This is a genomic window from Peribacillus sp. SIMBA_075 (genome assembly GCF_046534585.1).
Window position 1 is genome coordinate 57,672 of the sequence record NZ_JAWRYN010000001.1, and the last position, 230,686, is coordinate 288,357.

Genomic DNA, 230,686 nt, shown 5'->3' on the forward strand with positions numbered 1-230,686 from the left:
GGACGCGCAATCGTTGTTCAAGAAGCACAAAAACAAGCTGGTATAGCAGCGAATGTTGTCGCGGAAATTAACGAACGTGCCATTTTGAGCTTGGATGCTCCAGTACTGCGAGTGGCGGCTGCTGATACGGTATTCGCGTTTTCACAAGCTGAAACAGTATGGCTCCCTAATTATAAAGACATTATTGAAACGGCGACTAAAGTCTTGAAGTTTTAACAATCTTAAGCAATGGAATGAATGTCCTGCTTGAGAAAGTAATTTCGCATTAACGGTAATGCAAGATAAAGGACTTTATTCAAAGCACTAAGTATGATTTAATATAGGAGGTTGAACTCAGTGGCATTCCAATTTAGACTCCCTGATATCGGAGAAGGTATACACGAAGGTGAAATAGTGAAATGGTTTGTAAAACCAGGAGATAAGATTCAAGAAGATGACGTGCTTTGCGAGGTTCAAAACGATAAGGCCGTTGTTGAAATCCCATCACCAGTGGAAGGTACCGTTGAAGAAATCCTTGTTCAAGAAGGAACGGTTGCCGTTGTAGGTGATGTACTTGTAACATTCGATGCTCCAGGATATGAAGATCTTCAGTTTAAAGGGGATCATGGAGAAGAAGCGAAGGCAGAGGGTGCTAAGAATACGGAGGCCCAGGTTCAAGCTACAGCTGAAGCTGGACAGGAAGTCAAGAAAGAGGCTGCTCCGGTTCAAGAAAATAGTGCAGAAACGGGCGCGGGATCACAACCACAAGTTGAGGCGGATCCTTCACGACGTATTATCGCCATGCCTTCTGTTAGAAAATATGCACGCGAACAAGGGGTAAATATTCGTGAGATTTCTGGTTCTGGGGATAACGGCCGCATCATGAAAGATGACATCGATGCTTTCAAAAACGGCAAAACGGCTCCACAGCAACCAGCAGCTCAAAGTGAAGCTTCACAACAAACTGATACGGAAAAAACCGAAAAACAAAAAGTTTCAATTCCAGAAGGGCAATATCCTGAAACTCGCGAGAAAATGAGCGGTATGAGAAAAGCGATCGCCAAAGCAATGGTTAAATCCAAACAGACAGCTCCACATGTAACATTAATGGATGAAATCGATGTGACGCTATTGGTTGCTCACCGTAAAAAATTCAAGGGAATTGCTGCAGAAAAAGGAATCAAGCTTACTTTCCTACCTTATGTTGTTAAAGCGTTAACAAGTGCATTGCGTGAATTCCCTATGCTAAACACATCATTTGATGATGAGGCTAGTGAGATTATCCATAAACACTATTACAATATCGGAATTGCTGCAGACACAGACAAAGGGCTGCTCGTTCCAGTTGTAAAAGATGCAGATCGTAAATCAACTTTTGCTATTTCACAAGAAATTAATGAATTAGCGACGAAAGCCCGTGACGGCAAATTGGCTCCTAACGAAATGAAAGGTGCTTCTTGCTCCATTACGAATATCGGTTCCGCAGGCGGTCAATGGTTCACACCTGTAATCAATCATCCAGAAGTTGCCATTCTAGGGATTGGACGCATTGCCGAAAAAGCAATTGTACGCGACGGGGAAATTATCGCCGCTCCAGTTCTGGCATTATCACTGAGCTTTGATCACCGCATGATTGATGGGGCTACTGCTCAGCATGCATTGAATCATATCAAAAAGTTATTGAACGACCCAGAATTATTGTTAATGGAGGCGTAAACAATGGTAGTAGGAGATTTTCCAATCGAAACAGATACTTTAGTGATCGGTTCAGGCCCAGGGGGATATGTTGCCGCAATTCGCGCAGCGCAGCTTGGACAGAAAGTAACGGTCGTTGAAAAAGGAACAATCGGCGGAGTTTGTTTAAATGTAGGCTGTATCCCATCGAAAGCTTTAATTTCGGCAGGACACCGCTTCCATGAAGCTCAGCATTCAGAAGACATGGGTATCTTTGCAGAAAAAGTTACTGTTGATTTTTCTAAAGTACAAGCTTGGAAAGGTACTGTTGTAAAAAAATTAACTGGCGGTGTAAGCAGCCTGTTAAAAGGTAATAATGTTGATGTTGTAACTGGCGAAGCTTACTTCGTTGATGAAAACAGCATCCGTGTTATGAATGAAGACTCAGCGCAAACATATACATTTAAAAACGCAATCATCGCTACTGGTTCATCGCCAATCGAGATTCCGTCATTTAAATATACGAAACGTGTACTTAATTCCACTGGTGCTCTTGCTCTGGAAGAAGTTCCAAGTTCGATCGTGGTAATCGGCGGAGGTTATATTGGTACTGAGCTTGGCGGAGCGTTCGCAAGTTTTGGCACTAAAGTGACCATCCTTGAAGGTACAGAAGAAATTCTTTCTGCAGGCTTTGAAAAACAAATGGCAGCACTTGTTAAACGTAACCTTAAAAACAAGGGCGCTGAAATTGTTACTAAAGCAAATGCTAAAGGCGTGGAAGAAACTGAAACAGGTGTAACCGTTACTTATGAAGTAAAAGGCGAAGAGAAAAAAGTTGAAGCCGATTACGTTTTAGTAACAGTGGGACGTCGTCCTAATACTGCAGAAATCGGTTTGGAACAAGTCGGAATCAAAATGACTGACCGCGGTTTGGTCGAAACGGATAAACAATGCCGTACAAGCGTGAAAAACATTTATGCAATCGGAGATATCGTTTCTGGACCTCAGTTGGCTCATAAAGCTTCTTATGAAGGTAAAATTGCTGCTGAAGCCATTGCAGGACATTCATCTGAAATCGACTATCTTGCTATTCCGGCTGTTGTATTCTCTGAACCGGAACTTGCTTCTGTCGGTTATAATGAAAAAGAAGCGAAGGAAGCTGGAATCGAAGCTCTTGCTTCTAAATTCCCATTCGCTGCAAATGGACGTGCCCTTTCATTAAATAATACGGACGGATTTGTGAAGCTTATCACTCGCAAAGAAGACGGATTGGTTATAGGAGCACAAATTGCAGGACCAAACGCTTCTGATATGATTGCAGAACTTGGTTTAGCTATCGAAGCGGGAATGACTGCCGAAGATATCGCCATGACAATCCATGCACATCCAACATTAGGGGAAATCACAATGGAAGCTGCTGAAGTTGCCCTTGGAACTCCTATTCACATCATTAAGTAATTATTTTTTAAAAAGCGTACTGCAAATGCAGTACGCTTTTTCTTATTTGCCAGATAAAATGAAGGATTACCCCAATTCATAAATTTTTCTTTACACTAGTTAAATGAAAAGGACAAAAAGGGCATAAGCTATAAAAAGGACGTCTTACTTTTTTCCTTGAAAAGGTTTGAATAAGGTAAAAGAGGATAAAAAATAAGAAGAGCGATTTGCTGAACGAATATTTTTTCCAATAAAAAGTTTATTGCTGATATATTCATATTAAAATGGGGTGGATCACTTGAAAAATTATCTGGTAATCCTCTTTCAACTAATCGTTTGGAGTGGGTATACATTAGTTGAATGGCTTTCCGTAAATGATCGATTTGTTTTCAAAGTATTCATGTTTCTGGTCTTCTCTTATTTAGCCATTTACATTGGTAAAATGATTTTAAAATCGAATAAGCGCACCTTGCTTGTTACCGTGATAAGTTTATTGTGTTACGGAATTTTGCAAATCCTATTGGAAACGCTTGTACCGGTTTATTGAAATCTTCGTAAGGTCAACAACGACACAAGAATCCACGGGGGAATTATGATTAACAAAGTATTAGTATTATTTACATTTGTATCATTTTTATTTATGGGCTGCAATGAAACCAATGTCGATCAAACTGAACATGAGAATCAAAAAAGTGTGGAAACGACAACTACCGTCCAAGATGAAAGCCAGCACGAGAAAAATCTGAAAGTAGAAACATCAAAAACAGATGGGGAAATGAATGTTAAGGCAGAATATCGGTTGGACAAAGATGATTGGTCATTTAAACCCATTGGGAATGCAAATCCGAAAGTTGTATTGTTAACCTTTGATGATGCACCTGATAAATATTCGCTAAAGATCGCCAAAACCCTTAAACGACATGAGGTACCTGCGCTTTTTTTCGTGAATGGTCACTTTCTTGAAAATGATGAAAATAAAGCGATGCTAAAAGAAATTCATGAAATGGGTTTTCCTATCGGTAATCATACATATTCTCATGTGAATTTAAAAGAGTTGAGTGAAAAGGAACAAGAGAGGGAAATCGTAAAATTGAACAATTTGGTTGAGGGTATTATCGGGGAACGCCCTAAGTATTTCAGGGCGCCTTTCGGATCGAATACAGATCATTCAATAAAAGCCGCTGAGAAAGAAAAAATGTTGGTCATGAATTGGACATATGGATATGACTGGGAAAAAGAATATCAAGATAAAAAAGCTTTAACTGAAATCATGCGGAACAGCCCTTATTTAGGAAATGGCGCGAACTTACTGATGCATGACCGGAAATGGACGAGTGAAGCGATAGAGGATATCGTGAAAGGATTACAAAAGAAAGGTTATAAGATCCTTGATCCAAAATTAATTGAAACGCCTGCATGAGCTGATTTTCGGCTTCAGCAGGTTTTTTATTTCCTAGGATAGTAATACATCACTCGATTATTGAAGAGATGCAGCTGCGCCCGTAATTTCTTTGCAAGGAACTTGCACAATTCATTTGCTTTTCCTTTATCACCGGATGTTGCTGTTTCTGGGAGTGTGAATTGAATATAGGATTGAATCCGCTCTAATCCATCTTCATCCCTAACGACTTCTTGGTCAACGCCTATCAATATCATATGGTAACGATCCTCATTGGATTGAAGGTATATTGCCTTATCTTTCATTCTTTCAGGTTCTTTCATTTCATATGGAAATGCTTTCTTTTCATAGTCCCAATCCAGTTGCTTTCCGGTTTTCGCAGTGATCATTTGATAATAATTCAGCAATTCTTTAACGTCTTCGATTGTTACTGTCGCTTTCACGGACTCGGGAACAAGTTTGATATAGGCATTTTCAGTCATTTGGAACCCCCTTAGATCTATAGATGTAAGTATATATTAACATTTTATGTTCGTATTATATACTAATCTATATGTAAATTTATAGGTAAAATTCCATTTTCAATTTGCTTGGCTGAGATTGGAATGGCTTAATGTGTAAAAAACAGCCCCGAGAACCCTGTATTTTTTGAATTCAAATGTATTAAATGGGAAAATATATATATGTTATACTTTTTGGCTTGAAATAATAAATGTGTTATATTATAATTCATATGAAGCGGTTACATTACGTTAATAATGCATACAATATAGAGGAAGGGGTTGTAAAAATGGGAACTATCGTATGTCAAACTTGCAATAGCACGATTGAACATTTTGAAGATGAAAAAGTAAGTGTACTTTATACACACAATCACAACTGCCAATGCTGTGACACAGCTGCCTCTGAAAAATAAATGGAAAAAGGAACTTAAAGATAAATAGAATTTAAGGGTGTTTCAGGATTGCAACCTGGAGCACCCTTTTTATAGGGGTTAATAAGGGAGTATTCTTCCGTTTTCGACAAGTGCACTTTGCTCAATTACAATTGAAACAATAGAATGGGCAAAAAAACCAGAGCAGGTATCTGCTCCGGTTTGATGAAATTCAATCAGTTTTTAATGATGCGTAAATATTTTATCTCTGGATCCTCTGGACCTTGAACTGGTAGGCCTGCCTCGATGTTCTTCCGGATGTAATTGATATTATCTTCGGTTATCAGTTCACCGGGTATAAAGATCGGGATTCCCGGCGGGTAAACCATGATGAATTCAGCGCTGATTTTGCCGACGGATTCCTCGATTGGAACCACTTCGGTTTCTGCATAAAAAGCTTCCCTGGGAGATAAAGCCAGTGGCGGTGTATCAGGAAGCAGTACTTCAATTTTTTCATGTTCAGCAGCCATTTCCTTAAACTCATTCGATAAGTCTCTAAGGGCTGCAATCAGCAGGTCCGCTTCTGTTTTTGAGTCCCCCGGTGTTATCAGGCAAAGGATATTGTACAAGTCAGAAAGCTCCACTTCGATATTATGCTTTTCACGAAGCCATTTCTCAACGTCGTACCCGGTAATATTCAATTCCTTAATGGAAATGATCAGTTTTGTCGGATCATAACTAAAGGCTGCCTTACTGCTTAGGATTTCGCTGCCGACACAGTATAGATAAGGAATCTCATTCACGGCCTCACGGATATATCCTGCAAGATTTATGGCTTCATCGATCATTTCCCTGCCTACCGTCGCAAGTTGTCTTCTAGCTGTATCCAGAGAAGCTAGAAGGATATAGGAGGTTGAGGTAGTAGTGAGCATGCTCAAAATTGATTGAACACGATTTGCTGAAACCAGTCCATTCTTAACATTTAATATGGAACTTCCCGTTAGTGAACCGCCCAGTTTATGAACACTCGTAGCAGCCATATCTGCTCCGGCTTGCATGGCTGACATCGGCAAATCCTCATGGAAGTGAATATGGACACCGTGTGCTTCATCTACGAGTACTGGGATTTGGTAGGAATGAGCAACTTCCACTATTTTTTGCAAATCAGCCGAAATGCCGAAATAGGTGGGGTTGATTACAAGCAATCCTTTTGCATCACTATGTTCACTTAAAGTTTTTTCAACGGCATCGATGGTTATTCCGTGTGAAATGCCCAAGTCCTTATCTATTTCAGGATTGATGAAAACGGGAACCGCTCCGGAAAATACAATGGCAGACATTACGGATTTATGCACATTCCTCGGAACGATGATTTTGTCCCCAGGGCCGCAGACTGTCATGACCATCGTCATGATTGCTCCGCTTGTTCCTTGAACGGAAAAGAATGTGTGATCTGCACCAAAAGCTTCAGCGGCAAGATCCTGAGCTTGTTTAATGATGCCCTTTGGCCGATGGAGATCATCGAGTGGTGCTATATTGATTAAATCTATGGATAATGCATTTTCTCCAATAAAATCACGGAAATCAGCGTCCATTCCTTTTCCTTTTTTATGACCTGGAATATGAAATTGAACGGGATTTTTTTTTGCGTGCTGCAATAAGGCAGTGTATAAGGGTGTTTCATTCTGTGACAATTCTTTGTAGCCCCTTTTCAATATAATAGGTACGAAATATTGGGGAGATATACTCCCAAATATTAACGATCGCATGTTTCTCCGATTCCATTCAAATGGTCTTTTGGATAGACATAAAACAAATGAATTATAGCACGTCTTATAATAAATGCCTAGCGTGACTTTAATGTACTGACATAAACAATTTCTAAATTTCTTTGATGTGGGGCCCAATAAAAATAACAGCCGGTTATAATTGTCTATATCCCTAGTATTAACTGGATTGACCCAAGAATTCTTCTTTTATAAATATTGAATGGGTATGAGTTTAAAAATTGAACGGGTAAATTATATTTGCCATAATAAAGCTGTGATATAGATTGCTTATAAATAAAACAAACCATTAAAAAGGGAGATGAGAGTTTGGAGTGGAATACGCGTGTGACCGATTTGTTAGGGATTCAATACCCAATCGTACAAGGGGGACTGGCTCATTTAGCATATGCAGACCTGGCTGCGGCAGTTTCGAATGCAGGGGGGCTAGGGCAGGTAACGGCCATGTCCTTGGACAACCCAGAGCAACTGGTAGATGAAATAAGAAAAACGAAATCAATGACGGATAAACCGTTTGGTGTGAACTTTGCAATCGGTCAGCATGGAAGGCCTTATGAACACATGCTTGAAGCAGCCTTGAAAGAGGATATCGCAGTTGTTTCCGTAACAGGCGGCAACCCTTCACCATTTCTTGATTACGTCAAAGGTACTCAGGTGAAAAAACTGGTGCTTGTTGCTGCAAGAAGACAGGCAGTGAAGGCTGAACAGCTTGGTGCAGATGCAGTGATGGTAGTTGGTCAGGAGGGCGGTGGACATTTAGGCCGTGATGATATTGGAACTTCCGTGTTAATTCCTCAAGTTGTGGATTCCGTTAAAATTCCAGTCATCGCCTCGGGTGGTTTTGGCGATGGGCGCGGTTTGATGTCAGCGTTGGCACTTGGTGCCGATGGAATCGAGATGGGAACACGATTCATAGCAGTCAAGGAGTGTGTTCACGCACATGAATTATATAAAAATGCCTTGGTTTCCGGCACAGAAAATGATACCGTTGTCATTAAGCGGTCCATTGGTGCCCCAGCAAGGGTAATTGCAAATAGCTGGACTGAAAAGATCCTTGAAATAGAAAAAGAAAATGGCGGATATGAGCAACTGAAGGATTACATAAGTGGAAAAGCGAACCAGCGTTATATCCATGATGGTGTTGAAGGTGAAGGGTATGCATGGGCTGGACAAGTGATGGGGCTGATTCATGATGTACCATCGACTGCTGACCTAATCAGCCGGATTATCCACCAGGCGGAAGCAATTCGTTCAAAATGGGCAGACTGATGATGCATGGTCTGCCGGACAGCATGAAAAACTATCTAGAAGGAGCGTGTTTAGGGTATGGATTATCAATATCCAATGGATCTTGATTGGTCTACTGAAGAAATCGTAGATGTGATCAAATTCTTTGAAGCTGTAGAAAAGGCTTATGAAAATAAAATACAAAAGGAAGAATTTATGAAAGCCTACCGAAGGTTCAAGGAAATAGTCCCAGGTAAGGCGGATGAGAAAAAGTATACGGATGAGTTTGAGTCAGTCAGCAACTATTCATCATATCTTGTAATTAAGAAGGCAAAAGGAATAGAAGACGAAGAATGGATAAAAATGAAAAATTAAAAATATAATTTTTAGAGAACTCCATTGACTTACTGAAAAGATTGTTTTAACATAATAATCAAGAAAAAGATAAAGGCAGTGACGAAGAAGAGTACCTTAATGCTGTTCTGCAGAGAGCCAGTGGTTGCTGAAAACTGGTGAACGAATTTAAGCGAATGGACTTCCGAGCCCCAAACCGAAACGGATGGACGGAGTAGGCTTTGGCGATTATCTCATCGTTATTGGAGATAGGCATGTTAATGCCGTAAAGTGAGCTAATTTAGCTAATTAAGGTGGTACCACGGGTTCCTCGTCCTTTGGATGAGGGCCCTTTTTGCGTTTTTATGAAAATGATAATTAAATCTATGAATAAGAGTAGTAATCTTTTTAGATGCGTTACAGAGAGCCGGAATAGGTGGAAACCGGTACGATATAAGAAGATGAATGGACTTATGAGTGGTTTCTTGAACTAAGTAGGGAAACTCGGCTGCCACCGTTAAAGGGTATTGGCAAGAAATTTTGATTTCTTGCTTAAGAGGGAAAAATGATGAGTTTTTCCAACTTGAGGTGGCACCGCGGTATACCGTCCTCTGCAGACACATATTTGTGTTTGCAGGGGATTTTTTTATGGATTTTCAATATACATTGGAGAACAAAAGGGTTTTCATCGGCAGTTAACATGATCGTTTAAGAATCAGGAGGGAATTGGGATGAACAATTTGGATGAAAAAAAAATACTTCGCTTTAAAATGGAAACAATTGAAGGGGATATTCATACACCCATCGCAATATTTCAAAAATTAGATGATGAACAGAAATTTTTATTGGAAAGTTCGAATTCGCATCATGACAACGGCCGCTACTCTTATCTAGGTTCAAACCCATACCTGGAGGTGACTTCACTTGCTGATCAAGTAATTGTGAAAGACCCTGAAACAGGAGACGAATTCGTAAAGGACATCAATATCATCGAGTTTCTAAAAAGTGAATTGTTAGTGGAGATAGGTGAGGCCCCCGTACATCTTCCTCCATTTAATGGAGGCGCGATTGGATATATGGGTTATGATATCATTCGCCTATATGAAAATATTGGCCCGGTGCCTCCTGATTCTCTGCAGATGCCTGATGCACATTTTCTTTTTTTTAAAGAATTGTATATATTCGACCATGTCCTGCAGAAGATTCATCTGTTGACCGCGGAAGAAGATAGTGAAAAAAGTTTATTGGGGATGAAGGAAAAAATCAATCAGGCAAGCAAACCGTCAAAGGAAATATCGTCGGAATATTTGGAATTCAAGTCGAATTTCAGTCAGGATGAATTCGAGAAAATGGTCCTTGAAATTAAAGCGGCGATTGTGGCTGGTGAGGTGTTCCAAGTTGTTTTATCACAACGATTTAAGGCGGACTTCGATGGGGAGCCTTTCGATGCCTACCGTCGTCTGCGATTAGCTAACCCATCTCCTTATATGTTTTATATTGAATTTGGTGAATATACCATTATCGGGTCGTCTCCAGAAAGTTTGATCAATGTTTCATCAGGAATGGTTCATGTTAATCCCATTGCCGGTACACGGCCGAGAGGGAAAACGGATGAAGAAGATAAAGGCTTCGAAAAAAGCCTGCTGATGGATGAAAAGGAACTTGCCGAGCATAAGATGCTTGTTGATTTGGGTAGGAATGATCTTGGCAGGGTTTGCGAAATCGGTTCAATCCACCTTACCGAGGAAATGGAAATTCAAAGATATCAGCATGTCATGCATATTGCTTCAAAGGTTAGCGGAAAGCTTAGGGAAGGGTTCACGAGTTTAGATGCGCTGACGGTCTGCCTCCCTGCTGGGACAGTTTCGGGTGCTCCTAAAATCAGGGCAATGGAGCTGATTAATGAACTGGAAAATTGTAAACGCGGGATGTATTCGGGATCGATAGGATTCATAGGTTTTGGAGGGGATCTTGATATGGCTTTAGCCATTCGGACGATGATCATAAAAGATGGCAAGGCATATGTACAGGCAGGAGCAGGTATTGTATATGATTCAGATCCAAAAACGGAATATGAAGAAACACAAAATAAAGCACGCGCTCTTATGGAGGTTCACACAAAATGATTTTATTAATTGATAACTATGACTCTTTTACTTACAACTTATACCAATATTTAGGAGAAGTAGAAAATGAAATCTTAGTAAAAAGGAATGACGAAATCACTCTTGCTGAAATTGAGGAATTGAATCCAATGGCAATCGTCATTTCTCCGGGACCTGGCCGGCCGGAAGATGCCGGTATCAGTATGGAGATCATCCGTAATTTTTATGAAAAGGTCCCGCTTTTAGGCATATGTTTGGGGCATCAAGCAATTGGTGCGGTTTTTGGTGCGAATGTGGTTGGGGCAAAACATATCATGCACGGGAAAACATCGGTTATCAAGCATGAGGGAACAGGGGTATTTGCCAAACAGGACTTAGAATTCCCGGTAATGCGATATCATTCCCTCGTAGTTGAAAGGGCGAGTTTGCCAAAGGAACTGACTGTGACGGCAGTAGCATTGGATGATGGGGAAATCATGGCTCTAAAACATCAAGATTACCCGCTATACGGTTTACAATTCCACCCTGAATCAATAGGGACGAAAATCGGCAAGGAATTATTACATCAATTTTATAAGATTGCCGGAACCTTCCAATCAGGGAAGGAAAAATCCGTTTTATAAAAAACGACTGGGGGAGTTAGCGGTGAAGGAGTATTTAGCGAAGTTAGCAGAGCGTCAAACATTGACGGAAGAAGAGATGAGCAGAGCAGCCCAAGCGTTATTTTCTAAAGATATCACCGAAAGCGAAATTTCAGCTTTCATCATAGCCCTAAAATCCAAAGGGGAAACGGCAGGTGAAATAGCAAGCCTTGTCCGAGTCATGAGAAAAGAAGCAAGAAGTGTGCAAACAAGCTCCCTTAATGTAATGGATAATTGCGGGACGGGAGGAGATGGATCACAAAGCTTCAATATAAGTACCGCATCGGCTTTTGTATTGGCAGGGGCAGGTGTCAAGGTTGCCAAACATGGAAACCGCAGCATTTCAAGTAAAACGGGCAGTGCGGATGTATTGGAAGAGCTAGGTGTTAATTTGTACTTGGAGCCTTACATGTTAAAAGAACTGTTGGAGGAAAATGGGATCACATTCCTATTTGCACCATCCGTACACCCTAATATTGCACGAATCATGAAAGTCAGAAAAGAATTGAAAATCCCGACAATATTTAATCTTATCGGACCTTTGACAAACCCAGTCCAACTTGACACTCAATTATTGGGAATTCATCGACGCGATATGCTCGAGCTATTTGCGGAAGTCCTGCATAAATTAGGCAGGACACGTGCGGTCGTGATCAATGGTGCCGGTTTTATGGATGAAGCAAGCCTCCAGGGTGAAAATTCACTTGTGCTGATGGAACAAGGGGAGATTATCCCATTTACGCTGCATCCTGAAGAAGTGGATCTGCCGGTTTACGGAAATGATGCCATCCGTGGAGGTGACGCCAAACAAAATGCCGATATTATGCTCCGCCTTCTTAAAGGGGAAAAAGGGGCCTATCGTGATACCGTTTTATTGAATGCTGGATTGGGATTATACGCACATGGTACGGCAGCAACGATCAAAAAAGGAATCTCCATGGCCAAAGAAAGCATTGATAGCGGATCGGCTCTTGAAAAGTTAGAAAATCTGATTGCTTATGGCAAAAGAAATAAGGTGGTCATGTAAATGGAAAATATTTTAACGAAAATCATCGAACAGAAAAAGGTCGAAGTAGCAAAATTAAAAAAAGAAATGGATTTAGATGATTCGGTAATGATCAACATAGTCAGACCATCTCTGGTGGAAAATTTGAAAATGGCAAAATCAATGGCGGTTATCGCTGAAATAAAACGGGCGTCCCCTTCAAAAGGGGACATTAAAATCAATGTAAATCCAATCGAGCAGGCTCTTTCATATGAAAGGGGAGGAGCTGCAGCGATATCCGTATTGACGGATGAGGTTTTCTTTAAAGGATCCATTGCCGATTTGAGAAACGTAAGCGAAGCCATACGGATTCCCAGGTTGTGCAAAGATTTCATCATCGATGAAATCCAAATCGATCGTGCCTATCAAAGTGGTGCAACCATCATTCTATTAATTGTCGCAGCACTTTCTAAAGGACGCCTTCATGAATTATATCAATATGCAAAAAATAAAGGGCTTGAAGTATTAACAGAAGTCCATGATGAAGCCGAACTGGAACGAGCGCTCGAACTAAACGCAGAGCTCATAGGGATCAACAATCGGAATCTAAAGACCTTCAAAGTGGATTTGGCTGTAACGGAACGACTGGCGAATTTACTTGATCCAAAAAGCCACATCATTATCAGTGAAAGTGGAATCAAGACAAAAGAAGACGTAATGCGTGTGAAGGAAGCTGGTGCAAAAGGGATTTTAGTCGGGGAGACGCTTATGACTTCATCAAATCTTCCACATACGATGGCAGAACTGCAAATGAGTATATAAGGAGATTAATATGTTAGTGAAAATCTGTGGGATTAAGACATTGGCAGCTGCTCAGACTGCTGTTAAATCCGGGGCAGACTTTATTGGATTCATTTTTGCCGAGAGTAGCAGGAAAGTCGAGCCGGATTTAGTAGGTGAATTCGGAGCTAATCTACCTGGACATGTGAAAAAAGTCGGAGTGTTTGCCAATCAAACTGAACAAGAAGTGATAAAAAGTGCTGAAATTGCAGGGTTGGATTATATTCAGCTTCATGGCAACGAGTCTGCCAGTTTCGCCCGCAGAATGCCCCTACCGGTGATAAAGGCCTTTGCAATCGAATCAGAGCAAGACCTTGAAAACCTTCATCAGTACCCAGCAGATTTTATTTTAGTGGATCTACCTAAAGGTTCATCTGGTAAGGGGCAGACTTTGGACTGGGAAATGATCCGAAAAGCGGATCTGCCAAGGGGAAAGGTGATTCTAGCGGGTGGGCTGACTCCTGGAAATGTCGGAAAAGCGATCAGTGCCGTTTCACCATTCGCAGTTGACGTAGCTAGTGGTGTTGAAACAAACGGATTAAAAGATGCTGTAAAAATAAAAGCATTTATAAATGAGGCGAAATATACAGCCGGAAAAGAGGAATGAATAGATGAGTACTTATACACAGCCTGATAAAACTGGACATTTTGGAGCGTATGGAGGCCGTTTCGTTCCGGAAACTTTAATGTCGGCGATTATGGAGCTTGAAGATGCATATGAACAATCTAAAAAGGATCCGGAATTCCAAAAACAGCTAAACTATTACCTGAAACAATATATCGGTCGTGAAACACCACTTTATTTTGCGGAGAACTTAACGAAACTAGCGGGTGGTGCAGATATTTATCTGAAGCGTGAGGACTTGAATCATACCGGAGCCCACAAAATTAATAATACGATCGGTCAGGCTTTGCTGACTCAGAAAATGGGCAAGAAAAAGGTGATTGCCGAAACGGGTGCAGGTCAGCATGGCGTTGCAACTGCGACTGTGTGCGCTTTGCTGAAGTTGGAATGCATCATTTTTATGGGAGAAGAAGATATCAGGAGACAGAAATTGAATGTGTTCAGGATGGAGCTTTTGGGAGCCAAGGTCATATCTGTATCACAAGGAAGCGGGACACTGAAGGATGCAGTGAATGAGGCGTTACGTTATTGGGTTGCGAACGTGGATGACACCCATTATATAATGGGATCAGTACTTGGACCGCATCCATTCCCCGTTATTGTACGAGATTTTCAAAGTGTGATAGGGAATGAAACAAAGCGTCAGTATTCGGAGACTGTTCATTCCCTTCCGGATGCAGTAGTCGCTTGCATAGGTGGAGGCAGTAATGCCATGGGAATGTTCTATCCCTTCATTGAGGATGAAACGGTAAAATTATATGGAGTGGAAGCGGCAGGTCATGGACTGGAAACACCATTACATGCTTCAAGTTTGACGAAGGGGAAACCTGGGGTGCTCCACGGGGCATTCATGTATGTATTGCAGAACGAGGACGGTCAGATCCAGGAGGCACATTCAATTTCAGCAGGGTTGGATTATCCGGGGGTAGGGCCTGAACATAGTTATTTAAAGGATACCAATCGGGTGGTGTATACTTCCGTAACCGATGATGAAGCATTGGAAGCTCTAGTGATGCTTTCAAGGGAAGAAGGGATCATCCCTGCTTTGGAAAGTTCACATGCCATTTCCTATGGTTTAAAACTTGCTAAACAAATGGAGAAAGGAACAGGACTGGTGATTTGCCTGTCTGGCCGTGGTGATAAGGATGTAGAAACAGTCCAATCATTAATAGGGGGTAGTGAACATGAATAAATTGACAAAAGCGCTTGAAGAATGTCAAGTAAAGCAGGAAAAAGCATTCATTCCTTATATTATGGCAGGTGATGGCGGTCTTGAACGCTTAAGGAGCCAGCTTCTTTTCCTTGAAAGCAACGGGGCGACAGCTGTTGAACTAGGAATACCATTCTCTGACCCTGTCGCAGATGGACCGGTTATCCAACAGGCTGGCATCCGTTCTTTGAATAATGGAACAACGTTAAAAGATGTCCTGAAAAAAGTTATGGAAATCAAAGATGATGTGAACATTCCAATTATTTTAATGGGTTATTCGAATTCAATCCTGGCATATGGACTTAAAGAGTTTACGGATGATTGTCTTCAAGCAGGAATTTCCGGGTGCATCATCCCCGATTTACCGATTGAAGAAGAAGCCATCTTTTCATCAATCAAAACTGCAGGGATCGTTCTTATTCGACTTGTGACACTGACGTCTTCGAAAGAACGTATCACCGAGATTACCGCAGGGGCTGAGGGTTTTATCTACGCAGTTACAGTCAAAGGCATTACAGGCGCCCGTGAAGCCTTCGGGGAAGAAGTTGGAGGCTATTTAAAGAAGGTAAAAGAGCTAAGTCCCGTTCCCGTTCTTGCTGGGTTCGGCATATCGACGCCAGATCATGTCCGTGATGCAATGCAATACTGCGATGGTGTCATTGTAGGCAGCAAGATCATCGAATGCTTTGAAACAGGTAAAGAAGATCAAATTAGTGACTTGATACAAGCTAGTAAAGGGTTAGTGCGTAAATAAGGAAAGGAGGGCCTTCAGGGCTCTCCTTTTTTCTTAATCAATTTAATTCCGATAATTCACCTGAATACTGATCAAAGGTGTTTAATTTAATTTATATAAGGGTAAAAGATGTTCAAACGCATCTTGAATGGTTTGAATGAAATCATTATCATTTAACTTAATCGCGTCATCACGGGAAATTCTTATGCCGCATAGGATTTCGGCTTTCTTTACAGTTTGCAGGCGAGTGAACATTGAATTTAAATCATCGACTCCAAGACCATCGTGAGGAATGACATCAGGTTTTGTATGGTCCATTGACCAAACATAATGGGTGGGAATGCTATTCACTAACCGAGCCGCCTGCTGCTCAAGATGCTTTCCGATTTCAATTTTATTAGGTGCTTCATAAATGACGGCGTACCAAATGAACATATGTGTTTCCCACAACCCAATTTGGAAATGCGGCATCATTTTATAACCTCTGTTGTTGGCAGCGAAAGCAACCCATGTATCATTAGGAGGATTCACTTTCCGTCTGGCATGCTTTGCGACGTGAGGGTACATTTCATCGCCCGTCAAAACTGACAGTTGTTGTGAAAATTGCTCTCCAAGAGCTTGTAGTTTAGGCTGGATATGTTCTTTTAAAGCATCCATTCGGGGTTCCAATCCATCAATTTTAAAAACATTAAAATCATCAGCTGTAAAACTAGCTATATTCATAATCATCTCTCCTACCGTAATATCTGCACATATTGTAGCATAAGTAAAAGTGAAATTTAAAAAATATGATTTGGATGGGCACTGCAAAATTCCTTATAGGTTAAAGCACAAATTAGTTGCTATTTGTGGTAGGAAGTCATATGATAAAATAAAATAAATTCAGAAGATTAAGTTAATTGATGAAGGGAGAATGTTAATTATGAAACAAGTCATGAACCAAGCATTAAAAGCTAAAGAAGTTGAAAGACATAGAGCTGCAGTGTTAAGAATGGAAATGGACTATGAATTAGCAACCCTTTTTGAAGCAATTGGTGAAGAGAATGACCAAAAGAGGTCACAATGTAAGCAAAGGCTTGAACGCATCCGGTTGGAACTGTTGAAACTGAAAGCCTTGTAATGATTGGCTGCATAGATCTTGAAGGAGAATGAGTGAAAGAAATGAATCAATTTCAATACAAGGAATTTTATTATAGATGAACGGACACTTATTTTATTTAAAAAATAATGTGTCCGTTTTTCATTAAATGTCCAATATATATAAGGCCGCGTATTTTTTATCAAGCATCATTGGGGCGGCTCCATTTAATAAGGAAGGGAACCGGTAGAGTGATTTGAAAGTATTTGTACTGGCTTATTCATGATTGGGAAATCGTAATGGATGGGTGAGGAAGATAACCATCATTCCTCATTTTTGTTTTAATAATGGAAAATTTAAGATGTTAAAAACTTGAAGACAAGCTCTATTTGCTTTAATCTTTAGTAGAGGATCATTTTAATGTAGTTTCTGATCATAAAAGGACGGGGATATTATAATGGTATCGATTAGTGAAATGGATACATATGCTAAGTTATGGATGAAAGAAGCGGGTACGAGGCTAAGGGCGTCCTTTAAAACCAAGTTGAATATTGAAATGAAAACGAATCCCAATGATTTAGTTACAAATATGGATAAAGCGATAGAAAAATTTTTTTGTGAAAAGATTAGCGAAGTCTTTCCTGAACACCGGATTTTTGGGGAAGAGGGAATGGGTAATGATATTAAAGACCTAAAAGGAACTGTATGGATTATTGATCCGATTGATGGAACTTTGAATTTCATTCATCAACAGCGGAATTTTGCAATTTCTCTTGGGGTTTATGAGGATGGCATCGGAAAAATTGGTATGGTTTATGATGTGGTTACCGATGAATTATATCATGCGATTAAGGGGCAGGGAGCATTCATGAATGATCAAAGGCTTCCATCCCTTGAAGAGGCATCAGTAAGCAAAGCCATCGTTTCCATTAATGCAAGCTGGGTAACGGAAAACCGTAGGATTGATCCGAGCCTTCTTGCACCACTTGTTCGGGATGCAAGAGGGACCCGTTCCTATGGCTCGGCAGCATTGGAGCTTGCATTCGTGGCAGCTGGAAGGATCGATGCATACATAACCATGAGACTCATGCCCTGGGACTTTGCCGGGGGAGTTATACTGGTTGAGGAAGTGGGCGGGGAAGTTAGTAATATTAAGGGTGACAAATTGGATTTTTTAGAAGGTGACTCACTTTTCGTCTCTAAACCAAGGCTGCATAAAGAAGTATTCGATAAATACTTATCAGGTACTTCCAGCAATTAGTGCCATGGCCAAAGTTAATGGTAAGCCGAAAAGGTTATGGTTTTTCCAGGTTCCGGCAAGTATGGGGTTAAAAACTGAATTTCAAATAATTAACAAAAAAAACTCGCTGTCCGACAGCGAGTTTTAATATTATAACTTTCCTGCTTCGCGTAATTTCTTCTTTTGAGTGAAACCGAACCCCATAACTCCGCAAAGTATAACGATTGCAGCTAATATTCCAAGCAAGCTTTTTTCAGCAATGAAGATGCCAATGGAGCCAATGCTGGATGCTGCCAATACCGCTAATATTAAGAAATTCCATTTAATATTCATTAATATCACCCCTAATATATCTATTGTACATAATTTCTGTATTTGTTTCTAGTATGTTTGTGATATAATATGTAAGTTAATACTAGTGATACGTTAAACACAAACTTTTTTAGGAGTGAATTTTTTGAAATTAAGAGAAAATATTCGTAATATAGCCATCATTGCCCACGTTGACCATGGTAAAACGACATTAGTGGATCAGTTGCTTAAGCAATCTGGTACTTTCCGTGAAAATGAACATGTGGAAGAACGTGCGATGGATTCTAATGCTATTGAAAAAGAACGCGGAATTACGATTCTTGCGAAAAATACAGCAGTTCAATACCAAGATACAAGAATCAATATTTTGGATACACCTGGTCATGCCGACTTTGGTGGTGAAGTAGAACGGATCATGAAAATGGTTGATGGTGTTTTACTTGTTGTTGATGCATATGAAGGATGTATGCCGCAAACTCGTTTCGTGTTGAAAAAAGCATTGGAACAAAAGATCACGCCAATCGTTGTCGTGAATAAAATTGATAAAGACTCTGCCCGTCCAAACGAAGTTGTAGATGAAGTAATTGACTTATTCATCGAACTTGGAGCTGAAGAAGAACAATTAGAATTCCCTGTTGTCTTTACTTCAGGTATTGCTGGTACAGCAAGCTTGGATTCAGATCCTGCCAAACAAGAAAAAGACATGACCCCATTATTCGAAACAATCGTCGAAACGATCCCTGCACCAATTGATAACACTGATGAACCACTTCAATTCCAAGTGGCTTTACTTGATTACAATGATTATGTAGGACGTATTGGTGTTGGCCGTGTATTCCGTGGGAAAATGCATGTAGGTCAACAAGTTTCATTAATGAAACTTGATGGATCGGTTAAGCAATTCCGTGTAACGAAAATCTTTGGTTATATTGGCTTGAAAAAAGTTGAAATCCAAGAAGCTGTTGCCGGTGATTTAATTGCTGTTTCTGGTATGGAAGATATTAACGTTGGGGAAACAGTTTGTCCTATTGAACATCCTGATGCCCTACCAATTCTACGTATCGATGAGCCAACATTACAAATGACTTTCCTTGTAAACAACAGCCCATTCGCAGGCCGTGAAGGTAAATTTGTAACAGCTCGTAAAATTGAAGAGCGTTTGAAAAGCCAATTGCAAACTGATGTTAGCTTAAGAGTTGAAAATACAGATTCTCCAGATGTCTGGATTGTTTCAGGTCGTGGAGAGCTTCACCTTTCTATCTTAATTGAAAACATGAGACGTGAAGGTTATGAACTGCAAGTTTCTAAACCTGAAGTTATCGTTCGTTTGATTGATGGAGTGCGTTGTGAGCCAGTTGAACGTGTTCAAATCGATGTTCCTGAAGAGCACACTGGTTCTATCATGGAATCCATGGGAGCACGTAAAGGTGAATTGTTGGATATGATTAATAGCGGAAGCGGTCAAGTTCGTTTACTATTCACGATCCCAGCTCGCGGACTTATTGGTTATTCTACTGAGTTCTTAACAATCACACGTGGTTATGGTATCATGAACCACTCATTTGACAGCTACCAACCAATGGCCCAAGGTCAAGTCGGCGGAAGACGTCAAGGTGTACTTGTTTCAATGGAATCTGGAAAAACTACACAATATGGTACGATGCAAGTAGAAGACCGCGGCGTAATTTTCATTGAGCCAGGTACTGATATTTATGAAGGTATGATTGTCGGGGAACATAACCGTGATAGCGATTTGACTGTTAATATCGTAAAAGCGAAACAAATGACAAATATGCGTTCAGCTAATAAAGACCAAACTTCTTCAATGAAGAAACCAAGAATTTTGTCTCTTGAAGAAGCTCTAGAGTATTTGAACGACGATGAGTACTGTGAAGTAACTCCGGAGTCAATCCGTCTTCGTAAAAAAATTCTTGATAAAAACGAACGTGAAAGAGCAGCTAAAAGAAAAAAAGTTGCTGTTGAAGAAAAATAAATAGCAAGAGGAGGAGAAAAGATTGGATATCCAAGAGCGATTATCATTTTTTGCAGCATTGTACAGAGTGGATGAAAATCCTGAAGCAGGAATGTGGTATCTATATTTGACGATCTTTGGATTATGCATCCTTGTCTATCAGTTAGGTTTTGCCAAAAAGTTACCTTTGCTAAAAAATGTGATCATTTATGCGGTAATGGCACTTGGATGTACCCTTCTTTCTTTCTTTGCGGTGTTTCTTCCTATGGGGGAAGCATTAGTCATCGCTTCACTTGTTCTTGGGATTTATAGAATCCGTCTTCATAATTCGAGAAAAGAAGAACAGGCTTAAGACGATGAAATCATTACAGGATGCTTTATACAATTGGTTGACGATCAAAGTTGTCTGTGATGCAAGGCCTGATGATACAGCTGCCCGCGATACAGAAATGTTTTTCATGCAGATGTTGAAAGCCGATCATCAGGTAATCATCGATTCAGTTTCAAAAACGGAACCTTTTTATTTCGTCGAGTATCTATTGGGAGACGAAATGAAAAAGCAGCGTTTTCCGATCGAATTGATTGATATCATGCTAGACCAAATTCAGCTTGAGCCAGAAAAGTATAAAAATATCGAGTGATGATAAAAAGAACCGTGCGATTTCCCGCACGGTTCTTTTTATATTGCTTTAGGGAGGAATAGTCCATAAAAAAGATGTAAGAGTGACCACAAAAAGAAGGCTGTCAAATCAGAAGGAAGGACAACTTCTGTTATGGACAGCGCCGATAATGGAAAGTAAAGCATGATGGCAGGAATAATCGTGAGAAAAGCAAGTGTGTATTTGTTCCATTCCCTAAAAAACTTCAAGGGATGAAGGATATAAACGTAACTAAACGTAATTGCCAGTGAGAATAGAAGATGGAAAAAGTACAATGATGCCTCACTCCAGGGAACAGCTCCAATTACAGGAAGGAAATCCACATTCAATAACAGTTGATAGACTTGTTTACCAGAAAACATTTCAACCAACTTCATTGCCAATCCAAGCATGATTCCATTTATGAGACCAATCAGGGAAACTTTATAAAATGTTTTACCATTCATCTTCATTTTTGATTGTCCGGTAAAGACGGAAGTTTCCAGTTGCAATCCGTTCGTTCGTACGCTTTTCTATGCGTTGATTGCATGCATTGCACATATAGGTATGTATAGGACGGTTACGAAGTTTCTTTGCTTCTGGGCTATCGTCAGGTATAGATTCGATTTGATCGCATATTACACATTTAACCTTCATATAATTTGAACCCCACTTCAATTTGAATATGCTTTTAAGTATACCAATAATTTTATGGTAAAACGAGGATAAAGTGAAACTACATTTGATCGTAGACAAAAACCCGAAGATTCACTTCGGGTTGGGAAAATTCATTCTTTATAGTGATTAGATTGATCATCTTGCTCTTTATCAAGTTTTTTCCTTTCCGAATTATCAAGTTTATTTTTTTCCTTATCGATGGCCTTTGAAGGCGTTGGGGTTAAAATATCACCAGGAACCTCAGGAATGACTCGACTTGTGATATCAGCCAATTCATTTAGTATCCCTGTTACCGGTTTACCGTCTTTAATATCCTTGGCTACCTCCCTGATCCGTTCATTTAAATCCGGGTCCGCAACGATGATGGCATTTGCACCGTTAGGATCGTGTTTTAAAGTTTCTCCAACTGAATACTTAATCGTTCCTACCTGTGAACGCTCAATATCTTGGTCAATATCTATTCCGACAATGGCATATTTGCCAAGTACGACTGCCGTGGCATCGTTCACCTCCGGAATGGATTTAGCCAAACCTGTGAGTCTCTGTGCTGTTTCCTGACCTGTAGTTCTGTCTGTTTCCTGGATGGTCGAGTTATTGACTTTTGTTATATTATTTTTAGCATTATTTTCAGACGCTCCATTTTTATTATTCATTGAGCAACCTGTCATCAGCAGAACAGCAGCGAGTGACAATATGATTTTTTGCAATGTACAACCTCCTTAATGTTTATCATTAGTTACAGCCTGTCCACACCGGCTAAGTCTGATGCATATAAGTATAAAATGAAGCGAAGCAGGATGTAATCCATGTTGAGTAAAGCATTCTTTGCTGGAAGTTTTCTTTATAGTCTGTAAATGTTCTTCTATCTTTATGCAAAGGAACATATATTTTATCAACAGTCTCGTCCGCTACATAACTGCTTAGTGTAGTAAATGGTAAGGCATATCCTAAAGAGCAGGCAGGAGGCGTCATATTGGGGAAAAAAATCTATGTTTTAGATACGAATGTCCTGTTGCAGGATCCATATTCGATTTATTCATTCGGAGATAATGAAGTTGTCATTCCAGCAGTCGTACTAGAAGAATTGGATTCGAAGAAAAGGTATATGGATGAAATCGGAAGGAATGCCAGGCAAGTATCGAAATTGATCGACAGCTTCCGTGAAAAAGGGAAGCTTCATCAAAGCATTCCGCTTCATAATGGGGGCAGCCTAAGAATTGAACTCAATCACCGTTCATTTCATAAGCTTCAGGAAATTTTCGTGGAGAAAACGAACGATAACAGAATATTGGCTGTCGCAAAAAATTTATCTTTGGAAGAAGAGACAAAGGAAAATGGGAAAACGGTCATTTTGGTTAGCAAAGATACTCTCGTCAGGGTAAAAGCCGATGCAATCGGACTCGAGGCAGAAGACTTTTTAAATGATCGTGTCGTAGAAATGGATCATATATACGGTGGCCATAAAGAAGTATTTGTATCAATTGATAATCTGAATAAGTTTTATGAGAAAAGTTTTTTGGCACTTGAAGAGCTTACAAAGGATTCCTATTATCCAAATCAATTCCTTTTGATGAAGGACACGCTGGGCAGCTCAGCTTCTGCGATTGGGATTGTGGATGAGAACTGCAGGTTGGTTAAGAAATTGATGTATGAAGGGGAACATATTTGGGGAATTAAACCGAGAAACGTCCAGCAGACGATGGCCCTCGATTTGCTGCTTCGTTCGGATATTCAACTTGTGACGCTTATTGGTAAGGCAGGGACAGGTAAGACTTTATTGGCATTGGCAACAGGATTAATGCAAACTGAAGATTTGTCACAATATAAGAAACTTCTGGTCGCCAGGCCAATTGTGCCGGTTGGTAAGGATATTGGTTATCTGCCAGGGGAAAAAGAAGAAAAGTTAAGACCGTGGATGCAGCCTATTTTTGATAATCTTCAATTTTTGTTCAATACGAAAAAACCAGGGGAATTGGATGCCATTTTAGCTGGCATGAGTTCGATTGAAGTGGAAGCCCTGACATATATCAGGGGAAGGAGCATCCCAGATCAGTTCATCATCATCGATGAAGCCCAGAATTTAACAAAACATGAGGTTAAGACCATATTGACGAGAGTCGGGGAGCGGAGCAAAATTGTATTAATGGGAGATCCTGAGCAAATAGATCATCCTTATTTAGATGAATATAATAATGGGTTGACCTATGTGGTTGAAAAATTCAAGACCGAGCGTATTGCAGGCCATGTTAAATTGATAAAAGGGGAAAGATCGGGATTGGCCCAACTCGCTGCAACACTTTTATAATACAATCGGCAAGGGAGTCCCCCTTGCCGATTGCCTTAAAGTTTTGTGATCATTATGGGCTAAGTCTTATTTAACAGTGAAAGACCGTACATTTTTTATCGGATCATTGATGTTGGAAGCATCTCCGAAATAAATTTCCAAAGGACCACCCTCGGATACTTTAAGCGGCTTTCCATCCTTTGAAAAGCCAAGGAAAAATTCAAGTGCAACTTCCAACGGGAATGTAAGTTCCTTATCATCGGTCGTAACGATGACTTCAGTTACCCCATTTTCAAGTTCCGCATTTTTTAAAAAAGGTTCAAACGGGATGCCGAAGGTCCCTTCCAGCAATCTTTGCTTCTCGAATTTTCGTTCCGTTTTTAATGTGGGTGGCATTGTTGCGCCTTCCTGTATTTCTTTTTGCCAGTGTTTGGAGGCGGCAATCGTATATTCTTCTAATTCATTGACTTGGACTTTTTCAGCGTGGAAATATGTATCAATTTCAACTTTACGATCATCAAAAATCCACACTCCAGGATCTAGCGTAATTGGATATTTCACTTTTCCATTAATAAATACGATGGGTTCCAAATATCTCATTCCTTTCTGTTGCTCTTTAATAATTATAATCAATTATAATTGAAATGTCACATCTGCACGATGGTGAACAATTTCTATATCTGGCTATTTTCAGCTGAGGGGTGTGTGGGCTATCTCGATGGTAAATTGTTTGTCAATGTCCTTGCTTTTTCATAAAACTAAAGGTAGAATTTAAAGATAAGATTTAATCGCTCTGAGCGGGGGGATTTAACATGGCATCTGATATGCTTGTCAATCATCGAGAAAAAGCTTATGCTTTATTAAAAGCAGATGCTGACAAGATTCTAAAACTGATAAAAGTTCAAATGGAAAATCTCACTATGCCTCAATGTCCTTTATATGAAGAGGTACTTGATACACAAATGTTCGGCCTATCACGAGAAATTGATTTTGCCGTACGCTTAGGCTTGGTAGAGGAAACCGAGGGCAAATCTCTTTTGGAAACCCTTGAACAGGAATTGTCAGTTTTGCATGAAGCATCATTAAAAAAATAATAAATAAAACATACTAACTCAAACAAATCTCGATGATTGTTTGAGTTTTTTATTTATGTACATCTATTAGTCGAAAGTGTTATACTATATTAAATAATGTCATACTAATTAAATGTGCATATGCTTAATAGGCTTTTTTTTATTTTTTTGTTTTTTGAATTTTCAATTTAGTGTTAAATCCCATCGACTCTTTCAATCTAGCATTTAAACCTTGTGGTGGCATTGTTGAATTAACAATCGATCCGTTAGGTGGAAGAACAGCGAATTCCTTGTGTTTACCTACGAATGTTCGTAATTTTTCATTTTTTTATTGTATTCAGTTTATTTTAGTATTATGGTTATATTAATTGTATTTTAAATCCAACTGATTACCTTTTGATAATATATTATAATAACTAAATTTTCTTTTGCTAATTTGGTAAGGTTCCTATTTTGTATTTATGGATGAAAAAACGAAAATATTAATATATATCGAAATAATTACATCAGCAACAAAAAGAGCCTTATCAGATCGGTCTCCCTTTTGGGGAAATAAACTTATGAATAAAAAGTGGTGAATCTATCACGCTTTTTTTCTATATATTCAATAAAAATACATATTGATTAGGGTGGTAGCAATGGGGAAACGTATAGAAAAAGTACTTGCGGCAAATCGTGGAGAAATAGCGATACGAATTTTTCGGGCATGTACGGAATTAGACATTCATACAGTTGCAATCTATTCGAAGGAAGATTATGGTTCTTATCACCGATATAAAGCGGATGAGGCATATTTGGTTGGGGAAGGCAAAAAGCCGATTGATGCATACCTGGATATTGAAGGCATAATCGCGATTGCCAAAATGAGCGGAGTTGATGCGATTCATCCCGGTTATGGTTTCCTTTCAGAAAATATTGACTTTGCAAAACGTTGTGAGGAAGAAGGAATCATCTTCATCGGACCAGAATCAAGACACCTAGATATGTTTGGTGACAAAGTGAAAGCTAGAACACAAGCTGAACTAGCTGATATTCCGGTCATCCCTGGTAGCGAGGGACCGGTGACCAATGTTGAAGAAGTAAAGGAATTTGGAAAACAATACGGTTTTCCAATTATTATAAAAGCATCATTGGGCGGCGGCGGACGTGGAATGCGGATTGTCGAAAAAATCGAAGAAGTTGAAGAGGCATATGATCGCGCAAAATCAGAAGCTAAAGCAGCCTTTGGTAACGATGAAGTCTATGTAGAGAGATTCATACAGAATCCAAAGCATATCGAAGTTCAGATTTTGGCTGATACTCATGGGAATATCGTCCATCTATATGAACGTGACTGTTCCGTTCAAAGAAGGCATCAAAAAGTTGTGGAAGTGGCACCTTCCGTATCCCTTTCCGAGGATTTAAGGGAAAGGATTTGTGAGGCAGCGGTCAAGTTGGCGAAGAATATTGATTATGTAAATGCCGGTACGGTCGAGTTCCTTGTGGCAAATGGCGAATTTTACTTTATTGAAGTCAATCCACGGGTGCAGGTTGAACATACCATTACTGAAATGATTACGGGCATTGATATCGTTCAATCTCAAATCATGGTAGCCGAAGGGCATGAGCTCCATGGCAAAAAGATCGGGATCCCCGAACAAGCAGGGATTAAAACGCATGGATACGCAATTCAATCACGGGTGACCACTGAGGACCCGTTGAATAATTTCATGCCTGATACCGGGAAAATGATGGTATATCGTTCAGGTGGAGGATTTGGTGTCCGTCTGGACGCTGGGAATGGATTCCAAGGTGCAGTCATCACACCATATTATGATTCCCTTCTCGTTAAACTTTCTACTCATGCACTTTCATTTGAGCAGGCAGCTTCTAAAATGGTTCGTAACCTTAAGGAATTCAGGATTCGTGGAATTAAAACAAATATCCCCTTCCTTGAAAATGTTGTTAAACATGAAAAATTCATAAATGGGGAATACGATACATCATTCATCGATTCAACACCGGAATTATTTAGCTTCCCAATCAGAAAAGACCGTGGGACCAAAATGCTTTCATATATCGGAAATGTAACTGTGAATGGTTTCCCAGGCGTCGAGAAAAAGAAAAAACCTGTTTTCGATCCAGCTCCAATTCCGAATGTTGGTGGCCTGCCGCTTATCTCGGGTACAAAAAATATACTTGAACAGCAAGGTGCAGAGGGACTGGTCAATTGGATTAAAGAACAGAAAGAGGTATTGATCACAGATACGACTTTCCGTGATGCACATCAATCTTTACTGGCGACGAGAATTAGATCGAAGGATATCCTTGATATCGCTGAGCCTACAGCAAAACTCCTTCCTGATTTATTTTCAATGGAAATGTGGGGCGGGGCTACTTTCGATGTAGCTTATCGATTCTTGAAAGAAGATCCATGGGACAGGCTGTTAAGTTTCAGGAAAAAAGCACCGAATGTCCTTTTACAAATGCTTTTAAGGGCTTCAAATGCAGTTGGTTATAAAAATTACCCTGATAATGTCATTCGTGAATTCGTCGAGAAATCAGCGGATGCTGGCATTGATGTTTTCCGGATTTTCGATAGTTTAAACTGGGTTAAAGGGATGGAAGTGGCTATTGATGCAGTCCGTCAATCCGGCAAAATTGCGGAAGCGGCCATTTGTTATACCGGGGATTTGAATGATCCATCACGCAGTAAATATAATATCGGATACTATAAAAATATGGCGGTGGAATTAGAAAATGCCGGTGCCCATATTTTAGCGATCAAGGATATGGCTGGCCTCTTGAAACCGGATGCTGCTTACCGACTTGTATCGGAACTGAAAGAAACTACCTCCCTTCCGATCCATTTGCATACTCATGATACAAGCGGAAATGGAATTTTCATGTATTCAAAAGCGATTGAAGCTGGTGTGGATATCGTTGATACGGCGATTGGGTCTTTAGCTGGCCTTACTTCGCAGCCAAGTGTACAAACGCTTCATTATGCTCTGGAGGGGTCGAGCAGACAGCCTAAATTGGAAGTCGATTCACTAGAGCGGTTAGGCGAATACTGGGGAGAGGTAAGAAAATTCTACCATGACTTCGAAAGTGGCATGAATGCACCTCATACCGAAGTGTACAAACACGAGATGCCTGGCGGTCAATATAGTAATCTGCAGCAGCAAGCTAAAGCTGTGGGGCTGGGAGATAGCTGGAATGAAGTGAAAGAAATGTACCAGCGCGTCAATGCAATGTTCGGAGATATCGTAAAAGTAACGCCTTCATCAAAAGTTGTAGGAGACATGGCCTTATTCATGGTGCAAAATAACCTTTCTGAAGAAGATGTTCTGACAAAAGGCAAATCCATCGATTTCCCTGATTCAGTCATAGAGTTATTCGAAGGCTATCTGGGTCAGCCTGTTGGTGGATTCCCTGTAGAGCTTCAGGAGGTTATCCTGAAAGGGAAAAAACCTATAACAGTAAGACCGGGTGAATTATTGGAGGAAGTGGACTTTACTTCCCTTAAAGAAGAATTATTCAAGGAATTGGGACGGGCTGTCACTGATTTCGATGCGCTTGCATACGCCCTATATCCAAAAGTGTTCTTGGACTACAATAAAACAATTGAGCTGTTTGGAGATGTTTCCAACCTTGATACCGCGACTTTCTTATATGGTATGAGGCTAGGTGAAGAAATCGAAGTCGAAATTGAAAAGGGTAAAACGCTCATCGTTAAATTAGTTTCAATCGGTCAACCATTGGCTGATGGAACACGGGTCGTGTATTTTGAGTTGAATGGTCAATCACGTGAAGTGATCATCAAGGATGAAAACATTAAATCTTCCGTTATATCAAAAATGAAAGCTGACCCTAAAAATAAAGAACAAATCGGTGCGACAATGCCAGGTACGGTTATTCGTGTAGTAGTAGAGAAAGGCGATCAGGTCAAACAGGGTGATCACCTGATCATTACGGAAGCGATGAAAATGGAAACTACCGTACAAGCGCCATTCTCTGGGACCATTAAAGACATCTATGTAAAAGATGGAGAAGCGATCAGTACTAGTGATTTATTGATTGAAATAACTAAGTAATACCGTGACTGTGAGCTTGTAAATGATTTCGGGTGTAAATGGTATGCTTGAGGTTTCAAGCTGCTCTGTACCCTCTTTTAGGCAATGTACGGTCACTCGAGTCTCTCTTTAAGGTAAAACAAAAACCACCATAATGGTGGTTTTTGTTTTACCTTATTATCTTATTGATTGAACAATCAGACATTAACGGGCGGGTATCGTTGGCGTTATATCGTGTTCACCCTGCCTTTTGACCGTGTGGGTGGGGCTCCCTTTTTGCTTGGCCAGGGCATTTTTTTTGCTTCTTGAAGTCAGTAGCATCAAATAGCTCATTACACCAAAAAAGCAGGCAATGAATAAAGCGTGTGCCAATGCGATATATAAGTTCTGCCTTGAGAAAATTATAAAGGCCCCAGCGGTAACCTGTAAAAAAACGAGAATGAATGCAGCAATCCAACCGCCATACAACACTTTTTGATCCCTGTAATATTTTTTTGCAATATAAGCCACATAGGAAACCCAAATGAAAATAGCGCCAGCAATTGCACGGTGCCCCATCTGAATCCACTCATAAAGGTTGGAGGGGAGCGCGAGGCTGTCATTTACACATAAAGGCCAATCCTTACAGATTAGACTGGATTCCGTATGCCTTACGAGAGCACCCGTATATACGACTACCAGACAAAAAATCAATACGCCAATAATATGGAATTTCATTCGTTTATCAACTATAAGTTTTTCGGCTTCGAACTTCTTGTCGACTTCAAAAATCAATAGTGTCAGTAAAAAGACGGCAGCAAAGGAAATGAGTGATATGCCAAAATGAAGGGCAAGGACGAAATCGGATTGAGACCAAAGGACGGCAGCAGCTCCAATCAACCCTTGTAATAACAGAAAACCAAAAGAAAGGACGGATAAGAAACGTGCTTCACGGATATGGCCGATTTTTCGCCAGGACAAATACGATAAAATTAAAACCAAGAACCCCCCGGCACCTGATACGAGTCGATGTGAAAGCTCAATGACCAATTCTAACGTGATTTTGTCTGGGATCAATTGGCCATTGCATAATGGCCAGGACCTGCCGCATCCCATGCCGGAATCCGTCTTCGTGACTAAAGCTCCACCCAGTAAGATGAAAAGCATTACAATCGTAGTTAAAACAGCAAACCATTTAAGAGACGATTTCACTAGTAGTCCCACCTTTTTCTCTGTAGCCAAAATAGGTTGTTCAATAAAATTAATAATAGCATAAGACTTTTCATAATATTTGTCGAACTTCCTCGATATTACACAATTTAGAATGATTTTACAAGTTCAGTTAATATAATTGCTATTAATTAAAATGCCGGAAATAGTTGAAAGTTACAAAAGACTTTGATAGAAATAAAGGGAGTGTATACCTTCAAGTAGGACCAAAATAGGGACAGAGCCTAGGGGATGATGATAACAGCATACTATTCATGTTCTTGATGAACATCTAACAAGTGAATTGAAAGTATTGAGACACAAATTGGTCAAAAAATAACCGAAAAATTTTCACAAAACCTTCCAAAAATGTGTTTTAATATATTGAAGAAATGATTTTACTAAATTTTACTGTTTTTAAGCATGATATTAAGAATGAAAGCTCTCGATGGATTCCATTTACAACGGCCATTGGTAAATAATTTACTTTTTGTGTACGCTTCTTTGGTTACAAATATCAAAAAGTATGAAATAATGTTCTATAGCATATGTAAGTAGGCATTTTTTGCATTTGCGTCTGTGCTGAATGATTTAAAGGAGGAAAACAAATGTCAGAAACAAGGGGTTTGTCAGATGCTGTCATGAAGGACAGTAAAGCCGCCCTTCAATCGGATATACCGGAAACAACAGCTTGGAAGGATTTTCTCGCACTTATAAAAGTGGGGATTGTCAATTCAAATATAATTACAGCTTTTACCGGCGTATGGTTAGCCCTTCATTTTTCGGGGCTTAGCTTCTTAAGTAATCTTGATGTAGTGTTTTATACACTTGCAGGTTCGGCGCTCATAATGGCAGGTTCCTGCAGTTTCAATAATTATTATGACCGTGATATCGATCATTTAATGGAAAGAACGAAAAACCGGCCAACGGTAACTGGTAAAGTACAGCCTTCAAAGGTATTGGCGTTAAGCTTTGGCTTAATTGCTGCAGGACTGGTATTGCTTGCTTTGACTAATATGACAACTGCTATACTTGGTGCATTCGGCGTCTTCGCCTATGTTGTCTTATATACCATGGTTTTTAAACGGAGATTTGTCTCGAATACGATAATAGGCAGTATATCAGGAGCGGTACCTCCACTTATCGGGTGGGCAGCCGTCGACCCGAGCCTTGATACGATCGCTTGGGTCCTGTTCGCGATCATGTTCTTGTGGCAGCCTCCTCATTTTTATGCACTTGCAATGAGGCGTGTCGAAGAATATCGTGCAGCGGGGGTACCAATGCTTCCGGTTGTAAAAGGGTTCAAGGCCGCAAAAAGATCAATCATGTTATGGATCATCTGTTTAATGTTCGTTCCTTTCTTTTTAACTCCATTAGGAACTCCACTGGTTATTCTTGCTGCATTATTGAGCACAGGTTGGCTTATTTTGGGGATTAAGGGGTATAGGAAGAAAGATGATGTTAAATGGGCTACATCCATGTTTGTTTATTCTTTAAATTATATGACCATTTTATTTGTAGCTATGGTTATCGTCACACTCATCTAGTTTTTGTTAAATAAAAGTTGCTGCGCGGCCTGTTTTTTACAGGCTGCAGCTTACTTATATATAATGCATTGACCGCCATTCATACATATTAACGGAGAACTTCAACAGGATCATTCATAAGGGTGGTTACATGAATCATCATAATAATTCCTTAAATTAGGGATTCTTTCTTTTTAGAAATTGACATAGAGAGAATATTCGCAATTGCGCCCATTTTTATTTTTGTGAGAAAATTTTGACGAAAGAGGGGTTTCTGAAGCTATGAAAAAAAGGCTGCACAAATGGCGCCTAATTGCTTTGCTGGGAATTGTAGGACTTGTCCTTTCGGGCTGTGGCGAACCATTTCTATCCGCACTGAAGCCAGCAGGCAATGTTGCGCAATCTCAGTATGACTTACTGATATTGAGTACACTAATCATGGTTCTGGTAATTATTGTTGTGATTATTTTGTTCGTTGTAGTTTTACTGCGCTTCCGTCGGAAGAAAGGCGACGAAACAATACCGAAACAAATTGAAGGAAGTCATAAACTTGAAATTATCTGGACTGTTATTCCTATCCTTCTTTTAATTGTTCTGGCTGTTCCAACCGTCGTCACTACATTCGACCTAGCTGACACAAAGGCAATGGATAAGAAAGATAAGGATGGAAAAACGAAGGATGCCCTTGTCGTGAATGTTAGGGCAAATCTTTATTGGTGGGAGTTTGAATATCCTGACCTTGGCGTTGTCACAAGTCAGGATCTGGTTGTGCCTACCGATCAAAAAGTGTACTTCAATCTTACTGCTTCTGATGTTAAGCATTCATTCTGGATACCGGCTGCCGGAGGAAAGATGGATACAAATACAGATGGGGTCAATCAGTTTTTCTTAGAATTCGATAGTGAAAAGGCAGAAGATTCGAACAACTTATTTTACGGGAAATGTGCTGAACTTTGCGGTCCTTCCCATGCCTTGATGGATTTTAAGGTCGTACCGAAGTCTAAAAGCGACTTTGTAGCTTGGACTAAAGATATGAAAGCCGCGAAAGAACCTGTCGTGGAAGGTGATCTAGCAAAACAGGGTGAAGATGTCTTTAATCAAAGTTGTATAGGTTGTCATGCGGTGACACCAAATGACAGCAGGCCTGAGGCTGCTCGTCAGGCACCGAATCTGGCTACATTCGGTGAACGTCAAAAAATAGCTGGCGTATTGGATCACACGGAAGAAAATGTGAAAAAATGGATCAAGGATCCTGAGAAGTATAAACCGGGTAACACAATGACCGGTACTTACGGCCAACTTTCAGATTCAGATATTAATGCACTGGCTGCCTATCTTTTAGAGCTTAAGGTGGAAGAAAAATAGAACATTGATTAAGGAGGTTAAATCGTGAGTACGTACGCTAATAAAAAAGGATTTGGCGCTACGATTTGGGATTATCTGACGACGGTAGACCATAAGAAAATCGCCATTTTATATCTTATCTCTGGCGGGTTATTCTTTGTAATCGGCGGTTTGGAAGCGATGTTTATCCGTATCCAGCTTGCAATCCCAAATAATGACTTCGTAAGTGCCGGATTTTATAATGAAATTTTGACCATGCACGGTACGACAATGATATTTCTGGCGGCCATGCCATTAGTATTTGCTGTTATGAATGCGGTTGTACCATTACAGATAGGGGCACGTGATGTTGCGTTCCCGTATTTGAACTCATTAGGTTTTTGGTTATTTTTCTTTGGGGGAATCTTTTTAAATCTTTCATGGTTTTTAGGGGGCGCTCCTGATGCAGGCTGGACATCGTATGCATCACTTTCCCTGCATTCCGAAGGCCATGGCATTGATTTTTATGTCCTCGGACTACAAATATCGGGTTTTGGAACACTAATTGCAGGGATCAATTTCCTTGTAACCATTATTAATATGCGTGCGCCTGGTATGACATATATGCGTATGCCGCTGTTTACATGGTCAACTTTCGTTGTTTCTGCATTGATATTATTCGCTTTTCCTCCGCTTACCGTGGGATTGGTGTTAATGATGTTCGATCGGATGTTTGGCGCGAATTTCTTTGATGTAGCAGCAGGGGGAAATACGATTATTTGGGAGCATTTATTCTGGATATTCGGTCACCCGGAAGTATATATTCTGATTCTTCCAGCGTTCGGTATTTTTTCAGAAATTTTTGCAACATTCTCCAGAAAAAGATTATTTGGTTATTCATCGATGGTTTTTGCAACCGTATTAATCGGTTTCTTAGGTTTCATGGTTTGGGCCCATCATATGTTTACCACTGGTCTAGGTCCTATTGCCAATGCAATCTTTGCCGTAGCGACTATGGCTATCGCTGTACCAACTGGTATTAAGATATTCAACTGGATCTTTACGATGTGGGGAGGAAGCGTTAAGTTCACGGTCCCGATGCTTTATGCAGTTGCCTTTATTCCTACTTTTACAATGGGTGGCGTGACAGGTATCATGCTTGCATCAGCACCTGCTGATTATCAATACCATGATAGTTATTTCGTTGTTGCCCATTTCCACTATGTAATCGTCGGTGGGGTTGTATTAGGTTTACTGGCTGGAATCAATTTCTATTGGCCGAAGATGTTTGGAACTATGTTAAGCGAAAAATTGGGGAAAATCACATTTTGGACGTTTTTGATTGGTTTCCATTTAACATTCTTCATCCAACATTTCTTAGGTCTGATGGGGATGCCTCGTCGCGTATTTACATTCTTGGACAATCAAGGTCTCAATACAGGTAATATGATTAGTACTGTTGGAGCCTTTTTGATGGCATTTGGTGTCTTGGTTATGGTCATCAATATCATCATTACATCTGTGAAGAATGAAAAAGTCGGAAATGATCCATGGGGAGATGGCCGTACGCTTGAATGGGCCATTCCATCACCACCGCCTTTTTATAATTTTAAACAATTGCCGCTAGTCCGCGGATTAGATCCTTATTGGGTTGAAAAAATGGAAGGTAAAAAGGAAATGACTCCTGCAGAACCACTTGGGGATATCCATATGCCAAATTCATCCATTCTTCCTCTAACGACTGCTTCCGGTTTATTTATAGCAGCATTCGGTGCTTTATACCATATGGATGATAAGTCGTGGACACTGTCTATTATCATTGTTGGACTTTTGGTGACATTTGGTTCAATGTTTATCCGTTCCGTTAAAGACGATCATGGATACCATATTCATAAAGAAGAGCTTATGGACGATAAAGACAAGGGAGGTAAGGCATAATGCAAGCAGATGAAAGATTCACGGATGCTACTTGGCCTGCTTCTCCCGAGAAAGCGACTTTAGAAGGTAAAAATAAGTATTTGGGATTCTGGTTGTTTCTTGGTGGAGAGACGGTATTATTCGCCTCACTATTTGCAACTTACCTTGCATTGAAGGATAAAGTTCCAAATGGTGACGCAGCCCTAGCAAAAGACTTATTCGAGCTACCGCTTACTTTTGTTGCAACCATGCTATTATTGACCAGTTCATTGACTAGTGTGTATGCGATGTATCATATGAAAAATAACCACTTTAAACAAATGCAGGCATGGCTTGTTATTACGGTTGCCCTTGGTTTTGGTTTCTTAGCCCTCGAGATTTATGAATTTAATCACTATGTTCATGAATTCCATCATACATTTACGAGTAGTGCCTTCGGCTCTGCGTTTTATACTTTAGTTGGTTTTCACGGAGGACACGTTGCTTTCGGTTTGCTTTGGATCATAACTCTAATGGTACGTAATGCAGGAAGGGGTTTGAATTTATATAACGCTCCTAAATTTTTTGTTGCGAGTCTTTATTGGCATTTCATTGACGTAGTCTGGGTGTTTATCTTTACAGTCGTATACTTAATGGGAATGGTGGGATAACTGATGGCGAATGATCAATCAAATTCAGCGAACCCGAATGTCGATTTAAAATATCGCCGTAAGAAAAATGCTGAAGAGATGAAACATCAAGTGATAACATTTATACTAATGATTTTCTTTACATTACTTGCTTTTGCTGCAGTAGGAATCGAAGGGTTTTCACATTGGTTCATTAAACCAGTCATTTTGCTACTGGCAGTCATACAAGTGGTTTTCCAATTGTATTATTTTATGCACATGAAGCACAAAGGGCATGGTACCATTGCATTGTTTTTATTTTCTGGCCTTGCAGTCGGCTTAATAACTGTCCTTGTTTTCACAACGATCGTTTGGTTATAAACCATAAGAAAATCGGCTATTGAATGATAGCCGGTTTTCTTTATGTGTTGATTCACTAGAAAAAAATCCAAGTTTATCTATATTTGTTATCATGTATCATTTTAGTTATAATGAAGGTAAGAAAATTGTTTTGAACGAGGTGATTTTTTTGTCCATTGATATTTTCGGATTTCGCGCTTTGTGGAGTCCTTATTATTTTGCCGCCCTCGTACTTATAACCCTTGGCTATTTTTTGTTTGTGACAAAAAAAGGGAAGGCGTTTTCAGGCAGTTCACAGCTTTCCGTTAAACAGACAACTTATTTTTTAACAGCCATGTTCCTGCTTTATGTGGTAAAGGGTTCGCCACTGGATTTATTGAGTCACATTATGTTCAGTGCCCACATGTTTCAAATGGCATTGCTCTATCTTGTGATTCCGCCTTTATTTATCATTGCGATTCCGGATTGGCTATTGAGAACTTTCATAAATTCAAGGGGAGTGAAGGCGTTATTTCAATTTTTCACGAGACCGCTTGTCGCCCTTTTACTATTTAATGTCCTTTTCTCGTTGTACCATATCCCGTTAGTGTTCGACTTTATCAAAACGGGGATGTGGATACATGCCGGATATACGGTGCTATTATTTACTACTGCAGTTTTGATGTGGTTCCCACTTGTCAATCAATTGCCAGAACACGAAAGTCTAACAGGTGTAAAAAAAGTAGCTTATATTTTCGGCAGTGGCATTTTAATGACCCCAGCCTGCGCTTTAATCATTTTTGCTAATGATCCGATGTATGATACGTTTACCAATGCGGAATCTTGGGCAAGTGCCATGGAACTTTGCGTTCCCGCTTCAGCACTGTCGGGTTTGACACTCAGCGGTCCAGAAATGTTCAATGGACTGCCATTGCTTGAGGATCAACAGCTTGGTGGGGTTCTTATGAAGGTGATCCAAGAAATCGTATTAGGCTATGTATTAGGTGTCATTTTCTTTGCTTGGTTCAAAAAGGAAAATGGCGGACAAAATGAAATCGATCCGATACCTTCGGAATTTCAGCATGTGGAATAGTTGTACCATAAAAGACTTGTCTTGGGGGGGAGGCAAGTTTTTTATATGTTGTCATTGCCTGCTAGGTTTTACCGGTGACATTGTAAATGGTTATCGCTAAGCAAATAGCCAGTGTTTTGTCTTGGATATCACCATAAAAGTGAGCATTCTGTTAAAAATACTTGATTTTATTGAAATTTATGATTACCTTTTATAAAATGGTAGTTGATTAATAAATAAAGAGAGGACTACAATTCATATGTCTTTACCAATCCTTCCAACGATAAGTACAGCCTTCATTGTATTAAGTGCCATCACTGTTGCAATAGGCTGGTATCAAATTAAACAACGCAAAATCGAGACTCATAAAAAAACCATGATGGTAGCTGCGGTTTTTGCGGTAATCTTTTTCACTATATATCTTACTCGTACGGTCTTTATTGGCAGTACGTCATTTGGTGGACCGGATGACATTAAAATTTATTATACGATTTTTTTAATCTTCCATATAACACTTGCTACAACTGGAGCTGTTTTGGGGATCATCATGCTTACCACTGGGTTTAAAGGTAAATTCGCCATTCATAAAAAAATCGGACCTACGACAAGCGTCATTTGGTTTTTCACTGGGATTACTGGAGTAGCCGTTTACATCCTGCTTTATGTCATCTATCATGGCGGCGAAACAACATCTTTAATAAAGGCGATCCTAGGATTTTAAAATGATGAAGAAGCCTGATGCAAAAAAAGCATCAGGCTTTTGTAATGGAAAAAAAGAGAGCATCACTCATGATCCGCTCCCTTGTACCGCACTTTTTACTAACGGCTTTTACAGGCCGGTGAATTGTGTAAGTTCTTCTTTGATCTGAGCGAGGATTTTTTCACTTTGTTTAACTAATGATGCAGGGAAGTCCTCCCCTTCGCCATATTCAACTCCGTGTGGATAATAATGTTTTCCTAATAGAGGAACCATCAGTTTGATGACGGCTCTGTGAGCGCCTACATCGCCCTCTGTAGCATAGCCAAGTATTCGCAGGTAAAACGTTCCTTCTTTTAATTCGAACTTACGATCGTAACTGACTCTTTCGTAATCCCATTGTTCGGCACGTATTAAACCATATTGCGGCATTAGGTCATCTAATCGGTTTAAGTCGGCTGTGATGTTTTCGATTCCAAAGCTTTCAAATTTCACGAATAGTACCTCCTATGTTTCTATTGGGAATTAAAATGACATACCGGGAAAATATTATGTACATGAATATATTAAAAATCTCCAAGTATGTTTATAATATACCATTTTATCCTATATTTTATAATAGTACGAAATGGTGGAAGTTGCAATGAACTCAACCACGGTATTTTAATGATTCACAAAAGTTCCACTTTAAAATAAATTTAATGAAGGGGCAGTCTATCGTAAATTAGAAAATTATGATTGAACAGTGATATAATCAGGACAGAATGTTTTTTGCATTGGATACATAAATTAGATAGAGAGAGGGAGTGTTCCTCTGCGCAGATTAGGAAAGGTTTTGGTGTTAATCGTTATTTTTTTCGTAATAGGTATTTATCTCAATATCGGCGATGAAAATGAAGGTAACCCTCTTATTGATGGTAACAAAGGCGTTAACCCCAATGGACATATAAATGAAAAAAGTACTTCTTCCGAAAAAGAAGGGGTGACTAAAGTGACAGAAGGTCTGGGAGTAACAATTGGAAAAAAGGCAAAAGAAATAGAAAAGGAATATGGTAAGCCGGATCGAATTGATATGTCCGCCTATGGATATGAATGGTGGGTTTATAAAAAGGACTATAACAATTATTTTCAACTGGCCGTAGAGAATGGAAAAGTGGTATCTGCTTATGGAATCGGTGATAAGGTTAATGTCGCTCCTTTTAAAATTGGAGAATCGATTGATGCCATCTATTCCAGCTTATATGTGGAACCTACTGTTGATATTGAAGTTGGCGACAGTTCCTATCGTTTTGAATTGTCGGAGGAAGATATGAACATGAGGCCATTGATTGATCTAGGGAACATTTATGTTCAGCTTTATTTGGATAAATTCACAGGGACTGTTTCAAGCGTCCGATTTTTGAATGATTCCGCCCTATTAAAACAAAAGCCGTATGAATTGACCTATCATGGTAAACTTGTGACCGTCAAGGAACTTTCTAAAGAAGACTTGGCGAAAGTGGAAGTTGGCAATGAGCAGCAAATTTTCGATATTACAAATATAATGCGCAGCAGGTTTAAACTTAATCCTTTAGAATGGGATGGTCCAACTGCTGAGGTTGCCTACCTTCATAGCCGGGAAATGACGGACGCTCCTGAAGGAACCCATGTTTCTGAAACAAAAGGGGATTTGGAAAAACGTCTCGATGCAGGTCATGTTAAATACAAGGCAGCAGGTGAAAATATTGCGGCCAATTATGTGGACGCGGCTGCAGTCATGGAGGGCTGGCTAAATAGTAAAGGGCATCGGGATGCGATGCTGAACGAGGAATTTACAGGTCTGGGTGTTGGGGTTTATAAAAGGTATTACACCCAGAATTTTATAAAAAAATAAAAAAACGGATCCGTTTGGGGTCCGTTTTCTTGTTCTAGAAAATTTCCTGTCTATACAGCATAAAGTTCCCCGTCATCATGGTTGACCTTCCCCACGATGATGATCGTTTTACTACCTCTATTATTAATTTACTCGTACACTTTAATCGATCACCATTGGAGGGTTTCACATATCGAACTTGGAAATCCGTAATAACGGTACCCTTGTGGACATGTTGAGTTTGCAAGGCACCCATCCCCGAATCTATCAAGGTAGCAATCATGCCCCATATGTAATTTTCAATACATTATGTACAAGAGGGGTTTTTAGGCATGATCATTGTAAGTGTCTTCCCCTGTTTGCAATTTTTAATTGCAGTAGGTTAGAAATACAAGAATATTTACTTTGGGGCTCTTTTGGCTTTTAGATCTGAGTCAATTCCAGATAAAACCGATAACTCCGTTTCATCTACAGACTGAACCGGGTTCTGGAAATCCTTGTTTAATTCACTTGTATCCGGTATGAAAATACATCCTTTTTTACTATATGAAATCCAATTGCATTTGAAGCGGAATTTGATGCACATTTTATTTGCTTATAGCATATGGTGCAATAGGCGATGTCTAAGTGTGAGGTGAGAGTAATGGCAAAAAGAAAGCGCCCCTCCGTCGATCGATTTCGGGAGTTTGTCAAGGAGCATCCTTTTTTAGTGAATGAAGTGAGAAACAAGCAAGCAACATGGCAGGAACTTTTTGAAGAATGGTATTTACTCGGAGAAGATCATCCACGCTGGCAGGCTGATGTAAGCGTGGATAAGTCCGAAGTGAATTCAGAAGCCCCATCACCGCCGGTAGAAAAAGGAGACCAAAGTACTGAGTTGATCGGTTCGTTAATGAGTGCAGTTAAAAATATGGATATGGGCCAGATTCAACAATATATTACAAATGCCAATCAGGCCATTGGTGCAATCCAAGGAGTGCTATCTGCTTTCCAAGGGAATAAATCAGAAGATACCAGTCCCCCTAAAAAAGAAAGAGAGCAGAGAGCTAACCCTTTTTTATTCACTAAAGATTAAGGAGGGTTTTTCATGCGTCAGAATATATATGAATTCATTCAAACGAATGATGATATGCGAAATTACTTGAGGATTCAACCTGCCTGGTACAAAAGGTTAATGCGTAATCCTCATGAAGTGGATGTATTTGAAACTGAAGCGAAATATTTTTTTGAGAAGTCTATTCCACATCGGGTTTCTAAATTTTCGGAAAGCGTCCAGGTTGCCTCCATGATGCTTCATATGTTTCAAGCGATGAATGCTCCAGGTGAATGAAGAAAAAAAGAGTAAATTACTCCTTTTGGCGAACAATAAAGGCAAAAGGGGGACGATGTTATGAGAAAGTTGATTGTGATTCTAACAGTGTTGATGGCAGCATCGGGATGTGGAAAGAAAATACCGGAACCTGAAAATTCAGGAGTAGCCCTACAAGGTGAACCTTCCCTTAAAGCTGCCACCACTGTATCGAGCGTCCGAAACTCAGATGAGGACTTTCGGGTAAAAACTTTTGTGAAAGGCAACTCCGTCTATGTGGAGTGCTACTTGAAAAACTATGTGTTTTCTGAAACGAATTCTGAACAATTGGCAACTGTATCTGTATTTATTGATAATCAAAAGAAAGTCGATATGAGAACGGCTGCATTTATCTTAAAGGATGTCCCGAATGGCATGCATAAAATTAAGCTGGAGATTTTGAATGATTCAGGTGAAAAAACAGGGCTTCAAAAAGAGTTTGAAGTACATATCACTTCCTCGATTTAATCAAACCATTAGCATGTGAAAGAGAGAAATGGTAAAATGGTGATGGAGGTGAGCTTGTTAATGCTTGCTACTATGGAAATCATCGACATTTTACAACAGGCTGAAGGATTAGCTGAAATGATCCTTCATTCTGAAATAGGGGAAGAATATCTCCTTAGTTTATATAAATTACAGAGCGACAAAGAGGCACAGCGGAAAATTTCCAAGTTTACTTCACTAAAGGATCTATTTGAAGATGTTCAAAGGTTCGGTAAATATCATCCGGATTATAAGCGTATCAATTTAGAGACAAGGGAAGCTAAACGAGACATGGATATGCATCCTGCCGTTGCCGAGTTTAAGCGGGCGGAGACCGAATTGCAATCCGTTCTTGATGAAATAAGCGGAAGAATAGGACGAGCGGTTTCAGAACAGGTCAAAACCCCTGCGGGGAATCCATTTTTTGTATCATCAGGTGGATGTTCGACGGGAAGTTGCGGAACCGGCGGAAGTTGTGGATGCTCTGCTTAATGAAATAGCCAGATCATAACCATCATTTGCCCGGCTTTTGTGGTTTATGGAAAGAACCTGCAGCCATCGAAATTCGATATTATTTCGGAGTTCGGTGGCTGTTTCATATACGGCACCTTCTACTGAAAGTGTTAGGAATGAAACGATGCATGTATAAAAAACTCCTTCATTGAACCTTACACCAGTTTTTCGCCTTTTTTTATATTATGGATACGTTACAAGTGCGATTGAAGACTAAAAGGGGTTAACTGCGGTATAGGATACAGTCCGGACAAAGATTGCCGCAGCAAAACATCTTTTGCTGCGGCACATAAAAACGATGACGGAATACATATAAAGGTTCTTCCTGCCGTACGAAAATGGTTTCACAATGGAGCTGCTTGCCACGCATTGAAAGGCCTGCGGCTTTTTTTATTATGATAGAAAGCTTACTTTTATCATTTTGTGCCGAATGAAAATCGATATATAAAAATGGTATACCTGTGAATTTTTTTATCGAAACTTTGGTGATTTCATCATTATCTAATAGATGATCCAAAAATTGTTGCCAAATTTGGTCTAAATCCATCGTTTTTTCGGCTCCCTTCACAGTATGTATATTCATAATAGTAAGAGAATTTCGTTTATAATCTTTTTTCTTGGTTGAAAGTAAAGATTCTGCTATGCTACACTTAGTTAAAACCTTTATAAAAGGGAGTTATTGATATGCTTGGAGCGAGACAGGGAATCATCGTCTATTTACATACATTAAAACAAGCCAAAATGCTTAGGAAATTTGGGAATATCCATTATGTTTCAAAAAAGTTGAAATACGTAGTCCTTTATACGAATATGGATGAAGTGGAACCACTGGTGGAAAAGCTGAATAATTATTCGTTCGTAAAAAAAGTGGACCTTTCTTACAAGCCTTTTTTGAAGGTGGAATTCGAAAACTCCAAACCGGATAAAGCGAAAGAATATGATTATAAAATGGGAATTTAAAAAAAGCTGACTCTTGCGGAGTCAGCCTTTTTCAATTAGTGCATCAATATCTCTCAACCTAATGGAGGCAGATATCTGTTCATTCGCAAAATTCCGATTAAGTGTTGGTAGTACAACTCGATTTCTGCAAAGAGCACCGAAGGTTTCATATCGATTTCAATTATGGATTTATCCAGTTCCTCCGCCAAGTTCTCAAAAAGCTCATAGCGTTTGTTTTTGGTGGCATGGGGGTTCGGTATACCTTCACGGCAAATGTAAAGCGGCTGGAATTTCCCTGGATCTGTAGGCTGCATGACGATAACCAATGACGTTACCTTTTTATCATTTATTGTAGTATGCAAAGCCAAAAGCCTTGCGACCCGATGTTTCTGGCTGCGTCCTACTTCCAGCAACTCATATATATCGGAATATCCTTGTCCAAGTTCAATAAAACGTTGAATCAATTAAACCTCTCCTAACTAACTTTTATTCATTACTTTATCATTATCCCTCATAAAAGAGAAGGACAACTTCATTGACGAATTATGAAAAAGAAACTTAGGTATCATAGGTTTTATCAATAAAAAAAGCCCTGCAAAAATTTGCAGGGTCCTTCTATGTCTAAATAAGGACCAGAAGGCAAAGGGAGAGGAGAAACCGGAGGAAGAACTTATGGGGAAACGTAAGCCTTCTCCGCGGTTGGCAACAACACCTTAAAAAGGAATGTTGTTATTCTTATTATTGCCAAAAACCACTTTATTATTCAAAATGTAAGTGATTTATCTAAAGAATGGATATCATCTATCCAAGGTACGAAATGATAAGTTGATTTTCATCTAGGAATTGAAGGAAATGGCTTTTATTATTGGCTAGCTTTTTCTAATATGTTAGGATAGGAAAGTAACAGAAATTTGTCAAAAAATGTGGTGAGAATGATGAGGGTCGTTTCCGGAATTTGCAAAGGAAGACCACTTAAGGCTGTACCGGGTACAGGAACCCGGCCGACTACTGATAAAGTTAAGGAATCCATTTTCAATATGATTGGGCCTTATTTCGAAGGAGGGCAAGTCCTGGACTTGTTTGCCGGGAGCGGTGGACTGGGAATTGAAGCGTTAAGCAGGGGCATGGATAAAGCCATATTTGTTGACCGGGATTTTAAAGCAAATCAAACGGTTAAGGCCAATTTGGAACTATGTAAGTTTTCAGACCGTGCTGAAGTTTATAAAAATGATTCAGAGCGTGCATTGAAAGCTTTGGTGAAAAGGGAAATGACTTTTGAATTAATTTTTCTTGATCCACCTTATAAGAAACAAAAGCTTGTGGAGATTCTTGAAGAAATACATAAATACCGATTGCTGAGCGATATGGGATATATTGTTTGTGAACATGGCCATGATGTTACATTGCCAGAAAGAGTTGGCGATTTTAACGTTAAGAGAAAAGAGGTTTATGGCGTCATTGCCGTTACGATTTATCAATGGGGAAACGTACACGAACAGGGGGAACTATGAATGTCCAAAATAGCGATTTGTCCGGGGAGTTTTGATCCAATAACATTTGGTCATCTTGATATCATTCAAAGGGGGGCGAATGTTTTTGATGAAGTATATGTGGTCATCGTGAACAATTCAGCGAAAAATTCACTGTTCACAGTGGAGGAGAGGCTGGAATTGATTACTGAAGCAACGGCCCATATGCCAAATGTTAAAGTGGATTTCTATCAAGGATTGACGGTCGACTATGCTGAAAGCGTTTCCGCGAATGCCATTATCAGGGGACTGAGGGCGACTTCCGACTTTGAATATGAAATGCAGGGAACTTCAATGAACCGTTTCCTTAACAGTAAAATAGAGTCATTCTTTATCATGACGAAAAATCAATATTCTTTCTTGAGTTCAAGTATCGTGAAAGAGGTTGCGAAATATGGCGGGGATATCTCTGAACTAGTGCCACCTGTTGTCCAGAAAGCTCTTTCTAAAAAGTACGAGGAACAGAAAGAATAGAAAAAAGAGCATTGCTAACCGCGCAATGCTCTTTTTTCGGTTTAAGAAAGGCCTTTGAACAGCCTTTTGGTAAATATAATGATGTATAGGATCAAAAACGCGAGGGTAAGAATAGGACCGAAATCAAGCATGTTCTGATAAAGGGAATGCGCATGTTCACCAGATCCGCTGACTGGGAAGGCGTGTATCGGGTTGCCGCTGTACCTATTGTCATTATAGAATGGTTCCCAAAGCAAGACGGTGATTATGGATGCCAGAAGGCCATGTGCTATCCTAGCCAGAAAAAAGGGAGTGAAACGAATGTCTGTTGCTGCTATGATGCTGGCAACTTGCGCTTGAATGCTGAATCCGTTGAAAGCCAAGATGAAACTTGTCATCACAGTTTGCTGAAAGAGATTTGCATTTTCGACCGAACTGGTTAATTTTGAACCAAGAGTCATTTCAAACATGCCTGATATGAACGGTAGGCTTAAGGAATCCGGGAAATTAAAAATATGTAAAATCCCTGCGACCAAAGATGCGAGCGATCCGGTAATGTTCATGTGAAATAAAAGTTTGTTGACCACCGAAAAGAGTATGATGAATCCTCCAATCATTAATAAGGTTTGAATGGATGAGATCACGGCATCTCCAAGTAAACTGCCAAATGGTCTTGTTTCTTTTATTCGGGTTCTGTGCATCTGGCTAAACGCTTGTCTAATGGAGGGGAGCTTATTCATTACTTTTGTAGGGGATTTTTCTTCTTTCCAACGGTAAAAACGCATGATGATGCCTACAAAAAAATTTCCTAGGTAGTGGGAAAGCGCAAGGATGATCCCTAAATGAGGATTGTGGAAAAACCCAACGGCGACGGCAACGAACAGGAACAATGGATTTGATGAATTAGTAAAACAAACAAGTCTTTCAGCTTCAATGCGGGTCAATTGCTCCTCCTGACGCAACCTTACAGTGAACTTCGCTCCAGCTGGAAACCCTGATGCAAGTCCCATCGCCCAAACAAACCCGCCCACTCCCGGTACACGGAACAATGGACGCATAAATGGTTCGAGAATGACGCCGATGAACCTGACAACCCCAAAACTGATTAATAACTCCGAGAAAATCAAGAAAGGTAGAAGAGAAGGGAAAACAATTTTCCACCACATATTCAGCCCGCTTTTGGAAGCTTCGAAAGATTCTTGGGGGAAGATGATCAAGCCAACTGCCATCATCGTGACGGAGGTAGCTAACAGTACTGTTTTAGATTTTGATTTTAGCAAAATTCAGCCTCCTCTTGAAGGTTACTAAATAAGGGCAGTCCGTTTCGTATATAATAAAATATGAATTTCCTTTTCTCGAAAAGTAATGTACAGGATGAAATGAGGATGATCCGTACAATGGAAATTTCAATGTAGCCATTCAATTACATGGTTATAGGCTTTTACTGCAATGCTTGTTTCACTGTCAATATAAATAATATGCTTCTATAAATCCGTTTAAGACCATAACTTTGAATGAGTGTTATTTCAGCGGGGGGGATATCTTTGTCGAGACCAAAGGTCGGGCTTGCACTTGGGTCAGGAGGAGCTAGGGGTTTTGCACATATTGGAGTGATAAAGGTATTACAGCAAGAAGGCATTCCGATAGATATGATTGCTGGAAGCAGCATGGGTGCCATGGTTGCGGCCTTTTATGGAGCAGGTTCGGATATCGAGAGGCTGTATAAGTTGTCCCGTGCATTTAAGCGAAAGTATTACTTAGACTTTACCATACCTAAAATGGGCCTCATTTCAGGTAAACGGACAAAGGATTTAATCAGGGTATTTACATATGGTAAGAAATTTGAAGAACTCGATATTCCTGTGGCAGTGGTCGCCACTGATATAAAAACGGGGGAAAAGGTCATTTTTCAGGAAGGTCCCATCGCTCCAGCTGTAAGGGCAAGCATCTCCATTCCAGGCATTTTCATTCCCGAGAAAATTGGAAATCGGCTGCTTGTTGATGGCGGGGTTGTTGACAGGGTCCCTGTTTCCGTCGTGAAGGATATGGGAGCCGATATCATAATTGGAGTGGATGTAGCCCACGTGAAACAGGATATGGAGATAAACTCCATATATGATGTCATTATGCAAAGCCTCGATATCCTGCAAATGGAGCTGGTTAAAAGCAGGGAGTTTGCTTCAGACGTCATGATCCGCCCCAGGGTTGAGAAATACAGCTCGAAATCATTTACAAACGTTCAGGAAATAATTAGTATTGGAGAAGAAGCTGCAAGAGGAAAGATAGATCAAATTAAGCAAAGCATTGTTACTTGGAAGGAGTCCTTTGAAAATGAGCCGTAAAATGTATGTACGCACTTTCCTGGTGGTGGCTATACTTCTCATAGCATCAGCCCTTTATTCCCTACCTTTTTATGTAACAAAACCAGGAATGGCTAAAGAATTGGAGCCAATCATAGAGGTTTCCGGAGGAGATGAAGCGAAAGGCAGTTTTATGTTAACCACTGTAAGGATGGGCCGGGCGAATATTTATTCCTATATGCTGGCGAAGTGGAGCAAATATCAGGAGCTTTATCCGGAAACCTCCATTCGAAGCGAAGATGAAACAGATGAAGAATATAATATCAGGCAGCTTCACTTAATGGATGAATCTAAAAATAATGCCATTCAGATAGCATATGAAAAAGCAGGGAAAGAAGTTGATTACAAGTACCTGGGTGTGTATGTTTTGGACGTGCTTAAAGGAATGCCGGCAGCTAAAGTACTGAAAGCGGGCGACCAAATCATTCAGGTCGATAATGTTAATTTCAAGTCTGCACAGGAATTCATGGATTACATTAATGGAAAAAAAGCTGGAGATGAAGTAAAAATAGTGTATAAGCGGGAGGAGACGAAGAAAACAGCCGTTCTTTCATTGCAGCCTTTTAAAGATGACCCAAATAGGGTTGGAATAGGCATTTCGCTAGATGATAATCGAAAGGTGACCACAAAACCGGCGATTGCCATAGATTCAGAACAAATAGGCGGACCTTCTGCCGGTTTAATGTTTTCTTTGGAGATTTATAATCAATTAACAGAAGGCGACCTTACAAAAGGATATGATATTGCCGGTACAGGAACGATGTCGGATGATGGTACAGTCGGTCCAATTGGCGGGATTCAACAGAAAATAGTGGCTGCCGATAAATCTGGGGCAGAAATATTCTTTGCCCCAAATGAAAACGGAGCGGCTGGTTCGAATTATGAAGATGCACTCATTGCTGCAAAGGACATTGGAACGGACATGAAGATCGTTCCGGTTGACAACTTTGAGGATGCTTTAGCCTATTTAACTAATCTAAAAGAAAAAGAAAAAGAAAAATAAAAAAAGCGCAGGCAGTGAACTGCACCCCAATTGTTAGACAAAAGTCTAGCAATTGGAGGTGTATTTTTTATGGTGCGATTATTTGAAGATAAAGTAGAAGTGGTTTCGCAGTACTTGGAAGGATAGGATCCCGTTAAATCGCTGAGTACCATGCATCTCATTCCGTGAGCCCAGCTTCAATAATTTCACGGCATTAAACCTGAACGAAAATGGGTGACAGATGTGACAGAGTTTCATCTCTTTGTTGAAAAATGATATCTTTACCTATTCTCGATTTATACAATGGTGAAATTATTTCTTATACGATTGAAACACGCCCTGTCTTTCGAGCTTGTGTCCAAGATGTTAGATCAAGCTTGCTTAGAGACCCCTGTCCTTCATTCGGATCAAGGGTGGCAAATAAATTGAGGCAATATGTACAAGCTCTCGAGGATCATGGGATTACACAAAGTATGTCCCGTAAAGGAAACTGTCTCGAGGACGCGGTTATCAAAAATTTGAATCAAAATTACATTACCTGCAAGGATACTACAGGATGTCCCATTTCAAACAAGAGCTGGAAAACTATATCGAATACTATAATCACAAACGGATCAAGGCAAAATTAATAGGACTAAGTCCGGTGCAATACCGAACTCAATCCTTAGGAGCAGCGTAACTAAATGACGTGTCTAAACTTTTTGTGTTCACTTCACAGTCATCTTCTGTTTCCGCTTTTTTTGATTAGCTGATTTTACATGTAAGGACCGGGCAGGCCAAGCTTAAATGCATCTTCATTTGATAATGATGGGGGCTTCATATTCCCGTTTCATCAAGTCAGCTTGATACGGTTCGGGCAAGCCCAGTGCATACACCTGTGCCGCTCGTAAGTCCATATCGATGTCCTGCTTCTGATAGGACGAAAGTTTAGAGATGAGCGGGAGAGGTAAGCCTTTTTTAACGGTACGAAGATATTCTTGTCCCCGGCCATTCATGCCAAGAAGTCTGATATAGGCTGGTTGGTCATTGTGAATCACTTGTTCCTTTAATGTATGAGTCAATACATGGACACACATCCGCTGAAGGCGTGTCCATGTATAGCGTTTTGTCTTCAGAGCGGCCATGAATCCAGTAAAGCTCGAAGATTGTTTGGCCATCTCCTTTATTCGGTGTTCTATGCCTTCTTCAATTTCGTAAATCTCTGCCAATTCGATTAAAGAGGAAGACAGGATTCGGTATTTCAACATGGTCCAATACATTTCCCAGTCATGTAATGCATGATAGGTCGATAAATATTGCTCAAGAGCACTCATTGTCGGTTGAGGAATATAACTGGAAACGGGATTCAATTCCTGCTGTTCATGGATGGCTTTACGTATCCCAGTTGCGCTGGCAATAGGGTCTTTAGACAACTTTGTTTCATGGTATCCGGCAGCAACCCTTTGAATCGTATAAGGGCGAATGGAAAAGCCGTTAGAAAGGGCTGCACTTACATATTCCTTTCCAAGAATATTATTAGGCTTCGTCAAATCCAGTGCCGCATCACCATTGGTGATCGATCGATAGGCCTTGGCAGCACTGGACGGATAACTATTACCGGCATCCATGTACGATTTAATGGCGGCATCGAATGCAGCGGATTTATCCGTAAGAATTCTATGGGCGGTGATGAATGGTTCAATTCTGCCATCCTCACTTCCGAAGCAAAAAGAATCACAGCCAAGGGATTCCAAAAGAGAGATAGATCCTTTTGCAAATATCTCCGCCTTCTGTGTTGCAAAAGCATAGGGAAGCTCGATGACAAGATCTATGCCGCCATTCAAGGCCATTTCGGCACGTGTCCACTTGCTGACGATAGCAGGCTCGCCACGTTGTAAAAAGGGTCCACTCATAACTGCCACAACAATATCTGCCCCTGTTTTTTCTCTACTTTCTCTTGCATGTAAAACATGTCCATTATGAAAAGGGTTATATTCGACAACTAAACCGCAAGCTTTCATTCGTTCACCTCAGAGAAAAACTTTGTATTTTTTCAACTTAGTGCTAAAATAGTATTTCAAGTAAAATTACTATAATGATTCGTCTTGATTTTTTGTTTGAAAAGATTCTTAACCATGGATAATCAGTTAGGATGACTACATTATAGTGTAAAGAAAAAATATTGACAAACTTATAATTGAAAGCTATAATTATTTTTGTTGCCTTGAGGTGATTTCATTTGAAATGGACAATTAGTCAACTTCAAAAAATTCGGGACAAAGATTTACGGTTTGATGAACTGGTGGATGTCTTAGACATTAGAGAAAGAGACCCGCAAATTCGCGATGTTTCTCCGATTAGAGTAACAGGAAGAGCTGATATAAGCTCTACCGAGATTACTTTTCACTTGCATCTTTCAGGTGAATTAACATTACCTTGCTCCCGTACACTGGTAGACGTTAAATATCCGATTGATATTGATACAAAGGAAACCTTTCTTTTAAAGGCAGATGGCACTGATTTCTACGGAGATGATGTCACTGTTGTGGAAGGTGACGTTGTAGACCTTATACCGGTAATTAAAGAAAATTTATTGCTAGAAATTCCGATGCAGGTTTTTTGTGAGGATGTCGATTCAAACGAAGCTGCTCCTCAATCTGGGAAAGACTGGGCTGTTATTTCTGAAGTAGAAAATGAGCATAAGGTTGATCCGAGATTTGCAAAGCTTGCCGACTTTTTTGACAACAATAAAGAATCTTGATTGGAACGAAAAATCGCTAATCCGATTTTTCCAGCTTTTTTATATTTTTTAAGGAGGTGGGAATAATGGCTGTACCTTTTAGAAGAACGTCGAAAACTGTAAAAAGAAAACGTCGTACACACTTCAAGCTTCAAGTACCTGGTATGGTAGAATGCCCGAGCTGTGGTGGAATGACTCTTTCACATCACGTTTGTAAAGAATGTGGAACATATAAAGGAAAAGAAGTTGTCGCAAAATAATTTCTTGACCTACTTGAGAGCTTTGCTTTCTTGATGCAACACGCTAAAAAAAGCGCAGAGATATATCTCTGTGTTTTTTTTGCAAATTTATTTGGCAGAATATTTAGAATCATCTATATTCGATGGTGATTTTGGAGAAGGTGAATATGTGTATCGGATGATTAAGGTTGAAAAGGATATACGCGGTATCATGAAGGTCCTAATTAATAGACCGGAGAAAAGGAATGCCGTGAATTATCAATTGATGGACGAACTTAAGTCGATATTGTCAGAAGCGGCACACGATGAAGAAGTTAAGTTACTCGTCCTGACAGGGGCGGGCTCTGAGGCATTCTGTTCAGGTGGGGATTTAAGTGAATTTCAGGATTTGCATACAGAAGAAGAGGCCTTTACTATGTTATCGAAAATGGGTGAAATACTTTATACACTAGCAGTTTTTCCTAAACCAACATTTGCGCTCATCAACGGAAGCGCAGTCGGCGGAGGATGCGAAATAGCGACAGCTTGTGATTTCAGATTGGCAAAGAGCGGAGCTAAGCTAGGATTTGTACAAGGAACTCTAGGAATCACGACTGGCTGGGGCGGAGCTTCACTTTTGCTTGAAAAAATACCAGAGCAAAAAGCGCTGAAGCTATTATTGGATGCAAAAATACATAAAGCTGAGGAAGCAAAGGAATTTGGTTTCGTAGATGAGATAGTCGGAGCAGGATTGGATGGGTGGGAGAAGTTCGCAGAAGATTTTCTTCGCCATGAGACAGGGGTATTGATGGCTTATAAAAGATTGCTTGTCCATAAATGGGAGTATAGCGGGCTTAGAGGAAGGATGGATGCGGAAATCCGGGAATGTTCTAAACTGTGGGCGAGTGATGAGCATCATGCTGCAGTTGACCGTTTTTTAAATAAGAAAAAATAAATATTACCCGCTCTATATATCTTCTATCTTTCCTAGCATGTGCATATTATGAATTAAAACTTGCTAAGGAGGTAGAGAGATGTCGATTGCGAGACAAGATGCATGGACTCACGATGAAGATTTGTTGTTGGCTGAAGTGGTACTAAGGCATATACGGGAAGGCAGTACACAATTAAAGGCTTTTGAAGAAGTGGGGAAACAATTATCGAGGACATCGGCTGCATGTGGATTCCGTTGGAATTCATTTGTAAGGAAGCAATATAAATCAGGGATTGAGCTGGCAAAAAAACAAAGGAAAGAACAGGTGGTCAATGATCCTGATTTGGAAAGGGATTCCGTTCCAGTGGTGGAAAATAACACTATTGAACAAAAATCGCCCCAGGAGGAAGAAAAAGAATCTATCACCCTCCAGGAAGTTATATTATATTTAACCAAAATGGATGAATTTTTTCAGCTTGAAAATAAGGAAAAAGAACGGATTTTTGAGCGGTCCCTATTACTTGACCGGGAAAATGGACGATTACGGGAAGAGAATTCACTGCTTAAAGAAAACTTGAAAGCGGTAGAGGAAGATTATCGTGCGTTAATGCAGATTATGGAGCGGGCAAGAAAGCTTAGTGTACAAGAAGATGAAAAAACGAATCCGAAGGTGAGTTTTCAAATGGATAAGAATGGAAATTTGGAAAGGGTAAGTAAATAGAAAATGCGGGTGGGAAAATCCGCCCGCATTTTCTATATTTCCTTATCCTTGTGTATCTATTTCTTTATTTTCTTGTTTGTCAAATGGGCTCCAAATCAGTGGGTTTTCTCCAAGGTCCCTTTCCATATCATAGGAAACTGCAGAAAATCCCATTTTTTTCCAAAAGTCTTGTGAATGGACTCTTGGGTTGGTTTTGATAGGCATGTTCAGGCTTTTGGCGAATTCGACTAAAGCTTTTCCATACCCCTTTTTCTGATAGTTAGGCAGGACTTCAAGTTTCCAAAGAACAAGGAAGTCCCTTGAATTGTCAAAATACTGGTCAAATTTAGCGCTTCTTTTATACAGGCTCATCCGTGCTACAAGTTTGTCGCCATAAAAGATTCCATAAAAAGGTGACTGGCTGTCATTTTCAATGATGTTACCCTCTAAATCATCTAGCATTGACAGTTCCTGTATCCCGTATTCTTTGAACTTTTTGAATTCCTCAAGCGTTTTAAAATTAACAAGTAATCGTTCCACCTTGTATTCCATAAAAAAGCTCCCCCTTAATTCTGATAAACCTCTTCCCATTTCCCATTGAAAGTCATCCCACCGATCTTTACCATGTGGAATTCCAGCTAAAGGCTAAATCTAGTATGACATCGACCGATTTATCCTTGCTGACTAAATGCCTACAGCCTTTTATCCCCCGCCCATTCCCTTCGATTTCTCGATAGTTAAGATTGGGGGTATCTTTGTTCCTATATAGTCTAAAGAATGTAAGCTTTTCCTATATAATATACCATTAAATTATCGCTTGAAGAAGGAAATATATCTTCTAATGGGTATTTAAAATTCTTTTCATTGAATTCCATTGCGACCCTTGTTGATGGGCTGGGGAACTTCATTTAAGTTGATTAGCGGGGTTTTCCAAAGTTGTTGATGTGAAAATTGATGCAGGGTAAAAAGGATAATGTGTTAAAATAGTTAATATATTTCAAATAGTAAGGAAGGTTATTATGAGAATTGGAATCATTGGGGGAGGGGCCATCGGGCTGCTGTTTGCATCTCATTTGAGTGAAAACCATAGAGTGACTCTTTATACCCATACTGCGGAACAGGCCTCCATCATCAATCATGAAGGTATACGTCTTATTGTGGATGGTGAAAGCCGTCTGCTGGCAGGCATCGTTTCAAAGAGTTTGGATGAGGGGATTTCGGATGAGGATCTTCTTATAATGGCCGTTAAGCAATATCACCTGCCGCAAATACTGCCTAGGATCAATGATATCCAGGTTCCGTTGCTTTTCTTGCAGAATGGCTACGGGCATATTTCTTATTTGAGGCAGCTTCAATCCCAAGCCATCTATGTGGGGGTAGTGGAGCATGGGGCATTGAAACATGATTTGAATACCGTAGAACACACTGGATTGGGCATTACAAGAATCGCTTCATTTAAAGGGGAACTTGAACAACTCTCGTTAGTTAATGAAATGTTCGATCAATTCCCATTCACTAAGAGTGAAGATTATCATACGATGCTGGTGGATAAGCTTATCGTTAATTCAGTGATAAATCCATTAACAGCGATCCTTGCTGTGGAAAATGGCGGTCTAATCACTAATGCCTATTATTATCAATTGTTTCAAGCCCTTTTTGAAGAAATCTCTGGTATTTTGGAAATCCAAAATAGAACAGAGTCATTTGAACATGTGAAATCCGTTTGTATGGCGACAGCGGAAAATCGATCGTCGATGCTAACAGATTTAGAAAATGGCCGAAAAACGGAAATTGATGCTATTTTGGGTCATATCCTCTCGGAGGCAAAGAGTAAAGGGAAAAGTGATTGCCTGACGTCTTCTCTATATAAGATGGTCAAAGGAAAAGAGTCTCAGGGGGGATGAGAGTGTGCCGAACGTTGTTTCAAGCCTTGCCGCGATATTCATTACCTTGCCTTTCGTAGGGTATATACTTTTTTTTATAAGTGCCAAACAATTCACTGGAAACCATAGGCGCTCCGTTCAATTTGCTATGGACATGAGTACGCTGCTGTTCGTAATATCCGTCCATTATTTAATTATTACAATTTGGGATAAGCAAATTCTTTGGGTGATCATGCTCATCATGCTCATCAACGCATTCGTGGTGGTCCTTGTCCATTACAAGGTGAAGGAAGAAATCATTTTCCGTAAGGTATTAAAGGGTTTTTGGAGAGTGAACTTCGCCTTCTTTTTCTTAGCTTATCTTCTGTTATTTTCCATTGGTTTAATTACAAGTATTACTAAGATATTGACTACATAACATAGAACATCGCATCAATTTTCTGCTGCTGGGCAACTTCTTTTGTTTTCTTAAACCGGAATGTTATACTCTAAAAAGAATTGTAGTTGCAGAGAAAGGGAGAACAGAAATGGAGATGAAAGATCTCGCGTTACCATCGTTAAACCGTTTTGCATCGGACTATTTACAAAACCGCCTTGAAACGGAAGATTATTTTCACTATGACTTGTCTAAGCCTGACATTTATCGCAATAGATATAATGAATTGATGAACCGCTCTTTTTTACGTGGTGAATTGTCGGATTACATACAACAATACATGTCTCGTCTTTCAAGCAGTGAGTCCGTTAAGGGAAATATTGAAAGGTTGCGCAGGGATGATTCCGTGGTCGTTATCGGAGGACAGCAGGCTGGGTTATTATCTGGTCCGCTGTATACCATTCATAAAGTGATTTCGGTCATTAAGCTTGCGGAAGAACAGGAAAAAGAACTAGGGCAGCCAGTGATTCCAGTTTTTTGGATAGCTGGAGAAGATCATGATTTAGCTGAAGTCAATCATGTTTATGTAATGAAAAACGGTAAACCCTACAAAAAAACCTATCCTTCCTATCAGCCGTATAAAACAATGGTTTCTGATGTGGAACTGGAAACGGAAAAGGCAGAGAAGTGGTTTGAAGAAATCATTGAAACATATGGTGAAACGGCCTTTACGAATAAACTTCTGATTGATATGAAAGAAACCATCAGGCAATCAAAAACCTTCGTCGATTTTTTCGCACGGCTGATTCATGAATGGTTCAAAGAATATGGACTTTTACTAGTCGATGCGGGAGATCCGGAATTAAGGCGAATCGAGAGGGCCTACTTCGAATCGATGATCAATGAAAGTGAAAGGATTGCTGAAGTGGTCGAGGAACAGCAGTCATTCATGCATGCTAAAGGGTATGCAAAAATGATAGGAATGGATAAACAGGCAGCGAATTTATTTTATTATGATCCAGAAAAAAAAGACCGATGTTTACTCGAACGTGTAGAAGGCGGTTTCAGCGGGAAAAACGGCGAGGTATCCTTTTCCAGGCAGGAACTCCTGCAGATAGCCAAAAACCATCCAGAACGATTGAGCAACAATGTCATTACACGCCCACTTATGCAGGAAATGCTTTTCCCTGTTTTGGCTTTCATTTCTGGGCCAGGGGAAATAGCCTATTGGGCAGAATTAAAAAAGGCTTTTGAGCTGTTTTCCATGAAGATGCCTCCAATCATTCCTAGGTTAAACATCACGCTTGTGGAGCGCAGTATCCATGCAGATCTTGAAGAAATGGAACTCAGTTTGGAAACTGTTCTGACTGAAGGAACCGCTAATGCAGTAAAAAGTTATCTCGATTCCGTGAAAGATGAGACGATTGACCAGCTGTTTGGGACGTTGAAATCACAGCTTGAAGAGAACCATGGAAAACTTTTTGTCCGCGCTGTCTCTATAGATAGAGGACTTGAGCCAATGTTGAATAAAAACATTGAATTCATCCAAAAGCAACTGGATTTTATGTATGGGAAAATTGGTGACCGTACAAAGGAACGTCATTCGGTCATATTGAAAAAATATGAACGGATAGCAAATTCGATGTATCCTCTTGGATCACCCCAGGAGAGGATTTGGAATGTTTTTTATTACTTGAATCTATATGGACCAGAGTTCGTTCGGGATATCATGAAATTGGAATACCGGTTCAATAATCAGCATAAATTGATTTTCATGTAGAAAAACCATCCGTTTGGGGAAAAGTGGTGGACTAATCATTTTGAATGAGGATTTCCACATCCCTATCTGACGGAGGGATTGAAAAATGGAAAAAAGACAGGCGTTAAAGCGAGGGCACTGAAAAAGTCCCTTCGGACCAATAGAGGTAGATTTTCTCAGTTTAGTCTGAGGAAATCTACCTTTTTTTGTTTTATAATCAAAGGTAATATATTTATGTGGGTGAGTACGATGATTCAAAAACAAACGTCTATGGTTTTTAGTCCATATATGGCCATTTATGATGTAGTGGTTTCAAAGGATAACATGTTACGCAGGACCTATTCTGTCAGTATTAAATCCAATGAACATACAGAACAGTCTACATTCCGGGATAGGGAGTAGTATTTTAAAGAAAAATCAAAAGAACGTTATAAAATAGAAGCGAAAAACAGTGAATCGAAACAAAGACACGGGTATGATGTTGCAAAATCCTCGGGTCTATTTGGCATGGAATTATAAGGAGCAATGGCTATTTTCACCGTTAACTTGAAAAGAATATTGAAATTAATGGCCTGAACAAGTGACAAACAGAAGCAAAAAAAGACGATTTCCATTCAAGTATCGAATGAGAATTGTCTTTTTTTAGTTTAATTTACCGTACTAGTTAGAAAAACGTGAGTTTTTCAGCAGCCTCGTTAAAGCCTGTCTTTTTTTTGGTTCCAGGGCACTTGACTGGCAGTACTTCGACAGAAATAGTGGGACTGCGTCTTAGTCTGAGTCCATTCGAGTGGAATGCAGGTTTCAATAAATAAATTGACTAAATAAACTTAAGTTGAAAAGAAGGTAATTTTTACTTGGAAGGAGAAAGTAAAAACAAGTGGAGAAAGGTGGGGGAATGTGGTACATTGAGATTAGAATGTGGGGGTAGTGGGTATGTTCATGGGAGAGTACCATCATAACATCGATATAAAGGGCCGTTTGATAGTTCCAGTGAAATTCAGGGACGATCTCGGGGAGCAATTTGTCCTTACCCGCGGACTCGATCAATGTTTATTTGGTTACCCTATGGAAGAGTGGAAGCTGCTTGAAGAAAAGCTTAAAGCCCTGCCTTTAACAAAAAAAGATGCCCGTGCCTTTACCCGTTTTTTCTTTTCTGCAGCTACAGAATGCGAAATTGATAAACAAGGGCGAATTAATATCCCCACGCCGCTTACTTCATATGGCCAATTGGAAAAAGAATGTGTAATTCTTGGTGTTACCAATCGTATTGAGATTTGGAGCAAATCCCTTTGGGAAAACTATTTTTCAGCTTCGGAGGATTCTTTCGCTGAGATAGCAGAAAATATGATTGGCTTTGATATTTAAAGCTGCCCTCAAAAATAGAGTCACTCAATAACTGATTGGAAGGATGTCTAGCATGTTTCAACATACAACAGTGTTATTAAAAGAGACGGTTGATGGATTGAACATCAAACCTGATGGAATTTATGTGGATTGTACTTTAGGAGGAGCCGGTCACAGCGAATACTTACTTTCACAGCTCTCTGACAATGGTAGGCTTTATGCTTTTGATCAGGACGAAACGGCAATTCGGAATGCCAAGGAAAAGTTGGAAAGATTTGGCGAACGTATTGTTCTTGTTCCTAATAATTTTAAATACTTAAAAGAAGAGTTGAATGCCCGGGGAATCGAGAAAGTAGACGGGATTCTTTATGATTTAGGTGTGTCATCCCCACAATTGGATACACCGGAACGTGGTTTCAGTTATAACCATGATGCTCCTTTGGATATGAGGATGGACCAAAGTGCTGCCATTTCTGCCTATGATGTCGTGAACACCTGGTCATTCCATGATTTGATGAGAATTTTCTTTCAATATGGAGAAGAAAAGTTTTCGAAGCAAATTGCCAGGAAAATTGAAGCGGCTCGTGAAATAAAACCGATTGAAACGACGTTTGAGCTTGTAGAACTAATTAAGGATGGGATACCGGCCCCCGCAAGACGTAAAGGCGGACACCCTGCGAAACGAGTTTTCCAAGCAATAAGAATCGCTGTGAATGATGAACTTGGTGTCTTTGAAGATTCCTTAGAGCAAGCCATATCGCTTTTGGATAAAGAAGGAAGAATATCTGTCATTACATTCCATTCTCTTGAAGATAGAATTTGTAAAACGGTATTTAAAAAAGCAAGTAGCTTGCCAGACCTTCCACCGGGACTTCCAGTTATCCCGGATGAATTCAAACCGCCTATGAAAATAATTACGAGAAAACCGATTTTACCTTCAGAAGAAGAATTGGAAGGAAATAATCGTTCCCGATCGGCTAAGCTAAGAATCGCCGAAAAGCAATAATTACAGAAAAAAATCAGTAAGGGGGAACATGAATGAGTTCCATAGCCAAAAAAATACAAGAACAGCAAAATGAAGACCAACAGCAGCAACAGACACATCAGACAGTGGTCATCCGTAAAGCGAAGATATCCATTGGTGAAGTTTTCTTACTATGTGCCCTTGCTATCATGGTTACCTTTATGGGAGTGAAAATAGTCTCTAATCAAGCGGACATTTATGAAACGAATAAAGAAATACAGCTAGTGGAAAATTCAATTGAAGAACAAGGAAAAGTGAATGATGATTTGAAAGTGCAGGTTGCTGAACTTAGTACATACGAAAGAATTTGGAAAAAAGCTGCAGCTCTAGGGTTCAAGTTAAATGAGAATAATGTGAAGGGTGTGCAGTGATAATGCAGAAACAAAAAAATATGAAGCATGGGGCAGCCGGATTATTTTTCTTATTCGGCCTGCTCTTTTTTGTATTAATCTGCCGCTTTTTGTATATAGAGGTGACTGGTACCGCAGGCGGGGAAGTACTGGCTTCGAAAATCGACAAGAAATATCAAAAAACACAGAGCATAAAAGCAAAAAGAGGTAGCATACTCGATACAAAAGGTGAAGTCATCGCCGAGGATACTTCCTCCTATATTTTAAGGGCTGTACTCAGTAAAAAGGAACCTGAGCATGTCAAAGATCCGGAGATGACTGCGAAAAAGCTTGCTAAATATATCGACATGGATGAACAGGACATCTATGAAAGGTTAACGAAAAAAAAGGCATACCAGGTAGAGTTCGGTAGTGCCGGCAAGGATCTGACTCAGGTCGTCAAGCAGAAAATAGAAAAATTGGAACTGCCGGGAATTACATTCGGAAGAACCAATAAACGTTTTTATCCTAATGGAATCTTCGCATCCCATCTGATTGGCTATGTAGAAAAAGATGAAAAAACGGGAGAAACGGCTGGTAAGTTCGGCATTGAAAAGTATCTCAATAAACAATTGCAGGAAACAAACGGGGAGCTGACATATGACAGTGACTCTTGGGGCTTCCTTTTGCCGGATACAAAGGAAAAGGTGGTTGCTCCGGATAATGGCAATGATGTCATGCTTACCATCGACAAGAAAATACAAACGCTCCTGGAAGATTCGATGAGCAAAGTGCAACAAAAATACGATCCCGAGGAAATCATAGCGATTGTTTCCAATCCCAAAACAGGGGAGATTATGGCGATGGGGCAAAGGCCTTCCTTCAACCCAACAACGAGAGTCGGGCTAACGGATACTTGGCGTAACCTGGCTATTGAAGACTCCTTTGAACCGGGATCAACCATGAAAACATTCACCCTTGCCGCGGCTGTTGAGGAAGGGGTCTTTAATCCAAATGAAACTTTTGTTGCAGGAACTTACAAAGCGGGTTCAGGGGAAATTCATGATCATAGCGGAATCGAAAGAGGGAAGAGCATGACCTTTCTTGAAGGGGTTCAACGTTCTTCTAACGTCGCTTTTGCTACTCTTGCAATGGATAAGATCGGAGCGGATACTTTTCGTGAGTATTTGACAAAGTTCGGTTTCGATAAAAAAACTGGGATAGATTTGCCGAACGAGATAACCGGTAAAATTCAATACAAGTATAAGCTTGAAAAAGTTACCACTTCCTTTGGACAAGGTTCGACCGTTACGCCGATTCAACAGATCCAGGCTGCTTCCGCAATAGCCAATGACGGTAAAATGATGCAGCCGTACGTGATAAAAAGCATTTCCGATCAGGATACCGGAAAAGTTTTGAAAACGACAAAGCCGAAAGTGACAGGGCAACCGATTTCGGCAGAAACTGCAAAACAAGTCCGAGACTATTTGGAAACGGTAATTTCTGCGAAAAAAGGAACAGGGAAAAAATATGCACTTGATGGATATGAAGTAGCAGGGAAAACAGGAACGGCACAAATTGCTGGTCCGACAGGTAAATATTTAGAAGGGAAAAATAACTATGTATTCTCCTTTTTAGGTATGGCTCCAAAAGATGACCCGGAGTTGGTCATGTATGTGGCGGTCAAGCAGCCGAAATTAGGTGTATCTTATGTCGGGGCTGATCCTTTGTCAGAGATATTTAACCCTGTCATGCAAAATAGCCTGCAATATCTGAACATAAAACCTTCTGACGTTAAAAAACAAAAAGCCAATAAAATCGTTGACTATACGAATCAAACCGAGAGTTCAGCGGTCAAAGAGCTGAAGGATCTTGGCTATGATGTAAGTACGATCGGAAGTGGGCGTAAAGTGCTCGATCAATCCCCGAAAGCCGGTAGTACCCTATTACAGGGTGAAAAAATAATCTTGAAAACCGAAGGGGAAATGAAAGTTCCTGAGATGAAGGGATGGTCCTTGCGCGATGTCATGAAATTAGCTAAGGTTGCAAAACTGGATCTGAAAACTACAGGAACTGGCTATGTGAGTAAACAGGGTATCGAAGCTGGGAAAAAGATGAAGGAAGGAGATACCTTCAATATTGAATTAACCCAGCCTAAAGCTGCAGAGGATATACCGAATAAAGAGAAAACAGAGTGATGATAAAGAGGGAATCCAAACGGATTCCCTTTTTATTTCTTTAAAAGTTTCTTAGTCTAGCATCGGGCAGACAAGCATATATTGAACCATGTATGAAATGGAGGTGCCTGTTTTTGCGTGTTTCGAATGTTACTGTCCGAAAACGGCTGGCAATCGCATTGGCAGTGGGTATCGTTGTTTTTTTTATCATTGATGTCCGTTTGGGAATTGTACAATTTTATTTAGGGGATAAGCTGACGGGGCTGGCTAAAGATTCCTGGAGCAGGAATATTCCTTTTGAAGCTAAACGAGGTGAAATCCTGGATCGGAATGGTGTCGAGCTGGCAACGAATATTTCTGCGCCAACAGTCTATGTCATCCCAAGACAGATTGAGAATCCTGGGGAAACGGCGGAACAGCTTGCTTCAATATTGGATATGACAAAGGAAAAGGCTTATCAATGGTTAACGAAACAGGAGATGAGCGTCAGAATCCCGGAAGGCAGAAAGATATCTCACGAAAAGGCGAAGGAAATTAAAGCATTAGGGATAAAGGGCGTTTATATCGCTGAAGATTCAAAGCGTCATTACCCATTTGGTGAATATCTTTCGCATGTTCTTGGCTTTACGGGCTCCGATAATCAAGGGTTGATGGGAATTGAATTGTCTTATGATAAGGAACTAAGTGGGGAAAAAGGATTTGTTAAATTTTATTCCGATGCGAAAGGGAAAAGGCTCGAAAATATGGCCGATGACTATAAGCCCCCTGTTGATGGTGATAACTTGAAGCTTACGATCGATAGCAAAATCCAGACAATCGTGGAGAGGGAGCTCGATAATGCGGAGGCGACATATAACCCCGATGGTCTAATTGCCATTGCCATGGACCCGAATACAGGGGAAATATTGGCGATGTCGAGCAGGCCAACCTTTGACCCAGCTAATTTTCAAAATGTACCTTCAGAAGTGTATAACCGCAATTTACCAGTTTGGAGTATTTATGAACCAGGTTCGACTTTTAAGATCATCACCCTTGCTGCAGCGCTGGAGGAAGGGAAGGTCGACTTACAAAAGGAACATTTTTATGATTCCGGACATGTGGAAGTGTCAGGTTCTACACTGCATTGCTGGAAAAGCGGAGGACATGGGGATCAAACTTTTCTTGAAGTCGTCGAGAACTCATGTAACCCTGGTTTTGTAGAATTAGGGAACCGGCTTGGTAAAGACAAGCTGTTTAAATATATAAATGATTTCGGGTTTGGACAAAAAACGGGGATTGATTTAACCGGAGAAGGAAAAGGAATCATGTTCAACATGGATCGAGTGGGTCCTGTTGAGCAGGCAACCACTGCATTTGGACAAGGTGTTGCCGTAACGCCCATTCAGCAGGTGACAGCGGTATCGGCGGCTGTGAATGGCGGTACGTTGTATACGCCCTATATCGCAAAGGAACTGGTAGATCCAAAAAATGGAGAAGTACTGATGCGAAAGACCCCGCAGGCGAAGAAAAAAGTAATTTCAGAAGCAACCTCGAAGAAAGTCCGAGAAGCACTTGAATCCGTTGTTGCTAAAGGGAGCGGTAAAGGAGCATTCGTGGAGTCGTACCGAGTCGGCGGGAAAACGGGTACAGCACAAAAAGCTGAAAATGGCCGATACCTTGAAAATAATTATATTCTCTCATTCATTGGTGTCGCTCCAGCGGATGATCCGCAAATCGTTGTCTATATAGCGGTGGATAATCCGAAAGGAACAGTACAATTCGGTGGGGTCGTTGCTGCTCCGATCGTAGGGAATATCATGGAGGATTCACTTAGGGCCATGGGCATCAAGCCAAGAAAAAACCAGATTGAGAAGGAAACTGTTTGGACGGATCCTGTCATGGTTGAGGTACCTGACGTTGTGGGACTCAGCAAAAAAGAGTTGCAAACCCAGCTCATCGACCTTAAGCTGGATATTGCCGGCAATGGGGATAAAGTCATAAATCAAGCTCCGGATCCAGGTGTTAAAGTAAAAGAAGGGTCCACGATAAGAATTTATCTTGGCGAAAATACAGAATAAGTATAATATAATATATGAATAGTTAAAGCGGCTGAAGAATCATCAGCCGCTTTGTTTACGGAGTCGTGATAACCCCGTATAATTGAAATTGGCTTCTCGACAAGCCAAGACTAATCACATATAATGAATCCTCAAATTAAGTTGAGAGGGATGGAAAAATGAAGCTTCACAAATTACTATCTTATTTACACTCCTTATTTACGTATGAAGGAGAAAATCCTGAAATCACCTCCATTGAAAATGATAACCGTAAAGTCATAGACGGAAGTTTATTTGTTTGTATAAAAGGTTATACAGTCGATGGTCATGATTTTGCCCAATCTGCTGTAGAACATGGAGCTGCAGCAGTCATTGCAGAAAGGCAGCTTGACCTCGATGTTCCCGTGATCGTTGTCAGGGATTCAAGCAGGGCGATGGCAATGCTTGCCGATGCATTTTATGGCCATCCTACGCAAAAGATGCGCTTGATTGGAATTACAGGTACGAATGGAAAAACGACCACCAGTCACTTATTGGAAAAGATTTTCGAGGATCGAAATGAAAAAACAGGATTGATTGGCACGATGTATACAAAAGTTGCCGATACGGTATACGAAACTAAGAATACGACGCCAGATAGCGTTACACTGCAGAAGGCTTTTCATGAAATGGCCGAAGCGTCTGTTTCCACGGCCATTATGGAAGTTTCTTCGCATGCACTTGAGCTTGGTCGCGTCCATGGCTGTGATTATGATATTGCCGTTTTTACGAATCTCACACAGGATCATTTGGATTTCCATAAAACCATGGACAGATACAGGCAGGCAAAATCATTATTTTTCTCCCAGCTCGGCAATGCCTACATAGAAAACCGTCCAAAATATGCTGTTCTTAATGTTGATGATGAGGCAACAGCTGATTTCATTAAAGTGACCGCTGCTACAGTCGTTACATACGGGATAGACAAAGAAGCGGATATCAGGGCCAAGGACATAAAAATTGATGCAAATGGCACATCATTCACCTTGACAGCGGGCAAAGAGGAGCGTTTCATTCAGCTGAAGCTAATTGGTGAATTCAGTGTTTATAATGTTCTCTCAGCCATCTCAGCCGCTCTGTGCGCGGGTAACGATCTAGATGAGACCATTAGATCAATTGAGGATATAAAAGGTGTTGCAGGCCGTTTTGAGCTTATTACAGCAAATCAGTCCTTCCCGGTCATAGTTGACTATGCCCATACACCGGACAGTTTAGAGAATGTCCTAAAGACTGTTGGTGAGTTTGCTGAAAAGAAAATTTTTGTGATAGTGGGCTGCGGCGGGGACCGAGACAAGACAAAGCGTCCTATCATGGCCGAAATTGCATGCAGGTTGGCGACTGACCCGATTTTCACCTCGGATAATCCACGCAGTGAAGATGCTGCCCAAATCCTGCGGGATATGGAAGCTGGTGTAGCAGGCAAAGAATATACGGTTATCGAAGACCGCAAGCAGGCGATTAATTATGCAGTTGCCAAGGCGGAAGAGGGAGACGTTATTTTAATTGCTGGAAAAGGTCATGAAACATATCAATTGGTCGGTGACGAGGTGCTTCACTTCGATGACCGTGAAGAGGCAGAAAAGGCGATTCAAAGTCGTTTGGGTTCAGTATGAACCAGCGGTGAATTTGTCCCGTCAACAAACAAGAAATGACAACAAGCAGAATTTTATTTTGAATTGTGTTAGGAATGAGGGAGTAAGGAATGTTGGAACAAGTAATTTTTTATACGATTTTGGTGGCGTTTTTAGTAACCGTTCTTCTTTCGCCGGTTTTCATCCCGTTTTTACGAAGATTGAAATTCGGGCAAAGTATCAGGGAAGAAGGCCCACAATCGCATCTGAAGAAAACGGGAACACCCACCATGGGCGGTTTGGTCATATTACTATCTGTTACTATCGCTACACTTGTCATGACTTTTAAATTTTCGGAACCATCAACAGAAACTTATTTATTATTATTCGTTACTTTAGGATTTGGTTTATTAGGTTTCTTGGACGATTTCATCAAAGTGGTGATGAAACGTAATCTAGGACTGACTTCAAAGCAAAAACTGCTTGGACAAATTGTGATTTCGGTCATCTTTTACTTCGTCTTTAAGCAGACAGACCGTTTTAATCCTGAATTGACGATTCCAGGTACAGACTATGCTGTTGATTTTGGCTGGTTTTATCTCTTCATCGTTATTTTCTGGCTGGTAGGTTTTTCGAATGCCGTCAATTTGACGGATGGGCTTGATGGACTTGTCTCAGGCACATCAGCCATTGCTTTTGGTGCTTTTGCCATTTTGGCCTGGAGTCAGTCACAATATGATGTCGCCATATTTTCTGTTGCGGTTGTCGGTGCAGTACTAGGATTTTTGGTATTCAATGCCCATCCTGCAAAGGTATTCATGGGGGATACAGGTTCCTTGGCACTTGGAGGAGCCATCGCTACCATCGCCCTGTTAACCAAGCTTGAAATCCTCCTGGTAATCATTGGCGGAGTCTTCGTCATTGAGACCCTCTCTGTCATCTTACAGGTAGGATCTTTTAAAACGACTGGTAAACGTATTTTTAAAATGAGTCCGCTTCACCACCATTATGAGCTTTCTGGCTGGTCGGAATGGCGTGTCGTCGTGACTTTCTGGACAGTGGGGCTGCTGTGTGCGGTACTCGGAATCTATTTAGAGGTGTGGATATAATTGAAAGAGACTGCAAAGTATTCAGAGAAAAAGATATTGGTATTAGGATTGGCAAAAAGCGGAGTGATGGCAGCTTCGCTTCTACATAAATTAGGTGCTTTCGTGACGGTTAATGACATGAAGCCATTATCGGAAAATCCTGAAGCCCAAGGACTTCTTGAACAGGGAATCAAAGTCATCTGCGGAAGTCATCCGATCGAGCTACTTGATGAAGGTTTCGAGTTGATCGTGAAAAACCCGGGAATCCCCTATCGGAATCCTATTGTAAAAGGGGCATTGGAAAAAGGGATTCCAGTTATCACGGAAGTTGAACTGGCCTATCAGATCAGTGAGGCCCCTTTCATAGGCATCACTGGTACAAATGGAAAAACGACTACGACAACATTGGTATTCGAAATGTTGAAAATCGGTGAAAAATCCCCGCTTATTGCTGGAAATATCGGTACAGTTGCTTCTGGTGTTGCTGAAAAAGCAAAATCCGATGACTCGATCGTCATTGAATTATCATCATTCCAGTTAATGGGGATAGAGGAGTTTCGTCCAGAAATCTCGATCTTGACTAATCTATATGATGCGCATTTGGATTATCATAGCTCCAAACAGGAATATGCAGAAGCAAAAGCTGCGATTACGAAAAATCAAATAGGCTCAGATTTCATGATTTTTAATGCAGATCAAGATGCCGTTTTATCCATGGCGAAAAAGACCAAGGCTGAACTTGTTCCTTTTTCAACTGAAGTGAAACATGAGAATGGCGCATATGTGGAAGAAGGTGCCGTTTATTTCCGAGGAGAAAAAGTCATTGATGTTTCAGAGATAGCCCTTCCTGGAAAACATAATTTGGAAAATGTGCTTGCAGCCATCTCGGCGGCCAAACTGAAGGGTGTCGCTAACGAAGCCATTCAGACTGTCCTGAAAACATTTTTTGGTGTGGAGCACCGTCTGCAGTATGTAGCGACGATCGAAAACCGTAAGTTTTATAATGATTCGAAAGCGACGAACATCCTAGCTGCATCCAAAGCGTTAACATCCTTTACGGAACCTGTCATCCTATTGGCAGGCGGGTTGGATCGCGGAAATGAATTCGATGAGTTAAAACCGGCTATGAAAAATGTCAAAGCCGTGATAACTTTTGGCGAAACTGCAGAAAAAATTGAGCGGGTAGCCAAAGAAATAGGAATAGCGAATATAAAACGTGTCGATAATGTAGAAAAGGCCGTGCCGGCTGCATTTGAATTATCAAATGAAGGCGACTGCATTCTTCTCTCCCCTGCTTGTGCAAGCTGGGATCAATATAAAACTTTTGAGCAAAGAGGAGACATGTTTATGGAGGCCGTGCATAAACTTAAGTAAGAGCTTTCGCAGAAGAGAAGTGAACCTGCTTCTACGTTGACACCTTGGAAAAAAGCGATAATGAGCCGTTATCGCTTTTTTTTTGACTAAAGTGCTGACAAGCAATCAGCATTGATGTTTATATTCGTACAGGCTCGAAAAACTTCCTCGAGGTGGATGTCCGTGCCATTAAAAAAATCGAATCCCGATCTTATTCTCATTATCGTCACCTTAAGTCTTTTGACCGTTGGATTAATCATGGTTTACAGTGCTAGTGCCATTTGGGCAACATATAAATTTGATGATTCGTTTTATTTTGCTAAAAGGCAGTTGCTGTTTGCCTGCGTTGGTGTCATAGCCATGTTTTTCATCATGAATGTGGATTATTGGACGTGGCGGACTTGGGCCAAGATTCTCATCATCATATGTTTTATTATGTTATTGGCGGTGCTTGTACCAGGTATAGGGATGGCGAGAAATGGATCGAGGAGCTGGATTGGTGTAGGTGCCTTTTCGGTACAGCCATCTGAGTTCATGAAGCTGGCCATGATCGCTTTTTTGGCTAAGTTTTTATCCGAACGGCAAAAGCTGATCACCTCTTTTAAAAAAGGGATGCTTCCATCCTTGGGTTTAGTGTTTTTGGCATTTGGATTGATCATGTTACAGCCCGACCTTGGAACGGGAACGGTAATGGTAGGAACATGCATCGTTATGATTTTTATTTCCGGGGCAAAAATCAGCCATTTTGTCGGCTTGGGGCTAATAGGGGTAGTAGGTTTTATCGGTCTGATTTTGTCAGCGCCGTACAGGATAAAAAGGATCACATCTTTTCTGGATCCTTGGGAAGACCCTTTGGGCAGTGGCTTTCAAATGATTCAATCGTTTTATGCAATCGGGCCCGGTGGATTGTTCGGACTGGGACTGGGGCAAAGCCGCCAAAAGTTTTTCTATTTACCAGAACCGCAGACCGATTTCATTTTTGCCATTCTTTCCGAGGAACTTGGCTTCATCGGAGGCTCTCTGGTCATATTGTTATTTGCACTAATGCTTTGGCGGGGCATTCGGATCGCACTTGGTGCCCCAGATTTATATGGGAGCCTTGTAGCGGTGGGAATCATTGCAATGGTCGCCATTCAAGTGATGATTAATATAGGGGTAGTAACGGGATTGATGCCAGTTACGGGTATCACCTTACCTCTTTTAAGTTATGGCGGTTCATCTTTGACACTTATGTTGATGGCGATCGGAGTGCTCCTGAATATTAGCCGTTATTCAAGGTTTTGACATCAGGAAAATATATGGTTGGCAAAGGGAAGCCCTGTTAAACGCAGGGTTTTCCTTTTTTTATTCTTACGATGAAAACCCTTGCAGGAAACTGATTTTGGAGGATACTTTGCCGGAAATTAGAAATAAATGAAATGCCGCTTAAATATTACCATGTATGAATGTGGGGGAATCCATAATAAATATTGGCAATACTGCTTTGTTTAGACTATAGTATAAGAGGGTTAGGCCGTACTGGGGCTTGCTTCTGCTCATTTTTCTGTTTAAAAGGTATTATCAATCTTGTAAAATAAATGACCTCATGTAAGAGGAAATGGAAATCATAACTTGGAATTTTTGGAACAACAAGGAGGTTTATCATGGATAAAGTGATAAAGCAATTAACTGAAATGAAAATCGGCAAAGTTCTTGAACGAGAACCGCTTGCGAATCATACAACTATGAAAATTGGGGGGCCGGCTGATTTATTCATCGTGCCATCATCCATTGATAATATAGAAAAAACGATGCAGGTCATCAAAGAACATGGGATACCATGGAGGGCGATTGGCAGGGGCTCGAACTTACTTGTAAGTGATGGCGGAATTGAAGGTGCCGTACTTAAATTGGATAAAGGACTTGATCATTTCGAGTTGAATGGCTGCGAGATTAAAGCGGGAGCTGGGGTGTCACTTGTCAGCCTTTCCGTTCAAATCAGTAAAAAAGGATATGCAGGATTGGAATTTGCCAGTGGGATCCCTGGTTCGGTCGGCGGAGCTGTCTATATGAACGCTGGTGCGCACGGTTCCGATATGAGTGTAATCCTCAAGAAGGCGCATGTCCTTTTTGAAGATGGAACCCTAGCTTGGCTTTCGAAGGAAGAAATGGAGTTTTCATATCGAACCTCTCTACTTCAAAAGAAACGACCTGGAATCGTACTGGAGGCCATTTTTCAATTGACAGAGGGCAATAAAACCGAAATCGTTGAAAGAATGCAGAATAACAAGAATTATCGAAAAGAAACCCAGCCGTATAATCTGCCATGTGCCGGTAGCATATTCAGGAATCCTCTTCCACATCATGCAGGTAAATTGGTGGAAAATGCCGGCCTGAAGGGACACTCGATTGGCGGAGCGCAGATTTCACCGATGCACGGAAACTTTATCGTTAACACAGGTACTGGAAGTGCTGCGGATGTTCAAGCCTTGATACAGCATGTGAAGGATACTGTGTATGATAAATTTGAAATTGAAATGGAAACAGAAGTGGAAATTATCGGCCGGAAATAACAGAGGATTTATTCTTTATATCCAAATATTGTGTTATAATGTGATACCTTTTAAAGTTTATTAAAAACAAATTTTAAGTTTGTCTTGAATCGTACTGTGTCATAAACCATCCATTTTTTCAGGAAGAGGTGAATGGGATGGAAAAGGGAAAAATCGTTTCCATTGAGGACCGCATCCCGAAATTAAAACAATTAAGAAAAAGCAAAGCAAACAGGCGACTTGTTCTTTTGCTTTCCCTTTTCTTCATTCTGGTTGCTTGTGTGCTGTATTTCTTATCCCCGTTGAGCTACGTGAAATCCGTGCAGGTAGAGGGGAATCGTTATTTTACTTCCAAGCAGATCATTAAATTGAGTAAGGTGAAGAAGGATCAAAGCATCTGGAAGGTTGATACAGGGACCGCCGCCGCTAATATCAAAAAAAATAAGGAAATAAAAAGCGTTCAGGTAACACCTGTATTTCCTAATTCCATTAAAATCACGGTTTCGGAACATAATAGGATGGCATATCTGTCCAATAATGGTAAGTTTGCTCCAATTTTGGAAAACGGGTCGGTTTTGGAGGAATTAGCAACAGGCGAAATTCCAGTATTTGCCCCGGTTTTAATTGGTTTCAAAGAGGGTAAAGCATTAAAGTTGCTTTTAGAAGAGCTGGACAAGCTTCCTGTCGAGATTCAGAATGCCATATCTGAAATTCATTATGCTCCAACCAAAACCGATGACTACCATATCGTCATGTTTATGAACGATGGGTTTGAAGTAAGTGCGACAAGCCGGACTTTATACGAGAAAATGATCCACTACCCATCGATTGTCAGCCAGTTGGATCCAAAGGTAAAGGGAGTCATTGATCTGGAAGTGGGTTCTTATTTTAAAGCATATGAAGACGCTGAACAAAAGGAAGGCACCAATGAGGAAAATTAATGGCAAACGGGTGGTCTTACCCCTAGTTTGCGTTGTTCTCGGATTTATGATTGCCTTCTCTTACAATCTGACCAAAGATGGTAAAGGAGTAGTGAAGGATAAAGCCTGGGATCAGGAATATGAGCTAAGGCAGCAACTGATCGAACAAGAGAAACAGAACAGGGATCTTCAGAATGAACTCCTTCAAAAGCAAGAAAATGTATCCAAAATTGAAAAAGACCTAGCGCAGGAAAAGCAGTTATTTTACAATTTGGCCAAGGATACGGAAAAATACCGGATGTTTCTTGGAAAAGTGAAAGTGAAAGGCACAGGCCTTCAGGTGACTCTTGAAGATGGTACAGATATGGACTCAGAGGCCAATGTTAATAACTACCTGGTTCATGAACAGCATGTCTTCAAGGTCGTCAATGAACTATACATATCAGGTGCAGAGGCTGTTGCGATTAACGGTCAAAGGTTAAATCATGATTCTTACATAGTATGTAATGGGCCTGTGATCACAATTGATGGCCATCAGCATCCAGCTCCATTTATCATTTCTGCGATTGGGGACCCTGATGTCCTGGGTGCTTCACTGGACTTACCCGGTGGCATAAAGGAACAGCTGGTTAATGAGAATATTATCTTTACAGTGGAAAAGCAAAAGAATATCATTTTTGATCCAATTATTGGAGGGTGATTAGATCGCCGGATTCGATGAAAGATTGGTGAGAAACTGGAAATGAAAAAAAAGCTTTCTTTTAGTTTAGTTACGTTGATTGCTGGCTTCATGCTCGCAATTCAATTCAATTTGGTGAATCACCCTGTCGTTTCCGATACAAGGGATATGTGGGAGCTGAAAAATGATTTATTGAAAGAACAGCAGACCCAGGCGGAATTAATAGAGGGTATCAGTAAGCTTGAGGGGAAAATTGCATCCTATGAAACAAAGAAAAATGAGAGTAAAGAGGAAGTATTACGTGACACCCTGACCGAATTAAAGACTGATGCAGGTTTGACCGAAATAAAAGGTAAAGGGGTAATCGTGTCTATACAGCCTATAAAAGAAGAAATCCTTCTTGGTAAGAGGATCGAGTATATTTCACCTGTATTGATCATTCGGCTCATAAATGAAATGTATAGGTTTGGCGCTGACGAAATTTCCATTTCAGGACAAAGGTATATTTCAACATCGGTTATTCGTGATATAAATGGGCAGCCGAAAATAGACGGATACCCTCTAGTTGATTACCCGGTCGAAATAAAGGCAATTACCGTTAATCCAACGAAATTGAAGCAGCGTATTGAAGGATCGGAACTTATGGATGATTTCTTTATAGATAATTTTGAAGTGCTGATTAAGGCACCTTCAGGTGAGTTGACATTGCCGGCCTACCAAAATGCTATTAATGTAGAACATATGGAACCCATTATGGATGGGGGGGAATCGTAATGTGGTTGCCAGTTTTTGGACTCTTGATTGGAATCACCCTTGGTTTTTTGGTGGATTTCGATATCCCCCATGAATATTCAAATTATCTCTCCATTGCCGTGCTTGCTGCTTTTGATACCTTATTTGGAGGCATAAGGGCTCATCTGCAAAACCTTTATGATGAAGTTGTATTTGTAACAGGATTCTTCTTTAATATTATTTTGGCCGCAGGTTTGGCTTTTCTAGGTGTACATCTTGGTGTAGACTTGTATTTAGCCGCAATCTTTGTGTTCGGCGTAAGGCTCTTTCAAAATATCGCCCTGATTAGAAGGATACTAATTGAAAAATGGTCCATTTCCCGGAAAAAGCAGAAAAAAAATCTATAATTTTAAAGGGAATTAAGTTGTAAATGACGAATAGTTTATGGCAGTATCTAGTTTAGAAATGATATCAGTTATGTTGAGAAGCGAACAATAAGCACTTGAAAACAGAAGAATCTACGAGTTTGTTTGGGAAATGATAAATGAACCGCATAATGAATTAGCGAGTTGTTGTAATCAGTTCTGTTATTTTATAATGAATAAGTCTATTAGATATAAAAATGTTATTCTACTAATACATGTAAAACCTGAAGGAGGTGCCATGGAATGAACAGCAACGAAATATACGTAAGTCTTGACATCGGTACATCCAGTGTAAAAGTTATCATTGGGGAAATGGTCAATGACACATTAAATATAATCGGCGTTGGAAATGTTAAATCAGAAGGGCTCAAAAAGGGTTCAATCGTCGGTATAGATGAAACCGTCCAATCCATTCAAAAGGCTGTCGAACAAGCAGAACGGATGATTGGGATGGAGATAACAAAGGTAATCGTCGGTATAAGTGGAAATCACGTGACGCTTCAGCCTTGTCATGGGGTAGTAGCGGTATCCAGTGACAATAAAGAAATTACTGAGCATGACGTTTTCCGTGTCAGGGAAGCGGCGGAGTTAATAACGATACCGTCCGACAGGGAAATTATCGACGTGGTGCCGATTCATTACAAAGTTGATGAACTTGATGAAATCAGTGATCCAAGGGGCATGATAGGTGTTCGGTTGGAAATGAGAGGGATTTTGATCACAGGTCTTCGGACAATTTTACATAATACGCTGCGTTGTGTGGAAAGGGCAGGGTTAGAAATAACCGATATCGCTCTTCAGCCCTTAGCAGCAGGTTCCCTTGTTTTATCCAAGGATGAGAAAGAACTTGGTGTGGCACTTGTCGATATTGGGGGAGGTTCCACGACTCTTGCAATTTTCGAACAAGGCTATTTACAATATACGTCTGTGATACCGATAGGCGGGGAAACACTTACGAAGGATCTTTCCATCGTTCTAAGGACAACGATGGAAGAAGCTGAGAAAATAAAAGTAAAGCATGGACATGCCTTTTATGATGACGCGTCTGAAGATGAAGTATTCCAAATACCGATCATCGGTAGCGACCAGCAGCAGCCCTGCAACCAGTTAATGCTTTCGGATATCATTGAAGCGCGTGTGACCGAAATATTCGAGTTGATTCAAGATGACTTGAGAAGACTTGGATTCCAGGATATTCCGGGTGGTTTTGTGTTGACCGGGGGCGTAGTTAAGATGCCGGGAGTCCTGGAGCTTGCTCAATATGTGTTCCAAAACCGCGTCAGGACAGCTGAACCGAACTACATCGGTGTTAGGGAACCACATTATACGACAGCTGTTGGTCTGATTAAACACGCATGCAAGAAAGAGAGAATGCAAAAAAACACCGCTAATAAAACTCCTGTAGCAGCTGGACAAGCACAAGAAGATAATGACCAGCGCAGCCAAAAGGTTTCTCAGAAAAGCAAAGAGAACACGGCTAAAAACCAAGGTGAAAAAGGTGAATCTAAATTCAAAAAAATCCTGGGTTACTTTTTTGAATAACAATCATTAAGAATCGGGAATTTCGTCAAAATAGGAGGATTGTCATGTTGGAGTTTGATTCTAATTTAGAACAATTAGCAACGATAAAAGTAATAGGTGTTGGCGGCGGCGGAAACAATGCGGTAAACAGAATGATCGAGCATGGTGTACAGGGTGTCGAGTTTATTTCTGTCAATACAGACGCACAGGCACTTAATCTATCAAAAGCAGAAATTAAAATGCAAATCGGTGGGAAGCTTACACGCGGTCTAGGTGCAGGCGCCAATCCGGAAGTAGGAAAAAAAGCTGCAGAAGAAAGCAAAGAGCAGATTGAAGAAGCGCTTAAAGGTGCCGATATGGTATTCGTAACTGCTGGAATGGGCGGCGGTACTGGAACGGGAGCGGCTCCTGTCATCGCTGGCATTGCTAAAGATTTAGGGGCTCTTACAGTGGGTGTTGTTACTCGTCCATTTACTTTCGAAGGCCGAAAACGTGCAACACAGGCTCAAGGCGGCATTTCATCCATGAAGGAATCGGTTGACACACTAATCGTCATTCCGAACGACCGTCTTCTTGAAATCGTCGATAAAAGCACGCCAATGCTTGAAGCGTTCCGTGAAGCCGATAATGTTCTACGTCAAGGGGTACAAGGGATTTCAGATTTAATTGCAGTTCCAGGTCTTATTAACTTGGACTTTGCCGATGTTAAGACCATCATGTCCAACAAAGGTTCCGCTCTTATGGGAATCGGGATTTCCTCCGGGGAAAACCGTGCAGCAGAGGCGGCAAAAAAAGCCATCTCCAGCCCGCTGCTTGAAACATCGATTGATGGTGCCCAAGGCGTACTGATGAATATAACAGGTGGAACGAACCTAAGTCTTTTTGAAGTCCAGGAAGCGGCCGATATCGTGGCTACTGCATCCGATCAAGACGTAAACATGATTTTTGGTTCGGTTATCAATGAAAACCTTAAAGATGAAATCGTCGTTACAGTGATTGCCACAGGCTTTAACGAGGTTGAAGCTTCAATAAGGCCTACTGGACGTCCCACACTCGGACAACAGCAGCAATCAAGACCTCAGGCACAACAAACGCCACAGTCAAACGTGAAGCGTGAAGTGAAGAGAGAAGAAGTCAATGAACAGCCTGCACGTAATGCTAATCAAGGTGAAGAGGCTTTGGACATTCCAACCTTCCTCCGTAACCGTAATAGACGTCGTTAATATCGACGTCATATGCCGTTCCCATTTGGGGACGGTTTTTTGCCGTTTAAAAGATGCATGCCTAAAAAAAGCACTCGATTCCAAGGACTTTGGAATAATGGGACTTTTATCCAGTGGTGTCACTCGATTCCAAGGCTAGCTGAAATCTTAATAATAGCATCCTTGATTGATGTCTAAATGTCCCTATGCGGTGGAAGACCTGTTTCCGCTGCATGATGGAGTATCTGGGGTAAGTACCCTCTTTTCGTTAAGCTTTCGTTCACTTTTCATACGTAAATGAAAAAAGAAAAGAGCATCGAGAAATTATTAAACTTTTAAAACATAAATCGACAGAAGTAAAAGGGAGCAGGATAGACTCTAAGACAGTATTGAAAATATCAATAGCTGTTTTTCTACAAAAAGGGTAAAAATGACTGAAAAACTCTTAAGTTTTCAGTACAAAAAGTGACACACTTTCTTAGGGCAGGTACGCTATACTTTTTGCTAGTGGAAGGTTAGCTCATAAAAGGAGGGTAGGTATTTGACCTTATATTTAGATGTGATCTGGTTATTGAATTGGTTATTTGACTGCCTCCTTTTATATTGGACCGCCATCATCCTCAAACGAAGGGTAGCTCTTTGGCGGGTATGCATCGGCGGGCTGATAGGCTCCCTCATTATCGTATTGGCATTCACTCCTTTTTATGCAATTGCCGACCGAGTGTACATGAAGATTTTAGTATCCCTGGTCATGGTGCTGGCAACCTTTGGGTTTAATAGGTTAAAACTTTTTATGAAATCGGTGGCCACCTTATATTTTGTGACGTTTTTATCGGGAGGAATCCTTCTTGGACTTCACTACCTATTTGAATTTCAAATCGTTTCCAAGGACCCTGGCCAATATGCAGGAATCAATCGTTTCGGTGACCCTGTCAGCTGGATATTTGTAATGATTGGCTTCCCGCTCGCTTGGCAATTTTCCAAGAGGACACTTGAAGGGATGGAGATGACAAAGCTTTCGCATGAACAAATGGTTTCGGTCTCGGTTAAAATTTCTGACTTTGAAGGTACGTTTCATGGATTGGTGGATAGCGGCAATCAATTATATGATCCGATTACACGTTCCCCAGTCATGATCATTTCACTTTCAGGCGGGGAAGCGGGAATTCCAGACGATATGCTAGAGCTCTTTAAAAACCCTGATAACCTGATTAGCCAGGAAGTACAGCCCGAGTATTCATGGACTGGTAGAATGCGTGTCATCCCTTTTAAAGTCGTTGGTCATGAACACCAGCTGTTAACCGCAATCAAACCGGATTACATTAAAATCTTAAAAGGAGAAAAAGAATATCATGTTAAGCAGGGTCTCGTATCGTTTACCTTTCAGCAACTCTCTCCCGACAATAGCTATCAATCTATCGTTCATCCGAAAATGTTAACCGGGATACCGGTGCAAAATGCCTCCTGAACTTTTTGATTCACTCTAAATTTAGACCCATAATCCGTTTATTAGAAGGGAGAATTATTTTGAAGAAATTCATTCTTCGGCTCACTTATTTTTGGTACAAACTATTGTTCAAGCTCGGATTGAAAACGGACGAAATATTTTATATAGGAGGGAGTGAGGCACTGCCACCGCCCCTTTCAAAGGAAGAAGAGGCAATTCTGATCAATAAATTACCCAAGGGCGATGAAGCTGCACGATCGATCTTAATTGAACGGAATTTAAGGCTGGTTGTTTATATTGCCAGGAAATTTGAAAATACGGGCATCAATATTGAAGATTTAATTAGCATTGGTACCATAGGTTTGATCAAAGCTGTGAATACATTCAATCCTGAAAAGAAAATTAAACTCGCTACATATGCTTCGAGATGCATCGAGAATGAAATATTAATGTATTTACGAAGAAATAATAAAATCCGTTCTGAAGTTTCTTTTGATGAACCCCTGAATATTGATTGGGATGGAAATGAACTTCTGTTATCCGATGTTCTTGGGACTGACGATGACATTATCACGAAAGACCTCGAGGCAAACGTTGACCGCAAGCTGTTGACGAAAGCACTTACGCAGTTATCCGAGCGTGAAAAACAGATAATGGAACTCCGGTTTGGACTTGCAGGCGGAGAAGAAAAAACCCAAAAGGATGTTGCCGATATGCTGGGGATTTCCCAATCTTACATTTCACGTTTGGAAAAAAGGATTATTAAGAGGCTTCGAAAAGAATTTAATAAAATGGTGTAAAAAAATAAAGTGGATAAACGCCAATTAAATCAATACTTTGGCAGCCATAATGAAAAATAATGGTGATTTTCAGTTCTAGCCATGTGCATATTTTTTCCTCCCGCGGAAATACTGTTTTTTGTACAGCGCTCCTGTGAGGAGGGAATAATTTTGTCTCGTAATAAGGTTGAAATCTGCGGTGTGGATACATCAAAATTACCGGTTTTAAAGAATGAAGAAATGAGAAAACTCTTCAAAGAACTTCAAAATGGCGATATTTCAGCAAGAGAGAAACTGGTAAACGGGAATCTTCGACTCGTTCTAAGCGTCATTCAACGCTTCAACAATCGGGGAGAGTATGTAGATGATCTATTTCAGGTAGGCTGTATAGGGTTGATGAAGTCGATAGATAACTTTGACCTAGGTCAAAATGTTAAGTTTTCAACGTATGCTGTACCGATGATTATTGGAGAAATCAGAAGATATCTTCGTGACAATAATCCTATTCGGGTATCCCGTTCTTTGAGAGACATCGCTTACAAAGCTTTACAGGTAAAAGAAAAGCTCATAAGCCAGACCCTTCGTGAGCCGACAGCTGAAGAAATCGCCAAGGTGTTGGAAGTACCTCATGAAGAAATTGTTTTTGCATTAGATGCTATACAAGATCCAGTTTCCCTTTTTGAACCGATTTATAATGATGGCGGGGATCCGATTTATGTACTCGACCAACTGAGTGATGAAAAAAATAAAGATAGTACCTGGATTGATGAGATAGCTATAAATGAAGGAATGAGACGGTTGAATGACCGGGAAAAAATGATCCTTCGCAAACGTTTCTTCCAAGGGAAGACGCAAATGGAGGTAGCCGAGGAAATTGGCATTTCACAAGCGCAGGTATCCCGATTGGAAAAAGCGGCAATCAAGCAAATGAATAAAAATATCCAACAGTAGAAGCTGGACATGAGAAAAAGTTAGCTGAAGCGGGTAGGGCAAATGCCGATTACCCGCTTATCAGTAACTTTTCCATAGCGGCTTTTTTATTTTGTGAAAAACCCCTTTCAGAAGGTAAGTCATGAAATGAATGGACGTTTATTTATCGTATTCTTCATCCTTGAGTGAATCATGTCATATACATAGGAATAGGACCAACATCTATGATGAAATTTTGAGGAGCTGAGTGATGTGACCAGGATTTCCGAATTTCAAATTAAGGATATCGTCAATATAGCGGATGGAAAGAAACTAGGTAATATGTCAGATCTTGAAATCAATACGTCCACAGGGAAAATAGAGGCCATCATCGTTTCAAATGGAACAAGGCTAATGGGCTTCTTCGGCAGGGAACAGGATATAGTAATCCCATGGCGCAAAATAAAAAAAATAGGTGCGGATGTCATTCTTGTTGAACATCAGACAGTATTTCAAGCTGAGCTGAAAGATGAACGGTTTTAAAGGTACATGGCGCAAATATATGATACACTAGACTAAAAAATAAAGAGGTTAAAGGATGAAAGAGCCATTTGTTTTAATAAAAGACCAATATATGCTCATTGACAGCTGGAGACAACAAAATCTCCAGCTCGTAGCGGGCTTCACCACAAAGAATGGGGGAGTCAGTTCAGGGGATTTCCAAGCATTGAATACCGGTTTTCATGTCAAGGATAAGCTTGAAGATGTCCAGGGAAACCGCAGGATTTTAGCCGATAAGCTGTTGTTTCCGCTTAATGAATGGGTAGGGGCCGAGCAGACGCATGAAACGAAAATCCATCATGTTACCGAACGCGATGGCGGGAGGGGTTCAATGGATTATGATTCAGCCTTTAAGGCAACTGACGGATTCTATACGAAGGATCAAAATGTTTTATTGACTCTTTGCTATGCGGACTGTGTGCCTTTATACTTTCTTGCTCCGGCACATGGTTTGATTGGGGTGGCACATGCCGGCTGGAAGGGTACCGTTAATGGAATTGCACGAAAAATGGTTGAGGCATGGCTAAATGAGGGTATAAAGGCAACGGAGATATTTGCTGTTATTGGGCCGTCGATTTGTTCTAAGTGCTATGTAGTTGATGCTAAAGTCATCGATTTAGTGCAGAATTTGCTGGTAGATAATGACGAAAAGCCCTATAATTTAATCAGTGAAGGACAATATCGATTGGATCTTAAGCAACTTAATGCATTGATTCTTCAAAAATCAGGAATTCCAAAAAGTCAGATCGACGTTTCATCATACTGTACAAGCTGTGATCATGAATTGTTTTTTTCACATCGCCGCGATAACGGAAAGACAGGTAGATTGATGAGTTTTATCGGTTGGAAGGAGGATTTAGGGTAACAGTGAAAGTAGTGGACAATTTAAAAAACATCGAAGAAAAAATAAATATAGCATGTGAAAATAGTGGCAGGGACCGTGAAGGTATAAAGTTAATCGCAGTGACAAAATATGTTTCGGTCGAGAGAGCAAAGGAAGCATTGGAAGCGGGAATAAGCGATTTGGGTGAAAACCGTGACGAAGGGCTATTGAATAAATATGAAGTGCTGAAGGACAAGCCCAACTGGCATTATATTGGCTCCATGCAAACACGCAAAGTAAAAAATGTCATCGATAAAATTGCGTATATCCATTCATTGGATCGCATTTCTTTGGCAGAAGAAATTCAAAAACGCGCAAATGAGCCGATAAACTGTTTAGTGCAGGTGAACGTTTCAGGTGAAGAATCAAAACATGGCTTGAATCCTGAAGCGACAATGGATTTCATAAAAGGGTTATCTCATTTTGATAAGGTGAATGTTGCAGGATTGATGACGATGGCTCCATTGACTGATGATCAACAGGTTTTGCGGGAGTGCTTCCGGAAACTAAAGGGCATCCAGGTGGAAATACAAAATGCCGGTTTGAAGCATGCTCCCTGCACTGAATTGTCCATGGGGATGTCCAATGATTTTATGATTGCCATTGAGGAAGGCGCTACAATGATTAGGATTGGTACTGCACTTGTAGGCGAATAATTTTAAGGAGGTACGCTATAGATGTCGTTCGTATCAAAATTTAAATCTTATTTCGCGCTGGATGATGAGTATGAGTACAAGGATGAAGAGTTGGAAGAAGAGGAGGATGAACCTAAAGCCGTGAAGTCAGCTAAACAACAGCAGCCCGCTTCTGCAGGGAATAATACCAATCAGAATATCGTAAGTTTGCAAAGCGTACAGAAATCTTCTAAAGTAGTATTATTGGAGCCTCGAGCTTATGCAGAAGCCCAGGAGGTAGCTGACCATTTAAAAAATAGACGTGCAGTAGTTGTGAACCTTCAACGAATCCAGCATGATCAAGGAAAGCGAATCATCGATTTTCTAAGTGGGACTGTCTATGCAATCAGCGGGGACATCCAAAAAATCGGAACAGATATATTCTTATGTACCCCGGACAACGTCGATGTTTCCGGTAATATTACCGGCTTCGCCGCCGATGAGGAGTACGAAGAAGCGAGGTGGTAATGGTTAATGGGTTTAGTGCTTCAAGGTTTATATTATTTAATTGAAATTTATTCAATGGCATTAATCGTTTACATATTGATGTCATGGTTCCCCAACGCAAGGGAGACATCGATTGGTCAATTCCTGGAAAAGATTTGCGAACCGTATTTAGAACCGTTCAGAAAGTTCATACCGCCACTTGGCATGATTGATCTTTCACCGCTTGTGGCCCTGCTGGTGCTTAACTTTGCCAGCGGTTATGGAATCTATTACCTACAGACTTTAATAGGATGATCAACAACAATTAACCTAACATGCATATTACTACACAGTCGGAAAATTTCCGCCTGTGTAGTAGCAACGAAGTACAATTTAATCAATTCCTTATGATCGACCATTAATTTGATAACTAAGGAGCATTTATTCAATCATGAGTATTTATCAGCATTTCAGGCCGGAGGAAAAAGATTTTATTGATCAGGCAATGAATTGGATCGATCAGGTCAAGAATTCCTACGCTCCGAAACTATCTGATTTTCTTGATCCGCGCCAGCAGGAAATCCTTACTTCCTTATTAGGGAATGATCCGGATGCAAAACTGCAATTTAATGGCGGGAGCGATTTCGTAGAGCGAAAGCGTGTGCTCATTTACCCTGATTATTACTCTCCTGAACCATCGGATTTCAATATCTCCTTATACGATATCTCCTATCCAAAAAAGTTTGTTACGCTTGAACATAGGCAAATACTTGGAACCTTGATGTCACTAGGGGTAAAACGTGAAAAATTTGGTGATATAATAGTGACGGAGGAGCATATTCAATTTATCGCTGCCGGAGAGATGGATTTATACCTCACAGGAAACCTGGAGAAAATAGGTAGCGCTTCCGTTTCGATCAAAAGGCTTCCAATCGAGAATATCATCCAAGTTAATGAAAAATGGGATGAGCAAGTCACCACAGTCAGTTCCCTTAGGCTTGACAGTGTGCTATCGTCCGTCCTGAATATATCCCGTCAAAAAACCCAGGCCTTGATAACATCAGGAAAAGTAAAGGTTAATTTCAAGCAAACGGAAAACGTCTCGGAAGAATGCCGTGAGGGTGATACACTTTCAATCAGAGGTTTTGGCAGATGTAAAATAGCTTCAATTGATGGGAAAACCAAGAAGGATAAGTGGAGAATCTCGTTAGGCAGACAAAAATAATTCAATATCAAGCAGGATTCATACATTTATTGTCGAATATAGAGTTTTAACATACTAGAGTAGAAACCGTTCTGGAGGTGCCGTAATGCCCTTAACCCCGATAGATATACATAACAAGGAATTTAACAAAGTATTTCGAGGGTATGATGAAGATGAAGTAAATGAATTTCTCGATCAGGTCATTAAGGATTATGAATTGATTTTGAGAGAGAAGAAAGAACTTGAGGATAAGCTGAACGAGACTTATGATCGTTTGGGACATTTTACGACAATCGAGGGTACACTTAATAAGTCGATTATTGTCGCACAAGAGGCAGCGGAAGAATTAAGGCGCAATGCCCAAAAAGAAGCGAAACTGATCATAAAGGAAGCAGAGAAAAATGCGGACCGGATCGTCAATGAGTCACTTGTGAAAGCAAGGAAAATAGCGATGGATATCGAAGATTTGAAAAAGCAATCCAAAGTATTCCGGACACGTTTTAAAATGCTTGTCGGAGCGCAGCTGGATTTGCTGGACAATGACGATTGGGACCACCTGCTGGATTATGAAGTAGATGCGACTGAAATAGAATTAAATGAGAAAGTGGAAGAGGAAATTTAAACGATTCCTTGACTTTGAACACTTTTTTCGCATATAATTTTTTAACAATACTATTCATTATGACATTAGACGATGACAGGGAAAGTAAATTCTTCACACACTTATTTTTAGCGAACCGGGGATGGTGAAAGCCCGGAATAAGCGAAGATATTGAAGATCACCCTTGAGTTCTGAGTTGAACCTGCTTTTGCAGAAAGTAAATGAAGCGTTTCATTCACGTTACGAATGCTCGAGAGGTTGGATTCACTTTGTGAATCTTTCTAACCAGGGTGGTACCGCGGGAAGCAAAGCTTTCTCGTCCCTTTTTTAGGGATGAGAGGGCTTTTTATTTTGGCCGGATATCAAGTCATCGGTTCGAATGAATTTTTATAAAGATGGATGGAGGATTTTATAATGGAATACAAAGATACCTTATTGATGCCTAAAACTGAATTTCCAATGCGGGGGAATTTACCGAAACGTGAGCCGGAAATCCAAGAAAAATGGAATGAAATGAACATTTATAAAAAAGTGCAAGAACAAACGGAAGGACGGCCTTTATTCATTTTGCATGATGGACCACCATATGCTAACGGCGATATCCATATGGGCCATGCAATGAATAAGGTTTTAAAGGATTTCATTGTCCGATTTAAATCGATGAGCGGTTTTCAAGCACCGTATGTACCTGGCTGGGATACGCATGGGCTTCCAATCGAAACGGCATTGACAAAAAAAGGCGTGAAACGGAAAGAAATGAGCGTTGCCGAATTCAGAAAGCTTTGTGAAGAATATGCTTATGTTCAGATTAACAATCAACGTGAGCAGTTTAAGAGAATTGGGGTCCGTGGTGATTGGGATAATCCTTATATCACATTAAAGCCTGAATATGAAGCACAGCAAATCAAGGTCTTCGGTGAAATGGCGAAAAAAGGCTATATTTATAAAGGGAAAAAACCTGTTTACTGGTCTCCATCAAGTGAATCGGCCCTTGCCGAAGCTGAAATTGAGTATCAAGACAAACGTTCTGCATCGATCTATGTTGCTTTTGAAGTCACAGATGGCAAAGGTGTAATCGAAGAAGGCGTAAAGATCATCATCTGGACAACAACTCCTTGGACGATCCCGGCTAACCTTGGTATCTCATTGCATCCGCAATTAAATTACGTAGTAGTGGCTGTCGAAAATGAAAAATTCTTAATTGCCGAAGCGCTACTTGAATCGGTTACAGAAACTTTAGGCTGGGATAACCCGTCTATCTTGAAAACAGTAAAAGGGAGCGAGTTGGACCGCGCTGTTGCCAAACATCCTCTTTATGACCGCGAATCTTTAGTGATGTTGGGTGAGCACGTAACAACTGAAGCTGGTACGGGTTGTGTTCATACTGCACCTGGACATGGTGAAGATGACTTTATCATTGGGCAAAAATACGGCTTGGACGTACTTTGTCCTGTAGATGAAAAAGGGGTCATGACGGAAGAGGCAGGAGAATTTGCTGGATTATTTTATGATCAAGCGAATAAACCAATTACTGAAAAATTAACAGAAGCAGGCGCGTTATTGAACTTGACGTTCATTACACACTCTTATCCACATGACTGGCGGACGAAGAAACCAACGATCTTCCGTGCAACGGCACAATGGTTCGCCTCAATCAAAGACTTCCGCAGTGAACTTCTGGAAGCAATTGAAGAAACAAAATGGGTACCCGCTTGGGGTGAAACGCGCCTATTCAATATGGTCCGTGACCGCGGGGATTGGTGTATTTCCCGTCAACGTGCATGGGGCGTGCCAATTCCAGTCATTTATGCAGAAAATGGCGAGCCGATCATTACGGATGAAACCATCAACCATATTTCAAACCTATTCCGCGAACACGGTTCAAACATCTGGTTTGAGCGTGAAGCGAAAGATCTTCTGCCTGAAGGCTATACACATGAAGGCAGCCCGAATGGTATCTTTACAAAAGAAACGGATATCATGGATGTATGGTTCGACTCCGGTTCTTCTCATCAGGCAGTACTTGAAGAAAGAGATGACCTGCAGCGGCCTGCTGATCTTTATTTAGAAGGTTCCGATCAATACCGCGGCTGGTTTAACTCATCACTTTCAACAGGTGTTGCGGTCACAGGCAAAGCGCCATATAAAGGCGTGCTGAGCCACGGGTTCGCATTGGATGGCGAAGGTCGTAAAATGAGTAAGTCGATTGGGAACGTCGTCCTGCCATCTAAGGTCATGAACCAACTTGGTGCAGATATTTTACGCCTTTGGGTTGCTTCGGTGGATTACCAATCGGATGTCAGGGTTTCCGATCCTATTTTAAAACAAGTTTCTGAAGTGTACCGGAAAATCCGTAATACATTCCGCTTCTTGTTAGGGAACTTGGATGGATTCAATCCAGAAACCGATAAAGTGGCAGTCCAAGAATTACCTGAAGTCGACCGTTACATGCTAGTTAAATTGAATAAGCTGATCACACAATCGAAGCTAAGTTATGAAAATTATGAGTTTGCCACAATTTATAATATGGTCAATAATTTCTGCACACAGGATTTAAGTTCGTTCTACCTTGATTATGCGAAAGACATTCTTTATTGTGAAGCACCAAATGGAAAAGAGCGTTTGGCCATTCAAACGGTTCTTTACGAATCATTGGTCAGCTTAACGAAATTGGTGTCACCAATCCTCTCTCATACAGCTGATGAAGTATGGGCTTTCATTCCGGGAGTGACGGAAGAAAGTGTACAGTTGACATTGATGCCTAAGGAAATTTCCATCGATGATGCTGAAATCATTGAAGAAAAATGGACGGCGTTCATGAATGTCCGTGATAATGTACTGAAAGCATTAGAAGAAGCCCGGAACCAAAAAGTCATCGGAAAATCGCTGAACGCAAAAGTGATGGTATATGTTAATGAAGAAACGAAGAATTTGCTCGATAGCATTAAGGAAAGCTTTGAACAGTTATTCATCGTTTCCGAATTTGAAATCGCTGGCAATGTTGCAAATGCCCCGGCAGAAGCGGTTAAACTAGAGGATATAGCGATCCTTGTTACAAAAGCAGAAGGTGAAACGTGTGAACGTTGCTGGAATGTTTCGAAAGAAGTAGGTCAAGTGGAAGAACATCCAACACTTTGCCCACGTTGTGCAACAGTCGTGAAGAAGCATTATGTGAATCAATAATTCCAATAGGAAGGCCGGTCCCTTATTAAGGGACCGGCTTTTTTGTGGGAAAGAGAACAGAAAGGGCTGTAAGCATCCTACATTAGGGAATGTTGACTTTTTCTTCATTATCCAATATTATCCGTACTATAAAAAACAGACTTCTGTTTTTCGTATTAGTTATTATTTCTAGTTTATGCTACAATTCAAAAGTGAAGATTTGATTAGTTTGGGGGAAAAAGTGTGTTTTATTATTTAATAGCCCTTTTGGTCATAGCTTTCGATCAGCTGACAAAATGGATGATTGTGCAAAAAATGGAGTACGGAGAAAGCATTGAAATTATTGAAAACCTTCTATATATCACCTCGCATCGTAATCGTGGGGCAGCATGGGGAATTCTACAAGGTCAAATGTGGTTTTTCTACATCATCACCATCGCTGTCATTATTGGACTTGTCTATTATATTCAGAAGATGGCGAAGGAAAGCCGTTTGCTTGGAGTTGCACTTGCTCTCATGCTAGGCGGTGCGATTGGTAATTTCATCGATCGTGTTGCTCGTCAGGAAGTAGTGGATTTCGTTCATACCTATATTTTCAGCTACAGTTTCCCGGTATTTAATGTTGCTGATGCTTCGCTTTCAATTGGTGTCGGATTGCTCGTGATTCATATGTTTTTAGAAGAAAAAAAAGCTAAGGAGAAAGATAATGGATAAAAGGTTATACAGCATCGATGAAACACTAAAAGGAGTTAGGATTGATAAGGCTCTTTCCACTTTGAATGAGGAATGGTCACGTACTCAGGTCCAGCAATGGATTAAAGATGACCATGTTTTAGTAAATGGCTCGGCTATAAAGACGAATTACAAAGCGGTTCCTGGCGATACGATTGAAGTGACGATTCCTGAACTTGAGGAATTGGATGCAGTAGCAGAGGAAATGAATTTGGATATCTATTATGAAGATGCTGATGTACTCGTGGTTAATAAACCGAGCGGTATGGTCGTCCACCCAGCACCTGGACATGTATCAGGCACGCTTGTAAATGGCTTGATGGCTCACTGCAACGATCTTTCTGGAATCAACGGTGTGATGCGACCTGGAATCGTCCATCGAATCGACAAAGATACATCAGGTCTATTGATGGTTGCAAAAAATGATATGGCACATGAAAAACTTGTGCAGCAGCTTGTTGACAAAACGGTTACCCGTAAGTATCAAGCTGTAGTTCATGGAGTGATCCCTCATGACTTCGGAACAATTGATGCACCGATTGGCCGGGATAAAAAGGATCGCCAAAGCATGACTGTCACAGATTCAAATTCCAAAAATGCTGTTACACATTTCCGGGTCATTGAACGTTTCAAAGACTTCACTTTGGTGGAATGCCAGCTTGAAACAGGCAGGACGCATCAAATCCGTGTTCACATGAAATACATTGGGTTCCCACTTGCCGGAGATCCGAAATATGGTCCGAAAAAGACCCTGAAATTAGATGGACAAGCATTGCACGCCGGTCTTCTGGGTTTCATTCATCCACGTACAAATGAGTATATGGAGTTCGAAGCTCCGATTCCGGAAGAGTTTGAAAATCTAATTAATCAATTGCGTAGAAGTAAGGATTGACAAATACGTTTTTCTGATATATTATAATAACAACTTAATAAGAACCTTTAACACAGTTCAGAGAGACTGAGAAGGAAACGGATGCGCTAATTGGGATAATTCTACCCATGGCGATAAAATCCTCATGCCTTCTTGGCATGAGGATTTTTTTATTGAAGAAAACCAATCAGAAATAGGGAATCGGGGTGGCCGACATGTTGAATGAGAAAGCCATAGTACTTGATGAACAGGCCATTAGCAGAGCCTTGACGAGAATTGCCCATGAAATTATTGAAAAAAATAAGGGTATTGAAAATTGCGTCTTAATCGGGATCCGTACACGCGGGATTTTCCTCGCCGACCGGCTTGCAAAGCGCATCAATCAAATAGAAGGTAAGGAAATAGAGCTGGGTGAACTGGATATTACACTTTATCGCGATGACCTCTCGAAAAAGTCCAATGATGGGGAACCCGTAGTAAAAGGTTCAGACATTCCGGTCAATATCAGCAACAAGAAAGTGATTTTAGTGGATGATGTTCTTTTTACCGGCAGAACCGTTAGAGCGGCAATGGATGCTCTGGTGGATTTGGGAAGACCTTCGCAAATCCAGCTCGCGGTATTAGTTGACAGGGGACATAGGGAACTGCCGATACGTGCGGATTTCGTCGGAAAAAACGTTCCGACTTCCCAATCTGAAAAAATTACAGTAACCTTAACAGAAGTAGATGAAATAGATCAAGTCACTATATTAGAAAAATAAACAACATGAAAATTTCATAACCCTTTTAAAGACAGTCCAGAGAGGCTGGCAAAGGGAGTCAATCGGGAGAGTTGTGTCTATGTATAGGCATTCCGCCTTCTGAGAAACCCTCTTTGTATAACTGCAAAGAGGGTTTTTGCAGTCTTGATGCAATTTTCATGAGGGGGATTCGGAAATGGAAGAAACAAAAAGGGACATCGTACTGGATGTCGAGGACGTGCCAAAGGCTGGCCAGTGGATAACGTTAAGCATCCAGCATTTGTTCGCCATGTTCGGAGCAACGGTACTGGTTCCATTCTTGGTTGGGTTAAGCCCGGCGGTAGCACTGGTTTCAAGCGGATTAGGAACACTTTCATACTTATTGATTACCAAAGGTCAGATTCCTGCATATCTCGGTTCATCTTTTGCCTTCATTACGCCAATCATCGCGGCAAAGGCTTTAGGAGGACCGGAAGCGGCCATGATCGGCTGTTTTGCAGCAGGGTTCATATATGGGATAGTAGCTTTGATTATCCAAAAAGTAGGATTGCGCTGGCTAATGAATTTGCTTCCTCCGGTTGTGGTTGGCCCAGTTATCATTGTAATCGGGTTAAGCCTCGCTGGAACGGCCGTGGACATGGCGATGTATGATCCGCAAAAAAATTACAGTGTCACTTATATTATAATAGCGCTAATAACTTTAGCGGTAACCATCATCTGCAACGTGTTCTTTAAGGGATTCATTAACTTGATTCCTATATTAATGGGAATAATAGTTGGCTACAGCTGTTCAGCAGTTGCGGGAATTATAGATTATGAACCAATTAAATCTGCACAATGGTGGGAAATGCCGAAATTCATGTTTCCTTATATAACCTATACACCGACCTTCTCATGGGAAGTCATTGCGATCATGGTCCCTGTGGCCGTCGTCACTTTATCAGAACATATCGGGCACCAGATGGTACTGAGCAAAGTAGTCGGAAGAAATTTTTTGGAAAAGCCCGGTTTGCATCGCTCGATTTTAGGAGATGGGGCAGGAATCATGATTGGTTCCTTAATCGGTGGGCCACCGCTCACATCGTACGGTGAAAATATTGGGGTCCTGACCATGACAAAGGCATTTAGTGTTTATATCATCGGGGGGGCAGCGTTAACTGCAATCATCTTTGGCTTTAACGGTAAGATTTCAGCAGTCATCAGCTCGATACCTACAGCAGTGATGGGCGGCATTTCCATCTTACTCTTCGGAATCATCGCATCAAGTGGCCTAAGGATGCTGATTGATAATAAGGTTGATTTTGACAAGAAAAGAAACCTGATGATAGCTTCAGTCATACTGGTGTTAGGTATCGGAGGCGCGTTTGTACAACTATCGGAAACAGTATCGCTTTCCGGCATGGCACTTTCAGCCATCGTCGGGATCCTTCTTAACTTGATTCTTCCGGACCGGGAAAAAATATCCGGAGACATCTTTGAAAAATAAGTGAAACTGCATCAAAACAATAGATCACCTTTTAAAAGAAGTCCAGAGAGGCTTAAAAGGGTGTTGCTATAAAGATGAATGAGAACGGGATAAAATGATGAACCATTCCTCGTACTCACAATTCTTTATGACCTACACCCTATCCTTAATGGCGGGGTGTTTTTTTATCCCCCGCATCACAAATGTGAAGGGAGCAGGATCGATGAAAAAGTTATTTACGATGAATGAATTGACTATAACTGACATTGAAAAAATATTACATGAGGCTGAAGGATTTGCCAACGGATCTGGCTGGAATCCTAAACAGCAGACCACAGTTGCCAATCTGTTCTTTGAACCAAGCACACGAACAAAATCAAGCTTTGAAATGGCTGAAAGAAAACTGGGTCTTGAGGTCATTCCTTTTGATGCGGGTACATCATCCGTGTTAAAAGGGGAAACCTTATATGACACTGTTAAAACGTTCGAAGCAATAGGCGTCAATGCCTTGATCATCCGTCATGAGCAGGATAATTATTTTGACGAGTTGAAAGAGAAAATCGGTATTCCGATAATCAATGCAGGGGATGGATGCGGAAATCATCCAACCCAGTCATTACTTGACTTATTGACGATAAAACAAGAGTTTAAAAGTTTCGAAGGTCTGAAGATTGCGATAATCGGGGATGTGAGGCATAGTCGGGTTGCAAAATCGAATGCAGAAGCATTGACTCGTTTAGGAGCGAATGTCGTATTTTCAGGTCCGCCTGGATGGTTTGACAGAACCAACAGTTTAGGAAGATATGAAGACATCGATCAAGCGATGGCGACATCGGATGTAGTCATGCTGCTTAGAATACAGCATGAAAGGCATATCGAAAAATACGACCAGGCAAATGGAGATTATCTGGAGAATTTTGGTCTGACCAAACAACGTGAAAAAAATATGAAACCGGGTGCGATCATCATGCATCCTGCACCAATAAACCGTGGTGTTGAAATAGACAGTGAATTAGTCGAATGCAGCCGCTCAAGAATTTTTAAACAAATGGAAAATGGCGTGTTTATAAGAATGGCCGTATTGAAAAATGTGCTTGAACAATCCGAAGGGGGAATCAACCATGAAAACTGTAATCAAAAATGGAGTATTGCTAGATAATCAAAATTCATTCAAAAAAGCAGACATTGAAATAGAAGGAAAGGTCATCACAAAAATCGGCGAGAACTTATCAACGGAAAATTGTAAGGTTGTTGACGCTGAAGGGTTACTTATTACATCAGGGTTTATTGACCTGCATGTCCATTTGCGCGAACCGGGCGGTGAACATAAGGAAACAATCGCAAGTGGAACGCTTGCAGCGGCAAGAGGCGGTTTCACTACGGTAGCGGCAATGCCTAATACAAGGCCAGTTCCTGATACAGTGGAAAATCTTGAAGCTCTTAACCGGAAAATTGAAGAAACGGCGCATGTCAGGGTCCTCCCTTATGCATCCATAACGATTAGGGAAGCCGGCAAGGAGTTGACCGACTTTTCTTCATTAAAACAAACGGGTGCTTTCGCCTTTACGGACGATGGCGTAGGAATTCAAGAAGCCGGGATGATGTTTGAAGCGATGAAACGGGCAGCCGCACAGGATATGGCCATAGTCGCTCATTGTGAAGATAATAGCTTGATCAATAAAGGCTCCGTCCATGAAGGAAGATTCTCAAAGGAACAGGGGATCAATGGAATTCCGTCAGTATGTGAAGCTGTACATATTGCCCGGGATATCCTCCTTGCGGAAGCGGCAAACTGTCATTATCACGTTTGCCATATATCCACGAAGGAATCGGTTAGAACGGTGAGGGATGCCAAACGTGCAGGTATTCGTGTCACAGCCGAAGTTACACCGCATCATTTATTATTGTGTGAAGATGATATACCGGGACTTGATACGAATTATAAAATGAACCCGCCATTAAGGGGGCGTGAAGATCGGGACGCGCTGATAGAAGGACTGCTTGACGGAACAATCGATTTTATAGCAACAGACCATGCACCGCATGCGGCTGATGAAAAAGCGCAGGGAATGCAGCTAGCTCCTTTCGGAATAGTGGGATTGGAAACGGCTTTCCCGTTGCTTTACACCGAATTGGTTAAAAAGGGCGTCATAACATTAAAGCAATTGGTCGATTTCCTGACGGTCAAACCAGCTGAAAGTTTCTCGCTTCCTTATGGAGAGCTAAAGGAAGGTGCTACGGCCGATATCGTGCTCATCGATTTGGAAACGGAAAAAGGAATTAATAATGAAGAGTTTGCTTCAAAAGGAAAAAATACACCTTTTAATGAAAAGAAATGTTATGGCTGGCCAGTCATGACGATTGCAGAAGGAAAAACAGTTTGGGAAAAAGGACGTGTTCAAGGATGAAAAGACAACTAATTTTAGAAGACGGTACGGTTTTCCTTGGGGAAGCATTCGGAGGGGACGTAGAAAAAATAGGTGAAGTCGTTTTTAACACAGGAATGACAGGATACCAGGAGATTCTATCCGATCCATCTTATTGCGGTCAAATCGTTACACTTACGTATCCATTGATCGGAAACTACGGGATAAACCGGGATGACTTTGAATCCATAAATCCGGCGATATCAGGATTCGTCGTTAAGGAAACAGCAGAACTTCCTTCAAACTGGCGAAACCAATCATCTCTTGATGAATATCTGAAAATGAAGAACATACCTGGAATAAGCGGAATCGATACGAGAAAGCTGACAAGGATCATCAGGAAATCTGGTGCACTTAAAGGAGCGCTCTGCAATATCAATAAAGATGCCGAAGAGGTTGTTTCCCAATTGAGAGCAACGGTAATTCCTTCTAATCAAGTGAAACAGGTTTCAACAAAAACACCTTATTCAAGCCCGGGCAGAGGCCCGCGGGTAGTTCTTGTAGACTATGGCATGAAGCATGGGATTTTACGTGAGTTAACGAAGCGGGGCTGTGATGTCGTGGTTGTGCCTTATAACGTTACCGCTGAGGAAGTGATGCAATATCACCCAGATGGTGTGATGCTTTCAAACGGTCCTGGAGATCCGAAAAGTGTTCATGAAACGCTTGAAATGATCCGTACAATCCAAACGGAAGTGCCGTTATTCGGAATCTGTTTAGGACATCAATTATTCGCACTTGCAAACGGGGCGGATACGGAAAAATTAAAATTCGGTCATCGAGGTTCTAATCATCCGGTTAAAGACCTTCGTACCGGGAAGATATCCATCACATCTCAAAATCATGGATACACAGTCGAAGAGCTTTCCATTAAAAAGACTGATCTTATTGTGACACATACAGCATTGAATGACGATACGATTGAAGGGCTGCGCCATAAAAAATATCCGGCCTTCACCGTACAATATCACCCGGAAGCATCACCAGGACCGGAAGACGCCAACTACTTATTCAATGAATTCTTACAAATGATTGAAGCTGCAAACACCAAGGGGGAAAAAACATGCCAAAACGCACTGATATAAAAAGCATCCTAGTAATTGGTTCCGGTCCGATCGTCATCGGACAGGCCGCCGAGTTCGATTATGCAGGAACCCAAGCATGTATAGCCTTAAAAGAAGAAGGTTATCGAGTGATCCTGATTAACTCTAACCCGGCTACAATCATGACAGACAGTGAAATGGCCGATGCGGTTTATATCGAACCGATCACATTGGAATTTGTCAGCAAAATCATTCGTAAAGAGCGTCCAGATGCACTATTACCTACCCTGGGCGGACAGACTGGATTGAACATGGCAGTCGAGCTTGCCGAAGCAGGAATCCTTGAAGAATGCAATGTGCAAATTCTTGGAACGAAACTTTCCGCTATCCAACAAGCCGAAGACCGTGACCTTTTCCGTACCCTAATGAACGATCTTGGGGAACCAGTACCTGACAGCGACATAATTCATAATTTGGCAGAGGCTTATACATTCGTGGAACGAGTCGGTTATCCGGTCATTGTTCGTCCGGCCTTCACGCTTGGCGGAACAGGCGGTGGGATTTGTGATAACGAAGAGCAGCTGATCGAGATTGTTGAGGGTGGCCTGAAAAGCAGTCCGGTTCACCAATGTCTGCTTGAGAAGAGCATTGCCGGTTGCAAAGAAGTGGAATATGAAGTGATGCGTGATTCCAATGATAATGCAATTGTCGTTTGTAATATGGAAAACTTCGACCCTGTAGGTGTCCATACAGGCGATTCAATAGTTGCCGCACCAAGCCAAACATTAAGTGACAGAGAGTATCAAATGCTTAGAAATACGTCTTTAAAGATTATCCGTGCCTTGAAAATTGAAGGTGGGTGCAATGTTCAGCTTGCGCTTGATCCGAACAGCTATCAATATTATGTCATTGAAGTGAACCCTAGGGTCAGCCGTTCGTCAGCACTTGCTTCAAAAGCAACAGGATATCCAATTGCGAAGCTAGCAGCAAAGATAGCCGTCGGTTTAACGCTTGATGAAATGATGAACCCTGTCACAGGCAAAACCTATGCGAGCTTCGAACCGGCACTAGACTATGTAGTTACGAAGATTCCGCGTTGGCCTTTCGATAAGTTCGAGAGCGCAAATCGCAGGCTTGGGACACAAATGAAAGCGACCGGAGAAGTTATGGCAATCGGCCGTACATTCGAAGAATCCATCTTAAAAGCTGTACGTTCCCTTGAAGCAGGTATATACCATCTTGAATTGAATGACGAGTTTGAGGATGGAAAAATAGAGAAGCGGATCCGAAAAGCGGGAGATGAACGATTATTCTATATCGGCGAAGCATTAAGAAGGGGGAAAACGATCGAAACCATTCACGAATGGAGCCAGATCGATTTATTCTTCTTGCACAAGTTGAAAAAGATAATCGACTTTGAGAAGGAGCTTCAAGAACATTCTTTTGATCGTGAAGTTCTGCAAAAGGCTAAAGAACTAGGGTTTTCTGATAAAACGATCGCAGAAATTTGGGAAGTTCCCGAAATTGACGTCTATGAGTACCGGAAACAACAAGGGATCATCCCTGTTTACAAAATGGTCGATACATGTGCTGCGGAATTCGAATCGGAAACACCGTATTTTTATGGGACATACGAAGATGAAAATGAATCCATCGTTACTGAAAAGAAAAGTGTCATTGTCCTGGGGTCTGGCCCAATTCGTATAGGACAAGGTGTAGAGTTTGATTATGCTACAGTACATTCAGTATGGGCCATCAAAGAAGCTGGGTATGAAGCGATTATCATCAACAACAATCCCGAAACAGTTTCGACGGATTTCAGTATCTCCGACAAACTTTACTTCGAACCATTGACTCTTGAAGATGTCATGCATGTCATCGATTTGGAAAAACCAGAAGGGGTCATTGTCCAGTTTGGTGGACAGACGGCGATTAACCTTGCAGATGGTCTTGTTGAAAGAGGAGTGAAGATCCTTGGTACTTCACTTGAAGACCTGGATAGGGCGGAAAACCGTAATAAGTTCGAAAAGGCACTTAAGGATTTAGACATTCCGCAGCCGAAGGGTAAAACCGCAACATCGGTTGATGAAGCGATCGTCATTGCTGAAGACATTGGTTACCCGGTATTAGTAAGGCCTTCGTATGTACTCGGGGGAAGAGCGATGGAAATCGTTTATAAACAAGAGGAATTACTGCATTACATGAAAAATGCTGTGAAGATAAATCCAGATCATCCTGTCCTGATAGATCGCTACTTAACAGGTAAGGAAGTCGAAGTTGATGGAATTTCCGATGGAGAAACGGTCGTAATCCCAGGAATAATGGAGCATATCGAACGTGCCGGCGTCCATTCCGGTGATTCGATTGCAGTCTATCCGCCTCAAAATCTAACGGAAAAACAAAAAGAAGTAATCATAGACTATACGACAAGATTGGCAAAAGGCTTGAATATAGTTGGTCTCTTGAACATTCAATATGTCATCAGCAATGAAGAAGTGTATGTCATTGAAGTAAATCCACGTTCGAGCCGAACCGTTCCATTCTTAAGTAAAATTACGAATGTGCCGATGGCTAACTTAGCAACCAAGGTCATCCTGGGCCATTCACTTAAAAGCCAGGGGTATGAATCCGGATTAGTGCCAGAACAAACTGGGGTCTATGTAAAAGTTCCGGTCTTCTCTTTTGCAAAATTAAGAGGTGTGGACATTTCACTCGGACCTGAAATGAAATCGACTGGTGAAGTAATGGGAAAAGATAGCACACTTGAAAAGGCTTTATATAAAGGGCTGGTCGCTTCCGGCTTCAAGATTGAGGGGCATGGTTCGGTATTATTGACGATATCTGATAAAGATAAGCAAGAAGCGCTTCTTTTAGCAAAACGCTTCCATAATATCGGTTTCAAGCTGATAGCCACCAGCGGAACTGCTGCCTTATTGGAGCAATCCGGAATACCGACTGCGATTGTTGGTAAAATTGGCGAAGAAGGCACAAACCTCTTGGATGTTATCCGAAACGGGGAAGCACAATTCGTCATAAACACTTTGACCAAAGGGAAGCAGCCGGAACGCGATGGTTTTAGAATCCGACGTGAATCGGTTGAGAATGGAGTAACATGCCTTACATCCCTCGATACGGCAGAGGCCATTTTAAGAGTGATAGAATCCATGACCTTCTCGGCAGAGGCAATGGGAAAAACGGAAAAAAGTCGTGAGGTGAGCCATATATGATCAAGAAGGAAAGAATGAAGGTGTTAACTCATAAAGAACTGGCCCCATCCATCTTTGAACTTACTCTTCAAGGAGAACTGGTTTCAGAGATGAAACAACCAGGCCAGTTTGTCCAAGTCAAGACAACAGAAGGCACAGAGCCATTGTTAAGACGCCCGATTTCAATTTCTTCTTATAACAGCAGTGAAAAACAGTTCACGATGATATACCGGGCTGAAGGTAAAGGAACGACGCTGTTATCACAGCGTAAACAGGCAGAAGCGGTCGATATCTTAGGTCCCCTTGGCAACGGATTCCCTGTTCATGAAGCGAAAAAAGGCGAAACGGCATTATTGGTTGGTGGTGGGATTGGTGTCCCACCCCTGTATCAATTATCAAAAATGTTGGTTGCAAATGGTGTCAGGGTGATCCATGTATTGGGCTTCCAGACCAAGTCAGCCATCTTTTACGAGGAAGAGTTCAGTGAATTAGGTGATACCCATATTGCCACAGTGGATGGTTCATATGGGACAAAGGGATTTGTTACGACTGTGATTGACAACCTGGAACAGGAGTTTGCAACGATCTTTTCATGCGGGCCTACACCAATGCTAAAAGCATTGGAAGCGGGCTATCGTGAAAAAAAGCTTTACCTGTCCCTCGAGGAAAGGATGGGGTGCGGCATCGGTGCTTGCTTTGCCTGCGTATGTCATACAGGGGATGATCCAACTGGTTTCAGTTACAAAAAGGTATGCAGCGATGGACCCGTATTCCGGGCAGGAGAGGTGGTATTATGAGCAGGCTTTCAGTTGAGTTACCAGGATTACACTTGAAAAATCCAGTCATGCCAGCATCTGGATGCTTTGGGTTCGGCCGTGAATACAGTCAATTTTTTGACTTGGATATTCTTGGGGCGATCATGATTAAAGCGACCACTCCTGAGCCGAGGTTCGGTAACCCGACTCCGCGTGTTGCGGAAACCTCTTCGGGAATGCTGAACGCTATCGGTCTGCAGAATCCAGGTTTAGAAAAAGTCATCAGTGAAGAACTGGCTTGGTTAGGTGGATATGATGTCCCTATCATCGCTAACGTTGCGGGTTCACAAATAGCTGACTATGTAAAGGTTGCCAGTGACATAAGTAAGGTGGGGAATGTAAAGGCACTCGAATTGAATATCTCTTGTCCGAATGTTAAAGAAGGAGGCATAGCTTTCGGTACGGTACCGGAAGTTGCCAAAGAGGTAACCAAGGCGGTCAAGGAAGTATCTTCGGTTCCTGTATATGTGAAGCTTTCACCGAATGTCAGTAATATTGTGGAAATGGCCAAAGCTGTAGAAGAAGGCGGGGCTGACGGGTTGACAATGATAAACACATTAGTCGGCATGCGTTTGGATTTAAAAACCGGCAGGCCGATTCTTTCGAACAGAACGGGTGGGTTATCTGGTCCTGCAATAAAACCTGTTGCGCTCCGGATGATTTATGAGGTGAGCCAGCAAGTGTCGATTCCAATAATCGGAATGGGCGGAATCGCTACAGCAGAAGATGTCATTGAATTTTTCTATGCAGGTGCCAGTGCTGTTGCGGTGGGAACCGCCAACTTCGTGGATCCCTTTGTATGCCCGACCATCATCGAAGAATTACCGAAATTGTTGGATGAGCTTGGGTTTGACCATATTTCAGAATGTACCGGAAGGAGCTGGAAGCAGAATGAAGCAGTCACTAATTATCGCCCTTGATTTCCCGGACCTCATTCAAACGGAAAGATTTTTGAGTCAGTTCCCCTCCGAAAAACTCGCTGTAAAAGTGGGGATGGAATTATTTTATCAGAATGGACCAGCAATTATTTCTTACGTAAAAGAGCAAGGCCATGATGTGTTTTTGGACTTGAAACTTCATGATATTCCGAATACGGTCAAAATGGCCATGACAGGCTTGGCAACTTTAGGAGCTGACATGGTCAATGTACATGCTGCGGGTGGTCAAAAGATGATGGAAGCAGCTATGGAGGGTCTTGATAAAGGAACGTCAGCTGGAAAAAAACGTCCTTTATGCATAGGGGTTACCCAACTGACAAGCACGTCGCAAGAACAAATGAACGTTGAGCAAAACATTGCCGGTTCTCTGGAGGACTCGGTCCTCCATTATGCAAAGCTTACTCAACAGGCAGGATTGGATGGCGTTGTCTGTTCCACTCATGAAGTAAAGAACATACATGAACGCATCGGACTTGAATTCTTAACAGTCACACCTGGAATCCGAAGTGCAGGTGGACAGACGCATGATCAAAAGAGAATTGCCACGCCTGAACAGGCAAGGGATTTTGGAGCGGATGCCATCGTTGTCGGGAGAGCCATAACGGGAGCTAAAGATCCATTAAAGGCCTATTTGGATATGAAAGCAGCTTGGGAGGGAATTTCATGTTAAATCAAAAGATAGCTGAACATTTATTGGAAATAAAAGCAGTGTACCTACAGCCGAATGACCCCTTCACTTGGGCATCTGGAATTCAATCACCGATTTATTGCGACAACCGCTTGACCCTTTCGTACCCAGAAGTCCGGAAGGAAATAGCGGAAGGGTTGAAAGGATTGATTGAACAGCATTTCCCTGAGGCTGAACTGATCGCAGGCACAGCAACTGCCGGCATTCCTCATGCAGCTTGGGTGAGTGAAAAATTAAATGCACCCATGTGCTATGTTCGCTCCAAAGCTAAGGAGCACGGAAAGGGCAATCAAATCGAAGGCCGAGCTATTCCAGGACAAAAAGTTGTAGTTGTGGAAGACTTGATTTCAACCGGAGGCAGTGTAATTACTGCTGTTAACGCACTAAAAGAAGCTGGCTGTGAGGTTCTTGGAGTCGTTTCGATCTTTACTTACGAATTGGAAAAGGGAAAAGAAAAATTCAATGCTGAGGGTATCACTAACCATTCGTTGAGTGACTACTCGACTTTGATAAAAGTCGCAAATGAAAAAGGGTATATCACAGCAGATGAATTGGAAAAGCTAAAAAAATGGCGGGAGAATCCGGCAGATACTGCTTGGATTTCAGCATGAAAATGGAGGTGGCCCAATCACTCAGGATTGGGTCACCTCTATTTTTTTACCATTCAATCCTTTACTTCTTCCTTTAAGCGAATGACAATATCGGCATCTGGAGTAATATACAAGGTTTGCTGCTGATCATAGATCACGAAACCAGGCTTTGAGCCATTCGGTTTCTTAACATGGCGAACTTGTGTAAAGTCAACGGGCACTGAGCTCGATTGCTTTGCTTTACTGAAGAAAGCTGCTAATACGGCCGCTTCTTTAATCGTTTTTTCACTTGGTGATTCATTTCGAATCACTACATGTGAGCCAGGGATATCTTTGGTGTGAAGCCAAATCTCATCACGGCGTGCGAACTTATTCGTTAGGTAATCATTTTGTTTATTATTTTTCCCAACAAAAATGAGATCTCCATCGGTAGCATAATATGTTTCAAGCTGAGGTTTTGCATTGGCTGGCTTTTTCATGCCTTTTTTCTTTTTTTGCCGGATGTAGCCTTCTTCCTGAAGTTCTTCGCGAATCTCCTCTATATCTTTGGGGGAAGCTGATTGGAGCTGCTGATGCAAGGCATCAAAGTAGGCCAATTCCAATTTTGATTTTTCGATTTGCTCTTGAACGACACCGACTGCATTTTTAGACTTTTGGTATCTCGAGAAGTACTTTTGTGCATTATCGGATGGATTTTTTAATGGATCAAGCGGGATGATGACCGTACCTTGTTCTTCATCATAATAATTGACGACTTCAATTTCCTTCATGCCTTTTTTCATTTGATATAGATTAGCTGTAAGCAGCTCACCGAACAACTGATACTGTTCCCCGCGTTCCGTATCTTTTAATGTTCGTTCAAGCTTCCCGATTTTTTTTGAGTTCTTTTCCATTTCATTAGTAATGAAACGTTCTACATCCTGGCTCTTTTGCTTAACCCGATCACGTTCTGCCTTTCCGAAATAATAACGGTCGAGCATCTCGCTTAATGAAGAAAAAGTACGCTGTTTTCCTGTCAGATGCTCTAGTGAAAGCATATAAAAAACTTCTTTATTGCCATCTTGTTTGATCGTCGCGGCATAGTTATGTTCTGAGATTTCTTGGATAAGCCCTGAAAAAGCTGATGGAAGGGTGGTGCTGTTGGCCAATCCAGCCCGGTAAACGGCTTCCTTTGCAGCTAAAGGTGAAATTCCTGAAAAATGGGCAACAAGCTGTTTATCTAGTTTTCCTGCATTGAAGTCAATATTCTTCCTGATATCGTCCTCCGTAGCATTGAAGGGATTATCCTTTTCTTGTGCGGGTGGCACCTTATATTCCTGGCCGGGCAATATCGCCCGATAGCTGTTCACTGCATAGGAAACATGCTTAATGCTATCTAAAATCATATTCCGTTCTTTATCGACTAAAACAATGTTGCTGTGACGCCCCATGATTTCAATGATTAACTGCTTTTGGGAAACATCTCCAAGCTCATTGCGGCCTTTCACCTCAAAGATGATCATCCTATCAAGTTCATATTGATAAATATCTTCTATCGTATAGCCTTCGAGGTGCTTCCTAAGAAGCATACAGAACATGGGTGCTTCTTTAGGATTCTCATAACTTTCTTCGGTCAATTGCACCCTTGAATAACTTGGGTGGGCTGATAATAAGAGTTTATGGTTCTTACCTCCAGCACGAACAACCAGTATTACTTCATTTTTATAAGGCTGATGTACCTTATTGATTCGTCCACCTTTTAATATAGAAGCGATTTCTTCCGTCATCGCTTTCGTAAATAATCCATCAAATGACATTCTATTTTTACTTCCTTTACATAAGATTTTCTATGATACTAAATTCTGCAGGGCGTTATCGATGTATCAGGATCGGCCCATTTTAACTGTATTCACTAATTCAGTTGAACTGGGTGAAAAGCTGGAGTTGCAGTTCAGGAATATTGAATGGATGCGATTTTAATAGATTCGTGAGATTAATTACAAAGTTTGTCCATTCATTATATTATCCGGATCGTTCTTCTTTCCGCAATTCTGTTTAATTATAGCATTATTTTGGACGAGTCTGAATAATCATGGAAGAAGAGCAGGTTGTTTTATGTATCGGTAAGCGGGCAGGTGTTGTTGGATGAGTAAAGCGAGAGCGCCTGTTGAGATGGATACAGGAGCCTATTTCATTCTATTCAAAGGGATGTGTGATACTTGATGGAGTTCAGGAAAATGAATAATCAAGAAATGGAGAAAGCGCTTCAAACAAACGTTACACACGGTTTGGACGATGATGAAGTAAAGGACAGGCTGCGAAAGAATGGCTTTAACGAATTGAAGGAAGGTGAAAAACAGTCAGCCATTCTGTTATTTTTCGCACAATTCAAGGATTTCATGGTCATAGTTTTACTTGCCGCGACCTTAGTCTCCGGGATTTTGGGCGAATATATCGATGCGATTGCCATCATGGCTATTGTTTTTTTGAATGGATTACTTGGTTTTTTTCAAGAACGGAAGGCTGAAAAATCCCTGGATGCCCTAAAGGAAATGGCAGCGCCGCAGGTCAACGTACTTCGGGATGGACACTGGCTGAAAATCCCTTCGAGAGAAGTTGTTGTGGGGGATATTCTGAAGTTTTCGAGCGGTGACCGAATTGGTGCCGATTTACGGATCGTCGACCATTCAAGCCTTGAAATTGAAGAGTCTGCCCTTACCGGTGAGTCACTCCCGGCTGTTAAATGTTCTGATCCATTGATGAATGAGGTCGAAGGTATCGGTGATCAGGAAAATATGGCTTTTATGGGAACGATGGTTACAAGAGGGAATGGAGTTGGAATCGTAATCGCTACAGGAATGAATACGGCGATGGGAAAGATTGCGAACCTCCTGCAGACTGCAGAAACAAAAGAAACACCTCTTCAAAAGCGATTGGAGCAGTTAGGGAAAATTTTGATCGTCACGGCTTTAATATTAACCGTGATCGTGGTGCTGACTGGCGTCATTCAAGGACATGACCTCTATACGATGTTTTTAGCCGGGGTATCTTTGGCTGTTGCGGCGATTCCCGAAGGCTTGCCAGCCATTGTTACTGTAGCCTTGTCTTTGGGCGTACAACGTATGATCAAACAAAAAGCGATAGTCCGCAAGCTTCCTGCAGTAGAAACGCTTGGCTGTGCAACGGTAATTTGCTCAGATAAAACAGGTACACTGACGCAAAACAAAATGACGGTGACGAAGGTTTGGAGTGGGGGGAAAACTTGGGATGTCGGCGGGACTGGTTATAATCCTGTCGGTGAGTTTTCTTTAGAGGGAGTTTCAGTTGCTCCGAAAAACCAAAATGCCTTGCTTCAAATAATTACATTCGGCATGCTCTGTAACAAAGCTGAGTTAAATGAGAATGGCAAACGATATATTTTAGAAGGTGATCCGACAGAAGGGGCGATGTTGGTCGCGGCAATGAAAGCGGGTTTGACAAGGGAACACTTATCTAAGCGGTTTACGGTAGTCAAGGAGTTTCCATTCGACTCGAGCCGCAAAATGATGAGTGTCATAGTGAAGGATGATAAAGATAATCATTTTGTCATCGTAAAAGGGGCCCCTGACGTATTGATCGCCCAGAGTGACACGATTCTATGGGAAGGAAAGTCGGAAATATTGAATCGCGAGAGTAAGGAAAGGGTGCAACAGGACATGAATGAGCTTGCCTCACAGGCACTTCGAATGATTGCTGTTGGTTATAAACCCCTTCCCAAAGGAACGATTTTACTTCATGAAACAGAAGCTGAGCGCAATTTGACCTTTATGGGACTGCAGGGCATGATTGATCCCCCCCGCCCAGAAGTGAAGCAGGCAGTTAAGGAATGCAGGGATGCTGGGATCAAAACAGTCATGATAACTGGTGACCATGTAATAACCGCAAAGGCAATAGCTAAAGAACTTGGTATTTTAAAAGGAAAAGACCGTGTACTTGAAGGAAAGCAATTGGCTGGTATGGAAGTTGGGGAACTTGAGGAAGTTGTTGAAAGTGTGTCGGTATTTGCCCGCGTTTCCCCAGAACATAAATTAAAAATCGTAAAAGCCTTGCAAAATAAAGGACATGTCGTCGCAATGACAGGGGATGGTGTCAATGATGCACCTGCGATAAAATCAGCGGATATAGGTATATCAATGGGTATAACTGGGACTGATGTCGCTAAGGAAGCATCTTCCTTGATATTGGTTGACGATAATTTTGCCACCATTAAATCGGCCATCAAAGAAGGCAGGAATATTTATGAAAACATCAGGAAGTTCATCCGTTATTTGCTTGCTTCCAATGTTGGGGAGATTTTGGTCATGTTTTTTGCGATGCTATGTGGCTTGCCATTACCTTTGATACCAATCCAGATTTTATTCGTGAACCTTGTTACGGACGGTCTGCCTGCGATGGCGTTGGGCCTGGATTCCCCAGAAGAAGATGTAATGAAAAGAAATCCAAGAAATGCAAACGAAGGTGTTTTCGGACGAGGGCTTGGCTGGAAGATCATCTCACGCGGTTTTCTGATTGGTATTTCTACATTGATAGCATTTTATGTGGTATATCGTGCAAATCCGGGTAACCTTGCTTATGCACAAACAATCGCGTTTGCAACCCTGGTACTAGCTCAGCTAATACATGTTTTCGATTGCAGAAGTGAACGTTCGATCTTCTCGAGAAATCCATTCGGTAATTTTTATCTAGTGGGGGCAGTACTGTCCTCCCTGTTATTAATGCTAGCAGTCATGTATGTGCAGCCTTTGCAAACCATCTTCCACACTGTACCGATTTCAGGAAGGGATTGGCTATTGGTAATAGGAATGTCATCCATCCCAACTTTTTTACTGGCTGGAACCTTTTTAGCAAGAAAAGCACAATGAAATATGATATAATCTTTAAGGTGGTAGAGTTTTGCTCTATTGCCTTTTTATTTTTGTAGTATTTTATTTGTAAGCTAAAGTTTTCATGCTGTAGCTAATATATAATGAATGTTAACGCGAAATTACTACATTATGCTTGATAGGATGTGGAACCATGGTTACCAGTATGACGGGCTATGGAAGAGAAGAAGCGGAAAACGAACAGGTCAAGGTTTTTGTCGAGATTAAGACGGTGAACCATCGTTTTTGTGAATATACGATTCGAATGCCGCGCCAGCTTTTGGTTTTGGAAGAAAAGGTGAAGAAAAAGGCGAATCAATACATAAGAAGAGGACGAGTGGAAATCTTCATTACGGTGGAAGGTGAGAGCCTGGTTGCCAAAAAGGTGAAGATCGATTGGGAGCTTGCTGATCAGTATGTGGGATTGATGGATGAAGCCAAGGGAAAATACAATCTGGAAAGTTCCATTACCTTACAGGATTTACTGCAACTTGAATCGATTTTCATGACGGAAGAAGTACCTGCAGTTCCTGCCGATTTGGAAGCCTTGTTATTGAAGGCTGTCATGGGGGCATTGGAAAACCTGAAAAAAATGCGGACTCTGGAAGGTCAGGAACTTGCCCTGGACATGAAATACCAGCTTGAAAAGTTTGGTGAGATTGTTGTAGGGCTCAAAAACTATGCACCTTCAGTCGTCGAGAAATATAAAGCCCGGTTGGAAATCAAACTAGCCGAGTTGACAGAAGGATTGATTGAAGATAGCCGTATTGTGACAGAAGCGGCCATTTTTGCCGATAAGTGTGATATAAACGAAGAACTGACCAGACTCGAAAGCCATGTACAGCAATTTTCAAGGACGCTTACCCATAGTGAACCAATTGGAAGAAAACTCGACTTCCTTGTCCAGGAAATGAATAGGGAAGTTAATACGATTGGATCAAAGGCAAATGATTCGGCCATTACCAAAGATGTGGTGGAAATGAAAAGTCTGCTTGAAAAATTAAAAGAACAGGTTCAAAATATCGAGTAGTCGGTTTATGATGAACCTAACAAGGTGACAATAGAAATATGAATGGGGGACAAAAATGTCAATTAAGCTCATTAATATTGGCTTTGGCAATATCGTTTCCGCAAACCGGATCGTATCCATCGTGAGTCCTGAGTCTGCTCCGATTAAAAGGATTATCCAAGATGCCCGAGACCGCGGATCCTTAATAGATGCTACATATGGTAGAAGAACCAGGGCCGTTATAATTACAGACAGCGACCATGTTATCTTATCTGCCGTTCAACCGGAAACGGTTGCCGCACGGCTTCAAGATAGAGATGACAGCGTAGAAGAGGGGTAACTGAAACAATATGAGAGAAAAAGGTTTATTAATCGTTTTATCCGGTCCATCCGGTGTTGGTAAAGGAACAGTAAGGAAGGCGATTTTTTCTCAGCCTGGAACGGCATTTGAATATTCAATTTCGATGACGACACGGCTGCCCCGCCATGGGGAAGTTGACGGAGTGGACTATTTCTTCAAAAAACGCGAGGAATTCGAAGCATTGATCGCAGAAGGCAAATTGCTAGAATATGCAGAGTTCGTCGGGAATTATTATGGAACGCCCGTGGATTATGTCCGTGAAACAATTGATTCCGGAAAAGATGTATTTCTGGAAATTGAAGTTCAAGGAGCTAAACAGGTCCGGGAGAAATTCCCTGAAGGACTTTTCATTTTCCTTGCTCCTCCAAGCTTGACCGAACTCGAAAGCCGCATCGTTACTCGCGGAACCGAGACGGAGGAAGCGATAAAAGGACGGATGAAAGTGGCCAAGGAAGAAATAGAACTTATGGATCTTTATGATTATGTTGTTGAAAATGATCATGTGGATGCTGCATGTGCCAGAATTAATGCAATTGTAATTGCTGAGCATTGCCGTCGGGAAAGAGTTGCAGTTTTATATAAAAAAATGTTGGAGGCGGAATAAACTATGTTATATCCATCAATTGATTCGCTATTACTTAAAATCGATTCTAAATACTCGCTTGTATCAGTGGCAGCTAAACGTGCAAGGGAAATGCAAATTAAAGATAATTGCCTTATAGCCAAACCGGTTTCCCATAAATCCGTAGGTCGTGCCCTAGAAGAAATTCATACCGGTAAATTGACTTACGATAATTCTTACGAAGAAAACTAAGAGAACAAATAAGCTTGACCCATCGGGCCTGACACCCTAAAGCAAACAGGATGCGTTACATTTGGAAAGTTGCTTCCTTCCTGCGGCCAAGGTGTCAGGCCTGTTTGTTTTGATTTCTCAAAGATAACGATGCCATTGATGAAGCAGGCATAGATATGAAATTTTTAAGGAAATCCATAAGTTATTGCGCATTTCAAATGAAATATCTTCAGTTATCGTTCATAATTAATAAAAATAGAATGTATAGTTAGGGGAAATTTGCATGCTTATCGATAAAAAAGTACTTCTTTGTGTCACCGGCGGGATTGCTGTATTTAAGGCTGCTGCCCTGACAAGTAAATTAACTCAAGAAGGTGCGCATGTTAAAGTGATCATGAGTGAATCGGCACGAAAGTTCGTGACGCCGCTTACTTTTCAAGCACTTTCGAGAAATGATGTGTACACAGATACATTTGATGAGAAGGATTCTTCAGTCATTGCCCACATCGACTTGGCTGATTGGGCTGACATTATCCTAGTAGCTCCAGCTACAGCGAATGTCATTGGCAAGTTAGCCAATGGAATCGCGGATGATATGATCACGACCACACTTCTGGCAACAGTGGCACCTGTTTGGGTGGCGCCTGCAATGAACGTGCACATGTACGCCCACCCGGCGGTTCAGAAAAACATGGAGACACTTCGTACGTTCGGATATCAATTCATTGAACCAGGTGAAGGGTATTTGGCTTGCGGTTATGTAGGAAAAGGACGATTGGAGGAACCGGAAACGATCGTGGCACATCTCATTCATTATTTTGGTGAACGGAAATCACAGCCTCAGCTTCTTAAAGGAAAGAAATATTTGATAACGGCAGGGCCGACTCGTGAAGCAATCGATCCGGTGCGTTACGTGACGAATCATTCCAGCGGAAAAATGGGATATGCCCTAGCTGAACAGGCAATTGAATTGGGCGCTGAGGTGACATTGATCACTGGCCCTGTGAACTTGACGCCGCCTTCCAAGGCCAGAGTAATACCAGTGGAATCGGCAGCAGATATGTATGAAGCGGTTTTCGGTCAGTTCGATTCCAGTGACGTTGTAATCATGACGGCTGCGGTGGCAGACTATAAACCGAAGAATTATCATGCTCAAAAGATGAAAAAGCAGCCAGGGGAAAATGTAATTGAATTTGAACGTACAAAGGATATCCTTAAGGAACTTGGTGAAAATAAAACCCATCAGATTTTGGTAGGCTTTGCGGCTGAAACGAACAATGTTGAAGAATACGCAAGAGGGAAATTAGTGAAAAAGAATGCAGACATGATCGTTGCCAATAATGTTACCGTCGCTGGGGCAGGATTTGGTACGGATACGAACATCGTGACCATTTACGATAAAAATGGAAGTGCTACAGAACTTCCAAAAATGAGTAAAGCGGATATAGCTAAAAGCATCCTGGCAGAAGTATCTCGCATGCAAAAGGAATGATGTCTTATGGATATTGCATCCGTCATAGTGGATGTACCTGCTAAACAAACGGATCGAGAATTTGACTATCGTATACCTGAAAAGTGGAACCTAGTCATCAAGCCCGGAATGCGGGTCATTGTGCCATTCGGTCCAAGAATGGTGCAGGGGTTCGTCACCGGATTAAAAGCTAAAAGCGACTTTGCGAAATTACGATATATAAAAGAACCAATGGATTTGGAGCCCATCCTTAATGATGAGTTGCTTCAGCTGGGTGACTGGTTGACCAAAGAGGCCATGTGTTTTAAAATTTCAGCCCTACAGGCCATGCTTCCGGCAGCAATGAAAGCAAAGTATGAAAAAGTGATCAATGTCATTGAAGATAAAAAGAATCAGCTCCCACCCTTCATTCAAAGTCTTTTCGGAAAGAATGATGCATTATCCTGGAAAGAAGTGATTGAAGGGGAGAATGCATCACTTTTTCAAAAGGAAATACAAAATGGCAATCTAGAGCTTGTGTATAATGTGAAAAACCGACTTAATAAGAAGACCGTCCGTGTCATTAAATCCCTGCTTTCCTCTAAGGAACTGAAAGAAATGGCATCAACCATTTCCAGCCATGCAAAAAAACAACAGGAACTCCTTCAATACTTTATTGAACATCAAGAGCCAGTTCCCTTAAAGGAATTGCTTGAATTGATCAACACATCAAGCAGTACCGTCAAATCCCTAGTGTCAAAAGGGGCCTTGGCGGAAATGGATCAGGAAATATACCGTGATCCTTATGAAAATCGTGTGTTCAAAAAATCCAATCCCTTTACTTTAACAGAAGAGCAAGCAGCTGCCTTGAAGCCCATCCATGAGAAAATAAATCATGATGAACATGATGTCTTCCTTTTATATGGTGTGACCGGGAGCGGGAAGACGGAAGTGTATCTGCAGGCAATTGCCTCTGTCATTGAAAAAGGGAAGGAAGCCATCATGCTGGTACCTGAGATCTCCTTGACGCCACAAACGGTGAAGAGGTTTAAAGAACGATTTGGAGAACAGGTCGCTGTCATGCATAGCGGTTTATCCGTAGGTGAAAAATATGATGAATGGCGGAAAATTCACCGCAAAGAGGTAAAAGTTGTGGTGGGCGCGCGTTCAGCCGTGTTTGCTCCTTTTGAAAACCTGGGACTGGTCATCATTGATGAGGAGCATGAATCCAGCTATAAGCAAGAAGAAACGCCAAGGTATCATGCTAGGGATGTTGCCATTGAAAGAGCGAAATCTTATCAGTGTCCGGTAATTCTAGGTAGCGCCACTCCTACACTTGAATCTTTTGCGAGAGCCAAGAAAAACGTCTATAAATTACTGACCCTTAGTCAAAGGATGAATAAAAATGCATTGCCAGCAGTGGATATTGTAGATATGAGGGAAGAATTAAGGACGGGAAATCGTTCCATGTTTTCGGAGCTGCTCTTCACCAAGCTGAAAGACCGGCTTGAAAAAGGGGAGCAAACAGTATTGATGCTAAATAAACGGGGACATTCTTCCTTTGTGATGTGTCGAAGCTGCGGATTGGTCATCAACTGCCCTAATTGTGACATTTCACTCACCTATCATCGCTTTAATGATATAATGAAATGCCATTATTGTGGGTTTGAAGAGGGAATGCCCTCCGTTTGCCCTGAATGTGAAAGTGAACATATAAGGTTCTTCGGTACAGGCACACAAAAGGTTGAAGAAGAGCTTGCAAAAATTCTCCCTGATGCTCGGGTGATACGAATGGATGTCGATACAACGAGTAAAAAGGGTTCACATGAGCGTTTGCTGAATGCCTTTGGTGAAGGAAAGGCTGATATATTGCTAGGCACTCAAATGATTGCCAAGGGCCTTGATTTTCCTAATATCACGCTTGTTGGAGTCCTTTCAGCGGATACTATGCTTCATCTGCCTGATTTCCGTTCTTCGGAAAAGACATTCCAGCTGCTGACACAGGTCAGCGGAAGGGCGGGACGTCATCAGCTTCCGGGAGAAGTGGTCATCCAAACCTATACACCTGAACACTATAGCATCGAGCTTTCTGCCTTGCAGGATTTTGATGCTTTTTATGAACGGGAGATGCATCTACGGAGGCAAAGTCATTATCCTCCCTATTATTACGTTGTCCTTATAACCGTTTCTCATGAAGACTTAATGAAGACGGTGAGTGTTACTGAGAAAATAACCAATTATTTAGGTTCTCGATTGAATCGGGATTCTATCGTTCTCGGTCCTGTTGCTTCGCCCATTAGCCGAATCAACAATAGATATCGTTATCAATGTCTGATAAAATACAAACGAGAGCCGGACCTTAATCAGCATTTACGTACACTTTTAGAGCATTATCAAAAAGAAACGGCTCAAAATCTTCTGCAGATTTCAATAGATTTAAATCCACAGATCATGATGTAATTGATTAAGAAATGGATGGTTTATGCGAGCTGTTAAAGCTTGCGTTTTTATATAATGAAGTGCTGTTTTTCATATCTAGGAGGGTACCTTTAATTTTGGCTATTTTACCGATTGTCATGTTTCCTGAAAAAATTTTACAACAAAAATGCGATAAAATAACAAGTTTTGATAAAAAGTTGGCAAAGATGTTAAATAACATGTACGAAACGATGGTGGAGGCGGATGGCGTTGGTCTTGCAGCACCTCAGGTTGGCGTGAAAAAGCAAGTGGCCGTCGTCGAAATAGAGGAAGGATCAGGTGTAATCGAACTGATTAATCCAGAAGTGCTGGAAATGGAAGGCGAACAGACTGGTGTTGAAGGGTGCTTGAGCTTCCCAAGTTTATATGGTGAAGTTACTCGCCCATACCGCGTAAAAGTGCGGGCACAAGACCGTAAAGGATCTTTTTTCGAGTTAGAAGCGGAAGATTTCCTCGCAAGGGCCCTTCAGCACGAAATCGATCATCTTCAAGGGGTTTTATTCACGAGTAAGGTCTCTCGTTATATTTCGGAAGAAGAGTTAGAAAGGTATGAAGAAGAATGACAAAAATTATCTTTATGGGAACACCGGATTTTTCAGTGCCGGTATTGAAAAGAATCATCGATGAAGGGTATGACGTGATTGCTGTCGTCACACAGCCCGATCGTCCAGTAGGCCGCAAAAAGGTGCTAACGCCGCCGCCAGTTAAGGTCGAAGCCGAAAAGCAGGGGATTCCTGTTTATCAGCCAGAAAAAATCCGTGAACAAGAAGAACTTGAAAAGATCATTGCATTGAATCCTGACTTAGTGGTGACGGCTGCTTTTGGACAAATCCTTCCGAATGAATTGTTGGATGCTCCTAAGTACGGATGTATTAATGTACACGCCTCCCTGCTTCCTGAACTACGTGGAGGGGCGCCCATCCATTATTCCATTTTGCAGGGGAAAGAAAAGACTGGGATCACCATCATGTATATGGCGGAGAAATTGGATGCCGGGGATATATTGACTCAGGCGGAAGTTGCCATAGGGGAAGAAGACAATGTCGGCACACTGCATGATAAATTAAGCAAGATAGGGTCAGATTTACTTGCAGAGACTCTGCCAAAACTTTTAAATGGGGGTTTACAGGCGATCAAGCAAGATGAGAATAAAGCGACTTTCGCACCTAACATTAAACGGTCGGAGGAAAAAATCGACTGGTCGAAATCAGGGGAAGTCATCTATAACCAAGTGCGTGGCCTGAATCCTTGGCCTGTTGCCTATACAACCTTAGACGGATCCACTTTGAAAATTTGGCAGGCAAAGAAACGTGAAGAGGGCAATCGTGCCGTGCCAGGCACTGTCATTGAAGTACAAAATGATGGTTTCATCGTCTCGACAGGCAACGAGACGGCAATACTAGTTACTGAATTGCAGCCTTCAGGAAAGAAAAAAATGCCGGCCAAAGATTACTTGCGCGGAGCCGGGTCGTTCATTAAAGCAGGCATGAAGTTAGGAGAACAGAATGAAGCAAACTAAAAAGGGAGTACGTGAAATCGCTCTCGATATTTTGGAATCTGTGGAGAAAAACCAATCCTACAGTAACCTATTACTGAACAACTTGATTAAAAAGCATCAGTTATCCGGTGTGGACAGCGGTTTGCTTACAGAGATAAGCTACGGTACCATACAGCGGAAGATGACTTTGGATTACTATTTGAACCCGTTTATTAAACAACCTAAAAAAACGCAAAGCTGGGTCATCAATTTACTTAGGCTTTCCGTTTACCAAATGGTCTATTTAGATAAAGTGCCAGATCATGCGATCATTTTTGAAGCTGTCGAAATTTCAAAAAAGCGCGGACATAAAGGGACTTCTTCAATGGTCAATGGCGTGCTTCGTAATATTCAAAGAAATGGGGTTCCATCTTTTGATGGTATCAAAGATGATCTGGAACGGCTTTCAATCGAAGTAAGTCATCCACTTTGGTTGGTCAAGCGTTGGGTAGAGCAATTTGGTTATGAAAAAACCAAGGAAATGTGTGAAATCAACTTGACTGCACCATTACAGACGGGACGGGCTAATTTAAAGAAGATTTCACGCAGCGAACTAATCAGCATTTTAACGGAAGAAGGATATGATGTTGAGGCAAGTGAAGTCGTTCCCGAAGCCATCGTCAGCTATAAAGGTAATCTTGCTCATTCAGAAAGCTATAAATTGGGGTATTTATCGATTCAGGACGAAAGTTCAATGCTTGTAGCCCATGCATTGGGTGCAAATGAAAATGATGCTGTACTCGATTGCTGTGCTGCACCTGGAGGGAAAACGACACATATCGCAGAAGGCTTGACCACTGGTCAAGTATATGCTCTTGACCTTCATGAGCATAAGGTCAAACTCATCAAAGAGCAGGCGGAGCGCCTAAAACTCAGAAATAATATTAAGACAATGGCCCTTGATAGCAGAAAAGTGCGAGAACACTTTAATAAGGAAGGGTTTGACAGGGTCCTGATCGACGCACCATGTTCAGGGTTGGGAGTCATGCGCCGGAAGCCTGATGTAAAGTATACAAAAACAAAAGATGATATAATGAAACTCTCAAGTATACAAAAACAATTATTGGAAGCTGCCGCCCCGCTCGTAAAGCAAGGCGGACGGTTAGTATATAGTACCTGTACGGTGGATAAAGAAGAAAATGACAAAGTCGCTGCAGCATTTTTGGAAAGCCATCCGGATTTTGAAAGCGATGCGACCCTGTCTGAAAGAATGCCTGAAAGCGTTCAGCCATTTATCGAGGGTCATACACTGCAAGTTTTTCCGCAATATTTTAGCAGTGACGGATTCTTTATTGCGAGTTTTAGAAAGAAGGTGCTGTAATGGCAGAAATCACAAAATCATCTAGAGTAAAAAAAGACACAACACCAGAAAAACCATCGATCTACTCATTAGAGCTTCACCAAATTAAAGAATGGCTTATTCAAAATGACGAGAAGGCATTCCGGGCCGATCAAGTTTATGACTGGCTTTATAAAAAGCGTGTCTCCAGTTTTGAAGATATGTCCAACCTTTCGAAATCTTTACGAGATAAGCTGGAATCACAATTCACCTTCACTACATTGAAAACTTTGATTCAGCAAACGTCCAATGACGGAACGATGAAGTTTTTATTTGAACTTCATGATGGATACTCGATTGAAACGGTGCTGATGCGCCATGAATACGGAAACTCCATTTGCGTGACAACACAGGTAGGGTGTAGAATTGGCTGTACATTCTGTGCCTCGACACTTGGCGGTTTGAAGAGAAATCTTGAATCGGGAGAAATTGTTGCCCAAGTCGTAAAAGTTCAGCAAGCACTTGACGAAGTTGAAGAACGTGTTAGTTCTGTAGTAATCATGGGAATCGGTGAACCGTTCGATAACTATGATAATATGATGTCATTCTTGAAGAATATAAATCATGAAAAGGGCTTGAACATCGGGGCACGTCATATTACCGTTTCCACAAGTGGAATCATTCCAAAAATCTACAAATTTGCCGAAGAAAGCATGCAAATCAACTTTGCTGTTTCCCTGCATGCACCGAACACGGAATTGAGAAGTAAATTGATGCCGATCAACAAGGCCTACAAACTTCCGGACTTGATTGAAGCCATCAAATACTATACAGAAAAAACAGGGCGCCGTGTAAGTTTTGAATATGGTCTATTCGGTGGCGAAAATGATACAGTGGAACACGCCGAAGAATTGGCAGATTTAATAAGCGGGATAAAATGCCATGTCAATTTAATTCCGGTTAACTATGTACCGGAACGCAACTATGTACGTACACCTCGGGACCAAATTTTTGAGTTTGAAAAAACATTGAAGAAGCGCGGCATTAATGTAACGATCCGAAGGGAACAAGGCAGTGATATTGACGCAGCCTGCGGCCAGCTTCGGGCCAAGGAGCGCAAAGAAGAGACGAGGTGACCCTATGAGGGCAATATTTAAAACAGACCGTGGAAAAGTCCGCCAGCATAATGAAGATAATGGCGGAATTTTTAAGAACTCGGAAGGCGTCCGCCTTGCCATCGTTGCAGATGGCATGGGCGGCCACCGTGCCGGGGATGTAGCGAGTGCAATGACGATAGACCTTTTGAAAAAAGGCTGGGAAGTATCAAGCGGGATCGAAACGGCAAATGATGCTGAGGATTGGCTGAAACAGCAAATCGTCTTGGTCAATCAGTTGCTTTTTGAACATGCCGAAGCAAATACGGAATGTAAGGGTATGGGGACAACGATTGTTGCAGCCATTTGTACCGACAAGTTTGCTACCATTGCCAACATCGGGGACAGCCGATGTTATTTGTATAATGAGAGCGGTTTTAAGCAGGTCACGGAAGATCATTCACTTGTTAATGAACTGGTCCGTTCTGGGCAGATTTCGAAGGAAGATGCCGAGAACCATCCACGAAAAAATGTTTTATTACGAGCCTTGGGGACAGAATTGCAAGTGGAAATGGACATTACGACGGTCATCTTTGAGGAAAATGATTTACTATTGCTTTGTTCGGATGGTTTGACGAATAAAGTGAGTGAACAGGAACTTGAAGATACGATAACCAATGGGCAGCCACTTGAAGAAAAGGCGAATTCATTAATAGATATGGCCAATCACTACGGTGGGGAAGATAATATCACTCTTGTGCTTGTTCAATTTACTGAAGAAAGTGAAAGCAGGTGAATTGAATGTTGATTGGTAGAAGAATCAACGGCCGTTATAAACTGATCGAGATGGTCGGTGGCGGCGGTATGGCGAATGTTTACCTTGCAAGGGATATGATTTTAGATAGGGATGTTGCATTGAAAATCCTTCGCATGGATTTTAATAACGACGAAGAGTTCATCAAGCGCTTCAATCGGGAAGCCCAATCGGCAACCAGTTTGGCCCATCCCAATATCGTAAGCATTTATGATGTCGGGGAAGAAGAGTCCATCTATTATATTGTAATGGAATACGTGGACGGTTTTACACTTAAGCAATACATACAAAAATATTATCCCATTCCAGTTGATAAAGCCTTGGATATCATGAAGCAAATCACGGCAGCTATTTCCCATGCCCATCATAATGGGATCATCCATCGTGACATCAAGCCACAGAACATTTTGATTGATAAAGAAGGAACCGTCAAGATTACGGACTTTGGAATTGCATTGGCCCTGAGTGCAACAAATATAACTCAGACTAACGCAGTCTTAGGCTCTGTTCATTATTTATCTCCAGAACAGGCTAGAGGCGGAATGGCCAATAAAAAGTCGGACATTTATTCACTTGGCATCGTCATGTTTGAATTACTGACGGGGAGATTGCCTTTTTCGGGTGAATCTGCCGTTTCGATAGCTCTTAAACATTTACAATCGGAAACTCCTTCGCCAAAACGCTGGAACTCTGAAATACCTCAGAGTGTGGAAAATATCATCTTGAAAGCGACAGCCAAAGATTCATATTACCGCTATGAGAGCGTAGACTCAATGGAAGATGACATTCGGACATCACTTAATCCTGAACGTTCAAATGAACTGCCTTTTACGATTCCTGAAGATCATGATGCGACCAAAGCCATCCCTGTCATTACGGACGATCAGCTTTCAAGCATAGATGAGACTATCATTAGAGGTCCGGAAAAAAATACTTTAGTCTATGCGGATGATGGGGAAAGTGGATCAGAAGCAGAGAGTAAATCGAAGAAACAAAAGAAACAGAAGAAACAGAAAAAACAAAAAACGAAATCGGAACAAAAAGATAAAAAACGAAAGAAAATGCCTGCCATTTTGGTGACCACCTTTTTAGTACTTGCCCTACTTGCTGTTTTATCTGTCACTGTTTTACCTTCCCTCTTTGGTTCGAAGGAAGTGACGATCCCTGAACTTAAAGGGAAAGAATTGGATGATGCCATTACTGAATTGCTTAAATTGGATTTGGTCATCGGAGATACGATTGAGATTGAAGATGAAGAGGTTGATGCGGACCTTGTGATCAAAACCAACCCTAAGGCAGGTAAGACTGTCAAGGCAGGCGCAGAAGTCGATATTTACCAAAGCATTGGTAAAGAAACGATTTCATTGTCCAGCTATGAAGGCCGAGATTACTCAGATATTAAATCATTGCTTGATAAAATGGGATTCAAAAACATAATCGTGACCGAAAAATATGATGACAGTGCTCCCGGTACAATCATAGAACAAAGGCCTTCGGGTGCCACTGATATCGTACCATCGGAAACGGAGCTTGAGTTAACGGTCAGTAAAGGGGAAGATTTATTGAGCTTGAAGAACTTAACAGGGTTCAATGAAACTGGCCTTAATGATTATTCCAGTGATAGTGGAATAAAGGTCGATGTGGAAAAAGAAGTCTATGATGATTCCGTTGCAGAGGGGCTTGTCATTTCCCAGTCACCAGAACCGGGTACGAAGGTGGAAAGGGGCAGTACGGTGAAAGTGGTCCTTTCAAAAGGGAAAGAAGAGATTCCTCCTAAGAAGGTAACGGAGGAAATCAAAATCGAGTATGATCCGGTTGAGCCGGGCAAAGCCCAAAAGATACAAATTTTCATTGAGGATATCAACAATAGCATGACGGAGCCTAAAGAAACATTCTTTATCGTGGAAAATGCCAAGCGAACGATCGAATTAACGGTTTCCCCGGATAAGAAAGCAGGATATAAAGTCATGCGGGATAATCAGGTCATCATCGACCAGGCCGTCTCTTATCCAGAATAAATTTAATAATTAGGAGTGTGGTTATGCCCGAAGGAAAAATTATCAAAGCATTAAGTGGATTTTATTATGTCCTTGATGGAGAAGAGGTCTATCAATGCCGGGGACGGGGAGTGTTCAGGAAAAATAAGGTAACTCCACTTGTAGGGGATTATGTTGTTTTTCAAGCGGAAAATAAAACGGATGGGACCGTTACCGAAATAAAACCGCGAAAGAATGAATTGATCCGACCGCAAATATCAAATGTAGACCAAGCCATCCTAGTCTTTTCGGCAGTAGAACCTGATTTCAGTCCAGCTTTGCTTGATCGATTTCTTGTACTAATTGAAGATAACGAGATCGAACCCATTATCGTTGTGACCAAACTTGACTTGGTTACTTCTGAAAACCAGCAGAAATTGTCTCAGTATATCAAGGACTACCAGAAACTTGGCTATACTGTACTGGAGACATCTTCAGTTACCGCTGGAGGCATTGAAGGACTAGTACCGTATTTAGAAGGAAAAACGAGTGTATTTGCCGGTCAGTCCGGTGTTGGGAAATCGTCTTTGCTGAATGCAATCAATCCTGAATTGGCTTTAAAGACGGATGATATTTCGTCACACCTAGGACGTGGGAAGCATACCACCCGCCATGTTGAATTGATTCACATTGGCTCTGGGCTTGTCGCGGATACACCAGGTTTCAGTTCACTTGAATTCATGGAAATGGAAGCTGAACGGTTATCCTATTGCTTCCCGGAAATGCATAAGCATGGGGAGGACTGTAAATTTCGGGCTTGTCTGCATGATAAAGAACCGAAGTGCGCTGTGAAGGGAGCGGTGGATTCCGGGGAAATTCCACTTTATCGATATGAGCATTATATGCAATTCTTAGAGGAAATCAGAGATAGAAAGCCGAGGTATTAAAATGGTTAAAATCGCACCATCCATTTTATCAGCTAACTTTGCAAAATTGGGGGAAGAAATTCTAGATGTAGAAAGGGGCGGAGCGGATTTAATCCATATAGATGTCATGGATGGACATTTCGTGCCGAATATTACGATAGGTCCGTTAATCGTCGATGCTATCCGACCGGTGACGAAACTTCCGCTTGATGTTCACTTAATGATCGCACAACCTGATCGTTATATCGAGGCATTTGCGAAAGCAGGAGCCGATTATATAACTGTGCATTTAGAGGCATGCACCCATTTGCATCGGACGATCCAATTGATTAAATCTTTTGGTGTAAAGGCAGGAGTGGTGCTTAATCCAGCCACACCAGCTTCCTTGATCCAACCTATAATTGAAGATATTGATATGGTATTGTTGATGACAGTTAACCCGGGTTTTGGCGGGCAAAAGTTCATTACATCCGTACTGCCCAAAATTGCCGAGGTGAAGGCGATGGCAGAAATGTATAATCAAGATCTGGAAATAGAGATTGATGGTGGAGTAAACGAAGAAACGGCTAAATTATGTATTGAACAAGGGGCGACAGTCCTGGTGGCCGGATCGGCAATCTATAATCAAGAAGATCGACACGCAGCGATTCAAAAGATTCGGGGAAAGTGATATAAGCCGACACTATCATATTCATATGATAGTGATCGGCTTTTTTTATCAATTAAACAAAGGCATCTTGGGTATGAATATACATAGAAAAGGATGATTTCGATGATTATTAGTATAATGGCTGGAGGTCCGGAATGTTTTTGGCCGGATCTGACGTGGTATAAGGAGATGACTGATCTTTGGGTCGGGGTTGACAGGGGAGTCTGGGCCTTGCTTGAAAAAGGTATCGAACCTAAGTACGGTTTTGGGGATTTTGATTCGGTTTCGGAAGATGAATATAAGAAGATTGAGCAAACACTGGAACAAATCAATCTATATTCTTCAGAAAAGGATGAAACGGATTTAGAAATTGCATTTAAATGGGCTCTAGGGCAAAAACCAAGTGAAATTCACATTCTGGGCGCTACAGGGGGAAGAATGGATCATTTTCTTGGTAATATCCAGCTGCTCCAAAAAGAAAGTGTCCTCCCTTTTCATGAAGACATTGATATATACATAGTCGATCAGCAAAATATATTCACAGTGAAAACAGCGGGTTCTTATGAGGTCGCTGCTTTGAAAGATAAGAAATACATGTCATTGCTCCCAGTAACGGCGGAAGTCAGCGGCATTACACTATCAGGCTTCAAATACCCACTGAGTGATGCAAGCCTGGAAATGGGTTCGACGCTTTGCATCAGCAATGAACTAATTTCCGAATCTGGGAATGTTTCATTTGAGAAAGGCATATTAATGGTGATAAGAAGCAGTGATTAAAATTCATGCTTAGAGCAGATTCGGATATAATTTTCAATCATCCTATATCCGCTTAAAAGCTTATGTTGTAATAGAAAAATTCCACTTCATCTTTTATTGTGGGATGCAAAGAGGAGGGGCATGATGAAATTTTATACGATTAAATTGCCAAAAGTTCTGGGCAGTTTGGTAAGGGCTATGCTCGGAGCGTTTAAAAAAGGCTGATACTTATCTCCATGACACCTCTCAATTTCAGGGAGGTGTTATTCTTCGGGATTTCTGGGGAATGATGAAAGGGGTTGGCCATCGATTAATGGGTGATGACTTCTTTTCTTGATGCAGACTAGACCTGATCATCGAAAATAAAACCATCCCCATTAAAATGCCGGCCAATACAAGTAAAAAGGCATCCTAAGAGGATGCCGTAACATTATACGCGTTCTACTTTGCCCGATTTAAGAGCTCTTGCAGAAACGTATACACGTTTAGGTTTACCGTCAACTAAAATACGTACTTTTTGAAGGTTAGCGCCCCATGTACGCTTGCTAGCGTTCATTGCGTGAGAGCGGCTGTTACCAGAACGAGTTCTTCTTCCAGTGATTACACATTTACGTGCCATGTTAAATTCCCTCCTAACTACAACAAGCTTAAGTTTTTCGCAGTCGTCTTAAGTCTTTGTAAAATACTTTAATAATTTATCATACCTACCGTTAGAATGCAATACTTCAGTTAATTACTTTCAAGAAAAATACCTTGACATACATACTTTGAAATTGAATTATATAAAGTGCCGTACGACATTTACTTTTAAAACCATTGACATTATAGTAAAATGTCTATAGTTGACTTGATTTTTTGGGAGGGAAAAGAAAATGTCTATCGAATTACAAACGAAATATGGACAAATTGATATCTCTAATGATGTTATCGCTACTGTAGCAGGCGGCGCAGCTGTGGATTGCTACGGAATTATAGGAATGGCTTCCAAAAAACAATTTAAAGACGGCATTGCCGAAATTTTAAGAAAAGAAAACTTTACTAAAGGTGTAATAGTCCGTCAAGAAGAGGAAGAAGTTCATATCGATATGTTTATTATCGTAAGTTATGGAACGAAAATCTCGGAAGTTGCTCATAATGTGCAATCAAAGGTAAAATACACTTTGAACAAAACTGTAGGATTGGCTGTTGAATCCGTTAACATTTTTGTACAGGGTGTTCGTGTGACGAACCCTTAAGTAATAGGAGGAAAGTTTTGTGTCAATTACAAGTTTAAACGGAAAGCGCTTTGCCGAAATGATCATTCAAGGTTCCAACCATTTAGCGGCTAACGCCCAAATGGTTGATGCGTTGAATGTTTTCCCTGTTCCAGATGGAGATACTGGGACGAATATGAATTTATCGATGACTTCCGGAGCGAAGGAAGTGCAAAATAACGTCCAGGAACATATTGGGAAAGTGGGTACATCTCTTTCAAGAGGACTGTTAATGGGCGCTCGCGGGAATTCAGGTGTTATCCTTTCTCAACTTTTTCGCGGTTTTGCTAAAGCGATTGAACATAAATCGGAAATAAATAGTGAAGAATTCGCCCAAGCCTTTGAAGCTGGGGTTCAGACAGCTTATAAGGCAGTAATGAAACCTGTTGAAGGAACCATCTTAACGGTTGCAAAAGATGCAGCAAAGCAAGCGGTTTCATCAGCAGCAAACCACCAAGACCTAATTCAGGTAATGGAAGAAATCGTTACGGAGGCCAATGCTTCATTAAAACGTACACCGGATCTTCTTCCGGTCCTAAAAGAAGTGGGAGTCGTAGACAGCGGCGGGCAAGGGTTGGTGTTTGTATATGAAGGCTTCCTTGCTGTGCTGAAAGGTGAGGCCCTTCCAGTCCGTTCTGCTAATGGCCCAAGCATGGATGACATGATCAATGCCGAACACCACATGAACGTACAAGGGCATATGAATACGGAAGATATCTTGTATGGTTACTGCACGGAATTCATGGTCCGATTGGAAAGTGAAAAACTTGCCAATAAATCGTTTGATGAAGAAAAATTCCGAAATGATTTAAGTGAATACGGAGATTCCTTATTAGTCATCTCTGATGATGAAGTTGTCAAAGTACATATTCACTCTGAACAGCCTGGCACGTGCCTGAATTATGGACAGCAATACGGTAGTTTAATCAAACTGAAAATCGATAATATGCGTGAACAGCATACTGCGATAGTAGGTGAATCGAATACATCGCTTCAAACGAAACCGTCAACCAAAGAGAAGTACGGTGTAGTGTCCGTAGCTATGGGTGCTGGCATAAGCGAGTTATTCAAAAGCATCGGCGCTAAGTCCGTCATCGAAGGCGGGCAAACGATGAATCCTAGCACGGAAGATATTGTTAAAGCGGTTGAAGAGGCATATGCAGATCATGTCATCATCTTGCCTAACAATAAAAATATCATCATGGCGGCCAATCAAGCTGCAGATGTACTTGGTGATCATGTGACTGTTATACCAACGAAAACGGTACCACAGGGAATGGCAGCATTGTTGGCTTTCAACCCTTCACTAGATGCTGAAGAGAATAAAAAAGCGATGATTGAAGCTCTTTCGTATGTGAAAACGGGCCAGATTACTTATGCTGTGCGGGATACCAGCATTGACGGCCTGGCAATTGAGACCGGTGACTTCATGGGAATCGCTGAAGGAACCATCAAAGTTAAGGATAAAGACATGACTCAAGCGGCAAAAGACCTTCTCTCCGATATGATTGACGAAGATTCCGAAATCCTTACCATTTTATATGGAGAGGATGCAACGGCAGAAGATGTCGAAAGTCTTGTTGCGTTTTGTAATGAGAATTTCGAAGACGTTGAAGTTGAAGTCCATAATGGGAAACAACCTTTATATTCTTTTATTTTTTCAATTGAATAAAAAGAGTATCATAAGATAAGTGGGACTTCATCGACTCTTTGTTTGAAGGACCTGAAAAAAATAAAAGGCAATAAACTGCATAAGTCATTAGGCTATGCAGTTTTATTTTTGTGAAATGAAGGATTACGAACAGCATGAATGGAATTACAATAAATTTGGCGTTATTATTAAACTAACTCCCAGTGTTTCCCTTGGGTTCAGTTCTAAAAAAGGAGGAGCGATTCATGAAATATAGAAGTGTGTTCGATATAATTGGTCCTGTTATGATTGGTCCCTCTAGTTCCCATACAGCAGGGGCTGCAAGAATCGGTAGGGTTGCCAGGCATTTATTCGACCGGGAACCTGAATGGGCCCATATTTCTTTTTACGGATCGTTTGCTAAAACCTATAAAGGCCATGGAACGGATGTAGCCATTGTAGGAGGCTTACTTGACTTTGATACATTTGATGAGAGAATCAAAGAATCGCTGGAAATAGCCCGGAAAAAGAAAATGAAAATCACTTTTCGTGAAGAAGAAGCCGTGCCGGAACACCCCAATACAGCAAAAATAACGGTGGGGGATGATGATGGCGAACTGGAACTTGTCGGTATATCGATTGGCGGGGGGAAAATTGAAATTGTCGAACTGAATGGGTTTAAATTGAGGCTATCCGGCCACAATCCTGCCATACTCGTCGTTCATGATGATCGATTTGGTGCCATTGCCAATGTTTCAAACATTTTAGCCAAGCATCAAATCAATATTGGGCAGATGGAAGTCTCCCGTAAAGAGAAAGGGAAGATGGCCTTGATGACCATTGAAGTGGATCATAACTTGGAGGATCAGGTCATCAACGAAATAACAGCGCTCCCCAATATCACTCAAGTAGCGAGGATTGTTGATTGATAGGGCAATCGTTTCCACTTAGGAAGGAGAAGGTATCATGTTTCGAAATGTAGCGGAATTAGTAGAATTGGCTGATTCAAAGCAGAAAAAAATATCTACACTGATGATAGAACAAGAAATAGAAGTAACGGGAAAAAGCCGTGAACAAATCATCCACCAGATGGGAGTCAATCTGGATGTGATGGAACAGGCAGTTGAAAAGGGACTCCAAGGTGTACGATCCGTTTCCGGGCTGACGGGCGGGGATGCAGTCCTTCTTCAGAATTACATTAAATCCGGAAATTCCTTATCCGGTGAGATGCTGTTGGATGCGGTCAGCAAAGCCGTGGCAACAAACGAAGTGAACGCAGCGATGGGAACGATTTGTGCGACGCCCACTGCCGGATCTGCGGGTGTTGTGCCTGGAACCCTGTTTGCTTTGCAAAATAAATTAAAACCGAATCGGGAGCAGAAAATTGAGTTCCTATTTACAGCAGGGGCATTTGGTTTTATTGTAGCGAATAATGCTTCGATTTCTGGAGCCGCAGGGGGCTGTCAGGCGGAGGTCGGTTCTGCTTCGGGCATGGCAGCGGCAGCAATTGTTGAAATGGCAGGAGGGACACCGGCACAAAGTGCAGAAGCGATGGCAATAACCTTAAAGAACATGCTAGGCCTTGTATGTGATCCTGTTGCTGGGCTTGTGGAAGTGCCTTGTGTGAAGCGGAATGCCATGGGGGCAGCCAATGCTATGGTTGCCGCAGATATGGCGCTAGCGGGTATCACAAGCCGCATACCGTGTGATGAAGTGATTGATGCGATGTACAAAATCGGGCAAACGATGCCATCGGCTCTTAGAGAAACTGCACAAGGAGGATTAGCGGCTACACCGACTGGACGGGAGTTGGAAGCGAAAATCTTTGGCTTGCCGCTGAATAAGAAGTGAACTCCACTTTACAGGAACCCATAACAGCAGTAAAAGGCATTGGGGGCGAAACAGCGGCAGCTTTGGAGGAAATGGAGATCCATACCGTCGCGGATCTCCTTGAGCACCTTCCATATCGCTATGAAGATTATCGATTGAGGGATTTAGAAACGGTCGAGCATGATGAGAGGGTTACTGTAGAAGGAAAGGTTCATACGGTGCCCACGTTAGGATACTTTGGGAAGAAAAAATCCAGACTTACGATTAAATTATTGACTGGGAGATATTTAATAAATGTCATTTTTTTTAATCAGCCATATCTGAAGCCCAAGCTTGCAATAGGCGAAACTGTTACTGTAACTGGGAAATGGGATCGTCATCGCCAAACCATTACAGGCTCGGAATGCCACGTTGGTGATCATAGCCGGGAGAAAGAGTTCGAACCTGTGTATTCAGTAAAGGGCAGCATTACTGTTAAAGGGCTACGCCGCTTTATCTCCAATGCATTTTCTCAGTACGGAGCAATGATAGAAGAAAATCTGCCCCCGCAATTGTTGGCGACCTACAAACTGATGCCGCGTAACGATGCTCTTCGTACCATGCATTTCCCTCTTTCGGCTAATGATGTAAAAAAGGCTCGACGCCGTTTTGTATATGAAGAATTTTTATTGTTTCAACTTAAAATGCAGGCGCTTCGTAAAGTGCAGCGAGAACAGTCAAAAGGGATTGGTCAGGAGTTTGATGTGGGGCAAGTGGCGGCCTTCGTTGAGACTCTCCCCTTTCCATTGACGAACGCTCAGCAAAGGGTCGTCGAGGAAATATTGAACGACATGAAATCTCCCTATCGGATGAACCGCCTACTTCAAGGGGATGTCGGTTCAGGAAAAACGGTGGTTGCCGCCATATGCTTGAAGGCGACGATTACAGCAGGTTTTCAAGGTGCACTTATGGTCCCGACGGAAATCTTGGCTGAGCAGCATACACAATCCCTTAGGGCCATGTTGGAACCCAGTGGAGTAAAGGTCGCATTGTTGACCAGTTCGGTAAAAGGCAAAAAGCGCAAGGAACTATTGCAATTGCTAGAGTCCGGGGAGCTTGATCTTTTGATAGGAACACATGCATTGATACAGGATGAAGTGAATTTTCGGAACCTTGGTCTTGTCATAACGGATGAACAACATCGTTTCGGAGTGGAGCAGCGCCGGATCCTTCGTGAAAAAGGTGCAAATCCAGATGTTCTATTCATGACGGCAACACCGATTCCCCGAACGCTGGCAATTACAGTGTTTGGGGAAATGGACGTCTCAACGATAGACGAAATGCCGGCAGGGCGTAAAGCGATAGAAACTTATTGGGCGAAACACCAAATGCTCGATCGGATTTTAACTTTCGTCGAAAAGGAACTAAGGCGAGGGAGACAGGCTTACGTCATCTGTCCTTTGATTGAGGAGTCGGAGAAACTTGATTCATTACAAAATGTTCTGGATGTTCATGCAATGCTTACACAATACTTTACGAACATGTATAAAGTGGGGCTCATGCATGGACGTCTGCCTACGGATGAAAAAGACGAAGTGATGCAGCAGTTTAGTGCCAATGAAGCACAAATCCTTGTCTCCACAACGGTTGTTGAAGTTGGGGTGAATGTTCCTAATGCAACGGTAATGGTCATTTATGATGCGGAACGCTTTGGGCTTTCACAGTTGCATCAGTTACGGGGGAGAGTCGGAAGGGGGAGTGATCAGTCCTTTTGCATCCTCCTGGCTGACCCGAAAACGGAAGTCGGCAAAGAACGGATGAAAATCATGACCGAGACAAACGATGGTTTTGCTCTTTCCGAGAAAGATTTGGAACTTCGGGGCCCTGGTGATTTCTTCGGTAAAAAACAAAGCGGCCTTCCTGAGTTCAAAGTAGCCGACATGGTCCATGATTACAGGACCTTGGAAGTGGCAAGGATGGATGCTTCAAAATTGATCGCCTCACAAAGCTTTTGGCATTCCCCGGAGTATGCACCGCTACGGAACTATTTAGAGGGTACGGGCGTATTTACGGGAGAAAAGCTGGACTGATCTGAATGAAAATCCATTAGCAGATTGCGAGAATTTCTTCAATATCTTGCAATCTGTTTTTAAAATATATATACTACTATTAGTACCTAGTCATAATACTACGGATGGTGACCTTCAGATGCGAAGAAGTAAGAAGGAACGCCAGCAATTATTAATCGAAACGATTAAACAGAATCCTTTTGTAACGGATGAGGAGCTGGCTGAAAAATATTCGGTGAGCGTCCAGACTATTAGGCTTGATCGTCTTGAATTATCGATACCGGAACTGCGTGAACGTATTAAAAGCGTGGCTGAGAAGAAATTCAGTGACGAAATTAGGGCTTTGCCTTTGGATGAAATCATCGGGGAAGTAATTGATCTTAATTTAGATGACAATGCTATTTCGATTTTGGATATAAATAAAGAGCATGTCTTTAAGCGGAATGGAATTGCAAGGGGACATCATCTTTTTGCCCAAGCGAATTCATTGGCTGTAGCGGTCATTAATGACGAACTGGCATTAACTGCAAAAGCATCCATTTTATTTACTCGTTCTGTAAAGGAAAATGAAAGAGTGGTAGCTAAAGCGAAGGTTAAAAACGTGGACCACACCAACGATCGTTCCGTGGTGGAAGTCAGAAGCTACGTTGGTAATGAACTGGTTTTTAAAGGCGAGTTCGAAATGTATCGCTCTTAACTTTCTAGTAAAGGATGAAAGAAAATGAAGATAACGATAGATGCAATGGGTGGCGATAATGCTCCCAAGGCACAGGTTTTAGGAGCGATGAAAGCTGTTGAGGCTTTTTCCGATGTGGAAATTACCTTGGTGGGCAATGAAGCGGAGATAAATCAATACTTAACGAAACATGGACGAATAAAGGTTGTACATACTGATGAAAAAATATTAAGTACCGATGAACCGGTTCGTGCGGTCCGCCGCAAGAAAAGTGCCTCTATGGTATTAGCTGCACAGCAAGTGGCTGATGGAGAAGCAGATGCATGCATTTCTTCAGGCAATACTGGTGCGCTAATGGCTGCAGGCTTGTTTGTTGTTGGGAGGATAGAAGGCATTGAACGTCCGGCATTGGCTCCAACCCTTCCGACAATCGATGGTAAAGGTTTCGTATTTCTGGATGTAGGTGCGAACTCTGATGCGAAGCCGGAGCATCTGCTGCAATTCGCAATAATGGGATCTGTTTATGCTCAAAAAGTGCGGGGAATTGAAAAGCCACGGGTCGGACTCCTGAATATCGGAACAGAAGAAAAAAAGGGGAATGAACTGACTAAGCAGGCTTTTACATTGCTACAGCAATCATCGGAGATATCCTTTATAGGTAATGTAGAGGCCAGGGACCTTCTAAATGGACCGGCAGATGTTGTCGTTACGGACGGCTTCACGGGAAATATGGTGTTGAAGACACTTGAAGGTACTGCTATGGGTGTATTTAAAATGGTGAAAACGGCCTTGATGAGCAACTTCAAGAGTAAGATGGCTGCAGCAATGGTCAAACCGGAACTAAAGGGCATTAAAATTAAAATGGATTATTCGGAGTATGGCGGTGCTGGCCTATTCGGTTTGAAGGCCCCTGTCATAAAGGCGCATGGTTCTTCAGATGCGAACGCGGTCTATAATGCGATACGCCAGACTCGCGATATGGTGGGGAATGACGTCATATCGACCATTGCAAAGACAATAGAAAAACAAAAATAAATCAAAGAGGCAGGGGAGTAACAGATGGGTAAAATTGCTTTTGTCTTTCCAGGACAAGGTTCACAGTCAATAGGAATGGGTCATGGCTTATTTCAGGAAAACGAGCGTGCTCAGCATATTTTTCGAAAAGCCGATGAAAAACTTGATTTTCAACTTTCCGAACTGATCTTTAATGGCACACAACAAGAATTAACGGTAACCTATAATGCACAGCCAGCTTTATTGACCACGAGCTATGCCTTTGTCAAGGAGTTAGAAGAAGCGGGAATCAAACCTGATTATACAGCAGGGCATAGTTTAGGTGAATATACGGCTTTAGTGGCATCAGGTGCAATTTCTTTTGAAGATGCCGTTTATACTGTGCGTAAGCGCGGTGAATTCATGGAAGCTGCGGTACCGAATGGTCAAGGTTCAATGGCTGCGATACTGGGAATGGACCGTGAAGCTCTATCTGAAGTGACTTCTGAAATAACAGCAACAGGGGAATCCGTTCAATTAGCCAATATTAATTGTCCAGGCCAAATCGTCATTTCTGGAACTTCAGAAGGGGTTAAACTTGCAAGTGCAAAAGCCAAGGAGAATGGGGCTAAACGGGCTCTTCCTCTTGAAGTGAGTGGACCGTTCCATTCGGAATTGATGAAACCAGCGGCAGAAAAGTTACAGGATGTCCTTGATGAAGTAAGCTTCAAACAGGCACAAATTCCTGTCATTTCAAACGTAACGGCTAAGCCCATTACTGCACCTGCTGAAATAAAAGAAAAATTAATCGAACAGCTGTATTCACCGGTCCTCTGGGAGGACAGTGTGAAAACCCTACTTGAATTGGGAGTGGATACGTTCATCGAGGTAGGCCCTGGGAAAGTATTGGGTGGATTAATAAAGAAGATCGATCGTTCCGTTCAAATTCACTCGGTCTCCGATATAGAAACGCTAACTAAAACAATTGAAACATTGAAGGGGGCAAAAGCATGATCCTCGAAGGTAAAAAAGCACTTGTAACAGGGGCGTCAAGAGGTATTGGCAGGGAAGTTGCATTAGAACTTGCCCGTCAAGGAGCAGACGTTGCCATCAACTATTCTGGCAGTGAAACGAAAGCGAATGAAGTGGTGGAAGAAATCAAGGCATTGGGCCGTAAAGCATTTGCCATCCAGTGCGATGTTGCAAATAGTGACTCGGTGACAAGCATGATCAAAGAGGTCATCGAACAGTTTGGCAGAGTGGATATTTTGGTTAATAATGCCGGTATCACACGAGATAACCTATTGATGCGAATGAAAGAAGAGGAATGGGATTCAGTGATCAATACGAATCTTAAAGGAGTTTTCCTTTGCACAAAAGCGGTCACAAGACAAATGATGAAGCAGCGTAGCGGCAGGATCATCAATATGGCATCGATCGTCGGCGTCAGCGGAAATGCAGGTCAGGCAAATTATGTTGCGGCCAAGGCTGGTGTGATCGGGCTGACCAAAACTACAGCAAAGGAACTTGCTTCAAGAGGGATTACGGTAAATGCGATTGCTCCTGGTTTCATCTCGACGGATATGACTGGGGAATTGCCTGAAGATGTCCAAAAAGCCATGTTGGACCAAATTCCGCTTGCACGGTTCGGTGACCCAAAAGATATCGCTGCAGTGGCGTCTTTCCTCGCTTCTGAGGCAAGCAAATATATGACTGGACAAACTCTTCATGTAGATGGCGGCATGGTCATGTAAGTTTTCTTTGATTTTTTCCGAAATTAATTTATAATGTTTTGAGGGGAGGTGAACACATTGGCAGATGTATTAGAAAGAGTAACGAAAATCGTTGTAGATCGTTTGAACGTAGAAGAATCAGAGGTTAAACTTGAAGCTTCTTTCAAAGAAGATCTTGGTGCCGATTCCCTAGATGTAGTTGAACTAGTCATGGAATTCGAAGACGAGTTTGATATGGAAATTTCGGACGATGACGCTGAAAAAATCGCCACAGTAGGTGATGCTGTGAATTACATACAAAGCACTATGTAATGTATTGTCGTTTGACTAAAAGCTCCGTTTTTTAACGGGGCTTTCTCTTATTCTTAAAGAAGGTTTGATGCAGCGGCAGATATAAGGGAATGAGCATGCCCCAGGTAGCCCCGCCTGCATTGCAGTGGTCTTTTTCCGTTAGTTTTCTTTAAGCGGATTATAATGTATGATGTACATAGGAAAGCTTGACAGGAATTCCTGCCAGGTTTCTTTTTAATATATTGGAAAAATATGCTTTTTGAACCGTTGTGGAGGGTTTTGTGTGATGCGTAGGAACGGAAATAATCGTAAACCATCAATCAAGGATAATAAATTTAAACAGTTGCAGGAAAGTCTGGGTTTTCATTTTCAGGATGAAAATTTATTGAAACAAGCTTTTACACATTCATCGTATGTGAATGAGCATCGCCGTAAGCCTTATGAAGATAATGAAAGGCTTGAATTCTTGGGAGACGCTGTGCTTGAACTGACCATCTCTAAATACTTGTATCAAAAATATCCGATGATGAGCGAAGGTGAACTTACCAAATTAAGGGCAGCCATTGTGTGCGAGCCTTCACTTGTCGCTTTTGCCAATAGCCTTTCTTTCGGGGAATATGTTTTACTCGGAAAAGGGGAAGAAATGACAGGTGGACGAGAACGCCCTGCCATGCTTGCGGATGTATTCGAAGCCTATATTGGGGCTTTGTACCTTGACCAAGGATTAGAGCCAGTTGTGCAGTTTTTGAAGCATGTTGTATTTCCGAAGATAGACGAGGGTGCTTTTTCTCATGTGATGGATTATAAGAGCCAGCTTCAAGAGCTGATTCAGCGTGATGCCATCGGTGTCCTGCAATATAAGATCTTGCAGGAAAAGGGACCAGCCCATAACCGGGAGTTTGTTTCGACCGTTTCTCTGAATGGGGAAGAACTGGGCTCTGGTTTAGGAAAGTCAAAAAAAGAAGCGGAGCAGCATGCTGCCGAGCACGCATTGATCGTTTTAAAAGAAAAAAAATCAACAAGATAGTTGAACAGTAGAGGAGGAAAGGTCATGTTCCTCAAACGCTTGGACGTTGTAGGATTTAAATCTTTCGCAGAGAAAATTTCGATTGATTTTGTACCTGGAGTCACGGCAGTGGTTGGACCAAACGGAAGCGGCAAAAGTAATGTGACCGATGCAGTCCGATGGGTACTTGGAGAGCAGTCTGCGAAATCGCTGCGTGGAGCAAAAATGGAAGATATCATCTTTTCGGGAAGTGACACGAGGAAAGCGTTGAATTTTGCAGAAGTTTCATTGACCCTTGATAACGAGACGAATTCCCTGCCGATTGATTTTCATGAAGTCAGTGTGACTAGACGGGTATATCGATCGGGAGAAAGTGAATTTTTCATTAATAATCAAGGTTGCCGACTGAAGGACATCATAGATCTTTTCATGGATTCTGGTCTTGGGCGTGAAGCATTTTCCATAATCAGCCAAGGGAAAGTGGAAGAAATCCTAAGCAGTAAGGCAGAAGAAAGACGAGTGATCTTTGAAGAGGCAGCAGGTGTCCTGAAATATAAAACAAGAAAACGAAAAGCGGAATCGAAGCTGACGGAAACGCAGGATAACTTAAACCGTGTCCATGATATCCTCCATGAATTGGAGGGGCAAGTGGAACCGCTGAAAATTCAGTCTTCCCTCGCCAAGGAATTTTTGGAGAAGAAAGAAGAGCTTGAGCAAATAGAAGTAGCTTTAACCGTTTTTGAAATAGAAGAACTTTATGAAAAATGGGAAAACCTATCCCAGGAACTTGAAAAACATAATGAAATGGAACAGCAAATGGCAGGGCAGCTTCATGACAGGGAAGCGCATCTCAAAAAGCTTCGGGATAGTCTTGCGACTCTTGAGACATCAATCAATGAACTTCAGGAAATTCTCCTGAATGCCAGTGAAGAACTTGAAAAGCTTGAAGGCCGTAAAGAAGTTTTGAAAGAGCGGAAAAAAAATGCCGCCCAAAACAAGTCACAGCTTGAAAAAGCGATTGTGGAAGGTGAGGCTGCTGTCGAGCGCCTGTCCCTGCAAAAGGAACGAGAAACGGAACTCCTGAATGCTCTGACCTCGGAAGTGAAAGGGATACAGGAAACCTTAAATGAAAAACAAAAAAGCTTAGGCTTATTCAATAGTGATATCGAAGCGATGATTGAAGTGAAAAAGAGTGACTATATCGAGTGGTTGAACAAGCAGGCATCGGCTAAAAACGAAAAACAGTACCTGCTTCAGCAGCTAACACAGCAGGAACATAAAAATGCTAAACTTGATATGGAAAATGAAAAGTTCTTAACCGAGCGAATGGGTATCACTGCTAAAAAATTGGAATATTCAAAGCTAATGGAAAATGTGACCAAGCAGCTTGAAGAGCATGTCTCTTATTTCCGGAATCAGCAGAACAAATTGAATGCGGCAAAGGATACGTATCAAAAACAGGAAACCACCCTTTATAAGGCCTATCAATTCCTTCAACAGGCAAAATCACGTAAGGAACTTCTTGAAGAAATGGAAGAGGATTATGCAGGCTTTTTTCAGGGAGTTAAAGAAGTTTTAAAAGCGAAAGAAACCCTTCGAGGCATAGAAGGGGCAGTTGCGGAATTGATAAAGGTTCCAAAGGAATATGAAACGGCCATCGAAACGGCTCTGGGCGGAGCGATGCAGCATGTGGTCGTTGAACGCGAAGAGCATGCACGAGAGGCCATTTCCTTCTTGAAGAAACATAAGTATGGACGTGCGACGTTCTTGCCTTTATCAGTCATTAAGGCAAGAGAGATTTCAGTAAGCCAATTATCGATGCTAAAGAGCCACTCAGCTTTTGTGGGGACGGGCTCCTCATTGATTCAATATGATGACAGGCATGCAGCAATTGCGGAAAACCTGTTAGGGACTGTCATAATCACGACAGATCTAAAGGGTGCAAATGACTTGGCGAAGATGATGCAGCACCGTTTCCGCTTCGTAACCCTCGAAGGGGATATCGTCAATCCAGGTGGTTCAATGACTGGTGGCGCGTTAAAGCAAAAAACGACCTCCCTGCTTTCAAGGAAAACGGAATTGGAAGAGCTCCATCAAAAACTAGCCGCCATGGAAGCGAAAACGAATCAGCTAGAAAAGCAGGTCAAACAGCTCAAAGTGGATGTGGGTGTTCAAGAGCAAACGCTTGAACAAACCAGAAAAACAGGGGAGAGCCTTCGATTGCAAGAACAAACCCTGAAGGGCGAACTTCGTGAAGTGGAGCTACAGGAAAGAAATGTGAATGAACGGCTGCATCTTTATGATTTGGATAAAAATTCATATTTAGAAGAACAACAGCAAAAAACGGCAAGACTTAAAGAGCTGGAAGAACTTTTGGAATCATGTAAAATGGAAATTGAAGGGCTTGACCGGCTAATTTCCGACATGACGGAACAAAAGCAATCCCAACAATCCTCAAAAGAGAGCCTTGCCGAAGAAACGAATGAACTGAGGGTAACACTGGCCTCTAAGCGTGGGCAGCTACAAAACCAAAAAGAGAAGATGGAACGCATTGATTCGGATCTTTCAAAGGAAACTAGCAGGCTTGACGAAAACAAAGATGATTTGGGGCTCCTGACCAATGAAATGACAGACAGTTCAAGCGGGGAAGAATCCCTCGAAGATATGGCACAGCAGAAATTGCTCGATAAAAATGGGGCAATTGAAGGAATCACTATAAAAAAACAGGAAAAAAACGAGCTTCTAACACAAGTTGAAACACTTGAACTGGCCTTGAAAGAAGAAAATCGACTTTATAGAGGCATTGTTGAAGTGATGAAGGACGAAGAAGTAAAATTAACCCGTCTGGATGTGGAATTGGAAAATCGTCTCGACCACTTGAGAGAAGAATATACGCTTTCTTTTGAAGGTGCAAAAGAACAGTATCCATTGATGATGCCTGCAGAAGAAGCCCAAAAAAAAGTGAAGCTCATCAAGCTTGCAATAGAGGAATTAGGGACGGTAAATTTAGGTGCGATTGATGAATATGCACGTGTAGCTGAACGCTATGAATTCCTCCTTAGTCAAAAGGAAGATCTTCAACAGGCGAAAGATACATTATTCCAAGTCATCGATGAAATGGATGATGAAATGAAGCGGCGCTTTGCAGATACCTTTTATTCGATCCGTGAAGAATTCGAACAAGTCTTCAAAGCATTATTTGGCGGAGGAAGAGCTGAGCTTAAACTGACGAATCCGGATGATTTACTAAATACAGGGGTAGATATCATTGCACAGCCGCCTGGGAAAAAACTGCAGAATTTGAGCCTCTTATCCGGAGGAGAACGGGCACTGACAGCCATAGCCCTTTTATTCTCCATTCTGAAAGTGCGGCCGGTGCCTTTCTGTATTCTTGATGAAGTCGAGGCAGCCCTTGATGAGGCGAATGTAGTCCGGTTCAGCCAATTTTTAAGGAAGTTCAGCAGGGAAACACAGTTTATCGTGATTACTCACCGTAAAGGCACGATGGAAGAGGCTGATGTACTATATGGCATTACGATGCAGGAGTCAGGCGTTTCCAAACTTGTTTCCGTCCGGATGGAAGAATCAGAAAACTTTATTGAAGTTTAAATTCATTATTAGAGGAAGTGGGACAATGAGTTTTTTCAAAAAGCTAAAAGAGAAATTTACGAACCAGGAAGATAAAGAAAAAGAAGTTGAAGCAGAAGTATCCATAGGGGAAAAATTCAAGCAAGGTTTGACAAAGACAAGGAATTCCTTTACTGGAAGGGTTAATGAACTTGTTGCCCGTTATCGGAAAGTGGATGAGGACTTTTTTGAAGAACTTGAAGAAATCCTGATACAGGCTGATGTAGGCTTTGATACTGTAATGGAACTAATTGATCAATTAAAAATGGAAGTCAAGCTTCGCAATATCTCTGATACAAGGGAAGTGCAATCCGTCATTTCCGAAAAGCTTGTCGAAATCTACCAAGGTGATGAAGAAGGGACTCCGAGCCTGAATATACAAGAAGAAGGTTTGACGGTCATTTTGTTCGTAGGGGTTAATGGGGTAGGTAAAACGACGACAATCGGTAAACTTGCTCATAAATTCAAGGCAGAAGGCAAGTCTGTCGTATTGGCAGCCGGGGATACGTTCCGTGCAGGTGCAATTGAACAGCTCGAGGTATGGGGAGAACGTGTTGGTGTCAGTGTAATCAAGCAAGGAGAAGGCTCTGACCCTGCTGCGGTCATGTTCGATGCCATTCAGGCCGCCAAGGCTCGTAAAGCGGATATCCTGATTTGTGATACAGCTGGACGTTTACAAAATAAAGTGAATTTAATGAAGGAATTGGAAAAGGTGAAACGTGTAATTGAACGTGAAATACCTGGTGCACCACATGAAGTGTTGCTTGCCCTTGATGCAACAACTGGACAAAATGCACTTATTCAGGCCAAGACATTCAAGGAAGCGACCAATGTTTCCGGTATTGTTTTAACAAAGCTTGATGGCACGGCAAAAGGTGGAATTGTTTTGGCAATTCGCAATGAACTGGCCATTCCCGTTAAATTTGTCGGGCTTGGTGAAAAAATGGACGATCTGCAGGAATTCGATGCGGAGAAATATGTTTATGGCCTGTTTGCTGATATCATCGATAAAGAAGAGGTTTAAGCAAAAAATGTCCGGAAGAGATTTTTCTCTTCCGGTTTTTTTTTTGTCTTTTTTTCTACACTTTTCCATTATTTTTGAAATCCCCTTTACTTTTTTTCCAAATGATGTATACTTTTTCAGTATTTGGTCGTCCATTAATTATAGAAGAAAAGGGGGAGTCAGGTTGTTCAGAAAAATACTGGGAATAGCTGCTTATTTATTATTTTTTGTAATATTTTTACATATATTGGCACCACAGGCAGTAGCAGCTGACCCGAAGATTAAAATATCGATTGAACCAGGTTTTGATGGCTACATAAAGCGTTCAATGGCAATGCCGCTGAAAGTACAAATTGAAAATAAGGGAGAGGCCTTTAGTGGTACGCTTATGTTTCAATTTCAATCCACTTATGAGTACGGTGGGGCACAGGCTCTAAAAGTAGAGTTGCCAAAGGGAAGTTCGAAAATCTATTCGATATCACTTCCGGGCTATACGGATGATAATTACAATGGAAACGTATTGAATAAGACGATTTATCTCTATGAGGGAGATTTGCAGAATGGTAAAGAAGTAGACTATTCAGGTCCGAAGATATTAACACCAAAATATTTTGATGAAAGTCAGGACTTAATTGGTGTATTAAGTGAAAAATACGACCGCTTGACTGAATTAAGAGTTTTGCCATCTACAGGATCTACGATGATTGAACTGACAAAGGAAGAACTGCCAAATCGGTCTATAGGCTTTGAAATGATAAACTATTTGATTATTGACGAATATGGAATTGCCGCTTTGGATGAAGCGCAGCAGGAGGGGTTAAAAGGCTGGATCAAATCCGGGGGGATTTTAATTGCTGGAGCATCGCCAAATGGAGCCCAGCAATACGGATCCATTTATGATCTTCTACCGATGAAAATGGATAAAGAGGTTACGCTTGATACTGCCCTTTTTGCCAAAAAGGAAAAGGAGAGACCTTCCTTTAGCTATATACCTGGCTTTATAGGTGAAGTAGAGAAGGGAGCGGAAATTGTCACAAAAAGCGGTGGATTTCCGGCTATTGTTAAAAAACAGTACGGCAACGGGATAATTGTTCAAACAGGCTTTTCACTTGGAGACCAGCCGCTAGCTTCATGGAAAGGGTATGGTACCTGGCTTGAAAAGATTTTAAATCAGGCAGACATAAACTCATTTTCTTCAACTGAAAATTTTTTGGAGCAGGCGCAATGGGAATTGAATGAGCCTAATAGCTATTTTGATGATACTACCTTATCGATTGGACAATTATTATTTCTACTGTTTGCTTATATCGTAATTATTGTACCTATTTTATATATGGTTTTGAAAAAAATCGACAAAAGAGAGCATGCATGGTGGATTATTCCTGTGATTGCCTGTATCACGTCAGTCTTGACTTTTACTGTCGGGGCGAAAGATCGTCTTGCTCAGCCGCAACTGAATCAACTCGGAATCTATCATTCTAAGGATGGTCAACTTGTTGGACTTCAATCTGATGTCCTTCTCTCCAATAAAGGTGGGGATTATGCACTGTCTTTCCCAAAAAATGAGTTGACTGCTTTGCCAATGACGCAGGAAAGCTTAGGAGGAAACATTAAACGGTCACCAATCCTTGAGGAAAAAGCGACAGATACGAAACTTATCTTTCCAAATGTTGAATATTGGTCAACGCGGTCTTTACTTGGAAAAGTTTATAAAGGTGATGCGGGTCAATTCAAGACTGATTTGACAGTTGAAAATAAGACCTTGACCGGAACAATTCAAAATGAAACACCATATGACTTTAAAGAATTGCTAATCATGTCAGGTCAAGAAAGAATTAATATTGGTAAGTTAAAAAAAGGGGAAACGATAACAGTAAAAGAAAAGTTGAAGGGAGACTTCTTGATTGAGCCATATGCCGTGACATCAGGACCGATGAATAATTGGAACGCGGGACAAAAAATAGACCTCGATAAAATTCGAAGAGATCAATTGCTTTATGTAACGGAAACTTTTTTCTTTAGAGGAGTAAATGCCGATACTGATCCTGTCATTGCTGGGGTGACAAGTGATTCAATCGTCGATATTAAAGGATCGAAAAAGCCAAAGAAGAATATAGATAATCTTATTTTTCAAACTTTCGAACCAGAAACGATTTTTTCTGGTGATGTAACCCTGTCGAAAGAAATGTTCCCAAGCAGGGTGGATGTCATCCGCGGTTCTTATGATGAAGAAGCAGGAATTGGAGAACATTGGTTTGAAATTGGTGAATATGAATATATCAGCCAAGTTCCTTTAATTATGAAAGATCATTCGTTTAAAGCGAAGCAATTGTCGATTAAGTTCAGTAAACAAAAAATTCAATATGAACTCTATAACTTTTCAACTGAAAAATATGAACCTATACCTGTTGAGGAACGGACTATTTCATTTGACGGTAAAGAAGAGATCTCTTCATATATTTCAAACGAAGGAGACATTCAAATTAAGATAATTAAAGAAAGCGAAGATGATTCAAGTTTAAGGATGCCAGAAATCAATGTGAAGGGAGAAGTGACGAAATGATAGAGATATTACAGTTAACGAAGAAGTATGGGAATTTCACAGCATTGGATCACCTGGACCTGCAAATTGACAAAGGAACGGTGTTTGGATTCGTCGGTCAAAACGGTGCCGGAAAGTCTACGACCTTTTCTATCTTGGCTACCCTTCTATCTCCAACGTCAGGGACTGCTTATATTAATGGCTACAATATCTCGAAGGAGCCAATACAAGTACGCAGCCAAATAGGTTATATGCCTGATTTCTTTGGGGTGTACGATCAATTGAAAGCTGAGGAATATTTGGACTTTTATGGTGCTAGCTATGGAATTCCCCTTTCGGAACGGAGTAAACTGATTCCTCAGTTGCTTGAACTCGTTAATTTATCCGATAAACGTGAGTCTTACGTTGACTTGCTTTCGCGAGGAATGAAGCAGCGACTATGTTTGGCGCGGAGCCTGATCCATGACCCGGAGGTACTCATTCTTGATGAACCGGCGTCAGGCCTTGATCCACGTGCACGGGTGGAAATGCGTGAGATTTTAAAAGAGTTAAAGAATATGGGGAAAACAATTTTAATTTCATCACATATTTTACCGGAGCTTGCTGAGATGTGTGATGTACTTGGCATAATCGATCAAGGGAAATTGAAAGCCCAAGGAACGGTTGCAGAAATTCAGCATAAGCTTCAAGGCGAAAAGAGCCTGATTGTAAAAGTACATCAGGGTGTTGAGCGTTCCATTGCTTTTTTTGAAGACAATCCTGATATTAGTCAAATCAGCGTACATGTTGATGGGGAAACGATTCAGTTTTTATTCAAAGGAGATGCATTTGCCCAGCAGAATCTTTTGAAGTCTTGTATGTTACAGGATTTGCCCATTGTCTCATTTGCTGAAATTGAGACGGATCTTGAGGACGTATTTATGGAAATTACGAAAGGAGTCGAACTGTCATGAAAAGCTGGCTGATGAATCCTGTCTTAAATAAAGAATTTAAACTGCGGTTTCGCTCTTTCAAAAGTTTTTTAGGTGTTTTATTTTATGTTCTAGCTATTGGAGCTCTAGTAATTGGCATGATCTATATCCAATCGCTATCCAATATGGGGAGGCATATTGATCCTGATGCAAGCCGGTCTATGTTTATATTTCTAGCGGTAGTTCAGTTAGCTTTGATTCTTTTCATTACACCAGGGCTGACAGCTGGGGTCATTTCCAGTGAGCGGGAGCGGCAGACCTTGAATATTCTATTGACGACGTCACAAAGCTCCAAGGGTATTATTTTTGGGAAGTTAATTTCATCCATTTCTTATTTGCTATTGTTAGTGGTTGCTAGTTTGCCGCTATATAGCATTGTGTTTTTATTTGGCGGAATTTCACCCGCACAGCTTTTAATGGTATTAGGGTTCAATGTTTTTACTGTCATTGTGTATGGCAGCATAGGCGTACTTTTCTCTACACTCGTACGTAAAACAATAGCCGCGATGGTAACCACTTATGGGGTCACATTGTTTTTAGTGGGGGGAACAGCCCTATTGACTTTGCTTTTCGCCAGCATGGCTTTAGGATTGCAGGGGAATTCTACTACACCTACAACAAACCCTCTGCCTTATTTAGCGGCCATGCTTAATACACCAATTGTCATGATCAGTTTCATCGAACCCACATACTCCGAGGAAATCAAGAAGTTAGCGGGTATTGATTTCCCCCTTTGGGCGGCACATCTGATCTGCTATACCTTACTGTTAATCGGCGCCGTTTTACTAAGCGTAAAGAAACTTCGGGTCGGCATGAAGGCTAAACGATGAAAAAAGAAAAAATAAGTGATGAAAGACAGTTTCTCAAGCTTCTCAAGCCAATTCAACAGCAACTTTTAATGCAGTTGTTGCTGAAAGAGGGGCAACTTCTGCTCCTTGCTGTGGCTGTATGGTCATTTTTGCTGTTGTTTATAGCTCGCTTAATGGTAATTCCATTTATTTTACGTTACTTTTTCATAGGTTTAATATGTCTGTTAGCATTTTTTCTATTTAGAGCCGTTAAACGGAAACCAGACATAAAGATGGCAGCTTTGTTGTTTAATCAATTTGTTTCGGATGACAGGGTCGTAACAGGGTTTGCTTTTTTAGGAAACTCTGGTGAACTTGAAACGCTGCAACTTAGAGATGCAATCCGTCTTATGAAAATCCATCAAGCGAAAGTATTAAGCCGGAAGAAAAGGTGGTTCTATCCTAAATGGTTGACGTCAGCATTGTGCTTAGCGGTATGTGTTCTTCTGTTCATTTTTTTCCCAAACAAGGAAATGAAAGAAGCACAGAAGTTGGAAAAAGAAGTGAAGATTGTTGAAGAAGTGAAAAAAGAGCTTGAAAAAAAAGCGAAGAAATCTAAAAACCCGGCAGTTGAAAAGGCATTGAAAGAGGTAAAGAAAAAAATGGCCCTTGAGAAAGGTGGCGAAAAGGCGCTTGAGGCCCTCGCTAAACAATCAAGTGAGCTGCAATTAAAAGAGGTGAAGCAAAAAGAAAAGCAAAAACTCCTTGAAAAATGGCAGGAACAGACGAAAAAATCAGGATTTTCCGAGCTTGCAAAGGCATTTGCACAAAAAGATTTGTCTAAGGTTGAAAAGGAACTGCAAAAGTTGAATGAAAAGTGGGATGAGCTTCCTGATGAGCAAAAACAGGCACTCGAGAGTTTGACAGGGCAGGAAAATCCATTAAGCGATGAAGAATTAGAGGCATTAATCAAACAGTTAGAGGAAGCAATGAAGTCAGACGAGCTTATAAAGCAACTAGCTGAGGCCAACCAATCGGTCCAACAAGCAGGAACGCAACTTCAGAATCAACTGAGTCAAAATGGAATGCCTTCTTCTCAAGTAGCCTTTACTAATAACAAGGGAGCACAGGGGAACAAGGCTGCCAACCAACCATTAGATCAGCCCTCAACTTCAGCTTCTCCAAACGGGCAGCCTAATTCACAGTCAGGTAACTCGGCTCCGAATCAACAGGGACAAGGCGGACAACAAGGCGCCGGACAAGGCCAACAATCAGGACAAGGCGGTAATGGCGGTGGCGGGAAAGGTGGAACTAAAGGCGGAGCGGGTCAAGGACCGAGGGAAATGCTGACAATTCCTGAAATGACTGATGGGAAACAGAATATAGAAACCGATAACGGACAGCTTGGTGAGGGAAGTGGCGAGGAAGAGGAGGCAGACAGCCCTGTATTGAAGGGGAATCTTCGAAATTATGAAGAGGTCTATCAGCAGTATGAGAACTCTTATCGCCAAAGTACCGAGAGGCTCAGACTGCCGTCAGATTTAAATAATCTTGTCAAAAATTATTTTAACAAGCTTGATCCGGAAAGGTAGTGGGAATATGAACGAGAAAGAACAGCAATTTAATGATGCAGCAGTGCTGATTGATAAGGTTAAGCAGGAGATTTCCCGTTTCATCGTTGGACAGGAGGAAGTGACCGAGCAAGTTTTATGGAGTATTTTTGCCGGCGGCCATGTGCTGCTTGAAGGGCTACCAGGACTCGGAAAAACGATGCTTGTTCGGACTATATCAGAATGCATGGATTTAGCGTTTTCCAGGATTCAATTCACACCGGATCTAATGCCATCCGATATTACGGGAACGATGTTGTTACAACCTGATGGAGACGGGAAGCAGCAATTTATTTTCCATGAGGGGCCGCTATTTTCGCATATCGTCCTTGCCGATGAAATCAACCGGGCGACACCAAAGACCCAAAGCTCGCTACTTGAGGCAATGGGAGAGAAAACTGTGACCGTGATGGGCGAAACGAAACAGCTTGAACAGCCGTTCTTTGTGCTTGCGACCCAGAATCCGATTGATATGGAGGGAACATATCCACTTCCTGAAGCACAGATGGACCGGTTTATCTGCAAAATTCATGTCAGTTACCCGTCGAAGGAGGAATTGAAGCAGATTGTTCTTAGAACGACAGGCAAAGAAACCATTAGAATTGAAAAAGCAGCTTCAATTGAAGATGTCATATTTTTGCAGCAACTCGTAAAAGAGGTACTTGTCTCAGATGAAATTCTAGATTATGCGGTTTCCATTATTGCCAGTACTCATCCAAATACAGAGGAATCTCCAGAAATAGTCCAAAAGTATGTGCAATTTGGAAGTGGCCCCCGTGGACTGCAAAGCTTAATCAAAATGGCAAAGGCAAGAGCCCTGTTTGCAGGACGCTATCATGTTTCTGCCGGAGACTTAAAGCAAACGGCTTATCCTGTATTAAGGCATCGACTTTTACTCAACTTTGAAGCAGAAGCAAGCGGGGTGCTGGCCGATTCCATCATTGCTGAAGTCGTTGAATCGGCGTACAAATTAGGTAAAGGGCTGTCTGTGTGATGGGTTCTTATGCTTTTTTAGAAAAATTGCAGAAAAAAAGATTACTTGTGAAAACAAGGAAACGTGGGATGCATAAAGGTTCAAGGAAATCGAGTGCGTTTGGCTCCTCCCTTGAATTTTCCGATTTCCGGGCCTATCAACCAGGAGATGACGTGAGACAAATAGATTGGAATGTCTATGGACGAACACAAAAGCATTATATTAAACGGTTCCTCGATGAACAAGAGTTGTCGGTGGCTATATATTTGGATGTGACCTCGTCGATGCGTGTTCTCCCTGATAAATGGGAGCAGGCACGCCAGCTTGCAGCTTCTCTAAGCTTTGTCGTCCTTGCTGGTGAGGACCGGCTGGCCTTTATTCCAGTTGCGTCCAAGACCGCCCATCCGATTCGCCGAAAGGGAGCGGTTCACCGAAAAGGCGTTTTTCGGGAGATTGCTGGTTTAGAAGAAACCGAGAAAAGTGGTCATTTTTATAATCAGTTGGGCAAGGTAATGTTGAAGAATCATCAGCTGTCAATCATTATTTCTGACGGTCTTGAGCCTCTTGATCAAGTGGAGGCGACATTGAGGAAAATGCGTTCTGCAAAACAAGAAATCTGGTTCATTCAATTGTTGGGAAAAGAGGACCTAAATCCTGCCTTTAACGGAGACTTAAAACTGGTCGACAGCGAATTGGATACAGCAGTCAACGTTAGCATCCATCCTTCGCTCATTGGAAACTATCGGACACGTCTTACCGAACATAATCAAAAGCTTGAAGGGGTATGTCGGAGTTTTGGCTGCCATTATATTCTTATCAGTGCTCAAACTGATATACAGATGATTTTATTTCAAGATTTTCCACGCCATGGGCTAATGAATTGAGGTGAAGATATGCATATTTCTAATCCGCTCTTTTTTCTATTAATCATCTTTATCGCTGCCGTGATTTTGTTCTATTTTTTCCGGAAGCAATATGAAACGACAACGATTTCATCCAATTTATTATGGGAGCAGGTCCTGAATGAATGGCAAGCTTCCCCGTGGCTTCATAAATTGCAGTATAACCTTTTATTCTGGCTGCAGATTCTTGTGCTTCTTCTCCTCATGTTTTCGTTAGTCCGTCCCTTTTGGTTTCAAAAAGGAATTCCGGGCGATCATCTTATCCTTATAGTCGACACATCCGCTACAATGAGTGCAAAAGATGGGGAACATACCCTTTTTGAAAAGGCTAAACAAGAAGTGATGGAGACGCTTAAAGAGGTAGATAATCAAGAAGTGACTATCATAGAAGCTGGTCAAAAGCCCATCATCCGTGCTAATCATGAGACTAACCACGCTGTACTGAAAAAACAAACAGCAGCATTAGAGTTAACGTATGATCATGAAAATATTGATAAAGCACTGAAATTAGCGGACTCACTTTCCAACGGAAAAGAATCGGTCATCCATCTTTTTTCTGATAGGGTTGTTAAGGATGACCTTAGCGGGCTATCTGAAGATATAACGATTGATGTACATAATTTCAGTAGTCAAAATGACAATCTCTCACTACTTTCATTTGGCACGGCCAGCCGCAAGGGAGGCATTACTGGAGTGGCTGTCGTTGAAAATCAAACCAATAAGGATAAAACCCTCGAATTCCAAGTTACGAATGGAAAAGAAGTTCTTTTTACAAAAAAACTGTCTGTTAAAGCCACTAGTAAGAAAACCGTTGATATTCCAGTACTTAAAGAAAATCCTTATTACACGGCTTCAATCAATGTGAATGATAATTATTCCGCTGACAACAAAATGACGGCTATCCAATCGGCGATTTATGAAAAGGTGTATGCAGTAGGAAATGTGAATCCCTTTCTCATTAATGGACTTGAAACAATAGGGCTTGACGTCATCCAACTTGAAGATAAAGAAAAAGTTGGAAAGGATGGGGTTGTGATTGCCGAAGGGATGGAACTAGAAGAACTTGGTTCATATCCACTGCTTTTCGTGAACGAGGGTAGAACAGGAAAACAAAAATTAACAGAAAAGCTTTTAGGAACGGATGATCCATTGATGGAGTATGTTCAAACAGAGAAAATTTATATTGAAACAAAATCCCCTCCTATCAATAAACAATGGACAAATGTACTCGTAAGCGGCGACTCTCCACTCATTCAAAAAGGAACCTATCAGGGCCAGCCAATCATTACCCTGAACTTTTCAGTTGCTGATAGTGATTGGCCATTGCAGCCGGGTTTTCCAATCTTTTTATATAACTCGTTTCAATGGCTGACACAGCAAACAAATTTTCTGGGGTACTATCAGCCTGGTGAAGAAAAGTGGTTGAGCCTTGGGAAGGATACACAAAAACTAGCTATATTCTCGGAATATGGAAATGGTCTATATTCCGTAGACTTACAGAAAGAAGGGTTTAAGGCTCCAAGTAAGCCTGGTACATACAAAGCAGTATCAGGAGATCAGGTGTTTTACTTTTCCGTGTTGCTTGACGAACGTGAAAAAAGAATCGTCTCTGCTCCTTCATTCAGTATAAATACAAAATCGACCGATATGAAAGAGGTATCCGATAATAAACAGGATTATTTATGGTATTGGCTAGCATGTGCGGCCCTTCTACTGTTGATGTTCGAATGGGAGGTGTATCGTCGTGGGCGTTGAGTTTACCTATCCGCTGATTTTCTTATTACTCATTCCCTGTGCAGGACTTATTTATTTTTATCTCCTTAAATCCCGCAATCAGGCTAAGCAAAAGGAAACGACTGTGGTTGCGGTACTGCGGTCCTTGATCTTTTTACTCATCATCCTAGCTTTGACAGTTCCGCAAATATTACTGCCTCTCAAGGGATCTACGGTCGTTTTTTTAGTCGATCGTTCAGCAAGTGTCAAAGATTCGGAAGCTAAAACGCTTGCCTGGATTGAGAAAAGCACGGAGGAAATGGATAAAGATGATTCGTTTGCGGTGGCTGCATTTGGTGACAGTGCTGTTGCTGAGCAGGCGATAACGACAAAACATTCATCCATTACCCAATATAGTGGCAAAGTTGATGAAGATGCAAGCCGTTTAGAGTCTGGAATTCAGTTTGCCTCATCGCTTATTCCGAGTCACTCAAGCGGCAGGATTGTGCTTTTTTCGGATGGCAATGAAACTTCCGGCAATGCCGTGGAAGGGGCAAAATTACTAAAGAACAAAAACATCGAACTCGATGTGGTCCCTTTGATTGAGAAGGCTGGCGAGGACATTGCTCTTAGGAATTTAACGATACCTCCTTCCTTATATCAAGGAGAAAAAACGGAGCTATCTTTAGAAGTGGATAGTAATTCAGCAAAAAAAGCGACCGTTCGTATTTCACTGAACGATCAGGAAATTATCAAAAAAAACGTGGATGTAAAGGAAGGGTCTAATTTATACACATTTAACCATACAGCAGATGATACAGGCTTACAGGTATACAAAGCTGAAATTATTGCCGAAAAGGACACCTTTACGGAAAATAATCAGCTACAGGCGATAACAAAAGTAAAAGGGACGCCAAAAATTCTGATTGTCGAGGCAGAAGGGACCGGCCGGATTGAAAAAACTCTAAAAGGAAGCGGACTGATTGTTGAGACGACCGTACCAGAAAAGTTGCCGACTACATTATCTGGCTTTTTACAGTATCAATCGATTGTGTTTAACAATGTTTCTGCAACCTCTGTCACGGAAAATCAGATGAAATTAATCGAACAATCCGTTAAAGAATTCGGCAATGGGTTCGTGATGACTGGAGGAGAAAATAGTTTCGGACTTGGAGGGTATTTCAAGACTCCTATTGAGCATCTGCTACCAGTGGACATGGATATCAAAGGAAAAAAAGAAATGCCTTCGCTCGGATTAATGATTGTTCTCGACAGGTCAGGCAGTATGGTTGGCAACAAGCTTTCATTAGCAAAAGAAGCCGCGGCCCGGTCCATAGAGCTTCTACGTGAGAAAGATACCTTCGGGTTCATTGCCTTTGATGACCGCCCTTGGGAAATTATCGAAGCCGGTCCACTCACGGATAAGGAAGAAGCCATGGGGAAAATCCGTTCGCTTGCTCCAGGGGGTGGTACGGAAATCTACAGTTCTCTTGAGATGGCGTATAACAAGTTAATGGATGAAAAGTTACAGCGTAAGCATATTATTTTGTTGACGGACGGTCAGTCAAATACTTCTAGCGATTATGAAGCATTAATCGAAGACGGGAAGAAAAAGAACATAACGCTTTCAACGGTGTCCATTGGCAGCGATGCCGATAAGAACTTGCTCGAGGACTTGGCCGAATTCGGAACGGGGCGTTTTTACGATGTCACGGATGCCTCCGTAATTCCAAGCATTTTATCACGTGAAACGGTGATGGCAAGCCGTACATATATCGAGGACAATCCGTTTTATCCATCCATACAGGATACTCCTGAATGGAATAGCATGTTTAATGATGGAGTACCAAAGATGAATGCATATATTGCGACAACGGCGAAACAGCGTGCTTTCCTGCCGTTGGTCAGTGAAAAAGAAGATCCAGTCCTCGCTCAATGGCAATATGGAATGGGGACGACGGTGGCCTTCACCTCGGATCTAAGTGGCAAATGGTCTGGCGATTGGCCTGCTTGGGGTAAGTGGGGCTCTTTCCTCAATCAATTGGTCACAATCACACTTCCTAAATTCGAGAGTGAGCCATATACTCTTACACAGGAAAATAGTGGTGAAGGAACCGTGATTATGCTAGAATCGGCCTCACAAAACCACCTGCCTTTATCTGCAGATGTGGTTTCGGAAAATGGAGAAATAGTTGATGTGAATACAAAGCTCGTCGCTCCTGGGAAATATGAAATTATTTTCCCGAAGCAGTCTGGCATGTATTTTATCAGTGTAAAACAGGCAAACAATGAAGGCAGTACAAACCTGTATCAAACAGGTTTCACGGTGCCATATTCAGAAGAGTATCTGCAGCAAGGTCTAAACAAGTCGCTTATCAAGGAATTGTTGGCTGTTACGGGTGGCCAGGAGTTGAAAACTGAGGCTCAGGCATTCCGTGATTTACAGACCACAGCCAGACAAAAGCAAAGCATTAGCCATTGGCTTCTCTTAGCGGCGTTCCTACTTTTATTTGTAGAAATTACAATCCGTCGTTTTGGCTTGCATAGAGTTACGCGCCTATTCGCAGGAATTCTTAAAAAGACAGGAAGTAAATCATTAAAACCGGCTGAAACAGTTAAGAAACTGAAAACTGTGCAAGAAGCGACACATAAAACAAACCTGAAATCAGAGTCTAATAATCAATCTGTTAGACCAGAAACAGAACGCAGGAAACAGAACCAACCTGAAAAGAAATTATCCGAATCAGAGCGAGAGAACCAGATGAAACGCCTTCTAGAAGCAAGAAAACGAAAAAAATAATGCTTTGCAAACAAGTGGTAAGGAGTTTGACTTGACATCAAATAAACAAGGCTTTACAATATAAACTTGTAAAGGGTTTTCACTTAACAGCAGGGAGGCTTGCTAAGATGCTTGAAAAGACAACGCGGATTAATTATTTGTATGACTTTTACCAATCGTTGTTAACAGAGAAGCAGCAGAGCTACATGTCCCTCTACTATCTGGATGATTACTCTCTTGGCGAGATTGCCGATGAATACGAAGTAAGTAGGCAGGCAGTCTATGATAATATAAAAAGAACAGAAGCGATGCTTGAGGAATATGAAGCGAAGCTATTGTTATTTCAAAAATTTCAAGAGCGTAACCAGTGGATTGCGAATATGAAGGGACTCATAGAAAAGGATTCCTTTTCAAAAGAGAAGCTGCTAGACGCAATCACAACGCTTGAGAAGTTGGATTAGGAGGCGGCAATATGGCATTTGAAGGATTGGCCGACCGACTGCAGAGCACGATGCAAAAGATCCGTGGAAAAGGTAAGGTCAACGAAGCGGACGTTAAAGAAATGATGCGTGAAGTTCGATTGGCCCTGCTTGAAGCGGATGTTAACTTTAAAGTCGTGAAGGATTTTGTAAAACGTGTTAGTGAACGTTCGGTAGGTCAGGAAGTGCTTAAAAGCTTAACCCCCGGTCAACAGGTAATTAAAGTAGTTAAGGAAGAATTGACGGAGCTGATGGGCGGCGAACAAAGCAAGATTGCCGTTGCCTCGAAACCACCGACCGTCATTATGATGGTAGGGCTTCAAGGTGCTGGTAAAACGACGACCACCGGAAAGCTTGCCAATCTTCTTAGAAAAAAATACAACCGCAAGCCATTGCTCGTTGCGGCTGATATTTACCGTCCGGCGGCGATTAAGCAGCTTGAAACACTTGGCAAACAATTAAGCATGCCTGTTTTCTCCCTTGGGGACCAGGTCAGCCCTGTTGAAATTGCCAAACAGGCGATTGAAAAGGCTAAGGAAGAACATCATGATTATGTGTTGATTGATACCGCAGGCCGCCTTCATGTTGATGAAAACTTGATGGGTGAACTGAAGGATATCAAAGAATTGACAAAACCCGATGAAATCTTCCTGGTTGTCGATGCGATGACAGGTCAGGATGCGGTCAATGTGGCCCAAAGCTTTAATGAACAGTTAGGCCTGACTGGAGTCGTACTTACGAAACTTGATGGGGATACACGTGGTGGTGCGGCACTTTCGATTCGTTCAGTCACCAACACGCCGATAAAATTCGTCGGTATGGGAGAAAAATTGGATGCACTTGAAGCATTCCATCCAGAACGGATGGCGTCAAGGATCCTCGGCATGGGTGATGTATTGACCCTTATCGAAAAAGCACAGGCCAATGTAGATGAAGAAAAAGCGAAAGAATTAGAGAAAAAGATGCGTACAGCCACTTTTACCTTTGATGATTTCCTTGATCAGCTTGGTCAGGTGCGGAATATGGGTCCGCTTGATGATATTCTGAAAATGATTCCTGGTGCGAACAAAATGAAAGGGATGGATAACCTTCAGATCGATGAGAAACAGATCGGTCATGTCGAAGCTATCATCCGTTCAATGACGACGCAGGAAAAGGAACATCCAGAAACCATGAATGCATCCCGTAAGAAACGGATTGCCAAAGGAAGCGGCAGATCGATTCAAGAAGTGAACCGCCTATTGAAGCAATTCGAAGAAATGAAAAAGATGATGAAACAGGTTACGAACATGCAAAAAGGGAAGAAAAAGGGATTCAAATTCCCGTTCATGTAAGGTTTATTTTAGGTTGAAACTAAGGAGAAATACGGGTTAAAGCCATGTGTTTCAACACTTTTTTCACCTGTTAAGAAAAAAACCTTTACAAACATACAAGACATTTGATATTATACTATCTTGTGTGAAACTATTCGGAGGTGCTTATTTAAAATGGCAGTAAAAATTCGCTTAAAACGTATGGGAGCTAAAAAATCTCCTTTCTATCGTATTGTAGTTGCAGATTCTCGTTCACCACGTGACGGACGTTACATTGAAGTGGTAGGAACTTATAACCCGGTGACTCAACCAGCTAAAGTTGAAATCAACGAAGAGCTTGCTCTTAAATGGTTACAAGATGGAGCTAAACCATCTGATACAGTTCGTAACTTATTCTCAACACAAGGCATCATGGAAAAATTCCATGTTGCAAAAAACAGCAAGTAATCGACGTTAGTTGATGAAAGCACTAATTGAAACGATTGTTTCAGCACTTGTGGATTATCCGGAAGAGGTCATCGTGACCTCCAAGGAAGAGTCCGACCGGATTGTTTATATCCTCTCCGTTCATAAAGAGGACATGGGCAAGGTCATCGGTAAACAAGGGCGTGTTGCTAAGGCGATTCGGACTGTGGTATATGCAGCAGGATCTTCACAGCAGAAGAAAATCTATTTGGAGATTTCCGAATAAGGAGGGCTAATACCCCTCCTTTTTTTGTACTTCAAGAAAGTGAAATTCCGACTTTGATCCTATTTGGATCTGACCCGGAGTTTAAACTTTACGCCTTTTTAAGACGCATCTTTTATCGATTTACGTTATACTTAAGAGAATGACCCCCTTTTTCAAAAAGATTACCCTATCATACATATTTTTTGAAGGAAATAAGAAATCATAGATAATAGGAGGTGCTGGAATGAAAATTCTCCAAAATGTAATCGTTAACCAAGTATTAACGGAATCCAGCAAGAATCAGCTCCTCGAGAAGTACAAGTCAAAACGCCTTCAGCTTCAAAAAGAGAGTGAACAGCTTCGCTTTGAACTGAAAAAGCTTGAAAAAACAAGAAATCTCCAGCCTGCTAGTCTCCGTGCTCATTTCGAAAAAGAAATAAACCAGAGGCAAGAAAAAATTAAACTGCTTGAATTTCAAATGGAGCAGTTGGAGATCCTTCCCACCGGAAGCGAATTGAAGGAACGGGAAGTTCAAAGTATCATTGATGTGGAAATTGGGGCAGATTGGGACGATATTATGGCAACGAAGACTATTGTCATTAAAGATGGAATCGTCTCGGAAATTCGTTAGAGGTGAAAGAATGGAAAAATGGTTTAATGTAGGTAAAATTGTCAACACACATGGTCTTTTAGGAGAAGTGCGTGTCATTTCTTCAACAGACTTTCCGGAAAAACGATTCAAAGTGGGAAATACACTGCATTTGTTTAGGGACACTGATAAAAAGCCTTTGCCGCTTATCATCAGGTCACATCGTACCCATAAAAACTTTAACCTATTGACGTTCGAGAACTATTATAACGTCGGACAGGTCGAGGCTTTTAGAAACGGGGTACTAAAAGTGAAGGAAGCGCAGCTTGGTAAATTGGACGAAGGTGAGTTCTACTTCCATGAAATCATCGGCTGTTCTGTATTTACGGATGAAGGTTTGGAAGTTGGGGAAATCATTGAGGTTCTTACGCCTGGTGCCAATGATGTTTGGGTCATTAAGAAAGCTGGCAGTAAGGATATTCTGATCCCGTATATTGAACAAATTGTAAAAGAAGTAGATATTTCCGCTAAAAAGGTCATCATTACACCGATGGAAGGACTTTTAGACTGATGAAAATCGATGTGCTTTCGCTTTTTCCAGAAATGTTCGAAGGGGTATTTGGCTCGTCCATCTTAAAAAAGGCTGCGGAAAAGCAGGCTGTCAGCTATAAGGTGACCAATTTTCGAGACTATGCAGATAATAAGCACTCGACGGTAGACGATTATCCGTATGGGGGAGGTGCCGGAATGGTATTGAAGGCACAACCGATTTTTGATGCTGTAGAAGCTCTAAAAGGCCAAGCTGAGCTAACCCCAAGGGTAGTCCTGCTTTGTCCTCAGGGAGAGCGTTACACGCAGAAAAAAGCTGAAGAGTATGCAAATGAAGAACATCTCATTTTCATATGCGGACATTATGAAGGATACGATGAGCGCATCCGGGAGCATGTCGTCACGGATGAAATATCGATTGGTGACTTTGTTCTTACAGGCGGGGAATTGGGCGCAATGGTCATTATTGACAGCGTAGTTCGCTTGCTTCCCGGCGTTCTAGGAAATGTTGACTCCCCGATTCTTGATTCCTATTCTTCTGGTTTGTTAGAGCATCCCCATTATACTAGACCTGCAGATTTTCGGGGGATGAAAGTTCCCGATCCGCTAATATCCGGAAATCATAAAAAAATCGATGAATGGCGGATGAAGGAATCTCTGCGCAGAACGTGGATGCGGCGTCCTGATTTGCTCGATAGTTATGAACTATCGGAACTTGAAAAAAAATTATTGTCCGAGATTAAAAAAGAAGACTGATGCCTATTGCATCGACGTTTATAGTATGATAGGATATACCTTGTGACTTGGGCAAAATGCTCAGTCTTATAACGATGTTCCGCTGCAAACAATAAGTATTTGCAAGAGCGTCCAGGAGGAGTTGAAATCGATGCAAAATCTTATTAACGAAATCACAAAAGAACAACTTCGCTCAGATCTTCCATCATTCAGACCTGGTGACACAGTACGTGTACACGTAAAGGTTATTGAAGGAACTCGCGAACGTATCCAGTTGTTTGAAGGCGTTGTAATCAAACGTCGTGGCGGCGGAGTTAGTGAAACTTTCACAGTGCGTAAGATCTCTTACGGCGTTGGAGTAGAACGTGCTTTCCCTGTTCACACACCAAAAATTGCGAAACTAGAAGTTATCCGTCACGGTAAAGTACGTCGTGCGAAACTTTATTACCTACGCGAACTTCGTGGTAAAAAAGCACGTATTAAAGAAATTCGTCGTTAATTCTTCGAATATCTTCATGCGGGTTTACCATGATCCACATAAGGTGAATAACCAAACAGTATCAAAAAGGGAGCTTGTTTTTCAGGCTCCCTTTTTGCACTGCAAGAAACCATTAATGTACATATACGGTGAAAACTATATAGAATCCCGCTCGCTATAGCGTCCGCAACATGTTAAAATAATTGTTGATATGCTTTCTAAAAGGGTGGGTAAGGATGGCGAAAAAGAAAAATGAATTGTGGGAATGGACAAAGGCGGTCATAATCGCGGTTATAGCTGCGACACTGATTCGTTATTTCCTCCTGGCTCCAATTGTTGTGGACGGTAATTCCATGATGCCGACATTAAAGAATACGGACCGCATGCTCGTTAATAAAATCTCCTATTCGATTGGTGAACCGAAAAGATTCGACATTATCGTTTTTGAAGCTCCAGAAGGCAAAGATTACATAAAGCGGGTCATCGGATTGCCAGGGGAAAAAGTGGAATATAAAGATGATACCCTGTACGTGAATGGAAAAGCTTATGATGAGCCATACTTGGATGAATATAAAAAACAATTGATAGATGGCGGGGCTTTGACGGAACCTTTTACATTAAGTGATGTCATAGAACAAGGAACGGTGCCTGAAGACCATCTATTTGTCTTAGGGGATAATCGTCGTGTTAGTAAGGATAGCCGCTATATTAGCGTTGGCGTCGTTCCTTACGATAAAGTGTTAGGAAAAACTAAATTAGTTTATTGGCCGATTGAAGACTTTCGATTGGCGGAATAGTAGGAAGGTGGATTCCATTGACAATACAGTGGTTCCCTGGCCATATGGCCAAAGCAAGACGGGAAGTAACAGAGAAATTAAAACTGATCGACATCATCTTTGAACTTGTGGATGCCCGGATTCCGGCATCTTCACGAAATCCGATGATCGATGAAATCATACAGCATAAACCGAGGGTTATCCTTTTGAATAAAGCTGATATGGCCGATCCGGTGAAAACGAATATGTGGCTTGAATATTATAAATCACAGGGGAAAACGGCGATTGCCATTAACTCGCAGGCAGGAAACGGTTTAAACCAGATTACAGCTGCTTCTAAAAAACTTTTAAAAGATAAGTATGACAGGATGGAATCAAGAGGAATAAAGCCAAGAGCCATCCGCGCCATGATAGTCGGGATTCCGAATGTAGGGAAATCAACTTTAATCAATCGACTTGCCAAAAAGAACATTGCCAAAACAGGGAATACACCTGGTGTCACGAAGGCGCAGCAATGGATAAAAGTTGGTAAGGAATTGGAACTGTTGGACACGCCGGGGATCCTCTGGCCTAAATTCGAGGATCAGGAAGTGGGCTTGAAGCTTGCATTGACGGGAGCGATCAAGGATACGATCTTAAACTTGCACGAGGTCTCTTTATACGGTCTGCGCTTTTTGGAAAAGGAATATCCGGATAGATTGAAATCCCGTTATAACCTGGATGCAATTCCTCAGGAAACGCTTGAACTATTCGATGCCGTCGGAAAGTTCAGGGGCTGTTTAGCATCTGGTGGCTTCATTGATTATGACAAAACCGCAGAGTTGGTCGTACGTGAAATCCGTTCAGAAAAGATGGGCCCTCTTACGTTTGAGGTCCCTAAGGATTATGAAGAGGATAATATCCCCGAATAACATTAAGTAGAGATTGCAAGACACTGACCTGATTTTTGAAGAAGGTCGGTGAAAAGGGTTGATACGGAGCTGGAGTTGGATGTCGAAAAGGTTTTTAACTTTTGATGTCTCTTTTCCGCTCCGTATTTTTGTTTGAACTGTAGAAAAGGAGCAAGACTGCCGATAATTAATATGATGGGTGATAAATGATGAAAACTGCAATGAGCATTAAGGAAATCTCCTCAAAGTTAAAGACTATAAGAGAGCCAGATGATTTATTTTTACAAGAATGCCGGGAAGACAGCCGAAAGGGAGTAACTGACTTAGTGAGCAAATGGCAAAGAGCCTATGAAAAAGAGCGACAGGTAAAGGATGCTTTCACGGAAATGACGGAGTTTGAACGGCAATTGCGCAAACAAGGGTTTTCCATTCTTGCAGGTATCGATGAAGTAGGAAGAGGGCCGTTGGCAGGACCAGTTGTGACAAGTGCTGTCATCTTGCCGGAATCTTTTTATTTGCCAGGACTGAATGATTCTAAAAAGATTCCAGAGTCAAAAAGGGAACTGTTTTATGAGATGATTTTTAAGGAAGCACTTTCCATAGGAGTGGGTGTTGTACATAGCGAAGTAATTGATGAAATCAATATATATCAAGCTACGAAAAAGGCAATGGTGGCCGCAGTGAACGATCTGTCGGAACTTCCTGATCATTTGTTGATTGATGCGATGGAACTGGATGTGCCGATTCCGCAGCTTTCACTCATAAAGGGGGATGCAAGAAGCATTACCATCTCTGCGGCATCCATTATAGCGAAAGTGACTCGTGACAGGATGATGAAGGAATATGGTGAAGAATATCCGGAATATGGTTTCGGAAAGCACATGGGATATGGGACAAGCCAACATTTAGAAGCGCTCGAGAAGCACGGGCTTACACCTTGGCATAGAAGAAGTTTTGCACCAGTTAAGGAAATCGCTGCACGTACGAAGGACTAGGGAGGATGAGTGATGCAATCGACAAGCGGTCAACCCGTATCTTCACCAATTGAAATACAAGGAACTGCGAGTTTGAAAAACGGTCAAATCCTTTTCGGGAAAGTGAATAAGGTTTTTCCTAACCAAACGGCCGAGGTACAGATTGGCCATCAAAAAATGATTGCCGCTCTCGATATCCCGCTTCGGGCAGGAGAAAGGTATTGGTTTCAAATTCAACCACCAAATGAGGGGAAGGTCGTGTTAAAAGCTTTAGATTCCCCGAATTTGAACTGTTCCAGCATAGATGGCACAGCTGCACAATTGATCGCTCATCTCGGCATAACGCCCGAACCTGCGGCGGCAAAGCTTGCCGAATATCTCCTGAAAAACCGTCTCCCGATAACCAAGGAAACTTTTCAGTCCGCTTTGCAATGGCTGAAAACTGCTGATGCAGAAGTTGGTCTGCCTCTGATAAAAACAATGTTCATTCAGCAATTGCCGTTTGTAAAAGATGTATATGATGCATTATTTTCACATGCCAAAGGCGAACCTTTTCACAAATTGCTCAGCGGCCTCATGCAGCAACTGCAGGATGGGGGAGTGGTAACGAGGACGGCTTTCAAGCTTATGGAGGTATTGGACTCCTTGCATGTGGCTAAACAGAGCGAGCTTCAACAATTCGGTTTGCAAAAACTAGTGACCATTTGGCTGGATTCGGATTCAACACCTGAAATGAAATCCGGCGCATTTTCCCTGCTTAAAAAGACAGGTTTCGTCCCAAAGGGAATTACAGAATCTGTCTTTCTGGAGAAGTTAATTGATGGAGCTGAGGTGAGGTCCGGAATTCCTAAGAACTCAGCGATTGAAAAATTACACCAAGGATTGCATGTACTTTCCAAGGCAAAAAGCGGAGCATTTGGAAAAATTGATGAAATCGAAATTAATATAAATCGGATATTGAACGGCGTTGATCATAAAGCGACAAAAATGCCAACTGATATCCAATCGTTTCAGAAAAAAAATTCTGCAGAAAAACTTTCCCCTCTTGCCTTTCATTTGCTTGAGAGTGCATTTGCAGAAGCAACAGCCGGAAAAAAAGCATTAGGCGGAAATGTAGAAGTGAATGACCTTTTAGGCTATTTGAATATGGATAGAGAGCAGGTAGTTGAGTCGAAGGGTAAGGCGGCCAAACTACTGTTTCAGTCACTTAAACAGCTGTCTGAGGCCCAGTTCGTTAGGAATAATGAGGGGCTGGTCCTTGCCAAGGTATTTGAAGCTGAGTTTCAAAAAATCGATTTTACTAATGGTCCATCTGTTGCACACCAACTAAAAGAGTGGACGAAGATCCTTGGTCTTCAGCTGGAACATGCACTTGTTAATCTTACTAGAGATGAAATGGAGTTCTCGAAGGATTTGGATACACTTAAACCGCTGCTGCTTAAATTGCTGAATGAGCAAACTCCGGCAGCCATTAAGGAGATCGCAGAACAAATCCTAAATCGGGTCACTGCCCAACAGATCCTTGCACAAGAAAATGGGCCGATTCAGAATTTGCTCCTTACACTTCCAATCAATCTTGGCTCTATACAAACGGACCTAACGTTACAATGGAGCGGAAGGAAAACAAAAGATGGCAAGATAGACCCGGAATACTGCCGCGTCCTATTTTATTTAGAATTAGAACGCCTAAAAGAGATTATCATCGATATGCAGGTACAAAATCGAATCATAAAGGTGACGGTCATTAATGGGCATGGAGCAGTCCTTGAAGAGACAGCAAATCAATATCTTGAACTCCTGAGAGAGAATCTGGAAAAAATGGATTACAGATTGTCAGGTGTTTCATTTGTAAACATGGGAAGCGGAAAAGAGAGGGGCCACGGGTTGAAATCCGTTCCTTTTTCAGAATCTGGTTCATATAGTGGAGTGGATATTCGAATATGAAAAATGATAGGCGAAAAGAAGCGATTGCCTTAAAGTATGATCAAAAGACATCCAAAGCTCCCGTCATATTGGCGAAAGGGAAAGGTAAAACGGCTGAAAATATCCTGGAAAGGGCTATGAAGCTGGATATACCGGTCCAAAAGGATGAGTCGCTTGCTGCACTTTTAGGTCAATTGGATATAAATCAAACGATACCGGAAGAATTGTACGGAGCTGTTGCGGAGGTATTTGCATTCATTTATAAAGTCGACAAGGACATGAATCGGTAGGGGCCTGATTATGCACGTGATTTCACCAAAATGGATTCTTGTTGGTTTTTGTAGAAAATTAGGGAAATTGTTAACAAATTTTCATTATATTAAAAACATACTAAACTATCAGCAAAAGGACAAAGCCATGGCTTTGTCCTTTTGCTTTTCCTTTGAGTCAAAACAAGGATAAACGTAATTTCCCTGAGGTGTTTTCTGGATTAATATGGTGGAAAAGGGTGTATCAGGGTGTGTTTTCACTGGATTTATAAGAGAAAAGGCTTTTTAAAAGAATAGAATGATAGAAAAAATATAATTGCTTTTCACTATAAAGAAACACAACGGCCAATCAGTTTTTTTCCATTTAATACAAGAGTAAAAAAGTATATTATGATAATATTCACAAAATTATGTGAAAGAATATTATGCACCAAGGAGAATTTTGTTGTAATATGGTAGAGAAAACAGGCATTAAATTTAAAAGTTGGTTTTTAGTAGATAAGGAGGATGGGAAATGAATATCCATGAGTATCAGGGAAAAGAGATATTGCGACAATACGGGGTATCCGTTCCAAATGGCCGGGTTGCCTTTACTGTAGATGAAGCAGTGGAAGCAGCGAAGGAATTAGGTACGGAAGTTGTTGTCGTCAAAGCTCAAATTCATGCGGGCGGCCGCGGGAAAGCCGGCGGAGTTAAGGTAGCGAAAAATCTTGATGAAGCACGTACATATGCAGAAGAGATTCTTGGTAAGACGCTGGTGACCCATCAAACAGGACCGGCAGGCAAGGAAGTTAAGCGTTTACTTATTGAAGAAGGCTGCGACATTACGAAGGAATATTATATCGGGCTGGTCCTTGACCGTGCTACGAACAGTGTCGTATTGATGGCTTCTGAAGAAGGCGGAACGGAAATTGAGGAAGTGGCTGAAAAGACACCAGAGAAAATTTTCAAAGAAGTAATCGATCCGGTTGTCGGCCTGACTGGCTTCCAGGCACGTAGGATTGCATTCAATATCAATATTCCGACTTCACTTATAAATAAAGCTTCCAAACTGATGGTTAACTTATATACAGCTTTCGTTGAAAAAGATTGCTCAATCGCTGAAATCAACCCATTAGTGGTAACAGGCGATGGCAATGTAATGGCACTGGATGCTAAATTGAATTTCGATGATAATGCGATTTACCGCCATAAAGACATCGCGGAGTACCGTGATTTGGATGAAGAGGATGCGAAAGAGATTGAAGCATCAAAACATGGCCTTAGTTACATATCGCTTGACGGAAATATCGGATGTATGGTTAATGGTGCCGGACTTGCTATGGCAACGATGGACATCATTAAACATTATATGGGAGATCCGGCTAACTTCCTTGACGTTGGTGGCGGCGCTACTGAGGAAAAAGTAAAAGAGGCTTTCAAAATCATCCTATCCGATCAAAATGTTAAAGGCATCTTCGTTAATATCTTCGGGGGGATCATGAAATGTGACATCATCGCGACTGGCGTAGTAGCTGCTGCTAAAGAGCTTGGCCTGGATGTCCCTCTTGTTGTTCGTCTTGAAGGTACGAATGTGGACCTTGGTAAAAAGATACTTAAAGAGTCAGGTTTAAATATTACGGCTGCTGAATCTATGGCAGATGGAGCACAAAAAATAGTATCACTTGTAGGATAATAGGCAGGGGGGAACATAATGAGCGTTTATATTAATAAAGATACGAAAGTGATCGTTCAGGGAATCACTGGTTCAACAGCATTATTTCATACAAAACAAATGTTGGAATACGGCACGAAAATCGTTGGAGGAGTCACTCCTGGCAAAGGCGGAACAGAAGCGGAAGGGGTACCTGTATTCAATACAGTTTCCGAAGCTGTCACTGAAACCGGAGCGAATGCATCGGTTATCTACGTACCGGCTCCATTTGCTGCAGATGCGATTCTTGAAGCCGTTGACGCAGAACTAGATCTTGTTATTTGTATCACGGAACATATTCCTGTCCTGGATATGGTCAAGGTGAAGCGTTACATGGAAGGTAAAAAGACTCGCTTGATCGGACCGAACTGCCCGGGTGTCATTAGTCCGGAAGAATGTAAGATTGGTATCATGCCAGGATATATCCACAAAAAAGGCCATGTAGGTGTAGTTTCTCGTTCTGGAACTTTAACGTACGAAGCCGTTCACCAATTATCACAAGCAGGCATTGGGCAATCTACGGCTGTCGGTATCGGTGGGGATCCCGTTAACGGAACGGACTTCATTGATGTACTGAAAGCATTCAATGAAGATCCGGAAACACATGCGGTGATCATGATCGGGGAAATCGGCGGCACGGCAGAAGAAGAAGCGGCAATCTGGGTGAAAGAAAATATGACTAAGCCAGTTGTAGGTTTCATTGGTGGCCGTACAGCTCCAGCTGGTAAACGTATGGGACATGCTGGTGCCATAATTTCAGGAGGAAAAGGTACAGCTGACGAGAAAATCCGCGTTATGAACGAATGTGGAATTAAAGTTGCCGAGACTCCATCCGTAATGGGTGAAACATTGATCTCCGTCCTGAAGGAAAAAGAAATCTACGAACCTTGTAAAACGCATTGATTTAAGTTGGGCCGACCTGTTTTTTGGGTCGGCCTTTATTTCACTCCAAATTCCTCGGGAAACATTTCGATTACTTTGACCATCACAATCAACCTACCTTTAAAAATATCCGATTAGGGGTGCTTCCAATTGAATAAAACAGAAAAATTAATCCACCTTCATCATTGCCGCGGAGCAGGATGGAAAACAATCCAAATTATCATGTCAAATGACCCGTCCTTATCTTCCCTTTTCACTATGAATCACGAGGAATGGGTAAAAATCCTCCCTATCCCTTCAAATAAGCTTACCCTCTTTCTCAAAGATTTACATTCACTCAATACCATCGATAAACTTAAACGATACGAAGATTGCCAAATTCATTGCTTGACGATCTTCGATGATGATTATCCTTTTTTGCTGAAGCAAATATTCGATCCCCCATGGGTTCTTTATTTAAAAGGCGATAAGAAGCTTCTAACGAGGAGGAGCACGCTAGGTGTTGTTGGAACACGTAAGCCAACCTCGTATGGACTGGAGGCCTTAAAAACGATTCTATTACCACTTGTAAAGAAAAAATTCGTGATCATAAGTGGGGTGGCGGCCGGAATCGATGCAGAGGCACATAAAATCACTTTGGGGGAAGGCGGAGATACGATTGGGGTTTTAGGAGGAGGTCTTTTGCAAATATACCCAAAATCCAATATTTCCCTTGCAGGGGAAATCATCAATAAAGGGTTACTTTTATCTGAGACCCCACCGGAAAAGAGAGCGGAACCTTGGATGTTTCCGCTTAGGAATCGAATCATCAGTGGATTATCACTGGGAGTATTCGTGGTCGAGGCCAAAGAAAAAAGCGGTTCCCTTATTACGGCACAATCCGCTTTGGAACATGGCAGGGAGGTATTTGCGCTTCCTGGCAATGTAACGAGTCCAGAATCATTAGGGACCAATCAATTGATTCAAGATGGTGCCAAACTTGTTTTGAGTTCTAAGCAGATTGAGGAAGAATTTTGAACGATATAATATAGAAGATAGACGGAGAATTAAACGGAAAAATAGAAAAAAAAGGCGTTTTTTTTAAAGGAATGGTTGAAATTTTAGACAAAAAGGTTGAAAATATTGTAAAACTGTTATAAGTTTTGCAAATGGCACCTCTTGTCAAAATACTTATAAATAAATAAAATGACATGCTTTGAAAAGTAAAGAGGTGTTGACAAATGTTTTTTGAATGATTAATAATAGTGAAGATTTATATTACCTCTTTGAGGAGGATTTATTGGATGTCAGAATACTTAGTGATTGTGGAATCGCCCGCAAAGGCGAAAACAATAGAACGTTACTTGGGAAAAAAGTATAAAGTAAAGGCTTCCATGGGGCATGTACGCGATTTGCCTAAAAGCCAAATGGGTGTCGATGTTGAACATGAATATGAACCTAAATATATAACTATCCGCGGTAAAGGCCCGGTTTTAAAAGAATTGAAAACTGCTGCAAAAAAAGCGAAAAAAATCTATCTCGCGGCTGACCCCGACAGAGAAGGGGAAGCCATTGCCTGGCATTTGGCTCACAGTCTCGATGTTGACATTAATTCTGATTGCCGCGTGGTATTCAACGAAATCACGAAAGAGGCTATCAAAGAATCATTTAAATCACCGAGGCCAATAAATATGAAATTGGTTGATGCGCAACAGGCAAGAAGGGTCTTGGATCGTTTGGTCGGATACAATATCAGCCCGCTTTTGTGGAAAAAAGTGAAAAAAGGCTTAAGTGCGGGACGGGTCCAATCGGTTGCTGTACGAATGATCATTGACCGGGAAAAAGAAATCAAAGATTTTATCCCGGAAGAGTATTGGACAATCAAGGCAGATTTTGTAAAAGGAAAAGAACAGTTTGAAGGTTCCTTTTTCAGCCTGGGCGGTGAGCGGAAAGAATTAAATACAGAAGAGGACGTCAAAAAAGTACTCGGTTCTTTAAATGGCGGCGAATTTACGATAGGGGCAGTGGCTAAAAAGGAAAGAAGGCGTAATCCAGCTGCACCTTTTACGACTTCTTCCCTGCAACAAGAAGCGGCTCGAAAATTGAATTTCCGTGCAAAGAAAACAATGATGCTTGCTCAGCAGCTTTATGAAGGAATCGAGCTTGGAAAGGAAGGGACAGTCGGGTTAATCACTTATATGAGAACCGATTCGACCCGGATTTCCGATGTTGCGAAACAGGAAGCCCATACCTTCATTGAAAATAGTTATGGTAAAGATTATGTTCAGGTTGAGCAGCGGAAAGAGAAAAAACAGACTAATGCCCAAGATGCCCATGAAGCGGTAAGACCAACGAGCACATTACGTGAACCGGGTGTAGTCAAGGAGTTCTTATCCAGAGATCAATTCCGTCTATATAAGTTGATTTGGGAGCGATTCGTTTCAAGTCAAATGTCTTCGGCGGTCATGGATACTATGAGCATCGACCTCCATAACGGAGATGTCATCTTCAGGGCCAATGGTTCAAAAATTAAATTTCCGGGCTTCATGAAGGTATATGTTGAGGGATCCGATGACTCAGTGGAAGAAAAGGAAAATGCTCTCCCTGATGTGAAAAAAGGAGATCAATTCTTTTCAAAAGATGTAGAGCCTAAGCAGCATTTCACACAGCCTCCACCCAGATATACAGAAGCACGTCTTGTCAAAACCCTAGAAGAACTGGGAATAGGCCGTCCTTCCACATATGCTCCTACCTTGGATACGATTCAAAAACGTGGTTATGTTACTTTGGATAATAAACGGTTCATCCCCACAGAGCTTGGTGAGATCGTTCTTGAATTGATACGTGAATTCTTCCCGGATATTCTTGATGCAGAGTTCACTGCCAAGATGGAACAGGAATTCGATAGCGTCGAAGAAGGAAGCATCGAATGGATTAAGGTCATCGATGAATTTTATAAAGAATTTGCTGTTCATTTGGCTAAAGCTGAAGTCGAAATGGAGAAAATTGAAATCAAAGATGAGCCTGCAGGTGAAGATTGTGTAGAATGCGGACATGAGATGGTCTTTAAGATGGGGCGTTATGGTAAGTTCATGGCATGCAGTAATTTCCCCGATTGCCGTAACACAAAACCAATCGTAAAAGAAATAGGTGTGAAATGCCCGAAATGTAAGGAAGGAAACATCATTGAAAGGAAAAGTAAAAAACGCCGTTTATTTTACGGGTGTGATACCTACCCTGGATGTGACTTCATTTCTTGGGATAAACCGCTACCGCGGAGTTGTCCAAAATGTGAAGGTACACTAGTTGAGAAAAAACTCAAAAAAGGAGTCCAGGTCCAGTGCATGGATTGTGACTTCAAAGAAACTCCTCAAGCATAGAAAAGTCTGTGAAATCGTTTACTTTCCCTTTGTACTTTTGAGAAACTCTAAATATAAATTGACTCGGCATTTGCCGAGTTTCTTTATGTTCAGCGAAGTATGATATCATGGTAACGTGTGGATTTACTTCTTTGAAGAAAATGGATAAAGCTTGAAACTTTTTTATTTAGGTAATGTGATGTAAAATTCAGTGGACAAGTGCATTATTTTAAAGATATAATTCCTCTTTGTGTCCATTATCCCTTTTAGTACAGATGAAATGCTGGATTTGTGGCATATGCTTGAAATTTTCGTAGCAGGAATGGGTATTTTGGGAATAAATACATAGATATCGTTAAAAATGAAACACTTATGAAAGCAATTTTAATGATAAATGCTCCTGTCTTATCATATCTATACATGGAGGTTCGAAAAATGAAAGAAACAAAAGTAAGTGTAATCGGTGCTGGTCTTGCTGGAAGTGAAGCGGCGTGGCAGTTAGCTAAAAGAGGAATCAAAGTCGATCTATACGAAATGCGCCCGGTAAAACAAACGCCAGCACATCATACCGATAAATTCGCTGAACTTGTTTGTTCCAATTCACTTCGGGCAAATACGTTAACAAATGCGGTTGGTGTATTAAAAGAAGAAATGCGTATATTGGATTCGGTCATCATGTCCGCGGCAGATGCTTGTGCTGTACCGGCTGGCGGTGCTTTAGCTGTCGATCGCCATGAATTTGCCGGTCTTGTGACGGAAAAGGTCAAAAATCATCCCAATGTAACGGTCATTAATGAAGAAGTGACGGAAATTCCGGAAGGCCCTACCGTCATTGCAACAGGACCACTTACAAGTCAGTCACTATCTGACAGCTTAAAGCAAATCATGGATGAAGAATACTTGTATTTCTATGATGCTGCCGCTCCAATTCTTGAAAAAGACAGCATCAACATGGATAAAGTATACTTAAAATCCCGCTACGATAAAGGGGAAGCAGCTTATTTGAACTGTCCGATGACGGAAGAGGAGTTTGACCGCTTTTATGAAGCATTGATTGCTGCCGAGACAGTCCCACTTAAAGAATTTGAAAAAGAAATCTTTTTTGAGGGTTGCATGCCGATTGAAGTAATGGCATCACGTGGGAAGAAAACGATGTTATTTGGTCCATTGAAGCCTGTCGGATTAGAAGATCCGAAAACAGGAAAGCGCCCTTTTGCAGTAGTTCAATTGCGCCAAGATGATGCGGCAGGAACACTCTACAACATTGTTGGTTTTCAGACACATTTGAAATGGGGGCCGCAAAAAGAAGTATTGCAGCTCATACCTGGATTGGAAAATGCGGAAATTGTCCGTTATGGAGTTATGCATCGCAACACTTTCATAAACTCACCTAATGTTCTGAAGCCTACGTACCAATTCAAAAATCGGGACGATTTATTCTTTGCAGGTCAGATGACTGGCGTCGAAGGTTATGTAGAATCGGCAGCATCAGGACTGGTTGCAGGTATCAATGCTGCAAGGATCGTCCAAGGATTGGAGCCTGCCATTTTTCCTGCTGAGACGACAATGGGCAGCATGGCAAGGTATATAACATCGACAAATGGAAAGAGCTTTCAGCCGATGAACGCCAACTTCGGATTGCTTCCAGACCTTGAAGTGAGAATCAAATCAAAAAAAGAACGGAACGAAACCCATGCTAAACGCGCTTTGGACACAATTCAGAACTTTGTGAAAAATTTGTAAAATATTTGCCTGCTGTTTTAAAGTATGATACTATTTATTAGCCTTTGCGAGGTGTTTCCATGATTAATCAAAAAAAGGCATTATCATCCTTCATCGAATATTTACAAATTGAAAAAAACAGTTCACATTACACCATTGAAAATTACAAACGTGATATTCACGAATTTTTCCTGTTCCTAAATGAACAGGGTATCATCGATATCACGTCTGTTGAATATTTTGATGTCCGGTTGTTTTTAACGAATTTATATGAGAAAAAACTTTCTAAGCGCACTGTAGCAAGAAAAACTTCTTGCTTGCGGAGCTTTTATAAATTTTTATTACGTGAAGGTGATGTGAAGGATAATCCTTTTTCTCTTGTTTCTTTACCTAAAAAGGATCAAAGACTGCCACGTTTTCTATATGAGAAGGAAATGAAACAGTTGTTTTCTTCTTTAAATAAAGATTCACCGATAGGAATAAGGAACAATGCATTACTGGAATTACTGTATGCGACAGGCATTCGCGTAAGTGAATGTTGTGAGATTAAATTGCAGGATATCGATCTTTCCTTAGGTACAGTACTGGTTCATGGAAAAGGAAAAAAAGATCGCTACGTTCCGGTTGGTAGATATGCTCAAGAAGCGATAGATATATACATACGTACAGCCAGGATGGAAATGACTTCGTCTGACGCCAAAGCGAATGTTTATTTATTTGTTAATTTTCGTGGAGACCCTCTGACACCTAGGGGAGTTCGCTATATATTGAATGAATTGATTAAAAAGTCAGCCGCAGATGGAAGTCTTCATCCCCATATGCTAAGGCATTCCTTTGCTACACACCTATTGAATAATGGGGCGGACATTCGCACGGTTCAGGAATTGCTTGGTCATTCTAAAATTTCATCAACGCAAGTGTATACGCATGTTACAAAAGACCAATTAAAAAAAGTCTATAATGCAACACATCCGCGGCCTTAAATGTTGAAAGGGGACACTTTATGACAACGATATTTGCAGTGCATCATAAAGGTGAATGTGCCATGTCCGGTGATGGGCAGGTTACTTTAGGAAATTCAGTAGTGATGAAGCATACAGCAAGGAAAGTAAGAAAAATCTTTAAAGGTAATGTTCTTGCAGGTTTTGCAGGTTCTGTTGCAGATGCATTCACTTTATTTGAGATGTTCGAAGCTAAGCTTGAAGAGTATAATGGCAATCTTCAGCGTGCTGCCGTCGAAATGGCAAAGCAATGGAGAAGTGACAATGTACTGAGAAAGCTGGAAGCCATGCTGGTCGTGATGGATAAGAACCATTTACTGCTCGTTTCTGGTACCGGGGAAGTAATTGAGCCGGATGACGGGATTCTCGCCATAGGATCTGGAGGGAATTATGCACTGGCTGCCGGCAGGGCATTAATGCGGTTTTCAAGTGACCATTTATCGGCAAAGGAAATCGCTCAATCATCTTTACAAATTGCAGCGGAAATTTGTGTATTTACGAATACGAATATAATCGTGGAAGAGTTGTAAGGAGGAGCGCAAATGTCAAAAAAAGCTAATTTAACACCGAGGCAAATCGTTGAAAAACTGGATCAGTATATCGTTGGGCAGCGTGAAGCAAAACGGGCAGTGGCAGTGGCTCTTCGGAATCGCTACCGACGTTCCCTTCTCTCGGACCAACTTCGTGATGAAGTCGTTCCGAAGAACATATTAATGATTGGACCGACAGGCGTTGGGAAAACAGAAATAGCTCGGAGAATGGCTAAATTGGTAGGTGCTCCTTTTATAAAAGTTGAAGCAACGAAATTTACGGAAGTCGGATATGTCGGCCGGGATGTGGAGTCCATGGTTCGTGATTTGGTGGAGACTTCCGTTCGCCTCGTGAAGGAAGAAAAGATGGCGAGCGTAAAGGAACGGGCAGAAGAAAATGCAAATCGCCGTTTAATAGAGCTATTAGTGCCATCAACAAAAAAACAGAGTAATTTCAAGAATCCTCTTGAAGTCTTTTTTGGAGGCAATAACAATCAAGACGAACAGGATTCGGAAGATAATTCCGAAGATTTAAGTTTGCAGGAAAAAAGGAAAATCGTCGCCGAAAAGCTGGCTAATGGTGAGCTGGAAAGTGAAATGATTACGGTTGAAGTGGAAGAACAGGCTGCTTCGATGTTTGATATGCTCCAAGGTTCGGGAATGGAACAAATGGGGATGAACATGCAGGACGCTTTAGGAAGCCTGATGCCGAAAAAAAGCAAGAAGCGCAAATTGAAAGTAAGTGAAGCGAGAATCGTTTTAACAAATGAAGAAGCGGCAAAATTGATCGATATGGATGAAGTCACTTCTGATGCAGTATACGGAGCTGAGCAAAATGGGATCATTTTCATTGATGAAATCGACAAAATTGCCAGTAAGCAGTCCGGAAGTTCATCAGCGGATGTTTCAAGGGAAGGTGTCCAAAGGGATATCCTGCCAATCGTCGAAGGCTCGACAGTCGTGACTAAATATGGTTCAGTTAAAACGGATCATGTCTTATTCATTGCGGCAGGGGCCTTCCATATGGCTAAGCCCTCCGACCTTATCCCTGAATTACAAGGTAGATTCCCGATCCGTGTAGAGTTGAACAAACTGACAGTAGATGACTTTGTAAGGATTCTTCATGAACCGGATAATGCCTTGTTAAAACAATATGTTGCTTTGTTAGAAACAGAAGGTATAGAAATTGAATTTTCTGACGATGCTGTTCGTAAGATAGCTGAAGTGGCCTTCGAAGTGAATCAAAACACAGACAATATTGGTGCAAGAAGACTTCATACCATTTTAGAACGGCTGCTTGAAGACTTATCTTTTGAAGCACCGGAAATTACGATGGAGAAGATTACAATTACTCCCCAATATGTCGAAGGAAAGCTTGGTTCTATCGCCCGGAACAAAGATTTAAGCCAGTTTATCCTTTAATTAAGAAACAATGGCAATAATTTGCCTAGCATGAAAATAAAATTACGGAAATACAACTTCATAGTTATTGTGAACCATGGTATTTTTAGGAGGAACAAATCAAATGAACTTATTAGCAAAAACAAGAAAAATCAATGCAATGCTCCAAAAAGCGGCAGGTAAAGCAGTTAACTTTAAGGAAATGGCTGAAAGTTTAAGTGAAGTTATCGAAGCAAATGTATTCGTCGTCAGCCGCCGTGGGAAATTACTAGGCATAGCGGTAAGTCAGCAAATCGAAAATGAACGCATGTACAAAATGTTGGAAGATAAACAATTCCCTGAAGTGTACACAAAAAACCTATTTAATATTCCCGAAACATCTTCCAATCTTGATATCGAAAGCGAATACACTGCTTTCCCAGTTGAAAACAAAGAACTTTTCGCAACGGGATTAACAACTATCGTACCGATTATGGGTGGGGGAGAACGTTTAGGAACATTGGTTCTTGCTCGATTACAAGAAAAATTTCATGATGATGATTTAATTTTGGCTGAGTATGGCGCGACAGTGGTAGGTATGGAAATCCTTCGTGAAAAGTCAGAAGAGATTGAAGAAGAAGCTCGTAGTAAAGCTGTTGTTCAAATGGCAATTTCCTCGTTATCGTACAGCGAATTGGAAGCTATTGAGCACATTTTTGAAGAGCTTAAAGGTAATGAAGGACTGCTTGTAGCTTCAAAAATTGCAGACCGTGTAGGCATCACTCGATCCGTAATCGTCAATGCGCTTAGAAAGCTAGAGAGTGCAGGAGTAATTGAATCACGCTCTCTTGGAATGAAAGGTACTTATATAAAAGTATTGAACGATAAATTCCTACTTGAATTAGAAAAGCTTAAAAATAATTAACAAACAAAAAAGGCAGTCCTTTAAATAGGGCTGCCTTTTTTTTGTGTGCGTATATTGGGGTAAGTTGTCTAGGACTGAAAAGCTATGGTGGAGAGCGAAAGGAAGGAAGAAAAAAGAGGTAATTCGGAATAAAGATCTTAAATGGAAATGTGAATATATGCGTGGTTTTTTATGAAAAGGTAAATATATTATTATAACTTTTGAAATATGCAAACAGTGATAATAGAATGGGACGGCCTTTCTTTATGATAAGAGGAATTTGTCGAATGGATCGCCATTTTGAAAAAAATGTTTTTAACAAAAAAAGTACATGTACCATTTGTTTTTTAATAATCCTTTATTTTAAAGGGTGGAATCAGGTGAGTGGAAATAATCACTTGAAATTAATCGTTAAAATTAGTTCTAAAGTATCAGGTATATTGGTTCGTTTTTCGATATGCTAAATAAGCCAATGCAAGTAAAATTTGGTTAAAGTGTAGAATGCACTAATAAAATGTAATATAAGGTAATGTTAATCCTTGAATGATACTAAGAAAAACGTCAAATTTGAGCAAAATGTGACATTTTTCGACCATAATAGGTCTAAAGTCTTTGTGTTTTTATGGACATAGTTATTATGTTTCTTTAAAATAAACCATAAATGAATTGGGTTAATTTATTGATAAAGCAACTATTTACTAAATATTGAAAGGGGTGATCGATATGGAACTATTTTCAAATACTTTTCAATCACTAGAAAATGCTCTTAATTATTCTAATACAAAACAAAAAGTCATTTCACAGAACATAGCCAATTCGGATACGCCTAACTATAAAGCTAAAGAGGTCGACAAAACACAATCATTTAAAGCAGAGCTGGGATCTTCCCTAAAGTCATATCGGACCGATGAAAGACATTATACCTTCAAATCAGAAGAAGGTCATGCTTCTCCCATCGTATTTCAGAAAAATGTCCAATATAACAATAACGGAAATAGTGTGGACGTTGATAAGGAAATGACGGATCTTGCTGCAAATCAGATTTATTATAATGCAGTCTCTGATAGGCTTTCAGGAAAGTTTCAATCATTGGAGAATGTAATTAGAGGAGGTAAGTGATGGGAATCTTCCAAAGTATGAACATGACTGGATCTAGCTTGACCAGTCAAAGGTTAAGGATGGATGTAATCTCTGCGAATATGGCAAATGCCGATACGACCAGGGCGGAATATGACGCGGAGTTGAAAACATGGAAGCCATACACAAGAAAAGCGGTAGTGCTGCAAAGTAAGGAAGAAGGTTTTTCAAGCTTCTTAAACGCAGCATCCGGAAAAACTAGCGGGATAGGGAATGGAGTAAAGGTGACTGGAATAGTAAAGGACAGAACACCCTTTGAACTGGATTACAATCCGGAACACCCTGATTCCAATGAAGATGGTTATGTTGAAATGCCGAATGTCGACCCACTTAGGGAAATGGTCGATTTAATGAGTGTAACACGTTCATATGAAGCAAATGTAACAGTTTTAAATGCATCAAAGGGAATGATGATGAAAGCGTTGGAAATCGGAAAATAACAGTTTGAAAGGAGAGTGTTGATATGGAGGGGATTTCTCTTTCGGCAGTGAATAATGCAGGTAATGTGCTGAAAAAAGATCAGAATAATACTAATACACCATACGAATCACAGCGAAATTTTGCGTCCGTATTAAAAGAATCAATAAATAAAGTTAACGAAACACAAATGGCATCTGATGACCTTACGACAAAACTGGTTAATGGAGATGATGTTGAGCTGCATTCGGTGATGATAGCTTCGCAAAAAGCCAGCATTACCATGCAGGCTACATTAGAGGTTCGGAATAAGGTTGTAGAAGCCTACCAGGAAATGATGAGAATGAGTATATAGCATTCATTTTTAAACCTCATTAATATAGAGAAAAAATGATCAGGGGGAAAACTAATCCCCCACTCATAAATTCATAGACTGACCGGGGGATTTAAATGAATGAAGTAATAGAGTTTAAAAATAAAGTGGCTGCTTACTGGATGAGCCGCAGTAAAAAACAAAAAATGATGATGATTGGATCAGCAGCATTGATTATCATCATCATTACGGCTGTTTCACTTTTAACCACGCGTACGACGCTGGTGCCCTTATATTCAAATTTAACTCCATCGGAGACAGGGAGCATCAAAGAAAATTTGGACAGTAAAGGGATTAAAAACGAAGTTTCTGAAAATGGTACGACCATAAAGGTTCCTGAAGAAAGCCTGGATTCACTTAAAGTGGAACTGGCAGCTGAAGGAGTTCCGGACTCGGGGAGTATCGACTATTCTTTTTTTAGTCAAAGTGCTGGTATCGGAATGACTGAAAATGAATTCAACGTCATAAAACTGGACTCGATGCAAACGGAATTGGCCAGTTTAATAAAAAAGATTGATGGAGTAGAAGATGCCAGCGTAATGATCACTCTTCCTGATAAAGGAGTTTTTGTCAGTGATACGACTGGGGAAGCGTCCGCATCCATTGTATTGAAAACGAAATCCGGTTATAAATTTGAAGAAAGTCAAATCAACTCCCTTTATCATCTGGTCTCAAAAAGTGTACCGAATCTTCCTACAGATAATATCGTCATTATGAATCAAGACTTTGATTACTTTGACCTTGAAAATGAAAATTCATCTTTCACGTCCGCATTTGCTACTCAAAATCAAATAAAAAAAGAAATAGAACGCGATATTCAAAGACAGGTACAAAATATGCTTGGAACGATAATCGGTAGAGACAAAGTTGTTGTTTCTGTCACGACAGACATTGATTTCACTCAAGAAAACCGAGAAGAGAATTTAGTCGAACCGGTCGATGAAGAAAATATGGCTGGAATCGAGATTTCTGCGCAAAGGATCAATGAATCGTATAGTGGGGACGCTGCAGGTGCAGGAGGCGTTCCGCAAAGTGAGGATTCCTCAGATTCATTGGGAACCCAATATGCTGAAGGCACAAACGGTTCCGGTGATTATGAAAAAGTGGATGAAACGATAAATAGTGAAGTGAACCGAATCAAGAAGGAAATAGTCGAAAGCCCGTATAAAGTTAAGGATTTAGGTATTCAGGTCATGGTCGAACCGCCCACCGCTGACGATCCGAATTCTTTAACTCAACAGAGTGTGGATGATATCACACAAATCCTTGGTACGATAATACGAACGACAATCGAGAAAAAAGCTGAAGGGGAAGAACTTACGGACGAGGAGCTTAATAATAAAATTGCAATTTCCGTTCAACCGTTTAACGGAAAAATGACGTTACCAATAGAGGAAACGAGTCCATTGTTACCAATATGGGCATACATCGTCGGTGGCGTGCTAATACTTGCCATTATCATTCTCTTAATCTTATTCTTCCGTTCCCGAAAGCAAGTTGAATTGGAAGAGGAATACGTGGTCGAAGAAGAGGAAGTCGCATTCGATCTTCCTGATTTAAACAAAGAGAAGGAAACGGAAGCATCTTTAAAAAGAAAACAACTTGAGAAACTTGCAAAAGAAAAGCCAGATGAATTTGCAAAATTATTAAGAAGCTGGATAGCAGAAGACTAGGAGGCTTTAGAAAGTGACCGATAGAAAAAAAAAGGCCAGATTGACTGGCAAACAAAAAGCTGCCATCCTCCTTATTTCCTTAGGGCCGGATGTTTCTGCATCTGTTTATAAGCATCTTTCTGAAGAGGAAATTGAGAGATTGACCCTTGAAATTTCTGGGGTGAGAAAAGTGGACTCCCATGATAAAGAAGAAATTCTGGAAGAATTCCATAATATTGCTTTAGCACAGGATTACATCTCTCAGGGCGGGATAGGATACGCAAAGCAGGTACTTGAAAAGGCACTAGGCTCTGATCAGGCAACTGAGATCATTAACCGGTTAACATCTTCCTTACAGGTTCGTCCATTCGATTTTGCACGAAAAGCGGATCCTGGACAAATCTTGAATTTCATCCAGAACGAGCATCCGCAAACTATTGCATTAATCTTATCCTATCTTGATCCTGCACAGGCTGGACAAATATTGTCTGAACTTCCGCAAGAAGTGCAGGCCGATATTGCAAGAAGGATTGCTTTGATGGATGGCACGTCGCCAGAAATCATCAATGAAGTGGAGCAAATACTCGAAAGGAAACTTTCTGCGACCGTGACCCAAGATTATACACAGACTGGTGGAGTAGAAGCGGTTGTAGATGTGTTGAATGGTGTTGATCGCTCGACGGAACGAACGATTTTGGAGGAACTCGAAATTCAAGATCCAGAGCTTGCCGAGGAAATCAAGAAACGCATGTTTGTTTTTGAGGATATCGTGACACTTGATGGCAGAGCGATTCAGCGCGTAGTCAGGGAATCTGATAACGAAGACCTTAAACTTTCTCTTAAGGTGGCAAGTGATGAAGTGAAGGAAATCGTTTTCCGAAACATGTCAAAACGTATGGTCGAAATGTTTCAGGAAGAAATGGAATATATGGGGCCTGTACGTTTGCGTGATGTAGAAGAAGCACAATCGAGAATCGTTGCTGTTATTCGCCGTTTGGAAGAAACTGGGGATATCGTGATTGCCCGCGGCGGAGGGGATGATATCATTGTCTAGGATTATAAAATCCCAGCAAGCTCATCAGGAGAAAAGCAAAAAGATAGCGATAAAAGTTCCCACGTTTGACTTTCTTCAAAATGAAAATGCAGATGAGGGGATAAACCTTCAACATTTTCAATCTGATCAATTTCAGAGGGATGCTAAACAGGAAGCCGAAAGGTTATTACTGGATGCTAAACAAAAAGCCCAAGCGATAGCTGCTGAAATCCAGCAAGACCGAGAACATTGGGAGAATCAAGAAAAAGTGATGTTTATTGAACAAGCTCAAAAGGAAGGGTATCAGCAAGGAGTCGAAGATGGCTTCCAAAAGGGTTATAACGAGATTGCAGGGGATATAGCTTTTGCAAAAGAAGTGGTGGAGTCCTCTAAAAAAGATTATCGTCAACATATCGAATCATCTGAAACCGTTATTTTGAATCTTGCCGTGAAGGTCGCGGAGAAAATTATCGGGCACCAGCTTGAAAAAGATGAAGAGTCTTTTTTATCCATTGTCAAGAGAGCCATCAAAGAGGCGAGGGATTACCGTGAAGTGCAATTGCATATCCATCCTGTCCAATATCAATCGATTCTATCTCATAAGGAAGAGTTGATTGCAATCTTTCCAAAAGATACTGAGTTGTATATCTTTCCGGATGATGAAATTGAAGAAAACAGCTGTATTATCGAATCAGAAAATGGAAGGATAGATGCCAGTGTCAACAGTCAGCTGCAGGAAATAAAAGTGAAACTAACTGAGCTGCTGTGGGAGGGGAGTAACGATGAAAACTAGAGACCTATTGCCCTTAGTTGATGAGGTGGATTCATTCAAACATTATGGACGGGTCAAACGTGTCGTAGGGTTAATGATAGAATCTCAAGGCCCTGAAAGCTCTGTTGGCGACGTTTGTTATATCTATACAGGTATACAAAAAAAGAAAAACCGAATATTAGCCGAAGTTGTCGGTTTCCGTGATGAAATGGTTATTTTAATGCCATTTACAGCTGTTAGTGATATAGCACCGGGATGTATCGTGGAAGGAAGCGGACGGAGCCTTGAGATAAAGGTGGGAGGAGGGCTCATTGGCAAGGTAGTCGATCCATTGGGACATCCCATTGATGATTCATTGCTCCCAAAGGGTCTAGCTACCGTTCCTGTGGATCAAGATCCGCCAAATCCGATGAAACGCCCTCCCATTAATGAGCCGATAGATGTAGGAGTGCGTGCGATTGATAGTTTATTAACAGTTGGAAAAGGTCAACGTGTTGGTATCTTTGCTGGGAGTGGTGTTGGGAAAAGTACGTTGCTTGGCATGGTAGCAAGGAATACGACGGCTGACTTGAACGTAATCGGTCTTGTTGGAGAACGTGGACGTGAAGTTCGTGAATTCATTGAGAAAGATCTTGGACCAGAAGGGCTGGCACGATCAATCGTTGTTGTGGCGACATCTGATCAGCCAGCGTTGATGAGGATAAAAGGTGCTTTAACGGCAACTGCCATCGCTGAATATTTTCGTGATAAGGGATTGAACGTGATGCTGATGATGGATTCGGTCACGAGGGTCGCAATGGCCCAGAGGGAAATTGGGCTTGCTATCGGGGAACCGCCGACGACCAAAGGTTATACGCCCTCCGTTTTTGCCATCCTTCCAAGATTACTCGAAAGAACGGGAACAAATCAGCTGGGTACCATTACAGCGTTTTATACGGTTCTAGTCGACGGTGATGATATGAATGAGCCGATTGCTGATGCTGTCAGGGGAATATTGGATGGTCACTTCATACTAGATCGTAACTTAGCCAATAAAGGACAGTTTCCAGCGCTCAATGTTTTGAAGAGTATAAGCCGTGTCATGAACAATATTGTTGGGGACATACATAAAAGTTCCGCAGAAAAATTACGGGCAAGTTTATCAACCTATATGGAGTCAGAAGATTTGATTAATATAGGAGCGTATAAGAAGGGCTCTTCCAAACCAATTGATAACTCTATTACACGCTATCCTGAGATCATTTCATTTTTAAAGCAAGGCACCCATGAAAAAGCTCCAAAAGATAATAGTATTAACGCCCTTGTTGATTTGATGGGGAAAGGTGATTAGTTATGATTTATCAATATAAATTCGAGAAGATCCTGAACATCAAGGAAAAAGAAAAAAAAGATGCACTAGCTAAATATAATACTGCTTTAAAAAAATTTGAAGAAGTGGCAGAAAGGTTATATAAGCTTTTAAAGAAAAAAGAAGAGTTGCTTGAGTTTCAACAGGAAAAGCTGCGCAATGGATTATCCGTTCAGGAAATTCGCCATCATCAGTTATTTATGGACAACTTGGAAAAACTCTTAAGCCATTGTCAACAGGAAGTCATTGAAGCTCGATACAAGATGAATGTTCAACGGGATTTATTAATGGATAGAAATATTGAGGTTAAAAAGTACGAGAAAATGAAAGAAAATGATTTTCTTAAATTCCTTGATGTCTTAAAGGAAGTCGAGAATAAGCAAATGGATGAAATTTCTATCCGGCAATTCTTAAGCAAAGGCGTTAGGTGATAGAATGCGTAAAAAAAGTGAATCTAATGGATTGGAAGAATTGGAAAAAAGCAAGATAAGTAAGTTCCAATGGTTCTTTGTCATCTTCATTTCTTTAATCTTTGCGGTAACTGTAGCGTTGATCGTTTTTACAGTTGCAGGTGTCAATGTTGTGGAAAAGGCCAAAGGAATGTCTGAGAAAATACCCTTCATTGAATTGGATCATAAGAATGAAGAGAAAGGTAATCCAGCCAGGGAAAATGAGAAAGTCTCGATGAAGCTCGAAAAATTAGAAACTGAGATTGAAAACAAGAAAAAAGAGATAGACAAGCTTGAGGGCATCATTGATAAACGTGACAAGGCCATTTTAAAGGCAGGAGCGGAAAAACAGCAGCTTCAAACCGAAATGAATCAACTTAAGGATAGTCAGAATGGTAGTAAACAGGCGTTCAAAAATATAATCCGCACTTATGAAACCATGGCTCCTAAGAAGTCTGCACCTATCATTACTGAAATGAATGATGATGACGCAGTGGAGATTCTCTCAAGTATGAAAGCAGCCACTTTAGCTAAGGTATTGGAGCAAATGACAACGGCTGATGCTGCAAGGTTAACGAAGAAACTAACGGAACAAAGTCCTTAAGAGAAGAGATTAAGGAGGTGAATATTATATGAATTCAGCTATTAATTCTTTACTCCCCTTGGCATCATTAAGTCAAAAGGCACCAATTAAACAAAATCAGCAAACCAATTCCGGGTTTGGTTCAGTCCTTCAATCCTCCTTAGTGGCAGAACCTCCCGCTCCAGCGGATATAGGCGACATCACTGAAGGACGATTGTCTGTTATAAAGGATTTGCTTGGTTTTCTGAAACTTGAAAGGTTAAGTGATAAAGGGAAAGAGAGTATTGTTGAAGATATTTCTGTAAACAACCATGAAGAATTCAGCACCCTTCTATTACAGGTACTAAAAAATGTAGCCGGCAATGATGAGGGTGCCCTTAAGGATTTCTTTGCGAGCATAGAGGAAATGGATGTAGAACAAGAATTGGATGACTTCAGCATGAATCCACAAAGTTTGTTATCTGCCAATGTCATGGAACTGTATACAATTCTAAAAAAGGTTACTGTATTGAATGAAGAAGAATGGCATGAGCTCCCACTATCTGGTGTGGTGAATCTTTTGAAACTGGCTAAGATTCAAGATCTTCTTTCAGAGAGTAAGGATATGACACAAGATGAAGCGGCCATCCAGAAACAAATGAAAAACCTGCTTGAAGGGATAACGGGGAAACTGGATAAAATGTTGTCCAATCAGTCAGAACCAAAATCAGAATATGGTCAATCCAACATTTCGGAAAAAGGGCAAAATAAAACAATAGAAACATTGAAAAACCCACCCTTGCAATTATCTGGGAGTGACAAGGTAAGTAAAGGCAGGACAATAACCAGCAGTGTGACTTTGCAAAATTTGGATAGCGGTGACCATCAAAGTTCAGGTATGCCTTTGCTCATGACTAAGTTGGAGCAATTCGTCTTGACTGCTTCCATAGGTAAGCAAATTGTCAGTCATGAAGAGTTTGTTAAACAATTTGAAAATATTTTGAGTAAGGCGAATTTTAGCGGAAAAAACGGTGTAAATAAACTGTTGATCAGATTGAATCTCGAACATCTAGGGTCACTTAGAATCGAGTTGATTCAAAAGGATGGTAGGCTGTCAGCCAAGATTATGGCTACTACTTCTCAGGCCAAAGATATGCTGGAGAAACAGATTCATGGCTTAAAACAAGCCTTTAGCGGTCAAAATATTCAAATTGAAAAAATTGAAATATCACAGGCCTTCAATCCTTTTAACCCCGAGAAATTCAGCCAGAAAGATGCGGATGAACAAAATAAACAACAAGAGAGTAAGGAAGAAAGCAATGACGAGACGGATAGTGAGTTTATGGAATCCCTTGCCGAAGCGCTGTTAAATCTGGAAGTGTAGGTGTTAAAATGACGACCATTGATACGTCACTATTATTATCAAAATTTCAAACTGAAAACAGAAAAAACGGGGATGCATTAGGAAAGGATGATTTCTTGAAATTGTTGCTTACACAGCTTCAAAACCAAGATCCGTCAAATCCGATGGACAACACGGAATTCATCGCCCAAATGGCCACTTTTTCATCTCTAGAACAGATGATGAATATGGGAGCCCAAATGGAAGAAATAATCGGGATCAGTCAACAAAATAGTATCATGAACTTTAACTCCTTTGTCGGTAAGGAAGTCACTTGGCATAAATTGGATGGTGGCGATGGTGATCTTGCGGTAGAAGAAGGAACAGGCATCGTGAAGTCGATCCAATATAAAGGTGATGGTGTTTATTTCATTTTAGAAGATGGCACAAAGCTTGTACCCGCCAACATTTCACAAATGAAACAAACAAGTTCCACGGCAAATAGCTTAACGACGGCAAGTGAATTAATAGGCAAACGTGTTTCCTGGATGGATGAAAAAAATGGAGAGTCATCGGCTGTCGTTATCGCTGTATCCATGAATAATGGCAAGCTGCAAATTGAAGTGGATGATGAAAGCAACACCAAGCTATCATCAGAGCAATTGATCAAAATCGCTGAAGCTTAATGGGCGGGAATATGAGTAAACTTGATTTTCAGGCAAATTCCGTTCAGATGATGGCTCAAACAAAATTACCGTTAAGGCAAGGGCAGTTGACCCAACAAGGTTTCAACAGCATTTTCAATCAGCTGTTTCCACTAATGAAAAATTGACCATTAGTAAACATGCTCAAATGCGGATAAATGAAAGAAATATAGAAATACCACGACAAACCTGGAAACAAATAACCGATAAAGCTAATGAGGCTAAAAAGATGGGCGTGACCGAATCTCTTATCATTACAAATAATGCGGCACTCATAGTAAGCACGAAAAAAATAAAGTCATCACAGTCATGGACAGGGATGAAGCATCAGCTCAAATTTTTACGAACATCAATGGAACCATAATTTTGGATTAATAGGCTGGACCTAGAATAGGAAGTCTAGACTGTGGAATGACTGAAGCAGTCGCTATATGAAAGGGGAGATTTTACATGCTTCGTTCAATGTATTCGGGAATAAGCGGGTTAAAAAACTTACAAACAAAATTGGATGTTATCGGTAATAACGTAGCCAATGTCAATACTTATGGTTTCAAAAAAAGCCGTGTAACATTCAGCGATGCCATGAATCAAACGGTATCTGGGGCAAGTGCAGCAACAGCCAATAGAGGTGGAACTAATTCTAAACAAATTGGGTTGGGTTCCACGATTGCTACAATTGATACCATCCATACACAGTCAAGCTTGCAAACGACCGGCCGTGATCTTGACTTGGGAATTTCTGGTGACGGCTATTTCATCGTCAAGCAAGGCGATGCACTATCATACACTCGTGCTGGAAACTTTTATCTTGATAATAACGGTACACTTGTCAACTCGAATGGTTTGAAAGTGCAAGCTTACAAGATTGATGAAAACGGAAAACAATCAAAAACAATCGGTGATGTGGCTGTTAACGTCAATGCAATTTTACCTGCTGTAACAACAACTAAAATAACAGTAGGTGAAAATTTAACTGCTGATGCAATTGACGGTACCGTATTTAGTCAGCAAATAAAAGTCGTGGATGCAAAGGGTAAAGAACAAACGGCAACTATCTTTTTCCAAAAAACAGCTGATAACAAATGGGAGATTTTTGATGAGGAACCTGCTGCTTTGGGGGATACTTCGGCTACTAAACCAAAACCGTTCACTTCTCTGAATTTCGATGCTAATGGTCAGATAGTGGAAGCTGATAAAACTCAGGAAGGCCTAAACATTAACATTTCAAGTGGCAAAGAGAATGACCCGGATACGGAAGCTGATGAAAGCGTTCAAAAAATCAAATTGGATTTTGACTTCTCGAAACTTACTCAATCTAAAGGTGCTACGACTGCTCTTGTCAATCCAAATGGTAATAAAGAAGGGAAACTGGAAAGCTTTAATATTGGTGCATCAGGGGAAATAAATGGCATTTATTCCAACGGTATGATCACAACATTAGGCCAACTGGCCGTTGCCAAGTTTTCCAATCCATCAGGCTTGACGAAAACAGGTGGTAATACTTTTCAGGAATCAATCAACTCAGGTACTGCCAACATCAATATCGCAGGTGAGGGCCGGGGGTTGATTGCATCAGGTTCCTTGGAAATGTCCAATGTGGATTTATCGGAAGAGTTTACTGAAATGATCGTTGCGCAACGTGGTTTCCAGTCGAATTCCCGGATTATAACGACATCGGATGAAATTTTACAAGAATTAGTTAACTTAAAACGATAGGTTAAGGGGGGAGGAGCCAGGTGCTTATTGCTCTGGCTCCTAAATATCATTATCAAAGTCAGAAGGCTCAATGGAAAATGCGTTCATATCAATGCATTGTACATAGATACAGTCGAGTCATTGCCAGATACGACGATTACTTTTACAAATAGTAAGAAAATCGTTGTGCTTGAGAAGGAAGAGGAACTGGTTGAAGCTATCATACAATTTTATCGGACCGTTAATGTTCTCGGTTTTCGTAAGGATGTGGAGGTAAGTTCATGAAAAAAAACTTATTGACTATTATGTTGATTATACTCGTGGCTATAACGCTTGTTGGTGTCATAGCATTCGTGGTTGTGACAAAGTTATCTGACCCTACATCTGCAGAAGAAAAACCTAGCATTGACGAAATTGTCAAATCATCAGTTGAAATTCCCGAAATTACAACGAATCTTGCTGGCAATGATTATATCAAAATCTCATTTATGGTCCAAACAGAAAATAAAAAAGCAAAAGAAGAATTGGAAAAAAGAAGTTTTCAAGTGAAAAATATCATTATTACCGAACTATCCGAAATGAAAGCGGAAGTGTTAACCGGTAAAAAAGGCAAGGAAAAGCTTCAAGAAGTGCTAAAGACTAGAATGAATGAATTAATGGAAGAAGGAAAAGTTGAAAAGGTTTATATAACCTCCTCGATTCTTCAATAAGAACTTCCTTGCTTCATTAAATAAGAAGGGGAAGCTTTGGAGGTGAGTGTTAATGTCCGGGGAAATATTATCGCAAAATGAAATCGATGCTTTATTATCGGCCATTTCCACAGGTGAAATGGATGCAGATGATTTAAAGAAAGAAGAAATAGAAAAAAGAGTGAAAGTGTACGACTTTAAAAGGGCACTTCGGTTTTCAAAGGATCAAATCCGAAGTTTGACCAGGATACATGAGAACTTTGCAAGGTTGCTGACCACATACTTTTCGGCTCAGCTTAGGACATATGTTCAAATATCCGTTGCTTCGGCAGATCAAATACCATACGAAGAGTTTATTAGATCGATCCCGAAAATTACCATCCTGAATGTGTTTGAGGTGCCGCCGTTGGATGGCCGTATCATTCTTGAGGTCAACCCGAATATAGCTTATTCCATGATGGATCGAGTTTTGGGCGGGCGGGGCAAAAGCGTGAATAAGGTAGATACTTTAACGGAAATTGAAACGAAAATCATGTCGAATTTATTCGAGAAGGCTTTTGAAAATTTACAGGAGGCCTGGGGAACGATTGTTGAAATCGAACCGGTGATGACAGAGTTTGAGGTGAATCCACAATTTCTTCAATTGGTTTCCCCCAACGATACGGTTGTTGTCATTTCCTTGAATACACAAATCGGCGAAACGAGTGGAATGATTAATATTTGTATTCCTCACGTCGTATTAGAACCAATCATACCAAAGTTATCTGCTCATTATTGGTTGGAAAATTCCCAAAAGGAAAAAATTCCAGAGGAAATCATGATTTTGGAAAAGCGTATTCGAAATGCAGACCTTCCCATTATTTCCGAACTTGGTTCTACGGATATCACCATCCAGGATTTTTTACTGCTAGATGTTGGTGATGTCATCGATTTAAATATGGCAATCGATGAACCTTTGACAATTAAAATTGGAGGGGTCCCAAAATTCAATGGGCAGCCAGGAAAAGTAGGAAAAAAACACGCCATCCAGATTCTTGATATTTTGAAAGGGGGAGACGAAGATGGTAAGTGATCAAATGCTTTCACAGGACGAAATAGATGCCCTTTTAAAAGGTACAAGTGATATAGAAGATGAGATGAAGTCTCATATGATTGACGATTATTTATCAATTATGGAACTCGACGCCCTCGGGGAAATTGGTAATATCTCTTTCGGAAGTTCGGCCACTGCCTTATCCACTTTGTTGAATCAGAAAGTGGAGATCACCACCCCGACGGTTACCTTAATTGAAAGGGGACAGATTGCGGAAGAGTTTCCGCATCCGTATGTAGCGATTCAAGTGCAATATACCGAGGGTTTCTCAGGTATTAATATGCTGGTCATCAAGCAGAGCGATGCTGCAATCATTGCAGATTTGATGCTTGGCGGTGATGGGGAGAATCCTTCTGACATGCTGGGAGAAATTCAATTGAGTGCAGTCCAGGAAGCCATGAACCAAATGATGGGTTCTGCTGCTACATCGATGTCGACCATTTTCAGTAAAAAAGTGGATATTTCCCCTCCTAGCATAGATTTACTTAACTTTTTAAATGGTGAAGGGGAAAATGCGATACCGGACGAAGATTTATTTGCAAAAATCTCGTTCCGTCTCCGTGTCGGTAATTTAATTGACTCCAGTATTATGCAATTGTTGCCTTTAGAGTTTGCTAAAGGGTTAGTCTCTGAATTATTGAATGGAACGGGCGATAGTGAACCGACCGATATGAAAATGGAAAAGGTACTAAGTGATCCAGTAACGAACATTCCACCCCGGGAGCCGGTCCCATTCCAAGACGCCGGGTCTAATCAATCGGCAAATGAATCTTTTGGGCAAGGCGGTTACCAAACCCATCCTACGAACCAAATACCGAATATGCCGCAACATTTTGGAGTTTCATCCGTACCAACAGGGCAGCCGGTAAATGTTCAGCCTGCTAGTTTCTCTAGTTTTCAGCAGTTTCAGCTTCAAGAGGCTGAAACGAAAAATCTCAGCATGCTGATGGATATCCCTCTACAGGTAACTGTGGAGCTTGGGAGAACGAAGCGCTCTGTCAAGGATATACTGGAGCTGTCCTCCGGATCTATCATCGAATTGGATAAATTAGCCGGCGAGCCAGTGGATATCCTGGTAAACAGTCGCTTGATAGCAAAAGGTGAGGTTGTGGTGATTGATGAAAACTTTGGCGTACGTGTTACGGATATCATGAGTCAAAGTGACCGATTAAATAAAATCAGATAATTTGGGGGACGAAAATAATGGCTAATAGAATTTTAATTGTGGACGATGCAGCATTTATGAGAATGATGATAAAGGATATCCTTTCTAAAAATGGCTTTGATATTGTAGGGGAAGCAGCAGATGGAGCCCAAGCAGTGGACAAATATAAAGAAACGCTTCCTGATCTTGTAACGATGGATATTACCATGCCTGAAATGGATGGAATTACTGCATTAAAGGAAATTAAAAAGGTAAATCCTCAAGCTAAGGTCATTATGTGTTCAGCGATGGGGCAACAAGCCATGGTCATTGATGCAATCCAGGCGGGCGCAAAAGACTTTATCGTGAAGCCATTCCAGGCAGACCGGGTATTGGAAGCCATAAATAAAGCATTAAGTTAAGAGGGTGTCTTCATATTGTTTTTTATTAAAAAATGGCTTCAGGTCTCACTGATGATTGCAGTATTCTTCTCTGGGGCCATACAGGCCTATGCGGAAGATCTTGAAAAAACAGTGAAGGATGTTTATAAAAAGCCTGATGATTTAAAAGTGGATAAGGGTGAATCAAAAGACTTGCAATCTACCAAACAGGCTTCGAATCCGGATAAAGTTGGGATAACCGTTTGGGAGTTTCTTAGGATGATATTTGCTACTATTTTTGTAGTGTCTCTTCTATATATCCTATTAAAGTTCATCAATAAAAAAAGTAAATCGTATCAAAAAGCAAATTCAGTTGAGAATTTAGGCGGCACGAGCCTTGGTGCAAATCGTTCTGTCCAGCTTGTTAAAGTCGGCGGGCGAATATTGGTGATTGGGGTTGGCGAAAATATTCAACTCTTGAAAGAAATAGATAATCCTGAGGAATATGAACAGCTTTTGAGAGATCACAACGATAAGATCGATCAAATGATCCAGCCTGGGGAATTTGCAATGAAGTTGAAAAATAAGTGGTTGAATAAAAGAGAATCCGAAACCGCCAGTTTCCCTGCAGAGTTCAAAAATCAACTCGATCAAATGTCTGATAGCAGGAAGAAGCTGTTGAACGAGCTTGATAGGAAAGGAAGAGGCAATGAATGAATGAGTTCATGGAGTTTTTTAATAACAGTGACCCCGCCAATGTCTCTACTTCCGTCAAACTTGTTCTACTAATGACCGTTTTATCACTGGCACCTAGCATATTGATTTTGATGACCTGTTTTACAAGAATCATCATTGTCCTGAGCTTTGTGAGAACATCGCTAGCCACACAGCAGATGCCGCCGAATCAGGTGCTGGTCGGCCTGGCTCTTTTCATGACATTCTTCATAATGGCACCGACTTTTCAGGAAGTGAATGAAAAGGCATTAACTCCGTTATTTAATGAGGAAATAGATTTAGAAGAGGCATATGTACAGGCCTCGATGCCTTTTAAGGAATTCATGAGTGCCCATACAAGGCAAAAGGATCTGGCGTTATTCTTGGAGTATGCCAAGATGGATAAACCGGAAACGATACAGGACATTCCCTTGACTGCCTTTGTACCAGCTTTTGCAATCAGTGAAATCAAAACGGCTTTTCAAATAGGTTTTATGATTTTCATTCCATTTTTGGTTATTGATATGGTCGTTGCAAGTGTCCTGATGTCGATGGGGATGATGATGCTGCCGCCAGTCATGATTTCCCTTCCATTTAAAATCCTCCTTTTCATTCTTGTTGACGGATGGTATTTAGTAGTGAAGTCATTATTACAGAGTTTTTAAGCAGGTGAGAAAAAGTGAGTGCAGAGTTTGTTATTGATGTAGCAGAAAAAGGAATTTATACAGTTTTGATTATCGCTGGTCCATTGATGGTAATTGCTCTTATTGTAGGGCTTTTAGTAAGCATCTTTCAGGCGACTACACAGATTCAGGAACAAACCTTGGCATTCGTTCCAAAAATCGTGGCAGTCTTATTGGGACTCATATTATTGGCTCCGTGGATGCTGAGCCATCTATTATCATACGCAAATGAAATATTCGGTAATCTGAATCGATTTGTAGGGTAGGGCATGGAGGAAATATTTCCGCACTTTCCCGCCTTTTTATTAATTGTAGTAAGGGTCACTACGTTTTTCGTGGCCATGCCGATTTTTTCTTACCGTTCTATACCAGTACAACATCGAGTGGGGCTAGGAATCTTCCTTGCCTGGATCATGTACTATACCATTGAAGCCCCGGTTCTGGACTTGGATGTCACATTTTATTTATTCATCATAAAGGAAGCGCTTGTTGGGCTTTTCATTGGGTTTGCAGCCTATATGATTTTATCGGCCGTTCAAATCGCTGGTGGATTGATTGATTTTCAAATGGGCTTTTCAATTGCCAATGTCATCGATCCCCAAACTGGGGCTCAAAGCCCGTTGATGGGACAATACCTTTATACAATCGCCTTATTATTCCTATTGAGTACTAACGGCCATCATTTGCTTTTGGATGGAATCTTTTATAGCTATCAGTTCATCCCGATTGACCAATTATTTGTGCCATTCGGAGATCATACACTAATGGAATATTTGGCGAAAGCATTCAGTAAAGCTTTCATGATTGCTTTTCAAATGTCCATACCAGTAGTGGGAAGTATTTTCTTAGTGGATGTCACGCTAGGAATCCTTGCTAGGACAGTCCCTCAATTAAATGTGTTCGTGGTCGGAATTCCAGTGAAAATCATAGCCGGGTTAGCGGTTATAGTACTGGTGATGGGGATGATGATGACGGTTGTTACCCAACTTTTCAATTTTTTGCTTTTGACGATGCGTCATCTAATGCAGTTGATTGGAGGCGCTTGATATGGAGAGGTTTCAGCTGGATTTACAGTTTTTCGCTGGTGAGAAAACCGAAAAGGCGACTCCAAAAAAACGTCAGGATTCGAAGAAAAAGGGTCAGGTGGCAAAGAGTCAGGATGTAAATACCTCTGTGAATTTAATTGCAGTGTTTTCAGTGCTATTGCTGATGGGGCCGTACATGTATAATCATTTGCTGGGTCTAATGAAAGTATATCTGCAACATTTTACATTGACTGGATTCAGCGAGGAGAATGTACAAATTATCATGATTGAGGTTTTAAAGGAGATGGGTCTCGTCCTTGGACCCGTTTTTGCTGCCGCGATAGTGGCTGGGGTATTGGCTAATGTCATGCAAATTGGTTTTTTGTTTTCGACTGAATCCATTCAGTTTAAACTTGAAAAACTGGATCCCATTAAAGGGTTCAAACGTATTTTTTCAATGCGGGCCATTGTTGAATTATTAAAATCCATTCTCAAAATATCTTTTGTTGGTTTTGTTGCCTTTTATGTACTATGGCAGCGCATGGGCGAGATTATGATGTTATCACAGATTTCTGTGGAAGCAGCGATGGCAACATTGGCGGATATTACGATTAAAGCAGGATTTTATGCTGCCGTGGCTTTATTGTTCATTGCTCTATTAGACTATTTGTATCAAAAATATGACTTTGAAAAAAACATCCGTATGTCCAAACAGGATATTAAGGATGAATATAAAAATTCCGAAGGGGACCCGCTTATCAAATCCAAGATTAAGCAAAAGCAAAGGCAGATGGCCGCTCAAAGAATGATGCAGGAAATTCCCAATGCGGATGTCGTCATCACTAACCCGACGCATTTTGCAATTGCTCTAAAATATGATGAAGATAAGGAAGAGGCTCCGTATGTAGTGGCAAAAGGCGTTGATTTTGTCGCTCAGAAAATTAAATTCATTGCTAAAGAAAATGATGTGATCATGGTAGAAAATCGGCCTTTGGCCAGGTCTTTATATGATCAAACTGAATTAGGTCAAGCGATACCTGAGGAGTTCTTTAAGGCGGTCGCTGAAATATTAGCCTTTGTATATAAAACCAAAGGTAAACTGTAAAGAAGTAACAGGGTAACCCGCTAGTTAGGAGAGAAAAAACATGCGAGCAAGAGATTTAGTTGTTATTTCGAGCGTCATTATGATCGTTGCCATGTTGGTCATTCCATTGCCAACTTGGTTGTTAAGTATTTTACTCCTTTTAAATATCTCTCTTGCGCTGCTGGTTCTATTGACTACGATGAATATGAAAGAACCTCTCGAATTTTCAATCTTTCCTTCCTTGCTTCTTTTATTTACATTGTTCAGGCTGGGGTTGAACGTTTCGACGACCCGTGCCATTTTGACCTATGGTGATGCTGGTGGAGTTGTAGAAACCTTTGGTTCGTTTGTAGTCGGAGGAAACGTGCTTGTTGGATTAGTTGTATTCATCATTTTGGTCATCATCAATTTCATCGTCATCACGAAAGGATCCGAACGGGTCTCGGAGGTTGCCGCAAGATTTACGCTGGATGCGATGCCAGGGAAACAGATGGCCATTGATGCAGATTTAAATGCTGGGATGATCTCCGAAAACGAAGCACGTGCCAGAAGGGAAAAAATAAGTAACGAAGCAGACTTTTATGGATCCATGGATGGAGCGAGTAAGTTTGTTAAAGGTGACGCCATAGCAGGAATCATCATTGTCATCATTAACTTGATTTTTGGTATGATCATTGGGATCATGCAATTGGACATGAGTTTTGGAGAGTCCGCCGTACATTTTTCTATGTTATCGGTTGGTGACGGTATCGTAAGTCAGATACCTGCCTTATTGATTTCCACAGCTACGGGAATCGTTGTAACCCGGGCTGCCTCAAATGGAAACCTCGGAGCGGATATTGTTGAACAGTTATTTCAATTTCCTAAAATGCTTTACCTGACAGCAGCGACCATTTTCCTTTTAGGATTATTCACTCCCATTTCCGACTTATTCACCATGCCGATTGCTGCTTTATTAGTCGTTGGAGGTTATACGATTTCAAGGATACCACAGCAGGACGAAAGTGAAATACAAGAAATGGAAGAAGTGCTGGAAACGGATGAAATGAAAAGTCCAGAAAGCGTCGTTAACCTTTTAAATGTCGACCCGATCGAATTTGAGTTTGGATATGGTTTGATTCCACTTGCGGATGCCAACCAAGGCGGGGACCTGCTGGACCGGGTCGTCATGATTCGCAGGCAGCTTGCAATTGAATTGGGGCTCGTGATTCCTGTCGTCAGAATACGTGATAACATTCAGTTGAATCCTAATGAGTATCGGCTGAAAATTAAAGGAAGTGTCATGGCAAAGGGGGAGTTGCTCCTTAATCATTTCCTGGCCATGAGTCCAGGGAACGAGGATGAGTCAATAGAAGGAATCGATACGATAGAACCATCCTTCGGTTTACCAGCCAAATGGATCACGGATGAAATGAAAGAACATGCGGAGATGATGGGTTATACGGTAGTAGACCCGCCAAGTGTAGTATCCACACACATGACGGAAGTCATAAAGGCCAATGCACAGGAACTATTGGGCAGGCAGGAAACGAAACAATTAATCGATCACCTCCATGAATCCTCACCTATACTAGTAGAGGAAGTCACTCCGAATCCCTTGTCTATAGGTGATGTTCAAAAGGTATTGGCAAAATTATTGAAGGAAAAAGTTTCTATAAGGAACTTACCGGTCATTTTCGAAACACTTGCTGATTATGGAAAGTTATCGACTGACACAGATTTGCTGACTGAATATGTAAGGCAGAATTTAGCCAGACAGATAACGGATTCTTTTATTGCGGATGAAAATAGAATTAAAGTCATAACATTATCGGGGAAAGTGGAAAAGACCATTGCCGATTGTGTGCAGCAAACCGATCATGGTAACTTTTTATCATTGGATCCAACTTTATCGCAATCCATATTGGAGGCAATTGCAGCCAAATTGGAAGAGCTGACGTTAATGGATCACCAACCGATCTTACTATGCTCTCCTGCGGTAAGGATGTATGCCAGGCAATTAACTGAACGTTATTTTCCAAATGTACCGATTCTTTCATACAATGAACTAGAATCGAATGTAGAAGTACAAAGTGTAGGGGTGGTGAATATCGATTGAAGGTAAAAAAATATTTGGCACCATCAATGAACGAGGCGATGAAGCGAATAAGGGGGGAACTAGGCAGTGATGCGGTCATCTTAAGTTCAAAGGCTGTGTATAATGGCGGTTTCCTAGGATTATTCAAAAAGAGGAGTATTGAAGTCATTGCAGCCATAGATCCGGTTTCCCAGCCTATCGAAACGATAGTGAAACAGAAATCGAAGAAGTTGCCATCGAAGCCGAAAATGGCAAGTCATATTAATGAAGGAAATAAGGAAAATGCCGATTTATTAAAAGAAATAGAAGGTTTGAAAGATATGATCAAGAGTATACAAATCTATTCACCTGATAGAGAATATCCGGGGAAACTGCAGAAAATCCACGATTACCTAATGGAGCAAGAAGTAGATATATCACTTCGGTCCCAAATCATGGATGTACTACTTGAGAAATGGTTCGTTTACAAACAACAATCAACGGATGAAGAGATTCAAGTTTGGTTGGAGGAAGCCATGTTCGGTATTTTGGAAAAGGTTGAAAACGGAAAACCCGGGCTCCAAAAAAAATATATTAATATTGTTGGTCCAACAGGTGTGGGAAAGACAACGACCTTAGCAAAAGTAGCTGCGGAAACCATGTTGAAGCATGATAAGAAGGTGGCATTCATTACGACGGATACTTACAGGATTGCTGCAATAGATCAGCTTAAGACATATGCGAAGATTTTAAACGTTCCGATCGAAGTCGCTTATAATTTGGAGGATTTCAAAAGGGCGACTGAACGTTTCTCCCATTATGATTATGTTTTTATAGATACGGCCGGGAGGAATTTCCGTAACCCGCAATACGTCAAGGATCTTAATGAAATTATTCATTTTACAGATGAGATGGAAACCTATTTAGTGTTGTCATTAACCTCAAAACAAAAGGATATGGAAGATATTTATCGACAGTTTGCTACCATACCGATTAAACAGGTCATTTTTACAAAAGCGGACGAAACCTCCACTTTCGGGGCGATATTCAATTTTATACACTCTCATAAAGTAGGAGCCGCTTATATAACGGATGGACAGAATGTGCCAGACGATATGGAAATAGCTACATCATCACAGCTTTTGAAAATGGCTTTTGGGGCTAAAAAATATGAAAGATCAAGCTGAGAACTTACGGAGAAGATTGGAAGCCCGCCATAATCAATCAATGTCCAGGACGATTGCCGTTTTAAGCGGTAAAGGAGGAGTGGGAAAATCAAACTTTTCCTTGAATTTTTCCATTGCCTTATCCCATAGGGGGAAAAAGGTCCTGTTGTTCGACATGGATATTGGTATGGGGAATATTGATATTTTGATTGGGGAACACTCCCCCTACAGTATTATCGATTTCTTTGAAAATGATTGTAGTTTAAAGGATATCATCACAGCAGGACCGGGGAATATTTCAATCATTAACGGCGGAACGGGACTGACGAATCTCTTTTCACTTGATGAAGATAAGTATACCCGTTTTAATGAAGAATTCAGTTTATTGTTGGCGAACTACGATTATATTTTATTTGACATGGGAGCAGGTATTACTCAGGATTCTATGAAATTCATGTTATGTGTGGATGAATTAGTCGTTATCACGACGCCTGAACCTACTTCTATCATGGATGCATACTCCGTAATGAAATATATTAATTCAGTAAATAAAGAGGTTCCGTTGTTCCTTGTTTGCAATAGGGTTTTTACGAGTAAGGACGGTAAAGAAGCGATTAAGCGGCTCCAAAATGCACTAGTGAAATTTTTGGGTCTGGAAACAGTTGCTCTAGGGTACTTACCAAACGATGGAATAGTATCAAAATCTGTTACCAAACAAATGCCCTTCATTCTTTTCGATTCTGAAGCAGATGTTTCCAAAGCTATTATGGACATTGCGTCAAGATATGCAAATCATTCATTTGGGGGAGAATTGGCTTTGCAAAGAAGCCATTTCCTCCGAAATATGAAGAGATATTTTCTTGGAAAGTAGGTCTCCTTTCATGGATATGGTAAAAGTGCTGATAGTGGATGATTCTGCGTTTATGAGAAAGTTAATTTCAGAGTTTTTAACAGAAGATAGCAGAGTTGAAGTCATCGGGACTGCCAGGAATGGAAGAGATGCTTTAGAAAAAATAAAGGCTTTAAAACCCGATGTAGTGACTTTGGATGTAGAAATGCCGGTTATGGACGGATTGGAAGCATTAAACCGGATCATGAATGAATGTCCAACCGCTGTAGTCATGTTATCGAGCACAACGAAAGAAGGAACGGAAAATACATTTGCTGCCATGGACAGTGGAGCTTTTGACTTTGTGGCTAAACCAACAGGTGCCATTTCATTGGATATACATAAAATTAAGACAGAACTCCTTGAAAAAGTTATGGCTGCCAGCAGGGCAAATGTTCACAAACTACAAAAAAATGCGTTGAATATGGAGATAAGCCCATCATTTTGGGAAAAATATAGTAAAATAGATTCAATAGTATCGACAAAAAAAGAAAAAAATAATAAAACATGGTCCTATAGAAACAGGAAGATAATAGTCATTGGTACATCTACTGGAGGTCCAAAAGCGCTTCAGACCGTCTTGACAGAACTCCCACTAGATATTGATGCGTCCATACTCATTGTCCAGCACATGCCCCCCGGTTTTACAAAATCTTTGGCAACACGCCTGAATTCATTATGCAAGATTAAAGTGAAGGAAGCAGAAGAGGGTGAACTGATACAAAAAGGTGTCGCCTACATCGCACCTGGAGGTTTTCACTTAAAAGTGAAAAAAGTCGGAATGAGCTTGGCAGTCCTTTTGGATCAATCCGAATTGCGAAATGGACATCGGCCGTCGGTTGATGTGCTATTTGAATCGGTAAGTGAAATGAAGGATCTTGCGAAAATAGCCGTTATCATGACCGGGATGGGCATGGATGGGGCGGCGGGGCTTATTAAGCTGAAGCAAAGTGGTCCTTTAAAAGCTATAGCCGAATCACAGGAGACATCAATCATTTTTGGTATGCCGAAAGCGGCAATCAAAACCAATTTAATAGATTGCATAGAGGATGTAGAAAAAATAGCTAAAACGATAATAAGCTTTTGTTAACATATGGAGGTGGAGTTTGTATGGATATGAACCAGTATCTAGAGGTATTTATAGAGGAAAGTAAAGAACATCTTCAAACGTGCAGCGAACAGTTGCTGGTACTCGAAAAGAACCCGGAAGACCTCTCGATTGTGAACGAAATCTTTCGTTCAGCCCATACCCTTAAAGGGATGTCGGCAACTATGGGATATGAGGACTTAGCTAATTTAACTCATAAAATGGAGAATGTTTTGGATGCGATCCGAAACAGTCAAATCATCCTTACGCCTGAATTGTTTGATGTGATATTTTTAGCGGTTGATGATTTAGAAGCGATGGTCATGTCCATTGCTGAAGGTGGAGATGGAAAGAGAGATGTGAAGAGGGTTGTTCACCAGCTGGAATTGATTGGAAAAGGAGGGTCGCTAGTTTCTTCATCCAGTGCAGAGATTGCAGCAGCTTCTGTCGTTCTTGAAAAGGAGGAAATGACTGCGGGAAAGTATGATGAATTTGAATGGACAGTGCTTCAGCAGTCCAAAGATCGAGGCTTCAACAGCTTTGAAATTTCGATAGCTTTGCGTGAAGACTGTCTTTTAAAAGCTGCCCGGGTATTTATGGTATTTGAGGTGCTTGAAAAATCAGGTGAAATAATCAAGTCACACCCACCTGTTGAAGTTTTGGAAGAAGAGCAGTTCGATCAGCAATTTACAGTCACGATGGTATCAAAAGAATCGAGTGAAGAGATAAAGAAAAAAATCATGAAGGTTTCAGAAGTGGGTCACGTTGTTATAAATGACATTGATCTTGAAGGCTTGCGACATACCGCCAATGCTAAAGAGGATAAAGTTGCTGAAGTTCAGGAACAAGAGACAACCAATGCAAAGCTCCCAACTGATAATAATGAGAAGAAAAAACAGGCATCCTTTAAGCCGGCATCAAGCAAGACCATTCGGGTGAACATTGAGCGGCTTGATATATTAATGAATTTATTCGAGGAACTTGTAATCGATAGAGGCAGGCTTGATCAAATTTCTAGTGATTTGGATAATCAAGAATTGCATGAAACAGTTGAAAGAATGTCCCGTATAACAAGTGATTTACAAACAATCGTATTGAATATGCGGATGGTTCCCGTGGAAACGGTATTCAATCGTTTTCCTAAAATGGTTCGTCAATTAGCAAGGGATTTAAACAAGAAAGTCGATTTGGAAATCATCGGAGCTGAAACGGAACTTGATCGTACAGTCATTGATGAAATCGGTGATCCTCTCGTCCATTTATTAAGAAACGCCATGGACCATGGAGTTGAAACGCCTGAAGAACGGTTGGCGAAAGGGAAGAATGAAGATGGTAAAATCCTATTAAAAGCATATCACAGCGGCAATCATGTCTTCATTGAAATCGATGATGATGGTGCAGGCATCAATAAAGAGCGAGTCTTGAACAAGGCGCTTTCCAATGGGATATTAACTAAGGAAACTGCTGCCACTCTAACGGATAAACAAATCTATGAATTGATATTCGCTTCTGGTTTCTCAACAGCGGAAACCATTTCGGATGTATCGGGGCGCGGTGTGGGTCTGGATGTAGTTAAAAATACTATTGAGTCTCTCGGTGGATCCGTCACGATTGATTCCAGGGAGAACGAAGGGTCCATTTTCCTTATTCAGCTTCCACTTACATTGTCTATTATTTCTGTCATGCTGGTTGCAATCCAAAACGAAAAATATGCCATACCGCTTTCATCCATTATAGAAACAGCGATCATAAAAAAAGAAGATATCATGAATGCCCATGATCAACAAGTTATTGACTTCAGGGGGAAGGTGCTGCCACTTCTGTTCCTGAAAGATATTTTTGAAGTGCCTATCAGTCAGGAAGAAGAAGAGTTTCTCTCTGTGGTCATTGTAAGAAAAGGAGATAAATTAGCTGGGTTAGTCGTTGATTCATTTATCGGGCAGCTGGAAATTGTATTGAAATCACTGGGGAATTATTTAACAAGTGCATTTGCAATATCGGGGGCAACGATTCTTGGAGATGGACAAGTTGCTTTAATCATAGATTGCAACACATTGATTAATTGAATGATAGATGAAGAGGGCAAGGTAATGGGACGTTTGCTCGCCCGTGCCGCATTCAGGTTCTCGTTAAGGTTATACCTGTCATCATGAAGTTTTTTTAAAGGAGGGGAACGGATGTCGCAGGATATGAAAGTAATCGTTTTTCAAATTAAGGATAAAGAATATGCCATTCCGGTGGAAAAGGTCAGAGGTATCGAAAAGCTTCTGCATATTACCAGAGTTCCAAAGGCTGTTCAGTTTGTTAAGGGAGTCATAAATTTAAGGGGTGTTATCACTCCAATCATTGATTTACGGGTACGTTTTGGTTTCGAAGAGGTGGCTTATGATGAATCAACAAGGATCATCATCGTCATTTTGGATGATATGGAAGTTGGGTTGATAGTGGACTCTGCCAATGATGTTTTGGATATTCCGGTGGATAGTATCGAGCCGCAGCCTGAAGTTGTGGGACATTTAGCTTCAGAATACATAAGCGGAGTGGCTAAAATTGAAAAGCGTCTGCTCGTCCTGATTAATTTGGAAAAGGCTTTAAGTCTAGAAGTGACTGAAAATATGTTAAAAGAAGGATAATCACATGTCGTTCATTGAGAAAGTCAATCTTCTTCAGCTCGATATTTTGAAGGAAATTGGCAATATAGGTGCAGGCAACGCAGCAACGGCTCTTTCTGCCATCCTTAATAGGAAAATTGATATGAATGTTCCAAATGCCCGGGTCGTTTCCTTTGATGAAATGATGGAAATGGCTGGCGGGGCCGATCACGTCGTTGCCAGCGTTTTCCTTAGAATAGAAGGAGATGTTTCCGGGAGTATGTTTTTTATCCTTTCGCTTCAAGTGGCTGAATACTTGATTCGTCAAATGACTGGTGATGGAACCTTTTTGATAGATTCCACACCCTATACCGAATTGGCACTCTCCTGCCTTTTGGAATTAGGGAATATTTTATCTGGATCCTATCTTTCTTCACTTTCCGATTTCACTCGATTGAATATCTATCCATCCGTACCGTCATTGAGCATTGATATGGTAGGGGCCATAATCAGTTATGGTTTATTGGAATTATCTCAAGTAAGTGACACAGCCATTGTCATTGATACTGTACTTGAAAAAGATCAGCATTTTGCTGAATCCATTGACGGTCATTTCTTTCTTTTACCTGATCCCGGATTTTTTGATACCATTTTTTCCGCTTTAGGAGTGTCACTTAATGACTGAATTGATAAAGGTCAAGGTTGTGAAGGTTGGAATAGCGGATATGAATATTATAAAACCTCCATATTCGATTCGTACTTCAGGGCTGGGATCATGTGTTGGTGTTGTGGTATATGACCAAAAAAAGGGGATTGCCGGTTTGGCTCACATTATGCTGCCTGACTCTTCACTCGCTAAATCAGGACAGATCAACGCTGCCAAATTTGCAGATACGGCGATAAAGGAATTAGTGCAGCTTTTAGTAAATGAAGGAGCAAGAATTCGATTCCTAAAAGCGAAGTTGGCTGGTGGTGCGCAAATGTTTCAATTTGCTTCAGGAGGAGATTTAATGAGAATAGGACCCCGAAATGTGGATGCTGTCCGGAAAGAGTTATCTGACTTGCGCATTCAAGTCGTTGCAGAAGATATAGGCGGTAATAGCGGGAGAACGATCGAGTTCAATTTGAACGATTGTTTACTGAATATACGGACCGCTAATAAAGGGACAAAAAACATATAGTAACGATTAGGCTTAACTTAAAAAGAACAGCTGAAAATATGACAGGTACACTTGCAATCAAATTATTGTTGCATTTATGGCCTTCAAGAGCAATTTTGATCACAAGACGTTTTTATAATGTAAGGAGGATGTCCAATGTCTCGTCTGACCATCGAAGAAGAGCAGATATATTGGAAAAATTGGGTTGATTGCAGGGATCCGCAAGCTGGGGACATTTTAGTTAAGAAATACACCCCTCTCGTATCGTATCATGTTCAACGCATTTCAGTAAGCCTTCCTAAAAATGTGAGCCGGGATGATATAAGGAGTTTAGGGATGATGGGATTATTCGATGCCCTGGAACGTTTTGATACGAAGCGTGACCTGAAATTTGATACATATGCTTCATTTAGAATTCGTGGTGCTATTTTAGATGGATTAAGAAAAGAGGATTGGCTTCCACGGAGTGCAAGAGATAAAGCCAAGAAAATTGAATCTGCAATAGAAAAGCTAGAACAGCGATATATGAGAAACCTTTCTCCAAACGAGATTGCTGCGGAATTGAATATACCGGAAGATGAAGTATATGCTGCGTTAAATGGGAATTTCTTTGCCAATGTACTTTCGATGGATGAAAATCCCCAAGAACAAGACGACAAAGAAAGCACGAATTTTCATATTAAAGATGAAAAGGCGTATTTACCTGAGGAACATGTTTTAAGGGAAGAACTGTATGTGGAATTAGCCAAAGTCATAGAAACGCTTAATGAAAAAGAACAGTTGGTTTTACAACTTTTTTATAAAGAAGAACTGACATTAACCGAAATCGGACAAGTGATGAGCCTATCTACGTCTCGGATATCCCAGATTCACTCGAAAGCGATATATAAATTAAGAAACTCGATGCAAAATTAAAAGAATTAATCATATTTTATTTGAAAAGGGAATGGAGCCAGAGATGCATCCTGTTGATCATAGATCCGGTTGAACGAAAAATGCCTTCTTTAAAGTCAGAGGCAGCCTGAAAGGACTTAGGAACCCATCACTTCAATAAATGTTTCGAAATCACAGAATTTCGAACTGAACTTAGTCACGAAGAGCAGTTCAAGTGTCCCTTACTCCATTGTAAGGTAATCATAAATATTATTAAGAAGTCCAATGAGAACTCACTTTCAGCTCGGTTTTGTTGGTTATTGGAAATGGAAAGGCGGTTTCCATATGAGTTTAAAAGCGATTGAGATGCAAATTGCAATCCCACGAACACAGGATGCAGGGAAAATCCAAGAGCAATCAACAAAAGAATTTAATCCAACAAGATCATGCTGCCCATCAAGTCCAAAAGGATTCAGAACGAAAACAAAGGACCGTTGTAGGTGAAGAACGAAAGCTTCCGGCCCATTTTTATGAAAAGGCTCTTTTCGTAAAGATTGTTGTTTTTAAAACGAAACTATTTAAGGTTGATTGGAGCGGAAGTGTGAGACTCCTGCGGGAGCAGCGGGACAGGCGTTTACGCCGAGGAGGCTCACTGCCCGCCCCGCGGAAAGCGAGCATCTGGAGGGGGAATCAACCACAACTCACTACCTGGTAAATAGCAACAAAGTATGTGAAAACAGCCTATGAAAAAGAAAGAAATGCAGACAAGGGACAGTCTCAAAAAAAATATAAACAGAAAGAAATCCCCCAAAAAACAACATTGAAAAATGATCCCCATCCGTATAAAGGAAACTGGATTGACTATTCCGGTTAATTAGGAGGCAACATGTCAATATTTTTTATGTTTCTGTTGTTTGTATTAAATATATTCACCATTTTCGCCATCATCGTTTTATATCTTCGGCAAAACCGTTTAAGTAAGGTGGAAAAAGACCAAAAAGCCATGATTGATGAAATGGAACAACTTTTGTCCGGTTTTTTGATTAAGATGAAACAGGACAACCGGATATTGGTAAAGGCATTCACCAATACGGTTGCAATGGATTCCGAGCATGATCAAAAAATAAAAGAACATGGCGCAATTAGAGAAACCATGGAAGATAAAGAAGTAAAACAAGAACAAAACATGCTGAAAGAGTATAAAGAGGGAAGAAGTGCCGCGGCTAAAAAGCAGGCGACCAACGCTTACAAAATAATGCCTGAAGACGATGAGGATAATGCTTTACCCGTAATGGTTGAGGACAAATTGGAACTTTCATCAGCTGCCACCACCCTTCCGAACGAGGGGAAGGCGACGGGTAAAGAATTTGCGGACATGTTAAAGGCCTCGGTAAATGAACATTCATTAAATGAACAAGTAGATATGTTAGCTGATCAAGGTCATTCAATTGAAGAAATCGCCAAAAGGTTAGGTCGCGGTCAAACGGAAATAGAGCTATTACTAAAGTTTCGCATGAATAGATAGATATTACTTGATTGAGAAGAATCATTATGGTATATTATGAAATGGTGTTAATACACACGCCCCGTGATTCTTGCAGATGGTGCTGTTTCGACAGTTTCTGTATGAAAATGATCGGTGCGGAGGAAAAACAAAACCATTTAGGAGGAACTAAAATGTCAGTCATTTCTATGAAACAATTGCTTGAAGCTGGTGTGCATTTCGGACACCAAACACGTCGCTGGAACCCGAAAATGAAGAAATATATCTTCACTGAGCGTAACGGCATCTACATCATCGACCTTCAAAAAACAGTTAAAAAGGTTGAAGAAGCTTATAACTTCGTGAAAGAACTAGCTGCTAACGGTGGAACTGTTCTTTTCGTTGGTACTAAAAAACAAGCTCAAGAATCTGTTAAAGAAGAAGCTATCCGTTCTGGTATGTACTATGTAAACCAACGTTGGTTAGGTGGAACTTTAACAAACTTTGAAACAATCCAAAAACGTATTACTCGTCTTAAAGATATCGAAAAAATGGAAGCAAACGGAACTTTCGAAGTCCTTCCTAAAAAAGAAGTTATCCAACTTAAAAAAGAATGGGATCGCTTAGAAAAATTCTTAGGCGGAATTAAAGATATGAAGACTCTTCCAGATGCGATCTTCGTTATCGACCCTCGCAAAGAGCGTATTGCTGTTGCGGAAGCACACAAATTACACATTCCACTTGTAGGTATCGTTGATACAAACTGTGATCCGGATGAAATCGATGTAGTTATTCCTGCGAATGACGATGCAATCCGTGCTGTTAAATTATTAACAGGTAAAATGGCAGATGCTATCTTAGAAGCTAAACAAGGCGAAGAAACAGCAACTGAAACAACTACTGCTTAATAAGCAAAAAAGGTTGCTTATTCAGTAAGAAAAAAGGTGATAAGAGGATAATGCCTTTTATCCCTTTTTTTTGCACTAAATAAGCGTACATAAATCACTGTACGGAATGTTTTTTAAAAGGTATAGTCGATTTTTAAGGAAAAGAAATCATTAAGTATTTAGTTCCGTCAAATTGACTGACTAAGTGGATGGCTTTTCTGGAATATTGCCTTTGCTGTTATTTTCTTTGATGATAACAAGTATTTTTTGGTAAAAATGGGTAAAGATTGAATAAACTGCATTTAATTTGAGGAGGATATATATTATGGCAATCACTGCACAATTAGTTAAAGAATTGCGTGAAAAAACTGGTGCCGGTATGATGGACTGTAAAAAGGCACTTGTACAAACAGAAGGCGATATGGAAAAAGCAATCGATTTCCTACGTGAAAAAGGAATTGCAAAAGCTGCTAACAAAGGCGACCGTATTGCTGCTGAAGGTTTAACTTCAATCGTTGTAGAAGGAAACCAAGCGGTTATTCTTGAAGTGAACTCAGAAACAGATTTCGTTGCAAAAAACGAAGGATTCCAAACACTTGTTAAAGACTTGGCTTCATTCCTTCTTGCTAACAAACCTGAAAGCGTTGAAGTTGCTCTTGAACAAACAATGGAAAATGGAGAAAAAGTTGCAGATCATATCAATGCTGCAGTTGCTAAAATCGGAGAAAAATTAACTCTTCGCCGTTTCCAAGTTGTTACTAAAACAGATAACGACGCATTTGGTGCATACCTTCACATGGGTGGACGTATCAGCGTACTATCAGTTCTTGAAGGTACAACTGACGAAGATGCAGCAAAAGGCGTTTCAATGCACATCGCTGCAATTAACCCTAAATATATCTCTCGTGACCAAGTCGATGCTAGTGAATTAGATCGCGAACGCGAAGTTCTTACTCAACAAGCGCTTAACGAAGGTAAACCAGAAAAAATCGTTGCAAAAATGGTTGAAGGACGTATCAATAAATTCTACGAAGAAATCTGTGTAAACGAACAAGCTTTCGTTAAAAACCCTGATCAAAAAGTGGGACAATTCGTTGAATCAAAAGGCGGAAAAGTCCAATCATTCGTTCGTTATGAAGTAGGGGAAGGTCTTGAAAAACGTCAAGAAAACTTTGCTGAAGAAGTAATGAACCAAGTTAAAAAAGACTAATTGTCAGATAATTAATAATAGGGAACACTCTGGTGTTCCCTATTTTTTGAAATGTCATGAATTTTTGGTAATATTGCAAGAAAGCATGATGAACGAATGAAAAGATTACATAGTTGGAGGTTCTCATGAGTAGCGCTAAATATAAACGTGTAGTTCTAAAATTAAGTGGCGAAGCATTAGCCGGTGAAGAAGGATTTGGAATTAACCCTGCAGTAATTAAATCTATTGCTGAACAAGTCAAGGAAGTGGCTGAGCTTGATGTGGAAGTGGCTGTTGTGGTTGGCGGCGGAAACATTTGGCGCGGCAAAATAGGCAGCGAAATGGGCATGGATCGTGCTAATGCCGATTATATGGGGATGCTGGCTACAGTCATGAACTCATTGGCGTTACAAGACAGCCTTGATCAGCTTGGAATTGAAACGCGTGTACAAACTTCCATCGAGATGAGACAAGTTGCAGAACCATACATTAGACGACGTGCAATCAGGCATCTAGAGAAAAAGAGAGTGGTGATTTTTGCAGCTGGTACAGGTAATCCATACTTCTCAACGGATACCACTGCCGCCCTGCGTGCTGCTGAAATTGAAGCTGATGTCATCTTGATGGCGAAGAATAATGTGGATGGCGTATACAATGCAGATCCGGTTAAGGACAAAAATGCAGTGAAGTATGATAAGCTTTCCTATCTTGATGTGATTAAAGAAGGCTTAGAAGTAATGGATTCGACCGCGTCCTCACTATGCATGGACAATGATATTCCATTGATCGTCTTCTCGATTATGGAAAAAGGTAATATTAAACGAGCCGTACTAGGCGAAACGCTTGGAACTATTGTAAGGGGGAAATAAAAGATGCCGAAACAAGTTATTTCGAATGCGAAAACGAAAATGGAAAAAGCCATTGGAGCGTATACACGTGAATTAGCCAGCATCCGTGCCGGAAGGGCAAATGCCTCATTGCTTGATAAAATCTCGATTGATTATTATGGTTCGCCGACACCGGTTAATCAGGTGGCTGGTATTTCTGTCCCGGAAGCTAGGCTTTTAGTCATTCAACCATATGATAAAACGGTATTGGGTGAAATCGAAAAAGCGATTTTGAAATCAGACTTAGGTTTGAATCCTTCTAATGATGGTTCAATCATCAGGATAGCCATCCCCGCGTTAACTGAAGAACGCAGAAAAGAACTTGTGAAAGTTGTTAAAAAAGAAGCGGAAGAAGCGAAAATAGCTGTCCGTAATGTGCGTCGCGATGCTAATGATGATTTGAAAAAGCTTGAAAAAAATGGTGAAATCACTGAAGATGACTTACGTGGCTATGCTGATGACATCCAAAAGATGACAGATGGCAATATCACGAAAATCGATGATATTACAAAAGATAAAGAAAAAGAAATTTTGGAAGTATAATTTTACTTAAAGAATTGATTAAATAAAGAGGGCCGAATCCATACTGGGTCATGTCTTGATTCTAACATATAGGTGTGCTTAAAAGAGAAAACTGTTATAATAAGGTTTCTCCGATAATGATTACTCCTTGAGTTAGTATGTTGCATGCAAACGTTGGAGGTGGTCCTTTTTTTGCATTTTTCACGGTAATCATAACCGGTTTTAGAAAAAAAAGAAGTAATGATTTCTCCCTTTCTAGCTTCTAATGAAGAAATAATTTTCATAATAATAATATGAGAACCAGTTTTTTTTTGATATTATGATATAGATTCTTTTTAAGCGGCAGAAAGCTTGATATACATAGTGCACGGTAACTTTGCCTTTGTAGAGAGATAAGTACAACCTGATGGGGGACTAACATATGTATTCACTATGGAAGCGTTTCGTTAAAAAAGATGCTTCTTCCGATGTAACTAATAGGATTCAGCATATTAAACAGTTTGATGTTCCTCAGCATATCGCCATCATTATGGATGGAAACGGCCGCTGGGCCAAAAAGCGTGCATTGCCACGTGTGGCAGGTCATCATGAAGGAATGAAAACCGTTCGTAAAATTACGAAAGTTGCCAATAAATTAGGGGTCAAAACTTTGACAGTCTATGCGTTTTCCACTGAAAATTGGAAACGCCCGAAAAGTGAAGTCGACTTTTTGATGAAGCTTCCCCAGGAATTTCTTGGGACATTTTTACCCGAGCTCATTTCTGAAAATGTAAGAGTTGAAACGATCGGGGACCTGTCACTCATTCCCTCACACACTCAAAATGCCGTTAAACGGGCAATGGAAGACACGAAGGATAATGATGGGATGATTCTGAATTTTGCCCTGAACTATGGAAGCCGTGGGGAGATTGTATCTGCAGTGAATAGCATTATTCAAGATGTTAAGAATGGTATAATAAAGGAAAATGCAACAGAGGAAATTATATCCAGTTACCTGATGACCAAACATTTGTCGGATCCTGATTTACTGATCCGTACAAGTGGTGAAATCCGTTTGAGTAATTTCATGCTTTGGCAGGCGGCTTATACTGAGATGTGGTTTACAGAGGTGCTATGGCCGGATTTTAGTGAGGGGCATTTATTGCAGGCAGTTGAGGAGTATCAAAAACGTTCACGAAGATTCGGTGGCGTTTAATTTAGAAGGCGAGGAAAATGGAATAATGAAACAACGAATTATAACGGCGGTCGTAGTTGCCGCTATCTTCATTCCACTAGTCATTTTAGGGGGAGTTCCCTTTTTACTGACAGTTTATCTGTTAGGGTCCATTGGTTTGTATGAACTGATGAAAATGAAAAATTTACGCGTTGTATCTTTTGAGGCGTTACTTTCTCATATATTATTGTGGGTACTTTTATTGCCTAATGAACATACCGCTTTTTTAGCAGAAATAAATTACGATAAAGTGCAAGTCTTCTTAATCGGGGTTTTGCTGCTGTTACTTTATACAGTTGTTTCTAAAAACCGTTTTACTTTTGATGACGCAGGCTTTTTAGTGATTTCAATCTTATACTTGGGAATGGGTTTCTACTTCCTATTTGAAACACGTGACGCTTTAGGACTGGGTCTGATTTATATCTTGCTTACCCTATTCACGATCTGGGCAACCGACTCCGGAGCTTACTTCATAGGTAAATCACTTGGTAAAAGGAAGCTATGGCCAGAAATAAGTCCAAACAAGACTGTGGAAGGATTTATCGGCGGGTTATTTTCTGCGATGGTTGTGGGTGTGCTATTTTACATCTTCTCGAGTCTTGACTACACGTTATTACAATTATTATTGATTTCATTAATCATTGGGGTATTCGGCCAATTGGGGGATCTCGTCCAATCGGCGTATAAACGTCATTATGGGGTTAAGGATTCCGGCAAGCTTCTCCCGGGACATGGCGGGATTTTGGACAGGCTTGATAGCTTGATATTCATTTTACCGATTTTGCATTTATTGCATGTTTTATAATCTAAAAATAGGCAGTGTTATATGAATTAGGAGATGAGCAATTTGAAAAACATCAGCCTTTTGGGCGCGACAGGTTCGATTGGTCAACAAACAGCGGATGTGGTGAGGTCACATCCTGACCAATTCAAGATAGTGGCTCTTTCTGCTGGAAAGAATATAGAATTGGTCAGGACTTATATACAAGAGTTTGAACCGAAACTAGTTTCGGTCCAGACGGAAGAAGACTATCATGTTTTGAAAAGTGAATTCTTCAGCCGCAAAGATATCGAGTTCATGTATGGCGATGAGGGACTGTCTGCTGTTGCTGTATATGATCAGGCGACAATATTGGTCAATGCCGTCATCGGAAGCGTGGGCCTTTATCCGACGCTTCAAGCGATAAAGGCTAAAAAAGATATTGCTATCGCCAACAAGGAGACTTTGGTAACGGCAGGTCATTTGGTCATAAGTGAAGCTAAAAAAGCGGGGGTTCGTTTGCTTCCGGTTGACAGCGAGCATTCCGCTATTTTTCAGGCATTGCAGGGTGAAAAGGAAAAAAATATAGAACGTCTTGTCATTACTGCTTCAGGTGGCAGTTTTCGCGATCGGACCAGGGGAGAATTGAAGGATGTAACGGTGGAAGAGGCATTGAACCATCCGAACTGGTCAATGGGAGCTAAAATCACGATTGATTCAGCATCAATGATGAATAAGGGTTTGGAAGTGATTGAGGCCCACTGGCTATTTGATCTTCCATACGATAAAATTGATGTATTGCTACATAAGGAGAGTATCATCCATTCCATGGTTGAGTTTCATGACTCCAGCGTGATTGCACAACTGGGAACACCGGATATGCGAGTGCCGATTCAATATGCACTTACTTATCCGGACCGTATTCCGTTGGCAGGACGCAAGCGACTGAATTTGGCTGAAGCAGGCAAACTGCATTTTAGCGATATGGATTTCACTAGATATCCTTGTTTGCAATTCGCCTATAAAGCGGGTAAAATGGGCGGAACGATGACTACCGTGCTGAATGCCGCCAATGAAGCGGCAGTCGCTGCTTTCTTATCTGGAAAGGTATCCTTCCTTGAAATTGAAACGTTAATTGAAAGAGCGCTGAATCAGCATTCCGTGATGGCCCTTCCGGATTTAGAAACGATTCAGGAAGTGGATAATATGACAAGGCAGTATATAGAATCTTTAGTGAAAGATAGGTGACCGGAACATGCAGACTTTAGAAACGATTATAGCGTTCATCATCATTTTTGGCGCTCTTGTATTTTTCCATGAGCTTGGACACTTAGTGTTTGCAAAGCGTGCCGGAATTTTATGCCGTGAGTTCGCAATCGGTTTCGGCCCAAAAGTATTCACATATAAAAAGAAGGAAACCGTTTATACCATTCGATTGCTACCGCTGGGCGGGTATGTGCGCATGGCTGGTGAAGATGCAGAGAATATAGAATTGAAGCCCGGCTATCGAGTAGGATTGATGTTTGATAATGAAGAGAATGTTACAAAAATCATTTTGAACAATAAAGATAAATATCCTGATATTCGTCTTGTGGAAGTTGAAGTGATTGACCTTGATCATAAGCTTATCCTTACTGGTTATGAAGAAGGTGAGGAAGATAATCTAAAAACGTTTACCATTCATGAAGAAGCGGTAATCGTTGAAAATGGTGTAGAGAACCAGATTGCTCCATATGACCGGCAATTTGCTTCAAAGTCGCTTGGGCATCGTTTCCTGACGATAGTAGCTGGACCAGCAATGAACTTTGTTTTGGCTTTTGTCATTTTTGTGTTGATCGGCCTGTTTCAAGGGGTCGTGGTGGATGAAGCGAAACTTGGTGAGCTGACTGCAGACGGTTCGGCTGTTAATGCCGGGTTAAAATCTGGTGATGTCATTCAATCCATAGAAGGGACGGAAGTCTCATCTTGGGAAGATGTTCAGGAAAGCATTCAAAAGAACCCTGGGCAAGAGATCGAGTTTGTCGTGGACAGGGACGGGAAAACGTTAGAAGTGCCGGTCATTCCACAAGAAGTGGAGAGGAATGGCAAGAAAATCGGGATTATCGGAGTTTACCCTCCAGTTGAAAAAGCACCGATTAAAGCTATACAATACGGTTTTACGGAAACATATTTTTGGACAAAACAAATTTTCATCATCCTTGGTGACCTCGTAACAGGTGGATTTACAATTGACAGCCTATCCGGTCCTGTAGGAATATATAAATCAACTGAAGAAGTAGCGAAACAAGGTTTATTCACGTTAATGAAATGGGCAGGGCTGCTGAGCATTAACTTGGGAATCATGAACTTGCTGCCGCTACCGGCATTGGATGGAGGAAGACTGTTATTCTTTGTTGTCGAATTCTTAAGAGGAAAACCGATCGATCGCCAAAAAGAAGGAATGGTTCACTTCATCGGCTTTGCTTTGCTGATGTTATTGATGATAGTCGTTACATGGAATGACATTCAGCGGTTCTTCTTATAAGACATGTTTGGATAAGGTAAAACAGGCCAGCAGATTTTTCTGTTGGCTGTTTCTTATCTCCAAGAAGGAATAGTCATTTCCTAGTTTTTTAACCGTTTTAGGGAAATAGTTTGTTTTCTAAGGAAATCGTAAGTATAATCGAGAATGAGTATATTAAATTAGCTTTTCTGAATAGCGCAGAAAGACTTTTTTGTATGATATGACCGTATTCATGCTGCAGTATGAATTTTACCGCAGCCGCAGTTTAATTTAAAGGAAATATTGAAGAGGTGCAGATATGAAACAAAGTATGACGTTAATCCCTACATTGAGAGAAGTGCCTGCAGATGCTGAAATCAAAAGTCATCAGCTTCTATTACGTGCAGGATTTATGAGACAAAACTCCAGCGGGGTTTACAGTTTTATGCCGCTTGGAAAAAAGGTGCTTCAAAAGGTTGAAGCGATCGTTCGGGAAGAGTTGGAGAATGCTGGTGCAGTAGAATTATTGATGCCTGCTTTACAACAAGCTGAATTCTGGCAGGAATCTGGACGCTGGTATACCTATGGTCCAGAGTTGATGCGCCTTAAGGACCGCAATAACCGTGAATTTGCGCTAGGTGCCACACATGAAGAAGTGATAACCAGCTTAGTTCGTGACGAGGTGAAATCATACAAGCGTCTTCCTTTAACGGTTTACCAAATCCAAACCAAATTCCGTGATGAAAAAAGACCGCGTTTCGGATTGTTGCGTGGACGTGAGTTCATCATGAAGGACGCTTATTCTTTCCATGCCAATCAAGAAAGCCTGGATGTTGTTTATAAAAATATATATGCGGCATATTCAAATATATTTAGCCGTTGTGGGTTGGACTTCCGTGCCGTCATTGCTGATTCTGGGGCGATGGGCGGAAAGGATACACACGAATTCATGGTCCTATCCGAAATAGGGGAAGATACCATCGCCTATTCTGATACTTCCGAATATGCAGCGAATATTGAAATGGCACCGGTGAGTGTAAAATATGAAAAAAGTTCCGAAGCACAAATTGCACTTGAAAAAATTCATACACCTGGCCAAAAATCTATTGAAGACGTGACTTCATTCTTAAATACAGATGCAGAGAAACTAATCAAATCGCTATTATTTAAAGTGGATGAAAAGTATGTGCTTGTATTGGTACGAGGGGATCATGAAGTCAATGATATCAAGCTGAAGAATTTCTATAACGCTTCAATCGTTGAATTGGTCGATCCGAATGAAACGAAAGAAGTCTTAGGATGTGCAATTGGATCCCTTGGACCAATCAATGTCACTTCTGATGTGGAAGTGATTGCCGATGTTGCCGTAGAAGCAATGGTTAATGGAATCTGTGGTGCAAATGAAGAGGACCATCATTATATGAACGTAAATCCCACTCGTGATTTTAACGTGGACAATTTTATAGACCTTCGTTTCATTCAAGAGGGTGACCCATCACCGGACGGAAACGGAAAAATTAAATTTGCCAAAGGAATTGAGGTAGGCCACGTATTCAAGCTGGGAACAAAATATTCCGAAGCTATGAATGCGACATTCCTAGATGAGAATGGACGGTCTCAGCCTATGATAATGGGCTGTTATGGAATTGGTGTTTCACGTACGCTTGCAGCTGTAGCTGAACAATTCAACGATGAAAAAGGATTGGTCTGGCCAGCGAATTTGGCACCATACCAAGTCCATTTGATTCCAATCAATATGAAGGATGAGGCTCAGGCTGTCCTGGCAGAAGATTTGTATAATGATCTAAAGGCACAAGGCATGGATGTTCTTATGGATGATCGTCAAGAACGTGCTGGCGTAAAATTTGCCGACTCTGACCTGATCGGTCTTCCTGTCAGGGTGACGGTCGGTAAAAAGGCATCCGAGGGAATCGTCGAAGTGAAAATCCGTAAAACGGGTGAGGTTCTTGAAATAGAAAGAGCTAAACTTATTCAAAAGCTTCAAGAAATACTTGGGTAATTTTAAAAATTGGGGAATTAGGCATCATTCAATTGGATGATGCCTTTTTTTTCATGGATTTAGATACTAGTGAAACACTCGTGATATGTTATAATAGCCTCTGATATCATAGTGAAAATGATAATGAATAATATCTTAGAGATAGTAGATAGGGGAGAGAGGAAATGGATCAAAATCCAAATAGCGGTAGAGAGAGATTTCAACTCCTGCTCCAGCAAATGGACTTGACTGAGGATGCCTTTGTGAATTATTTCATAGGTGCCGAAATTGATAAACTCTCAATCGAGAGGGAGTCCAAAAAATGGCATTTTGCCTTTAATATACCTGCATTAATTCCTTGCAGTGTTCATAAAAGACTTGCTACTCAATTAGCAAGTACGTTTTCCCATATTGCGAAGGTAACGTTCAACTTAAATGTGGCCAATCCGCAAGTGACGGAACAATTGGTAAAAGAATATTGGAAAAACTGCATTGGCGAGCTTGAAGGAATGTCTCCAGCCCTGTTGTCACTTCTGAATGAACAAGAGCCCGCAGTGAATGGATATAAACTTATCGTAAGCGCCCGGAATGATACGGAGGCTGGCCAATTGAAACGTAAGTACTCCGGCATCATTTCGAATATCTACCAAACTTTCGGTTTTCCCCCGTTGACTCTGGAAGCGGAAGTGAAGGAAACGGTTTCGAATCCTGATTACCAGAAGTTTTTAGAAGAGAAACAAAAGGAAGACGCGGAAAAGGGACTTGCTGCCTTAGTGGAAATGCAGAAAAAAGAATCGGAAAAAGGCGGCGACGAAGGCGTCTACGAAGGACCGGTTAAAATTGGCTATACGATTAAAGAAGATGCGGATTTCCGCAGAATCGAACAGATTATCGATGAAGAACGCAGGATTGCTGTCGAAGGATTCGTGTTTGATGCAGAAGTCCGTGAGTTACGCAGCGGACGGAGCCTCTTGACATTTAAAGTCACGGATTATACAAGCTCAATATTAGTCAAAATGTTTTCGCGTGATAAAGAGGATGCTGCCATACTTGCCCGAGTGAAAAAAGGGATGTGGGTACGTGCCCAAGGCAGTATCCAAAATGATACATTCGTACGTGACCTGGTAATGATCGCAAATGATATAAATGAAATTTCTAAACAAGGACGGCAGGATAAGGCACCTGAAGGTGAAAAGCGTGTAGAACTGCATATGCATACCCCGATGAGCCAGATGGATGCAGTGACGCCTACTTCTGCTCTTGTTGCCCAGGCTGCCAAGTGGGGGCATAAGGCTGTTGCCATTACGGATCACGCAGGTGCACAATCATTCCCTGAAGCTTATAGTGCCGGGAAAAAGAATGGTATTAAAATCCTTTATGGCGTCGAAGTGAACCTTGTGAATGATGGGGTGCCCATTGTTTATAATGAGGCGCATATTCCTTTGGCAGATGCCACCTACGTTGTGTTTGACGTAGAGACGACTGGTCTGTCAGCTGTTTATGATACGATCATTGAATTTGCTGCAGTGAAAATTCGTGACGGGGACATCATTGATAGATTTGAGTCATTTGCGAATCCGCATCACCCATTATCCAATACGACGATAGACTTGACTGGAATCACTGATGATCTCGTGGAAAATGCTCCAGAAGTCTCGGAAGTACTAGAAAAGTTCAAGAACTGGGCAGGCGATGCGATCCTTGTTGCCCACAACGCAGCCTTCGATATGGGCTTTTTGAATATAGGTTATAAAAACATGGGATATCCTAAAGCTTCCAATCCTGTTCTTGATACATTGGAACTTGGCCGTTTCTTATATCCGGAGTTTAAAAACCACCGGTTAAATACATTATGTAAAAAGTTCGATATTGATTTGACCCAGCATCATAGGGCCATTTATGATGCCGAAGCTACAGGTTACCTTATGCTGAAGATGCTGAAGGATGCAATGGAAAAAGAGATTACCCATCATGATCAGCTTAATGACAATATGGGTAAAGGAAACGCTTATCAGCGTTCCCGGCCATCCCATTGTACGTTGATCGCGCAAACACAGGCTGGCTTAAAAAACCTTTTCAAGTTAATTTCAATATCGCACATCGATTATTTTTATCGTGTTCCCCGGATACCGCGTTCACAACTTAAAAAGTATCGTGAAGGAATTTTGGTCGGATCGGGATGCGATAAAGGGGAAGTTTTTGAAGGGATGATGCAGAAGGGGTTTGAGGAAGTCGTCGAAATCGCAGAATTCTACGATTATCTTGAAATTCATCCGAAGGAAGTATATCAGCATCTGATTGATCTTGAATATGTCCGGGATGATAAATCGTTAGAAACGATCATCTCCAATATCGTCAAGCTTGGTGAAAAATTGGATAAGCCAGTCGTAGCGACGGGAAATGTACATTATTTGGATCCGAATGATAAAATTTACCGGAAAATCCTTGTAAATTCACAAGGTGGAGCAAACCCGCTGAATCGTCATAAGCTTCCTGACGTACATTTTCGGACAACTGATGAAATGCTACGGGAATTTTCCTTCCTTGGTTCAGAGAAAGCCAAAGAGGTCGTGGTAACCAACACCAATAAAATCGCTGATATGATTGATGAAATCAAGCCAATCAAGGATGAGCTATATACACCTAAAATTGAAGGTGCCGAAGAAGAGATGCGTGAGATGAGTTATGGCATGGCAAGGAAGATCTATGGAGAGAACCTGCCGGAAATCGTGGAAGCCCGTCTTGAGAAAGAATTGAAAAGCATCATTGGCCACGGTTTTGCCGTTATTTATTTAATTTCTCATAAACTAGTAAAAAAATCATTGAATGATGGTTATCTCGTTGGCTCAAGGGGATCGGTTGGATCATCTTTCGTTGCCACGATGACTGAAATTACGGAGGTAAATCCTCTTCCGCCACATTATGTATGTCCGGAGTGCAAGAAATCCGAATTCTTCAATGACGGTTCTGTAGGTTCGGGGTTTGACCTCCCAGATAAGGACTGTCCCGAATGTGGCATAGCTTATACAAAAGACGGGCATGATATCCCGTTTGAAACCTTCCTTGGATTTAAAGGAGATAAGGTTCCTGATATCGATTTGAACTTCTCTGGTGAATATCAGCCAAAGGCCCATAACTACACTAAAGTCTTATTCGGTGAAGAATATGTATATCGTGCGGGAACGATTGGTACTGTCGCTGAAAAAACGGCCTATGGATATGTAAAAGGGTATTCCGCTGATAATAACATTCATATGCGCGGAGCTGAGACTGATCGACTTGTTGCCGGTTGTACTGGGGTGAAACGGACGACAGGACAGCATCCAGGCGGAATAATCGTTGTACCTGATTATATGGATATTTATGATTTCACACCTATTCAATTCCCTGCTGATGACAGGAATTCCGAATGGAAAACAACTCACTTTGATTTTCATTCCATTCACGATAATATTTTGAAACTAGATATCCTTGGACATGATGATCCGACTGTGATCCGGATGCTTCAAGACTTAAGCGGCATCGATCCAAAGACCGTTCCCACAGATGATCCTGAAGTAATGAAAATATTCAGCAGTACCGAATCTTTAGGAGTTACAGAAGAACAGATCATGTGTAAAACGGGTACGCTCGGCATTCCCGAATTTGGAACGCGTTTCGTCCGGCAGATGCTTGAAGATACGAAACCTACGACATTTTCCGAGCTTGTTCAGATCTCAGGGCTTTCTCATGGTACCGATGTGTGGCTGAGCAATGCACAGGAACTGATCCACAACCGGATATGCACACTAAGTGAGGTTATAGGCTGTCGTGATGATATTATGGTTTATCTGATTTATCAAGGACTCGATCCATCCCTAGCGTTCAAAATTATGGAATCTGTACGTAAAGGGAAAGGGCTCTCGGAGGAGTTTGAAGAGGAAATGAGGAAAAATGAGGTGCCGGAATGGTACATCGATTCATGTAAGAAGATTAAATACATGTTCCCGAAAGCCCATGCTGCAGCATACGTCTTAATGGCTGTCCGGATAGCCTATTTTAAAGTGCATCTGCCTTTATTGTATTATGCAGCCTATTTCACAGTGCGTGCCGATGATTTTGAAATCGATGCCATGACACGGGGGCCGCAAGCAATAAAAACCAAAATGGAAGAAATTACTGTAAAGGGATTGGATGCATCCACAAAGGAAAAGAATACATTGACGGTTATTGAACTAGCTTTGGAAATGTGTGAACGCGGATATGCGTTCGCTAAAGTGGATTTGTACAAATCAAGTGCTGATCAATTCTTAATTGAAGGAAATACTTTGATACCGCCTTTCAATTCAATACCTGGTCTTGGAACGAATGCTGCCATCAATATCGTCAACGCACGCAAGAATGGTGAATTCCTCTCGAAAGAAGACCTACAACAACGGGGGAAGGTTTCGAAGACCATCCTTGAATACCTTGATAAACAAGGCTGTCTGGAGTCATTGCCTGAACAAAATCAGTTATCATTATTTTAAAGAGGAAACTGTTGTCAAAAAGGAAGAAACAGACATGGTATTTGCATAAATATCTTGATTATGGTATATTTTTATTGGAAATACTAAGAGGAACCAATGGCAAGAGTGGGGAAACCCACTCTTTCGTGTTGTATTGACCATTTAATTTTGAATCCGAAACCAAGCGCATACAACGCACGTATGGAGGAAACAAATGAGTAAAAAGGTAACGGAAGTTGTAGAGGAATTTGCATTACCAATTCTTGAAGAATTGCAGCTTGAATTAGTCGAAGTGGAGTATGTGAAGGAAGGTAAAAGCTGGTTCCTTCGAGTGTACATTGATAAAGAAACAGGCGTAGATATTGAAGATTGCGGAAATGTGAGTGAAAAACTCAGTGAAAAGCTTGATGAGGTTGATCCGATTCCACAAAATTATTTTCTCGAAGTTTCATCTCCCGGAGCTGAAAGGCCTCTGAAAAAAGAGAAGGATTTCCTTAAAGCTATCGGTAAAAATGTTTACATAAAAACATACGAGCCCATTTTAGATGAAAAAGAATTCGAAGGAATCTTAACCAGTTTCGATGGTAAAGAAGTGACACTCGAAGTCAGAATCAAGACAAGAAAGAAAACCATCGTCATACCATTCGAAAAGGTGGCCAAAGCAAGATTGGCGATTACCTTCTCTTAAGTCAAGCAAATCATTAATTTAAATATCCGTAAGGGGGATCACCATGGGCAATGAGTTATTGGATGCTCTCTATATTTTAGAAAACGAAAAAGGAATTTCCAGGGAAGTTTTGATCGACGCGATTGAAGCTGCTCTTATATCGGCATATCGCCGTAACTTTAACCAAGCACAAAATGTACGTATCGACTTGAACCTTGGTAAAGGAACTATGCGTGTATTTGCCAGAAAAGACGTTGTTGACGAAGTATTCGATTCACGTCTGGAAATTTCTGTTGAAGAAGCAAGAGCAATTGATCCCAACTACCAGTTAGAGGATATTGTCGAAATGGAAGTAACACCAAAGGATTTCGGCCGTATCGCTGCACAAACTGCAAAACAAGTCGTTACTCAAAGAGTGCGTGAAGCAGAACGAGGCATCATTTATGCCGAATTCATTGATCGGGAAGAGGATATCATGACTGGCATCGTTCAACGCCAAGATTCACGATTCATCTATGTGAGCCTAGGTAAAATCGAAGCTTTGCTCCCGGTGAATGAGCAAATGCCGAATGAACAGTATAAACCTCATGATCGCATTAAAGTTTTCATCACTAAAGTTGAAAAAACTTCTAAGGGCCCGCAAATTTTTGTATCCCGTTCACATCCTGGCCTTTTAAAACGTTTATTCGAAATCGAAGTGCCTGAAATTTTTGATGGAACAGTAGAAATTAAGTCAGTTGCCCGCGAAGCAGGCGACCGTTCAAAAATCTCCGTGCACTCAGATAACGAAGAAGTCGATCCTGTCGGTTCATGTGTAGGCCAAAAAGGACAACGTGTTCAGGCCATCGTCAATGAGTTGAAGGGTGAAAAAATCGATATCGTTAAATGGTCGGAGAATCCGGTCATTTTCGTTGCGAATGCTTTAAGCCCTTCAAAAGTACTTGAAGTTATCGTAAAAGAAGAGGAAAAGGCGACGACTGTGATCGTTCCGGATTATCAGCTTTCCCTGGCAATTGGTAAGCGCGGACAAAATGCCCGTTTAGCTGCCAAACTTACAGGCTGGAAAATTGATATCAAGAGTGAAACGGAAGCCCGCGAAGCTGGTATTTATCCAGTGGAAGAACAAGAATTCCTTTTGAGCAGAGATAGTTATGTTAATGAAGAGGAAACAGATTTCGAAGAGGATAACGAGTAATTCAGAGGTGAAAAAAGATGAATAGCCGAAAAAAAATCCCGATGCGTAAATGTGTGGCTACAGGTGAAATGAAGCCGAAGAAAGAACTCATTCGCATCGTTCGATCTAAAGAAGGGGAAGTCAGCCTTGATCCGACCGGAAAGAAATCGGGAAGGGGAGCTTATTTGACTCTTGATCGGGATGTTATCGAGCTGGCCAAAAAGAAAAACGTGCTGGCTAATCACCTTAGTACCCAAATCGATTCTTCCCTTTATGAACAATTGCTTGAATTAGTGAATAAGGAGAAAAACTAACACCATGACCCAACAACAATGGATGTCTCTATTAGGTTTGGCCAATCGGGCACGCAAGCTAATTTCGGGTGAAGAATTAGTGGTTAAAGAGATTAGAAGCGGTAATGCCAAAGTTGTTATTTTATCCGCGGACGCTTCAAAAAACACTGAAAAAAAAATATCTGATAAGTGCGCATTTTATCAGGTTCCTTTAAAAAGAGTCGAAAGCAGGTCTATGCTCGGCCATGCGATAGGTAAGGATGCTAGAGTTGCCGTCGCAGTTCTGGATGAAGGTTTTGCACAAAAACTCCGAACGCTGCTCGATTAAATTTTACGGGGGTGAACGTATGACAAAATTGCGTGTATATGAATATGCAAAACAAAAGAACGTTTCAAGCAAGGATGTAATAAATAAACTTAAAGAAATGAATATAGAGGTAACAAACCATATGACAGCATTAGACGATTCAACTGTAAATAAATTAAACGATTCAATTAAACCTAAAAACGAAGATAAAAGCCAAGCTGCTGAACCAAAGGCAAACGCTACGGTTGCAAAGTACGAAGCTGAAGCGGATGAAAAGAGCACAGTTAATAAAGAAAAACTGAAGAAGAAACCACCAGTTAAACCTGTAGGTACGAAAAAACCAACGGGGCAGTTTAACAGGGGCCGCAATAATAAGAATAAAAATAATAAACAAAGACAACAAGCCCCACAGGCTCCCGTTACAAAGCGTAAGGAAAGAGAACTTCCAGAGAAAATTACGTTTTATGAGTCTTTGACCGTTATGGAACTTGGTAAAAAACTTCATCGTGAACCTTCTGAAATCATTAAAAAGCTCTTTATGCTTGGTGTTATGGCTACAATCAACCAAACTTTGGATAAAGATGCAATTGAATTGATTTGTACAGAATACGGTGTAGTGGCCGAAGAAGAGATTCGTGTTGACCTGACCGACCTTGAGTCACTAGTCACTGAAGACGCTTCTGAAGATTTGATTGAACGTCCGGCTGTCGTAACGATCATGGGGCACGTTGACCATGGTAAAACGACATTGCTTGATTCTATACGCCATACAAAAGTTACAGAAGGCGAAGCAGGCGGAATAACTCAGCATATCGGTGCTTATCAAGTTAAAGTAAACGATAAGAAAATAACATTCCTAGATACACCAGGACATGCTGCTTTTACAACAATGCGTGCCCGCGGTGCACAAGTTACTGATATCACGATCCTGGTTGTTGCGGCGGATGATGGTGTTATGCCTCAAACGATTGAAGCGATTAACCATGCTAAAGCGGCAGAAGTACCAATTATCGTCGCTGTCAATAAAATGGATAAAGAAGCTGCCAATCCGGACCGTGTCATGCAAGAATTGACTGAACATGGTTTAGTTTCTGAAGCTTGGGGCGGAGACACAATTTTCGTACCAATTTCAGCTAAAAACGGTGAGGGTATCGATAGCTTGCTTGAAATGATTCTTCTTGTCAGTGAAGTGGAGGAGTATAAAGCGAATCCATCTCGTAAAGCAAATGGAACGGTTATCGAAGCGCGTTTGGATAAAGGTCGCGGATCGGTTGCTACTTTGCTTGTTCAAAACGGTACGTTGAAAGTCGGAGATCCGATTGTTATCGGTAATACATTCGGCCGTGTCCGTGCTATGCTTAACGATCTTGGACGCCGTGTTAAGGATGCAGGTCCTTCAACACCGGTTGAAATCACTGGATTGAACGAAGTACCACAAGCCGGTGATCGTTTCATCGTCTTTGAAGATGAGAAAACGGCCCGTCAAGTTGGGGAAGTGCGTGCACAGAGACAACTTGCTTCACAACGTAATGAAAAATCCCGTGTAACCTTAGATACATTGTTCGAGCAAATGAAAGAAGGGGAAATTAAAGAATTGAACATCATTCTAAAAGCGGATGTTCAAGGTTCTGCGGAAGCAGTAGCCGCTTCCCTGAATAAAATAGAAGTGGAAGGCGCTAAAGTGAAAATCATTCACACTGGCGTCGGTGCAATTACAGAGTCTGACATCATCCTTGCTACAGCTTCCAATGCAATCGTCATCGGATTTAACGTCCGTCCTGACGTGAATGCAAAGCGTGCAGCTGAATCAGAAAATGTTGATGTCCGCCTACACCGCATCATCTATAAAGCGATCGAAGAGATCGAGTCGGCTATGAAAGGGATGCTTGATCCTGAATTCGAAGAAAAAATTATCGGTCAGGCTGAAGTTCGTACTACTTTCAAAGTATCTAAAGTAGGTACGATTGCCGGTTCATATGTCACAGAAGGAAAAATTACACGTGATAGCGGTATTCGCTTAATTCGTGAAGGTGTCGTCATTTACGAAGGTGAAATTGATGCATTGAAACGTTTTAAAGATGATGTAAAAGAAGTGGCAACGAACTATGAGTGCGGTATTACCATTAAAAATTACAACGACCTTAAAGAAGGCGATGTAATCGAAGCTTATGTAATGGAAGAGATTGAACGTAAATGATCGTTGGCTCTGTCCAATGTGAATGCATCATCCATGACACCCATTCATTGAAAGAAAAACGGGCCGTGCTCCAGCGTGTCATGACACGGCTTAAACAGAAGTTCAATATTTCTGTAGCCGAGACCGATTTTCAGGATTTATGGCAGCGGACAAAGATTACTATCGTAACCGTAACATCCTCAAGGAAGGCTACAGAGCGGGAACTTCAAAATGCCCTTAAATTTCTAGATTCTTTTCCGGAACTAGAGCGAACAATAACAGATATAGACTGGCTTTAGGCTATCGAGGTGATATTATGAGCCTTCGTTCAAATCGTGTTGGCGAACAAATGAAAAAAGAGCTGAGTGAAATTATCGGCCGAAAAATTAAAGATCCAAGAATCGGATTTGTAACTGTGACGGATGTTGAGGTTACAGGCGATTTACAGCAGGCAACAGTTTATATTTCCGTTTTGGGTGACCAGGAACAACGGGAGAAAACCCTGCAAGGCCTAGCAAAGGCAAAAGGATTCATGCGTTCAGAAATTGGGCAAAGAATCCGCCTGCGCAAGACCCCTGAGCTGTTTTTTGAATTTGATGAATCAGTTGATTATGGTAACCGTATCGAGTCGTTGATTTCCCAAATCAATTCAGAGGACAAACCGGCTGAAAAAGACGAAGAATAAGCAAGCAGTAAAAGGAGGCCGACTCAAAAAGTGCTTTGCACTTCTTGAAGTCGGTCTCTTTTTTTTGAAAATGAAATATTTAAAAATCAAAAAAACACCTTTCGGAATTGAAATTTATTTTGCTTCATGATAACCGTTTAGGGTGTTTTATAAATGATGAGGTGAAAGCGTGAACGGTATTCTTCCATTATGGAAACCCAAGGGATTGACATCCCATGATTGTGTTTTTAAATTAAGAAAGATTTTAAAGACGAAAAAGGTTGGGCATACAGGTACTTTAGATCCCGATGTAACAGGGGTTTTACCTATTTGTATTGGCAGGGCAACTAAAATTGCTGAATATTTGACAGAAGCCGGCAAAGCGTATGAAGGGGAAGTGACCCTTGGTTTTTCAACGACAACTGAAGACGCAAGCGGTGAAAAAGTGGAAGAGAAAAAGGTTGAACAAGTGATTCCGCGTGAACGAATTCTAGAGATGCTCGAATCATTGACTGGGAAAATTGAACAGACTCCGCCAATGTTTTCGGCTGTTAAGGTAAACGGGAAGAAGTTATATGAATATGCTCGTGCAGGAGTAGAAGTGGAGAGGCCGACAAGAGAGGTCTCCATCTATGAAATTACCCTTCTCGATGATCGTTCTGAATTCAAAGGGGAAACCATTTCTTTCCGTTTTCGCGTCAAGTGCAGCAAAGGTACGTATATTCGGACACTTGCTGTCATGATGGGTGAAGAATTGGGGTTTCCTGCCCATATGTCAGATTTAACCCGTATTGAATCAGCAGGTTTTAAGCAAGAGGATTGTTTTACATTTGCTGAGGTGGAAGCATTCATGGAAACCGAACGAACTGATGGTTTTCTGTTGCCCTTGGAGCGGGGATTGTTTCATTTGCCCAAATTTCAGATTAGTGATAAAGTAGCAAAGAAAGTACTTAACGGTGCGGTATTGGAACAAACAGAGGATGTCATTGTTGAAAAAGGTACGCCTTTTGTGATGGTCGACCCATCCGGTAAGGCGATTGCCATTTATCAAATACATCCGACAAAAGTGGGGTTAATTAAACCTGTAAAAGTATTGGCACAAGAATTATAGACCGTTTTACCGTCGGAAAGAGGAGATTGAAAGGTGAAAGTGATCGCAATAGAGCATCCTCATCAATTTAAATCGGATGATTTTCCTGAGCTTGTAATGGCGCTTGGATTTTTTGATGGTATACATAAAGGACATCAGATTGTTATTCAAACCGCCAAGCAAAAAGCCGATGAAATGAATCTTAAGTCAGCAGTCATGACATTTGACCCGCATCCTTCAGCAGTACTGGGGAGGAAAACGGAAAATATCCGCTATATTACTCCACTTGAAGATAAGGTGGATATCATAGAGTCGATGGAGATAGATTATTTATTCATAGTCCATTTCAGCAAGGAATTTGCTTCGGTACTGCCGGAACGGTTCGTTGACGAATACATTGTCGGGCTGAATGTCCGTCACGTCGTAGCAGGCTTTGATTATTCATACGGTCGCTATGGTCAAGGGTCAATGAAAGATTTGCCTGTTTACGCCCAAGGAAGGTTTTCTCAGACTGTCGTTGAAAAACAGACACTTGAAGATGAAAAGGTTAGTTCGACGAGAATCAGGGAAACTCTCGGTAATGGCAACTTTTCCGACTTTTATCATTTGGCTGGCCGGCGCTATTTAACGAAAGGGCATGTCATCCACGGAGAAAAACGGGGCAGGAAGTTGGGATTCCCCACCGCTAATATTGAAGTAAGTGACGATTATATCTTCCCTGCTGCAGGCGTATATGCCGTCAGGATCAAAATAAGCGGTAAATGGTATTGCGGAGTTTGCAATGTCGGTTACAAACCTACGTTCCACGAAGAAAAGCCTAAATACCCTACTGTGGAGGTCCATGCCTTGGAGTTCTCAAGAGATATATATGGCGATCAGGTTTCGGTTGAATGGCATACAAGGCTTCGGAGTGAGCAGAAATTTTCCGGACTTGAAGCATTGGTCGCTCAGATCGAAACGGATAAGCAAAATGCAATAGTCTATTTTTCAAAACTGAAAGCATAAAAAGGGCAGTAATAGACAAGACTTGCAATTTTAATGAAAAACATGTATTCTATTGTATGTATGAAAATAACCATTGCTTGGCTAGTCGAGACTCCGACGCTGGCTCGGTAATAGGTGATTTTACAGAATTTTAGGAGGAATAATAACATGGCAATTACACAAGTACGCAAAAACGAACTTATCGCTGAGTTCAGAACTCACGATACTGACACTGGGTCTCCAGAAGTTCAAATCGCAGTTTTAACAGAAGAAATCAACAACTTGAACGGTCACTTACGCACACATAAAAAGGACCATCATTCACGTCGCGGTCTTCTTAAAATGGTAGGTAAACGTCGTAATCTTTTAACTTACCTACGTAACACAGACGTTACTCGTTACCGTACACTAATTAACAAATTAGGTCTACGTAGATAATTTTTTCAGGAAGGCGGGAAATTTCCCGCTTTTTTGATGTTAATCAAATGATTTGGACGTGTTCTACTTAAAGGCTGAGCCTTCGTCCTTGGGACTCGGCAGGAGCCGGGTCCTTTTCCATTTATAAATGATCAGGATATACATAATCAAATGAATGAAATTTTTATTCATTTTACTGTTAATGCTTGTTTTTTTCGTGCATAATAGGAATAGTTTGGTTTTAACTCGAGTTCAGTTACTTTCACATATAAATGATTTAATCCAATACAGGTTTAGGTAAACTAAGCCTTTAAGTGAAGATTCAGAGAGGGGTTTAATAAATGGGACAGGAAAAACATACGTATTCATTTGACTGGGCCGGCCGTAATGTAACGGTAGAGATAGGGCAATTGGCCAAACAAGCGAACGGAGCAGTTTTAGTCCGTTATGGAGAAACTGCTGTATTAAGTACAGCAACAGCTTCGAAAGAGCCGAGAAATGTCGACTTCTTCCCTTTGACAGTCAACTACGAAGAAAGACTTTATGCAGTCGGCAAAATTCCAGGTGGCTTCATCAAACGTGAAGGCCGACCAAGTGAAAGGGCAATTCTTGCAAGCCGTTTAATTGATCGTCCAATCCGCCCGCTATTTGCTGACGGCTTCAGGAACGATGTTCAGATCATCAGCATGGTCATGAGTGTCGATCAAGATTGCTCTTCTGAAATGGCAGCGATGCTTGGATCATCCCTTGCACTTTCAGTTTCCGATATTCCATTCGAAGGTCCAATTGCTGGAGTTGTAGTAGGAAGAATCAATAATGAATTCATGATTAACCCTACTGTTGACCAACTTGCAAAAAGTGACATCAATTTGACGGTTGCCGGTACTAAAGATGCTATCAACATGGTTGAAGCCGGAGCTAATGAAGTACCAGAGGAAACCATGCTTGAAGCAATCATGTTTGGACATGATGAAATCAAGAAAATCATTGCATTCCAAGAGAAAATCGTTGCTGAAATCGGCAAGGAAAAAATGCAGATCGCTTTATATCAGGTGGATGCAGAGCTGGAAGCAGAAGTGAAAGGCCTATGTGAAGCCGACTTGAACAAAGCTGTACAAGTTCAGGAAAAACATGCTCGTGAAGACGCGATTAAAGAAGTGAAAGATCGTGTATTGGCTCATTATGAAGAAGAAACTGATGAAGCTAAATTAAAACAAATCAAAGAAATCCTGAATAAATTGGTCAAATCTGAAGTACGCCGTTTAATTACGGAAGAAAAAGTGCGTCCGGATGGCCGTAATCCTGACGAAATCAGACCATTATCTTCAGAAGTTACCATTCTGCCCCGTACACATGGTTCTGGATTGTTCACACGCGGACAAACCCAAGCACTATCCATCTGTACTTTAGGTGCACTTGGTGATGTGCAGATTCTGGATGGGCTTGGAACCGAAGAGTCAAAACGTTTCATGCACCACTATAACTTCCCACATTTCAGTGTTGGTGAAACTGGTCCTATCCGTGGAGCAGGTCGCCGTGAAATTGGTCATGGTGCACTTGGTGAAAGAGCATTGGAACCTGTCATTCCAAACGATAAAGACTTCCCTTATACAATCAGACTTGTTTCAGAAGTGCTTGAATCAAACGGTTCAACTTCCCAAGCAAGTATCTGTGCAAGCACTTTGGCAATGATGGATGCTGGTGTTCCATTGAAGGCTCCAGTTGCCGGTATTGCAATGGGCCTTGTCAAAACTGGTGAGCACTATACAATCTTAACGGATATTCAAGGTATGGAAGATCATCTTGGAGATATGGACTTTAAAGTCGCAGGTACCTCAAAAGGTGTTACTGCCCTACAAATGGACATTAAGATTGAAGGTCTATCAAGAGAGATCCTTGAAGAAGCTTTACTTCAAGCCAAACACGGCCGGATGCATATTTTGGAGTCAATGATGTCAACAATCAATCAACCGCGTGAGCAGTTATCCAAATATGCTCCTAAAATCGTTACAATGTCTATAAATCCGGATAAAATCCGTGATGTCATTGGACCGAGCGGAAAACATATCAATAAAATCATTGAAGAAACTGGCGTGAAAATCGACATCGAGCAAGATGGAACGGTATTCATATCTTCTACAGATGAACCAATGATTCAAAAAGCGAAGAAAATCATTGAGGATATCGTACGTGAAGTCGTAGTCGGCGAACTATACTTAGGTAAAGTGAAACGTATTGAAAAGTTCGGTGCTTTCGTTGAAATCTTCAATGGTAAAGACGGTTTGGTGCATATTTCCGAACTGGCTGAAGAAAGAGTCGGAAAAGTGGAAGATGTCGTTTCACTTGGCGATGAGTTATTGGTTAAAGTTACTGAGATTGATAAGCAAGGAAGGGTAAACCTTTCCCGTAAAGCGGTCCTGAAAGAGCAAAAAGAGGCAGCTAACCCTTCTCAATCGTAATAGAAATGAAATTCCGGCATGCGATTCTTTGTGAATCTGCATGCTTTTTTTTGTAAAAAGCATTGGGATAATACATAGCCTGAATGGCATTAATAGTATGTCATGTTCTACCTTGTCCGTTTTCTTCATACATTTTGGTATGAAGGGGGCGTAAAAAATGAATAATAAATGGAAGCAGATAGTTGCGATAAGTGCCATTGCAGGTATATCATGGTTATTAGTGCAAAATCCATATACACAAATTTATTTGACCCAATTAACAGATCATTCAGTTGCTTCAATGAAGCAAGAAGATGAGCTTCTTTTACAAATAAAAGAATCAACAAAAAAATATGAGATTGCACCAGAGGATGCACGAATAGATTCGGTATGGAAAACCATTCCTGCATATAATGGCCTGAAGGTAAATATTGATGATTCGTATAAAGCCATGAAGAAGGAGGGTGTGTTCGATAAGGATAAGCTGGTATTTCAGCAGGTCCCTGCAAAGATACACTTAGAGGATCTGGATCCGGCTCCGATTTACCGGGCCCATCCCAAAAAGCCGGTGGTTTCATTTTTAATCAATGTGGCCTGGGGGAATGAATACTTACAAGATATGTTGGCTGTGCTGAAAGAGAATAATGTCAAGGCCACTTTTTTCCTTGAAGGTAATTGGACCAAGAAAAATCCAGATTTGGCCAAGATGATTAAGGGTGGCGGGCATGAAATAGGAAATCATTCTTATTCACATCCCGATATGAAAAACATATCCGCACAAGCTACACGTGAGGAAATTCGAAAAACGAACGAAGTCATTGAAGCGGTGACAGGTTCGAAGATGAAATGGTTCGCGCCACCAAGTGGCAGCTACCGGGATGAAACGGTGAAAATCGCGGATTCTTTCGGTCTGGAAACAGTCATGTGGAGTGTGGATACGATCGACTGGCAAAAACCAAGCCCTGAAGTCCTACAACAACGAGTGCTTTCTAAGGTACACCCAGGAGCATTTATTTTAATGCATCCGACGGAATCTACTGCAAAATCATTGGAAACGTTAATAATTGAAATAAAAAAGAAAGACCTGGATGTTGTTACCGTTTCGGAAGCTGTAGATGAAGAGCGATCGAATCCATAATGTTTTGGTTACGATAGCAGCATAGAATGATTGGGAGGAATGTTAGTTGATTAAGAAATACACGTGTCAAAATGGAGTTAGAATTGTATTGGAAAATATTCCAACAGTACGCTCAGCAGCAATTGGAGTATGGATCAAAACAGGTTCACGAAATGAAACACCTGAATTGAATGGGGTTTCACATTTCCTGGAGCATATGTTCTTTAAAGGGACAACTACGAGGAATGCGCGTGAAATTGCCGAGTCGTTCGATAGTATTGGCGGACAGGTAAATGCATTCACTTCAAAAGAGTATACATGCTATTATGCTAAAGTAATGGATAACCATGCAAGCTATGCGCTTGAAATACTTGCCGATATGTTCTTCAATTCAACATTTGATGGGGAAGAATTGAAAAAAGAAAAAAATGTAGTCTACGAAGAAATCAAAATGTACGAAGACACACCGGATGACATTGTCCATGACCTCTTAAGCAAGGCGGTTTATGAAAATCATCCTCTTGGCTATCCAATACTAGGGACGGAAAATACCCTTGAAACATTCAATAGTGATACATTGAAAAAATACGTCCATGATATGTATACACCTGATAAAGTAGTGGTTTCCATTGCGGGTAATGTGGATGAAAAATTGATTCAAGAGGTCGAAAGCTACTTTGGGTCGTATCAAGGTGGGGAAGATCGTCTTGAGTTGGTGAAACCTTCCTTTCATCAAAATAGGATCACCCGTAAAAAAGAAACAGAACAAGCCCACTTATGCCTTGGTTACAAAGGATTGGAAATCGGCAATGATAAAACATACAGCTTAATTACCTTGAATAATATTCTTGGAGGAAGCATGAGTAGCCGCCTATTCCAGGACGTCAGGGAACAACGCGGCCTTGCCTATTCCGTGTACTCCTATCATTCCAGCTATCAAGATAGCGGTTTGGTGACAGTCTATGGGGGGACAGGCACAAATCAACTCGACAGCCTATATGAAACCATTCAGGAAACACTGGATACATTAAAGAGGGATGGCATTACAGAAAAGGAATTACGAAATAGTAAAGAACAGCTTAAAGGAAGCTTGATGCTCAGCCTTGAAAGCACGAATAGCCGGATGAGCCGAAACGGAAAAAATGAACTTATGTTGGGTGAGCACCGTTCCCTTGATGATATTATCATCAAAATTGACGAGGTGACAGAGGATACCGTCAATGAACTGGCAAACCAGATATTTACGGAACATTCCTTGTCATTAGTGAGCCCGTTGGAAAACTGGGACAAATAAAAACGAACAAGCCTGCACCTTCCCTTTTATTAATGGGAGGTCAGGCTTTTTTTATAATGGAAGGGCCGGGACGGTGTTATGGACAATATTTAGATAAATGCCTTCTAAGTTCCCCTTTTTCGGATATAGATTGAATAGAAGGTGAAAAAGGGGGAGCTATAATTGAGATTGAGCGAACTGAGCGGTAAGGAAATAGTCGATGTGAATAGGGCGGAAAGATTGGGAATCCTTGGTCAGACGGATTTGGAAATAGATGAAACTGGACAAATTACCACGTTGATCATCCCTTCTGTCAAATGGTTCGGCCTTTTAAGGAATGGCAGTGAAATAAGAGTGCCATGGGAACATATAAAAAAAATCGGATCGGATATGGTCATCATTGATTTTCAGGAAGGACTTTCACTTAAAGATGGAGAGCAAATGGACGGGTGAAGACCTCACACTCCATTCTCCTTGGAATGTCTGGATATGGTCTCTCGAAAACGCCTTAGCTGGCAATGGCTAAGGCGTTTTTTCTTTTCTTATCACCGTTTTTTAAGTGAAAACATAAGATGGCAGGGTAACTAGAGAATGTAGCAAAAACCGAGTTGCTTCTTGAGGGAAGTTTATCATGAGGCGGGGAATGTTTAGGATCTTTTATATAAAGAAGGTGACGGTTTTAATGCTCACAGGCATGCAAATCGCTGTAATTGGTGGAGATGCGCGTCAGCTTGAAGTTGTCCGTAAACTGACGGAGCTTGATGCGAAGCTATTATTGGTAGGGTTTGAACAGCTCGACCATGCTTTTACCGGTGCGGTTAAGGAAAAAATGAAAGATATAAATTTCAACGAAATTGATTCTGTTATTTTACCTGTCCGGGGCACGGATTCAGATGGCAAAGTGGAAACGATCTTTTCCAGTGAAGAGGTTGTTTTGACTGAAGAAATGATAAAAAAGACCCCGGCACATTGCATTTTTTATGCAGGAATCAGTAACGATTACCTCAATGGGATATTTAAGAAAGCGGATCGTAAACTTGTGCTATTGTTCGAACGTGATGATGTGGCTATTTATAATTCCATTCCCACTGTAGAGGGTGCGATCATGATGGCCATTCAACATACGGATTTTACTATCCATGGATCGAATGTAGCCGTTCTTGGGCTGGGAAGGGTCGGTATGAGTGTAGCCCGGTCATTCCAGGCCCTTGGAGCAAAAGTGAAGGTGGGGGCAAGAAAAAGCGAAGATATTGCGAGGATCAGTGAAATGGCACTAACCCCTTTTCATTTAAATGATCTTGCTGAAGAAATGAAAAATGTTGATATATGTATCAATACGATTCCTTTTCCGATAATTACCGCAAGAGTTATATCCAATATGCCCGTTCATACATTAATCATCGACCTTGCTTCAAAACCAGGGGGGACGGATTTTCGTTACGCTGAAAAAAGGGGAATTAAAGCGCTGTTGGCACCGAGCCTACCGGGTATAGTTGCCCCGAAAACGGCTGGTCAGATATTAGCAAATGCACTGGGACTATTGATTCAAGGCGAGTTTATGAAAAGGAAGGGGAAAAAACTATGAGTCTCCAAGGGAAACGGATCGGTTTCGGATTAACAGGATCACATTGCACATATGATGAAGTATTTCCTGAAATAGAAAAACTTGTAAATGAAGGGGCGGAAGTCATTCCAATCGTAACATCGACTGTACAGAACACGGAAACACGTTTTGGAAAGGGCGAGGACTGGATCGAAAGGATTGAAACATTGACGGGGAATCATGTCGTTGATACAATCGTCAAAGCAGAGCCATTAGGGCCTAGATTGCCACTTGATTGCATGGTAATCGCTCCTTTAACGGGTAACTCAATGAGTAAAATGGCAAATGCTCTTACCGATTCGCCTGTACTTATGGCTGCAAAAGCGACGATGAGAAATCACCGTCCAGTTGTGGTCGCTATATCAACGAATGATGCACTTGGGTTAAATGGTGTCAATCTAATGAGGCTGATGGCAGCAAAAGATATTTATTTTGTTCCATATGGCCAGGATAATCCAATAGGCAAGCCAAGTTCCATGGTTGCAAGGATGAGTATGATAAGGGATACGATCGTTGCGGCACTGGAAAGGGAACAGGTTCAACCGGTCATCGTCGAAAGGTTCAAGGATGATATAGACTAAAACAAGTTTTCAGGCACGCTCCCGCTTTCACATATATGCATAATTTTGTAGTGTAAAGTTATAAAAAACCACTCCACTACCAGAATATTTTGTTAAAGTCCGACCCTTTGGAATGTTAATGTGATAAAATAAATGATATTCTGAACAAGAAGAGTAAATCCAACTATAAACTAATTTTAAGAGATAGAAAAGGAGTATGTATAAATGACTGAGACACAGGGATTGCGTATTGCAGTTGTGGGAGCAACTGGAGCAGTAGGACAACAAATGATTTCAACACTCGAACAAAGGGACTTACCGATTAAGAAAATCATCTTTTTATCATCGGCTCGTTCCGCTGGAATCAAACTTAAGTTTAAGGGCGAAGAAATCGAAGTGCAGGAAGCAAAACCTGAAAGCTTTGAAGGCATCGATATCGCATTATTCAGTGCTGGAGGAAGCGTGTCTAAGGAATTGGCTCCAGAAGCAGTGAAACGCGGAGCAATAGTAGTGGATAACACCAGCGCGTTCCGCATGGATGAAAATGTGCCGCTAGTCGTGCCTGAAGTAAACGCTGAAGACTTGAAACTGCATAATGGGATCATTGCGAACCCGAATTGTTCAACTATCCAAATGGTTGTGGCATTAGAACCTATCCGCCAGACATACGGATTATCAAAAGTTGTCGTCTCTACCTATCAGGCTGTTTCGGGTGCAGGGGCTGCAGCGATAAATGAATTAAAAGAACAAGCTCGCAACTTGCTTGATGAAAAAGAAATAGATCCGAAAATTTTACCGGTGAAGGGGGACGAAAAGCATTATCAAATCGCTTTTAACGTCATTCCCCAAATCGATAAATTCCAAGAAAATGGTTACACATTCGAAGAGATGAAAATGATCAATGAAACAAAGAAAATCATGCATATGCATGACCTTCCAGTAGCTGCAACATGCGTAAGGCTTCCTGTTGTAACAGGTCATTCAGAATCTGTTTACATTGAAGTTGAAAAAGAAGGCGTAGCGGCTTCTCAAATCAAAGATTTGATGAGGATGGCGCCTGGAATAGTGTTAGAAGATGAACCGGAACAACAAATTTACCCAACGCCTGCTTCATCCGTCGGCAAGAATGATGTATTCGTCGGTCGGATCCGCAAAGATTTGGATGAAGATAAAGGCTTCCATTTATGGGTGGTTTCCGATAATCTATTAAAAGGAGCAGCTTGGAATTCTGTTCAAATTGCTGAAAGCCTTTTGAAATTAGGTTTAGTTACAGTTAAGGATTAATTTATTCTTAACGAACTTGAAAATTAATTTCCTATAGGATAGAGAGTTTTTGTCAGCTTCCCTAATCGGGAAGCTGGCTTATATTTGGGGTGCATATTATGAAAATTATCGTCCAGAAATACGGTGGGACATCCGTTCGTGATGAGAAAAGCCGTTCATTTGCAAAAGGGCATATTGAAAATGCGATCAAAGAAGGGTATAAAGTGGTGGTTGTGGTTTCAGCAATGGGAAGAAAAGGCGATCCCTATGCAACGGATACCTTACTTTCTTTAGTAAATGGAGCAAAAGCCAGCCTTTCAAAACGAGAACAGGATTTACTTATGTCAGTAGGGGAAACGATATCTTCTGTCGTGTTTACGAACATGCTGTTGGAACACGGTATTGAAGCCGTCGCCTATACTGGAGCTCAAGCGGGGTTCTTGACGAATTCCGACTATTCCAGTGCGAAAATAATCGAAATGAAATGTGACCGTCTCATGAAGGAACTGGAATTGAAGGATGTTGTCGTTGTAGCAGGATTCCAGGGAGCAGCTAAAAATGGGGATATCACCACCATTGGCCGTGGTGGAAGTGACACTTCAGCTGCTGCATTAGGTGCTGCTTTGCAAGCTGAGCGGGTCGATATTTATACGGATGTGGAAGGAATCATGACGGCAGATCCACGTATTGCCGATCAAGCTCGTCCATTATCAATCGTTTCATATACGGAAGTTTGCAATATGGCATATCAAGGGGCTAAAGTGATTCATCCGCGAGCTGTTGAAATTGCCATGCAGGCCAAAGTCCCGATTCGGATAAGGTCAACATACAGCGAAGGTTTGGGAACACTTGTTACAAGTGTGAACAAGGAAAGCCAGGGTAGTGACATACGTGAAAGGCTTGTAACCGGGATTGCCCATGTTCCAAAAATCACTCAAATCAAGGTGCGTGCAAAAAAAGATCAATACAATCTACAAGCAGAAGTTTTTAAAGCAATGGCCAATGCCTCCATTTCAGTGGATTTTATAAATATTTATCCAAGTGGCGTGGTTTATACAGTTTCGGAAGAGATGACAGAACTGGCCCTCTCGATTTTGGCCGAGCTTGGTCATGAACCGGTCATTGAACGAAATTGTG

The 230,686-nt window shown here is 41.1% G+C and carries 224 protein-coding genes, 4 pseudogenes and 3 other annotated features (2 of these 231 only partly in view); of the genes and pseudogenes, 211 read left to right on the plus strand and 17 right to left on the minus strand.

The genetic code is table 11. The features are described from left to right. The 6 genes and pseudogenes from SB775_RS00315 to SB775_RS00340 all read left to right on the plus strand — a co-directional run. Positions 1-216, plus strand: the end of a protein-coding gene (locus tag SB775_RS00315; RefSeq protein WP_061462266.1) for an alpha-ketoacid dehydrogenase subunit beta. The gene continues 762 nt to the left of window position 1, outside the view; 216 of the gene's 978 nt are visible here — the last part of the coding sequence; the start codon falls outside the window, past its left edge; its stop codon occupies positions 214-216. A 177-nt stretch (positions 217-393) separates the two neighbouring features. Further along, positions 394-501 (plus strand): annotated as a pseudogene (locus SB775_RS00320) (biotin/lipoyl-containing protein); the annotation flags it as partial. 243 nt (positions 502-744) lie between these two features. Beyond that, positions 745-1,695 (plus strand): annotated as a pseudogene (locus SB775_RS00325) (dihydrolipoamide acetyltransferase family protein); the annotation flags it as partial. 3 nt (positions 1,696-1,698) lie between these two features. Beyond that, positions 1,699-3,111 carry a dihydrolipoyl dehydrogenase gene (gene lpdA / locus SB775_RS00330; RefSeq protein ID WP_061462268.1) on the plus strand — a complete coding sequence of 471 codons (1,413 nt, stop codon included), beginning with the start codon at positions 1,699-1,701 and terminating at the stop codon, positions 3,109-3,111. Between the two features lie 268 nt (positions 3,112-3,379). Then, positions 3,380-3,637 carry a hypothetical protein gene (locus tag SB775_RS00335; protein WP_309145510.1) on the plus strand — a complete coding sequence of 86 codons (258 nt, stop codon included), beginning with the start codon at positions 3,380-3,382 and terminating at the stop codon, positions 3,635-3,637. Between the two features lie 45 nt (positions 3,638-3,682). Further along, positions 3,683-4,510 carry a polysaccharide deacetylase family protein gene (locus tag SB775_RS00340; protein ID WP_410860214.1) on the plus strand — a complete coding sequence of 276 codons (828 nt, stop codon included), beginning with the start codon at positions 3,683-3,685 and terminating at the stop codon, positions 4,508-4,510. Between the two features lie 26 nt (positions 4,511-4,536). Here the strand turns inward: SB775_RS00340 and SB775_RS00345 are convergent, their stop codons facing one another. Further along, a complete protein-coding gene (locus SB775_RS00345) occupies positions 4,537-4,971 on the minus strand; it encodes a DUF1885 family protein (protein WP_061462270.1) in 435 nt (144 codons plus the stop codon). 308 nt (positions 4,972-5,279) lie between these two features. Here SB775_RS00345 and SB775_RS00350 point away from each other — a divergent pair, with 308 nt between their 5' ends. Next, positions 5,280-5,405 (plus strand): GapA-binding peptide SR1P, encoded by a 126-nt coding sequence (locus SB775_RS00350; protein WP_081108747.1) that lies wholly within the window; start codon positions 5,280-5,282, stop codon positions 5,403-5,405. Positions 5,406-5,599: 194 nt separating this feature from the next. Here SB775_RS00350 and SB775_RS00355 read toward each other — a convergent pair whose 3' ends face one another. Next, a complete protein-coding gene (locus SB775_RS00355; RefSeq protein WP_317776715.1) occupies positions 5,600-7,057 on the minus strand; it encodes an aminotransferase class I/II-fold pyridoxal phosphate-dependent enzyme in 1,458 nt (485 codons plus the stop codon). A gap of 402 nt (positions 7,058-7,459) precedes the next feature. On the opposite strand from SB775_RS00355, the gene SB775_RS00360 reads away from it, so the two are divergent. The 9 genes from SB775_RS00360 (at position 7,460) to trpA (ending at position 15,870) form a co-directional block, all read left to right on the plus strand. Next, positions 7,460-8,419, plus strand: coding sequence for an NAD(P)H-dependent flavin oxidoreductase (locus SB775_RS00360; protein ID WP_089362380.1), 960 nt, complete (start codon positions 7,460-7,462; stop codon positions 8,417-8,419). Positions 8,420-8,476: 57 nt separating this feature from the next. Then, positions 8,477-8,752, plus strand: coding sequence for a UPF0223 family protein (locus SB775_RS00365; protein WP_410860215.1), 276 nt, complete (start codon positions 8,477-8,479; stop codon positions 8,750-8,752). Positions 8,753-8,821: 69 nt separating this feature from the next. Next, positions 8,822-9,052: a binding site (T-box leader), on the plus strand. A gap of 35 nt (positions 9,053-9,087) precedes the next feature. Then, positions 9,088-9,325, plus strand: a binding site (T-box leader). Positions 9,326-9,441: 116 nt separating this feature from the next. Further along, positions 9,442-10,836, plus strand: a complete 1,395-nt coding sequence (gene trpE / locus SB775_RS00370; RefSeq protein ID WP_410860216.1) for an anthranilate synthase component I — start codon at positions 9,442-9,444, stop codon at positions 10,834-10,836. Then, entirely contained in the window at positions 10,833-11,438 is a 606-nt protein-coding gene (locus SB775_RS00375) for an anthranilate synthase component II (RefSeq protein ID WP_061462275.1), read from the plus strand. Before trpE ends, SB775_RS00375 begins: the two co-directional genes overlap by 4 nt. Positions 11,439-11,460: 22 nt before the next feature. After that, entirely contained in the window at positions 11,461-12,483 is a 1,023-nt protein-coding gene (gene trpD / locus SB775_RS00380; protein ID WP_410860218.1) for an anthranilate phosphoribosyltransferase, read from the plus strand. Further along, positions 12,484-13,263 carry an indole-3-glycerol phosphate synthase TrpC gene (gene trpC, locus SB775_RS00385; protein WP_061462277.1) on the plus strand — a complete coding sequence of 260 codons (780 nt, stop codon included), beginning with the start codon at positions 12,484-12,486 and terminating at the stop codon, positions 13,261-13,263. It begins immediately after the preceding gene. A 10-nt stretch (positions 13,264-13,273) separates the two neighbouring features. Continuing rightward, positions 13,274-13,888 carry a phosphoribosylanthranilate isomerase gene (locus SB775_RS00390; RefSeq protein ID WP_410860220.1) on the plus strand — a complete coding sequence of 205 codons (615 nt, stop codon included), beginning with the start codon at positions 13,274-13,276 and terminating at the stop codon, positions 13,886-13,888. Positions 13,889-13,892: 4 nt separating this feature from the next. Further along, positions 13,893-15,098: a tryptophan synthase subunit beta gene (trpB, locus tag SB775_RS00395; RefSeq protein WP_089362383.1), complete on the plus strand. Its 1,206-nt coding sequence runs from the start codon at positions 13,893-13,895 to the stop codon at positions 15,096-15,098. Further along, on the plus strand, positions 15,091-15,870 hold the full coding sequence (gene trpA, locus SB775_RS00400; protein WP_410860221.1) for a tryptophan synthase subunit alpha: 780 nt from the start codon (positions 15,091-15,093) through the stop codon (positions 15,868-15,870). Before trpB ends, trpA begins: the two co-directional genes overlap by 8 nt. A gap of 81 nt (positions 15,871-15,951) precedes the next feature. On the opposite strand, the gene SB775_RS00405 is transcribed toward trpA, so the two are convergent. Then, complete coding sequence (locus SB775_RS00405; RefSeq protein ID WP_410860222.1) at positions 15,952-16,572, minus strand: YktB family protein; 621 nt, start codon at positions 16,570-16,572, stop codon at positions 15,952-15,954. 199 nt (positions 16,573-16,771) lie between these two features. On the opposite strand from SB775_RS00405, the gene SB775_RS00410 reads away from it, so the two are divergent. Further along, positions 16,772-16,969: a hypothetical protein gene (locus SB775_RS00410; protein WP_034314018.1), complete on the plus strand. Its 198-nt coding sequence runs from the start codon at positions 16,772-16,774 to the stop codon at positions 16,967-16,969. Between the two features lie 415 nt (positions 16,970-17,384). After that, entirely contained in the window at positions 17,385-18,188 is an 804-nt protein-coding gene (locus SB775_RS00415; protein ID WP_410860224.1) for an inositol monophosphatase family protein, read from the plus strand. 129 nt (positions 18,189-18,317) lie between these two features. On the opposite strand, the gene SB775_RS00420 is transcribed toward SB775_RS00415, so the two are convergent. Next, complete coding sequence (locus SB775_RS00420) at positions 18,318-18,500, minus strand: YlaF family protein (protein ID WP_061462283.1); 183 nt, start codon at positions 18,498-18,500, stop codon at positions 18,318-18,320. A gap of 124 nt (positions 18,501-18,624) precedes the next feature. Between SB775_RS00420 and typA the strand changes: the two genes are divergently transcribed. Genes typA through SB775_RS00435 form a run of 3 tightly spaced genes read left to right on the plus strand, consistent with a single transcriptional unit; the run spans position 18,625 to position 21,092 of the window. Continuing rightward, positions 18,625-20,472: a translational GTPase TypA gene (gene typA / locus SB775_RS00425; RefSeq protein ID WP_061462284.1), complete on the plus strand. Its 1,848-nt coding sequence runs from the start codon at positions 18,625-18,627 to the stop codon at positions 20,470-20,472. Positions 20,473-20,494: 22 nt separating this feature from the next. After that, positions 20,495-20,803, plus strand: a complete 309-nt coding sequence (locus tag SB775_RS00430; protein ID WP_053345193.1) for a YlaH-like family protein — start codon at positions 20,495-20,497, stop codon at positions 20,801-20,803. Between the two features lie 4 nt (positions 20,804-20,807). Continuing rightward, on the plus strand, positions 20,808-21,092 hold the full coding sequence (locus tag SB775_RS00435; RefSeq protein ID WP_125162533.1) for a hypothetical protein: 285 nt from the start codon (positions 20,808-20,810) through the stop codon (positions 21,090-21,092). A 38-nt stretch (positions 21,093-21,130) separates the two neighbouring features. On the opposite strand, the gene SB775_RS00440 is transcribed toward SB775_RS00435, so the two are convergent. The 3 genes from SB775_RS00440 to SB775_RS00450 form a co-directional block, all read right to left on the minus strand. Further along, positions 21,131-21,562, minus strand: a complete 432-nt coding sequence (locus tag SB775_RS00440) for a hypothetical protein (RefSeq protein WP_410860225.1) — start codon at positions 21,560-21,562, stop codon at positions 21,131-21,133. Then, positions 21,546-21,746: a YlaI family protein gene (locus SB775_RS00445; protein ID WP_061462287.1), complete on the minus strand. Its 201-nt coding sequence runs from the start codon at positions 21,744-21,746 to the stop codon at positions 21,546-21,548. The genes SB775_RS00440 and SB775_RS00445 overlap by 17 nt, the downstream gene beginning before the upstream one ends. A 131-nt stretch (positions 21,747-21,877) precedes the next feature. Further along, positions 21,878-22,474, minus strand: a complete 597-nt coding sequence (locus SB775_RS00450) for a YhcN/YlaJ family sporulation lipoprotein (protein WP_081108748.1) — start codon at positions 22,472-22,474, stop codon at positions 21,878-21,880. A gap of 266 nt (positions 22,475-22,740) precedes the next feature. Between SB775_RS00450 and SB775_RS00455 the strand changes: the two genes are divergently transcribed. Next, positions 22,741-24,072 (plus strand): PhoH family protein, encoded by a 1,332-nt coding sequence (locus tag SB775_RS00455; RefSeq protein ID WP_061462288.1) that lies wholly within the window; start codon positions 22,741-22,743, stop codon positions 24,070-24,072. Between the two features lie 66 nt (positions 24,073-24,138). Here SB775_RS00455 and SB775_RS00460 read toward each other — a convergent pair whose 3' ends face one another. Continuing rightward, positions 24,139-24,642 carry a hypothetical protein gene (locus SB775_RS00460; RefSeq protein WP_089362389.1) on the minus strand — a complete coding sequence of 168 codons (504 nt, stop codon included), beginning with the start codon at positions 24,640-24,642 and terminating at the stop codon, positions 24,139-24,141. A 221-nt stretch (positions 24,643-24,863) separates the two neighbouring features. Between SB775_RS00460 and SB775_RS00465 the strand changes: the two genes are divergently transcribed. Both SB775_RS00465 and pyc read left to right on the plus strand, forming a co-directional pair. Beyond that, the gene (locus tag SB775_RS00465; protein WP_034313996.1) at positions 24,864-25,145 is read left to right on the plus strand and encodes an Fpa/YlaN family protein; all 282 of its coding nucleotides are present in this window, start codon (positions 24,864-24,866) and stop codon (positions 25,143-25,145) included. 617 nt (positions 25,146-25,762) lie between these two features. Next, the gene (gene pyc / locus SB775_RS00470; protein ID WP_410860227.1) at positions 25,763-29,200 is read left to right on the plus strand and encodes a pyruvate carboxylase; all 3,438 of its coding nucleotides are present in this window, start codon (positions 25,763-25,765) and stop codon (positions 29,198-29,200) included. A gap of 183 nt (positions 29,201-29,383) precedes the next feature. Here the strand turns inward: pyc and SB775_RS00475 are convergent, their stop codons facing one another. Then, on the minus strand, positions 29,384-30,370 hold the full coding sequence (locus SB775_RS00475; RefSeq protein WP_089362391.1) for a COX15/CtaA family protein: 987 nt from the start codon (positions 30,368-30,370) through the stop codon (positions 29,384-29,386). 605 nt (positions 30,371-30,975) lie between these two features. On the opposite strand from SB775_RS00475, the gene cyoE reads away from it, so the two are divergent. The 7 genes from cyoE (at position 30,976) to SB775_RS00510 (ending at position 37,873) form a co-directional block, all read left to right on the plus strand. Beyond that, entirely contained in the window at positions 30,976-31,914 is a 939-nt protein-coding gene (cyoE, locus tag SB775_RS00480; protein ID WP_061462292.1) for a heme o synthase, read from the plus strand. 261 nt (positions 31,915-32,175) lie between these two features. Continuing rightward, positions 32,176-33,258 carry a cytochrome c oxidase subunit II gene (coxB, locus tag SB775_RS00485; protein WP_061462293.1) on the plus strand — a complete coding sequence of 361 codons (1,083 nt, stop codon included), beginning with the start codon at positions 32,176-32,178 and terminating at the stop codon, positions 33,256-33,258. Between the two features lie 24 nt (positions 33,259-33,282). Then, positions 33,283-35,154 carry a cytochrome c oxidase subunit I gene (ctaD, locus tag SB775_RS00490; RefSeq protein WP_410860229.1) on the plus strand — a complete coding sequence of 624 codons (1,872 nt, stop codon included), beginning with the start codon at positions 33,283-33,285 and terminating at the stop codon, positions 35,152-35,154. Then, entirely contained in the window at positions 35,154-35,783 is a 630-nt protein-coding gene (locus tag SB775_RS00495; protein WP_410860230.1) for a cytochrome (ubi)quinol oxidase subunit III, read from the plus strand. Before ctaD ends, SB775_RS00495 begins: the two co-directional genes overlap by 1 nt. A gap of 3 nt (positions 35,784-35,786) precedes the next feature. Next, entirely contained in the window at positions 35,787-36,122 is a 336-nt protein-coding gene (gene ctaF / locus SB775_RS00500) for a cytochrome c oxidase subunit IVB (RefSeq protein WP_089362394.1), read from the plus strand. 148 nt (positions 36,123-36,270) lie between these two features. Next, positions 36,271-37,173: a cytochrome c oxidase assembly factor CtaG gene (gene ctaG / locus SB775_RS00505; protein ID WP_410860233.1), complete on the plus strand. Its 903-nt coding sequence runs from the start codon at positions 36,271-36,273 to the stop codon at positions 37,171-37,173. Between the two features lie 238 nt (positions 37,174-37,411). Beyond that, positions 37,412-37,873, plus strand: a complete 462-nt coding sequence (locus SB775_RS00510) for a DUF420 domain-containing protein (RefSeq protein WP_410860234.1) — start codon at positions 37,412-37,414, stop codon at positions 37,871-37,873. 108 nt (positions 37,874-37,981) lie between these two features. Here the strand turns inward: SB775_RS00510 and SB775_RS00515 are convergent, their stop codons facing one another. Then, a complete protein-coding gene (locus SB775_RS00515; RefSeq protein WP_061462299.1) occupies positions 37,982-38,344 on the minus strand; it encodes a YugN family protein in 363 nt (120 codons plus the stop codon). A 343-nt stretch (positions 38,345-38,687) separates the two neighbouring features. Between SB775_RS00515 and SB775_RS00520 the strand changes: the two genes are divergently transcribed. The 5 genes from SB775_RS00520 (at position 38,688) to SB775_RS00540 (ending at position 42,027) form a co-directional block, all read left to right on the plus strand. Beyond that, a complete protein-coding gene (locus SB775_RS00520) occupies positions 38,688-39,722 on the plus strand; it encodes a CAP domain-containing protein (protein ID WP_410860235.1) in 1,035 nt (344 codons plus the stop codon). Positions 39,723-40,344: 622 nt separating this feature from the next. Beyond that, positions 40,345-40,776 carry a YlbD family protein gene (locus SB775_RS00525; RefSeq protein WP_176431877.1) on the plus strand — a complete coding sequence of 144 codons (432 nt, stop codon included), beginning with the start codon at positions 40,345-40,347 and terminating at the stop codon, positions 40,774-40,776. A gap of 12 nt (positions 40,777-40,788) precedes the next feature. Next, positions 40,789-41,031 (plus strand): YlbE-like family protein, encoded by a 243-nt coding sequence (locus SB775_RS00530; protein WP_061462301.1) that lies wholly within the window; start codon positions 40,789-40,791, stop codon positions 41,029-41,031. Positions 41,032-41,091: 60 nt separating this feature from the next. Further along, positions 41,092-41,517 (plus strand): hypothetical protein, encoded by a 426-nt coding sequence (locus SB775_RS00535; protein WP_410860236.1) that lies wholly within the window; start codon positions 41,092-41,094, stop codon positions 41,515-41,517. 60 nt (positions 41,518-41,577) lie between these two features. Continuing rightward, positions 41,578-42,027 (plus strand): YlbF/YmcA family competence regulator, encoded by a 450-nt coding sequence (locus tag SB775_RS00540; protein WP_061462303.1) that lies wholly within the window; start codon positions 41,578-41,580, stop codon positions 42,025-42,027. Between the two features lie 244 nt (positions 42,028-42,271). On the opposite strand, the gene SB775_RS00545 is transcribed toward SB775_RS00540, so the two are convergent. Then, positions 42,272-42,595, minus strand: a complete 324-nt coding sequence (locus SB775_RS00545; RefSeq protein ID WP_410860237.1) for a hypothetical protein — start codon at positions 42,593-42,595, stop codon at positions 42,272-42,274. Positions 42,596-42,732: 137 nt separating this feature from the next. Here SB775_RS00545 and SB775_RS00550 point away from each other — a divergent pair, with 137 nt between their 5' ends. Next, positions 42,733-43,008: a YlbG family protein gene (locus SB775_RS00550; protein ID WP_048684554.1), complete on the plus strand. Its 276-nt coding sequence runs from the start codon at positions 42,733-42,735 to the stop codon at positions 43,006-43,008. A 53-nt stretch (positions 43,009-43,061) separates the two neighbouring features. Here the strand turns inward: SB775_RS00550 and SB775_RS00555 are convergent, their stop codons facing one another. Beyond that, the gene (locus SB775_RS00555) at positions 43,062-43,451 is read right to left on the minus strand and encodes a DUF7147 family protein (RefSeq protein WP_089362400.1); all 390 of its coding nucleotides are present in this window, start codon (positions 43,449-43,451) and stop codon (positions 43,062-43,064) included. 471 nt (positions 43,452-43,922) lie between these two features. Here SB775_RS00555 and rsmD point away from each other — a divergent pair, with 471 nt between their 5' ends. Continuing rightward, a complete protein-coding gene (gene rsmD, locus SB775_RS00560; protein WP_089362401.1) occupies positions 43,923-44,498 on the plus strand; it encodes a 16S rRNA (guanine(966)-N(2))-methyltransferase RsmD in 576 nt (191 codons plus the stop codon). Then, positions 44,499-44,990 (plus strand): pantetheine-phosphate adenylyltransferase, encoded by a 492-nt coding sequence (coaD, locus tag SB775_RS00565; RefSeq protein WP_061462307.1) that lies wholly within the window; start codon positions 44,499-44,501, stop codon positions 44,988-44,990. It begins immediately after the preceding gene. 41 nt (positions 44,991-45,031) lie between these two features. On the opposite strand, the gene ylbJ is transcribed toward coaD, so the two are convergent. Next, on the minus strand, positions 45,032-46,249 hold the full coding sequence (gene ylbJ / locus SB775_RS00570; protein WP_089362402.1) for a sporulation integral membrane protein YlbJ: 1,218 nt from the start codon (positions 46,247-46,249) through the stop codon (positions 45,032-45,034). Between the two features lie 264 nt (positions 46,250-46,513). Between ylbJ and SB775_RS00575 the strand changes: the two genes are divergently transcribed. The 3 genes and pseudogenes from SB775_RS00575 to SB775_RS00585 all read left to right on the plus strand — a co-directional run. Continuing rightward, positions 46,514-47,311: a patatin-like phospholipase family protein gene (locus SB775_RS00575; RefSeq protein ID WP_061462309.1), complete on the plus strand. Its 798-nt coding sequence runs from the start codon at positions 46,514-46,516 to the stop codon at positions 47,309-47,311. Next, the gene (locus tag SB775_RS00580) at positions 47,301-48,332 is read left to right on the plus strand and encodes a SepM family pheromone-processing serine protease (protein WP_410860238.1); all 1,032 of its coding nucleotides are present in this window, start codon (positions 47,301-47,303) and stop codon (positions 48,330-48,332) included. Before SB775_RS00575 ends, SB775_RS00580 begins: the two co-directional genes overlap by 11 nt. A 183-nt stretch (positions 48,333-48,515) precedes the next feature. Next, positions 48,516-48,990, plus strand: a pseudogene (locus SB775_RS00585) (DDE-type integrase/transposase/recombinase); the annotation flags it as partial. Between the two features lie 115 nt (positions 48,991-49,105). Here the strand turns inward: SB775_RS00585 and SB775_RS00590 are convergent. Continuing rightward, positions 49,106-50,311 (minus strand): nucleotidyltransferase, encoded by a 1,206-nt coding sequence (locus SB775_RS00590; protein WP_410860239.1) that lies wholly within the window; start codon positions 50,309-50,311, stop codon positions 49,106-49,108. 218 nt (positions 50,312-50,529) lie between these two features. Between SB775_RS00590 and SB775_RS00595 the strand changes: the two genes are divergently transcribed. From SB775_RS00595 to SB775_RS00610, 4 genes are all read left to right on the plus strand, one after another. Then, a complete protein-coding gene (locus tag SB775_RS00595) occupies positions 50,530-51,051 on the plus strand; it encodes a YceD family protein (protein WP_410860240.1) in 522 nt (173 codons plus the stop codon). A 65-nt stretch (positions 51,052-51,116) separates the two neighbouring features. Then, positions 51,117-51,290: a 50S ribosomal protein L32 gene (gene rpmF, locus SB775_RS00600; protein WP_034313929.1), complete on the plus strand. Its 174-nt coding sequence runs from the start codon at positions 51,117-51,119 to the stop codon at positions 51,288-51,290. Between the two features lie 157 nt (positions 51,291-51,447). Beyond that, the gene (locus SB775_RS00605) at positions 51,448-52,203 is read left to right on the plus strand and encodes an enoyl-CoA hydratase/isomerase family protein (protein WP_410860345.1); all 756 of its coding nucleotides are present in this window, start codon (positions 51,448-51,450) and stop codon (positions 52,201-52,203) included. A gap of 79 nt (positions 52,204-52,282) precedes the next feature. After that, positions 52,283-52,903 (plus strand): RsfA family transcriptional regulator, encoded by a 621-nt coding sequence (locus tag SB775_RS00610; protein ID WP_089362406.1) that lies wholly within the window; start codon positions 52,283-52,285, stop codon positions 52,901-52,903. A gap of 42 nt (positions 52,904-52,945) precedes the next feature. Here the strand turns inward: SB775_RS00610 and SB775_RS00615 are convergent, their stop codons facing one another. Then, positions 52,946-53,434: an N-acetyltransferase gene (locus SB775_RS00615; RefSeq protein WP_089362407.1), complete on the minus strand. Its 489-nt coding sequence runs from the start codon at positions 53,432-53,434 to the stop codon at positions 52,946-52,948. A gap of 467 nt (positions 53,435-53,901) precedes the next feature. Here SB775_RS00615 and SB775_RS00620 point away from each other — a divergent pair, with 467 nt between their 5' ends. The 43 genes and pseudogenes from SB775_RS00620 (at position 53,902) to pyrE (ending at position 100,052) form a co-directional block, all read left to right on the plus strand. Then, positions 53,902-54,786, plus strand: a complete 885-nt coding sequence (locus tag SB775_RS00620) for a 2-dehydropantoate 2-reductase (RefSeq protein WP_410860242.1) — start codon at positions 53,902-53,904, stop codon at positions 54,784-54,786. 4 nt (positions 54,787-54,790) lie between these two features. Then, positions 54,791-55,183 carry a DUF3397 domain-containing protein gene (locus SB775_RS00625; protein WP_089362409.1) on the plus strand — a complete coding sequence of 131 codons (393 nt, stop codon included), beginning with the start codon at positions 54,791-54,793 and terminating at the stop codon, positions 55,181-55,183. A gap of 109 nt (positions 55,184-55,292) precedes the next feature. Continuing rightward, positions 55,293-56,921, plus strand: coding sequence for a bacillithiol biosynthesis cysteine-adding enzyme BshC (gene bshC, locus SB775_RS00630; RefSeq protein WP_410860244.1), 1,629 nt, complete (start codon positions 55,293-55,295; stop codon positions 56,919-56,921). A 312-nt stretch (positions 56,922-57,233) separates the two neighbouring features. Then, positions 57,234-57,419, plus strand: a pseudogene (locus tag SB775_RS00635) (IS5/IS1182 family transposase); the annotation flags it as partial. 414 nt (positions 57,420-57,833) lie between these two features. Further along, entirely contained in the window at positions 57,834-58,265 is a 432-nt protein-coding gene (gene mraZ, locus SB775_RS00640) for a division/cell wall cluster transcriptional repressor MraZ (protein ID WP_061462319.1), read from the plus strand. A 52-nt stretch (positions 58,266-58,317) separates the two neighbouring features. Continuing rightward, positions 58,318-59,250: a 16S rRNA (cytosine(1402)-N(4))-methyltransferase RsmH gene (rsmH, locus tag SB775_RS00645; protein ID WP_061462320.1), complete on the plus strand. Its 933-nt coding sequence runs from the start codon at positions 58,318-58,320 to the stop codon at positions 59,248-59,250. A 32-nt stretch (positions 59,251-59,282) separates the two neighbouring features. Beyond that, positions 59,283-59,639, plus strand: a complete 357-nt coding sequence (gene ftsL, locus SB775_RS00650) for a cell division protein FtsL (RefSeq protein WP_061462321.1) — start codon at positions 59,283-59,285, stop codon at positions 59,637-59,639. Positions 59,640-59,641: 2 nt separating this feature from the next. Continuing rightward, positions 59,642-61,795, plus strand: a complete 2,154-nt coding sequence (locus tag SB775_RS00655; protein WP_410860246.1) for a penicillin-binding protein — start codon at positions 59,642-59,644, stop codon at positions 61,793-61,795. 113 nt (positions 61,796-61,908) lie between these two features. Then, positions 61,909-63,831, plus strand: coding sequence for a stage V sporulation protein D (locus tag SB775_RS00660; protein ID WP_089362411.1), 1,923 nt, complete (start codon positions 61,909-61,911; stop codon positions 63,829-63,831). Between the two features lie 158 nt (positions 63,832-63,989). Then, positions 63,990-65,462 carry a UDP-N-acetylmuramoyl-L-alanyl-D-glutamate--2,6-diaminopimelate ligase gene (locus SB775_RS00665; protein WP_410860248.1) on the plus strand — a complete coding sequence of 491 codons (1,473 nt, stop codon included), beginning with the start codon at positions 63,990-63,992 and terminating at the stop codon, positions 65,460-65,462. Positions 65,463-65,551: 89 nt separating this feature from the next. Further along, positions 65,552-66,529 carry a phospho-N-acetylmuramoyl-pentapeptide-transferase gene (gene mraY / locus SB775_RS00670; protein ID WP_061462325.1) on the plus strand — a complete coding sequence of 326 codons (978 nt, stop codon included), beginning with the start codon at positions 65,552-65,554 and terminating at the stop codon, positions 66,527-66,529. After that, a complete protein-coding gene (gene murD / locus SB775_RS00675; protein ID WP_410860249.1) occupies positions 66,530-67,882 on the plus strand; it encodes a UDP-N-acetylmuramoyl-L-alanine--D-glutamate ligase in 1,353 nt (450 codons plus the stop codon). Positions 67,883-68,038: 156 nt separating this feature from the next. After that, positions 68,039-69,145 (plus strand): stage V sporulation protein E, encoded by a 1,107-nt coding sequence (gene spoVE, locus SB775_RS00680; RefSeq protein WP_061462327.1) that lies wholly within the window; start codon positions 68,039-68,041, stop codon positions 69,143-69,145. A gap of 359 nt (positions 69,146-69,504) precedes the next feature. Then, positions 69,505-70,413, plus strand: coding sequence for a UDP-N-acetylmuramate dehydrogenase (gene murB / locus SB775_RS00685; RefSeq protein ID WP_410860250.1), 909 nt, complete (start codon positions 69,505-69,507; stop codon positions 70,411-70,413). A 137-nt stretch (positions 70,414-70,550) separates the two neighbouring features. Then, positions 70,551-71,333, plus strand: a complete 783-nt coding sequence (locus SB775_RS00690) for a cell division protein FtsQ/DivIB (protein ID WP_061462329.1) — start codon at positions 70,551-70,553, stop codon at positions 71,331-71,333. Continuing rightward, positions 71,320-72,012, plus strand: a complete 693-nt coding sequence (locus SB775_RS00695) for a DUF881 domain-containing protein (protein WP_410860251.1) — start codon at positions 71,320-71,322, stop codon at positions 72,010-72,012. Before SB775_RS00690 ends, SB775_RS00695 begins: the two co-directional genes overlap by 14 nt. A 42-nt stretch (positions 72,013-72,054) precedes the next feature. Further along, a complete protein-coding gene (locus tag SB775_RS00700) occupies positions 72,055-72,765 on the plus strand; it encodes a DUF881 domain-containing protein (protein ID WP_061462331.1) in 711 nt (236 codons plus the stop codon). Then, positions 72,765-73,130: a small basic family protein gene (locus SB775_RS00705; RefSeq protein WP_076366662.1), complete on the plus strand. Its 366-nt coding sequence runs from the start codon at positions 72,765-72,767 to the stop codon at positions 73,128-73,130. Before SB775_RS00700 ends, SB775_RS00705 begins: the two co-directional genes overlap by 1 nt. A 261-nt stretch (positions 73,131-73,391) precedes the next feature. After that, a complete protein-coding gene (gene ftsA / locus SB775_RS00710; protein ID WP_061462333.1) occupies positions 73,392-74,690 on the plus strand; it encodes a cell division protein FtsA in 1,299 nt (432 codons plus the stop codon). A gap of 44 nt (positions 74,691-74,734) precedes the next feature. Then, positions 74,735-75,892, plus strand: a complete 1,158-nt coding sequence (ftsZ, locus tag SB775_RS00715) for a cell division protein FtsZ (protein ID WP_061462334.1) — start codon at positions 74,735-74,737, stop codon at positions 75,890-75,892. Between the two features lie 520 nt (positions 75,893-76,412). Next, on the plus strand, positions 76,413-77,339 hold the full coding sequence (spoIIGA, locus tag SB775_RS00720; protein ID WP_089362416.1) for a sigma-E processing peptidase SpoIIGA: 927 nt from the start codon (positions 76,413-76,415) through the stop codon (positions 77,337-77,339). A gap of 59 nt (positions 77,340-77,398) precedes the next feature. Beyond that, on the plus strand, positions 77,399-78,118 hold the full coding sequence (gene sigE, locus SB775_RS00725) for an RNA polymerase sporulation sigma factor SigE (RefSeq protein ID WP_053345247.1): 720 nt from the start codon (positions 77,399-77,401) through the stop codon (positions 78,116-78,118). 150 nt (positions 78,119-78,268) lie between these two features. After that, positions 78,269-79,048: an RNA polymerase sporulation sigma factor SigG gene (gene sigG, locus SB775_RS00730; protein WP_061462336.1), complete on the plus strand. Its 780-nt coding sequence runs from the start codon at positions 78,269-78,271 to the stop codon at positions 79,046-79,048. A 231-nt stretch (positions 79,049-79,279) separates the two neighbouring features. Continuing rightward, positions 79,280-79,549 carry a YlmC/YmxH family sporulation protein gene (locus SB775_RS00735; protein WP_061462337.1) on the plus strand — a complete coding sequence of 90 codons (270 nt, stop codon included), beginning with the start codon at positions 79,280-79,282 and terminating at the stop codon, positions 79,547-79,549. A 55-nt stretch (positions 79,550-79,604) separates the two neighbouring features. Continuing rightward, complete coding sequence (gene pgeF / locus SB775_RS00740; RefSeq protein ID WP_410860254.1) at positions 79,605-80,432, plus strand: peptidoglycan editing factor PgeF; 828 nt, start codon at positions 79,605-79,607, stop codon at positions 80,430-80,432. A gap of 2 nt (positions 80,433-80,434) precedes the next feature. Continuing rightward, a complete protein-coding gene (locus SB775_RS00745; protein WP_410860255.1) occupies positions 80,435-81,106 on the plus strand; it encodes a YggS family pyridoxal phosphate-dependent enzyme in 672 nt (223 codons plus the stop codon). Between the two features lie 21 nt (positions 81,107-81,127). After that, entirely contained in the window at positions 81,128-81,592 is a 465-nt protein-coding gene (locus tag SB775_RS00750; RefSeq protein ID WP_410860256.1) for a cell division protein SepF, read from the plus strand. A 6-nt stretch (positions 81,593-81,598) separates the two neighbouring features. Next, positions 81,599-81,865 (plus strand): YggT family protein, encoded by a 267-nt coding sequence (locus SB775_RS00755; RefSeq protein ID WP_034313862.1) that lies wholly within the window; start codon positions 81,599-81,601, stop codon positions 81,863-81,865. Between the two features lie 136 nt (positions 81,866-82,001). Then, complete coding sequence (locus tag SB775_RS00760) at positions 82,002-82,775, plus strand: YlmH family RNA-binding protein (protein WP_410860257.1); 774 nt, start codon at positions 82,002-82,004, stop codon at positions 82,773-82,775. 85 nt (positions 82,776-82,860) lie between these two features. Continuing rightward, positions 82,861-83,376 carry a DivIVA domain-containing protein gene (locus SB775_RS00765; RefSeq protein WP_061462342.1) on the plus strand — a complete coding sequence of 172 codons (516 nt, stop codon included), beginning with the start codon at positions 82,861-82,863 and terminating at the stop codon, positions 83,374-83,376. Positions 83,377-83,439: 63 nt separating this feature from the next. Next, positions 83,440-83,682 (plus strand) — a binding site (T-box leader). Positions 83,683-83,769: 87 nt separating this feature from the next. After that, positions 83,770-86,538 (plus strand): isoleucine--tRNA ligase, encoded by a 2,769-nt coding sequence (ileS, locus tag SB775_RS00770; RefSeq protein ID WP_089362417.1) that lies wholly within the window; start codon positions 83,770-83,772, stop codon positions 86,536-86,538. Positions 86,539-86,760: 222 nt separating this feature from the next. After that, positions 86,761-87,231: a signal peptidase II gene (gene lspA, locus SB775_RS00775; protein WP_061462344.1), complete on the plus strand. Its 471-nt coding sequence runs from the start codon at positions 86,761-86,763 to the stop codon at positions 87,229-87,231. Beyond that, the gene (locus tag SB775_RS00780) at positions 87,224-88,141 is read left to right on the plus strand and encodes an RluA family pseudouridine synthase (protein WP_410860259.1); all 918 of its coding nucleotides are present in this window, start codon (positions 87,224-87,226) and stop codon (positions 88,139-88,141) included. The genes lspA and SB775_RS00780 overlap by 8 nt, the downstream gene beginning before the upstream one ends. Positions 88,142-88,335: 194 nt before the next feature. Beyond that, a complete protein-coding gene (gene pyrR, locus SB775_RS00785; protein ID WP_061462346.1) occupies positions 88,336-88,881 on the plus strand; it encodes a bifunctional pyr operon transcriptional regulator/uracil phosphoribosyltransferase PyrR in 546 nt (181 codons plus the stop codon). Between the two features lie 175 nt (positions 88,882-89,056). Beyond that, positions 89,057-90,346: a solute carrier family 23 protein gene (locus SB775_RS00790; protein WP_089362419.1), complete on the plus strand. Its 1,290-nt coding sequence runs from the start codon at positions 89,057-89,059 to the stop codon at positions 90,344-90,346. 202 nt (positions 90,347-90,548) lie between these two features. Beyond that, entirely contained in the window at positions 90,549-91,484 is a 936-nt protein-coding gene (locus SB775_RS00795) for an aspartate carbamoyltransferase catalytic subunit (protein WP_089362420.1), read from the plus strand. Beyond that, on the plus strand, positions 91,447-92,733 hold the full coding sequence (locus tag SB775_RS00800) for a dihydroorotase (RefSeq protein WP_410860260.1): 1,287 nt from the start codon (positions 91,447-91,449) through the stop codon (positions 92,731-92,733). The genes SB775_RS00795 and SB775_RS00800 overlap by 38 nt, the downstream gene beginning before the upstream one ends. Continuing rightward, positions 92,730-93,836: a carbamoyl phosphate synthase small subunit gene (locus tag SB775_RS00805; RefSeq protein ID WP_061462350.1), complete on the plus strand. Its 1,107-nt coding sequence runs from the start codon at positions 92,730-92,732 to the stop codon at positions 93,834-93,836. Before SB775_RS00800 ends, SB775_RS00805 begins: the two co-directional genes overlap by 4 nt. Continuing rightward, a complete protein-coding gene (gene carB / locus SB775_RS00810; protein ID WP_410860261.1) occupies positions 93,815-97,021 on the plus strand; it encodes a carbamoyl-phosphate synthase large subunit in 3,207 nt (1,068 codons plus the stop codon). The genes SB775_RS00805 and carB overlap by 22 nt, the downstream gene beginning before the upstream one ends. Further along, positions 97,018-97,797, plus strand: a complete 780-nt coding sequence (locus tag SB775_RS00815; RefSeq protein WP_089362424.1) for a dihydroorotate dehydrogenase electron transfer subunit — start codon at positions 97,018-97,020, stop codon at positions 97,795-97,797. Before carB ends, SB775_RS00815 begins: the two co-directional genes overlap by 4 nt. Then, positions 97,794-98,735 (plus strand): dihydroorotate dehydrogenase, encoded by a 942-nt coding sequence (locus tag SB775_RS00820; protein ID WP_061462353.1) that lies wholly within the window; start codon positions 97,794-97,796, stop codon positions 98,733-98,735. The genes SB775_RS00815 and SB775_RS00820 overlap by 4 nt, the downstream gene beginning before the upstream one ends. Further along, positions 98,707-99,423: an orotidine-5'-phosphate decarboxylase gene (gene pyrF, locus SB775_RS00825; protein WP_061462354.1), complete on the plus strand. Its 717-nt coding sequence runs from the start codon at positions 98,707-98,709 to the stop codon at positions 99,421-99,423. Before SB775_RS00820 ends, pyrF begins: the two co-directional genes overlap by 29 nt. Further along, positions 99,417-100,052 (plus strand): orotate phosphoribosyltransferase, encoded by a 636-nt coding sequence (pyrE, locus tag SB775_RS00830; protein WP_061462355.1) that lies wholly within the window; start codon positions 99,417-99,419, stop codon positions 100,050-100,052. The genes pyrF and pyrE overlap by 7 nt, the downstream gene beginning before the upstream one ends. Positions 100,053-100,105: 53 nt before the next feature. Here the strand turns inward: pyrE and SB775_RS00835 are convergent, their stop codons facing one another. Further along, positions 100,106-101,827: an Rqc2 family fibronectin-binding protein gene (locus tag SB775_RS00835; protein ID WP_061462356.1), complete on the minus strand. Its 1,722-nt coding sequence runs from the start codon at positions 101,825-101,827 to the stop codon at positions 100,106-100,108. Positions 101,828-102,232: 405 nt separating this feature from the next. Here SB775_RS00835 and SB775_RS00840 point away from each other — a divergent pair, with 405 nt between their 5' ends. From SB775_RS00840 to spoVM, 17 genes are all read left to right on the plus strand, one after another. Next, positions 102,233-104,911 (plus strand): calcium-translocating P-type ATPase, SERCA-type, encoded by a 2,679-nt coding sequence (locus SB775_RS00840; RefSeq protein ID WP_089362502.1) that lies wholly within the window; start codon positions 102,233-102,235, stop codon positions 104,909-104,911. A gap of 154 nt (positions 104,912-105,065) precedes the next feature. Then, positions 105,066-105,941: a YicC/YloC family endoribonuclease gene (locus tag SB775_RS00845; protein WP_061462357.1), complete on the plus strand. Its 876-nt coding sequence runs from the start codon at positions 105,066-105,068 to the stop codon at positions 105,939-105,941. Between the two features lie 55 nt (positions 105,942-105,996). Then, the gene (remA, locus tag SB775_RS00850) at positions 105,997-106,260 is read left to right on the plus strand and encodes an extracellular matrix/biofilm regulator RemA (RefSeq protein ID WP_034313813.1); all 264 of its coding nucleotides are present in this window, start codon (positions 105,997-105,999) and stop codon (positions 106,258-106,260) included. A gap of 10 nt (positions 106,261-106,270) precedes the next feature. After that, complete coding sequence (gene gmk, locus SB775_RS00855; RefSeq protein ID WP_061462358.1) at positions 106,271-106,885, plus strand: guanylate kinase; 615 nt, start codon at positions 106,271-106,273, stop codon at positions 106,883-106,885. A gap of 3 nt (positions 106,886-106,888) precedes the next feature. Next, complete coding sequence (gene rpoZ, locus SB775_RS00860) at positions 106,889-107,095, plus strand: DNA-directed RNA polymerase subunit omega (protein ID WP_089362426.1); 207 nt, start codon at positions 106,889-106,891, stop codon at positions 107,093-107,095. A 262-nt stretch (positions 107,096-107,357) separates the two neighbouring features. Further along, the gene (coaBC, locus tag SB775_RS00865; protein ID WP_410860263.1) at positions 107,358-108,566 is read left to right on the plus strand and encodes a bifunctional phosphopantothenoylcysteine decarboxylase/phosphopantothenate--cysteine ligase CoaBC; all 1,209 of its coding nucleotides are present in this window, start codon (positions 107,358-107,360) and stop codon (positions 108,564-108,566) included. A 6-nt stretch (positions 108,567-108,572) separates the two neighbouring features. Then, positions 108,573-110,984, plus strand: coding sequence for a primosomal protein N' (gene priA, locus SB775_RS00870; RefSeq protein WP_410860264.1), 2,412 nt, complete (start codon positions 108,573-108,575; stop codon positions 110,982-110,984). A gap of 95 nt (positions 110,985-111,079) precedes the next feature. Continuing rightward, positions 111,080-111,565: a peptide deformylase gene (gene def, locus SB775_RS00875; RefSeq protein ID WP_061462362.1), complete on the plus strand. Its 486-nt coding sequence runs from the start codon at positions 111,080-111,082 to the stop codon at positions 111,563-111,565. Further along, entirely contained in the window at positions 111,562-112,521 is a 960-nt protein-coding gene (gene fmt, locus SB775_RS00880) for a methionyl-tRNA formyltransferase (protein ID WP_089362428.1), read from the plus strand. Before def ends, fmt begins: the two co-directional genes overlap by 4 nt. Beyond that, positions 112,508-113,860, plus strand: a complete 1,353-nt coding sequence (gene rsmB, locus SB775_RS00885; protein WP_410860265.1) for a 16S rRNA (cytosine(967)-C(5))-methyltransferase RsmB — start codon at positions 112,508-112,510, stop codon at positions 113,858-113,860. Before fmt ends, rsmB begins: the two co-directional genes overlap by 14 nt. Then, complete coding sequence (gene rlmN / locus SB775_RS00890) at positions 113,860-114,954, plus strand: dual-specificity RNA methyltransferase RlmN (RefSeq protein WP_061462365.1); 1,095 nt, start codon at positions 113,860-113,862, stop codon at positions 114,952-114,954. The genes rsmB and rlmN overlap by 1 nt, the downstream gene beginning before the upstream one ends. A gap of 4 nt (positions 114,955-114,958) precedes the next feature. Next, on the plus strand, positions 114,959-115,708 hold the full coding sequence (locus SB775_RS00895) for a Stp1/IreP family PP2C-type Ser/Thr phosphatase (protein ID WP_061462366.1): 750 nt from the start codon (positions 114,959-114,961) through the stop codon (positions 115,706-115,708). A gap of 5 nt (positions 115,709-115,713) precedes the next feature. Beyond that, positions 115,714-117,744, plus strand: a complete 2,031-nt coding sequence (gene pknB / locus SB775_RS00900) for a Stk1 family PASTA domain-containing Ser/Thr kinase (RefSeq protein ID WP_410860267.1) — start codon at positions 115,714-115,716, stop codon at positions 117,742-117,744. Between the two features lie 23 nt (positions 117,745-117,767). After that, positions 117,768-118,649, plus strand: a complete 882-nt coding sequence (gene rsgA / locus SB775_RS00905) for a ribosome small subunit-dependent GTPase A (protein ID WP_089362431.1) — start codon at positions 117,768-117,770, stop codon at positions 118,647-118,649. 1 nt (position 118,650) lies between these two features. Beyond that, positions 118,651-119,298: a ribulose-phosphate 3-epimerase gene (rpe, locus tag SB775_RS00910; RefSeq protein ID WP_410860268.1), complete on the plus strand. Its 648-nt coding sequence runs from the start codon at positions 118,651-118,653 to the stop codon at positions 119,296-119,298. Between the two features lie 102 nt (positions 119,299-119,400). Continuing rightward, the gene (locus SB775_RS00915; protein WP_089362432.1) at positions 119,401-120,054 is read left to right on the plus strand and encodes a thiamine diphosphokinase; all 654 of its coding nucleotides are present in this window, start codon (positions 119,401-119,403) and stop codon (positions 120,052-120,054) included. Positions 120,055-120,177: 123 nt separating this feature from the next. Continuing rightward, on the plus strand, positions 120,178-120,258 hold the full coding sequence (gene spoVM / locus SB775_RS00920; protein WP_034313769.1) for a stage V sporulation protein SpoVM: 81 nt from the start codon (positions 120,178-120,180) through the stop codon (positions 120,256-120,258). A 205-nt stretch (positions 120,259-120,463) separates the two neighbouring features. Here spoVM and rpmB read toward each other — a convergent pair whose 3' ends face one another. Continuing rightward, a complete protein-coding gene (gene rpmB / locus SB775_RS00925; RefSeq protein WP_034313767.1) occupies positions 120,464-120,652 on the minus strand; it encodes a 50S ribosomal protein L28 in 189 nt (62 codons plus the stop codon). Between the two features lie 253 nt (positions 120,653-120,905). Between rpmB and SB775_RS00930 the strand changes: the two genes are divergently transcribed. From SB775_RS00930 to dapG, 105 genes are all read left to right on the plus strand, one after another. Beyond that, a complete protein-coding gene (locus SB775_RS00930; protein WP_089362433.1) occupies positions 120,906-121,268 on the plus strand; it encodes an Asp23/Gls24 family envelope stress response protein in 363 nt (120 codons plus the stop codon). A 19-nt stretch (positions 121,269-121,287) separates the two neighbouring features. After that, positions 121,288-122,958, plus strand: a complete 1,671-nt coding sequence (locus SB775_RS00935; protein WP_410860269.1) for a DAK2 domain-containing protein — start codon at positions 121,288-121,290, stop codon at positions 122,956-122,958. A 224-nt stretch (positions 122,959-123,182) separates the two neighbouring features. Next, entirely contained in the window at positions 123,183-123,845 is a 663-nt protein-coding gene (gene sdaAB / locus SB775_RS00940; RefSeq protein ID WP_410860270.1) for an L-serine ammonia-lyase, iron-sulfur-dependent subunit beta, read from the plus strand. 37 nt (positions 123,846-123,882) lie between these two features. Beyond that, the gene (gene sdaAA, locus SB775_RS00945; protein WP_061462374.1) at positions 123,883-124,767 is read left to right on the plus strand and encodes an L-serine ammonia-lyase, iron-sulfur-dependent, subunit alpha; all 885 of its coding nucleotides are present in this window, start codon (positions 123,883-123,885) and stop codon (positions 124,765-124,767) included. After that, positions 124,764-126,815: an ATP-dependent DNA helicase RecG gene (recG, locus tag SB775_RS00950; protein ID WP_317776755.1), complete on the plus strand. Its 2,052-nt coding sequence runs from the start codon at positions 124,764-124,766 to the stop codon at positions 126,813-126,815. The genes sdaAA and recG overlap by 4 nt, the downstream gene beginning before the upstream one ends. Before the next feature lie 118 nt (positions 126,816-126,933). Next, positions 126,934-127,491, plus strand: coding sequence for a transcription factor FapR (gene fapR, locus SB775_RS00955; protein ID WP_089362437.1), 558 nt, complete (start codon positions 126,934-126,936; stop codon positions 127,489-127,491). 24 nt (positions 127,492-127,515) lie between these two features. Next, positions 127,516-128,505 (plus strand): phosphate acyltransferase PlsX, encoded by a 990-nt coding sequence (gene plsX / locus SB775_RS00960; RefSeq protein ID WP_061462377.1) that lies wholly within the window; start codon positions 127,516-127,518, stop codon positions 128,503-128,505. A 24-nt stretch (positions 128,506-128,529) separates the two neighbouring features. Continuing rightward, entirely contained in the window at positions 128,530-129,477 is a 948-nt protein-coding gene (gene fabD / locus SB775_RS00965) for an ACP S-malonyltransferase (RefSeq protein WP_410860272.1), read from the plus strand. Beyond that, the gene (gene fabG, locus SB775_RS00970; protein ID WP_284471299.1) at positions 129,474-130,217 is read left to right on the plus strand and encodes a 3-oxoacyl-[acyl-carrier-protein] reductase; all 744 of its coding nucleotides are present in this window, start codon (positions 129,474-129,476) and stop codon (positions 130,215-130,217) included. The genes fabD and fabG overlap by 4 nt, the downstream gene beginning before the upstream one ends. A 57-nt stretch (positions 130,218-130,274) precedes the next feature. Beyond that, positions 130,275-130,508, plus strand: coding sequence for an acyl carrier protein (locus tag SB775_RS00975; RefSeq protein WP_034313729.1), 234 nt, complete (start codon positions 130,275-130,277; stop codon positions 130,506-130,508). A 265-nt stretch (positions 130,509-130,773) separates the two neighbouring features. After that, on the plus strand, positions 130,774-131,514 hold the full coding sequence (rnc, locus tag SB775_RS00980; RefSeq protein ID WP_061462380.1) for a ribonuclease III: 741 nt from the start codon (positions 130,774-130,776) through the stop codon (positions 131,512-131,514). A gap of 24 nt (positions 131,515-131,538) precedes the next feature. After that, positions 131,539-135,102 (plus strand): chromosome segregation protein SMC, encoded by a 3,564-nt coding sequence (gene smc, locus SB775_RS00985; RefSeq protein WP_410860274.1) that lies wholly within the window; start codon positions 131,539-131,541, stop codon positions 135,100-135,102. 25 nt (positions 135,103-135,127) lie between these two features. After that, positions 135,128-136,144 (plus strand): signal recognition particle-docking protein FtsY, encoded by a 1,017-nt coding sequence (gene ftsY / locus SB775_RS00990; RefSeq protein ID WP_089362441.1) that lies wholly within the window; start codon positions 135,128-135,130, stop codon positions 136,142-136,144. A gap of 163 nt (positions 136,145-136,307) precedes the next feature. Continuing rightward, positions 136,308-138,686 carry a hypothetical protein gene (locus SB775_RS00995; protein WP_410860275.1) on the plus strand — a complete coding sequence of 793 codons (2,379 nt, stop codon included), beginning with the start codon at positions 136,308-136,310 and terminating at the stop codon, positions 138,684-138,686. Further along, on the plus strand, positions 138,683-139,618 hold the full coding sequence (locus tag SB775_RS01000; protein ID WP_410860276.1) for an ABC transporter ATP-binding protein: 936 nt from the start codon (positions 138,683-138,685) through the stop codon (positions 139,616-139,618). The genes SB775_RS00995 and SB775_RS01000 overlap by 4 nt, the downstream gene beginning before the upstream one ends. Continuing rightward, entirely contained in the window at positions 139,615-140,466 is an 852-nt protein-coding gene (locus SB775_RS01005) for an ABC transporter permease (RefSeq protein ID WP_410860277.1), read from the plus strand. Before SB775_RS01000 ends, SB775_RS01005 begins: the two co-directional genes overlap by 4 nt. Further along, positions 140,463-142,016: a hypothetical protein gene (locus tag SB775_RS01010; RefSeq protein ID WP_410860278.1), complete on the plus strand. Its 1,554-nt coding sequence runs from the start codon at positions 140,463-140,465 to the stop codon at positions 142,014-142,016. Before SB775_RS01005 ends, SB775_RS01010 begins: the two co-directional genes overlap by 4 nt. A 7-nt stretch (positions 142,017-142,023) precedes the next feature. After that, entirely contained in the window at positions 142,024-143,028 is a 1,005-nt protein-coding gene (locus tag SB775_RS01015; protein WP_410860280.1) for an AAA family ATPase, read from the plus strand. A gap of 68 nt (positions 143,029-143,096) precedes the next feature. After that, positions 143,097-143,891 (plus strand): DUF58 domain-containing protein, encoded by a 795-nt coding sequence (locus SB775_RS01020; protein WP_286140816.1) that lies wholly within the window; start codon positions 143,097-143,099, stop codon positions 143,889-143,891. Between the two features lie 9 nt (positions 143,892-143,900). Continuing rightward, positions 143,901-145,664, plus strand: coding sequence for a vWA domain-containing protein (locus SB775_RS01025; RefSeq protein WP_410860281.1), 1,764 nt, complete (start codon positions 143,901-143,903; stop codon positions 145,662-145,664). Then, the gene (locus tag SB775_RS01030) at positions 145,654-148,422 is read left to right on the plus strand and encodes a VWA domain-containing protein (protein WP_410860282.1); all 2,769 of its coding nucleotides are present in this window, start codon (positions 145,654-145,656) and stop codon (positions 148,420-148,422) included. The genes SB775_RS01025 and SB775_RS01030 overlap by 11 nt, the downstream gene beginning before the upstream one ends. A gap of 107 nt (positions 148,423-148,529) precedes the next feature. Beyond that, positions 148,530-148,862 carry a putative DNA-binding protein gene (locus SB775_RS01035; protein ID WP_061462382.1) on the plus strand — a complete coding sequence of 111 codons (333 nt, stop codon included), beginning with the start codon at positions 148,530-148,532 and terminating at the stop codon, positions 148,860-148,862. An 11-nt stretch (positions 148,863-148,873) separates the two neighbouring features. Continuing rightward, entirely contained in the window at positions 148,874-150,214 is a 1,341-nt protein-coding gene (gene ffh, locus SB775_RS01040) for a signal recognition particle protein (RefSeq protein ID WP_061462383.1), read from the plus strand. Between the two features lie 153 nt (positions 150,215-150,367). Then, a complete protein-coding gene (rpsP, locus tag SB775_RS01045) occupies positions 150,368-150,640 on the plus strand; it encodes a 30S ribosomal protein S16 (protein WP_034313715.1) in 273 nt (90 codons plus the stop codon). 13 nt (positions 150,641-150,653) lie between these two features. Next, positions 150,654-150,884, plus strand: a complete 231-nt coding sequence (locus SB775_RS01050; RefSeq protein ID WP_048684915.1) for a KH domain-containing protein — start codon at positions 150,654-150,656, stop codon at positions 150,882-150,884. Between the two features lie 223 nt (positions 150,885-151,107). Beyond that, complete coding sequence (locus SB775_RS01055; protein ID WP_061462384.1) at positions 151,108-151,494, plus strand: YlqD family protein; 387 nt, start codon at positions 151,108-151,110, stop codon at positions 151,492-151,494. Between the two features lie 10 nt (positions 151,495-151,504). Next, positions 151,505-152,023: a ribosome maturation factor RimM gene (gene rimM / locus SB775_RS01060; protein ID WP_061462385.1), complete on the plus strand. Its 519-nt coding sequence runs from the start codon at positions 151,505-151,507 to the stop codon at positions 152,021-152,023. Continuing rightward, a complete protein-coding gene (trmD, locus tag SB775_RS01065) occupies positions 152,023-152,757 on the plus strand; it encodes a tRNA (guanosine(37)-N1)-methyltransferase TrmD (protein ID WP_061462386.1) in 735 nt (244 codons plus the stop codon). Before rimM ends, trmD begins: the two co-directional genes overlap by 1 nt. Before the next feature lie 130 nt (positions 152,758-152,887). Then, a complete protein-coding gene (gene rplS, locus SB775_RS01070; RefSeq protein ID WP_034313702.1) occupies positions 152,888-153,235 on the plus strand; it encodes a 50S ribosomal protein L19 in 348 nt (115 codons plus the stop codon). A 215-nt stretch (positions 153,236-153,450) separates the two neighbouring features. Beyond that, a complete protein-coding gene (gene lepB, locus SB775_RS01075) occupies positions 153,451-154,011 on the plus strand; it encodes a signal peptidase I (RefSeq protein ID WP_284471296.1) in 561 nt (186 codons plus the stop codon). A 17-nt stretch (positions 154,012-154,028) separates the two neighbouring features. Next, a complete protein-coding gene (gene ylqF / locus SB775_RS01080; protein WP_089362451.1) occupies positions 154,029-154,901 on the plus strand; it encodes a ribosome biogenesis GTPase YlqF in 873 nt (290 codons plus the stop codon). Between the two features lie 188 nt (positions 154,902-155,089). Then, positions 155,090-155,875 (plus strand): ribonuclease HII, encoded by a 786-nt coding sequence (locus SB775_RS01085; RefSeq protein ID WP_410860283.1) that lies wholly within the window; start codon positions 155,090-155,092, stop codon positions 155,873-155,875. A 12-nt stretch (positions 155,876-155,887) separates the two neighbouring features. Next, a complete protein-coding gene (locus SB775_RS01090; RefSeq protein WP_410860285.1) occupies positions 155,888-157,798 on the plus strand; it encodes a hypothetical protein in 1,911 nt (636 codons plus the stop codon). Then, positions 157,795-158,067: an EscU/YscU/HrcU family type III secretion system export apparatus switch protein gene (locus SB775_RS01095; RefSeq protein ID WP_061462394.1), complete on the plus strand. Its 273-nt coding sequence runs from the start codon at positions 157,795-157,797 to the stop codon at positions 158,065-158,067. Before SB775_RS01090 ends, SB775_RS01095 begins: the two co-directional genes overlap by 4 nt. Positions 158,068-158,560: 493 nt before the next feature. Then, complete coding sequence (gene sucC, locus SB775_RS01100; RefSeq protein WP_089362454.1) at positions 158,561-159,721, plus strand: ADP-forming succinate--CoA ligase subunit beta; 1,161 nt, start codon at positions 158,561-158,563, stop codon at positions 159,719-159,721. A gap of 18 nt (positions 159,722-159,739) precedes the next feature. Beyond that, entirely contained in the window at positions 159,740-160,642 is a 903-nt protein-coding gene (gene sucD, locus SB775_RS01105) for a succinate--CoA ligase subunit alpha (protein ID WP_061462396.1), read from the plus strand. 129 nt (positions 160,643-160,771) lie between these two features. Beyond that, positions 160,772-161,638 (plus strand): DNA-processing protein DprA, encoded by an 867-nt coding sequence (dprA, locus tag SB775_RS01110; RefSeq protein ID WP_061462397.1) that lies wholly within the window; start codon positions 160,772-160,774, stop codon positions 161,636-161,638. Between the two features lie 266 nt (positions 161,639-161,904). Further along, a complete protein-coding gene (gene topA, locus SB775_RS01115; protein WP_089362456.1) occupies positions 161,905-163,980 on the plus strand; it encodes a type I DNA topoisomerase in 2,076 nt (691 codons plus the stop codon). 414 nt (positions 163,981-164,394) lie between these two features. Next, entirely contained in the window at positions 164,395-165,702 is a 1,308-nt protein-coding gene (trmFO, locus tag SB775_RS01120; protein WP_061462399.1) for an FADH(2)-oxidizing methylenetetrahydrofolate--tRNA-(uracil(54)-C(5))-methyltransferase TrmFO, read from the plus strand. A 59-nt stretch (positions 165,703-165,761) separates the two neighbouring features. After that, the gene (gene xerC / locus SB775_RS01125) at positions 165,762-166,664 is read left to right on the plus strand and encodes a tyrosine recombinase XerC (RefSeq protein WP_284471289.1); all 903 of its coding nucleotides are present in this window, start codon (positions 165,762-165,764) and stop codon (positions 166,662-166,664) included. 20 nt (positions 166,665-166,684) lie between these two features. Then, the gene (gene hslV, locus SB775_RS01130) at positions 166,685-167,212 is read left to right on the plus strand and encodes an HslVU peptidase proteolytic subunit (RefSeq protein ID WP_054396900.1); all 528 of its coding nucleotides are present in this window, start codon (positions 166,685-166,687) and stop codon (positions 167,210-167,212) included. 12 nt (positions 167,213-167,224) lie between these two features. Beyond that, positions 167,225-168,634: an ATP-dependent protease ATPase subunit HslU gene (gene hslU / locus SB775_RS01135; protein ID WP_089362459.1), complete on the plus strand. Its 1,410-nt coding sequence runs from the start codon at positions 167,225-167,227 to the stop codon at positions 168,632-168,634. Positions 168,635-168,737: 103 nt separating this feature from the next. Then, the gene (codY, locus tag SB775_RS01140; RefSeq protein WP_053345318.1) at positions 168,738-169,517 is read left to right on the plus strand and encodes a GTP-sensing pleiotropic transcriptional regulator CodY; all 780 of its coding nucleotides are present in this window, start codon (positions 168,738-168,740) and stop codon (positions 169,515-169,517) included. A 702-nt stretch (positions 169,518-170,219) separates the two neighbouring features. After that, positions 170,220-170,615 carry a flagellar basal body rod protein FlgB gene (gene flgB, locus SB775_RS01145; protein WP_089362460.1) on the plus strand — a complete coding sequence of 132 codons (396 nt, stop codon included), beginning with the start codon at positions 170,220-170,222 and terminating at the stop codon, positions 170,613-170,615. Next, on the plus strand, positions 170,615-171,073 hold the full coding sequence (flgC, locus tag SB775_RS01150) for a flagellar basal body rod protein FlgC (protein WP_089362461.1): 459 nt from the start codon (positions 170,615-170,617) through the stop codon (positions 171,071-171,073). Before flgB ends, flgC begins: the two co-directional genes overlap by 1 nt. Before the next feature lie 23 nt (positions 171,074-171,096). Further along, positions 171,097-171,405 (plus strand): flagellar hook-basal body complex protein FliE, encoded by a 309-nt coding sequence (gene fliE, locus SB775_RS01155; protein ID WP_089362462.1) that lies wholly within the window; start codon positions 171,097-171,099, stop codon positions 171,403-171,405. 95 nt (positions 171,406-171,500) lie between these two features. Then, a complete protein-coding gene (gene fliF / locus SB775_RS01160; protein WP_410860286.1) occupies positions 171,501-173,096 on the plus strand; it encodes a flagellar basal-body MS-ring/collar protein FliF in 1,596 nt (531 codons plus the stop codon). Between the two features lie 13 nt (positions 173,097-173,109). Then, positions 173,110-174,129: a flagellar motor switch protein FliG gene (gene fliG, locus SB775_RS01165; RefSeq protein WP_410860288.1), complete on the plus strand. Its 1,020-nt coding sequence runs from the start codon at positions 173,110-173,112 to the stop codon at positions 174,127-174,129. Continuing rightward, positions 174,122-174,901, plus strand: a complete 780-nt coding sequence (fliH, locus tag SB775_RS01170) for a flagellar assembly protein FliH (protein WP_410860289.1) — start codon at positions 174,122-174,124, stop codon at positions 174,899-174,901. The genes fliG and fliH overlap by 8 nt, the downstream gene beginning before the upstream one ends. After that, the gene (gene fliI, locus SB775_RS01175; protein WP_089362466.1) at positions 174,891-176,210 is read left to right on the plus strand and encodes a flagellar protein export ATPase FliI; all 1,320 of its coding nucleotides are present in this window, start codon (positions 174,891-174,893) and stop codon (positions 176,208-176,210) included. The genes fliH and fliI overlap by 11 nt, the downstream gene beginning before the upstream one ends. A gap of 2 nt (positions 176,211-176,212) precedes the next feature. Further along, positions 176,213-176,659, plus strand: a complete 447-nt coding sequence (fliJ, locus tag SB775_RS01180; RefSeq protein ID WP_089362467.1) for a flagellar export protein FliJ — start codon at positions 176,213-176,215, stop codon at positions 176,657-176,659. A 4-nt stretch (positions 176,660-176,663) separates the two neighbouring features. Continuing rightward, positions 176,664-177,281 (plus strand): MotE family protein, encoded by a 618-nt coding sequence (locus SB775_RS01185; protein ID WP_410860290.1) that lies wholly within the window; start codon positions 176,664-176,666, stop codon positions 177,279-177,281. A 28-nt stretch (positions 177,282-177,309) separates the two neighbouring features. Continuing rightward, positions 177,310-178,623: a flagellar hook-length control protein FliK gene (locus SB775_RS01190; protein WP_410860291.1), complete on the plus strand. Its 1,314-nt coding sequence runs from the start codon at positions 177,310-177,312 to the stop codon at positions 178,621-178,623. 8 nt (positions 178,624-178,631) lie between these two features. Next, complete coding sequence (gene flgD / locus SB775_RS01195; RefSeq protein WP_410860292.1) at positions 178,632-179,267, plus strand: flagellar hook assembly protein FlgD; 636 nt, start codon at positions 178,632-178,634, stop codon at positions 179,265-179,267. Positions 179,268-179,594: 327 nt separating this feature from the next. Then, complete coding sequence (locus tag SB775_RS01200; RefSeq protein WP_410860346.1) at positions 179,595-179,660, plus strand: hypothetical protein; 66 nt, start codon at positions 179,595-179,597, stop codon at positions 179,658-179,660. Positions 179,661-179,735: 75 nt separating this feature from the next. Next, the gene (gene flgF, locus SB775_RS01205; protein WP_410860293.1) at positions 179,736-181,001 is read left to right on the plus strand and encodes a flagellar basal-body rod protein FlgF; all 1,266 of its coding nucleotides are present in this window, start codon (positions 179,736-179,738) and stop codon (positions 180,999-181,001) included. Between the two features lie 27 nt (positions 181,002-181,028). Then, entirely contained in the window at positions 181,029-181,265 is a 237-nt protein-coding gene (locus SB775_RS01210; RefSeq protein ID WP_410860294.1) for a flagellar FlbD family protein, read from the plus strand. Further along, the gene (fliL, locus tag SB775_RS01215; RefSeq protein ID WP_410860296.1) at positions 181,262-181,690 is read left to right on the plus strand and encodes a flagellar basal body-associated protein FliL; all 429 of its coding nucleotides are present in this window, start codon (positions 181,262-181,264) and stop codon (positions 181,688-181,690) included. Before SB775_RS01210 ends, fliL begins: the two co-directional genes overlap by 4 nt. Before the next feature lie 52 nt (positions 181,691-181,742). Further along, positions 181,743-182,741 carry a flagellar motor switch protein FliM gene (gene fliM, locus SB775_RS01220; RefSeq protein WP_410860298.1) on the plus strand — a complete coding sequence of 333 codons (999 nt, stop codon included), beginning with the start codon at positions 181,743-181,745 and terminating at the stop codon, positions 182,739-182,741. After that, positions 182,731-183,948, plus strand: coding sequence for a flagellar motor switch phosphatase FliY (gene fliY, locus SB775_RS01225; protein WP_410860299.1), 1,218 nt, complete (start codon positions 182,731-182,733; stop codon positions 183,946-183,948). Before fliM ends, fliY begins: the two co-directional genes overlap by 11 nt. A 17-nt stretch (positions 183,949-183,965) precedes the next feature. Continuing rightward, positions 183,966-184,328, plus strand: coding sequence for a response regulator (locus SB775_RS01230; RefSeq protein ID WP_089362475.1), 363 nt, complete (start codon positions 183,966-183,968; stop codon positions 184,326-184,328). Between the two features lie 15 nt (positions 184,329-184,343). Beyond that, entirely contained in the window at positions 184,344-185,003 is a 660-nt protein-coding gene (locus SB775_RS01235) for a flagellar biosynthetic protein FliO (RefSeq protein WP_317776786.1), read from the plus strand. Then, a complete protein-coding gene (gene fliP / locus SB775_RS01240) occupies positions 185,000-185,665 on the plus strand; it encodes a flagellar type III secretion system pore protein FliP (RefSeq protein ID WP_410860300.1) in 666 nt (221 codons plus the stop codon). The genes SB775_RS01235 and fliP overlap by 4 nt, the downstream gene beginning before the upstream one ends. Before the next feature lie 14 nt (positions 185,666-185,679). After that, on the plus strand, positions 185,680-185,949 hold the full coding sequence (gene fliQ, locus SB775_RS01245; protein ID WP_089362478.1) for a flagellar biosynthesis protein FliQ: 270 nt from the start codon (positions 185,680-185,682) through the stop codon (positions 185,947-185,949). A gap of 3 nt (positions 185,950-185,952) precedes the next feature. Further along, positions 185,953-186,729, plus strand: coding sequence for a flagellar biosynthetic protein FliR (gene fliR, locus SB775_RS01250; RefSeq protein ID WP_410860302.1), 777 nt, complete (start codon positions 185,953-185,955; stop codon positions 186,727-186,729). 1 nt (position 186,730) lies between these two features. Continuing rightward, complete coding sequence (gene flhB, locus SB775_RS01255) at positions 186,731-187,813, plus strand: flagellar biosynthesis protein FlhB (RefSeq protein WP_410860303.1); 1,083 nt, start codon at positions 186,731-186,733, stop codon at positions 187,811-187,813. A gap of 40 nt (positions 187,814-187,853) precedes the next feature. Beyond that, the gene (gene flhA, locus SB775_RS01260; protein ID WP_410860304.1) at positions 187,854-189,890 is read left to right on the plus strand and encodes a flagellar biosynthesis protein FlhA; all 2,037 of its coding nucleotides are present in this window, start codon (positions 187,854-187,856) and stop codon (positions 189,888-189,890) included. Further along, positions 189,887-191,035 (plus strand): flagellar biosynthesis GTPase FlhF, encoded by a 1,149-nt coding sequence (flhF, locus tag SB775_RS01265; RefSeq protein WP_410860306.1) that lies wholly within the window; start codon positions 189,887-189,889, stop codon positions 191,033-191,035. The genes flhA and flhF overlap by 4 nt, the downstream gene beginning before the upstream one ends. Further along, the gene (locus tag SB775_RS01270) at positions 191,019-191,885 is read left to right on the plus strand and encodes a MinD/ParA family protein (protein ID WP_410860307.1); all 867 of its coding nucleotides are present in this window, start codon (positions 191,019-191,021) and stop codon (positions 191,883-191,885) included. The genes flhF and SB775_RS01270 overlap by 17 nt, the downstream gene beginning before the upstream one ends. A 10-nt stretch (positions 191,886-191,895) precedes the next feature. After that, positions 191,896-192,993 (plus strand): protein-glutamate methylesterase/protein-glutamine glutaminase, encoded by a 1,098-nt coding sequence (locus SB775_RS01275; protein ID WP_410860308.1) that lies wholly within the window; start codon positions 191,896-191,898, stop codon positions 192,991-192,993. A gap of 20 nt (positions 192,994-193,013) precedes the next feature. Further along, on the plus strand, positions 193,014-195,056 hold the full coding sequence (locus SB775_RS01280) for a chemotaxis protein CheW (RefSeq protein ID WP_410860309.1): 2,043 nt from the start codon (positions 193,014-193,016) through the stop codon (positions 195,054-195,056). A 111-nt stretch (positions 195,057-195,167) separates the two neighbouring features. Continuing rightward, a complete protein-coding gene (locus SB775_RS01285) occupies positions 195,168-195,623 on the plus strand; it encodes a chemotaxis protein CheW (protein ID WP_317776799.1) in 456 nt (151 codons plus the stop codon). Positions 195,624-195,627: 4 nt separating this feature from the next. Next, the gene (locus SB775_RS01290) at positions 195,628-196,266 is read left to right on the plus strand and encodes a chemotaxis protein CheC (RefSeq protein ID WP_410860310.1); all 639 of its coding nucleotides are present in this window, start codon (positions 195,628-195,630) and stop codon (positions 196,264-196,266) included. Beyond that, positions 196,259-196,762, plus strand: a complete 504-nt coding sequence (locus tag SB775_RS01295) for a chemotaxis protein CheD (protein ID WP_089362487.1) — start codon at positions 196,259-196,261, stop codon at positions 196,760-196,762. The genes SB775_RS01290 and SB775_RS01295 overlap by 8 nt, the downstream gene beginning before the upstream one ends. A gap of 135 nt (positions 196,763-196,897) precedes the next feature. After that, entirely contained in the window at positions 196,898-197,656 is a 759-nt protein-coding gene (locus SB775_RS01300) for a FliA/WhiG family RNA polymerase sigma factor (protein WP_410860311.1), read from the plus strand. A 303-nt stretch (positions 197,657-197,959) separates the two neighbouring features. After that, entirely contained in the window at positions 197,960-198,118 is a 159-nt protein-coding gene (locus SB775_RS01305) for a hypothetical protein (protein ID WP_176431884.1), read from the plus strand. A 382-nt stretch (positions 198,119-198,500) separates the two neighbouring features. Beyond that, on the plus strand, positions 198,501-199,139 hold the full coding sequence (locus SB775_RS01310) for a hypothetical protein (RefSeq protein WP_410860312.1): 639 nt from the start codon (positions 198,501-198,503) through the stop codon (positions 199,137-199,139). A gap of 152 nt (positions 199,140-199,291) precedes the next feature. Beyond that, on the plus strand, positions 199,292-200,005 hold the full coding sequence (gene rpsB / locus SB775_RS01315) for a 30S ribosomal protein S2 (RefSeq protein WP_056526825.1): 714 nt from the start codon (positions 199,292-199,294) through the stop codon (positions 200,003-200,005). Positions 200,006-200,309: 304 nt separating this feature from the next. Then, positions 200,310-201,194 (plus strand): translation elongation factor Ts, encoded by an 885-nt coding sequence (gene tsf / locus SB775_RS01320; RefSeq protein ID WP_089362491.1) that lies wholly within the window; start codon positions 200,310-200,312, stop codon positions 201,192-201,194. 125 nt (positions 201,195-201,319) lie between these two features. Further along, on the plus strand, positions 201,320-202,042 hold the full coding sequence (gene pyrH, locus SB775_RS01325) for a UMP kinase (RefSeq protein ID WP_061462434.1): 723 nt from the start codon (positions 201,320-201,322) through the stop codon (positions 202,040-202,042). A gap of 3 nt (positions 202,043-202,045) precedes the next feature. Beyond that, positions 202,046-202,603 carry a ribosome recycling factor gene (gene frr / locus SB775_RS01330; protein WP_061462435.1) on the plus strand — a complete coding sequence of 186 codons (558 nt, stop codon included), beginning with the start codon at positions 202,046-202,048 and terminating at the stop codon, positions 202,601-202,603. A gap of 400 nt (positions 202,604-203,003) precedes the next feature. Continuing rightward, positions 203,004-203,777 (plus strand): undecaprenyl pyrophosphate synthase, encoded by a 774-nt coding sequence (gene uppS, locus SB775_RS01335; RefSeq protein WP_089362492.1) that lies wholly within the window; start codon positions 203,004-203,006, stop codon positions 203,775-203,777. 25 nt (positions 203,778-203,802) lie between these two features. Continuing rightward, positions 203,803-204,600, plus strand: a complete 798-nt coding sequence (locus SB775_RS01340; RefSeq protein WP_061466022.1) for a phosphatidate cytidylyltransferase — start codon at positions 203,803-203,805, stop codon at positions 204,598-204,600. A gap of 42 nt (positions 204,601-204,642) precedes the next feature. Then, positions 204,643-205,803, plus strand: coding sequence for a 1-deoxy-D-xylulose-5-phosphate reductoisomerase (gene dxr, locus SB775_RS01345; protein WP_410860314.1), 1,161 nt, complete (start codon positions 204,643-204,645; stop codon positions 205,801-205,803). 7 nt (positions 205,804-205,810) lie between these two features. Continuing rightward, positions 205,811-207,079 (plus strand): RIP metalloprotease RseP, encoded by a 1,269-nt coding sequence (gene rseP, locus SB775_RS01350; protein ID WP_089362493.1) that lies wholly within the window; start codon positions 205,811-205,813, stop codon positions 207,077-207,079. 277 nt (positions 207,080-207,356) lie between these two features. Further along, positions 207,357-209,057, plus strand: coding sequence for a proline--tRNA ligase (locus SB775_RS01355; protein WP_410860316.1), 1,701 nt, complete (start codon positions 207,357-207,359; stop codon positions 209,055-209,057). 164 nt (positions 209,058-209,221) lie between these two features. Beyond that, entirely contained in the window at positions 209,222-213,544 is a 4,323-nt protein-coding gene (locus tag SB775_RS01360) for a PolC-type DNA polymerase III (RefSeq protein ID WP_410860317.1), read from the plus strand. Positions 213,545-213,737: 193 nt separating this feature from the next. Then, positions 213,738-214,211, plus strand: coding sequence for a ribosome maturation factor RimP (gene rimP / locus SB775_RS01365; RefSeq protein ID WP_061462441.1), 474 nt, complete (start codon positions 213,738-213,740; stop codon positions 214,209-214,211). Positions 214,212-214,254: 43 nt separating this feature from the next. Beyond that, positions 214,255-215,385, plus strand: a complete 1,131-nt coding sequence (nusA, locus tag SB775_RS01370; RefSeq protein ID WP_061462442.1) for a transcription termination factor NusA — start codon at positions 214,255-214,257, stop codon at positions 215,383-215,385. Between the two features lie 17 nt (positions 215,386-215,402). Continuing rightward, entirely contained in the window at positions 215,403-215,678 is a 276-nt protein-coding gene (gene rnpM, locus SB775_RS01375; protein ID WP_061462443.1) for an RNase P modulator RnpM, read from the plus strand. Between the two features lie 4 nt (positions 215,679-215,682). Then, entirely contained in the window at positions 215,683-215,985 is a 303-nt protein-coding gene (locus tag SB775_RS01380; protein ID WP_057913377.1) for a YlxQ family RNA-binding protein, read from the plus strand. A gap of 19 nt (positions 215,986-216,004) precedes the next feature. Beyond that, entirely contained in the window at positions 216,005-218,161 is a 2,157-nt protein-coding gene (gene infB / locus SB775_RS01385; RefSeq protein WP_061462444.1) for a translation initiation factor IF-2, read from the plus strand. Continuing rightward, positions 218,158-218,439, plus strand: coding sequence for a DUF503 domain-containing protein (locus SB775_RS01390; RefSeq protein ID WP_057913375.1), 282 nt, complete (start codon positions 218,158-218,160; stop codon positions 218,437-218,439). Before infB ends, SB775_RS01390 begins: the two co-directional genes overlap by 4 nt. Positions 218,440-218,456: 17 nt before the next feature. Beyond that, complete coding sequence (rbfA, locus tag SB775_RS01395; protein ID WP_061462445.1) at positions 218,457-218,825, plus strand: 30S ribosome-binding factor RbfA; 369 nt, start codon at positions 218,457-218,459, stop codon at positions 218,823-218,825. Between the two features lie 169 nt (positions 218,826-218,994). After that, positions 218,995-219,915, plus strand: coding sequence for a tRNA pseudouridine(55) synthase TruB (gene truB, locus SB775_RS01400; RefSeq protein ID WP_089364990.1), 921 nt, complete (start codon positions 218,995-218,997; stop codon positions 219,913-219,915). A 33-nt stretch (positions 219,916-219,948) separates the two neighbouring features. Further along, positions 219,949-220,899, plus strand: coding sequence for a bifunctional riboflavin kinase/FAD synthetase (gene ribF, locus SB775_RS01405; RefSeq protein WP_410860320.1), 951 nt, complete (start codon positions 219,949-219,951; stop codon positions 220,897-220,899). 147 nt (positions 220,900-221,046) lie between these two features. Continuing rightward, a complete protein-coding gene (rpsO, locus tag SB775_RS01410; protein WP_061462448.1) occupies positions 221,047-221,316 on the plus strand; it encodes a 30S ribosomal protein S15 in 270 nt (89 codons plus the stop codon). Positions 221,317-221,636: 320 nt separating this feature from the next. Further along, positions 221,637-223,754 carry a polyribonucleotide nucleotidyltransferase gene (gene pnp, locus SB775_RS01415; RefSeq protein ID WP_061462449.1) on the plus strand — a complete coding sequence of 706 codons (2,118 nt, stop codon included), beginning with the start codon at positions 221,637-221,639 and terminating at the stop codon, positions 223,752-223,754. A gap of 157 nt (positions 223,755-223,911) precedes the next feature. Next, entirely contained in the window at positions 223,912-224,871 is a 960-nt protein-coding gene (locus SB775_RS01420; protein ID WP_061462450.1) for a polysaccharide deacetylase family protein, read from the plus strand. A gap of 46 nt (positions 224,872-224,917) precedes the next feature. Beyond that, positions 224,918-226,144, plus strand: a complete 1,227-nt coding sequence (locus SB775_RS01425; protein WP_089364987.1) for a M16 family metallopeptidase — start codon at positions 224,918-224,920, stop codon at positions 226,142-226,144. Between the two features lie 162 nt (positions 226,145-226,306). Next, on the plus strand, positions 226,307-226,576 hold the full coding sequence (locus tag SB775_RS01430; RefSeq protein WP_061462452.1) for a YlmC/YmxH family sporulation protein: 270 nt from the start codon (positions 226,307-226,309) through the stop codon (positions 226,574-226,576). Between the two features lie 229 nt (positions 226,577-226,805). Beyond that, entirely contained in the window at positions 226,806-227,708 is a 903-nt protein-coding gene (dpaA, locus tag SB775_RS01435) for a dipicolinic acid synthetase subunit A (protein ID WP_089364991.1), read from the plus strand. Continuing rightward, positions 227,705-228,307: a dipicolinate synthase subunit B gene (locus tag SB775_RS01440; protein ID WP_061462454.1), complete on the plus strand. Its 603-nt coding sequence runs from the start codon at positions 227,705-227,707 to the stop codon at positions 228,305-228,307. The genes dpaA and SB775_RS01440 overlap by 4 nt, the downstream gene beginning before the upstream one ends. 204 nt (positions 228,308-228,511) lie before the next feature. Beyond that, positions 228,512-229,570 carry an aspartate-semialdehyde dehydrogenase gene (gene asd / locus SB775_RS01445; protein WP_061462455.1) on the plus strand — a complete coding sequence of 353 codons (1,059 nt, stop codon included), beginning with the start codon at positions 228,512-228,514 and terminating at the stop codon, positions 229,568-229,570. Positions 229,571-229,668: 98 nt separating this feature from the next. After that, a protein-coding gene (gene dapG, locus SB775_RS01450; RefSeq protein ID WP_089364986.1) for an aspartate kinase crosses the window boundary here: on the plus strand, positions 229,669-230,686 show its 5' portion. The gene runs 203 nt beyond the window's last position; only the first 1,018 of its 1,221 coding nucleotides appear in the window; its start codon is at positions 229,669-229,671; its stop codon lies beyond the right edge, outside the window.

What these genes read in the sequence shown, in the direction of transcription:
- plsX (WP_061462377.1), top strand. Translation starts at nt 127,516, where the DNA reads ATGAAGATAACGATAGATGCAATGGGTGGCGATAATGCTCCCAAGGCA.
- SB775_RS00695 (WP_410860251.1), top strand. Translation starts at nt 71,320, where the DNA reads ATGAGGAAAATTAATGGCAAACGGGTGGTCTTACCCCTAGTTTGCGTT.
- rnpM (WP_061462443.1), top strand. Translation starts at nt 215,403, where the DNA reads ATGAATAGCCGAAAAAAAATCCCGATGCGTAAATGTGTGGCTACAGGT.
- fabD (WP_410860272.1), top strand. Translation starts at nt 128,530, where the DNA reads ATGGGTAAAATTGCTTTTGTCTTTCCAGGACAAGGTTCACAGTCAATA.
- sdaAB (WP_410860270.1), top strand. Translation starts at nt 123,183, where the DNA reads ATGAAATATAGAAGTGTGTTCGATATAATTGGTCCTGTTATGATTGGT.
- SB775_RS01190 (WP_410860291.1), top strand. Translation starts at nt 177,310, where the DNA reads ATGAATTCAGCTATTAATTCTTTACTCCCCTTGGCATCATTAAGTCAA.
- fliI (WP_089362466.1), top strand. Translation starts at nt 174,891, where the DNA reads ATGAAAACTAGAGACCTATTGCCCTTAGTTGATGAGGTGGATTCATTC.
- rimM (WP_061462385.1), top strand. Translation starts at nt 151,505, where the DNA reads ATGGAAAAATGGTTTAATGTAGGTAAAATTGTCAACACACATGGTCTT.
- SB775_RS01270 (WP_410860307.1), top strand. Translation starts at nt 191,019, where the DNA reads ATGAAAGATCAAGCTGAGAACTTACGGAGAAGATTGGAAGCCCGCCAT.
- flgF (WP_410860293.1), top strand. Translation starts at nt 179,736, where the DNA reads ATGCTTCGTTCAATGTATTCGGGAATAAGCGGGTTAAAAAACTTACAA.
- rsmH (WP_061462320.1), top strand. Translation starts at nt 58,318, where the DNA reads ATGTTTCAACATACAACAGTGTTATTAAAAGAGACGGTTGATGGATTG.
- priA (WP_410860264.1), top strand. Translation starts at nt 108,573, where the DNA reads ATGGATATTGCATCCGTCATAGTGGATGTACCTGCTAAACAAACGGAT.
- SB775_RS00700 (WP_061462331.1), top strand. Translation starts at nt 72,055, where the DNA reads ATGAAAAAAAAGCTTTCTTTTAGTTTAGTTACGTTGATTGCTGGCTTC.
- SB775_RS00440 (WP_410860225.1), bottom strand. Translation starts at nt 21,562, where the DNA reads ATGAAGATGAATGGTAAAACATTTTATAAAGTTTCCCTGATTGGTCTC.
- SB775_RS00620 (WP_410860242.1), top strand. Translation starts at nt 53,902, where the DNA reads ATGAGAATTGGAATCATTGGGGGAGGGGCCATCGGGCTGCTGTTTGCA.
- SB775_RS01295 (WP_089362487.1), top strand. Translation starts at nt 196,259, where the DNA reads ATGACTGAATTGATAAAGGTCAAGGTTGTGAAGGTTGGAATAGCGGAT.
- SB775_RS00820 (WP_061462353.1), top strand. Translation starts at nt 97,794, where the DNA reads ATGAGCAGGCTTTCAGTTGAGTTACCAGGATTACACTTGAAAAATCCA.
- sdaAA (WP_061462374.1), top strand. Translation starts at nt 123,883, where the DNA reads ATGTTTCGAAATGTAGCGGAATTAGTAGAATTGGCTGATTCAAAGCAG.
- SB775_RS00420 (WP_061462283.1), bottom strand. Translation starts at nt 18,500, where the DNA reads ATGAATATTAAATGGAATTTCTTAATATTAGCGGTATTGGCAGCATCC.
- SB775_RS00405 (WP_410860222.1), bottom strand. Translation starts at nt 16,572, where the DNA reads ATGAATATAGCTAGTTTTACAGCTGATGATTTTAATGTTTTTAAAATT.
- fliL (WP_410860296.1), top strand. Translation starts at nt 181,262, where the DNA reads ATGAAAAAAAACTTATTGACTATTATGTTGATTATACTCGTGGCTATA.
- SB775_RS01015 (WP_410860280.1), top strand. Translation starts at nt 142,024, where the DNA reads ATGAACGAGAAAGAACAGCAATTTAATGATGCAGCAGTGCTGATTGAT.
- SB775_RS00845 (WP_061462357.1), top strand. Translation starts at nt 105,066, where the DNA reads ATGGTTACCAGTATGACGGGCTATGGAAGAGAAGAAGCGGAAAACGAA.
- trpE (WP_410860216.1), top strand. Translation starts at nt 9,442, where the DNA reads ATGAACAATTTGGATGAAAAAAAAATACTTCGCTTTAAAATGGAAACA.
- SB775_RS01380 (WP_057913377.1), top strand. Translation starts at nt 215,683, where the DNA reads ATGACCCAACAACAATGGATGTCTCTATTAGGTTTGGCCAATCGGGCA.
- rlmN (WP_061462365.1), top strand. Translation starts at nt 113,860, where the DNA reads ATGGCAGAAATCACAAAATCATCTAGAGTAAAAAAAGACACAACACCA.
- trpB (WP_089362383.1), top strand. Translation starts at nt 13,893, where the DNA reads ATGAGTACTTATACACAGCCTGATAAAACTGGACATTTTGGAGCGTAT.
- hslV (WP_054396900.1), top strand. Translation starts at nt 166,685, where the DNA reads ATGACAACGATATTTGCAGTGCATCATAAAGGTGAATGTGCCATGTCC.
- SB775_RS01360 (WP_410860317.1), top strand. Translation starts at nt 209,222, where the DNA reads ATGGATCAAAATCCAAATAGCGGTAGAGAGAGATTTCAACTCCTGCTC.
- SB775_RS00790 (WP_089362419.1), top strand. Translation starts at nt 89,057, where the DNA reads ATGGAAGAAACAAAAAGGGACATCGTACTGGATGTCGAGGACGTGCCA.
- sucC (WP_089362454.1), top strand. Translation starts at nt 158,561, where the DNA reads ATGAATATCCATGAGTATCAGGGAAAAGAGATATTGCGACAATACGGG.
- bshC (WP_410860244.1), top strand. Translation starts at nt 55,293, where the DNA reads ATGGAGATGAAAGATCTCGCGTTACCATCGTTAAACCGTTTTGCATCG.
- flgD (WP_410860292.1), top strand. Translation starts at nt 178,632, where the DNA reads ATGACGACCATTGATACGTCACTATTATTATCAAAATTTCAAACTGAA.
- SB775_RS00435 (WP_125162533.1), top strand. Translation starts at nt 20,808, where the DNA reads ATGAAATCATTACAGGATGCTTTATACAATTGGTTGACGATCAAAGTT.
- SB775_RS00690 (WP_061462329.1), top strand. Translation starts at nt 70,551, where the DNA reads ATGGAAAAGGGAAAAATCGTTTCCATTGAGGACCGCATCCCGAAATTA.
- SB775_RS00415 (WP_410860224.1), top strand. Translation starts at nt 17,385, where the DNA reads ATGGTATCGATTAGTGAAATGGATACATATGCTAAGTTATGGATGAAA.
- SB775_RS00375 (WP_061462275.1), top strand. Translation starts at nt 10,833, where the DNA reads ATGATTTTATTAATTGATAACTATGACTCTTTTACTTACAACTTATAC.
- fmt (WP_089362428.1), top strand. Translation starts at nt 111,562, where the DNA reads ATGACAAAAATTATCTTTATGGGAACACCGGATTTTTCAGTGCCGGTA.
- rsmD (WP_089362401.1), top strand. Translation starts at nt 43,923, where the DNA reads ATGAGGGTCGTTTCCGGAATTTGCAAAGGAAGACCACTTAAGGCTGTA.
- SB775_RS01290 (WP_410860310.1), top strand. Translation starts at nt 195,628, where the DNA reads ATGTCGTTCATTGAGAAAGTCAATCTTCTTCAGCTCGATATTTTGAAG.
- SB775_RS01090 (WP_410860285.1), top strand. Translation starts at nt 155,888, where the DNA reads ATGCAATCGACAAGCGGTCAACCCGTATCTTCACCAATTGAAATACAA.
- ctaF (WP_089362394.1), top strand. Translation starts at nt 35,787, where the DNA reads ATGGCGAATGATCAATCAAATTCAGCGAACCCGAATGTCGATTTAAAA.
- asd (WP_061462455.1), top strand. Translation starts at nt 228,512, where the DNA reads ATGACTGAGACACAGGGATTGCGTATTGCAGTTGTGGGAGCAACTGGA.
- SB775_RS01185 (WP_410860290.1), top strand. Translation starts at nt 176,664, where the DNA reads ATGCGTAAAAAAAGTGAATCTAATGGATTGGAAGAATTGGAAAAAAGC.
- rpsO (WP_061462448.1), top strand. Translation starts at nt 221,047, where the DNA reads ATGGCAATTACACAAGTACGCAAAAACGAACTTATCGCTGAGTTCAGA.
- SB775_RS01280 (WP_410860309.1), top strand. Translation starts at nt 193,014, where the DNA reads ATGGATATGAACCAGTATCTAGAGGTATTTATAGAGGAAAGTAAAGAA.
- smc (WP_410860274.1), top strand. Translation starts at nt 131,539, where the DNA reads ATGTTCCTCAAACGCTTGGACGTTGTAGGATTTAAATCTTTCGCAGAG.
- trmD (WP_061462386.1), top strand. Translation starts at nt 152,023, where the DNA reads ATGAAAATCGATGTGCTTTCGCTTTTTCCAGAAATGTTCGAAGGGGTA.
- ffh (WP_061462383.1), top strand. Translation starts at nt 148,874, where the DNA reads ATGGCATTTGAAGGATTGGCCGACCGACTGCAGAGCACGATGCAAAAG.
- SB775_RS00750 (WP_410860256.1), top strand. Translation starts at nt 81,128, where the DNA reads ATGTCGTTCGTATCAAAATTTAAATCTTATTTCGCGCTGGATGATGAG.
- SB775_RS00800 (WP_410860260.1), top strand. Translation starts at nt 91,447, where the DNA reads ATGAAAACTGTAATCAAAAATGGAGTATTGCTAGATAATCAAAATTCA.
- remA (WP_034313813.1), top strand. Translation starts at nt 105,997, where the DNA reads ATGTCAATTAAGCTCATTAATATTGGCTTTGGCAATATCGTTTCCGCA.
- SB775_RS00410 (WP_034314018.1), top strand. Translation starts at nt 16,772, where the DNA reads ATGAAACAAGTCATGAACCAAGCATTAAAAGCTAAAGAAGTTGAAAGA.
- fliM (WP_410860298.1), top strand. Translation starts at nt 181,743, where the DNA reads ATGTCCGGGGAAATATTATCGCAAAATGAAATCGATGCTTTATTATCG.
- SB775_RS00390 (WP_410860220.1), top strand. Translation starts at nt 13,274, where the DNA reads ATGTTAGTGAAAATCTGTGGGATTAAGACATTGGCAGCTGCTCAGACT.
- fliE (WP_089362462.1), top strand. Translation starts at nt 171,097, where the DNA reads ATGGAGGGGATTTCTCTTTCGGCAGTGAATAATGCAGGTAATGTGCTG.
- rpsB (WP_056526825.1), top strand. Translation starts at nt 199,292, where the DNA reads ATGTCAGTCATTTCTATGAAACAATTGCTTGAAGCTGGTGTGCATTTC.
- SB775_RS00915 (WP_089362432.1), top strand. Translation starts at nt 119,401, where the DNA reads ATGATTATTAGTATAATGGCTGGAGGTCCGGAATGTTTTTGGCCGGAT.
- trmFO (WP_061462399.1), top strand. Translation starts at nt 164,395, where the DNA reads ATGAAAGAAACAAAAGTAAGTGTAATCGGTGCTGGTCTTGCTGGAAGT.
- SB775_RS00655 (WP_410860246.1), top strand. Translation starts at nt 59,642, where the DNA reads ATGCAGAAACAAAAAAATATGAAGCATGGGGCAGCCGGATTATTTTTC.
- SB775_RS00780 (WP_410860259.1), top strand. Translation starts at nt 87,224, where the DNA reads ATGGATAAAAGGTTATACAGCATCGATGAAACACTAAAAGGAGTTAGG.
- rpoZ (WP_089362426.1), top strand. Translation starts at nt 106,889, where the DNA reads ATGTTATATCCATCAATTGATTCGCTATTACTTAAAATCGATTCTAAA.
- SB775_RS00765 (WP_061462342.1), top strand. Translation starts at nt 82,861, where the DNA reads ATGCCCTTAACCCCGATAGATATACATAACAAGGAATTTAACAAAGTA.
- fliP (WP_410860300.1), top strand. Translation starts at nt 185,000, where the DNA reads ATGAATGAGTTCATGGAGTTTTTTAATAACAGTGACCCCGCCAATGTC.
- SB775_RS00610 (WP_089362406.1), top strand. Translation starts at nt 52,283, where the DNA reads ATGTCGATTGCGAGACAAGATGCATGGACTCACGATGAAGATTTGTTG.
- tsf (WP_089362491.1), top strand. Translation starts at nt 200,310, where the DNA reads ATGGCAATCACTGCACAATTAGTTAAAGAATTGCGTGAAAAAACTGGT.
- SB775_RS00665 (WP_410860248.1), top strand. Translation starts at nt 63,990, where the DNA reads ATGAAGCTTCACAAATTACTATCTTATTTACACTCCTTATTTACGTAT.
- trpA (WP_410860221.1), top strand. Translation starts at nt 15,091, where the DNA reads ATGAATAAATTGACAAAAGCGCTTGAAGAATGTCAAGTAAAGCAGGAA.
- rseP (WP_089362493.1), top strand. Translation starts at nt 205,811, where the DNA reads ATGCAGACTTTAGAAACGATTATAGCGTTCATCATCATTTTTGGCGCT.
- SB775_RS00615 (WP_089362407.1), bottom strand. Translation starts at nt 53,434, where the DNA reads ATGGAATACAAGGTGGAACGATTACTTGTTAATTTTAAAACGCTTGAG.
- fliR (WP_410860302.1), top strand. Translation starts at nt 185,953, where the DNA reads ATGGAGGAAATATTTCCGCACTTTCCCGCCTTTTTATTAATTGTAGTA.
- flhA (WP_410860304.1), top strand. Translation starts at nt 187,854, where the DNA reads ATGCGAGCAAGAGATTTAGTTGTTATTTCGAGCGTCATTATGATCGTT.
- SB775_RS01355 (WP_410860316.1), top strand. Translation starts at nt 207,357, where the DNA reads ATGAAACAAAGTATGACGTTAATCCCTACATTGAGAGAAGTGCCTGCA.
- nusA (WP_061462442.1), top strand. Translation starts at nt 214,255, where the DNA reads ATGGGCAATGAGTTATTGGATGCTCTCTATATTTTAGAAAACGAAAAA.
- SB775_RS01440 (WP_061462454.1), top strand. Translation starts at nt 227,705, where the DNA reads ATGAGTCTCCAAGGGAAACGGATCGGTTTCGGATTAACAGGATCACAT.
- SB775_RS00340 (WP_410860214.1), top strand. Translation starts at nt 3,683, where the DNA reads ATGATTAACAAAGTATTAGTATTATTTACATTTGTATCATTTTTATTT.
- SB775_RS01025 (WP_410860281.1), top strand. Translation starts at nt 143,901, where the DNA reads ATGCATATTTCTAATCCGCTCTTTTTTCTATTAATCATCTTTATCGCT.
- trpC (WP_061462277.1), top strand. Translation starts at nt 12,484, where the DNA reads ATGGAAAATATTTTAACGAAAATCATCGAACAGAAAAAGGTCGAAGTA.
- mraZ (WP_061462319.1), top strand. Translation starts at nt 57,834, where the DNA reads ATGTTCATGGGAGAGTACCATCATAACATCGATATAAAGGGCCGTTTG.
- ftsY (WP_089362441.1), top strand. Translation starts at nt 135,128, where the DNA reads ATGAGTTTTTTCAAAAAGCTAAAAGAGAAATTTACGAACCAGGAAGAT.
- SB775_RS01050 (WP_048684915.1), top strand. Translation starts at nt 150,654, where the DNA reads ATGAAAGCACTAATTGAAACGATTGTTTCAGCACTTGTGGATTATCCG.
- xerC (WP_284471289.1), top strand. Translation starts at nt 165,762, where the DNA reads ATGATTAATCAAAAAAAGGCATTATCATCCTTCATCGAATATTTACAA.
- topA (WP_089362456.1), top strand. Translation starts at nt 161,905, where the DNA reads ATGTCAGAATACTTAGTGATTGTGGAATCGCCCGCAAAGGCGAAAACA.
- SB775_RS01085 (WP_410860283.1), top strand. Translation starts at nt 155,090, where the DNA reads ATGAAAACTGCAATGAGCATTAAGGAAATCTCCTCAAAGTTAAAGACT.
- flhB (WP_410860303.1), top strand. Translation starts at nt 186,731, where the DNA reads ATGGAGAGGTTTCAGCTGGATTTACAGTTTTTCGCTGGTGAGAAAACC.
- infB (WP_061462444.1), top strand. Translation starts at nt 216,005, where the DNA reads ATGACAAAATTGCGTGTATATGAATATGCAAAACAAAAGAACGTTTCA.
- ileS (WP_089362417.1), top strand. Translation starts at nt 83,770, where the DNA reads ATGGAATACAAAGATACCTTATTGATGCCTAAAACTGAATTTCCAATG.
- fliJ (WP_089362467.1), top strand. Translation starts at nt 176,213, where the DNA reads ATGATTTATCAATATAAATTCGAGAAGATCCTGAACATCAAGGAAAAA.
- rpe (WP_410860268.1), top strand. Translation starts at nt 118,651, where the DNA reads ATGGTTAAAATCGCACCATCCATTTTATCAGCTAACTTTGCAAAATTG.
- SB775_RS00815 (WP_089362424.1), top strand. Translation starts at nt 97,018, where the DNA reads ATGATCAAGAAGGAAAGAATGAAGGTGTTAACTCATAAAGAACTGGCC.
- SB775_RS01055 (WP_061462384.1), top strand. Translation starts at nt 151,108, where the DNA reads ATGAAAATTCTCCAAAATGTAATCGTTAACCAAGTATTAACGGAATCC.
- pyrR (WP_061462346.1), top strand. Translation starts at nt 88,336, where the DNA reads ATGTTGAATGAGAAAGCCATAGTACTTGATGAACAGGCCATTAGCAGA.
- rsmB (WP_410860265.1), top strand. Translation starts at nt 112,508, where the DNA reads ATGAAGCAAACTAAAAAGGGAGTACGTGAAATCGCTCTCGATATTTTG.
- SB775_RS01390 (WP_057913375.1), top strand. Translation starts at nt 218,158, where the DNA reads ATGATCGTTGGCTCTGTCCAATGTGAATGCATCATCCATGACACCCAT.
- rpsP (WP_034313715.1), top strand. Translation starts at nt 150,368, where the DNA reads ATGGCAGTAAAAATTCGCTTAAAACGTATGGGAGCTAAAAAATCTCCT.
- pyrE (WP_061462355.1), top strand. Translation starts at nt 99,417, where the DNA reads ATGTTAAATCAAAAGATAGCTGAACATTTATTGGAAATAAAAGCAGTG.
- SB775_RS01005 (WP_410860277.1), top strand. Translation starts at nt 139,615, where the DNA reads ATGAAAAGCTGGCTGATGAATCCTGTCTTAAATAAAGAATTTAAACTG.
- gmk (WP_061462358.1), top strand. Translation starts at nt 106,271, where the DNA reads ATGAGAGAAAAAGGTTTATTAATCGTTTTATCCGGTCCATCCGGTGTT.
- SB775_RS00930 (WP_089362433.1), top strand. Translation starts at nt 120,906, where the DNA reads ATGTCTATCGAATTACAAACGAAATATGGACAAATTGATATCTCTAAT.
- pgeF (WP_410860254.1), top strand. Translation starts at nt 79,605, where the DNA reads ATGAAAGAGCCATTTGTTTTAATAAAAGACCAATATATGCTCATTGAC.
- fliF (WP_410860286.1), top strand. Translation starts at nt 171,501, where the DNA reads ATGAATGAAGTAATAGAGTTTAAAAATAAAGTGGCTGCTTACTGGATG.
- SB775_RS00805 (WP_061462350.1), top strand. Translation starts at nt 92,730, where the DNA reads ATGAAAAGACAACTAATTTTAGAAGACGGTACGGTTTTCCTTGGGGAA.
- fliY (WP_410860299.1), top strand. Translation starts at nt 182,731, where the DNA reads ATGGTAAGTGATCAAATGCTTTCACAGGACGAAATAGATGCCCTTTTA.
- SB775_RS00510 (WP_410860234.1), top strand. Translation starts at nt 37,412, where the DNA reads ATGTCTTTACCAATCCTTCCAACGATAAGTACAGCCTTCATTGTATTA.
- codY (WP_053345318.1), top strand. Translation starts at nt 168,738, where the DNA reads ATGAACTTATTAGCAAAAACAAGAAAAATCAATGCAATGCTCCAAAAA.
- SB775_RS00835 (WP_061462356.1), bottom strand. Translation starts at nt 101,827, where the DNA reads ATGTCATTTGATGGATTATTTACGAAAGCGATGACGGAAGAAATCGCT.
- rnc (WP_061462380.1), top strand. Translation starts at nt 130,774, where the DNA reads ATGCGTAGGAACGGAAATAATCGTAAACCATCAATCAAGGATAATAAA.
- SB775_RS00535 (WP_410860236.1), top strand. Translation starts at nt 41,092, where the DNA reads ATGAGAAAGTTGATTGTGATTCTAACAGTGTTGATGGCAGCATCGGGA.
- SB775_RS00895 (WP_061462366.1), top strand. Translation starts at nt 114,959, where the DNA reads ATGAGGGCAATATTTAAAACAGACCGTGGAAAAGTCCGCCAGCATAAT.
- SB775_RS00465 (WP_034313996.1), top strand. Translation starts at nt 24,864, where the DNA reads ATGGCATCTGATATGCTTGTCAATCATCGAGAAAAAGCTTATGCTTTA.
- SB775_RS00605 (WP_410860345.1), top strand. Translation starts at nt 51,448, where the DNA reads ATGATTAAGGTTGAAAAGGATATACGCGGTATCATGAAGGTCCTAATT.
- SB775_RS00445 (WP_061462287.1), bottom strand. Translation starts at nt 21,746, where the DNA reads ATGAAGGTTAAATGTGTAATATGCGATCAAATCGAATCTATACCTGAC.
- rimP (WP_061462441.1), top strand. Translation starts at nt 213,738, where the DNA reads ATGAGTAAAAAGGTAACGGAAGTTGTAGAGGAATTTGCATTACCAATT.
- SB775_RS00530 (WP_061462301.1), top strand. Translation starts at nt 40,789, where the DNA reads ATGCGTCAGAATATATATGAATTCATTCAAACGAATGATGATATGCGA.
- SB775_RS00495 (WP_410860230.1), top strand. Translation starts at nt 35,154, where the DNA reads ATGCAAGCAGATGAAAGATTCACGGATGCTACTTGGCCTGCTTCTCCC.
- SB775_RS00350 (WP_081108747.1), top strand. Translation starts at nt 5,280, where the DNA reads ATGGGAACTATCGTATGTCAAACTTGCAATAGCACGATTGAACATTTT.
- pyrH (WP_061462434.1), top strand. Translation starts at nt 201,320, where the DNA reads ATGAGTAGCGCTAAATATAAACGTGTAGTTCTAAAATTAAGTGGCGAA.
- SB775_RS00545 (WP_410860237.1), bottom strand. Translation starts at nt 42,595, where the DNA reads ATGGATTTAGACCAAATTTGGCAACAATTTTTGGATCATCTATTAGAT.
- flgB (WP_089362460.1), top strand. Translation starts at nt 170,220, where the DNA reads ATGGAACTATTTTCAAATACTTTTCAATCACTAGAAAATGCTCTTAAT.
- SB775_RS01000 (WP_410860276.1), top strand. Translation starts at nt 138,683, where the DNA reads ATGATAGAGATATTACAGTTAACGAAGAAGTATGGGAATTTCACAGCA.
- SB775_RS01035 (WP_061462382.1), top strand. Translation starts at nt 148,530, where the DNA reads ATGCTTGAAAAGACAACGCGGATTAATTATTTGTATGACTTTTACCAA.
- lepB (WP_284471296.1), top strand. Translation starts at nt 153,451, where the DNA reads ATGGCGAAAAAGAAAAATGAATTGTGGGAATGGACAAAGGCGGTCATA.
- SB775_RS01300 (WP_410860311.1), top strand. Translation starts at nt 196,898, where the DNA reads ATGTCTCGTCTGACCATCGAAGAAGAGCAGATATATTGGAAAAATTGG.
- frr (WP_061462435.1), top strand. Translation starts at nt 202,046, where the DNA reads ATGCCGAAACAAGTTATTTCGAATGCGAAAACGAAAATGGAAAAAGCC.
- sucD (WP_061462396.1), top strand. Translation starts at nt 159,740, where the DNA reads ATGAGCGTTTATATTAATAAAGATACGAAAGTGATCGTTCAGGGAATC.
- rsgA (WP_089362431.1), top strand. Translation starts at nt 117,768, where the DNA reads ATGCCCGAAGGAAAAATTATCAAAGCATTAAGTGGATTTTATTATGTC.
- fabG (WP_284471299.1), top strand. Translation starts at nt 129,474, where the DNA reads ATGATCCTCGAAGGTAAAAAAGCACTTGTAACAGGGGCGTCAAGAGGT.
- SB775_RS00840 (WP_089362502.1), top strand. Translation starts at nt 102,233, where the DNA reads ATGGAGTTCAGGAAAATGAATAATCAAGAAATGGAGAAAGCGCTTCAA.
- SB775_RS00590 (WP_410860239.1), bottom strand. Translation starts at nt 50,311, where the DNA reads ATGAAAGCTTGCGGTTTAGTTGTCGAATATAACCCTTTTCATAATGGA.
- SB775_RS00705 (WP_076366662.1), top strand. Translation starts at nt 72,765, where the DNA reads ATGTGGTTGCCAGTTTTTGGACTCTTGATTGGAATCACCCTTGGTTTT.
- SB775_RS00540 (WP_061462303.1), top strand. Translation starts at nt 41,578, where the DNA reads ATGCTTGCTACTATGGAAATCATCGACATTTTACAACAGGCTGAAGGA.
- cyoE (WP_061462292.1), top strand. Translation starts at nt 30,976, where the DNA reads ATGTCAGAAACAAGGGGTTTGTCAGATGCTGTCATGAAGGACAGTAAA.
- rplS (WP_034313702.1), top strand. Translation starts at nt 152,888, where the DNA reads ATGCAAAATCTTATTAACGAAATCACAAAAGAACAACTTCGCTCAGAT.
- fapR (WP_089362437.1), top strand. Translation starts at nt 126,934, where the DNA reads ATGCGAAGAAGTAAGAAGGAACGCCAGCAATTATTAATCGAAACGATT.
- rpmB (WP_034313767.1), bottom strand. Translation starts at nt 120,652, where the DNA reads ATGGCACGTAAATGTGTAATCACTGGAAGAAGAACTCGTTCTGGTAAC.
- SB775_RS00550 (WP_048684554.1), top strand. Translation starts at nt 42,733, where the DNA reads ATGCTTGGAGCGAGACAGGGAATCATCGTCTATTTACATACATTAAAA.
- SB775_RS00755 (WP_034313862.1), top strand. Translation starts at nt 81,599, where the DNA reads ATGGGTTTAGTGCTTCAAGGTTTATATTATTTAATTGAAATTTATTCA.
- SB775_RS00795 (WP_089362420.1), top strand. Translation starts at nt 90,549, where the DNA reads ATGAAAAAGTTATTTACGATGAATGAATTGACTATAACTGACATTGAA.
- SB775_RS01230 (WP_089362475.1), top strand. Translation starts at nt 183,966, where the DNA reads ATGGCTAATAGAATTTTAATTGTGGACGATGCAGCATTTATGAGAATG.
- SB775_RS00365 (WP_410860215.1), top strand. Translation starts at nt 8,477, where the DNA reads ATGGATTATCAATATCCAATGGATCTTGATTGGTCTACTGAAGAAATC.
- murB (WP_410860250.1), top strand. Translation starts at nt 69,505, where the DNA reads ATGGATAAAGTGATAAAGCAATTAACTGAAATGAAAATCGGCAAAGTT.
- SB775_RS01310 (WP_410860312.1), top strand. Translation starts at nt 198,501, where the DNA reads ATGTCAATATTTTTTATGTTTCTGTTGTTTGTATTAAATATATTCACC.
- pknB (WP_410860267.1), top strand. Translation starts at nt 115,714, where the DNA reads ATGTTGATTGGTAGAAGAATCAACGGCCGTTATAAACTGATCGAGATG.
- SB775_RS00580 (WP_410860238.1), top strand. Translation starts at nt 47,301, where the DNA reads ATGAGCCGTAAAATGTATGTACGCACTTTCCTGGTGGTGGCTATACTT.
- carB (WP_410860261.1), top strand. Translation starts at nt 93,815, where the DNA reads ATGCCAAAACGCACTGATATAAAAAGCATCCTAGTAATTGGTTCCGGT.
- hslU (WP_089362459.1), top strand. Translation starts at nt 167,225, where the DNA reads ATGTCAAAAAAAGCTAATTTAACACCGAGGCAAATCGTTGAAAAACTG.
- dpaA (WP_089364991.1), top strand. Translation starts at nt 226,806, where the DNA reads ATGCTCACAGGCATGCAAATCGCTGTAATTGGTGGAGATGCGCGTCAG.
- SB775_RS00760 (WP_410860257.1), top strand. Translation starts at nt 82,002, where the DNA reads ATGAGTATTTATCAGCATTTCAGGCCGGAGGAAAAAGATTTTATTGAT.
- SB775_RS00525 (WP_176431877.1), top strand. Translation starts at nt 40,345, where the DNA reads ATGGCAAAAAGAAAGCGCCCCTCCGTCGATCGATTTCGGGAGTTTGTC.
- pyrF (WP_061462354.1), top strand. Translation starts at nt 98,707, where the DNA reads ATGAAGCAGTCACTAATTATCGCCCTTGATTTCCCGGACCTCATTCAA.
- flgC (WP_089362461.1), top strand. Translation starts at nt 170,615, where the DNA reads ATGGGAATCTTCCAAAGTATGAACATGACTGGATCTAGCTTGACCAGT.
- coxB (WP_061462293.1), top strand. Translation starts at nt 32,176, where the DNA reads ATGAAAAAAAGGCTGCACAAATGGCGCCTAATTGCTTTGCTGGGAATT.
- SB775_RS01340 (WP_061466022.1), top strand. Translation starts at nt 203,803, where the DNA reads ATGAAACAACGAATTATAACGGCGGTCGTAGTTGCCGCTATCTTCATT.
- uppS (WP_089362492.1), top strand. Translation starts at nt 203,004, where the DNA reads ATGTATTCACTATGGAAGCGTTTCGTTAAAAAAGATGCTTCTTCCGAT.
- SB775_RS01275 (WP_410860308.1), top strand. Translation starts at nt 191,896, where the DNA reads ATGGATATGGTAAAAGTGCTGATAGTGGATGATTCTGCGTTTATGAGA.
- rbfA (WP_061462445.1), top strand. Translation starts at nt 218,457, where the DNA reads ATGAGCCTTCGTTCAAATCGTGTTGGCGAACAAATGAAAAAAGAGCTG.
- spoVE (WP_061462327.1), top strand. Translation starts at nt 68,039, where the DNA reads ATGTCCGTGCCATTAAAAAAATCGAATCCCGATCTTATTCTCATTATC.
- SB775_RS01010 (WP_410860278.1), top strand. Translation starts at nt 140,463, where the DNA reads ATGAAAAAAGAAAAAATAAGTGATGAAAGACAGTTTCTCAAGCTTCTC.
- SB775_RS01020 (WP_286140816.1), top strand. Translation starts at nt 143,097, where the DNA reads ATGCATAAAGGTTCAAGGAAATCGAGTGCGTTTGGCTCCTCCCTTGAA.
- ftsL (WP_061462321.1), top strand. Translation starts at nt 59,283, where the DNA reads ATGAGTTCCATAGCCAAAAAAATACAAGAACAGCAAAATGAAGACCAA.
- mraY (WP_061462325.1), top strand. Translation starts at nt 65,552, where the DNA reads ATGTTGGAACAAGTAATTTTTTATACGATTTTGGTGGCGTTTTTAGTA.
- SB775_RS00345 (WP_061462270.1), bottom strand. Translation starts at nt 4,971, where the DNA reads ATGACTGAAAATGCCTATATCAAACTTGTTCCCGAGTCCGTGAAAGCG.
- coaBC (WP_410860263.1), top strand. Translation starts at nt 107,358, where the DNA reads ATGCTTATCGATAAAAAAGTACTTCTTTGTGTCACCGGCGGGATTGCT.
- rpmF (WP_034313929.1), top strand. Translation starts at nt 51,117, where the DNA reads ATGGCTGTACCTTTTAGAAGAACGTCGAAAACTGTAAAAAGAAAACGT.
- SB775_RS01305 (WP_176431884.1), top strand. Translation starts at nt 197,960, where the DNA reads ATGAGTTTAAAAGCGATTGAGATGCAAATTGCAATCCCACGAACACAG.
- coaD (WP_061462307.1), top strand. Translation starts at nt 44,499, where the DNA reads ATGTCCAAAATAGCGATTTGTCCGGGGAGTTTTGATCCAATAACATTT.
- pnp (WP_061462449.1), top strand. Translation starts at nt 221,637, where the DNA reads ATGGGACAGGAAAAACATACGTATTCATTTGACTGGGCCGGCCGTAAT.
- ftsZ (WP_061462334.1), top strand. Translation starts at nt 74,735, where the DNA reads ATGTTGGAGTTTGATTCTAATTTAGAACAATTAGCAACGATAAAAGTA.
- SB775_RS01095 (WP_061462394.1), top strand. Translation starts at nt 157,795, where the DNA reads ATGAAAAATGATAGGCGAAAAGAAGCGATTGCCTTAAAGTATGATCAA.
- SB775_RS01420 (WP_061462450.1), top strand. Translation starts at nt 223,912, where the DNA reads ATGAATAATAAATGGAAGCAGATAGTTGCGATAAGTGCCATTGCAGGT.
- SB775_RS01285 (WP_317776799.1), top strand. Translation starts at nt 195,168, where the DNA reads ATGTCGCAGGATATGAAAGTAATCGTTTTTCAAATTAAGGATAAAGAA.
- ftsA (WP_061462333.1), top strand. Translation starts at nt 73,392, where the DNA reads ATGAACAGCAACGAAATATACGTAAGTCTTGACATCGGTACATCCAGT.
- lpdA (WP_061462268.1), top strand. Translation starts at nt 1,699, where the DNA reads ATGGTAGTAGGAGATTTTCCAATCGAAACAGATACTTTAGTGATCGGT.
- spoVM (WP_034313769.1), top strand. Translation starts at nt 120,178, where the DNA reads ATGAAATTTTATACGATTAAATTGCCAAAAGTTCTGGGCAGTTTGGTA.
- pyc (WP_410860227.1), top strand. Translation starts at nt 25,763, where the DNA reads ATGGGGAAACGTATAGAAAAAGTACTTGCGGCAAATCGTGGAGAAATA.